The organism is Arthrobacter sp. SPT-J7 (assembly GCF_059089965.1).
In genome coordinates this window covers 285,847-511,235 of the sequence record NZ_JBNHFF010000001.1, presented here as the reverse complement: position 1 = coordinate 511,235, position 225,389 = coordinate 285,847, and the positions used below count along the sequence as shown (strand labels likewise).

Here is a 225,389-nt window from a genome sequence, read left to right as displayed (position 1 = left end):
CAGCAGTTGCGTGCCTAGCTGTTCCTCGAGCTGCTTGATCTGGTGCGAGAGCGGCGGCTGGGCCATGTGCAGGCGAAGCGCGGCCCGGCCGAAGTGGCGCTCCTCGGCCACGGCCACGAAGTATCGCAGCTGGCGGGTCTCCATGCCGGTCTCCTGTCCGTTCCGGTCGCAGCCTAGTCGCTGGCTTCTGACCAACTTTAGGCCCGGGATTTAGGCAGGTGAAATACTCAGTTTCGCCTCACTGATAGCCGCTGTGTATCAATACTTCGCAGGACAGGGTAACTACCAGCCACATCCCCCGCGCTTTCGGCAACTTATGGGCAGGGGTGGACTATGACTCCGGAGGTATCAATGGTGCCTAAATAAGTACTTCTGTTGGCCAAGTCACGTGGCTAGGGTTATGTGGTCCCCGTCGCAACAACAAAGGACGACCCATGTCACAGGAAACCCAGAACCGCCCCGAGGCGGCCGAAGTGCGCCCCGGCGGCGACGCTGAACAGACCACAGCACCCGAGACCCGCACCAGCAGGAAGCTCGTGGCGCTGCTTGCCGGGCCATTGGCCGGGCTGGCCCTTTTCTTCATCCTGCCGGAGTCGCTGGCGTTCGAAGGCCGCGCCGTCGCGGGCTGCGCGCTGTGGATGGCTATCTGGTGGATGACCGAGGCCGCTCCTATCCCGGTGACTTCGCTGCTGCCGCTGGTCCTCTTCCCGCTGTTCGGGATGGACAGCATGGCCAATGTCGCCGCACCCTACGCCAACCCGGTGGTCTTCTTGGTGATGGGCGGAGTGATCCTGGGCTTGGCCACGGAGAAGAGCAACCTGCATCGGCGCATTGCGCTCCTGACCATCCGCGCCGTCGGAACCCGCCCCGCGCAGATCGTCCTTGGCCTGATGGTCGCCTCAGCCATGATCTCGGCCTGGGTGTCCAACACGGCCACGGCCGTGATCATGGTGCCGATCGGCGTTTCCATCCTGCAGTTGATCCGCAACATCGACCGTGATGCGGTGGATGCCAAGTTCGCCGCAGCCATGATGCTCGGCATCGCCTACGGCGTAACCATCGGCTCCATGGCCACTCTCATCGGCCAGCCGCCCATGGCACTGATGGCCGCCTACCTCGGTTCTGAACAGAACTACGAAATGCAGTTCGGCCAGTGGATGCTGGTCGGTGTGCCGTTCGCGGCAGTCATGCTGTTCGTCGCCTGGTTTGTGCTGACCAAACTCGTCTTCCGTACCCGGCTGGAGCAGATTCCCGGCGGGGCGCAGCTCATCCGCGACGAAATTGCGAAGCTCGGGGCCATGACAACCCCGGAGCGCCGCGTCGGCGCGATCTTCCTGGCCGCGATTTTCTGCTGGGTGGCAGTCCCTTTCATCGCGCAAATTCCCGCAGTAGCCGAGGCCCTGCCCTTCCTCGCCACCATTTCGGACACACAGGTGGCCATGGGCGCTGCCATTGCCTGCTTCCTGGTCCCGGCTAACAAGCGCTCGGCAGGCAAGGGATCGGCACCGCTGCTGCAGTGGTCCTCCGCCCGCGACATCCCGTGGGGTCTGCTCCTGCTGTTCGGCGGGGGCCTCTCGCTCTCTGCCATGTTCACCTCAACGGGCTTGTCAGAATGGATCGGCAACCAGGTCGGGGGCTTGAATGGCATGCCTCCAGTGGTCATCGTGCTGGTCGCCGCGGTGGTCGGCTTGGGTCTCACCGAGCTCACGAGCAACACGGCTACCGCGGCGGCATTCTTCCCGATCATGGGGGCGGTCGCCGTCGGGGTCGGCATCGATCCGCTCCTGATGACCATCGTCATGACCCTAGCGGTCTGCTCGGCCTACATGCTCCCTGTTGCCACGCCGTCGAACGCGGTGGCCTTCGGCTCCGGCGAGGTGTCCATCAAGCAGATGGTGCGGGCCGGCCTCTGGCTGAATGTTGTGTCCTTGGTGCTGATCGTGGTTGCGCTCTACACCCTGCTCCCGCTGGTCTTTGGCGTCAGCCTCTAGTCCTCCCGTCTCGGGAAGAACTTGCATAACGACGGCGGTGGGGTGGCTCTTGGAGCCGGCCCACCGTTGTTTGCAGCCGAGAAGAACACGATGCGCGAGGCGTTGGAGATCCTCGCGGAGCAGCTCGGCTGGCCCCTTCTACTGTTGCATCGCCCATGAGCATAGCGGCGTCCGGATGAAGCCGGGCGCCGCTCCCGTGCACTGGGTGTTCGGCTTATCAACCAAAGCCCATCGTCAGCGGCGTGAAACGGCTTCTCGATGTAAATCGGTCACACGGAACGCCGGACAAAAATTGTCGGGATTTTTTCGACCATTTTGGAAGAAACCGGTTTACTCTAGGCGGCAGGGGATTTACCGACCAGCCATGGGGGCAAATATGCGGGAAAAGCAGGAACGGCGCAACGACAATTCATCCGAAACGATGGAGCGGATGGGCCCTAAGCCCCTGCACGGGATGGGCAGAGACGTCGGCATGCCGAACCTGGCCGCCGCCCAGATACCCGGGCCGGGAACCGCACATGTTGTGGCGGGCGAGGACCGACGGCTGCCGGACGACGCAGCTGATCCGATGGAGCAAGCGGGCCATCTCGAACAGCCGCGCCGGAGCCGCAGTTGGATTCCGTGGAGCCGCGGAAACGGCCGCCACCGCTTGGCGTAAACAAACGGACCCCAACCGAACAGGCTGGACTCCAGCCAACGATGGGTCCCGCACACCACCGCCGAAGCTAAACCAGTGGTGGGTGCCGAAGCTCACGAGGGCGGTTCCGGCGCCGAGACCCCGTTCCTTTGGGTCACCTATGAGCTGCCGGCCGAGCCCGAGAAGAAGCGCGGCAAGTCGGCCGACGCTCTGGGCCACAACAAGGACATCATGCATGACCGCGGCTGCTCCCACCTGGCCCCGGGCCACAACAAGTCAGTCACGGCAGCGCGCCAACTGACAGGCAGTGCGAGTCACGCAGAAGCGCCGTCCTCCCACCGGAGGGCGGCGCTTCTGTCGCAGCCGTGTCGTTAGTTCGTTGGGCCCTGGCTGAAAGCCTCGAGGCGCGACTGCATCTCCCAGTAGGACGTGGCGGGCGGCACTTTCCCGCCGTCGCGCAGGACCGTGGCAACGTTGACCGCCGCATCCACGGCTGCACGGTAGGGCAGGGACCCCGAACTCACCCGCCGGATCCCCAGCTCCCCTAGCTCGGCAACCGTCAGCGAGGGATGTGCCAGCACGTTGACCGGCAATCCGATTCCGGCAGTGACGCGCCGGATGTCCTCTGCGTCGGCCAGTCCGGGGACAAAGATTCCGTCGGCCCCGGCGTCGGCGTAGGTGCGAGCCCGGAGCAGGACGGCATCCACGGTGGCCTGTTCGCCAAACCAAAAGTTATCCGCCCGCGCGTTGATTAACACGCCGGGGGTTCGTTCTTTGATGGCGGCGACCTTGCCGGCCAAGACCGTCGGCTCTACCAAATGCCCGGCTTTGCTGTCCTCGATGTTGATCCCGGCCACCCCATGGGCTACCAGATCGGCCACAAAGGCTGCGACCTCGTCGGGGTCGTCCGAGTAGCCGTCCTCGATGTCCGCGGTGATGTGGACCGGCAAGCGGACCAACTCAGCCACGAGTGCCGCCGTTGCCGACTTGCTGGCCCGGCCGCCGTCGGGCTGGCCAGCGCTGGCCGCGATGCCGAAACTGGTAGTGCCGACGGCGGGGAAACCTGCTGCCGCAAAGGCCAGGGCCGAGCCGACGTCCCATGCATTCGGCAACAGCAGCGGCGCACCCGTGTGGTGAAGTTCCAGAAAAGTGGCCATGTCAGTCCATCCAAAAGCGTTCCGTCAAAGCTGAAGTCCCGTCAGCCTACAAGCGTTGCCGGAGGGTGCAAGCTGCCAGCAAGGAACAAGGAACCTAGGCAGTACCACTAGGACAGCACGTCTTTGGTGCTGAAACGGCTGTAGGCGAGGGCGCAGGAGACGGCGATGTAGCCACCCTGCAGGATGGCGTTGGCGCCGAAGGTATCCCAGGAGATGGGCTGGCGGAGCAGGTCGGCGAAGTCGAGCCAGTGGTAGGTGAAGAGCCAGGGGTGCAGCCAGTCGAGCTGCGGCAGGGCGCCGATGATTTGGGTGACGACGGCGAGCACCGCCGTCGTTGCCATCGCCCCAACGGGGACTTCGGTGAGGGTGGAGATCAAGAGTCCGATGGCGGCCAGACCAGCCAGCGACAGGGCAACGTAGGAGGCCACCAAAAGCAGCCGCACCAGCGATTCGCCGACGCCGATGGTGTCGCCGGAGAGCAGGGTGACCGGCCCGGCGCCGAAGAGGAGCGTGCCGATCACCGCGCCGGCCACCACGATGGCGAGCGCAGCGGCGATGCAGAAGACGACGGCTGCGCCGTACTTGACCGCCAGCAGCCGCAGCCGCCCGGCCGGGGCGGTGAGCAGGTAGCGGAGGGTGCCGTGGCCGGCCTCGCCGGCGATGGTGTCGCCGGCGACCACGCTGATGGTCAGCGGCAGGAACAACGGGATGGAGACCACCAGGCCGGTCAGCGCGACGAACAGGCCGTTCTGCGTGATTTGGTTCAGGAATGGCGGGCCGCCGCCGGGCCCACCTTCGTCGGCTGCCAGCCGGACGGCCACGGCGATGAGCACCGGCACGGCGGCCAGGGCCAGCAGCATGGCCCAGGTTCGAAGCCGGCGGAACAGCACGCTGAGTTCGGAGCCGAAGAGCGCCCAACCGGCGGACGGCCGGCGGCTCTCCTGCGGAGCCGGGGCTAGTCGATCGGCAGGTCCGGCCCCAAGGCGGTTCACGGGCTCGGGGTTATGGGAATCAGTGCTTTCAGCCGACGCGGGGACAGGGTGATCGGCCGCGGCGGGGACAGATTGCGCGTCACTGGACAACGTCGAACCCCTCCCCCGTCAGCTCTACATACCGGTCCTCCAGGCTGCCGGCCTCCACCACGAACCCGCGGAGCCGCACGCCGTCCGCCACCAGCGCGGCCGCGATGTCCTCGGGCAGCAGCTCGGGGCGGTTCATCGGAGTGCTGACCTGGCCGTCCAAGGCAGCCGCCGGGCCGTCCGGTTCCAACCCAAGCCGGCGCAGTACGCCCCGGGCGGCTTCGGCATCGGGGGTTTGGATGCTCAGGTGGGTCAGGCCCACGCGGCGCAGTTCGTCCAAGGTCCCCTGAGCCACCAGCCTGCCGGCGCGCATGACGGCGGCGTGGCTGCAGATCTGTTCCACTTCGGAAAGCAGGTGGCTCGAGACGAACACGGTGGTTCCCTCGCCGGCCAGTGAGCGGACCAGGCTGCGCACCTCGCGGGTACCCTGCGGATCCAGCCCGTTGGTCGGTTCGTCCAGCACCAGCAGTTGGCGCGGCATCAGCAGCGCGTTCGCGATGCCCAGCCGCTGCTTCATGCCCAGCGAATACGCCCGCACCTTCTTGTTCGCCGCGTGGGTCAGCCCGACGCGTTCCAGTGCCTCGCCAATCCGGCGGCGGCGGGTTGCAGCCGGGGCGTGCCGGTCGGCGGTATCCAAGCGGTGCAGGTTCGCGGCGCCGGAGAGGAACGGGTAGAAGGCCGGGCCCTCGATCAGTGCCCCGACCTGCGGCAGCACGCTCCGTAACGCCCCGGGCATGTGCCGGCCGAAGATCCGGACGCTCCCGCTGGTGGCACCGGCCAGCCCGAGCATCACCCGGATGGTGGTGGTTTTCCCGGAGCCGTTCGGCCCCAGGAAGCCGAAAACCGAGCCGTGCGGCACCGCCAAATCAAGCGAGTCAACGGCGGTCTGCCGGCCGAAGCGTTTGGTCAGTCCGGAGGTTTCGATGGCCAGCGCGGCGGAGGTGCCGCTGCCGCTCACCGGCCCTCCGCGGCTGCCTGCAACTGCTCCAGCGGGACGGAGCCGGCGAACACGCGGCCGTCTTTGGTCAGATACACGTTGACCAGCGCGGTGGAAATCACCCGCCCGCCGGCCACAGGCTTGCTGGCCTGGGCCAGCAGCGGAGAATCCGCCCAGCCGTCCGGCAGAGCCGCAGCGGGGACTTCCGTGATGGTCTCCCAGCCGGTGCCGTGTTTGGTGACCTGATCCCGTGGGCCCGCCCCGCCGTCGTTGTTGCCTTGATGCTGCGGCATCTCCGAGCCGGGTCGGTGCTGCGGCACGGCATGCTCGGTCACGGTGGCGCCGGCGGGCGGGGTGAACTCGAACAGCTTGGCGTCCGGTGCCGCCAAGCTCAGCTTGGTATAGGCCACCTGGAATGCCGGTTCCTGTTGGCCGCGCGCCTTGACCTGTACGTCCAGCGGCAGGCCCGTCTCGGCATCAATGGCCAGCACCATGGAACCCACCAGCGTTTCGGTGCTGTTCGGCACCACCACCAACTGGTACGCGCTGCGGCCGGCGACTGAGGTGTCGTCCCCGACGGATATCTTGGACTCCGGCCCGATGCCCTCCAACAGGTAGTCGGCGAGCTGCTCCGGGGTGTACGCCTCGGCCTGTGGAGCAGCACTCTCGTCAGACTCGTTCCCACCGCCGGTCTTGGCAGGCAGGATCAGGTGGACGGCCTCATTCTCCTTGGAGTTGTAGACCCAGCCCTCGAGGCCGTTGCGGATCAGGTCCCGCTCGGCAAATCGGTCGAAAACCTGCAGCCGGGCCCGGTCCGGGCCGCCGCGGTAGACGCGGGCGGTGTGGGAGCCGGTGAGCAATTCCAGCGCCGTGGCCAGCTGCCCGCCCTGCTCCGCTGGCAGATCCTTCGGCAACTCCGGAAGCCCCAGCGCGGATTCCTGCTCCACGGTTCCGGACAGCTCATGGACGTCGCTGCCGGCCATCATTTCCAGCAGTTGCTGCGGGGTCTTGTCCGGCAAATCGCCCGCGGCATTGGCCTGTAGCGACCCTGTGAGCACACCGCCGGCAATGACAGCAGGTACGACGGCGGCGGGCAGCCACCGCTTCCATGTCCGGGCCATGGCACATCACCTTCCGATGTTGAAGGGCTTCGTCCCAGAGTACGCCCGCGGGACGCCGCGGTCACTGGTGAAAAAGCTGAACCGTGGGCGTGCGCTCAACGGACTTGGCACGGCGGCCAACATCGTGATGCGCACGTGCTTGTACCCGCATGGGACCCGTGTTGTAGTTGACGCACGCAATCACATACGGATGCTCCACGGTCCGGCGGCGAACCTGCCGATGCTGCGGACATCTTGAAGCCGGCCCGCACCCAGGCCGGCAGCCGGAGGGGTGAGTGACGATGGTTGTGCAGCGCTTGTTGCCAACGGAGGAAGCGCAGGACCTGCTCGAGTTGGTGCGCGACATCGCCGCCAGCGAATTGCTGCCGCAGGCGTCAGCCGCCGAAGAAGCCGAACGGTTCCCCCGCGAAGTCTTCCGGACGTTGGGCGAAGCCGGGCTGCTCAGCCTGCCGTACCCCGAAGAGTTCGGCGGAGGCAGCCAGCCGGCCGAGGTTTATCTGCAGGTTCTCGAGGAACTCGGCGCGGCCTGGAGCAGTGTGGCCGTCGGCGTCAGCGTACACGCCCTCTCCTGCTTCCCGCTGGTGCACTTCGGCAGCGATAGGCAGCGCAAAACCTGGCTGCCGGAGATGCTCTCGGGCGACACCCTGGGCGCCTACTGCCTCTCCGAAGCGCACGCCGGCTCCGACCCGGCGGCGATGCGGACCCGCGCCGTGCGGCACGGCGACGGTTATCTGATCAGGGGCGCGAAGGCCTGGACCACGCATGCCGGCCAGGCCGACTTCTATACGGTCATGGCCAAGACCTCCGACGATCCGCGGCGCGGGGTCTCCTGCTTCCTGGTGCCGGCCGACGCCGCAGGACTGACTGCCGCACCGCCGGAACACAAGATGGGACTGACCGGTTCCACCACCGCCACGATGCATTTCGACGACGTGCAGGTGGCCGCCGACCGGATGATCGGCGAGGAGGGCCAGGGACTGGCCATTGCTTTTGCAGCACTCGATTCCGGCCGGCTGGGCATTGCCGCGGTGGCCACCGGGCTGGCGCAGGCCGCGCTGGATCTGGCGGCGTCCTATGCCAACGAGCGGGAAGCGTTCGGCAAGCGGCTGATCGAGCACGAGGGGCTGGCCTTCCTGCTTGCCGACATGGCCGTGGAAACGGAGACGGCGCGTGCCATGTACCTCTCCGCCGCCCGGTTGAAGGACGCCGGCCTGGCGTACGGCCGGGAGGCCTCGATCGCCAAGCTGGTGGCCACCGACAACGCCATGAGCGTGACCACCAACGCCGTGCAGGTGCTGGGCGGGGCCGGCTACACCCGGGACTTCCCGGCCGAGCGGTACATGCGCGAGGCGAAGGTGATGCAGATCTTCGAAGGCACCAACCAGATCCAGCGGCTGCTGATCTCTCGCCAGCTCATGCGGTAACCCGCGGCCTTCCTTCCCGTGTGCCTTCCTCCCTGAGTGTCGGCCTACATCCGGTTCTTGGTCCGGGCGGTGGCCGGGGCCGTCCACGGGTCCTCCGGCCACGGATGCTTCGTGTACCGGCCGCGCATTTCCGCGCGCACCTGCGCATACGGGCCGGACCAGAATGACGCCAGATCGTCGGTCACCGCCAGCGGCCGGCCGGCGGGCGAGAGCAGGTGGAACAGCACCGGCACCCGGCCGTCCACCAGCCGGGGCGTTTCCGCCCAGCCGAAGCATTCCTGCAGTTTCACCGCCACCACGGGGCGGCCGCCGTCGTCATCCGGTGCCGGGTAGTCGATCCGCACCCGCGAACCGCTGGGTACCTGCAGACGCTCGGGCGCCAATTCGTCGAATCTGGCCGCGTCGGGCCAGGGCAGCAGCCGGCGCAGCGGCTCGGCCAAATTCACCGCCGCGGCCGGCTTGCCGCCGGCCAGCGCCTCCAGTTCGGGCGACAGCCAGTCGGAGAGCCGGGCCAGCAAGGCCGTTTCCGCGACATCCGGCCACGGCGCCCCCAGTTCCCGGTGCAGCAGCGCCAGCCGGCGGCGCAGTGCCTCGGCCGGCTCCGACCAGCCGATGATGCCCAACCCGCCGGACTCCAGGGCGCGTGCCACCGCTTCCCGGCCTTCGGCGGCCGAGGGTTTAACCGGCGTCGAGGAAAGCACAATGGCCCCCAGCCGGCGCTCGCGGCGGGCCGCAACCTTGCCGGCTTCGAACCGCGCTTCCAGCCGGTCGGTCAGCAGCGTTCCGGCGGCGGCTTCCGCGGTGTCCGCCTCCAGCGGCGCCGCGGCACGGATCACTGCCCCGGTGCCGGCGGCATCGCGGCCCTGCGCCCGGGATACCTCGGCCACGGCCAGCCACTCGTGGCCGGCCAGCGGACTGCCCGACGGCAATCCGGCGCGGGTCCCGGACGCCAGCAGGTAGGTCTGGCCGGTACCTCCGGTGACGCGTCGGGCGACCCGTTCGGGGAAGGCCAGCGCCACAATATGTCCCGCTGTTTCCGCCGGGCCTGCCGGTACCCCGCTGCGGAAAGGCACGACGGCGGTGCCCTCCTGCCGCGCGATCTCCGCCAGCCGCCGCGCCTCCTCCCGCCAGCGCCGGGCTGCCGGATCGCCCCGGCTGGCCGCGCGAAGGGCCGCCAGCAGCTTGGCCAGATCGGCGCCGGGCGCGCGTTGGTCCCCGGAGACCAGCGCAACAACGTCGGCGGCAACCTGCGGCCCGGCGACCGCCGTACCGTCCAGCAGAGCCCGGCCCAGCCGCGGGTCGGCCGGAACCCGGGACAGGATCCGCCCCAGTTCGGTGGCCCGGCCGTCGTTGTCGATGGCGCCCAGATCGTGCAGGGTCCGCACTGCATCACCCATGGCCGCGGCCGGCGGCGGGTCCGGAAGCCGCAGCCCCTCGCCGCCGGGTGCACCCCAGCAGGACAGCAGCAGGGCGGCCGCCGTGAGGTCGCCGACGGCGATCTCCGGCGTGGGGTGCGCCGGGGCGGCACCAAAGGTCTTCTGGTCGTAGCAGCGCACCACGGTACCCGGCCCTTGGCGGGCGGCGCGGCCGGCGCGCTGGTCGGCCGAAGCCCGCGAGGCCGAGACGGTGACCAAGCCGGACATCCCGCGGGCGGCATCCCGCCGAGGTTCCCGCGACAAGCCGGAGTCGATGACCAGCCGCACCCCGGGCACGGTGAGCGAGGACTCGGCCAGCGAGGTGGAAACGATGACCCGCGGCGCCCCGCCGGGTTCCCGGCCGGCGACCGCCCGGTCCTGCGTGGTTGCATCGGCCTGGCCGTGCAGTTCCAGCACCTCGGTGTTCCGCCTTCCGGCCTGCGCGGCGCCATTGCTGCCGGCGCCTCGAACCTTGTCCCGGATCAGCGCTGCCACCTGCTGCACTTCCCACGCGCCGGGAACGAACACCAGGGCATCGATCGTCGAATCCCCGGCGAGCGCTTCGGCGTGGGCCGCTGCCGCGGTGGCGGCTACATGGTCCAGGAAACTACGCGCAACGCCGCGCTCATCCAGCCGCGCTCCGGCCGCAGGCGCCCACCGCACGTCCAAGGGGTACAGCGCGGAAGGGCAGTCGACCACCGGAGCCGGCCCACCGCCGTCGGGCGCTCCGATCAGGGAGGCGAACCGCGGAGCATCGAGGGTGGCGGACATCGCCAGCAGCGCGAGGTCCGGGCGCAGCTGGCGCACTTCGCCGAGCATGCCCAGCAGCAGGTCGGTTTCCAGTCCGCGCTCGTGCACTTCGTCCAGGATTACCGCGTCCGTGCCCTCCAGGCCGGGGTCGGAGAGCAGCCGGCGCAGCAGGATCCCCGGCGTTACGAACTCGACCAGGGTCTGCGCACCGGCCTGGCGCTCGCCGCGGACCGTGTAGCCCACGCGGCCGCCCAGCTTGCTGCCGTCGAGAAAGGCCAGCCGCCGCGCCGCCGAACGCGCCGCCACCCGGCGCGGCTGGGTGACTACGATGCGGGGCTGGCGGCCGGTTGCCCGGGCCGCCAAGTTCGCCACCAGCGGCGGCACCAGCGTGGTCTTGCCGGTACCCGGCGGAGCCTGCACGACGGCGGTGCCGCCGTGGATTGGTTCCATTGCGGAAGTACCGGGCGGGGAAGCGGCCGCCCCCGCAGTCAGCGCCGCGGCCAAGCTGTCCAGGGACCGGGCGAAGACCAAGCCCGAGCCGATGGCCTCCAAATTAAACGGCCGGAACTGGCTGCGCAGAGGTTCGGTGGTCCGGGATGCTGGTTGGGTCACTCTTCCATTGTGCCCACCAGGACACACCGGGAGGCGCCGGTGAAGGTCACTGCACTTCGAGCGTTGCGGAAGCCGGGAGCACCGACAACCGCCTGAAGGGTGTTGTGCAGGCCAGCAAGAGGGCCGCGCAGCCGATTAGGAAAAGTGAAGCCGCGGGCCCGGACTGATCGACGATGACTCCTGCGACGGCGGACGCGATCGAGGCACCGAAGTTCACCGTCGTGTTGATCCAGGCTGAGGCTTCGGTCTGCGATGCCTTGGGCACGGAGCCATCGGCGATGAGGTATCCAGTGATCAGCGTAGGAGCCAAGAACATCCCGGCAAGGGCGAGGCCCACCGCCAAGACGCTGACGGATGGCGCCCAGGCCACGAGCGAGACCAGCACACTCATGGCGCAGGACAGCACAAAAAGGGTGCTGACCAGCGATGCCTTCAGCTTGAGGTGGCCGTAAGCGATGCCACCGAGAGCACTGCCGGCGGCAAACGCGGCCAGCAGCCACCCGGAAAGTTCGACGCTTCCGTACTCGATCGCGAAGGCGGGAGCTGCGATCTCGACTACGCCCACCACCCCACCAACCCCGGCGAGCACCAAGAGCACACGCGCAAAGCCGGGCTGGCGCAGTGGCTGATCACCCCTCGCCCTCGGCAAGCTCACCCAAGCGAGGCTTCGGGATGCGCGGCTGAGCACCATTCCGAAGGTCCCGATGAGAGCGGTAACGGCGGTGAGAACGAGCCCGGTGCTCGGTGAAGCCGTGGTGATCACGGTCGTGATGACCACGGGGCCAGCCAAGAAGAGGAGTTCTTCGCTGACCGCGTCGAGACTGAACGCTTTCCGACGTTGGTCGCCGGGAACGGTCAGGGATGACCAGATGGCACGCATCGACGCACCTAGCGGCGGCGCACTCAACCCGATCAAAGCTCCAAGGGCGAGCAACCACCCGAATGCGCCACTACCGGGGGCGATGAAGGCGGCAAGTCCGAGGAGCCCTGCGGCGTGGGCGGTGGCCATGATCGAGAGGGGCACCCGCTGCCCCCAACGATCAACGGCACGCGCTCGCCACGGGGAAGCGGTGACGTTGGCGAAACCGAAAACAGCTGCGACGAATCCTGCCTGCGCGAAGGAGCCGGTGGTCTCCTGTACAGCCAGCAACAGACAAAGGCCGACCATCGCCAAGGACAGTCTGCCTGCCAGCGCCGGGATAAAGGCACGGAGCAAGCCCGGGATTCGAAGAACGCTGAGCACCTCGACAGCTTATGGGTCCACCTTCCGTGGCGGAAATCACAAGCCGAAGACAACTCCCTGCCGTTCCCTTGAACGGCACGCCAAGGCACCTGACCGCCATTTAGACGTGACGACGGCGAGGACAAGCTGTGCTCGTTCTTCCCCCTCCACAGCAGCGCTATGTCCCTTGGCACGGTTGTGGAACTGTGCCACGTTGGAGGTGGAACGGAAACAAATCCTTGATGAAGGGACGTGGTCCGGATGCCCAAGACGACCAAGAGCGGGAAGCCGAAGCAGAGCGAACTGCCGAGCACGCTGCAGCGTTCCGGCAAGAAGGCGCAGGAGACGTTCGCGGAGGCCCATGATTCTGCCGCCGAAACGTACGGCGACGAGGAACGCGCGCACCGCGTGGCCTACAGCGCGCTCAAGCACACTCATGAAAAAGTAGGCGACCACTGGGAGCCGAAGGAGAAGTACGGCCCCTCGGACAAGCAGGCCCAGGGCGGCAAGGACACCTCGCGGCAGACCAAGGGCGGAGTGGATGAGAACGCCTCCAAGGAGCACCTCTACGATCTGGCGAAGAAGCTTGATGTCCCCGGCCGGTCGAAGATGGATAAGTCCGAACTGGTCGAGGCGCTGCGCAAGGCCAACGACAGGGAGACCCGGAAGTCTCGGTAGGCAACTGCGCCGTGCCTGAGAGGCGCCGGGGACGGGGCCGATTAGGCTAGGCGGCATGGATCTGGAGAGCGCGGCGCAGGAGCTTTACGCGCTGCTGCCTGGTGAGTTCACCGCTGCCCGCAACGCGAAGGCCAAGGAAGCCGCGCAGGACGGAGACAAGGCTCTGGCCTCCCGGTTGAGAAGTCTGTCGAAACCGACGGCCGCGGCTTGGCTGCTCAACATGATGGCACGCCACCGCCGCGACGAGATCGAGGGGGTCATCGAACTGGGGGCGGCGATGACCCAGGCGCAGCACGAACTGGACCCCAGTCAGATGCGGGCGCTGGGTGATCAACGCCGCGGGCTTCTGTCCGCCATGGCGTCAAGCGGCCGGCAACTGGCGGACGAACTGGGCCACCCCGTCAGCCCGGCAGTTGTCACCGACGTGGAGCAGACGCTGCGGGCCGCAATGTCCGACCCTGCAGCGGGGGCTGCGCTGGCCAGCGGCCTGCTCACCGAATCGTTCTCCTCCACCGGGTTGGACCCGGTGGATCTGGACGGCATCGTCGCCGTGCCGGAAGCCGTGGGCTCGCCCGCACCCGCTCCCCCGTCCCGCCGCAGCGCAAAGACGCCACAGCGGGATGAGCTCGCCGAACGCCGGACGGCCAGGGCCGATCGGGCGGCAAAGCAGGCAGCCGAGGAAGCGGAGCGGCGCCGCCGGTTGGCACGGGCCGAGGTGGAAAAAGCGGAGCAGCGCAAAGTCGATGCCGAGGCAAAAGAACAGAAGGTCCTGGACAAGCTGGACCAGCTGCAAAACCGCCGCGATGCACTCGCCGATGAATTGGATGAACTGAAACAGCGCATCGAGGATCTGAAGCGTGAGGTCACCGCTACCGACCGCAAAATCGAAGCGGCCGAGGAAGATCTGGTGTCTGCGGCCAAGACCGCTGACCGGACACGGAAGGCTGCCGCCGCCGCACAGCGGGAGTTGGACGAGCAGGATTAGCCCTCGCCGTCGCCCGCTGCCGGCTGCCCGTTGGGGGCCATGTAACCTAGGTCTCAAGTCCAGTCAGCTGCCGCGCGTCGGCCAGATCCTCACCAGGGGGCACCATGTGGAGCATTGATGCGGCCAGGTCCGCACTGCTGATGATCGATATGCAGAACGACTTTGTGTTGGAAGGCGCGCCGATGGAGGTGCCGATGGCACGCAGGCGGCTGCCCGAGATGGTCACCGCCGTCGCGGCTTGCCGGCAGGCGGGCATCCCGGTGATCTACACCCGGCACGTGCTGCTTGACTCGTTCGACGTCTCGCCGCTGGAGACCACCTACAACCAGCGGCTGCAGACCGTCGGCATGCGCCGCGGAACCGATGGCGTGGAAGTAGTCGAGGAGCTGAAGCCCGAAGCCGACGACTACGTGCTGGACAAGCACCGTTACGACGCCTTCCACAACACCCCGCTCAAGAGCGTGCTGGCCACCATCCGCGGGCTCAACACCGTGGACACCGTGATCATCGCCGGCACGCTGACCGAAGTGTGCTGCGAGTCCACCGCCCGGAGCGCCTACATGAACGACTACAAGGTGGCGTTCCTTTCGGACGCTACCGGGGGCCGGTCCGAAGCTGCCCAAACCGCTACCCTGGATGTCGTCGGGACGTTCTTCGGCCGGGTGCTGAGCACCGCCGACATGGAACGGGAAATCGGCACCACGGCGTAGTGCGCGCAGCCAGCTGTCAGGCGGCCTGATGTTCCCGCTGCCGACGGTATTCGTGCCAGGTCAGCACCACAACCAGTACGTCGAAGACAGTCAGGGCCATCAGACCCAGCGTGGGTGAGACGGCGAACTGATAGAGCTGATAGGCGATAAACGCCACCAGCACCCCGATCATCCACGGATAGGCCCAGAGCTTGTTCATCAGCACGGCTGTCACCAGCACCACCTTCACCCCACCGTGCACCAATAAGTAGACGGCCGCATAGGCCACAGCGCCACCTGTCAGGCTGCCCGAGGCATGCAGCAAATGCGTCGCGATGAAGTCTCGGGGATCTTCAGCGAGTTCGGGCTGGGTCAGGCGCAGGACAAAACCGTGGATCTGGGCCGGATCAGCCACCAGCAGCAGCAAGCCGCCGATGATTTCGAGCGCACCGTCCAGTCCCTTGAGGACCACACCGGCGATGAACAGCCAGTCCCACCAGTCCTTGTCCCCGCCCCTCCACAGGCTCACGATCCGAATGTACAGCTTTCATGCGTAGTGCAGAATGTTTCCATGAGTGAGCTTTTGGAGCATCTGGCGGCCAATGTCCGCCGGTGGCGCGATGTGCAGGGGATGCCGCTGTCCCAAACCGGCGTCCAGCCCTTCACCTTTGGCTACCGGCCAAACCCGCCATGGACCGCGCTGCCGTCCCTGGGGTAGACAGGGATGGTGTCGGCGTCCGGGAGTCAGGGAACTGCCTTGGTGAACGCCACGCCGAAAGGTTTGCACCGCCGTCGTCCGCTGGGCTACTGATTGACATATCAACCACTTCCGAAGGCTAGGAGCAGGACATGAAGATCAATGCGCTGGTAGTCGAGGAGAAGAACGCCCCGTTCGTGCCCGAGCAGCTGGAGCTGGACGCACCCGGGCCGGGCGAAGTTCTGGTGAAGGTGGCCGCCGTCGGGCTGTGCCACACAGACCTGATCACCCAGGCCGGCGACATGCCGCTGCCGCTGCCAGGCGTGCTGGGCCATGAAGGCTCCGGCGTGGTGGAAGCCGTGGGACCGGGCGTCACCAATGTGGCCGTGGGCGACCACGTGATCATGGGCTGGCCCTACTGCGGCGAGTGCAAAAACTGCCTGCGCGGCGAGCACCGCTACTGCCTGCGGCTGGGCGAGGCGCTGGTCAGCGGCTCCCGGTTCAAGGGGCCGGACGCCGGGACATCCGCCTACACCCGGTCCGACGGCAGCACGATTTCCGGCCACTTCTTCGGGCAGTCCTCCTTCGCGGACTACTCGCTGGCTCTGGCTTCCTCGCTGGTGAAGGTGGACCAGGACATCCCGCTGGAACTGGTGGGACCGCTGGCCTGCGGCATCACCACCGGAGCCGGCGCGGTCTTCAACACCGCCAAGCCGGAGCCCGGCCAGTCGTTGGTGGTCTACGGTGCGGGCGCGGTGGGCCTGGCCGCCGTCATGGCCGCGAAGAACACGCCGGCCGCCACCATCATCGCCATTGACCTGCACGATTCGCGGCTGGAGCTGGCGCGCGAACTGGGTGCCACGCACACCATCAACTCCGGCAAGACGAACGCGCTGGAGGAGATCCAGCGGATCTGCGGCGGCCCGGCGGACTATGTGCTGGAGTGCACCGGCAACATCAAGGTGCTGGAAGAGGCCGCGGACGCCGTCGGCATGCTGGGCACGCTGATCCTGATCGGCGGGGCGCCCGCGGAGGCACGCTTCTCGGTGGACCACCTGCGCACCCTCTGGGGCAAGCGGATCATCGGGACCCTCGGCGGTTCCAGCACCTCGGCACAGCTGATCCCCGGTTTGATCGCGCTCTACAAGGCCGGCCGGTTCCCGTTCGACAAACTGGTGAAGTACTACGACTTCGACCAAATCGACACAGCTGTCGCCGACTCCACCTCCGGCGGCACCATCAAGGCCGTGCTGAAGACCGCCGGCTAAATACCCAGACCCCGGACCGCCCCGCGGTGGCCGGAACGTACCTACCCCATCACTGAAAGGACGGGTTATGTCCCTGCTTGATGCCTCCCTGTGGGAGGGCAAGATCTACCTCAACGGCTGGCGCGACGGCGGTGCCGGCACCGCTTCTTCGATGGAACCGGCCACCGGCGACACGCTGGGAACGTACGGCCTGGCCTCGGTCGAGAACGTGCGCGAGGCGGCCTCGGTGGCCGCCGCGGCGCAGAAGGAATGGGCCGCCCGCAAACCCGAAGAACGCGCCGCGGTGCTGCGCCGCGCCGGCGCGCTCTGGGAAGAACACGCCGAGGAGATCCAGTCCTGGATCGTCCGCGAATCCGGCGGCATCGGCCCCAAGGCCGGGCTGGAAACCCACATCGCCGCCAACGAATGCTACGAAGCAGCCGCGCTGCCCTCGCTGCCGGCCGGCGACGTGCTGACCTCCAACGAGGACCGCTGGTCCTTCGCCCGCCGCCGCCCGGTCGGCGTCGTGTCCGTGATCGCGCCGTTCAACTTCCCGCTGATCCTCTCCATCCGCGCCGTCGCCCCGGCGCTGGCGCTGGGCAACGCCGTGCTGCTCAAGCCCGACCCCCGCACCGCGGTCTGCGGCGGCGTGACCCTGGTCCGCATCTTCGAAGAAGCGGGCCTGCCCGCCGGACTGCTGTCCCTGCTGCCCGGCGGCGCGGACATCGGCGCAGCCGTGGTCGAGGCCCCCGAGGTCCGGGTCATCTCCTTCACCGGCTCCACCGCCGCCGGCCGCAAGATCGGCGAGTCCGCCGCCCGCAACCTCAAGCGCGCGCACCTGGAACTGGGCGGCAACAACGCGATGATCGTGCTGCCCGGCGCCGACCTGGACAAAGCCGCCTCCGCCGCCGCGTTCGGCTCGTTCATGCACCAGGGCCAGATCTGCATGACCACCGGCCGGCACATCGTCCACGAAGACATCTACGAGGACTACGTCGCCGCCCTCGCCGAGAAGGCGAAAAACCTGCCCGTCGGCGACCCGAAGACCGGCACCGTCGCGCTCGGCCCGATCATCGACGAACACCAGCTCAAGCGCATCGACTCGATCGTGCAGGACGCGGTCGCCGCCGGCGCCCGGCTGGCCGCCGGCGGAACCAACGACGGCCCGTTCTACTCCCCCACAGTGCTCGCCGACCTGGACCCGGAGAACACCGCGTGGAAGGACGAGATCTTCGGCCCGGTCGCCCCGGTGATCAAGTTCTCCACCATCGACGAAGCCGTGGAACTGGCCAACGCCAACGAGTACGGGCTCTCGCTGTCCATCCTCGGCGACGTCGGACTGGCCATGCAGGTCGCCGACCGGGTGGACTCCGGCAAGGTCCACATCAACGAACAAACCGTCTCCGACGAAGCGAACTCCCCGTTCGGCGGCACCAAGAACTCCGGCAACGGCTCCCGAATCGGCGGCCACCAGGCCAACATGGAATCCTTCACCGAACTCCAATGGCTCACCGTCCGCCCGGACATCGCCAACTACCCGTTCTAGCCTGACGGCCGGCGCTGCACCCGGCGCCTGCCGGACCGTTCACTACTGGGCCTGGCCGTCTCAGGTCTGCCACCACGACGCCGGTGCTTGGGTGGGGTTTCGCACCCCATCCAAGCACCGGCGTCGTTGTGTGCTGGCAGGCACGGGTCTACGTTAAGGGGAAACCGCGCCTCCGAGAGCCGCGTGCCCGCGCTTCTCGTGCCGGCGGACAGGAAGAGCACATCATGACGATTTCGGATGACCTTTTCGCTTCCCTCGAGCAGGGGTTGGACTGGCAACGGGAGCTGTACAAGGACCTGCACCGGAACCCCGAGCTCAGCATGGAAGAACACCGTACGGCGGACCGGATCGAGCAGGAGTTGACCGGCTTCGGCTACCAGGTCCAGCGGATCGGCGGGACCGGCGTCGTCGGCGTCCTGGACAACGGGTCTGGCCGCACGGTGCTCTCGCGGGCGGACATCGACGCGCTCCCCGTTAAGGAGGCCACCGGACTGGACTACGCCTCAGAAAATGACGGCGTGATGCATGCCTGCGGGCACGACATGCACGTTACGGCGCTGCTGGGCGCGGCGAAGCTGATGGCTGCCCACCGCGATGGCTGGGCCGGCACGCATGTGGCGCTCTTCCAACCTGGCGAGGAGACAGCCGCCGGCGCGAAGGCGATGGTCGACGACGGGCTGGTCGACAAACTGCCCAAGCCCGACGTGGCCTTCGGCCAGCATGTGATGACCACGGAGGCTGGCAAGGTCGGCACCACCGCGGGGCCCGTCCTTTCCGCCGGCGATTCGCTGAAGATCACCGTGCATGGGCGCGGCGCCCACGGTTCGATGCCACACAACTCCGTGGACCCGGTGGTGCTGGCCGCGTCGATCGTGCTGCGGCTGCAGACCATCGTTTCGCGCGAGACCGAGCCGGGCGAGTTTGCGGTGGTAACGGTCGGCGCTTCCAACGCCGGCACGAAGTCCAACATCATCGCGGACCATGCGGTGCTGCTGCTGAACCTGCGCACGTACGATATGGGTCTGAGGAAACGGATTATGGCATCGATCGAGCGCATCGTCCGCGGTGAGTGTGCGGCTTCCGGCTCGCCCAAGGATCCTGACTTCGACTACTACGACCAGTACCCGCTGACCGATAATGACGGCGAAACCACCCAGCGCGTCACCGCCGCGTTCACCAAGCACTTTGGCAGCGACGAGGTCTTCCACACCGACCCCAACACTGCATCCGAGGACTTCAGCCGGCTGCCGGACGCGTTTGGTATCCCCTACACGTACTGGACCGTCGGTTCCGTCCCAACCGACAAGTACCGCGCGGCGGTGGAAAAGGGGACGTTCTCCCAGGACATCCCCGCCAACCACTCGCCGTTCTTCGCCCCCGCCATCGATCCGACGCTCTCGGTCGCCACCCAGGCGCAGGTCGTCGCCGCGCTGGCGTACTTGGCCCAGTAGTACTTGGCACAGTAAGGGATTGGTCCCATGACCTCATCAACGTCGGTCCCCGTCCGGACCGACTGGAAACCGACCGACAAGTGGCTGCTGGGCATCGTCCTGGCCGTCATCAATTTCTGGCTCTTCGCCCAGACCCTGCTCAACGTCATCCCCGGCATCAAGGACCAGCTCGGCGTCGAACAGACGCTGGCTAACCTGGCTGTGTCGATCACGTCATTGTTTTCCGGCATCTTCATCGTGGTCGCCGGCGGACTGGCCGACCGGATCGGCCGCGCCAAAATCATGTACATCGGTATCTACCTCAGCATCCTGGGGTCGCTGCTGATCGCCCTGACGCCGGAGGATCTGGGCGCGCTGACGTCCTTCATGCTGCTGGGCGGACGCGCCATCCAGGGTCTGTCCGCGGCGTGCATCATGCCCTCGACGATGGCGCTGATCAAGAGCTACTACGAGGGCAAGGACCGGCAGCGGGCATTGTCGTATTGGTCCATCGGCTCCTGGGGCGGATCCGGTTTCTGCGCGCTGTTCGGCGGGCTGATGGCCTCCTCCTTCCTGGGCTGGCGGTCCATCTTCTGGATCTCGATCGTGCTGTCCGTGCTGGCGCTGTTCCTGCTCCGCGGCACGCCGGAGTCGCAGGCCGCAGCAGATCCCGACGCCGCCGCTCACCATTTCGACTGGGGCGGGCTGGCGTGTTTCATCATCATGCTGGTGGCCATCAACGTCTATATTTCGCAAGGGCCGGTGATCGGCTGGTTCAGTGGGCCCGGCCTGGCCCTGGTGGCTGCCTTCGTGGTGTTCGGTCTGCTCTTCCTGCAGATCGAGACGCACCGCAGCTACTCGTTCGTGGACCTGAAGCTCTTCAGCAACGGCACCTTCACCGGCGCGACGCTGTCCAACTTCTTGCTCAACGGCGCCGCGGGCACCCTGATCGTGGCGCTGGGACTGGTGCAGGTTGCCGCCGGCATGAATTCGCTGCAGTCGGGACTGCTAACGCTCGGCTATCTGATCGCCATCCTGGCCACCATCCGCGTCGGCGAGAAACTGCTGCAGCGCTTCGGCCCAAGAAAGCCGATGCTGTGGGGCAGCATGATCACCGGCGTGGGCATCCTGCTGTGCTCCACCACTTTCCTGCGGATCGGTGAGTACATTGTGCTCACCGTCATCGGGTTCACGCTCTTCGGCGTGGGCCTGGGCTTCTACGCGACCCCCTCCACCGATGCGGCGCTGTCCAACGTTCCCGATGCCCAGGTCGGCGCGGCCTCCGGCATCTACAAGATGGCGTCCTCGCTGGGCAACGCCATCGGCGTCGCCATTTCCGCTGCCCTGTACGTAGCGGCCCAAGCGGTGGACCCCCGCATCATCCAGTCCTGGGGGCTGTTCATCGGCCGGCAGGACAACGTGGCGCTGCGCTTCGGCGGCGCCGTCGGGCTGCTGTTCAATGTGTTTATGGTCGTGATCGCGATCGCCTCGATCATCGTCACCGTGCCGACCGAGCGCAGCAAGAAGGAACGAGAAGCCCGGCCGGACGAAGTCGCACCGCCTGCTTTCGGCAACTGACTCGTTGACCCTACCGGCGCCGCGGAGTATTAATGGCCGTTCAGGGCGCCATTCACCACAAATCCTTTCAGCGAAGGCACTGTCATGTCGGTCCATGCATCCAGCGGTTCAAGCATTCCAGGTTACGAGTACGGCGCGGTGTCCACCTCGCCGGTCACGCTGGCCGAGCTCGAAGACCTCAAGGCGAGCGTCATGTTAGGAGAAGACGACGCCGCCATGCTGCGCCGTGCCGGCGAGATCCTCGACGGCCAGGTGGAGGACGTCCTCGACGTCTGGTACCGCTTCATCGCCGGGCAGCCCCACCTGGTGGCCCACTTTTCCCGGCCGGACGGCCCACCGATCGAGGACTATCTGACGGCTGTCCGCCAGCGGTTCGGCCAGTGGATCCGGGACACCTGCACCAAGCCCTACGACCAGGAATGGCTGGACTACCAGAACGAGATTGCCCTGCGGCACACTCCCGAGCATAAGAACGCCACCGACCATGTCGGGTCCACCCAGGTTGTCCCGCTGCGTTATCTCATCGCGCTGATCGGGCCGGTGGTCACCACGATGCGGCCTTTCCTGTCACGTGGCAGCGATTCCGCGCAGGACGTGGATGCGATGATGCAGGCCTGGTTGAAGGCCGTGGTCCTGCAGATTGCATTGTGGTCCCGGCCCTACACGCTCCAGGGCGAGTGGTAACCGGCGGTGGCTTGCGGGTGCCGACCCCGGCCAGCCGGCGCCGGCAGGCGGTTCAGCGCCGGCGTCGCTCCGGTTCGAGGGCGGGCGTGGGAACCCAGCGGCGTGCCGCGGCGATGAGCATCGAGACCAGCAGGATGATCAGCACGCCGTCTGCTGCGATGTACAGGTAGTGGAGGGCGGAACCGCCGTCGTCAGCGCCGGCCAGCACCAAGTCCGTTTGCCGGTTGAGGAGCGGCCGGATCACCATAACCTTGGCCACGAGCACAACGACGGCGCCCCCAACCAGCGCCCAGAACCGCCGGTCCACGCGCTCCCCCACCAGGGACAACAACAGCAGCCCGGCCAAGACCAGCTCCACAATGTTCATCGCTGTGAACACCAGCCGGCCAATGCCCAGGCCGAGCGGAATGGTGATGCCGGGAGCCTGGAACTTCAGCGGTGCCTCGATCAGCGAGATTCCCGTGATCAGGCCCAGCCAGATGGCAGGCAGCACCAGCCGTGCCGCAATGCGCAGGCGATCCATGATCGGGCCTCCTTGTCCGGACCCATCCTACGTTCAGCTCGTCTTCTCACCGGTGATGCCGTCCATCTCTATCGGAAGGTGGGACGGTCCCCGCAGGAACGGGCTGGGCCGGTAAGCCGGCGGGTCCTCTACCAGTCTCGGGTTCTGGATTCTGCTGGCGAATTCGGTGAGGGCGATCTGGGCTTCCAGCCGGGCCAGCGGTGCTCCGAAGCAGAGGTGGATGCCGCCGCCGAAGCCCAGATGGCCGTTGTTGGGCCGGTCCGGGATGAAGCGGTCGGGGTCGGTGACGTGGGCGGGGTCGCGGTTGGCTGCGGCCAGGAGCAGCGTGAAGGAGGCGCCCGCCGGGATGGTGGTGCCTGCGATGTCGATATCGTCGAGCGCGGTGCGGAACGGGACGAAGTGCACGGGCGGTTCGTAGCGCAGCAGCTCCTCCACCATCGGGATGGCCAGGTCCGGGTCCTCGCGCAATCTCTGGAGCTCGAGCGGGTGGCGGAGCAGGGTCAGTGCGCCGTTGGCGATGAGGTTCACGGTGGTTTCGTGTCCGGCTATGAGCAGCAGCAGGCCGGTGCCCACCAGCTGCTCTGCGGGCAATCGGCCGTCCGGGCTCTCGTCAGTGGCCATCGCCGAGAGCATGTCTTCGCCCGGTGACTTCCGGTGGGACTCCACCAGTTCTTCCATAAAAGCGCGAAGCTCCGCGCCGGCTTCCGCCCGCTTTTTCTGCTGGGTTTCGGGGTCGAGGCCGGGGTCGGTGGATTGCAGGGCGATGTCCACCCAGACCCGGAAGCGCTGCCTGTCGCTCGCAGGCACGCCGAGCAGCTCGCAGATCACCGTGACCGGCAGCGGATAGGCCAGCTCATCGACGACGTCGATCCTGCTGCGGCCCGCCATCTTATCGATCAGGTCGGTGACGATTTCCCTCATCCGGGGCTCCATCCCGGCGATCCGGCCGGGCGTGGTGGGCGGTCCAAAATGGCGCATGGTCATCCGGCGATACCTGTCGTGATCGGGCGGAGCCATCATCAGGAACGTCGGTGTCATGACGGCGCCATCACCCTCCTCCCCGGAGACGCCGGCGGCGGCTGCGGCGGCGTTGCGGCTGATCTCGGAGCTGGACCGCGGGTCGTGCAGCAGCGAGGCGATTTCTGCGTAGGTGCTGACCAGGTAGGTGCCGTCCGGAAGCCGTGTCACCGGTGTCTTGCGGAGTTCAGCGTAAAACCGGTAGGGGTTGGCCCGGTTGGAATAATCGAGGACCTGCTCCCACAAGCTGGCTTGGGTCATGGTGAATGCTCCTTGGATCGTGGCGCGGTTTCTGCCGGTCTGCGGGACGGCGTGTCACCGGCAGCGCGGTTGGTCAATTTGGCTCGGCGTTCGTTGGGGTCGTGGCCGGTCACCACGACGGTTGCGTCCTGGGTGGGGCTGACCGCTGGCCTGAAGCCGGCCGGTACCGGCTGTCCATCGGCCGACTCGTCCACGTGGTGGAACGAGGGAGGGAAGGTCGCGGCCTGTTCGATCAACGGTTCGTAGAATTCGAGCCACTTGTTCTGGTTGAAAGCGACGGCCGCCACGATGCGGCCCTTGTAGCCGTAGACCGCCAGGAAGCGCCGCTGTGCCACCGATCCTTGGACGATGGCCACTTCATCAGCCGCCGAGGGAACTCCGACGCTCTTGATTTCGGTGCCGAACTGGACCGACCAGAACTGCGGCACTGCAAGGTGCGGCCAGCGGTCGGTCTCGCGGCTGACCATATTGTGCGCCGCAACCTCGGCCTGCGAGATGGCGTTGCCCCAGTGCTCAACGGCCAGGAATTGGTAGCCGTACATCGGCTGCGGGGCGCGCGCTATGTCCCCGGCGACGAAGACGTCGTCGGTGACCAGCCCGTTCGCATCGAAGGCACGGCAGCCGGCGTCGCAGGCAACGCCCCACACGCCGCACGCCAACCCGGACTCTGCGAGCCATTCGACATTCCGCACGGAGCCCAGCGCGGCGACCGCCACCTCGGCCTCTACTGTTGTCCCGTCGGACAGGACGGCCCGGCGCAGCTGTCCTGCGGCATCACCTTCCAGCGAAGTGACCCGGACGTCGCAGCGCAGATCCACGCCCTTCTCGATCTGCAACTCCCCGGCGATGGCGCCGATCGTGCCACCGAGGGCGGCGACGAGCGGTGTGGGACCGGCCTCAACTACGGTGACCGGCAGACCGAGTTCACGGCACACCGATGCGACCTCGCAACCGATGAATCCGGCGCCGATGACCAGCACCCGGCGCGGTCGGGCGGCCAGGAGCTGCCGGAGCTTCGAAGCGTCCTCCCGGGTGCGCAAGGTCAACACACCGTCCAGTGCCGCCTCCGCCGGGTGGGGCCAGGGGCGGGAACGCAGACCGGTGGCGATCAACAACTTGTCGAATTCGATCCGGCTGCCATCTGCGAGCTCAACTTGCTTCGCCGGCAGGTCCAGACCTGTCGCCGCGACTCCCAGCCGCCAGGTCGCAGCGATGTCCCGGCGTTGGGGCAACGAGGTATCTGCCGAGCGCATCGACCCGGCCAGGAGCTGTTTCGACAGCGGCGGCCGGTCGTAAGGCTCGTGCGGTTCTGCGCCGACCAGGGTCAGCGAGCCGGTGACCCCTTCCTCGCGCAGCCGCTCTGCTGCATGCAGCCCGGTCAGGGATGCTCCAACGATGACGATCCGGCCTGTTTTCTTGAACGTGTCGCCGGCGTCCCCAGTGGTGTCAGCCGTCCCGGACCCCGTTTCCGGATGGTGCGATCCATCCGGCCCGTCCGCCTGTTCTAAGGTGATGGCCTGAACCGGACAGGCAGCGGCGGCGCGCCGGATGCGGGTGCGTTCTGCCTCGTCAGGGTCGGGGTCGTACGTGAGCGCCTCATCCCCTTGGATGCGGAAGACCTCCGGGGCGAGAAAGGCGCATTGGGCGTAGCCCTGGCACTTGGTGAGATCGACGGCAATCCGCATGCCGAACTTCTTCCTGTTGCCGGCTGCGGCCGCCGTCCGCCGTTCGACCGGTGTCTTACGAGGAGTGAACCGCGGCGCCCCTTGTCCCGGCAGGTTTTCAAGCCCCTGAGGCGGGCCCGGGCAGGGGCCTCAATGTGATCCGTGATCCGGATGAATCGAGTCTAGGCCCCGCGGACGGGCGGCGGAAGTGAATTCAGGCGGGTTATCGGCCCACGGCTTGTCACCCTGGGGGACAGGAGGTGGGCCGCTTGCCGGGCTTCAGCCGGATCAGCGGGGCAGCCGGCCTGCCACCGGCGGTGGCGTCTGCGTGGCGTCCACCGGGTCGAGCGGGGTCCTGCGCCTGCGGCCGTCCCCCGGCGGGTCCTCAATGCGGCGCGGGCCGTTGATCATGACCGCTCCCACCAGCATCACCACAATGCAGGCGCCCAGCATGGCAAAGGATGCGGTCCACGAGCCGGTAGATTCGTGGACCACCCCGAACAAGAGCGGAGCCACGCTGGCACCGGCGTAACCGAGGCCTTGGCTGAAGCCGGAGAGCACGGCCGAGCCGTGGACGGTGCGCGAGCGCAGATTGACCATCAGCAATGCCACGGCGAAGGTGCCCTGCCCCAGCCCGGACAGCGTCACCCACCACCAGGTGCCGTTGTCCGGCGACAGCAGCAGTCCAGCATGCCCGCCCATCCAGCACACGGTGAAGACCAGGATGGCGGCGATCGGATGCTTCAGCCGGGGCACAATCAGCGGCACCAGCAGGCTGACGGGCAGCCCCAGAATGGCGAAGTAGGCCAAGGCCGAACCCGCCGTCGCGGCGTCGATGCCGTGCTCGGTGAGATACGGCGGCAACCAGGTGAAGTACACGTAGGTCTGTGCGGAATTGCCGGCCAGGAAAATGGCCAGGCCCCAGGCCACCGGCGAGCGCCACGGGTTCAGCTTCTTTGGCGTAGGCGAGGAAGCGGCCGCAGCCGAGGCACCGCCGTCGTAGGTCCTGCCCTTCCGGCGGTCGCGTGCCGCCTGCACCGCCCACGGAATGAGCACCACGGCGCTGACCGACGCCCAGAGGGCAAGCGAGACCCGCCAGCCAGCGGCCTCCGCCAACGGGACCGAGAACTGGGGGCTCATGGCCGTGCCCACCGCCAGCAGCGTCACGTAGCCTGCGGTGACCACCCCTATGCGGTCCGGGAAATATTTCCGCACGAGGGGCGGCAGCACCACGTTCCCCATGCCGTATCCGGCCATCACCACCGCGCTCAGGGTCAGGAAGGGCCAGACCCCGTCGACGGCGGCGCGGCCCACTTGGCCGGCGACTGCCAGCAGCACGGCCGCGACCAGCACCTTTTCCAGCCCGAGCCAGCGGATCAGCGCCGGGGTGCACAAGCCGGCCACCGCGAAGACCAGCGGCGGCAGCATGGCCAGCGCGCCGATGGTGGTCGCATCGAAGCCCAGCTCCGGGCCCAGTTCACCCAGCAGCGGGCCCACCGCGGAGACCGCAGCGCGCAGGCTGAGCGCCATGGTCAGGATGCCCAGCAGCGCCCCGATCCGTCCGGTCCAGGGCTTGCGGAGGAAGGAGTTCACCTGCCTACCCTAGCCGGGGGCGGGCCGCGTTACCCGACAGGATAGGACTCGCGGCGCAGCAGCCGGGCCAGATGAACGGCATTCCGGGCAGCCGTTGCGGTGGTCGCCGCCGTGACCTCGGGAGTCTCCGGCAGGTCCTGGAAATCGGTGCCATGCATCGCCTCGCCCACCCAGTACGTGGACCCCTGGGCAGGGATGCTGAAGCCGACGTCGGCCAGTCCCTGGTACAGCTCGGCCGTGACATGGTGTGCGCCGTCTTCGTTTCCGACGACCGCCACCAGCGCGACCTTGTCGAACATGCTGGGCCGGCCGGCCTCGTCGGTTTCGGAGAGCTCGGCGTCCAGCCGCTCAAGCACGCGCTGGGCGAGGCTGGCCGGGTGTCCCAGCCAGATCGGCGTAGCCAGCACCAGGATGTCTGCCTGCAGCACCTTGGCGCGGATGGACGGCCAGGCATCGCCGTCGCCCATGTCCGTCTGCACGCCGGGCTTGACGTCATGGTCCACCACCCGGAGCAGCTCACAGGCGACGTCCTGCCGGGACAGGTGCGTGATGACCTGCCGGGCCAGCAGTTCGCTGCTGGACGGTTTGGGCGACGGCGTCAGAGTGCACACCAGGGCCAGGGCGTTGAGTGTTGTCTCCTCCATGGCGCCATTCTGCAGGTTAGGCTGCCTCGGCGAAAGGGCGCGCCGCCGCAGGCTCCGAAAGCCGGCCACGCAGCGGCGTGCCGAAGCACTCGAAGGAGGCAGCGCCGTCCTTGTTCCCTCACGCCGTAACCAACTTACAAGGGGTGACACGCGCCACCGTAAGATGGTGCTGGCGCCCTCCCCGTGCGGCGCCGGGACCGCACCGCCGCCCAGCTGAAGGGCCAGTTGCGGCCCTGAGGAACAAGGAAGTGGTGCCACAAGCATGCTTGACCAGTCAACGATCGAGTCCATCGCCGACGAGCTGGTGGAGGCGGGACGGACCCGGACGCCGGTGCAACGGCTGACGGCCCGCTACCCGGAGATGACCATTGAGGACTCCTACAAGGTGCAGAACCTGTGGCGGGAGCGCAGCGAGGCCGCCGGGCGAACCCTGGCCGGCCGCAAGATCGGGCTGACCTCCAAGGCCATGCAGTACGCCACCGGCATCAGCGAACCGGATTACGGGATCATCTTCGACGACATGATCCTGGAGAACGGCTGCACCGTGCAGTGGGACCAGTACACCCACCCGCGCATCGAAGTGGAACTGGCCTTTGTGCTCAACCGCGACGTCAAGGGCCCCAATGCCACCATCTTCGACGTGCTGAACGCCACCGAGTACGTGGTTCCCGCGCTGGAGATCCTGGACTCGCGGATCGAAATGGAAGGCCGCACCATCGTGGACACCATTTCGGACAACGCCGCCATGGGCGCCATGGTGATCGGCGGCAACCCGGTCCGCCCGCAGGACGTAGACCTGCGCTGGATCTCCGCCATCCTGTACAAGAACCAAACCGTGGAAGAGACCGGCGTGGCCGCCGGCGTGCTCAACCACCCGGCCGCCGGCGTCTACTGGCTGGCCAACAAGATCGCCCCGCACGGCGACCACCTCAAGGCCGGCGAAACCATCCTCGCCGGGTCCTTCACCCGCCCGATGTGGGTCCACGCAGGCGATACCGTGTTCGCGGACTACGGACAGCTGGGAACCATCACATGCCGTTTCGAGTAGAACCCGACCCGTCCTTCAAGGACGCGCTGGCTGCCGCCGACCGCCCGCTGGCCGGCATTTGGGTCTGCTCCGGCTCGCCGTTGATCGCAGAGCTGTGCGCCGGCGCCGGCTTCGACTGGATCTTCATCGACGCCGAGCACTCCCCCAACGGGCTGGAGTCCGTGCTGGCCCAGCTGCAGGCGGTGCGCGGCTACCCCGGCATCCCGGTGGTCCGACCGCCGGTCAACGACACGGTGCTGATCAAGCAGTACCTGGACCTCGGCGCGCAGACGCTGATCATCCCGATGGTGCACACGGCCGAGCAGGCCCGGGCGGCCGTGGCAGCCACCCGCTACCCGCCGGCCGGTGTGCGCGGCGTCGGTTCCGCGCTGGCCCGTTCGGCCCGCTGGAACCGGATCCCGGACTACCTCACCCGCGCCCAGGAGACGCTCACGCTGATCGTGCAGATCGAGTCCGCGGAGGCCGTGGAGAACGCCGCGGAGATCGCCGCGGTGGACGGCGTGGACGGCGTGTTCATCGGCCCGTCGGATCTCGCCGCGTCGATGGGCGTGATCGGGCAGCAGGAGCACCCCGAAGTGGTTGCCGGCGTGGAGAAGGCGCTGAAGGCGGCCCAAGCGGCCGGCAAGTTCGTGGGGGTCAACGCCTTCGCCGAAGGCTCGGCCCGCCGCTATATGGAGTGGGGCGCCGACTTTGTGGGCGTCGGCGCCGACGTGGCGCTGCTGGCCCGCGGCTCCGAAGCGCTGGCCGCCAAGTACCTCCCACCGGACGGGGACGGCGCAGCCGGCACTCCCGCCAGCTACTGATCCTGCCAACAACGACGGCGGCGCTTGGGTTGGGTTTCGCAGCCCACCCAAGCGCCGCCGTCGTCCTGCGCAGCCCCGGCGTTAAACCTGCGCAGCCCCGGCGTTAAAATCGGAGCAATGAATCTGGGCGTGGCCGAGGAGGTTGAGCAGTGGCAGCTGCACGCACGCTGGGCCAGCCGGGCATGAACCCCGCCTTGGCGCGTATCTCGGCCGAGCCCGGCGGTGTCGGGCTGATCGACCATCCGCTCCGGGCACCCGGGGCGGATGAAGTGGAGCTCCGGGTCAGCCTCTGCGGGTTGTGCGGATCGGACGTCATTGTCTACCGTGCCGACCCGGCAGCGGATTCGGTTCCGCTCGGCACGGTTCTTGGACACGAGTCAGTAGGCGCTGTGATCCGCGCCGGGCTGCTGGTTCCGGAATGGCTCGCGCCCGGGACCCGTGTAGTGCCGATTTCCACCGTGGGCTGCGGCCACTGCGAGGCCTGCCGGGCGGACCAGCCGCACCTGTGCGCCAAGCGTTCCGGACTCGGATTGACCCAGCACGGCCAAGCAACCGAGCGGGCGCTGGTTCCGTGGCGGAATCTGGTGCCCGTGCCGGAGTCGGTTCCGGATACCACCGCGGTTCTCGCCGAGCCCGCTTCCATCGCCTGGCGCGCGGTCTTTACCGTGGCCCGGATCCAGCCCGGGGAGCGGGTGGCGATTTCGACTACCCGCAGCATTGGCTTGCTCGCCGGTCTGATGGCACAGCGCGCCGGCGCCGAGGTGACGATGATCGGCCGTGAGGGCCCCGGGCATGCGGCTCGAGTTGCGTTGGCCGAAAGCCTTGGCTTGGACAGCACCACCGGGCAGCTGCCGGACACCTACGATGCATGGGTTGAAGCTACCGGCTCGGGCTTGAATCTGGCGCAGGCGGTCCAGGACCTGCGGCCCCGCGGCCGCCTGGTCATGGTGGCGATGTATGCCACCGGCACCGCCCCGGCGCCCGTGGTCCGCACCAGCAAGAATCTTTCCGTCCTGCACAGCTATATCTCCATCCGATCGGATTTCGAGCAGGCCCTTGCTTTCCTCGCCAGGCTGCCGGACCTGGGCGAGCGCCTCATCACGCCCTATCCGATGGACCGGGCCCTGGAGGCGCTGCGCCTGACCGCGGACGGCAGCATCGACGCCCTCGGACGGCCGCTGATCAAAGCCGTGCTGCAGCCTGACCTTTGACACAGAAAAGCCCTCGACATGTGACCAAATGGTCACCTATCATGGGCTGATGGATGCCGTGTTCAAAGCTTTGGCGGATCCCACCCGGCGCGAATTGCTGGATGAACTGTTCCGCGAGGACGGGCAGACTCTCGCTGCACTCGAAGCGCACTTCGATATCACGCGCTTCGGCGTCATGAAGCACCTGAAGCAACTGGAAGCGGCCAACTTGGTGGTCACCCGCCGCCGCGGCCGGGAAAAGCTCCACTTCCTCAATCCGGTGCCCATCCGGCTCATCCACGACCGCTGGGTGAGCAAGTATGCACAGCCATGGGCCGCTGCGCTGAGCGACCTCAAATCCCGATTGGAAAACCCCATGGAAAAGATTTTTGAGATCTATATCCGCACAACTCCGGACAAGCTCTGGGAGGCCATCACGGACAGCGAGATCAGGAGCAAGTACACCTTCGGCAACCGGATCGAGACCGACTGGACACCGGGCTCCAGCTACACCATGACCAACCTCCGCGCGGACGCCCCGCTGGGCGAAGGCGAGAACTTGGAAGTGGACCCGCCGCGCCGACTGGTGCAGACCATGCGCGCGCTCTGGGGCGAGGACGTGATCGCCGAGGGCACATCGCGGGTGACCTGGGAGATCGAACGGGTAGAGGACTCCTGCCGGCTCACGGTCACGCACGACCAGCTGCGCGACGGCGCGAACGAACAGCTGTACGGCGGCTGGCCCATGATCCTCTCCGGGCTGAAGACCTGGCTGGAAACCGGCGAACTGCTCACCACCCCGGGTTCGTTGATGTACACCTGACCCCAAGGCCCCATCGAAAAATCAGCAGGCGCCCTTTTCACGGCTGAAAAGGGCGCCTGCTGAACAGTCAAGGCGGGACTGGACCCCGCGGGGAGCCTGGGGGCGAACCCCGGAGTGCCGCGGTTAGGAGAGCTTGGCGGCCACCAGGGAGGTCAGGTCCACCAGGCGGTTGGAGTAGCCCCACTCGTTGTCGTACCAGCCGATGACCTTGATCTGGTTGCCCATGACCTTGGTCAGGCCGGAGTCGAAAATGGCCGAGGCCGGATCGGTAACGATATCCGAGGATACAATCGGGTCCTCGGTGTAGGTGAGGATGCCGGCCAAGCGCGGGTCCGCGGCGGCTGCCTTGAACGCGTCGTTGACTTCCTCCACTGTGACCTCGCGGCTCACGGTGACGGTCAGGTCGGTGGCGGAGCCCGTGGGCACCGGCACACGGATGGCAAACCCGTCCAGCTTGCCCTTCAGCTCCGGCAGCACCTGCCCGATCGCCTTGGCTGCGCCCGTGGACGTGGGGACCATGTTGATGGCGGCGGCGCGGGCCCGGCGCAGGTCCCGGTGCGGGCCGTCCTGCAGATTCTGGTCCGCGGTGTAGGCGTGGATGGTGGTCATTAAGCCCTGCTCGATGCCGAAGTTCTCGTGCAGCACCTTGGCCAGCGGGGCCAGGCAGTTGGTGGTACAGGAGGCATTGGAGACGATGTGGTGCGCACCGTCGTCGTACTCCCCCTCATTGACGCCCATCACCACGCTGAGCACGTCCCCCTTGGCCGGGGCGGAAATCAGGACCTTGCGCGCGCCGGCCACTAGATGCTTTTCCGCATCCGCCGCCGAGGTGAAGCGGCCGCTGGATTCGATCACGATGTCCACGCCGAGTTCACGCCACGGCAGGTTGCCGGGATCGGGTTCGGCGAGGACCTTGACGACCTTGCCGTCCACCACCAGATCGCCGTCGGCAACCACCACATCGGCAGCCAGCCGGCCGACGACCGAATCGTACTTAAGCAGGTGGGCCAGCGTTTCCGGCGAGCCGAGGTCGTTGATGGCCACGATCTCCAGGTCCGAGCCCAGTTTTCCCTGCGCCATGGCGGCCCGGAAGTAGTTCCGGCCGATCCGTCCGAAACCGTTGATACCAATCCGCACTGCCACAGGAACTCCTTTTATTTAGCGTCTAAATTTATGTTCCATTACTATTATGCTGATGCTGCCGAACAAGGTCAAGGGGAACGATGTGAGCTCCACCGCCACCACTCCGCAGGTGCTGCGGCTGGCCAACTTGAAGGCCGTGCTGTCCGTGATGCGGGCGAACGGCGCGGTGACGGGCACGGACCTGATCGCGGCGACCGGACTCACCCGCGCCACCGCGATAGCGGTCTGCGACGACCTGGCGGCCCGCGGCTGGGTCCGCGAACTGCCGGGTGAACGCCTTGTGGGCACGACAAAGGGCAGACCGGCCCGGCGGTTCGAATTCAACCCGGCTGCCGGCTGCGTGCTGGGGATGGACGTAGGCATGGCCACCGCCACCGCACTGGTGGCGGATCTGAAGGGCCGGACCCTGGCCAGGGCGTCCGAGCGGTTCGAGAAGCCGCCCGCCAGCGCAGCCTCACGACGCGCCACCATTAAGCAGGTTGTCGCCAGCGCGCTGGCTGAGGCTGGGCTGGCGCCGTCCGCCGTGTTGGCCGCCGCCATCGGCGTTTCCACGGTGGTGGACCGACATGGCAACGTGGCTGCCGGGCACGAACTGTCCGAGCACTTCGACATTGGCCTGCAGACCGACGTCTTCGCCGACTACGGCTGGCCGGTCCTCCTGGAGAACGACGCCAATCTGGCGGCACTGGCCGAACGCTGGAGCGGCGTGGGAACGGGGGTCGACGACCTGGCCGTCATGCTGGCCGGCGAGCGCCTGGGCACCGGGCTGATTGAATCGGGACGTCTGCTGCACGGCTGCAACGGGGGCGCCGGCGAAGTGGGCACCCTCGAACTGGTGGACGGGGTGGGCAGCCAGGACGGCATCGCCCGGCTCGCCCGCTACTGGGGCAACGAGGCCCTCGCCGCGGACAAGCCAACACTGATCCGCGAACTGGTAGGACCGGGAACCAGCCGGGTCTCGGCGCGTTTCGTGTTCGAGGCGGCGGCGCGCGGGGACGAGGTGGCGCAGGGGATCCTGGAACGGATCGGCCTGCGAATGGCCCGGGTGATCGCCGTACTTGGGACCTTCTTCAATCCCGAACTGGTGGTCATTGGCGGCGCGGTGGCGGCTTCGGCATCGGCCCTGTTGCCCACCATCACCCGCGAACTCCCCCGGCTTACCGCAACCCCTCCGCGCGTGGCGGTCTCCGAGTTCGGCGATGCGATAGTGGCCACCGGTGCCGTACGGCTGGCACTGGACTACGTGGAGGAACACGCGATGGAACTGGCCCCGGCCGACGCATCGGCTTGATCCACGGCACGAAGGCGGCCGCGCCAACGCTGCCTCCCGGCGGCGCCAGGGTGCCCTCCCGCGGGGCGGTCAGGTCAGGACGTTGATCGGTGCGCCGTCGAGGTAGGCCAGGATGTCCTCGAGCATCTGGGTGTAGCCCAGCCGGTGGGCCTCCACGGTGACGAAACCGATGTGCGGGCTGAGGATCAGGTTGGGCGCGCCGAGCAGCGGGCTGTCCTGCGGCAGCGGCTCCACGTCAAAGACATCCAGGGCCGCCCCGGCGATCGTTCCCTCGGCCAGCGCCGCAACCAAAGCCGCCTCATCCACCAACGGTCCGCGCGACGTGTTGACCAGCCTGCCGGCTGCACCTAGCAGGTCCAGTTCCGCGGCTCCGACCATCCCCACGGTCGATTCCGCGAGCTTCAGGTGGATGCTGACGATGTCCGAACGGCGGAACAGGTCCTCCTTGGACACCAGCTTCGCCCCGTGCTCCGCGGCGCGCTCTGTGGTCAAATGCGGGCTCCACGCCAGCACGTCCATCCCGAAGGCCGAAGCGTAGCCAGCCATCAGCTGGCCCAACCTGCCGAGACCGAGCAACCCGATCGTTGACCCGGCCAGATCGATTCCCATCCTGGCCTGCCAGACCCCGGCACGCACGTCCCGGTCATTCTGCGGGATCTCCCGGGCCACAGCCATCACCAGCGCCCAGGCCAGCTCGGCGGGCGCCGCGGTCCCTTTTTGCGTTCCGCACACGGTCACCCCGCGCTCGCGTGCCGCATCCAAGTCGATCGAGGCATTGCGCATTCCGGTGGTCGTGACCAGCTTGAGGCCGGGCAGCCGGTCCATCAGTTCGGCGGTCATCGGCGTCCGCTCGCGCATAGTCACCACCACCTGCGCCCCGGCCAGGCGCTCGGCGAGCGCACCGACGTCGTCGAGATGGTCAGTAAAGCGTTCGACGGCGGCGCCCGCCGGCAACTGCTCCCACGGGGCACTGCGGAGCGCTACGTCCTGATAGTCGTCGAGGATCGCGATTTTCACGGTGACAGCCTAGCGGCGACCCAGGCCGCCGCCGAAGAGACGGCACGGCGCCAGAGCGTGCACCACAGAGTTAAACGACGCAGGGCAGGGTCCGAATCTCCGGACCCTGCCCTGCGTGGCGCGGGAATTAGTTGGACGGCAGGACGAAGGCCGAGTCCACCGTGATGGTGACCTTGTCGCCCACCAGCACGCCGCCGGCTTCCAGGGCAGCGTTCCAGGTGATGCCGAATTCCTTGCGGGAGATCTGGGTGGTGGCCGAGAAGCCGGCGCGGGTCGCACCGAACGGGTCAACCGCCATGCCGCCGAACTCGACGTCGAAGACCACGGGCTTGGTGGTGTCCTTGATGGTCAGCTCGCCGGCCAGCTTGAACTCTTCCGGGCTGCCCTCGACGCTGGTGGCCTTGAAGGTCATGTTCGGGTACTGCTCCACATTGAAGAAGTCCTCGCCCTTGACGTGGGCGTCGCGGTTGTCGTCGTTAGAGTCGAACGAGGCGGTCTTCACGACGGCTTCGACGGAGGACGTGGCCAGGCTGTCGCCGACCACGAGGGTGGCGTCGGCGTCGGTGAACTGGCCGCGCACCTTGCTGATGCCGGCGTGGCGGACGGAGAAGCCGACCTCGGTGTGGGACTTATCAAGGTTCCATGTTCCTGGGGTGAGCTGAACGGCCATGTGGTGCCTCCTGGTTGTGAAGTCTGAATCTGAAGCTCGGGTGAACTTCATGCTTATGCATCTACAATAACACCTGATGGTTGAAGTGTCAACCAATTTCTTCTAAACGGGCAGGAAACTCTTCGCTCGGCCAGGACGCACGGCGCGCCCGCTGAACCGGAGCGCAGTCCGCTAGGCACAGAGCTTGCCGGGAGTGGTTGTGTTGGCGCCATGCCGGGTAGATGATCAAACCAGGGTCCGAGGTGTCTTTCGTGCAGGGAGGCAGGGCCCGGAACCGATGGAAGGGCAAGGACCGGCATGGCAGCACCGCCAGTGTCGAAGGCCGCAGTATTGACGGCGTGGGTGCCGGCCATGGTGGCGGGCATCGTGTCAGCGGCAGTGCTCTTTGCCGTGGCGGAGCTGACCGCAGCGTTCTTTGGCCCGGCCGCCTCACCGTTTGGCTCCGTCGGTGCCGCCGTGGTTGAGCTGTCGCCGACCTGGCTGACCGAGTTCGCCATCTCCACCTTCGGCACCGCCGACAAACTGGTTCTGTTCATCGCCATGGGGATCGTTGCGGCAGTGTTGGCCGCGGGGATCGGTGTGCTGGCCCTTCGGAACTGGACCGCCGGTGCACTGGTGGTGGCAGCGCTGGGCGTGGGCATGGCGGTGTGTATCCTCACCCGGGCCGGCTCCGTGCCCGCGGACGCCATCCCGACGGCGTTGGGAACCGCAGCCGGCTTGTTCTGCCTGCGCTGGCTGATCCGGCTCCTGCCCGGAGCCGGCGCAGCGGGTGCCGGCGCAGCGGGAGCCGACGCAGCGGGAGCCGGCGCGGACGAAGCCCTACGGGAATCCGATCCGGGACGCCGTCGATTCCTCGCGACCGCAGGACTGATGGCGGGCGCCGCGGTCGTGATGGGGATCGCGGCCGGCGCCGCCTCCGCGGCCCGGAACGGCGCACGGCAGGTGCGGGAGGCCTTGGGGCTGCCGGCACCGGCGCGGCCGGCCAAGCCGCTGCCGGAGGGAGTGCGGGCGCCGGTGGACGGGGCCATTCCGTTCGTGACGCCGAACGCTGGCTTCTACCGCATCGATACCGCGCTGTTTGTCCCGTCGGTAGATCCGGCGGATTGGAAACTGCGCGTCCACGGGCTGGTGGAGGAAGACATCAGCATCGACTTCCAGGACTTGCTCAAGGCCGAACTGGTGGAGAGCTACACCACCTTGACCTGCGTTTCGAATGAAGTGGGCGGGAGTTTAGTTGGGAATGCACGCTGGCTGGGCTACCCGCTGCGGGAACTGCTGGCGCGTGCGCGGCCGCTGGCGGAGGCCGACATGGTGCTGTCCACCAGCATCGACGGGTTCACGGCTTCCACCCCGCTCGCTGTGCTCACCGATGGGCGCAACGCGTTGCTCGCCATCGGGATGAACGGTGAACCCCTGCCACTGGAGCATGGTTTCCCGGTGCGGATGGTGGTGCCGGGGCTTTACGGGTACGTGTCCGCCACAAAGTGGGTCGTGGACCTGGAGCTCACCCGGTTTGCGGACAAGACGGCGTATTGGACCAGCCGCGGCTGGTCGGACCATGGCCCGATCAAGACGGCCTCGCGGATCGACGTGCCTCGCCCCGGCGCCAGCGTGGCCGCCGGCCGGACGGCTTTCGCGGGAACGGCTTGGGCGCAGCACCGCGGCATCTCGAAAGTGCAGGTGCAGTTGGACGACGGCGATTGGACCGACGCCCAACTGGCCGCGGAGGCTTCCGTGGACACCTGGCGACAGTGGTATTTGGTGCAGGACGATGTCTCCGCCGGGCAGCACAGGCTCCGGGTTCGGGCCTGGGACGGAGACGGCAAGCTGCAGACGGAAACTCCGGCGCCTCCGGCCCCGAATGGTGCCAGCGGCTGGCACAGCATTGCGTTCACGGTGGACTAACGGCCGGGTCATCTTCGTCACAGGGCAGGCAGGTCGGGCGCGGAAATCCGCACCGCGGCGGCGGGAGGCTCCCAGCTTCGGTTGCTATGCTCAATAGCCGCCTCCCGCAGCGGCAGGCGGCCGTCCCGCCACAGGCGGGCACCGCCGTCGTTCTTGGCACACCGATTCGCCCACCGTTCACCTTCCCTTCCCGTCCAGGAGACCCGCATCCCGATGACAAGCCCGGCAGTATCCAATCAGCACAAGGACCTCATGGAGCGCCGGTACGATTCCGGCGTCGCCGACATCAACCGACTGATTGACGAGCTGCGCGAGCAGAAGCCGGGCACCGAGGTCCCCTATGTGGACCCGATCCACGACGCTGATGAATGCCGGATTGTGTCGCTTTACTCCAACATTGGGCAAGCGTCGGACACCGGCTTCATCTGGCCGGGCGATGAGGACGCCACGACGCGGATGCTCGGGCTCCAATGGCAGCTGGGCCTGCGGCCGGAATACGTGATGCCGTGGAACGTGCACCCCTGGTTCACCCCGGGCGAGGCCAATGGCAAGCTCACCCCGCAGCAGATCAGCGCCGGACTTAAGCCGCTGTTGCGGATGCTGGCCCTGGTGCCGCGGGCGTCGGTGCTGGTGGCGCATGGAACCGAGGCCCAGCGGCTCGCCGGCCTGCTGCTGAAGACCGAGAACCCGCTGCTCTGGCGGCGCGGCTTCAAGACGTTCAAGGTACGGGCGCTCAGCGGCCGGGCGTTCGCCGGTTCCCCGGCGCGCCAGCAGGAATGGCTGGACGTCATGCATGAGGCCTACGCGGACGCGATGGCGCGCACCGGATTGGGACGCCCCGGCAAGTAGCACCCGCGCTGCCGACAGCATCACCGACCCCCGGGGCGCCTTCCTCCTGGTTGCCACCGCGCGGCTTCCTGCCGTAGCGATTTCGCTACCCCGCCGCTAGCCTGAGCGTGGACGGGAGGAGCGCTGATGCCCGGGTGGATGACCGCGTTGGCCTTCGGGTTGCTCGGCGGAGCCGTGCTGGGCCTCGATAAGGCTATGACCGCGGAGGGGAACCCGGGCCGGTCATGAAGGCTACGGTGCCCGCGCGCGAGGCGGAGGAGAAGTCCAGCGTACTGACCGTCATCATCGCCTTTTGTGCCAATGCACTGGTGGCAGTGGCAAAGTCTGTTGCCGCGGCACTCACCGGGTCTGCGTCGATGACGGCGGAGGCAGCGCACTCATGGGCCGATACCGGGAACCAAATCTTCTTGCTGATTGCCGAGCGCCGGTCGAACAAGCCGCGGGATGCACGGCACCCGCTCGGCTACGGGCGTGAAGCCTATGTCTGGTCCATGTTCGCCGCCTTCGGCCTGTTCACCGCCGGGGCCGTCATCTCGGTGTGGCACGGCATCCAGGTCCTGGCCAACCCCGAGCCGGCCAGCGACTTCATTGTGGCCTATCTGGTGTTGGCGCTGGCGTTCGGGCTGGAAGGGGTTTCCTTTGTACAGGCCCTGCGCCAGGCCAGGAAAGGCGCCAGGCAGTACCGGCGCCACACCTTGGAGCACGTCGTCATCAGTTCCAATCCCACTTTGCGGGCGGTGTTCGCTGAAGACTTTGCGGCCCTCATCGGCATTGCCATTGCGGCTTCGGGCGTCGCCCTGCATCAAATCACCGGATCTGCGGTGCCGGACGCCATCGGGTCTATCCTGGTGGGCCTGCTGCTCGGGACCATTGCGGTAGTGCTGATCGACCGAAACCGGAAGTTCTTGGTAGGAGAACCTGCGACCGGCGAGGCGCGCACCGCCGTCGTCGACTTGCTGTTGCAACATCCGGAGGTGGACCGGGTGACCTACCTGCACATGGAGTTCGTCGGACCTTCACGGCTGTACGTGGTGGCGGCGGTCGATATGGTCGGCGACCTGCCCGAACATGATGTGGCGGTGGCGCTGCGCCGGGTGGAGCGCGCACTGGAGGAGCACGACCTCATCGAAGAAGCCGTCCTGACGTTGGCGACACCTGGCGAACAGCCCCTGCTGGGAGATTGAATTTTGCCGTCAACCGCTCGTGTCCGGCCCATGACGGATTTATACTGTGGGAACGCCCCGCGACAGGGCCTCAAACCGGGGTCCGCCGGCCGGGGCAACTGGAGAATCAGGTGCGTTGGTCGCTTGAACATGCGGTCCCTGCCGTTGTGCCAAGGCCGGGTCCCCCGCCACCGCTCCGCCGCCCGCTGGGCCGCTGGTTGGTTAAGGACAAGGTCCCGCCGGTGGGCCGGGAAAGCGCTCCGGGGACCGCGTCCTACCCTTGGTGGAAAGTCGTCTGCCTGACCGGCGTCGACTATTTTTCGACGCTGTCCTATCTTCCCGGAATCGCCCTGATCGCAGTCGGACCGCTGTCGCCGCTGGCCACGTTGCTCATCGTGGGGCTCACCTTGCTGGGCATGCTGCCGCTCTACCGGCGTGTGGCCGCCGAGAGCCCGCATGGTCAGGGTTCTGTGGCCATGCTGGACCGGCTGCTCCCCTTCTGGAAGGGAAAGGTGGTCATCCTCGTCCTGCTCGGGTTCATAGCCACCTCTTGGATCATCACGATCACGCTGTCCGCCGCCGACGCAACGGTGCACGTGCTGGAAAATCCCTACGTCCCCGGCTTCCTGCAAGGCGAGGCCGTCCCTGTCACCATCACCCTGCTGCTGCTCCTCGGCGGCGTCTTCCTGACCGGCTTCAGCGAGGCGGTGGCCATTGCCGTACCGCTGGTTTCCGTGTTCCTGGTCATGAACGCCGTGGTCATCGCAGCGGGGCTGGCGACGATCGCCCAGGAGCCGGGTCTGCTCTCCGGCTGGACCCAGGCGGTGGCATCGGCGAACGTCGGTTTCGGAAGCCTGGCTTTGACCCTGCTATTGGCCTTTCCGCTGCTGGTCCTGGGGCTGTCCGGCTTCGAAACAGGCGTGAGCATGATGCCGCTGGTCGCCTCGACCGGCGAGACCCGGGCCCAGCGCCTGGCCTCGCGCATCCACAACAGCAAGAAACTGCTCACCTGCGCGGCGGTGGTGATGAGCGGTTTCCTGCTGGGCAGCAGCTTCGTCACAGCGGTTATGGTCCCTCCCGAGGCCTACGCTCCCGGAGGACCCGCCAACGGCAGGGCCCTGTCGTATCTGGCCCACGGGATGTTTGGCGAAGGAATCGGGACGATCTATGACGCAGCAACCATCCTGATCCTGTGGTTCGCCGGAGCCTCGGCCATGGCGGGGCTGATCAACATTGTTCCGCGCTACCTGCCTCGATTCGGCATGGCACCCGAATGGACCCGCGCCATCCGGCCGGTGGTCCTTGTCTACACCGGCGTCAGCGTGCTGATCACCCTGGGTTTCCGCGCCGACGTCAATGCCCAGGCCGGAGCCTACGCCACCGGGATCCTGGCCATGATGGTCTCTGCAGCCGTCGCGGTAACCTTCACTGTTGCCCGCCGGCAGAAGCTCCGCTCCGCTGCCGGGTACGCCGCGCTGAGCTTGGTCCTGCTGTACGCGCTGCTGGCCAACATCGTGGAAAAGCCGGACGGCATCGCCATCTGCGGCCTCTTCGTCCTGGGCATGGTCACGGTGTCGCTGGTCTCCCGGGTCACCCGGACGATCGAGCTGCGCGCCGACCGAATCGAGTTCGACCAGGCAGCCCGGCGGTTCATCAGCGATTCGCTGGACTATGACGGCGCGCTGGACATCATCGCCAAACGTCGGCCAGGCAATCAAGCCGAGTACAGCGCCAAAGAGGCCTCCCAACGGTACATGAATGCCGTGCCTGGCAGTGCGGACGTCTTGTTCCTCGAAATTGACATCGTTGACCCGTCTGCTTTCACCAAGGTCCTGCGGGTCCGCGGCGTTGACGTGGATGGGTACCGGGTGCTGCGGGCGGAAAGCCCCGCTGTACCAAACGCGATTGCGTCCATCCTTTTGGCGATCCGGGATGCGACCGGTGTCCGCCCTCATGCCTATTTCGAATGGTCCGAGGGCAACCCGCTAGGCCACCTCTTCCGCTATCTGCTCCTGGGGCAGGGCGACACCGCGCCCGTGGTCCGCGAAATCATCCGCCAAAACGAACCCGATCCGGCCCGCCGCCCCGGCATCCACGTCGGCTGAGAGACCCCGGAGGCGTCGGGAGCGCCATTGCGGCCCGAACAGATGGCGGTTTAGATTACTGGCATGTCTCATGAACCAGGAATGGGGGCGCCTGGAGCTACCGGGGGGTTGTCCGGCGAACCGGAACGTCCTGCGCCGCCGCGTCCGCCCCTGTCGGACCGTACGCCGGCACCGATCAGGGAGATCCTGAAGCCGCCGCCTGCCGTCAAAAGGGTCCGGTTCCTGTGGGTCTTGAGTTTCGCGTCCGGGCTGATCGCGGGGATCTTCGCGTTCTTCGCCCGGGACGGGATCCTCGAGCACGTGCGCGGACTCATCAACGGACTGGAACGGGGCGACGACCAGCAGACCGTGGAGGCCCTCGCGGTGGTGGTCTTTTGGGGGACCCTGGGCATGCTGGCGCTGGTCATCCTGATCGAGGCTGTGCTGCTGGGTGTGCTCATGCGCCGGCACGGGAAAGTGCGGTTCGTGCTGCTGGCCATGTTGTTGGTCAATGGAGCCGTGACGCTCTTGGCCGATGCCTTCCTGGCGGCCCCGGGCGATCAAGAGTTGGGCATCAGAGTCTTGCTGGTGCTGCAGCTGGTTCTAGCCGGCGCGGCGGTAGTCGCCAGCGTCTTGGGCGGGGCCAGCCAATGGTTCCGTGCCGATAACCAGGCGCGCGGCCACCCGGCCCCCTGACGCAGGCTGCATGCCGGCCAGCAGCTCCTCTCCGCTGCGGATGACGGTCTGGCAGGCTTCCGCGACGGCCCGGCCGCGCAGCGGATCAGCCGCTACCGCGTGCCACCGCCGCAGGGATGCCAGCGCGTGTTTCCGCAGTTCGTCGTCGGGCGTTTCCCGGGGCAGGCCGAGCCGTTCGTGGGCAGAAACACCGTCGCCGCCGATCATGCGTTCGGCTTCGGCGGCCAGCTGCGGTTCCAGCGGCAGCCCGGTGGTGCGCGCTACCGCCAGCATCCGCAGTTCGCGGAAGGCGTGGGCGCTGGCGAGCAGCCGTTCCAGGGTCGCCGCGACCGCGTCCGTGCCGGGGCGCGGATGGTCGTTCAGCAGCTTCTCAATGCCGACCAGGGCGGTGCGGGCTTTCAGCTGTCCGGCGCGGGCCTGAAACTGCCCTCTCATCACGGCCAGCAGTTCATCCAGCCCGCTGCGGCGGGCCAGTTCGTGGGCCAGCACGGTCGGATCAGAGATGCCTCCGCGCAGCAGTGCCGCTGCCAGCCGGAGTCCGAAGACCCCGAACCGGTCCAGCAAGTCCGCTCGTGCTTCCGGCGTCGCAGTCAGCGGTCCTCCGGGGCGGACGAACCGGTCGGCGGACAGCAGCAGACGCTCGCGCTCCCGGCGGTCCAAGGACGCGAGTTCGGTGAGGATGGAAAACTCCGCCTGCCTCAGGCTGCGGGCCGATTGCGCCAGCAGGCCGGCAATCGGGACTACCCCAAGCGCCAGCGCACGCAATGCGCCATCGCGGCGGTAGCGCGCGGCTATCTCCTGGGCGGAGAGCAGCGCATCAATCCGTCCCGCACCGACCTCGTCCGCGCGGGATAACACGGCCAGCGCGTTGACCGTGCCGCTCTGGCCGGCGGCGGTGTCCCGGAACGACTCCAAAAAGCCGAGGTCGGATGCGTGGAGGTGCCGCAGCAGGTAGATGATGGCGTCCGCTTCCGAAGGTGCGTCGGTGGGCACCAGGAACTCGGTGGAGCGGGCCGACACGTCCCGGGAGAGCGAGGCAATGCCCGGCGTGTCGATCAGTGTGATGTCACGTAAGGTCTTGGACGGCCAGTCCACCACCAGCCGTGCGACGTCGCCGGCCTCGATCCCGCCGAGCTCGAAGGCCAGCCGGCCGTGCGTCCGCTTGATCGGCACGTTTCGTGGCGATCCAACCCGCGGGTACAGGGTGATCCGCGGAGTGTCGCCGTAGCGATACCAGGTGACCACCCGGGTGCACTCCCCCGTGTCGGTCGGTGCGATCTCCTCACCAATGATGGCGTTGAGCAGCGTCGATTTGCCGGCCTTAATCATGCCGGCAATGGCCACCCGCAAGGGCTCGTCGAGGCGGTGCGCATAGCCCTCCAGAACCTGACGCACAGCGGGGTCATCGCGGTAGGCTTCGATCGCTTCTTGAACCAGCCCGCGAGCCGCCTCCACGTCCGCTCCCGCATTCATTTCTGTGCCGCCAACTGCGGCGCAACATCCAGCGCAAGAGCCTGTTTGCGAAGCGATTCCACGAGCGCGAGCGATGCTTTGATCTCCCGGATCCGCAGGCCGCGTTCCTGGTTGAAACTGCTCGCTGCCTTCTGTGCGGCCAGCACCGAATCGGCCAGCGAGCGGTGATGCTCTTCCGCCAGAGCAGTGAAATGGTCGCGGGTGCCCCGCTGGACCATCCGCAGGCGGTCCTTGAGCTGCTTGCCCACCTGGAACACGACCTCGTCAATCTGTTTCCGCACCAGCGCCTTGGCTTCCTGCTGGCGTCGCTTCAACCGGGCTTCCTTGTCCTCCCGGTATGCCTTGCCACCCAGCAGCAGGCCGGCACCGACCGAAATCGGGTTGATTAACGCCATGCCCATAATCCCGGTCAACAAACCGAACATCAGTACTCCGCCGTACGAGCCGCGCATGCCGATCAGGATCTTCTGAACCGGTCCCATGCGCCCGGGATCCAGGCCCGGGATCCCCTCCACCGGATCCAGCACGTTCTCGGTGGAATCCACTTGCAGCGACGGCAGGGTTACCTCATCCTGATTGAAGTGTTCGGCGACCCGTTCCGCCAGCCACAGCGACCGTTCGTTCGTCCACACGAAGGTGTCCGAAACGGCCGACGCGACCCGCTGTTCCAGCCAGTGCACAAACTGGTCCCACTGCGGACCTGGATCACCGGCATCGATGGCCTGCTCCGCGTCCCGCAGAATACTGCGCAACCGGTCACGCAGGTCATGTTCCATATCCGAGATCAAGTCGCTTATGCCGTCATTGAGCGTGACCTGCCAACGGGAAGAACGACGGCGGAGCTCATCGGCGCGTTCCTTGGCCGCTTCCAGTTCGGCGAGCATCTCCGGCGTGCCGTCCGGATTTTCCAGTGCGCTCAATTCGGACTTCAGCGACAGTTGCAAATGATCGGTGGCGGAGATCAGGTCCTGGGCCACCGAGCGCCGCTGGAGCCTGTCGCTCTGGGCCAGGATGTTGTTCCGCAGGTATGCCACCAGCTCCGGGAACCCTGATTCGGCGTTTAATTCACTGTCGCGCAGCGCGGCGGCCTGCAGCCGCAATTCCGAGGAGAGCGGAATCAGCGGCATATCTGCCCCGATCCGCTCCAAATGCCCCCGGTCCAGCTCGGCCACGCGCCGCCATTGCGGGTACAGGTCCGTTTTAGACAGGACTCCGGCTACGTTCGGGCAGATCCGCTGGGCCTGCCGCAGGAACCGGAGTTCCGGCTCGGTGAACTCCTGCGATGCATCGGAGACCAGCAGCATGGCATCTGCTGTCGGCAGCGCGGTCAGCGTGGTCAGGGAGTGCGCCGAGTCCAGTCCGCCAACGCCCGGAGAGTCGACCAGGGCCAATCCGCCGTCCAGGATTTTGCGCGGGAGCAAGACTTCCGCGGCTGCCAATCGGCGCTCATTGCCCGGGTTCCCGCGTTCCGAAACGTACTGGGCCAGTTCCTCGAGAGCGATCGGCCGGCGCTCCAGTTCCACTTCCGCGTCAGCGGATGCGTTGCCGTCCTTCGGCACCAGGATCACGGCCGAGGCGGGATTCCCCTGCTTCACCACGGTGGGAACGGAGGTGGCGACGTCGTCGTCGATGGGACAAACCGGCGCATGCACCAGCGCGTTGATCAGCTGGCTCTTGCCCTGTTTGAATTCGCCAACGACGATCACCCTGGTGGTCGGGTCTTTCAGCCGCTTGCGGGTCTGTTCCAGTCGCCGCTGCAAATCTGCGCGTTCGCCCTTCGCGGCAAGTTCCAGACCCTGTTCCACCAGCTTGACGAGTTCCGCCACCGTTTTCCCTCCTGTTTCCGGCCCCCAGCCGGACCGTAACGCTGTGATGCTGTCCAGCAGGAGGTCCCCCCGGCCCCCTGCTGGACAGCTGATCTGTCGTGATTCAGTTGTCAGATCGGTATCGGTTAGTCCATCTCGACATCTGCATCGACCACGTCGTTATCGGTCAGCAGGTCGTTGTTGTCGTTGTCAGCGATGACGATCGAGTCGTTGACCGACTGGTCAATCCCGGTGAACTCGGCGTCGATGTCTCTGATGGTGGTGTCGTTGTCTTCGTTCCCGACGGTGACCACGTTGTCCTGGACAATGAAATCGTTGTCCTCGTTGCCGATGGCATTGCCGTCATTGCCGATGGCGCTGCCGTCGTTATCAATCGCGTTGCCGTCATTACCGACGACGTTGCCGTTGCCATCAATGCCATCGTTGTCCTGCGTGGATGCATCGACGGTGATGTCGCCCGTCGTGACGTCGACCCCGTCGTTGTCCTGGGAAGCATCGATAGCGACGTCACCAACCGTGAGGTCGTTGTCCTCGTTGCCGACGTTGGTCAGGTCGATGTCCTTGGAGTTGTCGTTGAACGAGTCTTCCACCTCGACGTCCAGGTCGAGGTCCTCGTTGTAGGAGTCCTCGATGGAGTGGTCCTCGTTGTAGGAGTCCTCGATGGAGTTGTCCGTATTGCCGATCGCGATTCCGCCGCCGACGTTGCCCGTCGTGATGTTGACCGAGTGGTTGTTTTCGTCGCCGGTCGAATTGTCCACGTCTGCATCGTCCCCGGCCGCGATGGCTTCGTCGCCCGACGCTACCACCAGGTCATTGTCGAACCACTGCGTGACGTCGCCGTTGGCCCAGATGTTCTGGTTCACGGACTGGTCAATGTTGGTGTCCCGGTCGTCGATGTTGGAGGTGTAGGAGTAGTTGTTGACGATGTGCGTCAGCTGCTGCACCGCGTGGTCGTGGTCGTCGCCGCGCCCGCCGCCGTGGCCGCGGTCATCGTCGTCGTCATCGTCCCGGCCGCGTCCATGCCCATGGTCGTCATCGTCGTCCCGGCCGCGCCCGTGGCCGCGGTCGTCATCGTCGTCGTCATCCCAGCCGCGTCCATGCCCATGGTCGTCATCGTCATCGTCCCGTCCGTGGCCCCAGCCGCCGTTGTCGCTGGACCAGTCGCCGGTGTCACCGCCGTGGTTGCCACCGGTGTTGTACTCACGGTCGAAGGACGATCCGGAACCCACCGGTGCGTAGTCCAAGATGACCGGCATGATCGCGTCCACGTCATCCGAGCACACGCCGGACAGTCCGGCGCTGGCCAAGGCCGCGTCCGGGTCAGCGGTGAATTCGTCGGCAGCGCGCGGATCCCGGAGCAGATTCATGATGAATTCGAGAAGAGAGCTAGCAAGCGTAGGCATTATGTTGATTCCCCAATCTAGGTCCTACTGGATGTGGCCAAAAGCTATGGATGGTGGCCCGCCGAGCAATGTTGCTTGGCTTGATTCAAAGCTACGGTCGGGGTGCTGCTGCCGGCATCGGGGCTTCCTCCCCCGTTGCCCGCTCCCCGGAGGGGGATTACGGCTTCCGCGGACTAGGTAGGGTGGGCCCAAGTCCCGCTACGCCGCGGAACTACGGCCCTTGGGCGCCGTCTTCGCCCAGCGCAAGCCGTAGCTGGGTCAGTAGCTCGGAGCGGTTTGCAGCCCCCAACCGCCGGCGGATCCGCGCGATGTGGTGTTCTGCGGTGCGCGGCGAAATGAAAATCGCAGCGCCGATCTCCCGATAGGTCTTGCCCTCCAAAACCAACCGGGCCACTTCGCGCTCCCGCTCGCTCAAAGCGGCGCCCTCCGGAGCAGGTGCTTTTGCGGCTGGCAGGATTATCCGTGGTTCGTCCTTCGGGGCGGACTGGGCTGGATGGGCAGGCTCCGTGGTGCCGCGCGTCCCTGGGTGCAGATCCCGGGCGCAGGCCAAGAGGCGGCTCATGTCCTTGCGCTCATCCGCATGGGCTGCCGCGTGTCCGGCCAGCCGGGCGCCGTCCCAGGTAAGGCCGGCGGCCGCAAGTGCGCGGGCGGATTCTTCGACTGCACGCGGGTCGATCCTGCCCGCGAGGACGGATACCCAGCACCGGCCGGCTGTCGCCAGCACGGCCGCCAATCGATACTTGCCCGACGCCCGCACCAGCGCCGAGGCGTGGGGTGCCAGCTCGCTGGGCTTCTCCGCGAGGATTGCGGCTTGGACGGCGTACCAGTGCAGCGGCGTGGACCACAGGGCAGGCTCGTCCAGCCTTTCCAGCAGCGCCCACGCGTCAGCTAAGTGTGGCCGAAGCCGTTCGGAATCGCGCAGGCGGGCGGCGGCCACCGCCAGCTCGCCCAGCGGCAACAGGTTGTAGAGGTCGACGGCGACATGCAGCAGACGTGCCCGCGCCCGCTCCCAGGCACGCACCAAACCGGCCATATCGTCGGTTCGCCGCGCCAAACCCACGTGCAAAGCGTCCAGCAACAATTCGTCGCGCGGAGTAGGACTGGTTCCGCCGGCGGTAGCCTCCGCTATCGCCGCTACGGCGTTGTCGGGATGGTCCTGCAGCATGGCGACCCAAGCCCGCAGGAGCAGCAACCGGCGCCTGTCGGCTGGCCCGCCCTGGCCTCCGCGCAGCGCATCGTCGAGCACGGATTCGGCTACCGGGAGCTCCCCGCTGTGCAGGGCCACCAGTGCGGCAAGTGCCGCCGGGCTGTCCGGCAGTGGGATCGCAGCTCCGGAGGCAGTCAGCATGTCGGAAGCCCGGACCAGGGCTGGAAGGGCGCGTTCGGTGTGCTCGCCAACGGACTCCGCGATGCCTTGTCCCATCAGCGCGACCGCGACATTGGTTAGCGTTGGTGATTCTGCCGGTCGGTCGGCGGCGAGCAGGCTCCGTGCACTGTCTCGGTCGCCGGTGCCGATCATCACGACGGCGGCCAGAGCGTCGGAAGCATCTGCGGCAGGGGTGCCGACCCAGCGGTAGACCTGAGCACTCCGCGCGAGCATCCCGCGCTGGGCCCACAACGACGCCGCCACATCTGCACCGCGGCCCTTGTCAGGTGCCTCAGGTTGCGTCAGGACCGGGTCCACGAGCCGGCCGGCACCATCAAGATCTCCGGTGGCCAAAGCCGCTTGGGCGCGGCGCGCCGCCGTCGTTACTGCCGGTGCGCCGGCAGAGCTCGCTTCCTCGTAGAGCGTTGCGGCCAGTTGCGGCTCGGTCGCCAGGGCACTGTCGCCGGCCGCTTCGAGTGTGCGAGCCACGCGCGGATCCTGGAGCCCGCTTTGGGCGAGACCACGGGCTATGTCAGTAGGGTCCGGGGTCATGCCGGTGGATATGAGTTCGGCCAAGGCATGTTGGACCGCCCGCACCTGATGCGGTGGAGTGGTCTGAAGCAGGACGCTGCGCATCAGCGCGGGAAGGGTGCCCTCCGGAAGAACCAACCCCGCTGCCGCTGCCTGCGACATCAGAGAGTCGATTCCGCCCGGTGCGTCCTCCAGACCGGCCGGCAGGGGCCCTGCTGGATCGAAACCGACCGCCAGTGCCAGCAACAACTCGCGCAGGTCAGGCTCCAGCTTGTCGAGTTCATAACCGATGTGGTCGATGAGTCCACCGAACTCCAGCGGATGTTTCGGTAGCGCTCGGCCCCCATCACCGATCGCTTCCATCGCATGCTGAACCAGCCACGGCATGCCGCCCGTGAGTTCGAAGACCTGGTCTATGACGGAACCGGGAAGCGGCTTCCCCCCGGTGGCGGCGGCATGGGCCGCCACGTCGTCCCTGGTCCATGGCCCCAACAGGACCGGCCGGCGGTGTGCCTCGAGCGTTGCCGTTAGCCGTTTCAAAGCGGGCAACAGCGGCCACATTCGATAGGCGACGACTACGTTAACATGCTGCTTGTCAACCAACCGATGGATGCGCTCCACGTCAAGGGCGTTCAACTGATGCGCATCGTCGATCAGCACGGTGGTTCCCTCGTCCACCGCGCCTTGCTGCAGAGCTTGCGTTCCCGAACTCACGGGGATTCCTGCCTCGCGGTAGACCACCGCCAAGTTCTCCAGCAGGGTGCTCTTGCCTGAGCCGCCGGGTCCGGACACGCTGGCCAACAACCGTGACCGGGGGTCCACCGAGGCCTCGGCCACCAGTTGCGCGGCTTTGCGGTTTACCAGCCGCCGGCCAGCGGCCACGGGGATGTGTCTCGCAGCTGTCATGCCGGCACCGAAGGAGCCGGATCGGCCGCCGGATTTGGTGGCTGCTCCGAATCGGTCGAAGCCGGTGATGTCGGATTCTCTGCTGGCGGAGCTTCGACGGCGGTCTCTGACGACGTCGGCTCCGGGGCGGGGGTCGGCTCCGCCGGTTGAGGTTCCGGTCCAGTTGTCGGTACAGGTGTGACAACCGGGTCCGGCACGGGCGACGGACTCGGCTGTGTTGGTTGGGTCGGCACCGCGGTGCCAGGATTTGCCGGAGCAGGAGTGCCGGTGCCACTGTTGGTGCCGCTGTTGGTGCCGGGGTCGGACGCCGTGCCGGGGGCACCGGTAGGTTTACCGCCCCGATCTGGCGTGGGTGTGCCACCCGGAGCAGTCCCCGGCCTGCTGTCCGGCGCCGTCGTTGATGTTCGCGGCGTTTTGTCCTGCGGGGCGTTCCCTGCCGTACCGGACGTGGACGAGTCCTCCGGGCCCTGGCCGGCCTTGTCGGCCGCCTTTCCATCCGGGCTGTCCCACGAAACAACGGGACTCATACCGGGCTGCACCGGCTCGGCAGCCATCACCGAATTTGCCAAACCGGTGCCTTCGCTTTGCTGGCTAGCGCCGCCGGGGAGGTAGCTGTTCCGTTCCGCGGCGGTGCCCTGGGCGATGCCCGGTGATGAACCGAACAGACCGAAGTCTTGGGGACTTTGAGCGGCCGTGGCGGTCAGGGCCGTCAAGGTCGCCACCGCCACTGTCACGGCGGCCGCGCGCACAGAGAAGGCGTGCTTACGGGTGGTGCCCTCGTCGGCGATCGACTGCGCAACCGGGGCGGAAACACCGATGGGCGAATGCTTCCGTCCGCCCACTTCACTCGTGGTGGCTGCTTCCGCTTCCGTACTGCGCACGTGCGCCAGCGCGTGCTCCTTGGCCGGAGCTACATGGTCTCGGGCCACGAAGTAGGCAGCGCCCAGGCTGATCGAGGCCTTCGGATCCGCGTCTATCGCGATGGGACGTCCCAACTCAGCGGACAGCATTTGAGCGACCAGCGGGATCCGGGATGAGCCGCCAGTCAGCAGAACCGCGGTCAGGTCATCGGCGGCAACGTTCGCCGCCTCCAGCGCCCGGTTCAGGGAGCCGATAGTATCGCGCACAAGGTGCTCGATCAGGCCCTCGAACTCCGTCCGCACCAGGCGTATAGCCGTCTGGTGTTCCGGCAGCAAGACGGGGATGGTCGCCTCAGAGTCCACCGAGAGGGCCTCTTTTGCTTCGACGCAGTCGCGCCTGATTTGGGCCAGTGCCATCCGCGCCTCCGGCGTAGTGAGGTCTGCACCGTTCAGTCCGCCGTCCAGGTTGGCCGCTACGTGGTCAAAGACGAGGTCGTCAACATCCGCTCCGCCCACCCGGTCGAGACCTTCTGGCCTGCCCAGCAGGGTGAACGAGGAGGTGTCGTCCTTGCGCAGAACGGCAGCATCAAAGGTCCCGCCGCCGAAGTCGTAGACCGCGATCAAGCTCCCGGCCGGCACCCGTGCCTGCGAGGCGTAATGCAAGGCGGCGGCCTCAGGCTCGCTCAGCGGCACCACGTCAGCCAGCCCGACGGCGGCCAGAGCCTCCCGGATCAGTCCCACCTTGTAGTCGCCCCAGCTAGCGGGATGGGACACCACCACGCTTTCCGGGGCCTCGCCTTCGCGTTCCTGCGTCCGGTCGACGACCCACCGGACAACCGTGGCAAAAATGCTCTCGGGCGTGACGAACTGGTCCCCCACCAGGATCGGCACAGCATCACCGATCCGCCGCTTGAATTCGCGGACCACCCGCTCAGGGGAAGTAACTCCCCGTCTCTCGGCGGCCTCACCGACCAGGACGGTACCGTCATCGCCCAAATAAATGACGGACGGCACGGCCGCCGCACGCGAACCCAAACTAACAGGCTGCGGCTGCCGAGCGTCGAGATCCCCTTCCCCGTATCGGACAGTCGCTGCTGCCGTGAAACTTGTGCCGACATCGACACTCAGTACATAGGCCATGAATCCCCCATAGGACGCCCAGCGAGGACATCCCTCACCGCTTTCATACTGTTGCCAGAGCCACGCTCTGCTTCCCCCGCCGGCCGGATGCCCGCCCGTGTCCTAGGCACTGCTAGTGACACTCTCAGCTCCCGGCCGCAGTGCCCCAAAAGTGAATGCGGCATCCTTCCTGATGCCGTTCCAACATGGTTTAGCGTAGGAGCGCTTCCGGGGTAAAACAAGGGAGAATTCACGCCACAAAGCCCGGTCGTGACCATTCTGGAGTTGGTTAATGGTTCACTCAAAGCTTTGGTTAATGGTTACTTCCAAGGACGATAGATCCCTGCGAATGCACTGCGACAGTGGTACATATGCCGGTTTCAGCATCTGCCTGACGTCATCCCTCTCGGGGCGGTTTGGTCAACCGATTACACCTACTGCATACAACGAAAACCGGGCCGACCAGCACCTCGCAGGGCACAATAAAAATATGTCTGTCACCACCCGGGCTCCTCACACCTTTGCGGTCTTCCTTCGGGGCATCAATGTCGGCGGAATTCGGATTGCCATGAAGGATTTGAGTCAGGTCCTGGCTCATTCCGGCTTCGCGGACGTCCAAACGGTGCTGGCGTCGGGCAACGTGGTTCTCCGCACAGAGACCGATGATCCGGCAGTGGTCAAGGAAAGCGTCCAATCAACCTTGCGCGCAGCCTTCGGCTACGACGCCTGGGTGATCGTCAAAAGCCGGGAAGAAGTAGCGGCCATCATCGACGGCTACCCCTTTACCCCGGCCGAGGACGGTGTTCCCCGACATGCCTATGCGGTAATCACCACCGGTCGGGACGTAGTGGAACGAATGCTCGAGGACTGCCCCGGGCTGTCACCCGAAGAGCGTGCTGCTCCCGGCGGCGATGTCTTGTACTGGGAAGTCCCGAAAGGCAGCACCTTGGAGTCGAAGCTGTCCAAGCACCTTGCCAAGGCGAAGTACAAGCAACTGACCACCACGAGGAACCTCAACACGATGCACAAGGTGCTGGCCAAGTTTCCGCCACAGACCTGACAGGCGGCCGACGGCACGTGCTACCCAGGGTGGAGGCGCCCACACGTAATTCATCCTCTTGGAGGATGGTACGCCGCAGGGATGCGATTTTAGACTCGTAGCAGGCAGTCCAATAACCGGTGCGTCCGGCCAGAGGACTATTGAGGGAGGGGGGTCCTTTGCTGGTCGACTCAGTCACGTGGATATCTGCCGTCATCTGTGCCGGCCCCTTTGCCCTGCTCCTGGCCACCGGTGCGCTGGTCAGCATTTGGCGGAGCAACCGGCAGCGCGCCGCTAAGTCGGGCTGGTCCGTGGTGGTGCTGGCATTACCGCTCCTCGGCCCGCTGCTCTGGTTTTTGACCGCATCGCGCTGGGCCGCTGCCGGTATGTCCCGGTCCGACATAGCGCCTGTACATCGAGCAACAGGGCCTTCAGCCCCCTAAAGGTTCCTCCAGGATGAGTTCCCCGGTCCGATCGCTGCGGTCGGCCCCAATTATCGGCCATGCCTCGGGGGTATCGATCCATGCCATCTGCGTGTTGGACCTGAATCGCCCGCTTTCTTACTGTTGCCAGTATGACCACCTACGCGGCCGCGCAGCCCGAAAGCCACCCAGCCAACTCCGGAAAGCAGATCCTTCAGGTCGGGCCGGTGAATCCCGCCGTGGCTACTGCATTGGCCCAGGAGTTCGGTGCCCTGCGACTCCCGGACGGCCCGGAGCGCGCAGAATTCCTGCTGCGGCACGCCGACGGCGTTCAGGTGGCGGTCTGTTCCGGCCGGATCGGTGTGGATACCGATCTGATGCGCCGACTGCCCAACCTTGAGGCCATTGTGAACTTTGGCGTGGGCTACGATGCCACGGACGTCAAACAGGCGAAGGAACGGGGCATCGCCATCAGCAACACACCGGACGTACTCACCGACTGCGTGGCAGACACGGCGCTGGCCCTCTACCTGGATGTGCTGCGCCAAACCACCGCCGCCGACCGGTTTGTCCGCCGGGGCAAGTGGCAGTCAACCCCGTCCTATCCGCTGGCCGTCCGCGCTTCCGGCAAGAAGGTCGGAATCCTCGGCCTTGGCCGCATCGGCAGGGCCATCGCAGCGCGATTGGAGGCCTTCAACTGCGAGATCCACTATCACAACCGCCGTCCCGTCGAAGGCTCCGACTTCGTCTACCATGCCTCACCGGCCGCCCTGGCCGACACCGTGGAGGTACTGGTCATCGCCGCAGCCGGAGGCCCCGAGACGGCCCGCCTGGTCGACGCCGAGGTGCTGGCCAAACTCGGTTCTGACGGCTATCTGGTCAACATTGCCCGAGGCTCCGTAGTGGACGAACAAGCCTTGATCTCCGCCTTGACGGAGGGCCGCTTGGCCGGTGCCGGGCTGGATGTCTATGCGTCCGAACCGCACGTCCCCGCCGAGCTGATGGAACTGGAGAACGTCGTCCTGCTCCCCCACATCGGCAGCGGAACCCACGAGACCCGCGCCGACATGGCCGCACTGACCCTGGAGAACCTGCGCTGTTACCTGCGCGACGCTTCACTGGTCACTCCGGTGAACTAAGGCGCAACGCAGATACTTGTAGGACAAGTTCGCTACTTGTAGGATGAGTTTTATCTGCACATCCCGCGTAAGGACCGCCATGCCCTACACACCCGATGCCATCCGGCACGTCAAGCTTTCAACCGCCACCCTGCCGCTGGCCACCCCGATTTGCGATGCCAAGGTCTTCACCGGACGCCAGAAGCCGATGACTGAAGTGGTCTTCCTGTTTGCCGAGATCACCACCGAACAGGGCCATCAGGGCCTGGGTTTTAGCTACTCCAAGCGCGCCGGCGGCCCCGCCCAGTACGCCCATGCCAAGGAAGTCGCCGACACCATGATCGGCGAGGACCCCAACGACATCGCCAAGCTGTACAACAAGCTGCTGTGGGCCGGCGCCTCGGTGGGCCGCTCCGGCGTCGCGACCCAGGCCTTGGCCGCCCTGGACATTGCGCTGTACGACCTCAAGGCCAAGCGGGCCGGGCTGCCGCTGGCCAAATTCCTCGGCGCGCACCGCGACTCGGTCCGCACCTATAACACCTCGGGCGGCTTCCTGAATGCCTCCATCGACCAGGTCAAGGACCGCGCCAGCCGCTCCATCGAAGAGGGCATCGGCGGCATCAAGATCAAGGTCGGCCTGCCCGATACCGCAGAGGACCTGCGCCGTGTTGCTGCCGTCCGCGAGCATATTGGCGACGACGTGCCGCTGATGGTGGATGCCAACCAGCAGTGGGACCGCGCCACTGCCCTCCGCATGGGACGCCGCCTGGAACAGTTCGACCTGGTCTGGATCGAAGAGCCGCTGGACGCCTACGACGCCGAGGGCCACGCCGCCCTTGCCGCCGCCCTGGACACGCCGATCGCGACCGGCGAAATGCTGGCCTCGGTGGCCGAGCACGAACGGCTGATTGCCGCCCGCGCCTGCGACATCATCCAGCCCGACGCACCGCGCGTCGGCGGCATCACCCAGTTCCTCCGGCTGGCCACGCTGGCCGACCAGGCCGGGCTGGACCTGGCCCCGCACTTCGCCATGGAGATCCACCTGCACTTGGCCGCCACCTACCCGCGCGAACCGTGGGTGGAGCACTTTGACTGGCTCGACCCGCTGTTCAACGAGCGTCTTGAGACCCGCGACGGCCGGATGATCGTCCCGGACCGTCCGGGCCTCGGCTTCACCTTCAGCGACCAAGCGCGCGCCTGGACCACGGACAGCGTGGAGTTCGGCCGCGCCTAACCCGGGCCGGGCATCATCCACATAACGACGGCGGTGCCCCGCACCGCCGTCGTTCCCCCACCTGCCACGAAGGAAGGCGCCTGAGCGATGAAACCGAACCTAACGTCCGCCCTGGTCGATGAGCTGCGCCGGCGCATTGTCGACGGCGAGATTGCCCCGGGCGACAAGCTGCCCAGCGAGAACACGCTGATCGCCGAACACGGCGTGAGCCGCACCGTAGTGCGCGAGGCCATCACCCGGCTGCAGGCCGAGGGGCTGGTGCATACCCGGCGCGGCAGCGGCAGCTTTGCCCTGACCCCGCCGGTGGAGCCGGACGGGCCGCGGACCGCCCGGCCGGTGCGGACGCTGCAGGAGCGGCGGGCGCTGGTGGAGTTCCGCACCGGCGTGGAAAGCGAAGCCGCTGCCTTGGCCGCCGTCCGGCGGACCGACCAGCAGGTGGCGGCCCTGCGCGCCGCAAACGCTGACTTCTCTCGCTCCGGTTCCAACCCGGCCGCGGCCTTGGCCCACGATTTCGAGTTCCATCGCACCGTCGCCGAGGCCAGCGGCAACCCCTATCTGCAGGATGCGATCGCGGCCCTCGGCCCGGCCATGATTGCCATGCCCCGCTACCGGCTGGAGGCCAGCGCGGCCGACGGGGAAACCACACGCCTTGCCGAAGTGGCGGACGAGCATGCAGCGGTGCTGGCCGCCGTCGAGGCCGGCGATGCCATGGCCGCCGCCGCCGCGATGCGCACCCATCTGGTCAACTCGCGGCACCGGTTGGAGCGCGAATCGGGGCACTGATGAGCCCCGGGAACTGCACGCACCGTAGGTCGCAGGGTCCGGATACGGAAGCGGCAGCAGACCAAGGTCTGCTGCCGCTTCGTTGTTGCGCGCGGGTGGGCCGGCTGTGGCTACTCGGCAGCCTTGACGGCCAACACCGGCCGGTCTGCCTGCAGCAGGATGCGCTGGGCGTGCGAACCCATGATGAACTTGCCCACCTGGCTGCGCTGGCGCAGACCGATGACGATCAGCGAGACCTCTCGTTCACGGGCCAGCTCGAGGATCTCCTCGGCCAAGTCGTCGCGGTGCGTGGGGCGCAAGACCTCGACTGTCACACCAGCTTCATCGGCGGCCGATTTAAGCCGCAGGAGGTCTTCCTCGGAGGCCACTGTCTTGTCGACCAGTGCACCTTCCCGGGTGGAGTTGACGATCAGCAACTCTTCTCCGCGGAGCTTGGCTTCCGCGATCCCGGCGGACACGGCCGCCTCGCCGACCGGGGTAGGTACATAACCGACCAGGATGCTCATGCGTTCTCCTTAGATTTGGTGAGGGGTGCGGTCCGGGAATTCTTTCGGCGCTCTATGGCGGACTTGACCATCGGCCAGACAGCGACCAGCACGAACAGAACTACCAGCGTGCCGGAGATCGGCCGGCCCATGAATCCGGCGACGTCTCCGTCGAGCACCAACAGCGAACGCCGCAGGCTGGACTCCAGCAGCGCACCGAGCACGAAGGCCAACACCAGCGGTCCGGGCTCGAATCCGAATTTTTTCATCAGGTACCCGACGGCGCCGAAGAGGACCACCAGCAGCACATCGAACATCGAGTTGCGGATGGTGTAGGCGCCCAGCAAGGTGATCAGTGCGGTGATCGGAGCGAGGATGGCGGCGCGCACCCGCAGGATGCGGACGAACAAGCCGACCAGCGGGATGGACATGATCAGCAGCAGGATGTTGCCGATGTACATCGAGTTGACCACACCCCAGAACAGATCCGGGTTCTCGACAATGAGCTGCGGCCCCGGGGTCACGCCCTGGATGAGCAGCGCGCCGAAGATGATCGCCATGGTGGCGTTGGCGGGAATGCCCAAGGTGAGCAGCGGGATGAAGGAGCTTGTGGCCGCGGCGTTGTTGGCGGTCTCCGGACCGGCAACGCCCTCCACGGCGCCCTTGCCGAAGCGTTCCGGGTTCTTGGCGCGCTTCTTCTCCACTGCGTAGGCGGCGAGTGAGGAGATGGTGGCGCCGCCGCCAGGCAGGATGCCCAGGAAGAAGCCAAGCACCGAGCCGCGCCCGATGGCCCCGGCCGACTGCTTGAGGTCCTTCTTGGACGGCCAAACGTTTGCCACTGTTGCCGGCGCCTGGGCCGCGCGGTGGCGTTCTTCCAGGTTGTAGAGAATCTCGCCGACGCCGAACAAGCCCATGGCCACCGGGACAAAGTCGATGCCGTCGGCCAGACTCAGGTTGCCAAACGTGAAGCGTTCGGCACCGGTGAAAATGTCGCGGCCAACGGTGGCCAGCAGAAGTCCGAAGGCGGCGGCGATCAATGCCTTGATTTTGGCGCCGTTGCTGATCGTGGCGACCAGCAGGATGCCGACCATGGCCAAGGCTGCGTACTCGGGCGGGCCGAAGTCCAATGCGAAACCTGCCACCAGCGGGGCGAGGAAGGTCAAGCCGATGATGGCCACCGTGCCGCCGATGAAGGAGCCGATGGCGGCGATGCCCAGCGCCGTTCCGGCTTTGCCCTTCCTGGCGAGCTGGTAGCCGTCGAAGACGGTGACGACGGAGCTGGCTTCGCCCGGAAGTCGCAACAGCACCGAGGTGATAGTGCCGCCGTATTGTGCGCCGTAGAAGATGCCCGCCAACATGATGATGGCCGTGACGGGCTCGATCCCGTAGGTCAGCGGCAGCAGGATGGCGATGGTGGCTGCCGGACCGAGGCCAGGCAGTACGCCGATCAGCATGCCGATGACAACGCCCAGCAGGCAGTACAGCAGGTTGGAGGGTTCTAGGACGACGCCGAAGCCGTCCATGACCGGTTGCAGGAAATCCATGCGAGAACCTTTGGATCAGTGGGCGAGGGTGGGGCGCGAGGGTTCCGCGGTGGCGGCAAAGCCGACACCGTGGGAGCGCGCAACCCGCTAGAACAGGTGGGGAATCGACGTTCCCAGGGCAAGGATGAAGATGGCGTAGAACGCGGCAACAATCAGCAGTGAGTAGATGATGGCACCCCGCCAGGATTCACCGCCGAGGAACTTCATCCAGACCAGGCAGAGGAGCAGTGCAGGGACCTCGAAGCCGATCAGCGGCATCAGCAACACCATGATCAGCAGGGTCACAAACCCTATGGCCGCAAGCCAGGACAGTTTGGAGAATTTCTCCCCGTCACGGCCCCCACGCCGCCCAACAACCAGTTGGGCGAGCGCGAGGACAGCGATGATCAGGCTGACCACGAACGGCCACATGCCGGGCCGGGGCTGGGAGGGCGTTCCCAGCCCCAGACCGAGCGACATGACGAGCCCCGCCACGCCCAGCGCCAGCACCACGAGGGATGAAGCGAGGTTGGCAATGCGTCCTGCCGGCGGTGCGGCCTCGGCTTCCCATTGGGCAGCCAGTTCCTCCGGTGTCAGGTCATCGTCGACGACGTCGACTGACTCAGTACCTTCTGCTGGCGTCTCGCGGTGGGGCGTCATGGTTTAACTCGATTCGCTGTGGAGGCCGGACGGCCTCACGTGGGTGTTGCTACTCGCCGGCCAGCGAGATGTCGTACTTCTCGGTGAGCTCCTTGTACTTGGCAGCCAAGTCGTTCCACTGCTGGACGACTTCCTCGCCGGAGATCTCCTTGGGGGTCAGCATGTTCTTCTCGTTGAAGGCCTTGTACGTGTCCGTGGCCTGAGCGGCCTCGACCGACTCGACCAGCTTGGCCTTCACATCTTCAGGCAGGCCCTTCGGGGCAGCCAGGGCGCGGTACTGGGAGACCGGAACTTCGTAGCCTTCTTCGATGGCGGTGGGGACGTCCGGCAGGAAGGTGTTGCGCTCGTCGGAAAAGACAACGATCGGCTTGACTTTGCCGGCGTCGATCTGCGGCTTGGCTTCACCCAGCTGAATGGTGGCCAGCTGGACCTGGTTGCCCATGACAGCGGTCAGCGCAGGGGAACCCGAATCGAACGGCACCGCGGTGCCCTTGATCTCGGCCTGGGCGAACAGGATGGCCTGGGACAGCTGCGAGCCGGTGCCCACGCCGGTGGTGCCGAAGGTCAGCTTCTTGGAGCTGTTCTTGATGTCGTCCAGGTTTTCAAAACCGGATTCGGCGCTGGCAACCAACACGTAGTCGTCCTGGGAGAGGCCCTTGATGACATCCAGGTCGTCAAGGCTGACGGCTTCGCCTTCAGACACTGCCAGCGGAGTGATCGTGATCAGCGAGGCATTCAGCAGGACGAGGTTCTGTCCGTCGGGCTTCATTGCCGCGACTTCCTGCGTTGCCAGGGCGCCGTTGGCACCGGGCTTGTTCACCACCGGAACAGCGACGCCGAGCTCGTCCGCCATGCCTTCGGCCGCGGTGCGCGCGATCAGGTCCGTCGACCCGCCCGGAGCCTGGCCGACGGTCAGGGTGATGGGTCCGTTGGGGAAGGTGTCCCCCTCGGCGGCAGTGCCGCCCCCAACGTTGCCGCCGCAAGCGGTCAACGCCAGCGCAGCAGAGGCAGCGGTCAGACCTAGAACGGTCCGGCGGATGGAGAGTGCTTTCACTTCGGGCTCCTTGCTCGATGAACAGCGATGTTCGAACGGGTCTCGGCCGTGACCCGACTCATATGAGACAGGTCACTAGTGGCTCGGACATCGAGCTTAGAAAGAGACTATGATGCATGTCCAAGCCCATTAGTGCATTGAATGATACTTGAAAGGCATCATGTTCACCTTGGACCAGGCCCGCAGTTTCATCGCTGTCGCCGAAGAGTTGCATTTCGGCCGAGCCGCGGAGCGGCTGAGCATGACCCAGCCCCCGCTCAGCAGGCAGATCCAGAAACTGGAGCGCAGCATCGGCGTCGAACTCTTGGAGCGGGACAACCGCAAGGTGGCATTGACCGCCGCCGGACACGCCTTTCTCTCCGAGGCGCGGAAGCTGGTGGTGTCGGCAGACCGGGCGCCCCGAACGGCACGCCGCATCGCCGCCGGCCGGGCGGGTGAGATCCGGATTGGCTTCACTGCCGCCACCGCCTTCAGCGTCCTCGGACCCCTGCTCGCCGAGATTGCACTGGAACTGCCCGATGTCGACGTCGAACTCGAGGAACTGGTGACCGGGGAGCAGGTCCAGGCCATTATGGACGGCGACCTTGATCTCGGACTGGCCCGCCCGCCCTTCGACACAGACCTCTTCGAATCGCACCTGATGCTGTCGGAGAACCTGATGCTCGCTGTTCCCAGCGGGCATCCGCTGGACCAACTGGCACGTCCGCTTGCGGTGGCCGACCTCAAAGACGTGCCGCTCATCATGCATTCACCGATCAAGGCGCGCTATTTCTACGATCTGGTGGTGCGCCAAATCCCGATCGAACACGGCAACGTCGTGCACATCGTCAGCCAGATCCTGACCATGGTGGCGCTGGTGGCGGCCGGCCGAGGCGTGGCCTTCGTGCCCGAATCGGCACAACTGCTGGGAGTCGATGGCGTCAGCTACCTGCATCTGCCCGAACTCGCGCCGGACTCGGTGGAGCTGCATGCCATTTGGAACCGGGACTCGCACAACCCAGCGCTACGCAGGATGTTGGACAGCGTGTGGGCCAAAGCCTCCTAGCTGCCAGCCGATCCCGCCGCCTCTCCGAACGTCAATACTCTTAGTGCATCAATCCATACAAAAGAGGGCTTGGACAGGCATCATCCGCCTTCCTAGGGTGGAACCAACGCATTCAACCCCGCCGTCTCCGGCACCAATGCAAAGGAAGATGCACGTGGCCCAGTACACGCCCCAAGAACTCGCAGACAAGCTCAAGGACGGGCTGCTGTCCTTTCCGGTCACGGCCTTCGACGCGGAATTGAACGTTGACGAGGCCGCTTACCGCAAGCACCTGGACTGGCAGTCCAGCTTTGATGTTGCCGGCCTGTTTGCCGCCGGCGGCACCGGTGAAGGTTTCAGCCTGACCCCGGCCGAGGCCGCCCGGGTAGTGCGGATGGCGGTCGAAGAAGCCGGCAGCCGGGTTCCCGTGCTTGCCTCTGCCGGTGGTTCCACCGCCCAGGCGATCCAGAATGCCAAGGACGCCGAGGCCGCGGGCGCCGAAGGGTTGCTGCTGCTGCCGCCGTACCTGACCGAATGCGACCAGGCAGGCCTGTTGGCTCACGTGTCAGCCGTCTGTGCCGCAACCAGCATCGGTGTCATCGTCTACAACCGTGCCAACGCCATCTATTCCGCGGATACCGTGGCTGCGCTGGCTGACCGGCACACGAACTTCATCGGGTTCAAGGACGCCCTGGGCGACATCGAACACCTCACCAAGGTCTACGCCAAGAACGGCGACCGCCTGTTCTACCTGGGCGGCCTTCCGACCGCGGAGACCTTTGCGCTGCCGCTGCTGCAGCTGGGCATGAGCACCTACTCCTCCGCCATGTACAACTTCGTGCCGGAGTTCGCCCTGGACTTCTACCGCGACGTCCGCAATCAGGACCGCGACGCCGTGACCGAGAAGCTCAACCGCTTCGTCCTCCCTTACCTGGACATCCGCGACCGGGTTAAGGGCTATGGTGTCTCCATCGTCAAGGGCGGCTTGAAGGCCGTCGGCCGCGACGGGGGCCTGGTCCGTCCGCCGCTGCAGGATCTGACGGAGAAGGACATCGCCGACCTGTCGGCCCTGATCGACGCCGCCGGCATCCGCCCAGCGGACGCTGCCCTGCAGAACGCCTAGCGTTCGCCGCCTGCCCCGGCTTCGCTTTGCGCAGCACGGGGGATCCCGGGCGGCTCTTGGCCCGAAGCGGCCGCCCGAGACGGGCGGCCGCTTTCCGGCCCTCACCCACAGCCGACCATCCGCAGTAAAAAAGCAGTAAGAAGGAGCACCCGATGCCCACCACGCAGACAAATTTGACAGGCCATTCGATCATTGCCGGCGAATCCGTCACCGGTACCGGCGGCACTGTCAACGGCTTCAACCCTGCCACCAACGAAGTCCTCGAACCGGCCTACAGCCTCATTGACGCTGCCCAGCTGGCGACCGCCACTGCCGCGGCCGAGGAAGCTTTCGCCTCCTTCAGCTCGCTGGATCCGGAAACGCACGCCGCCTTCCTGGAGAAGATCGCCGACAACATCGAAGCCGTCGGTGACGAGCTGGTCGCGCGTGCGATGGCCGAAACCGGTCTACCCGCTGCCCGGTTGAACGGCGAACGCGGCCGCACCACCGGCCAGCTGCGCCTGTTTGCTGCGGTGGTGCGCCAGGGCGATCACCGTGGTGTCCGCATTGATCCGGCCCAGCCGGACCGCCAGCCGATGCCGCGGGTGGACATCCGGCAGCGTAAGGTCGCGCTGGGCCCGGTTGCCGTCTTCGGTGCGAGCAACTTCCCGTTGGCCTTCTCCACGGCCGGCGGCGACACCGCCTCGGCGCTGGCGGCCGGCTGCCCGGTGGTCTTCAAGGCGCACAATGCCCACCCGGGCACCAGCGAAATCGTCGGCCATGCCATTGCCGACGCCGTCCGTGACGCCGGTCTGCATCCGGGCGTGTTTTCCTTGGTCTACGGTCCCGGGGCCAGTATCGGTCAGTCCCTGGTCTCGGATCCGGCGATCAAGGCGGTCGGTTTCACCGGTTCCCGCTCCGGCGGCACCGCCCTGGTGGCCACCGCCGCGGCACGGCCGGAACCGATCCCGGTCTACGCGGAGATGAGCTCGATCAATCCGGTGTTCTTCTTCGACGGCGCGCTCAAGGGCGACCTGGACGCGCTGGCCGCGGCCTACGTCGGTTCGGTCACCGGTTCCAGCGGCCAGCTGTGCACGGCGCCGGGTCTGGTCTTCGTCCCGGCCGGCGAAACCGGAGATGCGTTCGCGGCCGCCGTGAACCGCGCCATGGCCCCGGCCGCCGGCCAGACCATGCTGACCCGCGGCATCGCCGACTCCTGGACCGCCGGTGTCGATACCCTCGGCAAGCAGGACGGCGTGGAGCTGGTGGCCCGCGGCCAGGACGGCGCCACGCAGAACGCACCGGCCCCGGCCGTGTTCGGCACCGATGTTCCCACCTTCCTGTCCAACAACGTGCTGCACGAGGAAATCTTCGGCGCCGCCTCGCTGATGGTCCGCTACACCTCCACCGAGGATCTGCTGGCTGCGGCCAAGCGGCTGGAAGGCCAGCTGACCGCCACCCTGCACATGACCGACGAGGACCAGGCGACGGTGGCTCCGCTGCTGCCGGTGCTGGAGCGCAAGGCGGGCCGCATCCTGGCCAACGGCTGGCCGACCGGCGTCGAAGTGGGACACGCCATGGTCCACGGCGGCCCCTTCCCGGCCACCTCGGATACCCGCACCACCTCGGTCGGGACCCTGGCGATCGAACGGTTCCTCCGCCCGGTGGCCTACCAGAACATCCCGGACGCCCTGCTGCCGGCACCCCTGCAGCAGTCCAACCCATGGCAGCTGAACCGCCGCATCGACGGCACCATGGAACTCGCAGGAGAGTAACGCATGAGCAACCAACCCACCATTGCCGCCGTCGAGGTGGTCCCGGTCGCCGGGCACGACTCGATGCTGCTGAACCTCTCCGGTGCGCACGGTCCGTTCTTCACCCGGAACGTGGTCATCGTGACCGATTCCGACGGCCGCACCGGCCTGGGCGAAGTCCCCGGCGGCGAGAAAATCCGTACCACCATCGAGGACGCCGGCGCCATGATCACCGGCCGGCCGGTGGCCCGCTTCCGCAGCCTGCTGCGGGAAATTGCCGCCGCTTTCGCCGACCGCGATTCCGGCGGCCGCGGGCTGCAGACCTTCGACCTGCGCACCACCGTGCACGCCGTGACCGCCGTCGAATCCGCATTGCTTGACCTGCACGGACAGTTCCTCGGCGTTCCCGTGGCCGAACTGCTCGGCGACGGCCAGCAGCGCGACGCGGTGCCGATGCTCGGCTACCTGTTCTACGTGGGCAACCCGGACGCCACCGACCTGCCGTACCTGCGCGAACCCAACGGCTCGGACGACTGGGAGCGGGTGCGCCGGGAAGAGGCCATGACCCCGGAGGCCGTGGTCCGTTTGGCCGAGGCAGCGCAGGCCCGCTACGGCTTCCAGGACTTCAAGCTCAAGGGCGGCGTCCAGGCCGGCGACCTGGAGGTCGACGCGGTGACAGCGCTCAAGGAGCGCTTCCCCGACGCGCGCATCACGCTGGACCCGAACGGCGGCTGGCTGCTGCAGGACGCCATCCGGCTGGGCAAGCGCATGCAGGGCGTGGTGGCGTACGCCGAAGACCCCTGCGGCGCCGAGGGCAAGTTCTCCGGCCGCGAAGTGATGGCGGAGTTCCGCCGGGCGACCGGGCTGCAGACCGCCACGAACATGATCGCCACCGACTGGCGCGAAATGGCCCACGCGGTGCGCACCAACGCCGTCGACATTCCGTTGGCCGATCCGCACTTCTGGACCATGGCCGGCTCGGTCCGCGTGGCACAGCTGTGCAACGAGTTCGGTCTGACCTGGGGCTCGCACTCGAACAACCACTTCGACATCTCACTGGCCATGTTCACCCAGGTCGGCGCGGCCGCCCCGGGCGAAATCACCGCGCTGGACACGCACTGGATCTGGCAGGACGGCCAAGGCCTGACCAAGGAACCGCTGCTGATCCGCGACGGCCAGATCAAGGTGCCCCAGGCCCCGGGCCTGGGTGTGGAACTGGACCGCGAGCGGCTGGCCGAGGCCAACGCCCTGTACCTGGAGCACGGCCTCGGCGCGCGCGACGACGCCGCCGCCATGCAGTACCTGGTGCAGGGCTGGGAATTCGATCCCAAACGCCCCTGCCTGGTCCGCTAGGACCTTCCGCCCGCCCCGCACCCCGCAGGGCGGGCGGATTTTTCCGTTCTACCGTGTGATGCTCTGTCCGGTCGGCCGTTTCTGGCCGGCCGGACATTGCCGTGATTTCAGGAGGTTCCGTGGAAGGAGTGCTGCTCGGCTTCGGCGTAGTGCTGGTGATCGTTGCGGTGGGCTTCGCGGCCGCGGCCATCTTGCCGCAGAAGGCGCCGGACATGCAGCGCGGGCTCACGCCGGTGATCTTCTACATCACGAATCCGGCGCTGATGCTGGTGTTGCTCGCGGACACTGATCTCGCGTCGGTGGTCGGCGTCTACACCCCCATTGCCTTGATCACGGCGGCCGTTGCAGGCACGGTGTATGCGCTGTTCAGTCGCTTCCTGCTGCGGCGGTCGGCCGCACAAACGGCCGGCGGTGCCATGGCTTCCACCTACGTGAATGCCGGGAACATCGGCGTACCGATCGCCCTCTACGCAGTGGGCAGCGCAGATCCGGTGGTTTCGGTGCTGCTGGCCCAACTCCTGGTCATCGCGCCGATCTACTTATCCATTTTTGCGTGGTGCCAACGGAAGACTGCTGCCGCTAAGCACCTTCATCCCGACGGCGGTGCTCCCGCGGCTGCCCCGCTATGGCGCAGCGTAGTGCGCTCCATCCTCAACCCCGTCACCGTTGCTACCGCCGCCGGGGCCCTGATGGCCTTGACCGGGCTGAACCTTCCGGAGGTGCTCTGGGCACCGATAGAAATGCTGGGCAACGCCTCCATCCCCCTACTGCTCATGCTGTTCGGCATGAGCCTGTACGGGCAGAAGCCACTGACCCAGCGGAGCCTGCGTGCGGACGTGGCACTGGGCACGGTGGTGAAACTTCTGCTGATGCCGGCCCTCGCGTGGGTGGTCGGGCACTTCCTCTTCCGACTGGACAGCACCCCGCTGCTCGGCGTTGTGGTCATGGCTGCCTTGCCCACTGCGCAGAACGTCTTTTTGTTCGCCAGCCAGTTCAGGATGCAGTCCACCCTGGTGCGGGACATTATCTTCCTCAGCTCAATGCTCTCGCTGCCCGCCGTCCTGCTTGTCGCCCTGCTGCTGGGCTAGCGTTTCAGGCGGCCGCCGCGCGGGCGACGGGCAGGGGGCGGCTGTCGGCCTCCAACTGCAGGGTGAGGTCCAGGAGAATACTCTCCTTCGACGCCAAAGTGTCCGCCAGGTATTCCGCCAGTCCACGCTCGGTGACTAAGCGGAGATCAGCCATGATCTCCCCTTGCAGGACCGCTTGTGTGCTGCTGATTTCGACCGGTGTGAAAATGGCGCCCCCGACGCCGTGTTCAACGACCAGGTCGATGCTGTCGCGGAAAACCCGTTCGCCACCTTCGCGCGGTGATGCCGTCAGGGTGAAGACAATCTTGTCCGGTGTCACATTAACTCCTTCAATCAATGCTCGACTGCGGCTCACGTCTATCGGCAGACTGTGCCCGCTATGCTGTTGTTATCGCCTATCCGGCTTTTCCCGGCTTCTTTCACGCGTGTTCCCCTGAGGTTTTTCGACACGTGAATTGCTGAAAACTCCGTAGGCTTTGGCCGCCACGAGAACGAATCCTATGAGGGCGACGCCAGCAAGCTTCGCAGCGATACCCACGGGCAGAGCCATCATCCCGACCAGCAGCATCAGCGGCACCCAGATACCCTTGACCGAAGTGCCATCAAACCCTGACCGCAATTTTCGTGCAAGATCAGGGTCCTCCAGGCCGAGGTAGTGCTCTATGGCCTTGAGCCGTTGTTGTTCTTCAGGGGATAGGGGCATCCGCATCTCCTCACGGGCTGCACCGTCGAGAGCTTCCGTCGTCGTGGTGGTCTTGGTTATCCGCCGGGATAAGACGGTTCCGAGTTTCATCACGGCGGCTGGCTTGGGGTTTCCTGCACTCGTAGCCTGATGAAAGGTGAAAACTATTCGTGATCGGCGCCGGAAAGCAGGAATTTTGTTACCTGCTCGGATTGTATCCAGTGAAATTCTTTAAGGCCAATAATCCGTTCGCCGTGGGCGAAGCAGAAACACTGATTGTTTATCTGCATTTGTTCAACTGTTTGAGAAACATACTTTCCCGTGTCAAAAAAGCATTCAGGAAGCCGACCAACCGTCCGCATCCGCGACGCCCCGGCATGCCTCACGGATAGCCCCTGGAGGACGAGGCATTAAATGCCGGCGGCGCCCGGGCTGGTCATGACCAGAACCCGGGCGCCGCCGTCGTTACTGTGGTGGTGGCTCAGCCCCAGGGGATGGCGCCGAGCAGGATGCCGACCGCCAGCATGACCAGCGAGACGATGGCCGCGCGCCAGAGCACCTTCTTGTGGTGGTCGCCCAGCTCCACGCTGGCCAGCGAGACCAGCAGCAGGATGGCCGGGACCAGCGGGCTCTGCATGTGCACGGGCTGTCCGGTGATCGAAGCCCGGGCCATTTCGGCCGGGGCGATGCCGAAGTGTGCGGCGGTTTCGCTCAGCACCGGCAGCACACCGAAGTAGAACGCGTCGTTGCTCATGAAGAACGTCATTGGGATGCTGAGCAGGCCGGTGATCACGGCCATGAACGGGCCCATCGAATCCGGAATGATGTCCACCAGCCAGGCAGCCATGGCATCCACCATGCCGGTGCCGTTGAGCACGCCGGTCAGCACGCCTGCGGCCATCACCATGGACACGACGGCGACGATGCTCTTGCCGTGCGCGACCAGCTGGGCTGCCTGCTCCTTGACGTTCGGGAAGTTGACCACCAAGGCGATGGCGGCGCCGACCATGAACACGTAGGCCAGCGGAACGACGTCCAGCACCAGGATCACCATGACCGCTACCGTCAGGGCCAGGTTGAACCAGAACAGGTGCGGGCGCAGGGTGGGACGGTTCGGATCCAGTGCCGAATCGGTCAGCGATCCGACGGAAGCATTCTCCTCTGCGGGTGCTTCCAGGACTGCCACCGAGCCCCCGGCCGGAGCCGTGCCGGCCGGGGAGGTGCCGGGAACCGGCTTGACGGCGCCGCGGCCGCCACGGCCGCCGAAGATCGAGCCGGCCTTGCCGCGGGAGGTGCGGGTGCCGCCGTCGTTGTTCTCCGCAGCATCAGCCCACAGGTCGGGCTTGCCCTTGGCAGCGGCCTTGGCATTGCCGCCGGCCAGGCGCTTGCGTTCGCTCAGGCCCAGTGTCCAGGCGAACACCATCACGATGACGATGCCGGCCAACAGGGACGGGATCATCGGCACGAAAACGTCGGAGGGAGACACATCCAGCGCCGCAGCAGCGCGGGCCGTCGGGCCGCCCCACGGGACAATGTTCATGGTGCCGTTGGCCAGGCCGGCCACGCAGGTCAGCACCACCGGGCTCATGCCCAGCCGCAGATAGATCGGCAGCATGGCGGCCGTGGTGAGGATAAAGGTGGTGGACCCATCGCCGTCCAGCGAGACCACGGCGGCCAGCACCGCGGTGCCCAGCACCACCTTGGCCGGGTCGTTGCCCAAGGTGCGCAGAATGAAGCGCACCAACGGGTCGAATAGACCGACGTCGATCATCAGGCCGAAGAAGATGATGGCGAACATCAGCAGAGCTGCTGTGGACGTCAACGACTTCATCGACTCAAGGACCATGTCGCCCAGGCCGAGGCCCGCACCGGCGAAGAGGCCGAAGATCGTCGGCACAATAATCAGGGCCAGAACGGGTGTCAGTTTCTTGGTCATGATCAGCGCCATGAAGACCGCGATCATTGCGAAGCCGAGAAATACCAGCACAGCAACTCCTTTGTATAAAAACTGCCGGTGTGACCGGCCCTACAGACTCTAGGGTGGTGCGGATCACTGGTGGCGGTTTCGCCCACTTCAGGTGCATACTGCTTATTGCGCACGTTTTGCTCATTTAGCTCACATCACCGGCCGCAGGCCGCCCCGGGAGGCACCATGGAGAACGGGGGCGACCGCCGCCCGCGGATGGGATTCTCCGCGCGCATGCTGCTGCTCCAGGTAGGCGTGGTGGCGCTGGTGCTGCTGCTCTCCGCGGTGGTGCTGGGCTGGTTGACCTATCAGCGGCTGGGCGAAGATGCGGAACGCCAGGCCCTGGCTGTGGCCCGCGCGGTTGCAGCCTCGGGCGATGTCCGCACCGAAACCGCCGCACTGGCGGACGCTGGGCCGGAACAGCTTTCCGCCAAGGCCTTGGCGGGCGGGCCGCTGCAGTCCCAGGCCGAAGATATCCGGCGGCGGACCCGCGCGCTGTTCGTGGTGATCACCGACGATTCCGGCCTGCGGCTGGCGCATCCCAACCCGGCGGAGCTGGGCCGGATGGTCAGCACCGACCCCTCCGAAGCGCTGGCCGGCCGTGAGGTCACCGAACAGGAACAGGGCACTCTGGGCCATTCGGCGCGTGCCAAAGTCCCCGTGTTCGCCCCCGGTTCCACAACCGTGGTGGGCGAGGTCAGCGTCGGCTTCTCCAGCCAGGACGTGCTGCAATCCCTGGCCAGCAACATCCTGCCCATCGCCGCCACCACTGCCGGAGCGCTGGCACTTGGCCTGGCGGCCTCGCTGCTGCTGGGCCGGCGGCTGAAGCGGCTGACGCTGGGACTCGAGCCCGAGGAGATTGCCGCCCTCACCCAGGACCAGGAGGCGGTGCTGCGCGGCGTGGATGAGGGCGTCATCGGCGTTTCCGCCGAGCGCAGGATCACCGTGTTCAACCGCGAGGCCAAACGACTGCTGGGCTTCACCATTGATGCCGATCTGGTCGGCCGGCCGCTCGAGGGGCTGCCGCTGCCCGGCCTGGAGGAATCCGGCCTGCCGGACGCATTGGGCCGGCTGCTCGATGCCGCGGACCCGCAGTCGCCGACGGTGGAGCTGGTGGTTGGTTCCCGCGTGCTGATCCTCTCCGCCCGAGAGGTGCAGGCCAGCCGCACCCCCGGCCGGCGCGGCTACCGCCCCGGGACCGGCACCGGCCCGGTGGTTCCGCGTGCCCCCGAACTGGGCTGGGTGATCATGCTGCGCGACCGCACCGCGGTCCAGTCCCTGACCAGGCAGCTGGACGCCGTGGGCGCGCTGAGCACGGCGCTGCGTGCGCAAAGGCACGAGTTCGCCAACCGGCTGCACACGATCTCCGGCCTGCTGGCCACTGGGAACCCCAGCCATGCGCAGGACTACCTCACGTCGATCATGCAGACCGGTCCACTGAACTACCCCGCAGAACAGGCCGAGCTGTTGCAGGATGCGTACTTGCAGGCCTTCATTGGCGCCAAGAGCATGGAGGCGGCCGAGCGCGGTGTGACGCTGCGCGTCGGGCCGGAAACGCTGGTCCGCGGCAGGGTTACCGATCCGCAGGACGTGACCACCGTGATCGGCAACCTGGTGGACAACGCCGTCCGGGCGGCAGTGCACGGCAGCGCTCCGGACCGGTGGGTGGAGGTGGAGATCATGGACGAACTAACCGACGGCGGCGGAACGCTGCACCTGGTGGTCGCGGACTCCGGGGACGGGCTGCCCGGGCTTCCCGGTGGCACGGCGGCAGACGGCGGTTCGGGGGTTGAGCGGATCTTTGCCGAAGGCTTCTCGACGGCGGGCGACCGCTCCCGGAACAGGCCGGCAGAGGCCGCTGACGCGGCCGTTGACGGGGCGGTGGCCGAGTCCGTGGCCGGTCAAGCGGAGCTACCGGACATCCACGGCCAGGGCTTCGGCTTGTCGCTGATCCGCCGGCTCGCGCGCCGCCGGGGCGGGGAGGTCTGGGTGGCCGATCCCGGGCGTCCGGGCGGCCCCGGCGCCGTATTCTGTGCCCGGCTGCCGGGCACCGTTGAACCCGCAACACCAGGAGCAAACCATGACTAACCTGCAGGTACTGATTGTGGACGACGACTTTCACGTGGGGCGCCTGCACGCCAGCTATGTGGATTCCGTCCCGGGCTTCAGCGCGCTGGCGCCGGTCGGAACGGCGGAGCAGGCTCTGCGCACGGTGCACGGGCATGCGCCGGACCTGATGCTGCTGGACGTGTACCTGCCGGACGCGCTGGGGCTGGATTTGCTGCGCAAGGTCGACGTGGACACCATCATGTTGACCGCAGCAGCGGATGCCCCATCGGTCCGCAAGGCCCTGCGCCGCGGTGCGCTCGGCTACCTGATCAAGCCCTTCACCGCCGAGGAACTGGCGCGGAAGCTGCGTGCTTACGCCCGGTACCGGCGGCTGTTGGCCGAGCAGCCGGCGGTGGACCAGGACACCGTTGACCGGGCGCTGCATGCGCTGCATCCGGCCGAGGCGGCGGTGGCTGCCCGCACCCGGTCGGCCACCGAGGCCGCCGTGCTGGAAGCGCTGGCGTCCGGGCTGCAGCGTTCGGCGGCTGAAGTGGCCCAGTCGGTTGGCGTCTCGCGGGCCACCGCGCAACGCTATTTGTCCGCTCTGGCCGACGACGGCGCGGTGGAGATCCATCTGCGCTACGGCACCACCGGGCGGCCCGAGCACCGCTACGGACGGGCCGGCTGATGGCATGCGGACAACCCAAGCGGCCTGCTCATTCTGCCCTGCTGATCCGGTGCCGGCGCCGCGGCGTGAACCGGAGCGAACGATGATTGGATGGCAGGCATGACCATCGGCTTGGTACTGGACCTTTTCGGCACCTTCTTCTTTGCCATGTCCGGTTGCATCCTGGCGGCCCGCCGGAAATTCGACATCATCGGGTCGCTGTTTTTGGGCGCACTGGCCGGTTTGGGCGGCGGAATCATCCGGGATTTGATTCTGGGCACCGTCCCGAGTGCCTTCGACAATCCGGTCTATTTCATCCCGCCGGTGCTGGCGGCACTGCTGGTGTTCTTCCTGTTCCACCGAGTGGAACGGTTCCAGCGTCCGCTGTTGATCTTCGACGCCGGCGGGTTGGCCCTGTTCTGCATTACCGGAACCGTCAAGGCCCTGAGCCTGGGCATGAACCCTGTTGCTTCCGCGCTGCTGGGACTGACCACGGCTGTGGGCGGCGGAATGCTGCGAGATGTCGTTGCCAACCGGGTCCCGCAATTATTCAACCCGGACGACCTGTACGCCGTACCGGCGATGCTGGGCTCGGCACTGGTGGTTGTTCTGTGGTTCGCCGGGATCTACGGGACGGCGGCAGCGATCGGCGTGGCCGCAGTGGTGTTCGGGCTGCGCGTGGTCTCGCTGCATTACGGCTGGCACATTCCGCATGCCGCGCCGGCGCGGTTCACGGGCCCGGACGACGATTGACGGTGGATCCCCTGCCCGGCACCGCCGCCTGCCGGCCTCAGGCCCGGTTCTGCCGGTGGATCTCCTCGATGATGCGGATGGCCGCGACGGCGTCCGCCGGCTCCACCGGCACGGGGGCGCCGCCGTTGATGGCCGCGGCCAGTTGCCGGTAGAACTCCGTGTAGGCGCCGCGCTCGGACGGAATCTTGCGGGTGTGCCCCGGCGTGCCCAGGGTGCCCCAGCGCTCTTCGGGTTCCACACCGTAACCGTCCGACCCGGGCACGGCACCGGCATTGAGTGCCGCCTCCTGGCCGTCCACCCCCCACGAGGTGAAGGCCGCAGCCGAGCCAAGGACGTGGAACCGCGGTGCGGGCAGTGCGGAGATCAGATTCATGGATAGCCGCGAGCGCACGCCGGATTCGTGCAGCAGCGAGACAAACGCGTCCTCGTCCGGGCCGGATCCGGCCGGGGACCCTGCCGCTGCATCGGCGGCGCCTCCGGCGGACGCGCTATGGCGGGCGGTCTCGCCGTAGACCGTGGCGGCCCGGCCAAAGAGCGTGAGCGCCTGGTCGATCAGGTGCACGCCCAGATCGAAGAGCATGCCGCCGCCCTTAGAGACGCCCGACGTCTCCTTCCACGCCCGCAGCCCCTCCGGCTTCCACCGCTCAAAACGTGATTCGAAAGTGTGCACCTGGCCCAGTTCGCCGCCGTCGATCAGCTTCTTCAGGGTCAGGAAATCCGCGTCCCAGCGGCGGTTCTGGTAAACGGAAAGCACCAGGCCGGCCGCCCGGGCCTTGGCGATCAAGGCCTCACCGTGGGCGGAAACCGGAACAAAGGGTTTGTCCACCACCACATGCAGGCCGCGGTCCAAGGCGGCCTCGGCGAGCGGATAGTGGCTGGCCGGCGGCGTGGCCACCACCACCAGGTCCAGCAGTCTCGGGGCCGCGAACAGCTCGTCCGCCGTTGCTACGATCCGTGCCCCGGGGTGGGTGGCTGCCGCCTGGGCCGCCCGTTCCGGGCTGGACGTCACGATGGCGTCCAGCGAATACTCGCTGGCGGCTGCCAGGAACGGCGCATGGAAGACCCGGCCGGAAAGGCCGTAGCCGATCACGGCGGTGCGCAGCGGCCGGTGTTCGGTCATGGGTCCTCCTAGTGTGCTCCCGGTGCCTGCCCCGAGGGGTGCGGCTGTGTCCGAGCCTACCGGCCGGCGTGGGGCTGCTCGCGCAGCTTCTGCGTGAGCTTGTGCGCTTCCTCAAGCAGCAGCTTGCCCAGGAACTCCTGCCGGTCCGGGCGGAAGCGCTGTTCAATGCCGGTCAGCGACAGCGCCCAGGCCGGCCGGCCCTGCCGGTCGAAGACCGCCGCGCCCATCCCCCAACTGCCCTCCAGGATCAGTCCGGGATTGACGGTATAGCCGCGCTCCCGGGTCGCGGCCAAGTTGCTGCGGATCTTTTCCGGCGCATGGGCCGGGCCGAACCGCTGCAGCCGGGCACCGCCGTCGTCAAGTAGCCGGTCAATCTCCTCAGCCTCCAGAAACGCCATAATAGCCAGCCCCGCGGAGGCGATGCCCAGCGGGAAACGGACGCCTTCGTGCAGCACAAAGGAACGCACCGGGAAGCTGCCCTCCACCCGGACCAGGCAGACGGTTTCGTCGCCGCGGCGGATGGAGAGGAACGCACTCTCGCCGGTCTCATCCGCCAGTCGCTGCAGACTGGGCCGGGCCAGGTCTTCGATGGCGAAGCGGCTGGCCGCCACCGAGCCGAGCACATAGAGTTCCGGCCCCAGATGCCAGCTGCCGGTTTCGGCGTGGTGGTCCAGCAGCCCTTCGGCGGCCAGCGAGTTCAGCAGCCGGTAGACCGTGGGCCGGGTCAGTCCGGACGCCTGCACAATGTCGCCGAGGGCGGCCCCGGTCTCCGGTGCGCGGCCCACGATCCGCAGCAGTCTGGCGACCCGGCTGACCACCTGGGCGCCCTGCACTTGTTTCTCCGGCATCGTGTTCCTTTCTTGGCCAGCGGGTGCAAACCTGCAGTCTTCGCCCCAGTGGTTTTCCACATTGTGGACAGTCTATCCGGCGCTGTCCACACTGTGAATCGGGCAATGCAGGCGCCGTTGACGTGATGCACGGAACACCTTTAGGCTGCCCGGTAGACGTTGTCCACAAGATGGACAGTACCGCAGGAACCAGTGGCCCCGCCGCAGGGGAGAGCACTCAACGAGGAGGAAGCAGATGTCCAAACTGACCGCAGGACCCGCCGCCGCGCTGGCAGGAGTGCTGCATGACGGCATGACCATTGCGGTGGGAGGGTTCGGGCTCTCCGGCATCCCCGCGGACCTGATCGACGCGGTGCGTGATTCCGGCGTCAAGAACCTGACCGTGGTCTCCAACAATATGGGCATCGACGGCAAGGGCCTCGGCGTCCTGATCGAAGCCGGGCAGGTCCGCAAGGTGCTGGCCTCCTACGTGGGCGAAAACAAGCTGTTCGCCCAGCAGTTCCTGGCCGGCACCCTGGAGGTCGAGTTCAACCCGCAGGGCACGCTCGCCGAACGGCTCCGTGCCGGCGGCGCCGGCATCGCGGCCTTCTACACCAAGACGGGCGTGGGCACGGTGATTGCCGAGGGCAAGCCGCACCAGGAGTTCGACGGCGAGCTGTACGTGCAGGAACGGGGCATTGTGGCCGACTTGGCGCTGGTGCATGCGCACACCGCGGACACCGACGGCAACCTGATCTACCGCCACACAGCCCGCAACTTCAACCCGGTGGTGGCCACCGCGGGCCGCGTCACCATCGCCGAGGCCGAGGTGATCGTGGAACCGGGCCAACTGGACCCGAACCACATCGTCACCCCCAGCGTGTACGTGCAGCGACTGGTGCAGGCGTCCGACCGCGTCAAGGACATCGAGCAGCGCACCGTCCGCCCCCGACCCGCCGTCGTCGGCGCCTGAAGACAACCCCCTGAAGGAGAGAACCATGGCCTGGACACGAGATGAAATGGCGGCCATCGCCGCCAGCGAACTGAACGACGGCGACTACGTCAACCTGGGCATCGGCATTCCCACGCTGGTGGCCAACAACCTGCCCGACGGCGTGCGGGTGGTGCTGCAGAGCGAGAACGGGCTGCTGGGCATGGGCCCGTTCCCGTACGACGGCGACGAAGACGCGGACCTGATCAACGCAGGCAAGCAGACCGTTACGGTGCTGCCCGGCGGCTCCATCTTCGACTCGGCCACCAGCTTCGGCATGATCCGCGGCGGCCACGTGAAGATCGCCGTGCTGGGCGCCATGCAGGTGTCCGCCACCGGCGACCTGGCCAACTGGACCATCCCGGGCAAGATGGTCAAGGGCATGGGCGGCGCGATGGACTTGGTGGCCGGCACCCCGCGCGTGCTGGTGCTGACCGAGCACGTGGCAAAGGACGGCACCCCCAAGATCGTCAACGAATGCTCGCTGCCGCTCACCGGCGTGCGGGTGGTGGACCGGATCATCACGGACCTGGCGGTCTTTGATATTGAGAACGACGGCGATGCCCCCTCGCTGCGCTTGGTCCGCCTGGCGCCGGGGGTCACCGTGGCCGAGGTGCGGGAGAAGACCGAGCCGGACTTCGCCGTCGCGCCTGGACTGGATCAAACCCCGAACACGGAGCCGGACGCCGAACTGGAAACCGCTCTGGAAGGAACACGCTGATGAGCCTGCAGGAACACTTCGGAAAAGACATCCTGCTCACCGGGTGGGGGCACTCCCCGTTCGGCAAGCTGGCGGACGAGACGCTGGAGTCTCTGATCGTGGGCGTGGCCCGGGAGGCCATCGCCAACGCCGGGCTGGAGCCGGGGCAGATCGACGAGGTCTACCTGGGCCAGTTCAACTCCGGCATGGTGCCGCTGGGCTTTGCGTCCTCGCTGGCGCTGCAGGTTTCGGATGAACTGGCCAACGTGCCGGCCACCCGGGTGGAGAACGCCTGCGCGTCCGGCTCCGCCGCGGTGCAGCAGGGTGCCAAGTCGCTGCTGGCCGGCACCGCGCGCAACGTGCTGGTGATCGGCGCGGAGAAGATGACCCACGCCGGTGCCGACGTGGTGGGTGCCGCCCTGCTCGGCGCCGACTACGAGGCGGCCGGCAAGCCGAGCTCCACCGGCTTCGCCGGGCTGTTTGCCGAGACCGCCAAGCACTACCAGAAGCGCTACGGCGAGGTGGGCGACGTGCTCGGCTCGATCGCGGCGAAGAACCACCGCAACGGCGTGGCCAATCCGTACGCGCAGCTGCGCAAGGACCTGGGTGAGGAGTTCTGCCAGACCGTATCGGACAAGAACCCGGTGGTGGCCGAGCCGCTGCGCCGGACCGACTGCTCGCCGGTCTCGGACGGCGCCGCCGCGGTGGTGCTCAGCACGGAAGCGCCGCGTTCCGGTGCCGCAGCTGCTGCCGTGCGGCTGGCCGGCTTCGGCCATGCCAACGACTTCATGCCGGCAGAGAAGCGCGATCCCACCGCCTTCGCCGGCAGCCGCGCGGCGTGGCAGCGGGCGCTGGACATGGCCGGCGTGGGCCTGGAGGATCTGGACCTGGCCGAGGTGCATGACTGCTTCACCATCGCCGAACTCATCATGTACGAGGTCATGGGCCTGACGGGCGCCGGCGAGGGCCGCCGGGCCATCGAGGAGGGCCTGGTGTACCGCGACGGCAAGCTGCCGGTGAACCTGTCCGGCGGCCTGAAGGCCAAGGGCCACCCGGTCGGTGCCACCGGCGTCTCGCAGCACGTGGTCACCGCCATGCAGCTCTCCGGCACGGCCGGGGACATGCAGCTGGCGGGCGCTCGGCGCGCTGCCGTGCACAACATGGGCGGGTTGGCCATCGCCAACTACGTCAGCGTGCTCGAAGCCGTCTAGCCCGACCGGCAGCCCCATCCATCGACTGTGCCGATCTGGCCCTTCCGGAAGCCTTGGAGGGGCCAGATCGGCATACTCGTTTTTAGCCGTCCCGGGCGGGCCATTCCTTGACCGCAGCGCCCGCACCGTAGCCGGGACCGGAGCTGCTGACGGTCATTGGTTCCTCCGGATGACGCCGGTGTTCAGCAGGTCCTGCAGGCCTTGCCGGAACAGCTCCTTGCCGCCATGGGCGGGGTGGCGGATCTTGGGCACATCCAGCCCGCTGGCGGCCACGCTCCGGTGCCCGATGTTCCCCACCGCGACGACTGAGTCAATGCTGAACAGCCGGGCCAGGTCCTGCCAGTAGAGCGTGCCGGCCGCGATTTCCGGCGCCGACGGTGTGCGGTTGGACTGCGGCCGCCCGGGCTGGTGGGGATGGAACGGGTAGGCGCTCCACAGCAGCGGCAGGAAGTCCAGTTCAGCCAGCACGTTCCACATCACCGTGGCGGTGGGCTCGGCCGGCACTGTCAGCACCTCCGCCGGCATCAGGTACCCGTTGGCCGGGCCGAACATGCCGAAAGGGTCGTTGCCGGAGATCAGCGCCTTGTTGGTGAACGGGACGCCGGTAACGGTCATGCCGCGGTAGCCCGGCGCCTCGCCGACCAGCAGGACCGTGGGCCGGAGCTCCAGCATCTGCTCAAAGTAGCGGGTGACGTTGTTCCTGCGTGCCGCGTTCGCTGGCAGCTCCGTGGAGAAGAAGTTGCGGCTGGCCGGGCCTGTCTCGAACTCCCCTAGCCGCTCCACAAAGTCCCGGATCCCTTGGCGCGCTGTCACATTCCCAACGTATACGATCCGCTTTGCGGAGCAAGCGAGCCGAAGCTGGCCCAGAGCCTGTCTTGGGGATCGTTAGCAATCCACTGGAGGAAAGTTGCAGCGAAATGGCCCTTTAGCGGACTGTTCGGCGCATCTTTTCGCCACTCGAGGAGATGGGGCGAAAACTCACGGCTTTAGTTCAGCGGATCCGCCGGGACCACGCACTCACGGCACCAGCTAAGCGTGCCCCGGGGACCACGCACCCACGGCGCCAAGTTCGCCGGACTCCCGGAGAACCGGCCGCGCGGCCCCGGCCACCCATCGTGGGAGAACAAAAAGACGCCGGTGCCCTAGTGGAGTCGCATCCCCACCGGGCACCGGCGTCGTGGTTTGGCTGAGTGCCGAAACTACTTAGGAGTCCTTGGGCAGGCGGGCGGCCAGCTTCCAGGCGGCGGGCATGGCAGCGGCCGCGATCAGGGACTTCACGATGCCTCCGATAATGAACGGGTACAGGCCCCACTCGAGCGTCTGCTGCAGATCGGCGCCCAGCGAGATGGCCAGCCAGGCCATGCCGAAGACGAAGGTGATCACAGTGCCGGCAAGGAAGGAGACCGTGGCGCCCAGGAACTTCTTGTCCCAGTTGCGCTTGGCCAGCCAGCCGGTCAGGCCTGCGGCGGCCACGAAGCCCACCAGGTAACCGCCGGTCGGGCCGACGGCAGCGGCCAGGCCGGAGGAGGCCTCGGAGAACACCGGCATGCCGGCGACACCGGCCACCCAGTACAGCGCCATCGCCAGCATCCCGCGGACCGGGCCGAGGGTGCTGCCGACCAGCAGCACCGCCAGCGTCTGGCCGGTGATCGGTACCGGCCACAGCGGCACGGCCAGCTGCGCCATCACAGCGGTCAGGCCGGCGCCACCGACCACCAGGGCGGTGTTGGCCAGGGCAGTGCTCGGGACGAGGGCGTCGGCCAGAACGCCCTGGCGCGCAACTACGGCTGTACTCATGTTTGCTCCTTCTCGGGGGATATCCCTGCGAAACTGCGGATCCGGATTTGGCACCACTGTACCGGCAGCCCCGAGCAGCACCGCGGTTTGTGGCGGAGATTACGCCACAAACCGCGCGGCCGCATTTGCGCGCCGCGCTGGATTGTTTAACTCAGGCGGCAAGGTTTCCAGCTTGAGCGGTCAGCTCCAGCGCGCGCAGCCGCTGCGCAACGGTCGGTGCCTGGAACGCCACAATCAGCTCGTCGGCATCGGCGTGCTTGGCGAATCCCTCCAGATATTCCGTCACGGCATCTGGCGTACCGACGGCCGAATACTTGACCATCTGCTCCACATGCTGGCCCTGCGGCGAGTCCAGGATCAGGTCGGCTTCCTCATCCGTGAACCCACGGTCGCGGCCGAACAGCAGCGAGACCCGACTGCGCCGGACAATCCGGAACTGCTCCTGCGCTTCCTCGTTGGTGTCCGCGGCGAGGGCGTTCACACCGGCGATCACGTACGGTTCGGCGAGCTGCTCCGAGGGCTGGAATTCGCGGCGGTAGACCGCCACGGCATCCCGCAGCGCGTTGGGTGCGAAGTGCGAGGCGAACGAGTACGGCAGCCCCAGCGCAGCGGCCAGCTTCGCGCCGAACAGCGAGGAGCCCAGGATGTACAGCGGCACGTTGCTGCCCTTGCCCGGCGTCGCGTCCACGCCCTTGATCCGGGTCTGTCCGGTGAGGTAGCCCTGCAGTTCCAGCACGTCCTGCGGGAACGACTCGGCGCTCATCGGATCGCGACGCAGCGCCCGCATGGTGTTCTGGTCGCTGCCCGGCGCACGTCCCAGGCCCAGGTCGATCCGGCCCGGGTGCAGCGCCTCCAATGTGCCGAACTGCTCGGCGATGGTCAGCGGGGCGTGGTTGGGCAGCATGATGCCGCCGGCGCCCAGCCGGATCGTGCTGGTGTTGGCGGCCACGTGGGCGATCAGCACGCTGGTGGCCGAGGAAGCGATCGACGCCATGTTGTGGTGCTCGGCGTACCAGACACGCCGGTATCCCAGTTCTTCGGCCCGCTGTGCCAGCGCCACGCTGCCGGCCAGGCTTTCGCCCACGGTTTCGTTGGTGCCGATGGTTGCCAGGTCAAGGATGGATAGAGGTACGTTCACGCCGGCGGGCCTTTCGTTGCGGGATGGCCCGCGGTAGTTGCCGCGGGCACACATTCGGCATAACGACGGCGGTGCCCACCTTATTTCTTCCACCTCCCCCGGCGAGTCGTGGCTCGGCTATTGGCTGCTGGCCAACGCCGCGGTGCGAAAGAAGCGGTTGCGGCGTTCTGCGCGGAAGTGTCGCGGCGTAGAGTCTGGAGGCATGGAACATCGCCATCAAGGCCATGCGGAGGATCCCGACCAGTTCTGGGAGTCGTTTTACGCTGAGCGGGACCAGATCTGGAGCGGCCGGCCCAACGCGATGCTGGTCCGCGAGCTCTCCGGCCTGCGCCCTGGCAGAGCGTTGGAACTGGGATGTGGCGAGGGCGCTGATGCCATCTGGCTCGCCGAGCAGGGCTGGCACGTCACCGGTTTGGACATGTCAGCGCTCGCACTGCAGCGGGCGGCACAGCACGCCCAACAAGCCGGCGTTGCGGACCGGATTCACTGGCGCCGGCAGGATCTGGTCGGCTGGGAGGCCACCGAACAGTACGACCTGGTCTGCGCGCAGTTCCTCCACTCACCGGTCGAGCTGCCGCGGAACGCGATCCTTGCAGCGGGAGCTCGCGCCGTCTCCCCCGGCGGCCGGCTGCTGATCGTCGGCCACGAATCGTTTCCGCCGTGGTCCAAGCACCCAGAGCCGGAGGAAGCGCTGCCCACCGCAGCTGAACTCGCCGCCGAACTCGGGCTCGATGGTCCAGCCTGGGCACTGGAGACAGTGGACTCGGTTGAGCGCGAGGTCACAGGACCGGATGGCGAAACAGGCACGCTCACGGACAGCGTTCTCCGCGCCCGCCGTGTGGCTGGTAGCCGCTGACTGTCCGGCCGGCGGCGGGGCTGGCACGCAACGGGTTCACGCCGCAGGGCTTCCCCCGCAGTGCCTATCTGCAGCGCCTATCCGCTGGTGCTTATCCGGCAGCGCGCTCGATGCTGCAGTCGGTGCCGGGGAAGACCACGCTCTCGTGTCCGTCGTCGAACCTGACGAAGTAAGGCGGGGCACCGCCGGCGCCGCGGACCTCGATGACTTCGCCGTGCCGGTCCGTTGATTCCACGGTCTTTCCCCTGATGACGATGCGGTCTCCGGGTGCTGCGATCATGACCGCTCACCTCCTCCCCCATAGCGTAGGGCAACGAGGTGCCGCCGACCAGAGTCAGCGCACCCAGCGGTGGGGAGCGGGACGGCGGGTGCTGGGCAGCGCGTTGTTCTCCCGCCATTCATGCAACCAGGCGGGCAGCACCAGATCGGCTGGCGGTTGCTGACCAGTCGCCCCGAAGATCTCCTCGTTAGCGACCGGCCCCTGCTTTGAGACCAGTCGGGTGGCGATATAGGCGCGGGCGTAGATTTCGTCGCCGGACACCATGCGCTGCTCAAAATAGATGGCGCGGTCATCGAAGCCGATGATCCTGGTTTCGATGCTGTACTGCTGGCCGAGTGTGAGCGACTTGCGGAAGGCAATGGTTTCCGCGCTGACCACTGGCGACCAGCCCTTGCGACGGAAGACGTCCCAGACGCCGGCGCGCACCATCAACTCGAAGCGTCCGAGGTCCATCAACGAGAAGTACATCCCGTTGTTGACGTGCATGGCGATGTCGATGTCCGTGGGCAGTACACGCAAGGACAGAGAGGACGAATCCCAAATTCCCAGCGCGGGCCGGCGGCGTGCCGTGACAAGCAGCAACAGGGTGCGGAAGATCAGGTGCATGCCGTCATGCTACCCGCAGGTAACTTAACTGCCCAGCATCTCCCGCCGCTGCTTAAGGACGGCGGACCCGCAACCCCAGCATCCAGAGAGCAAAGGGGCGGGGCCGGCGAACATTCGCCGGCCCCGCCCCTCTTTGATTTAGCTACGCGTGGTGTCCGTGTTTCTTCCCGTCGCCGACGTCTTCGGGCAGGCCCCCGGCCGGATGGTCCGTGCTTCCGGAACCATCGATGCGCGGCAGCTTTTCCGCTTCGACCACGGGGATTTCCGACGTGGATGTCGGCACCGCAAACGGCACGTTGCTGGGCACACTGACAGCGCCGCGCACCGGCCCCAGACGCCGCTGCCGCAACGGATCCTTGCGCAGGTCAACGTACAGGGACACGCACAAGCCGATCATGATCAGCACGAAGGGCGTGGAAGCCAGGATAGTGAACGTCTGCAGGGCGTTCAGGCCGCCGACGAACAGCAGCACAGCCGCCACCGCACCGGTAAGCACTCCCCAAAGGATGACCAGCGGCTTCCACGGTTCCTTGCGTCCACGGGAGGACAGCGTTCCGAGCACCACGGCGCCAGCGTCGGCACCGCTGACAAAGAACACCGCAGTCAGCACCATGACGACGATGGCCGCACCGATGAAGAATGGATAGTTCTGCAGCGTGGCGAAGAACGCGGCCGCCTCGTTTCCGGCCCCGGCAATGTCTACGCCGTTCAGCTGGAGGTGGATGCCGGCACCGCCGAAGATGGAAAACCAGATCACGCTCACGGTGGTGGGGACCAGCAGCACGCCCAGGACGAACTCCTTAATGGTCCGGCCGCGGGAGATCTTGGCAATGAAGGTCCCGACGAAGGGCGTCCAGGAGATCCACCAGGCCCAGTAGAAGATGGTCCAGTTGGCCAACCACTCGGTGCCGCCGAACACCGCCGAATGGAAGCTCATCGGCACCAGGTTGGCCAGGTAGTCACCGATCGAGGCCGGCACCAGGTCGAGGATGAAGACGGTGGGGCCGAGCACAAAGACGAACACCAGCAGCACCGCTGCCAGCAACATGTTGGTGTTGCTCAGCCATTTGATGCCGCGGGACACCCCGCTCGCGGCGGAGATGACCACACCGACGGTCAGCACGCAGATAATCAGGATCGGTGCCGCTGTCCCCGGGTTTTCCTGGAACTGGCCGGTTTGCAGCAGCGACAGACCGGCCGCGATCTGGAGTGCGCCCAGACCAAGCGAGGTGGCCGATCCGAACTTGGTGCAGATGATCGCCAGGATATCGATCGGCTTGCCCCAGCCTTTTTTCTCGATCCGTTCTTTGCCGAAGATCGCTTGGAAGGGCGAGCTCATCAGGTTCCCGCGCCCCATCCGGTAGGTGGAGTAGGCCAGCGCAAGGCCCACCACCGAGTAGATGGCCCACGGGTGCAGACCCCAGTGGAAGAGCGTGTAGGCCATGGCGTTGTTCGCTGCTTCGGGCGATCCGGGAGCAGCATCAACGAAGGGCGGCGGTGAGGCCAGATGTGTCACCGGTTCATAGACCCCGAAGAACATCAGGCCAATGCCCATGCCAGCACTGAACATCATGGCGATCCATGACAGCGTGGAGAACTCGGTCGTCTCGCCCTCGCGAGCGAGCGGGATATTGCCGTACCGGCCGAACGCGAGCACCAGCGAAAACGCCACAAATCCTGTTGCTCCAAGGATGAACAGCCAACCAAAGGTGCTGGTCACCCAGCTGAGAAGGGCCCCGGCGACTTCGGTAACCTGCTCGGTAAAGAAAATGCCCAGCAGGCAGACGACGACAATAATGCCGCCCGAAACGAAGAAAACCGTCTTGTCGACGGTCTTCCAGCCCCGCAGCCCGTCGTCCGCTTCCTCGGCGGCCGCCGGCAAGGGGCCGGTGTATTCGTTGCTCATCATGGTCCTCACTCTTGTCACCCGTGCCTTACGCAGCCCGGGCTTCCTGTGGCTCTTCGATGTCAAACGTCCCGGTAAGTATAGTTGCAGGCATGAATGAACGTGGCGAATCAGCAGCGGACAACCAGACGGAAACCGACCATTATGGGGACTCCGGGCGCACCGTGTTCGGCAGCCACGGCGAGATGTCCAAAGACGATCTGCGGGTGGTCGCGCACGCCGAGGTGGATGCGGCCAATGCGGCCGTGGCAGTAGCTATGGCCAGCGGCGGGCTGTCTCCAGAGGCCAACGCCATGCTGGTCAGCGTGCAGAACGACCTCTTCGACCTGATGGCCGACCTGCTGGTGCCCTATCCCAGCGACCTCCCGGTCGACGCGCGCATTATTCCCGAGCACGCGGAAAGGCTGGAACGTGCCATCGACCATTTCCGGCAAGAAGCCGGCGATCTCAGCGGCATGCTCCTGCCCGGCGGAACCCTCTCCGCCGCGCTGCTCTACCAGGCCCGCACCGCGGTGCGCCGGGCCGAACGAACAGTCTGGGCTGCCTTGGACGAACACGGCGACGTGGTCAACCGCGAGACCGGGCGCTACCTCAACCGGCTGTCGGGCCTGCTCTTCGTGATGGGCCGGGTGGCGAACGCCGAACACGGTGACGTGATGTGGGTTCCGGAGTCGTCCGTGCTGGGCGTCCTCGAGGACCGTCCCGACACGAACTGACAGCACTGCTTCGCACAGTGTAACCAGCATCACAGCGCGGCGGCTGGCCGGGTATCCTCTCCTGTGATGACCATCACCAGCGAGCCTGCCCTCCGGCCCGGCGCCGAGCCGTCCGTGCGCACTTTAGCGCGCGGGCTTTCGGTGCTGAGCGTGTTCGACGACGGAAATCCGGCCATGCGCGCCGCCGACGTTGCGGCACGGGCCAGGCTGAACAGGGCCGCCACCGCCAGGGTGCTGCGGACGCTGGTCCAGCTGGGCTACGTGCGCTGCCACGGGGAGAAGTTCGCGCTGACCTATCAGGCACTGGAGCTGGGCTATGGCTACCTGTCCGGCTCTCCCTTGGTGCGGGCCTCGCGCCAGGGCGTGGAATGGCTGACTGACGAATTCGACGAACCGTGCACGGCCGGCGTGCTGGCCGGCGGCGACGTCATTTGCATCGCGGCCACCCGGGTTCCCGGAATGATCCGTGCCGGGCTGACCGTCGGCGCCCGGATTCCGGCCCACGCCTCATCCATGGGCAAGGTTCTGGTGGCGGGACTGAGCGAGGACGAATTCCGAGCCGCCCTGGACGCCAGCCAGTTCAGTCGGCTGACCGAGCAGACCATCGACAGCACCGAACGCTTCCGCCTGGAGATCGAACAGGTCCGCCGGCAAGGCTACGCAGTCAACGACAGCGAACTGCAGCCCGGCCACCGCACCGTGTCCGTGCCGGTCAGGGACACCGTCGGAGCGGTAGTCGCCGCGGTGGGCGTCAACATGCTGGCCACGCCGGACTCGCTGCAGGCGGCGACCGCCGCCCATCTTCCGCTGCTGCGCCGTGCCGCCGAGCGGATCGCCGAAGGCTGCACACCCGCCTAACCGACGACGGCGGCGCTCACGGTGGGATGCGAATCCTCACCCGGGCGCCGCCGTCGTTGTTCCCGTGGTTTAGCGGATCAGGGCACCGGATCCGCGGCAGCAGCGAACTGGGACATGTAGAGCCGGTAGTACGGCCCTTCGGCGGTCAGCAGCGTGGCGTGGTTGCCCTGTTCCACGATCTTGCCGTCCTCCATTACCAGGATCACGTCGGCGTCCCGGATGGTGGAGAGCCGGTGCGCAATCACAAAACTGGTCCGGTCGGAGCGCAGCGCGGCCATGGCGTGCTGGACCAGCAGCTCGGTGCGTGTGTCCACCGAACTGGTGGCCTCGTCCAGGATCAGCAGCGACGGGTTGGCCAGGAACGCCCGGGCAATGGTGATCAGCTGCTTCTCACCGGCCGAGACATTGTTGCCCTCTTCGTCGATCACGGTGTCGTAGCCGTCCGGCAGCGCCCGCACGAAACGGTCCACATAGGTGGCCTTGGCCGCCGCCATCACTTCTTCCTCGGTGGCGTCCAGGTTGCCGTAGCGGATGTTGTCGAAAATGGAGCCGCCGAACAGCCAGGCGTCCTGCAGCACCATGCCCACCTTGGATCGGAGTTCGGCCCGGCTGAGCGCGGTGATGTCCACGCCGTCCAGCGTGATCCGGCCGGCGTCCAGTTCGTAGAACCGCATCACCAGGTTCACCAGTGTGGTCTTGCCTGCGCCGGTCGGGCCCACAATCGCCACCGTCTGCCCCGGGTTCGCCGAGAAGGAGAGGTCTTCGATCAGCGGCTTGTCCGCGGTGTAGCTGAAGCTGACGTTGTGGAACTCCACGTGGCCGTCGGTCTTGGCCGGCAGCGTCTTGGTGGCCGTGTCCGGCTCCTGCTCCTCGGCGTCGAGCAGCTCGAAAACCCGCTCCGCGGAGGCAACGCCGGACTGCAGCATGTTGGCCATGCCCGCCATCTGGCTCAGCGGCTGGTTGAATTCCCGCGAGTACTGGATGAACGCGGTGGCGTCGCCCAGTGTCATTGACCCCGATGCCACCCGCAGGCCGCCGACCACGGCAATGCCCACGTAGCTCAGGTACGAGATGAACTGCATCACCGGCATGATCATGCCGGAGACGAACTGCGCGCCGAACGAGGCTTTGTACAGCTCCTCGTTCTTCTCGTCGAACTGTTCCACCGACTGCTGTTCGCGGCCGAAGGCGCGGACCAGCTCGTGGCCGCTGAACGACTCCTCGATGTGGCCGTTGAGCGCACCCGTGTGCTTCCACTGGGCGGTGAACAGTTTCTGGCTCCGCGTGCCGATGATGCCGGCGCCGACGGCGGAGAGCGGCAGGGCGATCAGTGCGATCAGGGCCAGCTGCCAGGAGACGATGAACATCATGATGGTGATGCCCAGCAGGCTCAGCGCGGACATGATCAACTGCGCGAAGGCCTGCTGCAGTGCCTGCTGGATATTGTCGACGTCGTTGGTCACCCGGGAGAGCATGTCGCCGCGCTGGCGGGTGTCGAAGTAGTTCAGCGGCAACCGGTTCAGCTTGGCTTCCACGTCCCGGCGCAGCCCGAAGACCACCTTCATGACGATCCGGTTCAGCAGCCAGCCCTGCAGCCACATGAACAGCGACGCGACCACGTACATCCCCAGCACCAGCAGGATCAGTCTGCCCAGCAGCTGGAAGTCGATGCCCGCTCCGGGCACCAGTTCCATGCCGGAGAGCAGGTCGGCGAACTGGTTCTGGCCCTGCGCGCGGAGCCCGGCGATCACTTCCGCCTGGGTGGCACCGGCCGGCAGGTTCATGCCGATCGCGCCGTTGAAGATGACGTCCATGGCGTTGCCCAGCACCTTGGGCGCAATCACGTTGAGCACCACGGCCACCAGCACCATGGCCAGCACCAGGGCGATGCCGGCCCTCTCCGGCTTCAGCAGGCCGAACAGCCGTTTGGCCGACGGCCAGAAGTGCTGCGCCTTGCGGACCGGGGTCCCGGTCATGAAGTCCTGGTCGGCTTCGCCCGGCTGGAACTGCTCCTCCAGGACCTCGGCCTCGGCTTCCGCGGCAGCGGCCGGGGTGGGCGCTGCCACCGGCTCGGGTCCGGTGGCCAGCTCGGACTGGGTTTGTTTGTCCGGGCTCATGCCACTTCCTCCACCGCGGTCTGCGAATTAACAATTTCCTGGTAAGTCTCGGAGCTTTCCAGCAGCTCCTCGTGGGTGCCGCGGGCCACGATTTGCCCGTGTTCCATCACCAGGATCTGGTCTGCCTCGATGATCGTGGCCACGCGCTGGGCCACGATGATCACGGTGGCGTCCTCGGTGGTCCGCTTGAGCGCAGCCCGCAGCCTGGCATCTGTTGCCACGTCCAGCGCAGAGAACGAGTCGTCGAAGAGGTAGACCTTGGGCTTGGCCACCAACGCCCGGGCGATGCAGAGCCTCTGGCGCTGGCCGCCGGAGACATTGGTGCCGCCCTGCGAGACCGCCGACTCCAGGCCCTTGTCCTTGGCGCGGACGAAGCCCTCGCCCTGGGCCACGCGCAGCGCCTCCCAGAGCTCCTCGTCCGTGGCGTCCGGATTGCCGAAGCGCAGGTTGTGGGCCACCGTGCCGGAGAACAGGTACGGCCGCTGCGGCACCAGGGCAACCCGGTCGGTGATGTCCGTGCGGGCCATGTGGGTGACCGGAACGCCGTCGATCAGCACCTCTCCGTCGCCCGCGTCGAACAGCCGCGGCAGCATGCTGATCAGCGTGGACTTGCCGGCGCCGGTACTGCCGATGATGGCCGTCGTTTGCCCGGGCCGGGCGGTGAAGCTGACGTTGCGCAGCACCGGCACTTCGGCGCCGGGATAGGCGAAGGTCACGTTGCGGAACTCGACGACTCCGGCGGGCTCGCGCGCCTTTTCCGGCTCGGCTGGTTCATGCACGGAAGGCTCGACGTCGAGCACCTCGCCGATGCGTTCGGCACAGACCGAGGCGCGCGGGATCATCATCGCCATGAAGGTGCCCATCATCACCGCCATCAGGATCTGCAGCAGGTACTGCAGGAACGCGGTCAAGGCGCCGACCTGCATTTCGCCGGCGTCCACGCGCAGGCCGCCGAACCAGAGCACGGCGGCGGTGGCCAGGTGCAGGATCATGCCGATCGAAGGGAACATCAGCACGAACAGGTTGCCGACCGAAAGCGAGACATCGGTCAGTTCACGGTTGGCCTTCTCGAAGCGCTTGGCCTCGTACGGCTCGCGGACGAACGCCCGGACCACGCGGATGCCGGTAATCTGCTCGCGGAGCACGCCGTTGATGCTGTCGATCTTCTGCTGCATAGAGCGGAAGAGCGGCATCAGCTTCCAGACCAGCAAGCCCACCACAACGAACAGCAGCGGCACCGAAACCCACACCAGCCAGGACAGCTGCAGATCTTCGCGGAGGGCCATGATGATGCCGCCCACGCACATGATGGGAGCCATCACCATGAAGTTCAGGCCCATCAGCACCAGCATCTGCACCTGCTGCACATCGTTGGTGCCGCGGGTGATCAGGCTGGGTGCGCCGAACTGGCCCACTTCGCGGGCGGAAAACCCGGTGACCTTGTGGAAAATGCCGCTGCGCAGGTCGCGGCCCACCGCCATCGCGGCCTTGGAGCCGAAGTAGACGCCGGCGATCGCGGCGGCCACCTGGACAAAGCTGACGGTCAGCATCACGCCGCCGGTGCTCCAGATGTAGTGGGTATCGCCGCGGGCGACGCCTTCGTCGATGATCTGGGCGTTCAGGCTGGGCAGATACAGCGCCGCGATAGTGGCAATCAGCTGCAGCACCACCACGGCGAAGACGAAGGGAAGATAGGGGCGCCCATAATGGCGGATTAAACGGAGCAGCATCTGGGTGTGACGCAACTTTCGGGCAAAGGATTGAAGTGAGGGCAGATAGAGGCTACACCTTATCACTGATTGGCGAAACTCAATCGGTGGGTTTTCCCTGCCGGGCTCACCGTTCTCATGAAACGATTACGCCCGGATTTCCGCGGCGGCGCGACCTGTGACTGGCGCCACCAGCGGGTCGCTGGAATACTGAGGCGCCGAACCGCTACCGGGGAGGACCCACTCTTGGACGACCAGATTTTCCAGATCATCGCCATGTTGATCTACATGGCAGGCATGCTGGCTATTGGCTGGTGGGCGTATCGGCGCACCAGCGACCTGGACGATTACATGCTGGCCGGCCGGGGCTTGAAGCCCGGCGTCGCGGCCTTGAGCGCCGGGGCCTCGGACATGTCCGGCTGGTTGCTGATGGGGCTGCCGGGCGCGCTCTACGTCGGCGGCCTGTTCGAGGCCTGGATCGCCATCGGCCTGACCATCGGCGCCTGGCTCAACTGGAAGTTCGTGGCCCCGCGGTTGCGCTCCTACACCGAAGTGTCCAACGACTCGATCACCGTTCCCAGCTTCCTGGAGAACCGGTTGAAGGACCGCTCGCACCTGCTGCGGGTCGTCTCCGGTGTGATCATTCTGGTGTTCTTCACCTTCTACGTGTCCTCCGGCATGGTGGCCGGCGGCATCTTCTTTGAGTCATCGTTCGGCTCCACCTATGAGGTCGGCATGCTGGTGGTCGGCGGTGTCACGGTGCTGTACACCATGTTCGGCGGCTTCCTCGGCGCCAGCTACACCGACGTCGCCCAAGGCCTGTTGATGTTCGCGGCCCTGCTCCTGGTGCCGCTTGTCGGCGTCTTCGCCACCGGCGGTCTCGGCGCCACCATCGACTCCATCCAGCAGGTGGACCCGAACCACCTGAGCCTGTTCACCGGCGGTGCCGTAGCCGGCATCTCGGCTGCGGCATGGGGCCTGGGCTACTTTGGACAGCCGCACATCATTGTCCGTTTCATGGCGCTGCGCTCGCCGGGCGAGGCGAAAGCCGCCCGCCGGATCGGCATCGGCTGGATGCTTTTGACCGTCGCTGGCGCCGTCGCCACCGCACTGGTGGGCGTGGCTTACTTTCAGCAGAACCCGGACATGTCCCTCACGGACGCCAAGTCGGCCGAATCGGTCTTCCTGGACCTGTCCCAAATCCTCTTCCACCCGTTCGTCGCCGGCTTTGTGCTGGCGGCCGTACTGGCGGCGATCATGAGCACGGTTTCGTCGCAGTTGATCGTCTGCTCCTCGGCCCTGGTGGAGGATCTGTTCAAAATCTTCGCGCGCAGACAAGCGTCGGCCAAGACCCAGGTGATGCTCGGCCGGATGGGCGTACTGGTGGTTTCCTTGGTGGCGGGCATCTTGGCCTGGAGCCGCAATGACACCATCCTGGGCCTGGTGGCCTTTGCGTGGGCGGGCTTCGGCGCATCCTTCGGCCCGACCATCATCCTGTGCTTGTTCTGGCGAAAGCTCACCGTCGCCGGCGCACTCTCCGGCATGATGGCCGGTGCGGCCACTGTGTTTATTTGGGGCACGTCGGCGCTCTCGGACACCATGTACGAGATTGTTCCGGGCTTCATCCTCAACGTCGTCGTTGCCGTCGTCGTCAGTCTCCTGACGTACAAGCCCACGCCGGAGATCGAGACGGAGTTCAACGAAGCCGTCCACCGGGTCCATGCGGCGGAAGCTCCGGTGCTGGCCGCGGAGCGCTGATCCGACTCACTGCGGCCCCAAACCCAGGTGCCCTTCCCGACGTCGGCCGTTGACGACGTCGGAAAGGGCACTTCGCGCTCTTGAGGAAAACCGCCGGACCAGATAGCGGCATAACCCGCGGACGTTCTCGGTGCTGCAGGGAAACCCCTGCACGGCATTCACGACCACGGCGCGCCTCTGCGCGGGCTCACGCGCCACGAGATCCGGCTGGGTGAGGCCGACGGTCGGCGCTGGCGGCCGTTGAGCATCGAGTGGAGAGAAGGCGCTGCCTCTGAGGCCATAACACCGCGGCTTCCAGCCGGTCGAGTGTCAACACGATTGGTTCCCGGAGCAGGCTACCGGCGCCCGTAGGCCAGGGGGCTCGCGGAGTCCCCGGCCTACCGGTGCGCGTACGTCAGGCAGTCAGCGTTATCGGCGCCCGGGCCCACGTGGACCGCCGGTGCCTGGCACATCAGGTGGTCGTTGTGCACGCATTCGCTCCGCTGGCACGCACCTACCCCGGCCAGAACCTTGGGCAGCCCGCCGTGCACGCCGGTGTCAATGAACGTGGCGCAGGCAGCGTGGTTTTCGCCGCCGGCAACGGTGATGGCGCCGGCGTTGCATTCGGTGTGGTCGTTGAACGAGCAGTTGGTCACGCTGCAATCGGTCACGTGAGCTGTTGCGGTCATGGCGGCTCCTCCATGCTTCTGTCGCCCTTGCTGGGTGCCCGCCCTCGGACGGGCTGACTGCGTGTCCACCACGTTATTCCTGTCGCGGCCGATCAAAAAGGCAGATTTTCGTTCCGTATTTGCTTGCCGGCGAATTTTCCTCCGGCAAAAACCGTCGACATAACTACCTCCATAGATATAGAGTCGAGGTGTCTTGGGGTTGTGCACTGCATCACAATCTAGTCGCCATCTAGGAGGACAAGTACCCATGAGCGCAAAGAACCTCCAGGAAGTCCTGGACCAATCCGGCAATACCGTCGAGATGCTGCGGAACTCGCAGATCGGCGCCTACATCTATCCCGTTGTCGCCCCGGAATTCACCAACTGGCGCAGTGAGCAGCGCGCCTGGCGTGAAACCGCGGTGCTGTTCGACCAGTCGCACCACATGGACAACCTGTTCATCAAGGGCAAGGACGCCCTGAAGCTGATTTCGGACACGGCAATCAACTCGGTGGCCAACTTCCCCGTCAACAAAGCCAAGCAGTACGTTCCCACCACGCCGGCCGGACACGTCATCGGCGACGGCATCCTGTTCCACGAGGCCGAAGGCGAGTACGTCTACGTGGGCCGCTCCCCGGCCGCCAACTGGCTGATCTACCACGGTGAGACCGGCGGCTACGACGTGGACATCGAGGTGGACCGCCGGTCGCCGTCGCGCCCCATGGGCCAGCCGGTGAAGCGCAAGTACTGGCGCTTCCAGATCCAGGGCCCGAACGCGTGGAAGATTATCGAGAAGGTCAACGGCGGCCCGGTGGAGCAGCTGAAGTTCTTCAACATGGACCATATGCAGGTGTCCGGCCGCCAGGTCCACACGCTGCGCCACGGTATGGCCGGGGCTCCGGGGCTGGAGATCTGGGGTCCGTATGAAACTTACGACCAGATCCGCGACACCATCCTGGAGGCCGGCCAGGAGTTCGGCATGCTCGCCGTCGGCTCCCGGGCCTACCCGTCGAACACGCTGGAATCCGGCTGGATCCCGTCGCCGCTGCCGGCCATCTACACCGGCGAGGAGCTCCGCCCCTATCGCGAGTGGCTCGGCGCCGATAGCTATGAAGCGGTCAACGCCGTGGCGGGCAGCTTCGTCTCCGACAAAATCGAGGACTACTACCTGAACCCGTGGGAGCTCGGTTACGGCCACATGGTGAAGTTCGACCACGACTTCATCGGCCGCGAGGCCCTCGAGAAGATCGATCCGGCAACGCAGCGCAAGAAAGTCACGCTCGAGTGGAACGCCGAGGACATGGCCAAGATCTTCGCCTCACTTTTCGACCCCGACGGCAAGTCCTACAAGTACTTCGACCTGCCGCTGGCCAACTACGGCTCGTCGAACTACGACGCCGTGCTCGACGCCGCGGGCGAGACGATCGGCCTGTCCATGTTCACCGGCTACTCGGCGAACGAGCAGAAGGCCCTGTCCCTGGCTACCGTGGACGCCGATGTGCCGGAGGGCACCGAGGTCACCGTGGTATGGGGCGAACCCGACGGCGGGTCCAGCAAGACCACGGTGGAGCCGCACCAGCAGTTGAACGTGCGCGCCATTGTCAGCCCGGTGCCGTACTCCTCGGCGGTCCGCCAGGACTACCCGGGTGGCTGGCGCTCGGGCAAGCAGGCCTGATGCCCGGTTGCTCCTGAGGAGCACGACGGCGAACGGCGGGGAGGGTGCCCTAAGGCATCCTCCCCGCCGCTTCAGTTAACGGACTCGGCGATAGCAACTGGCCGGCTATGTCACCGCGTTCCGCGGCGAGCGCTGGCGACTGCGCTGATTAGTCGCCGTCCTCCGGCAGGACCGTCTCTTCGACGTACCGCTCGCCCGACTCTGTCTCGCGGACGCTGTAGTGCTGTTCCATGTGCTCGATGGCAGCAGCATCCACGGGCCCAGGCTCGCTGACCGGATCATCAATGGCAGTACGATCGGCATCGCCGTAGACGTTGGCCAGGCCCTGTTTGGCATCCGCCGGGATCTCACCCGGCGGTAGCACCTCTTCGTCCCGCACCGCTTCACCCGGGGCTTTGTCACGGTCCTCGCGGTCGTATCGGTCCGGATTGCTGATGTTCTCGCTCATGAAGCTCCTTCCCTCAGGCGCCGGTGCGCCCTCTCTTCACCTAATCACAGAGCGGTCGCGTGCAACAGGGCCGGGGAAATGCCTGCGCCCTTCCTGCGAGCCCGGCCGGCCCGCCGCGCACCGGGCCAGGCAGCCTCGCGCCAAGCCGTTCGCTCCCACGTCTCTTGGGCCACGCAAAGCGTTTACGCTAGTCAGAGCTGGGCAAACGTTTTGAAACGCGGGAAGTTACTCCTATACGTGGGAGCGAAAGCCGGCTCCCCCTGCGCAGACACTCGGCGCCGGCCGCCGCGAAAGCCGTTACCGTCCGCGGAACTCGGTGACCCACTCCGCGGTGGCCTTCATTCCGCCAAAGGTGTAGAAGTGCAGCTTCACCGTGCCGTGCACGGTCGGGTCGTAGCGGCTGGCGGACTCCTCCAGGAACTTGTCCGGTCCGGCCGTGCCTAGCAAGTTGGTCAGCGAGAACCCGTACTTGTGCACGATTCCGGCCGAGGAGGCCACGCCGAAGCGCTTGGCATAGTTCAGCAACCGCTTGACCCCGGCCGGACCCGGGACACCGATCCGCACCGGTGCATTGATCCCCCGACGACGGACTTCGGCAAGCCAGGCAAACACGGGATCGGCGTCGAAGCCGAACTGGGTGATGATCACCGACTCCAGGCTCTGCTGCTGCAATTCGGCGTATTTGTCCTCCAGTGCCTTCCACAGCACGTCGTCGGAAATATCCGGGTGGCCCTCGGGATAACCGCTAATGCCCACCCTGCGAATGCCATACTTGGCCAGCAACCCGCTGCGGATCACCTCCAGCGAGTCCGGATACGGTCCCATCGGCTCAGTCGGGTCACCGCCCACGACAAAGACATCCTCCGGCGCCGCGTCGGTGGACAAAGCCTGCAGGAAATCCTCTAATTCCGATTGTGAGGCCAATCGGCGGGCAGACACGTGCGGCACCGGCACGAAGCCACGCCTCTTCACTGCCGCGGCCGCGGACACCCGCATCGGCAGGTCCTCGTTCCCCAAAAAGGTCACGTTGATGTGTGTGCCCGGAGGAATCGCGGCGGCTGCGTCTTCCAGCGCCGGAACGTCCTTGCCGGTCATCTCCAGCGAGAAGTCGTCGAGCAACGCGCGTGCACCGTCCGATGAAGCCTGTTTCGGGTTGGCCATGATCTAAGTCCTTCCACGTGTGGCACCGGTCACTCCTGCCCGGTTTGCTGCGAGTCTAGCCGCAAAACCACTACGGATATAGGGGGTTGAGGACTTCTTCGTCTCGCTTGCCCTGGTGCCGGTTTCGATGGCGCTCGCTGGGCCGGTGGGCGAAGTGGTGCCGATCTGGCTGATCTTCCTGCTGGTGGGCCTGGCCCTGCCGCTCCTGGCCGTGCTGGCGCTCACCTTCGGCGCCATGCTGAAGGACGAGATCGAGCACCCGCTGGAGCGGAAACTGGAACCCGTCGAGCCAGCCAGCGTCTAGCGGATACGGTTAGCATCTGAGGACGACGGCGGTGCCCGCCTGGGTGCCGGCGTCGCCCTCAGCGGATCGAAGTCCATTTTCCAAGGCCCCGAGCCCGCGTCACTCCGAGCGCTACGCTTGACGGCAGAGGGGACTGGACGTTCCGGACAGTAGTTAATACCGAACCGTCAGACATGCCTGTGCGAGCGAACGCGCGCCGGCCACCCATTTGCAGGAGACATCATGGTTGCTAACCAGGATTTCGCCCAGGACCGGGACCTCCGGCATGCACTGCTCACCGCCCGCCGCGGCACCGGCTTTTTTGGCCGCAAGCTCAGCGAACTTTCCGATGACGAGTTCGCCGCGCCCTCGCTGCTGCCCGGCTGGACCCGCGCCCACGTCATCGGCCACGTCGGCTACAACGCCCGCGCCATCGCGCGATTGATAGGGTGGGCCAACACCGGCGTGGAAACCCCGATGTACTCCTCGCGGCAGGCCCGGAACGAAGAAATCGACCATGGCGCCACGCTCTCCCCCGTCGAGTTGCGCGACCTCTACGAACAGTCCGCCAACCAGCTCGACGTTGCATGGCGGAACACACCGCAAGAAGCGTGGGGGCACGAGATTCAAGCGGCCCAGGGCTACACCGCCCCGGCCTCCGAAACCGTGTGGTGGCGGACGCGCGAAGTCTGGCTCCACGCCGTCGACCTCGACAACGGCGCCAGCTTCGCTGACGTGCCCTCCGACGTCCTTGAACGCCTGCTCAAAGACATCATTGGAGCCTGGCACAAGCGCGGCGACGACAAAGACCTGCGATTAGAAGTCCTAGGCTCTGGCGGCGGCATGCAACTCGGGGACACCTCGGCTGCCGACCCGGTTATTATCACCGGATCCCTGCCGGATATCGCCGCCTGGGCTGCGGGCCGGTCGACCCGCGGCATCACCTGCAACAGGACGAACGCGCCGCCAGCACCCCGCTGGATTTAAGCCGGGCGGCAGCGCCGTTCCGCCGGGACCTCCACGCAGGCGCATGCGCCTTTGGTCGATCACCCGGGCAGGCGCCGGTTGTCGACCAAGCGGAGCGCGTGGAGACACCTTGGCCGGATCTCCACGCAGGCGCAAGCGCCTTTGGTCGATCACCGTGAACGCAGGCGCAAGCGCCTTTGGTCGATCACCGTGAACGCAGGCGCAAGCGCCTTTGGTCGATCACGGGGAACAGGCGCAAGCGCCTCGGTTGTCGACCAAGCGAAGCGCGTGGAGACACGATCACCGTGCGCGGGTCAGGAGACCTCGATGGTGACGACGGCCGGGCCGCGGCCGGGAGCGGCGTCGGACTGCGCGCCGGTGCCGGACGTGACGGCGCGGGAGACGCAGCAGCACATCTTTTCCGCTGCTCGCTGCTGACGCTCACTGTAGAAAACGTCGCGGTGGTCGATCGCGCCGTCCAGTTCCAGTATGCGGACTTCGCAGAGTCCGCATTCGCCCTTGCGGCAGTCGAACATCATGTCCGCTCCGGCCTCTTCGAGGGCCTCGAGCATGGAGCGCCCTTGGCCTACCGTGGCCTCGATGCCGAGCCGCGGGATCCTCACCACGAATTCCTCCGGGTCGTACCAGCCGCTGTTGCCGAACGTCTCGTAGCGCAGGTTCGCCGCGGGCAGTTCGCGTTCCGTCCAGGCCCGGCGGACCGCGTCCATCAGGCGAATGGGCCCGCACATGTAGAGCTCGGTATCCATATCCGCGCCGGCCACCAGTTCGCCCACCTGCAGCGATGTGGCTTCGTCGTCCACGTGGACCTGCAGCCGGTCCAGATAGGCCATGGCCTCGCGGCTGCGGCCGGCGTACACCATGCGGTAATCGGCCTTCACGGCTTTGAGCACCCGTGCCATGTTGACCATCGCGGTCACGCCGATGCCGCCGGCCAACAGGATGTACCGATCGGCCCCGACACGCAGCGGGAAGTTCTGCAGCGGCTGGGTGATCTCCAGTGTGTCACCGGGTGCCAGCGTGTGCATGAATTCCGATCCGCCGCGGGATGCCGGCGCCTTCAGCACGCTCAGCGCGAGGCGGCGTCCGCCGTCGGCCGCGTCCACGATGGAGTAGGAACGCTTGTCCTCCTGACCGGCAATCCGAACCTTCAGGTCAACGTGTGATCCCGGTTCGGCGGTCTTGGGCAGGGCTGGTTCCAGTACGATGCGCCGGATGCCGTCCGCCACGTCCTGCACGTCCAGCACGGTGGCGCGCTGCCAGACTTCTACGTTTGTTGCTGCCATGTCGCCGCCTACACCTTCCTCAGTGGCCGGCCGGGACGGCGGAAGCCATCCGGCCTTCGGCTACCAGCATCCGCTCGATCAGCCGGCGCACCCACATCCCGCCGGCGTCGATGTTCAGGTTGTAGAACTCGTAGTCCGGATTCGCATCGATGGCTTGTTGCTGCGCCTTGAGCATCTCCTCGTCCTCGCCGAACACACCGTGCACGCCGTCCCGCAGCTGGGTGGTGATGAGCTGGCTGTCCAGCCGGTAGTTGCGCATGAAAGCCCAGAAATAGTGGCAGGACCGGTCGGTTTCCGGCGAGATCGTGTTCATCACGAAGCCGTTGACACCCTGGCTGCGGTCGCCCTCCGGCGCGCCGGTGCCCGCCTTGGCCACGCCGACGTCGATGCAGATGGTGGACGGGGCTTGGAACGTGATGATCTGCCAGCGGTCCACCTTGCCCTCGAAGCCGGGGAACTTATCCCGCATGTTCTTCAGCCAGAACGGCGGTGCGTCGATGTTGTGCATCCAGCGGGTGACGGTGACGGTATTGCCGTCATGGGTGACGACGAAGTCGGATTCGCTCAGCTCCTCCTGCCCAATGGAGGACGAGTGCACGAACTCTTCGTGGGTCAGGTCCATCAGGTTGTCCAGCACCAGCTGGTAATTGCAGTCCGCGTGGATAGTCTCGCCGTCGCCCGCCCAATCGGGCGAGTCCATCTGGTGCATGTCCGGCACCAGATCCGGGTCGGCCTTCGTCGGGTCGCCCAGCCAGACCCAGACGTACCGGTGGCGCTCCACCACCGGAAAGGACGGGACCGTGGCCGACGGGTTGATGGTCTCTTGGGCCGGCATTGAGACGCACCGCCCGGCCGAGTTGTAAACAATGCCGTGGTAAGGGCACTGGATCCCGTCCTTGCCCATGGTTTTGCCCATGGAGAGCGGGGCCAGCCGGTGCCAGCAGGCGTCGGCGAGAGCCACTGCCTTGCCGTCTTCCGTGCGGTACAGCGCCAACGGCCGGTTGGCGATGCGCCGGGCCATCGGCTTGCGGGTGACCTCATGGTCCCAGGCCGCCACATACCATGCGTTCAGCGGGTGGCCCATGACCTTGTGGGTAGTGGAGCTGGCGGTCTGCACAGCAGTAGTCACAACGGTTCCTTCCGGTACTGGGAGCCTGGCATCCACGGTGACGCCGCTCCGATATATTTGCCGATGGCGGTCCCGTCTCCGGGCCGGGCCAACTAACTATCACCATAGATAGTGGCGTGATTCTCAGACTATCGATGGATATAGTGAGTGGCAACACAGGTGAATAGAAAGTTGGATCAATGAGTCTCCGCTACGCCTTGCTGGCGCTGCTCAGCGTTGAGCCCATGACCGGCTATGACCTCTACAAGGAATTCGAATCCTCCGTGGGGCACGTCTGGCACGCACCGGACTCACAGATCTACCCGGAGCTGCGGCGGATGGAGAAGGAAGGCCTGCTCGACGGCGAGGAAGTCACCTGGGGCCAGCGCGGCAAGAAGCGCCGGTACCACATCACCGACGCGGGGGTGAGAGCGTTCCGGGACTGGATGAACACCACCCTCGAATACACCCGGGTGCGGGACCCAGCGCACCTGAAGGCCGCTTACCTGGAATGGGCCGAGCCCGACGCAGCGCGCGAGCAGATGCGCGCGCACATTGAGCACCACACCGGCCTACGCCAGCAGTGGGAGCAGCGGATCCGCGAGATCGACCAGGACGCCAGCGAAATGCTCAACCGCCGCCTGGCCGTCACGCCCGACGCCGACCGCGAACGGGTCAAGGCCTTCAAGCGCTTCACCTATGAAGGCCTGGTGGCCCGGGCCGACCAAGAAATTGCCTGGGCCCAGCGCGGGCTCGCCCTGATCGACCAGCTCTACGCCAGCCGGCCGGGCTCCCGGCAGGCTGCCGGCGCCAGGAAGTAGCCGCCCGATAGCAGCCCGGTTCCGGAGAGCCGAAGCCAGGCACCGCCGTCGTTGTCCGCGGTAGGACGGCGGCGGCACCCGGACATCGGCGGGCTAGTTGGAGTATTCCTTGCGCAGGTCCGCCTTGCGGATTTTGCCGCTGGCGGTCCGCGGCAGGTCCTCCACGATCACCACGGACTTGGGGATTTTGTAGCGGGCCAGCCGCCCGTCCAGGTGCTGCTGGATGTCCTCGGCAGTCACCGAAAAGCCTTCGCGGACGGTCACCACCGCGCGCGGGACCTCGCCCCACTTCTCGTCCGGCACGCCGATCACGGCCGCGCTGCTGACCGCTTCCAGCTCCAGGATGATCTGCTCCACTTCGGCCGGGTAGATGTTCTCGCCGCCGGAAATGATCATGTCCTTGAGCCGGTCGGAAATGAACAGGAAGCCTTCGTCGTCCACGTAGCCCATGTCGCCGGACTTGAACCAGACGCCGTCGGCATAGCTTTCGGCCGTGGCATCGGGCCGGTTCCAGTACTCGCGGATCACGTTCGGGCCGGAAATCTGGATCTCGCCCACCTCGCGCGGCGGCAGCACTTCGCCCATCGGGTCGGCAATCCGGACATCGGTGAAGAAGTGCGGAAGTCCTGCCGATCCGGCTTTCGGGCGCGATTTCTCCGCGGCCAGCGTGGTGGCGCCAGGCGCTGTCTCCGTCATCCCGTAGCCGTTGGTGAAGGACAGGCCGCGGGCCTCGTAGGCCTCCAGTACCCGCATCGGCACCGCGGAGCCGCCGCAGGTCAGCTTGTTGAGCGAGCTGATGTCGGTCTTGTCCCAGTCGGGATGCTCGCAGAGCAGTTGATAGGTGGTCGGCACGCCGCTGATGCTGGTGGCCTTGTACTTCTCGATCAGCATCAAGGTCCGACCGGGTTCGAACTTCGGCTCAAGCACCACGGTGGCACCCTTGAGCAGCGCCGGCAGCACCCCCATGCCCAGCGACGCCACGTGGAACATCGGCGCGATCATCAGGGCGACGTCGGTGCTGGCCATATCGAAGTCAACCAGCACATTGATGCTGTTCCAGGTCATGTTGCCGTGCGTGAGCAGCGCGCCCTTCGGCCGGCCGGTGGTGCCGGAGGTGTAGAGGATCATGGCCGAATCATCGAGCGAGACGGCCACATCGCGGCGCTCCTCGCTGCCGGAGGCAATCACGTCCTCCAACAGCTCGACGGCGGCGCCCTCCCCGCCTGCGTCGGTTGCGCTTGCCGTGGGGGCGCCGTTTCCGTCGCCCGCGGGGCCGTCCTCGACCACGATCCGGTGGCTGATGCCCAGGAGGGTGCTGCCGCGCACCGCGAGCGGCTCCAAAGTGCGGGCATGGACGAGGATGCGGCTGCCGGAGTCCTGCAGGGCGAACTGGACTTCAGGCGGTGCCAAGCGGGTGTTGAGGGGCACGAAGATGGCTCCGAGGGTGCCGCAGGCAAAGAAGGTCTCCAAAAAGGACGGGTGGTTCTCCCCCAGATACGCCACCCGGTCGCCCTGGGCGATGCCGCGGTCCGCCAGCGCATTGGCCAGCCGGTCGACCCGCTCGGCGAACTCTCCGTAGCTCATCTCGCCCGCGGTGCTGATGATCGCGGTCTTGGCCGCGGACTTCATGCGGCGCTTGTGGATCCAGGCACCGAGCCCCTGATTCTGCATCGTTCAAACCCTTTCGACGTACCCGGCGCCCGGGCTACCCAGCGAAGCCGCCGTGAAGCGCATCACCGCGGCTCTCACTCAACCTAATGCGGCTTAGTTGAAAAAGTCAATAGTTGAGAATGCCGTTTGACTGAGGCTGGGGCCGGGGCCCGTAGACGGCGATGATGCCCCTTCCGCCGGGGAAGAGGCATCATCGGCGCATGGTGCGGGCTTACTGCTGCGGCAGCAGCGCCTGCATGTCCGGAACCTGGTCGATCAGCCCGTTCTTCAGCGAGATGTCGGCGATCTCCTTGATTGAGTCGGCGTTCACTTCCTGCGGGAACTTCGGCAGGGTCAGCTTCTCGATCACCGCCGGATCCAGCTTCGTGTAGGTAGGCAGGATCTCGCGCACCTTTTCGGGATTATCGTTGGCATAGGCCAGCGACTTCTTCATGGCGCGGACAAACGCTGCAGTGAGTTCCGGCTTTTCCTGCACGTTCTTGTCGGAGGTGAAGTAGGTCGCCACGGTGAGATCCTTGACCGGATACGCGTAATTGGAGAAGACCGGAACGGCGCCGTCGTCTTTCACAATGGTCTCGAACGGCTCGACGGCCGCAATCGCGTCCACCTGGCCGTTCGCCAAGGCCGCCGGCATATCCGGGAACGGCATTTCCACGAATTTCAGGTTGGACGAATCGCCGCCGGACTGCTCGACAGCTTCGCGGATGGTGGAATCGCTGATGTTATTGAGCGTGTTGACACCGATCCGCTTGCCCACGAGGTCGGGGATGTCCTTGATGCCGCTGTCCGGCTTGACCATGACCGCGGCGAAGTCTTTATCCCGGTCGCCGGTGGTGGCGACACCGTTGGCAACCATCTTCATGTCCAGGCCCTTGGACCGGGCGATGACCAGCGAGGTGACGTTGCTGAATCCGAAGTCCATCTGGCCGCTGGTGATGGCCGGGATGATGGCCGCACCGCCCTGTGCCAAGGTAAGCTCCAGATCCAGCCCCTCCTCCTTGAAGAAGCCCTGCTCTTTACCCAGGTAAATCGGCGCTACGTCCACGATGGGGATGACACCAACGTTGATTTTTGTCATTCCTCCGGCTGTTTCGCCGCCACCCGCGGGAGCCGATGCCCCACCGCCGCCCGACGGGCTTCCACCGCCACACGCCGTCAACGCCAGCACCGCCGCCAATGCCACTGCTGCCCTGATTTTCTTCACGGTTCCCTCTCCCATCAATCTGCCAGAAGGCACGAGTGTGCCCCAGCTCACTCACAGTATCTACATCCATAGTGGTAGAGGTCAACGGAGCATCCGGATTGTTATCGACCGGGCTCCTCAGCCTCGGAAACCGGCGTCGACCCGGACGAAGCAGCCGGCCTGAGCCAGCAGCCTGTGCAACCGACAGCTTCTGCAACGTCACTGGTTAGCTGCCGGCAGCAGCGCGTCGAGGTCCACCTTGTTGTCGACGGTGCCGTACTTCAGCACTGCATCCGCGAGTGTCTGGGCGGCCTCGCGGTCGAACTTCGGGTCGAAGCGCGGCAGCACGATTTCATTCAGCAGCGCCGGGTCGGTCTTGGTGTAGGTGCCGATGATCTTCCGGACCTCGTCCGGGTGCTCCTGGGCATAGTTCATCGACTTGGTCATTGCCGCGGTGAATCTCTGCACCAGTTCCGGGTCCTGCTTGATCTTGTCCGCGGAGGTGAAGTAGCCGCCGATATCCAAATTCGGATCTGTTTCGCGGTACGGCCAGGACACTACCCGCGCCCCGCTCTTGATGGCCGAGGTCAGGAAGGGCTCCAGAATGAGCGCGGCGTCCACCTGGCCGTTCTCCACCGCGGCCAGCGCGTCCGGGAAGGCAACTTCCACGAACTTCAGGTTGGAGCCGTCGCCGCCGGCCTGATCCACGGCGGTCCGGATAGTGGTGTCGCCGATGTTGGCCAGATTGTTGGAGGAGACCGTCTTGCCCTCCAGATCCCTGACCGATTTGATGTCCGAATCCTTCGTCACCACGACGCCGGCAAAGTCGACGTCGTCCTGGTTAGAGGCACGGGTTCCGTTAACCACGTATTTCAGGTCCAGCCCCTGGTCGCGGGCCACCATCAGCGAGACGGTGTTGCCGAAGGCAAAGTCGAAGCTGCCGCTCACCACGCCCGGGACCGAGACGGCGCCGCCAGTGGTGTTCTCGATGGTCAGGTCGAGTCCTTCCTCTTCGAAGAACCCCTTGGCCTTACCGAGGTGGAGCGGTGCCACGTCGCCGATCGGAATCGCACCCACCTTCACCGGAGTCATCCCCTCCGCCGGCGAAGCGCCGCCGCCGTCGGTAGCTGCCGGCCCACCGGACGGCGACCCCGCGCCGCAGGCCCCCAACGTTGCCGCCACAACGGCGGCACAGACCATAGTGACAAGTCGCTTCATCATGCACTCCCTCGTGTGTTTTCAGCGTTTCTTGGGAGTCTAGGCAGCGGTTGTCAGGCAGGCCACAGTGGGGGCTGCCCGACCCCCACTCATGCAGCTAATACTTAGCCACGCGCCCGGCCAGCGCCGTCACCCGGGGCATCACACGCCGCAGGGGCGGCCCCGAAAAATCCGGAACCGCCCCTGCTCGATGCTCGCTTGAATTACTTCACAACCATGGCCGGCACATCCGGCTGGTTGTCCACGTACTTGTACTTGACCATCAGCTTGCCCATGTCGCTGAGCACCTGGGTCCGCACATCGCCGTCGAACACCTCCATTTTGAGGTTTTTGGCCACCTCTTCCGGCATGCCCATGAAGTCCGGCAGGACAGCGCGCACGCCGTCATTGTTGGCTTCGGCATCCTTCAGGGTTTCGGTCACGGCGGCCTTGAAATCCGCTACCACCTCAGGGTTCTGCTCCGCGTAGTTGCCGCTGGTGAAGGTCACCATGGTTGGCAGGCCCGGCAGGGTCTTCTGGTTCGGGTAGCCCAGCAGTTTGTAGTCGCTATTGGCGAGCGCCTTTGACTGGAACGGCTCCGGAACCCAGATGGCATCCACGTTGCCGCGTTCCAGCTGGGCTTCCATGTCCGGGAACGGCATTTCGCTGAACTTGAGCTTGGACGGATCGGCACCGTCCTCCGCGGCCGACTCCATAATGGTCAAGTCGCCCTGGGTCTTGAGGGTGTTGACGGCAGTGGTCTTGCCAGCCAGATCGGCGAAGCTCTCGATCCCCGAGTCGGCCTTGACGATCACGGCGTTGTTATCCTCGCCTTCGGCCCGGGAATTGCTGTAGCCCGAGACGATTTTCATGTCCAGGCCCTTGTCCACTGCGGTCATCACGGACAGCGGGTTACCCACGGCAAAATTCATCGTGCCGGTGGAAACTGCCGGCAGCATTGCCGCGCCACCCTGCCCGGTCTGGAGCTCGACGTCGAGCCCGTGCTTCTCAAAGATGCCTTCGTCAATGCCGTACTGCATGGCACCCGACGGTGCGATCGGCAGCACGCCCACCGTGATCTTGGTCAGGCCGCCGCTTGCGGCACCGGACTCGGCGGCCGGGGCTTCGTTGGACCCGGATGGAGAGCCGGATCCACAGCCGGTCAGTGCCATCGCCGCAATGGCGCCGCCAGCCAGAAGTTTAGCCAAATGCTTCTTCATGAATGCTCCTTGTGTTCCGTAGTGCCGTCCCCCGACCATCGGGGGCTGACTGTGACCAGCACCACAGCTAAGTACAACGTAGATGCAATAGTTGAATAAATCAATGGTCGTGGCCGGTTTGTGATGTTATACGCCACCGGGACCCGCCGCCGGACGGCACCGGGCCGCGCCGCGGCCGACGACGGCCGGGCTGTCAGACGTAGAAGCGAGCCAGGAACTCCGCGATGACCGCGGGGCGTTCCTCGCCCTCGATCTCGATGGTGTTGTTGGTCTTGATCTGCACGCCACCCTTGACCTCGGTGACCTCGGCGATGACGGAGTGCATGCGAACCTTGGAACCGGCCTTGACCGGGTTGGTGAAGCGCACCCGGTCCAGCCCGTAGTTGACCTTGGTCTTGACGCCTTCGACGTCGAACAGTTCGCTCCACAGCGGGATGATCAGGGACAAGGTCAGGAAGCCGTGCGCGATGGGTGCGCCGAAGGGGCCTTCTTTGGCCTTCTCCACATCGGTGTGGATCCACTGGTGGTCATCGGTGGCGTCCGCAAAGGTGTTGATCTGGTCCTGGCTGATCTCGCGGTAGTCGGTGTAGCCGAGGTCCTTGCCGACCAGGTTGGGCAGGTCTTCGAAGTTGACGACGGTGTTGCTCATGATTGCTCCTTGGGGACTGTGTTGCTGATGTGGTCTAGCGGAATGCGCCGGTGCCGGTAATGGCCCGGCCGACGATCAGGGCGTTGATCTCGTGCGTGCCCTCGTAGGAATAGACGGCCTCTGCGTCGGCGTGGAAACGCGCGACGTCTGTGTCCAGCGTGATGCCGTTGCCTCCGACGAGCTCGCGCGCCAGGGCGACGGTTTCGCGCATCCGGGCGCTGCAGAACATCTTGGCCAATGCGGAGTTTTCATCCTTGTAGATGCCTTCCTCCTGCTGCTGGGTCAGCCGCACCGCCATGCCGAGCGACGCGGTGACATTGCCGAGCATGGTGGCGAGCTTCTCCTGGATCAGCTGGAAGCCGGCCAGCGGCTTGCCGAACTGCTTCCGCTCCTTGACGTAGCGCAGCGCTGCCTCGTAGGCCCCGGCCTGCAGGCCGGTGGCGATCCACGCAACGTCCGAGCGCATGTTCCGCAGCAGCGAGGCCACGTCAGCGAACGAGTTCACCTTCTGCAGCCGCGCCGAGTCCGGGACGCGTACGCCGGACAGCGTGATGTCCGCGTTCTGCATCATCCGCAGCGAGGTCTTGCGCAGGATTTTGGAAAGCTCGACACCGGGGGCGTCGGTCGGCACCAGGAAGCACTTGACCTGGCCGTCGGCCTGGTCGCGGGCAAAGATGGCCAGCACATCGGCGGTAACGGCTCCGCCGATCCAGCGCTTGGCGCCGTCGATGATCCACTCGTCGCCGTCGCGCCGGGCGCTGGTCTCCAGCCCGCCGGCGATGTCCGATCCGTGCTCCGGTTCGGTAAGCGCGAAGACGCCCTTGAACTCGAAGCTGCGGATTTTCGGGTCCAGCTCGGCCGCCTGCTCTGCGCTGCCGCCCAAATTGACGGCCGTGCGGAACAGCCCGGACTGTGCGTTGTAGAAAGTGGCAACGGAGGCGTCCGTCCGGGCGAGTTCAAAGTTGCGGAAGCCCTCATACAGCCCGGATGGCTTGGCATCGCCGGCGGTCAGCTCCGCCGGGGCCATCAGGTCCAGGTCGTAGAGCGGCTGGGCAATCTGGTAGGGAAACTCTCCCTGTTCCCAGTAGTCGGCCAGCAGCGGCTGGACCTGTTCCTGCAGGACCGTCCGCAGCCGGCCGAGCACGCCGCGCTCGGCGTCGGTCAGCAGGGTGGCATAGCCATACTGGTCGGACGGGTAGAACGGTTCAACCACGGTCCCTGCCCTCTCTTCGGCGACGGCACTCATCGCTGAGCCCCGTCCAGCCCCAGCAGGCGCACCGCATTGTCCTTGAGGATTTTTGGACGCACCTCGTCCTTCAGCGGCAGGTCCGCGAAGGCACCCAGCCATTTCTGCGGGGTGATCAGCGGGTAGTCGGTGCCAAAGAGCACCTTGTCCTGCAGTACCGAGTTGGAGAGCTTCACCAATGACTCCGGGAAGTACTTGGGCGACCAGCCGGACAGGTCGATGAACACGTTCGACTTGTGCGTGGCGATCGAGTTGGCCTCGTCCTGCCACGGCACCGACGGGTGCGCCATGATGATCTGGAACTGGGGGAAGTCCGCGGCGATCTCATCCAGCAGCAGCGGATTAGAGTACCCGAGTTTGATTCCTGACCCGCCGGGTGTGCCGGCGCCCATGCCGTTCTGTCCGGTGTGGAAGACGGCGGGCAGGCCGAGCGACTGCAGAGCCTCCCACAGCGGGTAGTACCGTTCGTCGGACGGATTGAAGCCCTGCAGGCTCGGGTGGAATTTAAACCCGCGCACCCCGTAGTCCTCGACCAACTGCTTCGCCCGGTCGATCGCTTCGGCACCGGTGAGCGGATCAACCGAACCGAAGGGGATCAGCACGTCGTTGTTCCGGGCCGCACCTTCGGCAATGTCCTCGATGCTGTTCGGCTCGTGCTTCAGCCGGGTCCGGGCGTCCACGGTGAACACCACGGCCGCCATCTTGAGCTCCCGGTAGGTCGCCGCAATCGCATCCAGCGACGGCGTTCGCTCCTCGGCCTTGAAGTACTTGCTCGAGGCGTCCATCAGTTCCTGCGGCAGCGAGACGTGCCCGTGGCCGTCGATCTCGACATGCACGTGCATGTCGATCGCGGTCAGTGAGTCGACGTCCAGACCCAGCTCGTAACGTGTGGGGGCCATGGCTACTTCGCCGCCGGCTCGGGCTGCAGTTCGGCCGGCAGCTCGGGGAACTCCTCGCCCACGCTCTGCAGCCGGTCACCCAAGAGGTCCTCGAAGCGCTCACTCAGCGCCTCGTAGGTCCAGCCGCCGTCCATGAACTCGGTGACCACGGCTTCCGGATGGGACCACAGCTGCAGGCGGTCGCCGCCCACGCCGATCGCCTGGCCGGTCACCTTGGCCGCGGCGTCGGAGGCGAGGTAGGCAATCAGGCCGGCTACGTCGTCGGCCGTGCCAAAGCCCAGGTCCTTGCGGAAGAAGTCCGGCATGGCCTCGCCGCGCTCGTCCGCCTCCACGGCCTTCTGGAAGAACGGCACGGTCTTGGTCATGGCGGTGGCGGCCACCGGGATGACGGCGTTGGCGGTGACGCCGGCCCTCTTCATCTCCAGTGCCCAGGTGCGGACCATGCCCACAATGCCGGCCTTCGCGGCGGCGTAGTTGGTCTGGCCGAAGTTGCCGCGCTGGCCGGTGGGCGAGCCGATGGTGATGATCCGGCCGGCCACGCCGTTCTCCTTGAAGTAGGCGTAGGCCTCGCGGACGCAGGTGAAGGTGCCGCGCAGGTGCACGTTGATGACCAGGTCGAAGTCCTCGTCCGTCATCTTCAGCAGCGACTTGTCCCGCAGCACGCCCGCGTTGGTCACCAGAATGTCCAGCCCGCCGAAGGTCTCGACGGCGGTGTTCACCAACTGCTTGGCAGTTTCGGTGGAACCCACCGGAGCCACGACGGCGGTGGCCTTGCCGCCGGCTGCCGTGATGCTGGCGACGGCGTCCTCGGCCACCTGTGCATCAACATCATTGACGACGACGGCGGCTCCCTGGCGGGCAAGCTCCTGGGCGTAGGCCAGGCCGAGGCCGCGGCCGCTTCCGGTGACGATGGCTACTTTTCCGGCCAGTGACATTTGATGCTCCTTGTTCCTGCACCTGAGGGGTGCATGGGTTTATGCTGGTCTGAAACCAATGACAACCCATATGATTGAAAAAGTCAATCATATTTTCCAGCATCGAGATGTAGCGAGGGAACATGTCCGCAGCAACCACGGCCGACGCAAGCACGGCCAGCCAGACGGCGGAGGGCAGCGGCGTCGAGCGGCTGCACAACACCGACCTCGCCAGCGAGATCGAATTCCTCACCGCGCGGGCGCGGTCGCTCGGCTCCGGGCGTGCCAACAACATGCTGGCCGAGCTTGATTTGAAGGTGCGCTCCTACTCCGTCCTCTCGCTGGCTTGCAGCGGGCAGAATCCCTCACAGCGTGAACTGGCAGATTTCCTGAGCCTGGATCCCAGCCAGATCGTGGCCCTGGTGGACCAACTGGAGAAGCGTGGAGCGGTGACTCGTGAAGCCGATCCGCGCGACCGCCGGTCCAAAGTCATCGCCGCCACGCCCGCGGGCCGCAGGCTCTATAAGCGGGCCGAAGCGATCGTCCGCCAGGCCTCCGACCATTCCCTGGCGCAGCTGAATGACCAGGAGCGCGAAACGCTGCGCGACCTGCTCCGCCGCATCGCTTTCTGAGCCGGGCACGCGTCCCCCCGGGCCGCCCCGCCCGAACGCTGCATCCCGCTCCCAACGAGTGCTCAGATAACGCCCCTTTCAGCGCTGAAAAGGGCGTTATCTGCGCACTCGATTCCGGGGGCCGGGTCGCGCCGGCACCAGTTAAAGTACGGAGCCGGCCACTTCCGCAACGGGAAGTGGCCGGCTCCTGGTTGTTTTTGAGCCTGGTTAGCTTGCGCTGCCGGCCTGGGTGGCGGCGGCGGGGCGGTGGCCCTGCTTGGCCAGCTGGATCTGCTCGTACACGTGGTGGCGCAGCTCGGTGAACCGCGGCAGGGCGCGGGTGTTGAGCTGGTCGCGCTCGTCCGGCAGGTCGATCTCTAGGTCTTCCTGGATCACGGTCGGCGAAGAGGACAGGATGATCACGCGCTGGCCCAGGTACACCGATTCGTCGATGTCATGGGTGACGAACAGGACGGTCACGCCGAGCTTCTTCCAGACCGTGCGGATCAAATCCTCCAGGTCCGCACGGGTCTGCGCGTCGACGGCCGCGAACGGCTCGTCCATCAGCAGCACCTCGGGCTGGTAGGCCACGGCGCGGGCGATCGCCACGCGCTGCTGCATACCGCCGGAGAGCTGCCACGGATAGGACTGCGGCACATGGTCCAGGCCCACGGCCTCCAGCGCCTCGTCCACCAGCTTGTCGCGCTCGGCCTTGGCCATGCCGGCGTTCTTCAGCGGCAGCTCCACGTTCTCGCGCACCCGCATCCAGGGGAACAGCGAGCGGCCGTATTCCTGGAACACCACCGCCATCTTCTTCGGCGGGCCGGTCACTCGGGCGCCGTCCAGCAGCACCTCGCCCTCGGTGGGCGCCAGCAGGCCGGAAATGCACTTGAGCAACGTGGTCTTGCCGGAACCGGACGGGCCCACCAAGCAGGCCAGTTCCCCTGCCTTCAGGTCGAAGGTCAGGTTGCGCACCGCCTCGATGTCGCCGCCGTCGGTGTGGTAGACCTTCTTGACGCCGCGGACCGAGAGCATGGCCTGGCCTTCGGGCAGGGTCCTGCCGGTCGAAACGGGAGTGATTTCAGGCTGCATTTTCTACCTCTCGCAGGCCGTGGTACCAGCGCAAGATCCTGCGCTCGGTCCATTGGAAGATGAATGACATGGCAACACCGATCAGGCCCAGCACCACGATGCCGGACCACATCTCCGGAATCGCAAAGGAACGCTGGAACTGCACGATGGTAAAGCCCAGCCCCGAGGACGAGGCGAACATTTCGGAAATGACCATCAGGATCAAACCGATCGACAGGCACTGGCGGACACCGGCCATGATCTGCGGACCGGCCGAGGGCAGCACCAGGTAACGCACCCGCGCCCAGCCGCCGATCCCGTAGGTATGGGCCGAATCCGAGAGCACCGAGTCGATGGCGCGGACACCTTCGATCGTGTTCAGCAGCACCGGCCAGATGCAGCCGGAAATGATGACCACAACCTTCATCGAGTCGGTGATGCCCATCAGCAGCATCAGCACCGGAATCAGCACCGGCGGCGGGATCGCGCGGAAGAACTCCAGCACCGGTTCGGTGAAGTCGCGCAGCCATTTGACCGAACCGATCAGCAGGCCGGCAGCAATGCCGATCACGATCGCGGCAATCACGCCGACGAGCAGCCGGCCGATCGACGGCAGCACGTCGGAGAAAATTCGCTCACCGAACCAGGTCTCACCGAACGCTTCCGCGAGCGTTGCCGGGGTCGGAACAAAGAAGTTCGTCGTGCCCAGCGTGGATCCCCACCAGATCAGCACCAGGATGACCGGCAGCGCCAGCGCATAGGCAATGCCCTTCAGGACTTTCATGCGATCACCTCGGAACGGATCGATTCGTGCCAGGACAGGGTCTTGCGCTCAATGAAGCGCATCACCAGGTTGATCAGCACGCCGATCAAACCGGTGGCCAACACCAACGCATACATCCCGGAAATCGCTCCGCCGGATTGCGCCAGCGCGATTTCCCGGCCCAGCCCCGGGGAACCGATCACCAGTTCGGCCGTGATCGCCAGGATCAGCGCCACGGCAGCGGCCAGTCGCACGCCGGTCATCAGGTACGGCAACGCGGTCGGGAACACCACGTAACGGACTCGGGCGAACCGGCCCAGGCCGTACGATTTCGCGGTCTGCATCGCCACGTTGTCCACATCCGCCACCCCGTAGAGCACCTGGATGAAGACCTGCCAGAAGGACGCATAGACAATCAGCATCAGCGAGGACTCGATCTTCACGCCGAACAGCAGCACGGCCAGCGGAATCAATGCCACCGACGGGATCGGGCGCAGGAACTCCACCGTGGAGTTGGTGACCTTCCGCAGGAAGTTGGATGAACCGATGATGAAACCAAGCACCACCGCCAGCAGCACGGCCATCAGCAAGCCGAGCAGCCAAGCCAACATGGTCTCCCCCACCGCCAACCAAAATGCGGTCAGACCGAAGTCGTTGAACAACATCGCGATGACTTCGGATGCTGGCGGCAGGAAGCGCGCTTCAACAATCCCCACCCGCGGCACCAGTTCCCACACCAGCAAGAACGCCAAAATCCCGGCCAGCCCCAATAACTGCTTGGTGGGGCGCTTCTTCGCCGGCCGCTTCGGCGACCGGCTAACCGCGGCGCCCTGACCGTCTGTTGTCACCGCCGGAGCGCTCATGGCAGCTCCTCCCGGTGCGGCGCTTCATTCAGCGCACATTTCATTTCCACTCCTTCTGCCCCGAGGAGAACGGGGATACAGACCGCGCTTGTTCGCTGACCGAACACGCGTTCACTATTTCAAGTGTGGTCGATGCCACTCAGTGACGTCAAACACTCTAGGGCATCGTTACTCAGCCGAAACCACAAGACAGTGTTTGACGGTGGTTGAGTCGTGTGGATTGAATTTCTCAACGGATTGTGCTTAGTGCACTAGGCGCTTTCGGCCGAAGAGGAAGTAGGCCACCGGGCCGATGAAATTGACGAAGGACGCCGCGAACCACGCCGGCTTTGGTCCTTTGACCAAGGTCTTCGGCCGCTTTTTCAGGTCCTTGAGCGCGGCGGCTTGCAAGGCCATCTGCACCGCGGCCGTCACGGCAACGCGCCGTTTCTGGTCCCCGCTCAGATCCTTGAAGCGCTTTTTCTTGGTGGCCCTCAGCATTGCGTTCTTCATGGCGGTCTCCCGGTCTATGCAGGCAGCAGGTGCCACAAGTGTAGGCGCGCATCCGCGGGCGGAGTAGGGGTTTAGTGGTGCCGTTCGTACCGCCACGGCAGCGCGGCGGTGAAGAGCCGGTGCCTGGACCCCGCAGAAGCCGCCGGCCCGGGACCGGGGTAGGCATCATCGCCCGCCCAGACGATGGTCTGCCCATTGACCGGATCATCGATCACATGGCTCTCAAAATCGAAGGGCTGCGCCTTGCGGGCTGCCTCCAACGCGTCGGCCACGGTGGCGAAGCCGCTCAGTTCGTGCAGCGTGACCCAGGTCGGCGGGACCAACTGCATGCGACCGGACTGGTGCCGGCGCAGTGCTTCCGCTGGCGACATCCATGCGTAGCCAGCCAGCTCGCCGTCGTTCAGCCGGATCTCGCCGGCCGGCGCTGCCGCCACGAAGAACCAGGTTTGAAAGCGGCGAACCAGGCTGTGTCGGGGCACCCAGTTGGAGAGGTGCACCAGCTCCTGCCCGGCGATCTGCAGCCCGGTTTCTTCGAACGTCTCGCGCACGCCCGCATTCCTCGCCGCAGCCAGTTGCTTGGCAAGGCCTTCGACGACGGCGGAGCCCGCCGGTGCGGGCACGCCGGCTTCCGCTTCAGCCGCCAGATAGTCGTCCGGGTCCACCTTGCCTCCCGGGAATACCCAGGCCCCGGCGAAGGTTCCCTTGCCAGGCCGTTCCAGCATCAGGACCTCGAGTCCGTCCGCATGATCGCGCAGCAAAACGACTGTTGCCGCCAGCTCCGCTTGGTCCGCCTGACTGTCCACCGCGTTGTCCACGTTCCCTAGCTTAGGTCGTGGCTGAAACGCCGGTGCCAGATGACCGCTTCGCCCGATGAGAGGACTTACAGATGAAGATTGCCGTCTACGGCGCCACCGGCATGGTCGGCAGCCAGATCACCGCAGAGGCATTGCGCCGCGGCCATCAGGTCACCGCGATCTCGCGCAGCGGCACCACGGTGGACGGCGGCACGGCCCAGGCTGCGGAGCTCTCCGATCTGAAGACCTACAAGCAGATTGCCGGCGAGCACGACGTCGTCGTCCTTTCCATCCCGCCGTCGCGCACCGGAGAACCGCACGCGCCGTTCGTGGATGCGCACGAGGCAATCTCCGAGACCCTCATCCCGGCGCGGTTATTCGTGGTGGGCGGCGCCGGCGCCACCGAGGTGGACGGCGTGCAGCTGAAGGATCTGCCCGGTTTCCCGGAGGACTACAAGCCCGAAGCCATCACCATGGCCGAAGTTTTGGAACTGTACCGCTCCGCGTCCGGTCTGGAGTGGACCATGCTGGCTCCCGCCCCGCAGATCGCGCCGGGCGAGCGCACCGGCAGCTACAAGCTGGGTGCGGATTCCCCCGCCGGCGAGAGCGTCTCGACCCAGGACTTTGCCGTGGCTGTGCTGGACGAGCTGGAGAACCCGCAGCATGAAAACCGGCGTTTCACGGTCGCCAACTAGGACGTCCCCCTCGAAACCAGGGCGCCGGCACTGCTGAGTGTCGGCGCCCTGGTTATGCCTACTTCCGGGACAGCAGGCGCTCGACGCGCGGCTTCACCTCGCTGGCCAGCAACGTGATGGATTCGATCAGGTGTTCATGCGGCAGCCCGCCGATGTCGGTCTGGAGGAAGTGCCGCATGTGCCCCAGGTGTCCGTGTAGATGGACGATGCGCTCGGCTACTTCATCCGGGTCCCCCACGTAGTAGGCGCCCGGGGCCTCGGCCTGGGCCAGGAAAGCCCTCTGGTCCGGCGCCGGCCAGCCGCGCAGTCGTCCCATTTCCACATTCAGGTTGTGCCAGCCGGGGTAGAACCTGTCCAGGGCCTCCTGCTTGGTCGGTGCCACCAGCCCCAGCGCTGCCACGGAAACCTTGATCTCCGGACCCGAATGGCCGGCCTGGGCAGCGGAGCGCCGGTACAGCTCGGCCAGCGGGGCGAACCGGTGCGGGGCCCCGCCGATGATCCCGTAGGAGACCGGCAGGCCCAGCTGTCCGGCCCGGGCCGACGAACCGGCGTTGCCTCCGGTGGCCAGCCAGATGGGCAGCCGCCCGGAGGCGGGGCGTGGCACCACGGCCAGGTCCGCGATGGCCGGCCGCCGGGAGCCGCTCCAGGAGACCTCGGGCGTGGAGCTGTTGTTGATGGTCATCAACAGGTCCAGCTTCTGCGCATAGAGCTCGTCGTAGTCGCCCAGGTCGTAGCCGAAGAGCGGGAAGGTTTCGACCGACGAGCCGCGTCCCGCGGTGATTTCGATCCGGCCCCCGCCGGAGATCGCGTCGGCGGCGGCGAACTGCTGGAACACGCGGACCGGGTCGTCGGTGGAAATGATACTGGCGGCGCTGCCGAGCTTGATCTGCTTCGTCGCGGCCGCGGCTGCTGCGACGATCGCGCCGGGTGAGGACGCGGGCATGCTGGTGGTGTGGTGTTCGCCGATGCCGAAATAATCCAGACCGGCCTCATCCGCGTGGACGATGGCCTCGAAGAGATTGCGGACCGCCTCGGACGTCGCGCGTTGCGAGCCGTCCGGATTCAGTTGCGTGTCGCCGAAGCTGTAAGCACCGATTTCCATCGTGGTTCCTGTTCTGCCCGATGACGTGGTCAGGGACGGGCGGGTTCGTTGGCCTCGGCCAAGAGGCCGCGGAGCTGTTCGGCGGTGTGCGCCGCGTTAAAGATGGCGGTGCCAGGCTGGAAGGCCCGGCCGGCCGACAGCGGGCCGGCATCCACCGGGTCGTAACCGATCCGGTCGATGAAGCCGGCGACCAGGGCTTTGGCTCCGGGGTCATCCGAGGCAAGCGCCAGGGCCCGGCGATCGGCGGCACCGGCTTCGCGGCCGTCGACTTCAAGCTCGCGGTACCCAATGTGGTTCAGCGATTTGACCAGGCGGGCGCCGGCCAGGAACTCCTGGATGACCTCGCTGCTGCCGCGTGCGTCGTCGTCGAAGTCGGCAATCACACCGTCGGTCGGCGCCCAGTAGTTCATCGCGTCGACGACGGTCCTTCCGGACAACAGCTCCGGCTGCAGCGTGCGGTACTTGTGCAGGGGAACGGCCGCGACGACGAGGTCCGCCGCCGCTGCTTCGGCCGCATCAACCGCTTCTGCTCCCGGCGTGATGATCTCGGCCAACAAGGCGATCTCGTCCGCCGGCTTGGCCGTGGCGATCTTCACCCGGAATCCGGCTTTGAGCGACTGCCGGGCCACCGCTGTGCCCACCCGTCCCGCTCCCAAAATGCCAATCACGCCATGGTCCACGCCAACTCCAGTTGAGAAAAAGTATGTTGCTGCACAGACTATATTGGACGCAGATTATCTGTGCAACTTCGTGTAACCGGTTATGATGTGTGGCATGACAGGAGCACCCGCAGCATCCGCCGGCCGGACGCAGGACCAGATTCCCGGCGATCTCGGCTGGAACCTGGGCATGGTGCTGCGCGGATACCAGTCCAGATTCGAGGAGGCCGTCGCGGACATGCCGGAGGGCATCCGCGGCTATCAGGTGCTCTCCGCCGTCGTCCACAGGGATCCGCCGAACCAGCAGGCTCTGGGCGCGCATCTGGCGATCGACCGCACGGTGCTGACCTACCTCCTGGACAAGCTCGTGGCTGCCCGCTTGGTGGAACGCGTCCCCGCGGCCAACGACCGGCGCGCGCGGAAGATTGTCCCCACCAGGCAAGGGCGCACGGTGCTCTCGACTTATGAGGTCCGCGTGGCCGCTGCTGAACAGAGCCTGCTTTCGGGCTTGGCGGCGGACGAGGTCGCCCAGTTGTCCGGACTCATCCAGCGGCTCGCCATGGAGATCCACCGCGCCCAGCCGAATTCCAGCCCGTGCGAGGCGATGGACCACCTGCCCTAGAATCGTCCCCATGTGGATCGGCTGGATTGAGTTCGACCTGCTCCTGGGCGATGTGCATTCGCTGAAGGAAAAACGCTCCGTGCTGCGGCCGATCATCGCCGAAGTGCGGAAACGGTTCGATGTTTCCGTGGCCGAGGTCGGCCAGCAGGACCTCTACCGCCGGGCGGAGGTGGGCATCGGCATGGTCGGCGCCGACCGGGCCCATGTGGTGCAGGTGCTGGACACCGCCGAGAACTACGTCGCCTACCGGCCGGGCGTCGATCTGCTGAGCACCAGGCGGAAGATCCTCTCCAGCGAGGACTGATCTCCGGCGACGCGGCTTTGTGTGCGGCGGCCGCCCGGTCATGGGCCGCAGGCCGAAGTGTTCGGGCGCCGATGTTGGTAGCGTGGATCACGCCAATGATCCATGCCACGTCCGGGAGGACACCGTTGACCACCCCTGCCACCAATGCGCAGTTTGCCACGGTCGAGGACCTTGTTCGCCACCGCTACGCGTCCGATAAAGCGTCGCAGCATCTGGGTATCGAGGTGCTCGAGGCCGAAGAGGGCCGCGTGGTCATGGCCATGGCCGTCCAGGACTACATGCTGAACGGCCACCACATTCTGCACGGCGGATACTTGTTTACCTTGGGCGACACCTGCTTCGCGTTTGTGTGCGAGTCGTTGGGCCGCCCGTCCGTCTCCCGGCAGGCCGAAATCACCTACATCGCGCCCGGTGCGGCGGATTCACGGCTGGTCGCCACCGGCGTCGAGCGCACCCGCTTCGGCCGCAACAACATTGTGGATATTTCCATCCACGACCAGGACGGGCAGCATCTGGCCGAACTGCGCGTGTTTGGCGTGCTGGTCCCGAAGAAGTAGTTCCGCACCCCTGTACGAAGGAGTATTCCCATGGTCTCTGTGCCCACGATCGACCTCAACAACGGCGTCGCCATCCCGCAGCTGGGGTTCGGCGTCTTCCAGGTGCCGCCGGCTGAAACCCAGCAGGCGGTCGAAGCTGCGCTTGAAGCGGGCTATCGCCACATCGACACGGCTGCCGCGTACCGCAACGAGTCCGGTGTGGGCGCCGCCATCAAGTCCAGCGGGATTGCCCGGGAGGATCTGTTCATCACCACCAAGCTGCGCAACGGCGAACAGGCGACCGCGCGCGAAGCCTTCGACAACAGCCTGCGCGAACTCGGCCTGGACTTCGTGGACTTGTATCTGATCCATTGGCCGGTGCCGTCGCAGAACCTCTACCTGCAGGCCTGGCAGGTACTTGAAGAGATCTACACCGAAGGCCTCAGCCGGGCCATCGGCGTCTCCAACTTCCTGGCCGACCACCTGGAAACGTTGTTGGCCGCCGGAGGCACGGTGCCGACGGTCAACCAGATCGAGATCCACCCGACCTTCCAGCAGCGCGAAGTGGCAGCGCTCAGCCGCCGTCACGGCATCGCCGTCGAAGCCTACAGCCCGCTGGGCCAGGGCGCCGATCTGGAGAACCGGACGGTCACCGCCATCGCGGCCAAGTACCTGGCGTCCCCGGCCCAAGTGGTGCTCGCCTGGCATCTGGCCAACGGCAATATCGTGATCCCCAAGTCCGCCAATCCGGATCGGATTGCGCAGAACCTGGCCGCGGCACGGCTCACCCTCGATGCGGAGGACCTCGCTGCCATCACAGCGCTCGACGCCGGCGGCCGCATCGGCGCCGACCCGGCCACGGCTGAATTCACCCAGCTCTAAAAACGAATCTGGCTTAAACAGAATCGGCTGTACCGAAAACGCACACAACCGCCGGGAAAGCGGGTGTTATCGGTACAGCCGATGAGCCGAGGAACCTGCCGGCGCTAGAGCCGGCGGTACTCTGCCACCATCGGGCAGTCGAACGGGTCTCGGGCGGAGAGCCCCACCTTGTTCAGGTACTGGACCACAATCCCGTAGGACTTGGGCAGCGAAGTTTCCGTGTACGGGATCTTGTGGGTGGCGCAGTATTCGCGCACAATCTCGGCGGCCTTGGCCAGATTGGGCCGCGGCATGCTGGGGAAGAGGTGGTGCTCCACCTGGTAGTTCAGCCCGCCCATGAAGGCGTTGATGGATCCGCTTCCCAGCCGGGTGCGGCCGATGATGTTGCGGCTGGTCAGGACCTGACGGCTGAGGAAGTCCACCTTGGAGTCCTTCGGGATCAGCGGCATGCCCTTATGGTTCGGGGCGAAGGAGGCGCCCATGTAAACACCGAAGACGGCGAGCTGGACTCCGATGAAGGCGAAGGCCATGCCGGTGGGCAGGAAGATGAAGATCGCGGCAATGTAGAGAGACAGCCGGGCGAACAAGATGGACAGTTCCCGTTTGCGTCCCTTGACCTGGCCGCGGGCGAACAGCGATTTGATCGACGTGGCGTGCAGGTTGATGCCCTCGAGCATCAGCAGCGGGAAGAACAGGTAGCCCTGCCGGCGGGTGAACCAGGCCATCAGTCCCTTGCGCTCGGCCGCCTGCTCCGGCAGGAAGGAAATGGTGTCCTGTTCAATATCCGGATCTTTGCCGATGGTATTCGGGTTGCCGTGGTGTCGGGTGTGCTTGTTCATCCACCACTGGAAGCTGATTCCAACCACAGCGTTGGCCAGGAACCTTCCGGCCCGGTCATTGGCGGGACCGGTCTCGAAGACCTGCCGGTGGGCCGCCTCGTGGGCCAGGAACGCCAGCTGTGTGAACAGGATGCCGAGTGCTGCGGCAATCAGGAGCTGGTACCAGCTGTCGCCCAACAGCACGAAGCCGGTAACCGCGCCGCCGAGGCCCAATGCCAGCGCCGCGAACAGGCTGATGTAGAAGCCGCGGCGCTTTCTGAGCAGTCCAGCGTCCCGCACCGTGTTCAAAAGCTGGGAGTAGCCGGTGGCGGCTGAGGAGCCGCGCCTGCTGCGGGTGGTCGGTGCGGGTGGAGATACAGATATGCTCATGCGGCCTTAGTGGTTTCGATGTCCGACTTCCCAGCCGCTTCAGTAGGGCGAATACCCCGTAGATGAAGATCACTCTACGGTGTCTTGCTGAACGGACGCTGAACGCAGCACGGCCGTGGTAGTGCCATTCGGTATCCCCGCCTCTTTCGTGTACTGTGAAACTTGTAGTTGTTGTGTTGCGCATTTGATTTTGAGCAACAGGTCCTTCACCGAAGGGCTTGTGCTTCTCTGAACGGCGGACTAAAAACACCGCTGCAAGCGAACCGTGAAGTCCGCGGATCGTGAATTACTCGGAGGAGTACAAAAATGGCAACTGGAACCGTCAAGTGGTTTAACTCTGAAAAGGGCTTCGGCTTCATCGCTCCGGACGACGGCTCGGCCGACGTTTTCGCTCACTACTCGGCCATCGAGAACAGTGGCGGATACCGCGAACTGCGTGAAGACCAGAAGGTCGAATTCGAAACCGTGCAGGGCCCCAAGGGCCTGCAGGCTGCCAACATCCGCGGCCTCTAAGACGGTAGCGGCAACGCCGCACTAGTCTTTCCAATGGAGCCGGTTCCCACGCGGGAACCGGCTCCATTGTTTTTGCCGCACCACCGTCCTGTTGGCGGCAACTTTGCCTCCCTGTAGGCGACTTTCCCTCCCACTGGCAGGAACCGGCATGCGGGGGCAAACTTAAGGCATGCCACCGACCCCAGAGACCGCGAGTTCCGGATCCTTTATGGCTGACCTAGTCCTGCAAATCCTCCTGTTCACCGGCGTCACCATGCTGTGCCTCGGCACTGCGGCCGCCGTCGGCCTGTGGCTGGTGATCCGCCGGATCCGGCGGTCCAGCCAGCTCCGGAACGGGTTCCGCACGGGGACCCTGACCGTGCGCAGCTTCACCAAGGACGACGCCGGACGCCGCCTTGCGCGGCAACGGCTCGGCCTGCAGCGCTCGGCCGAAGCGACGGGGCGTGCTCTGGCCGCCGCCTTTGCCGAGGGCCGTCCCGTGGGCGAACTCCCGCTCGTCGCGGACAGGCTTCAGGCCGCGTCCCGGTCCCTGGATGCCCAGCTGAAGCTGGCCGAAGGAGAACCGGACCTTGGCGTGAAGCGCTCCTTGGCCGCCGGCCTGGCCGGCCGGGCGGATCAGGTGAACCGGCTTTCCGGCGAACTGCGGCAACATGTGATGGAAGCCGGCTATTCCGCCGACGCCGAGCAACTGGACCTGGCTGGCAGGCACTTGTCCCGCGAGATCGAGGCGCTGCATGCTTGGTCCTCGTCCTACCGCGGCACGCCTGGCGGCTTCGGCGCCACTGTTCCGCCGCACGGTTGGCTGGACGTCCAGCAGCGCCGTCGGACTGCTCCGGCGCAACGCCGGCCCAACCCCAGCAGGAGCTAATGTTGTCCATCAAACGCCGCATCGGACGCATTATCCGTGCCAACCGCACGGCTAAAGAGGCACCAGTGGATCCGTTGGCAACCATCGCGGCAAGCCAGCAGCAACAGGTCGACGCGGTGGAGCAGGCCCGCCGCAGCGTTGCCGACATCGCCGCTGATTGCCGGCGGATTGAGTTGCTGCTGGACGAGGCCAAAGCCGAGCAGGCCTACTGCGACCGCTACGCCGAGGAGTGCGTTGCCCGAGGCGACGACGACGGCGCCCGCGAGGCCCTGCACCGCAGCATCACGGCGTCCAAGAGGGTGCAAGCGCTCTCCCGACAGTATGAGCGCATGGCCGAACAATGGCGCCAACTGAACGGCGAGCTGGGCCGGCTGTCTCTACGGATCGACGAAAGCCGGATGCAGTTCCAGGCTCTCCAAGCCCGCCACAGCGTGGCCCAAGCCACCCTCGGCATGCAGCAGGCCGCGTCGGCTGCAGCCGGCAGCGCCAACGGCATCCAGTCGGCCGCCCGGGAGGCCGAGCGCGAGACCCGGCGGATCGAGGCAGAGGCCAATGCCCGGAACGAAATCGCTTGGTCGGATCCGGACTCGCCCCAGGTTCAGGCTGCCTTCGAATGGCTGGAGGCCAGCACGGAAGTCGAGGGCCAGTTGGGCGAACTCAAGACCAAAGGCAACCAGCCGCCCCGCGGCTAAGATTCCAGGCGGGGCAGTACAGCGCTGCCCGTCGCTCCGGTCTCCTCCCCCGGCCGCTCAACGGCCACGGAACCGCTGGCTCCTCTAGGATGGTCACGGTCGACGGGGCCAGGCAGTGCCGCGACGGAAAGCAGGACGATGGCTGGGATACAGGAAACCTTGACGGAACGCGAAGCCCCCGAGCCCAGCGGCTCGGAGCACCCGAAGGCGGGCCACAAGCCGGTGGTTACCGTCCTGTACAAGGACAGACTCCCGCCCGGCATGGAGGATGTGGAAGCTGCCGCCGAGGTGCGGTACGTCACCGCGGACCAGCTGGCCGAAGCGCTCGACGGTGCGCAGGTGCTGCTGCTCTGGGACTTCTTCTCCTCCGCGCTGGAGGATGCCTGGCATGCCGCCGGCTCGCTGGAGTGGATCCATGTGGCAGCCGCCGGCGTGGACAAGCTCCTGTTCGAGGACTTGCGGGAATCCGGCGTGGTGGTCACCAATGCCCGCGGCATCTTCGACAGGCCGATGGCCGAGTTTGTGCTCACCGGCATGCTGGCCTTCGCCAAGAACCTGCCGGGCCTGCTGTCCCTGCAGCGGGAGCGGACCTGGCAGCATAGGGAGACCGAGCGGCTGGAAGGCTCCCGTGCGCTCATCGTCGGCACCGGTGCCATCGGCCGCGAGATTGCCCGCGTGCTCAAAGCCGTGGGGCTGCGCGTCGCCGGGGCCGGGCGCACGGCACGCAGCGGCGATGCGGATTTCGGCGAGGTGTACGCATCCCCGGAACTAGCCGACGTCGTCGATGGTTTCGACTGGGTGGTGATGGTGGCACCGCTAACCGAGCAGACCCGGCACCTCATCGACAAGCAGGTGCTGAAGGCCATGAAGCCCACCGCACGGCTTATTAACGTGGGGCGCGGTGCCAGCGTGGATACCGAAGCGTTGGTGGACGCGCTGCAGACCGGTGCCATCGCCGGAGCGGCCTTGGACGTGTTCGAAGTCGAGCCGTTACCAGTGGACCACCCGTTGTGGGCGATGGACAACGTGATCATCTCCCCGCACCTGAGCGGCGACGCCCGGGGCTGGCTGCCGCAGCTCGCCGGCCAGTTCGCGGACAACTTCGGCCGCTACCTCCGGCAGAAGCCGCTGGAAAATGTGATCGACAAGAAGCTGGGCTTCGCCGCGCCGTCCTAGCCCGTACCGTCCTGAACCCCTGTTGGTGACGGCCCCCGGAGTTATGCCGGCAGCTCCTTGGGACGCCGACCGCACTTACCCGGACCGGCGAGCGCAATCACCTTCAGGGCGGGGTATTCCTGCCAGGGCGGGGCCCATGCACCCTGCCCTCACCGAGCAACCGTGCCCTGAGCGGTTAACCCTGCCCTCGCGGCCGGCTGATCCGGAGTTTCTCCGACACGGCGCGGCCGGCGGGCCCGGAAGCTTCCGGTACCGCGCTACCCCCGCCGCCAAGCCTGCCAAGCAGTTCCGCGGCCACCGCGACGGCGATGGCTGCGGGGGCTTTGCCGGCGACGCTGGGCAAGCCAATGGGGCAGCGGATGGAGTCCACGTCCTCGTGCCCCTCCGCGCGCAGCCGCTGCCGGAAGCGGGCCCACTTAGCCGCCGAGCCGATCAGTCCAACGTCTAGGCCGCCGCGGCGCAGCGCGGCGTCGCAGAGCAAGAAATCCTCGGCATGGTCGTGGGTCATGATGTAGACGTGCGAGCCGGCCGGCAAGGCCTGCAGCACGGTCTCCGGTGCCGGCGTGTGGTGGACCGTGACCGTGGCGCTGCCGGCGGTCACCTCGGCCAGCCGGAGCGGATCGAGCTGCCCGGCCCGGCTGTCGATCAGGTGCAAGCGCAGGCGCAGCCGGGAGAGGATCCGGGCCAGCTCGAACCCCACATGCCCAACGCCGAAGACGGCCACCACGGGATCATTGCGCAACGGTTCCAGGAGGACCTGCACTTCGCCGCCGCAGCACTGGCGCCCGTGCTGGTTCGCCGCGTGCTCGTTGAGCGCGAAGGTCAGGGTCGCGGGCGCACTGGACGCCTCGGCGATCATGCGGCGGGCCCGGTCGATCACCTCGGCCTCAAGGTTCCCGCCGCCGACGCTGTCCCACAGGGCGTCCGCGGCGATGACCATCTTGGCGCCCGCCTCCCGGGGCGCGTGGCCCCGCACGGAGGTCACGGTGGCGAGCACACCGGGGCGTCCGTCGTCGCGCAGACTCTGCACTGCTGCGAGCCAGTCCGTCATCGGCCCGCTCCCGAAGCGGCCGGCGTCGTGGCGGGTACTGCGCGCGCTCCGGCGGCGGCACGGGCCTCCTGGACTGCCCAAAAGACGGCTTCCGGGGTCGCCGGACTGGGCAGCTCGAGCGGACGGTCGGCCGGCCCGAAGGCCGCGGCGGCCGAGCGCAGGGCTTCGCGCACGCTGAAGGCAAGCATCAAGGGCGGCTCCCCCACCGCCTTGGACCCGTACACCACGCCGCTCTCGGTGGCGCGCTCGTACAGGTGGACGTTGAACTCCTCGGGCATCTCGGAGAAGCTCGGAATCTTGTACGTGCTGGCTGCCTGCGTGGTTAACCGGCCCCGGTCCGGCCCCGCGGATGTGTCCCAGCGCAATTCCTCCAGGGTCAGCCAGCCGGTGCCCTGGACGAAAGCGCCTTCAATCTGGCCCAGGTCGATCAGCGGGGACAGGCTGTCGCCGACGTCGTGCACAATGTCCGTGCGCAGCAGCCGGTAGGCCCCGGTGAAGCCGTCCACCTCGACCTCGGACACTGCTGCGCCGTAGGAGAAGTACTTGAAGGGCTCACCCTGCATGTTTGCCGCGTCCCAGTGGATGCCCTCGGTCCGGTAGAAACCGGAGGCGAACAGCGGCGTGCGCTGGAAGTAGGCCGTGTGCACCAGCTCGGCGAAGGACAGGCTCTCGGTTGAGCCCAGGCTGGTCACGCGGCCGTCGACGAAGCGCACGTTGTAGGGCTGGGTGTCCAGCTTGCGCGCCGCGACTTCGGCCAGTTGCTCACGGATCTGCTCGCAGGCGTGCTTCACCGCCCCGCCGTTGAGATCGGCACCCGAACTCGCTGCCGTGGCCGAGGTGTTGGGCACCTTGTCCGTCCGTGTCGGGGCCAGCCGCACGAAATCCAGCGGCACGCCCAAGGCGGTGGCGGCCACCTGGCGCATCTTGGTGTGCAGGCCCTGGCCCATCTCCGTGCCGCCATGGTTGACCAGCACCGACCCGTCCTTGTAGACGTGCACCAGCGCCCCGGCCTGGTTGTAGGCGGTGAAGTTGAAGGAGATGCCGAACTTCACCGGTGTCATCGCCAGCCCGCGTTTGCAGTGCTCGTGGGTGGCGTTGAAGCGCTGCACGGCGGCCCGGCGCACTTCAACGTCGGCCCGTAATGACAGCTGGGCCCAGATGTCGTGCAGCCGTTCGGCGTGCCGGACCGGCTGCCCGTACGGCGTGCTCTGGCCCGGCGCGTAGAAGTTGCGGCGGCGCAGCTCGGCCGGTTCGATGCCCAGTGCCGGCGCGCAGCGGCCCAGGATGTCCTCGATGACCAGCATGCCCTGCGGGCCGCCGAACCCGCGGAAGGCCGTCTGCGAGGTTTTGTTGGTCTTGGCGATCCGGCCGTGGACCTCGACGTCGGGAATGAAGTACGCGTTGTCGATGTGGCAGAGGGCGCGGGCCAGGACGGGCTCGGACAGATCCAGGCTCCATCCGCCGTCGGACGTGATGGTGGCGCGCAGTGCGAGGAGGAGCCCGTCGTCGTCGAACCCCACGTCCCAGCTCGCGTGCATCGGATGCCGCTTGCCCGTCATGGTGATGTCCTGGCTGCGGTTCAGCCGGAGCCGGACCGGCCGCCCGGTGAGCACGGCGCCGAGCGCGGCGACGGCTGCCAGCCCGTGCGGCTGCATCTCCTTGCCGCCGAACCCGCCGCCCATCCGCAGGCATTGGACGGTGACCTCGCTGTTGGTCAGCCCCAGCACGTGCGCGACGATCTCCTGGGTTTCGGAGGGGTGCTGGGTGGAGGAATGGACGAAGACCTGCCCGGACTCGTCCACGTGGGCCAGCGAGGCGTGGGTCTCCAGATAGAAGTGCTCCTGGCCGCCGAACTCGAACGTTCCGCTGAACCGGTGCGGCGCGCTCTTTAGCCCGGCCTCGGCGTCGCCGCGGCCCACCACCGGCTGGTTTCCCTGGTAGCTGGCTGCGTCGATGGCCTCGGTGAGGGTCAGCAGCGACGGCAGTTCCTCGTACTCGACCTGCACGGCCGCCGCCCCGAGCCGGGCCGCCTCGGTGGTCTCGCCCAGCACCCAGCACACGGCGTGGCCGTAGTACATCACCTCGCGCGGAAAGAGCGGTTCGTCGTCCTTTGCGCCGGCGTCGTTGACACCGGGCACGTCGGCGGCGGTCAGCACCCGGACCACGCCGGGAACGGCCGACGCCGGCTCGGTGCGGAGCGCCGTCACGTAGGCGTGGGCGTGGGGTGCCTGCACCGGCCACGCATGCAGGCAACCGCGCATGCGGCCGACCAGATCGTCCGTATACAGCGCGGTTCCGGTCACATGTAGCGCCGCGCTTTCGTGCGAGAGGGGCTGTCCCACGACGGGATTGACGGGCCGGTCGGCTAGCGAGGTCACCGGACCACCTCCAGTTCCGGGGCGTTTTCGGCATAGAACCGCAGCATCGCCTGCTCCAGCATTGCGGTGCGGTAGCGGGCGCTGGCCCGGTGGTCGTCCATCGGGGTGCCTTCGCCGGCCAGGATGCCGGCAGCTTCCTCCGCAGTCTCCGCGGTCAGTTCTTTGCCGGTCAGCGCGTTCTCGGTGGCCTTGGCTCGCAGCGGCATCGCGGCGACGCCGCCCAGCCCGATCCTGAGATCGGTCAGCACCGCGCCGTCGAACCGGGCCGCGAATGCGACCGCCACGGAGGAGATATCGTCGAGGCGCCGCTTGGTCACCTTATAGAATGCCGTGCGCGGAGCCAGCGGCAGCGGGACCCGGATGGCGCGGATGATCTCGTCCGGCTCCCGCACGCTCTGGCGGTAGCCGGTGAAGTAGTCGGCGAGCGCCACGGTCCGGTCGCCTCGCTGTGAAGTCAGCACCAGGCCGGCGTCGAGGGCCAGCAGCACGGGCGCGGCGTCGCCGATGGGAGATCCGGTCGCCAGGTTGCCCCCGAACGTGGCGCTGTTCCGGATCAGCCGGGAAGCGAACTGCGGGAAGAGTTCGCGCAGCAGCGGCACCCGTCCGGCCAGCCCCTGCTCGACTTCGGTGAGCGTGAGGGCGGCCCCGATGTCCACGACGTCCGCCCCCAGCTCCAAGCCGCGCAGCTCCTGGAGCCGGTCGATGGCGAGGACCAACCGCGGGCGGCTGTGGCGCAGATTCCGTTCCACCCCGACGTCGGTGGCACCGGCCACCAGCACGGCGTCGGGATCCTGCTCCAACCGGTTCAGCAGCTCCTGCAACGTTTCCGGGCGGATAAACTCCGTTCCGCTGGAGACGAAACGGGTCCGCCGGGCGGCCGGCGCCGGCGCCTCCCGGCGGACGGCCAGCGGATCCCCGTCCTCCGGCGCACCCAGAGCGTAGGCGGCATCGCGGATGGGCCGGTAGCCGGTGCAACGGCACAGGTTACCGCCCAGCGAGCGCAGGTCGAACCCATTGGGGCCGTGGTCGGGACCGTGCTCCCCCGCCGCGGGCCGCCGTTCAGGACGGTAGTACTCGGCCGCCATGGCGCAGACAAAGCCAGGCGTGCAGTAGCCGCACTGGGAGCCGCCGCGGTCCGCCATTTCGCGCTGGACGGGATGGAGTTCCTCGGCGCTGCAGGCAGCCGCAGCGCGTCCGAGCCCCTCGGACGTGACAATCTCCCCGCCGTCGAAAGCCAGCGCCGGCGGCAGGCAGGAGTTGACGGCGGTCCACCGGGTGCGGTCCGGCCCGTCTGGGCGCGCCACCAAGACCGCGCAAGCGCCGCATTCCCCTTCGGCGCAGCCTTCCTTGGCCCCGGTCAAACCCTGGCCGCGCAGCCAGTCAAGCAAGCTGACCTGCGGACCGGCGGCCAACACCCGTGGCACGCCGTTGACCTTCACCTCATGCGGCTTCATTGCCTCACGCCCCTTTGCCGTCGGGCACGGGCTGGGTCTCAGCAGTCCCCGTCGGCTCGTCGCCCTAACGGCCCATGATAAAACGTGACCATCTGCATGGGAATGGCTGCCCTGAAACAGTTAATTTATGGCACGACAGCGGGCGCCGGCTTCGGCCGCTGCGCAGGGCTTCGTTCCCCCACCGATCACGAAGCCGGGCTGGCCTCGTCCCTGGCGAACCTCGCCGCCCAGGTCGAGCAAGGAGGCCGCGCCGGCGTCCTTCATCCGGGCTAGCCGATCGCCTTGGCGATTTTTTCGGCCGTGGCGTGCAGGTGCTCCACGATGCCGGGCAGGCGGCCGGACTTCATCCGTTGGTCCGGTCCGGTGGCGGTGAGTCCGCCGAGCAGGAATCCATCGGCATCCCGGACGGCGACGGCCACGGCGAAGAGGCCTTCCTCGAGTTCGTTGTCCAGCACGGAGTACCCGTTTCGCCTGACCTCGTGGATCTCCTGCAGCAGGGCACCGCGGTCGGTAATGGTTTGCCGGGTGATCGGGGTCAGCGTTTCGGGCAGCAGCTGGATGATCTTGTCATCGTCCAAATCGGCCAGCAGGATCTTGCCGGTCGCACTGGCATGCAGCGGGTACTGGCGGTGCACATACAGCTGGGAAACACTGAGGATTCTCGACGCCGAGGCCTCGGCGATGAGATCGTACTCCGTCGCGCTTTTGTTCAGCGCAAACGTGGCTGTTTCGTTGATCTCCTGGGCGAACCGTTCAAGGATCGGCTGAACCTTCGCGCCCACGCCCGCGGTCGGGTCGGCCAGGCGGCCGAGCCGCGCGATTTCCCAGCCGAGCGTGTAGTTGTTCTCAGACCGATCGACGAACCCGACCTGCTCCATACTCAACAGCAGGCGGAAGGCGGTGGGGCGTGTCAGTCCGACGGCCTGGGCCAGTTCGGTGACGGTGATCCCCTGCGGGTGGCGGCCCAGCTCGCGCAGCAGCGTCATGGCCTTGACCACGGACTTGTTGGTAAGGTCCGGCGCGTCAGAGCCCTCTGTGTTTGCTTCTGTCTCCGGCAAAGCCATGCATTCCTCTCGGCCATACAGTCTCGGCCATCCAGACCGCGTAGTGGCGGGCACTTCCACCTTATGCCGAGAACCGGCCGACACCATTGACACTACCGCCTCCCGTCGCTAAATTGAACGTCACGTTCAGATATTGAACATACAGCCCTCCTCTTTTCAACGGTGCAAGGAAGTGTCGCTGCTATGAAAGACCAGGCCCTGAGCCTTTTCGCCTTCGATACCAACTCCCCGGCGCATCTCACTGCGGGCTCGTGGCGCCATGAGGCGGACCAGGGCCACTGCTACAAGGACCTGGCGTACTGGACGGACCTTGCCCGGATGCTCGAATCCGCCGGGTTCGACGGGATCTTCTTGGCCGACACCACTGGTTACCACGACGTCTACGAAGGCCGTCCGGACGCGGCGCTGCGCGATGCCGCGCAGTTCCCGGTCAACGACCCGATGCTGCTGATCAGCGGGATGGCGGCGGTGACCGAACGGCTCACCTTCGGCGTCACGTCCTCGCTGACCTACGAGCCGCCGTACTTGATGGCGCGGCGTTTCAGCACGCTGGACCACCTGACCGGCGGACGCGTCGGGTGGAATATCGTCACCTCCTATTCGGAGTCCGCGGCCCGGAACGTGGGGATGTTACAGCAGCTTGATCACGACGAGCGCTACGAGTTGGCCGAGGAATACATGGAAGTTGTCTACAAGCTGTGGGAGCAGTCCTGGGAGCCCGGCGCCGTGGTGCGCGACCAGAAAGGTGCCACCTTCGTCGATCCGGCCCGCGTCCACCCCGTTGAGCACAGCGGCAAATACTTCTCCGTCCCGGGCATCCACCTGTGCGAACCGTCGCCGCAAAGAACTCCCGTACTGTTCCAGGCCGGTTCCTCGCCGCGGGGAATGGCCTTCGCGGGACGGCACGCCGAGGCCGTGTTCATCAACGCCGTCTCGGTGGAACAGGCCCGCCGCAGCGTCGAAAAGATCCGGCAGGCCGCCGTCGAAAACGGCCGCGAACCGCACGACATCAAGGTGGTGGTCCTGCTGACGGTCATCGTCGCGCCGACCGATGACGAGGCCGAGGCCCTGCACGAGCAGGCGCGCAGCAACGTCAGCCTCGAAGGCGCGCTGGCCAGATTCGCCGGCTGGACCGGCATCGACCTCTCCGCCGCGGACCTCGACGCACCGCTGGAGCATGTCAAGACCCGCGGTGTGCAATCGCTCGTGGACATGTTCTCCAAAGCCGATCCGGACCGCGAGTGGACACCGCGCAGCGTCGCCGAATTCCTCGGGATCGGCGGCACCGGAAGCGTCATCGTTGGCTCGCCCGGTACTGTCGCCGCCGAAATCAGGCGCTGGCGCGACGAAGCGGACGTGGACGGCATCAACCTCAGTTACGCCACCAAGCCCGGCAGTTGGAAGAGCTTCATTGAGCATGCCCTGCCCGAACTGCGCCGCCAAGGGCTCGCCACAGAAGCTCCCGAGTCCACCGGCCCGCAGCTGACGCTGCGCGAAAAGCTGTACGGTGCCGGGCATCGGTACACACTTCCGGAGCATCCGGCCACCAGCTATCGCGCGGGCACCGCCGTCGCCATCGCTTCCTAGCCCAGCCCAGGCACGACACCCGAAGAAGCAGGAGAACGCTATGACGGAAACAACCGATGTGGTCGTTGTCGGCGCCGGATTCGCCGGACTGATCACGGCGCGCGAACTGACCCGCCGGGGTTTGGACGTGGTTGTCTTGGAAGCCCGGGACCGGATTGGCGGCCGTACCTGGACGGACCACCGGCTCGGCCACGACCTGGAGATGGGCGGCACCTGGCTGCACTGGACGCAGCCGCATTCGTGGGCCGAAGTCACCCGCTATGGTCTGGAGGTGACCCGCGGTCCACGCTCCGAGGAGACCTACTGGTTGGCCGGCAGCCAGGTTCGCCGCGGCAACCTCGAGGACTTCATGCAGCTCATCGGCCCGGGCATGACCCGCCTGCTCGAAGACACGATGAGGTGGATTCCGCGGCCTGACCTGCCCCTGGCGGTCCCCGGCATCGAGGAGGTCGACCAGTTCAGCCTGCAGGAGAAACTGGATGAACTGGACCTCTCGGTGGACGAGCGCAATGCCAACGAAGCAGCCTGGGTCGGGCACTTCAACGCCACGCTGGACCGGTGTGCCTACACCAATGCCCTGCGGTGGACGGCTGCGACGTCCGGCTCCTGGCACCTCATGCACGAGGCGTCGGCCATCTTCCGGCTCGCCGGCGGCACCCGCAGCCTGGCCGATGCCATCGCCGGCGACTCGGGCGCCGACATCCGGCTTGACTCCCCCGTCCTGTCTATCGAGCACGACGCCGACTCGGCTTTTGTCAGCTACGGCGCCGGCCGCAGCATCTCGGGTTCGCGCGTCGTCCTCACGGTGCCGCAGAACACCCTGCACCAGCTCGACGTCGCCCCCGCCCTGCCGGAAGGCAAGATCCGGCCGAGCATCGAGAAAACCGCGTCGCAGGGCATCAAAGCCTGGATCCGCGTCCGCGGCCCGATCAAACCGTTCTTCGCCTACTCCTCCCAGCACCACCCGCTCTCGGTGGTGCGCACCGAATTCATCAGCGAGACCGACGCCGTACTGGTCGCGTTCGGCGCCGATGCCACACGGCTCGACGTCAACGACGTCCAGGCCGTCCGCGGCGCGCTGAAGGTGTGGCGCGATGACCTGGAGGTCCTGGAGACCACCGGCCATGACTGGATGGCGGACCAGTACTCGCAGGAAACCTGGCTGATCCAGCAGCCGCGCCAGCTGACCAGGTACCTCACTGCCCAGCAGGAGAATACCGGTGTGTTGCACTTCGCCAGCAGCGACTATGCCAACATCTGGGCCGGCTTTATCGACGGCGCCATCGAAAGCGGCCTGCGCGCGGCGCGGGACGTCCACGCCAGCCTCACCACCGCCCCCGCCGAACTCGCCCCCACGACCTAAGGAAGAGCCATGAGCCTCGCGGCCGTCACCCCGGCGATCCAGCCCGACCAGTACCGCGCCGTCATGCGCCATTACCCCACCGGCGTCGCAGCGATCTGCGCCACCGGCCCGGCCACCGGCAGACCCTGCGGCCTGATCGTCGGCACCTTCCAGGCGCTATCGCTGAACCCCGCACTGGTCACCTTCAGCATCGCCCGGACGTCGACCAGTTGGCCGAAGATCCGCCGTTCCGCCATGTTCAGCGTGAACCTGCTCGCGGACGGGCAGCAGCCGGTCTGCAAAGCCCTTGCCGGCAAAGCCGAGGACAAGTTCGCGGCCATCGGCTGGAAACACTCTGCGTACGGCACACCGCACATCACCGGCTCCCTTGGCTGGATCGACTGCACGATCCAGCAGGAGCTGGACGGCGGGGACCACGTGCTGATCATCGCCAAAGTGCTGGAAATGACGGCCGACGACGGCGACCCGCTGGTCTTCCACGGCGGCCGGCTCGCCGGCTTCCGCGAAAGCACGGCCGCCTGAGATCAGGGACGAGCCGGGCTGGTTAGCCGATCCGGTCTCCGGTCATCGCATCGATCCGCACGTCGGTACTCGAGCCGTCCCCGTGGTCGATTTCGACCTCCCACACCGGCTTGCCGCCCTCGTCTTCCAAGGCCACCTCATCCACGCTCCCTGATTCAGCTTTCATGGCTGTGGCGAGGGCTTCGCTCATCGAGATTTTGGCCTGCTTCAGTTCCGCTGCGACCTCCGGTTCAACGCCGCCCGATTCACGCTGCTCCAGCACCTCGCTGCCGTCCGGCGAGACCCGGACCTCATGCTCGGTGTCCACGTCGAACACGTCCACCTCCCACGACTGACGTCGTTCGCTGTAGTCAAGTTCGATGGCGGAACTGCCGTGGACCGCTGTCACTGCGCTTGCCACGGCGGCCTGTGCATCGCGATTGGCTGCCGCGCCGGATTCCGCCATGCCCGTGCTTGGTTGGCCAGTCATATCGGACGGTGCCGCCGAAGATCCCGCCGATGTCATGGGCGACTGGGTCTGGTTTGGTTCGGGCCGCGACACGTCGTCTCCGGTATCGCTGCACGCTGATACGGCCAGTACCAGTCCGGCTGCGATCGGAAGGGCTGTCAAAGTCTTCTTCAGCTGTTCCATACACCGATTGTCGACTTTCCTGCCCCAGCTCGCCACGGTTCGCAGTCGGTTGGGCACCCCGCAAGACAAGTTCCGCCGCCCTCCATAGACTGATGCCGTATGCCCCGAGCGATCAGGAGTAGGACTTTGGCTGAAAACCCAACCTTTCAGAATGTCACCTTCGAGTCTGCAGGCGGCGAGGCCCACGGGTATCTTGCCCTGCCGGAGTCCGGGTCCGGCCCCGGCGTGATTGTCATCCAGGAGTGGTGGGGCCTGGTGGACCACATCCGCGACGTGGCTGACCGCCTGGCGGCCGAGGGCTTCGTGGCGCTGGCCCCGGATCTTTTCGGGGGCCGGATTGCCCATGACGGCAAGGAGGCGGCGCAGATGATGTCCAAGCTGCCCGAAGCAGAAGGCGCGCGCCTGCTGGCCGGTGCCGTGGACTACTTGCTGGCCCACGAAGCAGTGACCAGTTCCACCGTGGGCGCCATCGGCTTCTGCATGGGCGGCGGCTTTGTGCTGGCGCTGGCCGCGCAGCAGGGCGAGCGGATCAGCGCCGCTGTGCCGTTTTACGGGGTGGGGCAGGCGGTTCCCAAATCCTACGAGGGTGTCCGCGCCGCCATTCAGGGTCACTACGGCGAGCAGGACACCTCCTACCCCGTGGAGAAGGCAAAGGCGCAGGAGGAGCAGATCCGCCGCGAATCCGGCACGGAAGTGAACTACTACTTCTACGACGCCCCGCACGCCTTCCACAATGACGAAAACCCGCAGGGCAACTACCGCCCCGAGGCGGCCAAGCTGGCCTGGAGCCGCGCCGTGCAGTTCCTCAAGGACAAGGTGAAGTAGTCTCCCCCACCTAAGGACGACGTCGGCGCTCAGCTTTGCGCCGACGTCGTCCTTTGCCTTTCCGCGACCGTGAAACGGCACCTGTCATACAAGGATCGGCTGGCTGCAGCCGGGGCTCGGACGTGGGTATGCTCGGCACAAGACCCTGGCATCGACCAGGTCCTTTGAGATGGAAGAAGTGACAGTGGAAGCTGAAGCCAATCCGCCAGGTGCCGGGCAAAGTGCGGGCGAAGGTCAGGTGTGGCCCCGCAGCATCGCGGTGATCGGTGCCGCCGGGCTGATTGGTTCGGGCGTGGTGTACCAGCTGGCGCTGGCCGGCATCGGCAACACGATCCATCTGGTCGATGTGAAAGAGAACGTCGCACGCGCCCATGCCATCGATATTTCCGAGGCGCAGATCCTGGCCGGCGTCAGGGCACCCCATCTGAATGTTGTTGATCCAGCAGCTACTGATTCCTGGGAGGAAGTTGACGTGGTCATCGTGGCCGCGTCGGCCCCGGAAGTGCCTGGCGGGGACCGTCGTGACTTCTTGGCCGCCAATCTGCGCCTGCTCAGGCTGCTGTCCCCGACGATTGAGACGCTCGCGGGCAAGGACGGCGTAGTCCTGCTGCTGTCCAACCCGGTCGACGTCCTGGCCGAGTGCATGCACCGGATCACGGACATCAGCCCAGACCGCATTTTGGGCTACAGCATCAACGATTCGGTGCGGTTCCAAGCCGCAGTAGCCCGGGAGATCGGCATCGAACCGCATCGGGTCCGTGCCCAGGTTTTGGGCGAGCATGGCAATAGGCAGGTGCCGTGCTTTAGTTCCGTGCTGGTCGACGGCGCACCGGCCACGCTGACCGCTTCCCAGCAGGAACATATCCGCGAGGACATCGATGGCTGGTTCCAGCGCTGGTCTGCCTTGGAGCCGGGCCGGAGTTCAGGCTGGACCACCCCGCTCGGCGTGGTCCGCATGATCGAATTGATGGCCCGCGGCGAAACATTTCCGGCCGCTGCATGGACCGCGGGAGCTCACGGGCTTGATGAAGCCTTCATCGCCTTGCCGGTCATGATGAGCTCCGGCAGAGTCAAACTTGCCGAGTGGCAGGTCTCCGCCGAGGAGCAGGCCGCCCTCGTCAAGGCAGCAGCTTCTGTGCGGGAGGCAGCAGCCCTCCATCTTTCGCAAGAGAGTCCCGACTCATCAACGCAGTAACCAAAGACAACGAAAATACTAGGAAGGCAGACCAGTGGCGAGCACAAAGAAGACGGTACTGGAGACGACCTTGGACATGTTCCGTGCGCACGGCATGACCACCATCTTCGGCAACCCTGGGTCCAACGAGCTGCCCTTCCTCGCCGGCCTGACCGAAGAATTCGACTTCATCCTCGGACTGCACGAGCAGGTTGTCGTGGGCATGGCCGAGGGCTACGCCCGCGCCACCGGCAGGCCCGCGCTGGTGAATCTCCACGCCGCCTCCGGGTCGGGCAACGCCATGGGTGCGCTGACCAACGCCCACTACGGCCATATCCCGATGGTCATCCTGGCTGGCCAGCAGGTCCGGCGCACGGTTGGCCAGGAGACGATGCTGGCCAGTGCGGACGCCTCCATGCTGCCGTCGCCACTGGTCAAGTATTCGCACGAGCCGCTGGCCGCCGCGGACGTGCCGCGCACGCTGTCCCAGGCCGTGTTCGAGACTTCAGCCCAGCCGCGCGGGCCGGTCTACGTCTCGGTCCCGCTCGATGACTGGGCGGAGCCCGCCCTCGACGACGACGCCCTGCTCACCGAGCGGTCGGTGGTCACCGCCGGCGGCCTCACCCAGGCCCTCGCCCAGGAACTCATCGCGGCCGCCGACGGCGCCAAGAAACTCGCACTCGTCGTCGGCCCGCAGGTGGACGCCGCCGCCGTCGATGATCCCAGCGTGTTCGACGCAGTGGTGTCGTTGGCGGAGAAAACCGATGCCTCCGTCTTCGTCGCGCCCTCGCCGTCGCGCGGCCCCTTCCCCACCACGCACCCCAACTTCGAGGGCGTCATCGTCCCGGGCATCCAGTCGGTGCGCGACCGCCTCGCCGGCCACGACGTGGTGCTGGTCCTCGGTGCAGCCGTCTTCCGCTATCACCGCTGGGAGCCGAGCAACTACCTCGAGGCGGGGACCCAGGTCATCCAGCTGACCCAGGACCCGCGCGAGGCGACCCGTGCACCCTTCGGCCGAGCCGTCGTCGCCGATGTGGCAGGGGCAGCGAAGGTTCTGGCGGAGGGTGTGAAGGACCGGGGCCAGCGGCGCGGCGAGCCCGGTTCCCGGGAGCTGCCGGCCGCCAAGACCTCGCCGGACGGCATGACCGGAACCGAAATCCTTGAAGTGTTGAACGCCCACGTCAATGACACGGTCGCGTACGTCAACGAGACCACCACTCTGGACCTGGACTACCTCGAGCGCATCGCCATCGACCGCCCGGGCATGTACAACTTCCCGGCGTCGGGCGGCCTGGGCTTCGGCTTGCCGGTGGCGGTCGGGATGTCCCTCGGCGACCCGGAGAAGACCATCGTGGCGACCGTGGGCGACGGCTCCGCGAACTACGGCATCACCGCGCTCTACACCGCGGCGCAGCGGCAGACCCGGACGGTGTTCGTCATCGTCAACAACTCCAGCTACGGTGCCCTCGCCGGCTTCGCCCAGCGGATGGGTGTGCCGGACGTGCCCGGCCTCAAGCTCGGCGGGATCGATTTCGTCTCCATCGCCGAGGGCTATGGCGTGCCCGCCGAACGGACCAGCACCCGCGAGGAGTTCGAAGCGGCCTACCAGAAGGCGCTGCAGGCCACCGGCCCGGTGCTGATCGACGCGCAAGTAGTCGGCGGCTGATCGCAGAGAGCACTCCCCACAGTTGAGAGGACGACGTCGGCGCCCACCCGGGTGCCGACGTCATCCTTGTGTTTTCCTCGCCATTCTGCCGCCACAGCTCAGGGCCGGTGTTGCTCCCGCCCGGCGGCCGCTACTCTGTTCCCCATGAAGCCCGAGACGGCGTTGATCGACTGGATGCTCGACTCCGACCCGGCCTTGCGCTGGCAGGTCGAACGGGACCTCGCCCACGCGCCGCCCGAGCAGTGGCAGGCAACCAGGGCCCGGGTGGCCACCGAGGGATTCGGGGCGAAGCTGCTGGCGCTTCAGGACGCCGATGGCCAGTGGGCCGGCGGCGCCTACTTCCCGGCGGACTTCGACGTCCAAAGCCCGGAAGCGGAAGCCGGCCAGCCGTGGACGGCCACCACCTGGACGCTCAACACGCTGCGCGAGTGGGGCCTCGACGCGGCCGCGCTCGACGGCACCGCCGAACGGCTCGCCGCCAACAGCCGCTGGGAGTATGACAACCTGCCCTACTGGGACGGCGAAGTGGACTGCTGCATCAACGCGTTCACGCTCGCCAACGGCGCCTGGCTCGGAGCCGATGTCAGCGGGATCGCCGCCTGGTTCCTCGAGCATCAGTTGGCCGACGGCGGCTGGAACTGCGAGTGGGTCGAGGGCTCCACCCGCTCCTCGTTCCATTCCACGCTCAACACGTTGAAAGGCCTGCTGTACTACGAGTCTGCGACCGGCGGATCGGACGAACTGCGCGACGCCCGCCACGCCGGCGAGGAATACCTGCTGGAACGCCGGCTGCTCTATTCCAAGTCCACCGGAGAAATCGTTGGCCCGTGGGCCACCCACTTCGCCTACCCGTTCCGGTTCGTCCACAGCACGCTGCACGCCGCGGACTACTTCAGGTCTGCTGCGCTGCACGACGGCGGCGCCCCTGACCCGCGGCTGGCCGACGCAGTGGAGGTGATCCGCTCCGCCCGCCAATCCGACGGCACGTGGCTACAGGAACGCCGCCATCCCGGGCGTGTCTGGTTCGATATCGACGTGCCACCCGGCGAAGCGTCCAAATGGCTCACCTTCTACGCCACCCGCGTCCTCGCGTGGTGGGACCAACCCGGTAGAAAAGCCACAGACCTGCCGGCGGGACGAGGGCATCATGGATGACGCACAGAACCGCCAGGACCTGACCCGGCAGATCGACGAGCGCCGTAACGACATCCGGGCGTTTCTTCGCCGGGCGCGTCCGAGGCGCAACCGGCTGACCAGTGTCAGCATCGTCGCCAGTGCCGCCGTCGCCGCGCTGACGGCGGGGCCCGGTTTCGGACAGGACACCTTCAACTCAGCGGTGGCAAACATTTTCTCGCTGTCCAGCCCTTCGGTCGTCTGGCAGGTCATCTGCATCCTGTCTTCGGTCCTCTCCCTGGTCGCCGCGATAGCGTCCAGTCTTTCCAACTCACGCAACAGCGCCGAGCAGATCTCATCGGCAGAATCGGCCAGCGCGCAACTCGACGGGGCTATTGACCGCTTTGAAGTACGGCGACATGCCGCTGGGTGATGCCGCCAGGCTGTATCAGGAGTACAGCTCGAAGGCCGCCTTCATCGACTAGTGTTCCCGGGGTCTCTCCGCCGACGCGTTTTCCCGCACTAGACGGCGCACAGCCCCACGGGCCCGTCGTGCGTGAAGACGCAGAAAATCCACCTCACCGCGGAGTTTCCGAGCAGTGTTTGCTGCTTAGCCGCTCGTCCGCCTGTCGGCGCAGGTAGAAATAACCAAAGGGGAACCTTTTCCGGCTGTTCAATAACATGTAGCATGCTACATATGACCGCTCTAGCCGTCCCGCAGTCTCTCGTCAGAGCTTTACGCAGCGCAGGGGTGCGTGATGCCCGAGACGATGAAACCACTCGAGCCGCGTACTCCAGCGATGGCTCCCTGTACCGCGTGGCCCCGGGGGCTGTCGTCTTCCCCTACGATGCGGATGACGTTATGGCAACTCTGGAGGTGTGCCGCGAGCGGGGAATCCCGGTCACGCCTCGCGGAGCAGGGACCTCGGTAGCTGGCAACGCGGTTGGCAGCGGGGTAGTCCTTGAATTCAGCCGTTATATGAACAAAGTCTTGGATGTTGATCCGGATACCCGTACGGCCATTGTCCAACCCGGGGTTGTACACGCGACCCTGCAAGGCAAGGCCCTCGCCGAGGGGCTGCGCTTCGGGCCCGACCCGTCCACTCACAGCCGGTGCACTATTGGCGGCATGATCGGCAATAACGCTTGCGGTTCTCGAACCCTGGCATATGGTCGAACGGTAGATAACATCACGCATCTCGATATGGTGACCGGGACAGGAACACGGTTATTTCTGGGAGCCGAAGCGACACCGTCGACTGTGGAAACAGCCGCATTGCGCGCCTTGGTGCAAACCGAACTCCGCACCATCCGAACCGAACTGGGCCGGTTCGGCCGACAGGTTTCAGGCTATGCCTTGGAACATCTCCTGCCCGAGCGCGGCTTTGATTTGAGGCGCGCGCTAGTTGGCAGCGAGGGGACCCTGGGAATCACCTTGGAGGCCGGCGTCCGCTTAGTCGAGGATCCGCCCTGCCGAACCATGGTAGTCCTCGGATTTGACGACATCGGATCGGCCGGGGATGCGGTAATGGAGGTTATGCGGTTTCGGCCCACCGCTTGTGAGGGCTTGGACTCGAGAATCGTCGATGTTGTTCGCGCGGCGAAGGGCCGCTCGGCCGTACCGATCCTGCCCAAGGGAGCGGCGTGGCTCTTTATTGAAATTGCCGGTGAAAGCCCTTCGGAGGTAGCCGACAGAGCGCGTCGCTTGAGCCAGGAGACTGCCGCTGCGGCACGGATCATATCAGATCCCGGCGAGGCGGCAGCGCTGTGGCAAATCCGCGCGGATGGCGCAGGACTGGCAGGCCGTTCTGCTGCAGACGCGCCCGCTCATTCGGGTTGGGAAGATGCCGCAGTTCCTCCGGAGAAACTGGGCGATTACTTGAGGGATTTCGACGCCCTGATGGTTGAGCACAATCTCACCGGTTTTCCCTACGGCCATTTCGGCGATGGCTGCGTTCACATCCGGTTGGACGTGCCATTTGACCGCAGCGATGGAACCGCGCTCTTCCGCGATTTTATGACCGCTGCCGCTCAGCTCGTTTCCGGATACGGGGGTTCCCTCTCCGGAGAACACGGAGATGGACGGGCGCGCAGCGAGCTCTTGTCCTATATGTACTCGCCGTCCGCCCTTGATCTCTTCGGCAAGGTTAAAGCAATTCTTGATCCAGAAAACCTGCTGAATCCTGGCGTTATCGTCAATCCACAGCCACTGGATCGGGACTTACGTGTCGCCCAAGCCGGACCAGTGAGAGCTGGTCTTGGATTCGGATACTTCCATGACGGCGGTGACTTCAGCCAAGCAGTCCATCGCTGTACCGGAGTGGGAAAATGCCGTGCTGACAATTCCCACGGCGACGGAGTGATGTGCCCGTCCTATCTGGCGACGCGGGAGGAAAAGGACTCCACGAGGGGGCGTGCCCGCGTCCTGCAGGAAATGATTAACAAGGGCGGCAATGGATGGCGATCTCCGGAAGTCCATGAAGCACTCGATCTCTGTCTTTCTTGCAAAGGCTGCGCTTCAGACTGTCCGACTGGAGTCGACATGGCTGCCTACAAGGCCGAGACGCTCCACCAGACCTACCGCCGCCGCATCCGTCCAGCGTCCCACTATTCGCTGGGCTGGCTGCCCCGTTGGGCACGAATGGCGTCCCTCTTCCCCGGACTTGTTAATGCCCTTTCCAAGCTGCCGGTGATCGGATCAATGGGACTTCGGCTCGCCGGCGTTGATCACCGACGGACGATACCTACGTTCGCAGTACAGACATTCCACTCTTGGTTCCGGACAAGGGAGCGGCACGATGCCGCGGGCGACACCCCGCGTCCCGGCCCGATGGGTGGCGCGGACGGCTGCTTTCCCTCAGAGCGGGGAACTGTGTTGCTCTGGGCAGATTCCTTCACAAACTATTTCACTCCAGAGGTGGGAAAATCTGCCGTCCGGGTACTCGAAAAAGCCGGGTTCAATGTCGAGATCCCATCCGAGCCGCTGTGTTGTGGCTTGACCTGGATATCCACAGGACAACTAGACGGTGCACGGAGAATTCTGGACCGTACCATCAGTGAGTTGCATCGCTATGCGGTCGCCGGCATTCCGATCGTCGGGCTGGAACCGTCCTGCACCGGTGTGCTGCGCTCGGATGCGATGGAGTTGCTCGGCGAATCCGCCGCGCAGCAAGTCGCGGCAGCCACCCTAACACTTGCTGAACTGCTGACGTCGGTGCCCGACTGGACCCCACCGTCGCTGGAAGGCACCAGTGTTGTAGCCCAGCCACACTGCCACCACCACGCCGTCATGGGGTGGGATGCAGATGCACAGCTGCTTGAGCGCGCGGGCGCGAAGGTACAAAAGCTTGGTGGGTGCTGCGGGCTCGCGGGCAACTTCGGCGTGGAAAAGGGGCACTATGAGGTATCCGTTGCGGTAGCAGAACAACAATTGCTTCCGGCCGTACGTGAGGCAACACCCGAGACTGTCGTCGTTGCTGACGGGTTCTCGTGCCGAACCCAGCTGTCAGATCTCAGTAATCGGCAGGGCATCCACATGGCACAACTGTTGGACGCCGAGCCACTCAAGGTGGAACCACCGGCGTAGCCCCCTTGAGCCGGGCAACCGGTGCTCCCGTCGGGAAAGCAGATGCCAAGCGGCAGTCATGTCCGCAGGCAACATGTAACATGTCAAGCCTTTCCGTTAGACTCTAGATGTGTCGCATTCCGAACGAGTCTTTTCAGAGCTGGGAGGAACCAGCGCGTCGCTTACCGAACGGACCATCGAGGCTGTGAGAACGGCAGTGCGCTCCGGCGCCCTTGTTCCGGGTGAGTTGTACTCCGTATACAAGATTGCCGAGGAACTAGGCATCTCTCGCTCACCCGTGCGCGAGGCGCTGCTGCGACTTGCCGAAACCGGCATGGTCAAATTCGAACGAAACCGCGGTTTCCGGGTGGTTCTGCCTACGCCCCAAGACATCGCCGAGATCTTTTCGATCCGCCTGGCGTTGGAAGTGCCCGCCGTGCGCCGTGCGACGTTGCGGGCCAACACCAACGACCGTGATGCCCTACGCCGACAGTACGCCGCGATGGAGAAAGCCGCCACCGCTGACGATAAGTCTGCCTTCGACCGCCACGATCAGCACTTTCACGCGCTTCTGCTAGACATTGAAGGCAACAGCCGCACCAAGAGCATCATTAATAACCTGCGGGATGCAACACGACTGCTGGGAGCATCCACAATGGGTTCGGAACGTTCTCTAAGGGAGGTTCTTCTCGATCACCTTCCCATTGTTGAATCGTTCGAGAACGGTAGCCACGAGGCCAGCGCGCTGGCCATGGAACGCCATTTGCGCACGACGGGGAGGTTGCTCCTTCAACAAGCCCTGCGCGAACGCGGTCAGCCGGAGAAGGAAGACGAAATTTGGAGTCGCCTTATCGGATGAGAAGTGGCACTGTGGCTCTCGCCCCTCCTGCGACTCCGGTCGCAGGAGGGGCGAACAGCACCAAAACCATAGTGTATCCCTGGGACTGAGCGACAGCGAGGACAGCGGTCTCGTCACAGGGAGCGCTGTCCATCCATCCCAAAAGCGGCTGACGTTACTGGATGCCCTCGGTGGAAATTCTTCCTAAGCCCAGTTTTTCGGCAACGGCCTCCAAGGAGCTCCGGCGCTCTGCCTCGTAGAGAGCGTATGGGTCGTTCAGAGGGCACCCCAACACACCCTCTAACCAGTTCGCGTCCTTGGCGCTGCCATCCTTGGAGCCGTCGACACTACCCTCCTGCGTGAGGTTCGATGAGAAAATCCCGGCAGCTGATCGGGGGAGAAAGTCTTCGTACACGATGGGTTCCAGATTGACCCATTTGCCCCTGACAAGGGTGGCAAGATCCGACGGGGGACGCTGACCGTCTGCAGCCCGGTCCGTATTCACGGTATAGGTGTAGTACGCCAGGTCCTGCATCGCCAGTTCGCTATGGGTGGCCGGCATGCTTTCACGCCAGACGTTAGCAGCGATCTCAGAACGGGCAGTGCTGGGCGCATCCTTCGACCGTTTATCGACTTCCTCCATCAAACGGTCATAGAGATCACGTCCCTGAGGAGTTAACGCCACTCCCCGTGCTTCGACTTCGCCGAACCGTACACGCAGTTCGCCGGGACGGACCGTTCCGTCCTCCTCCCGAAACTGTCGAGGTTCGGCAAGAGCACGGAAAGAGGTTTGCCGCAGCAGCACGTCCGGCCCTTCCCACCTCGGCGGTCCTTGGATTCTGTCAATCATCGTGATTCCCTGGTCCTGCATAGAGGCGTAAAGAGCATCAATGTCTAAAACCCGGGGGGTGAGATGGTTGATGTGAGTGCTCGCAATGCCCCCGATATCGGCCGCAACGCTGGAGATACGTTCGAGGGACTCATACCAAAGTCGATCCACCGGGGCGGAAGACAACTTGAAAGCGTCGACGGCGAGCTCAAGAAACCGTGTGGCGTCATCCGAGGTGAGGCCAGCTTCCGCGACCGACCTATCCGCCAACTCAAGCAGTTCGTTGGAGAAGAGACTCCTTCGGTTCAGAAAGGCTTCCAACCGCTCCTGGAGAGCTTCGTCGAAAAAGCGCCGGTCGTCAGTCACCAACATCGACGTGAACACCCTAAAGGGGTTGAATGCGAGCTCCTCCTTCTCTAGCGGGCGGAATGCCGTCGATATCACTGGTATCGGAGAAGGCGCAGCGTCGCGGAGATCGTAGAAACCGGTCGGATACATGCCGACGGCGGCGAATATGCGCGCGACTTGACCCATCTCTCGAGGACTGCCCACGCGAATAGCACCATGGCGCTCCGCTGTCACACGGCCAAGGCTGCCCAACCGTTCTGCCTCTGCACCTTGTTGAGCAACGAAATCGGAATTCACACGCTGGGAAACTTCCACAAGGGTCTTATAGGCCGGCACCTCCCGCCCATATAGGCTCGAAAGCCCTGATGCAAAGCGGGCGCGCATATCCCGCAGACTGACCTTAGTGCTCATTTAGATTCCTCTATTCCGAAGGGAGCGTTCCGCGCAGGTCCATAGCTGCACGAACGCGGTTCTGTGCCAGGGTCATTGCAGCTTTGTGGGGCTGGACTTCATCGTCACTGGCCCTTTTTATGACGGCCAGAGTGTTGGCGCGCAGCTTGTCAGTGATAGTCCTAAAGACAGGGGCAACGTCTGGTCGGAACGCCGACTGCCTCGCCTCCATGGCATAGGCGGCGGCAATGATACCCCCCGCATTAGCGATGAAATCGGGCACGACCAATACCCCACGGGCGTGGAGGATTTCCTTGGCTTCCGCAGTCGTCGGCATGTTAGCCCCTTCGACCACCAGTTTGGCGGTCGTCCGCCGTGCCACGTCGGCAGTAATTACGTCTTGGAGTGCGGCTGGGACAAGTATGTCCGTCGAGACGTTGAGTTCCTCGCCGAGTTCCATCGGCTGGATCCCATATTGGTTGACGCAATCATCACCGCACTCCGCGCGGAGCTTCAGCAACGAGGTCACGTCCAAACCGTCCGGGTTGTGCAGAACTCCCTTCGACGTCGAAACGGCAATGACTGTCGCTTCCAACTCCGCCAGGCGTTTAGCTGTGGCCGCCCCAACCGCACCAAAACCTTGAATGACGACCCTAGATCCCGCAGTTTCCATTCCGATCATCTTTGCAGCAGAATCAGTTGCTTCTGCCACACCGAATCCGGTGACCCCTAACTGGTCATAGGGAATGCCGCCGAGTTCACGAGGAAGACCCACAGTGGCACCTCGGGAACCAAGCTCGTCAAGGAAGATCGCTGCGTCAAGTTCTGACAGTCCCATGTCGAGACCCAAAACATACTCTCGGGGAATCTCGTTGGACAGTTTCCGCGCAAAAGCACGCAGAACGGCTTCCTTGCCTCGGGCCCCTGGGTCGCCGAGAATTGCGGCCTTAGCACCGCCGAAAAAGAGATCGACGGCGGCCCATTTCCAGGTCATGGTGCGAGCAAGGCGGCTGACCTCGCTCACCGTGACCGTAGGACTCATTCGGGTCCCGCCCTTGCCCATTCCACGGGCAGTGTTGTCGATGACCAAAACCCCACGCATGCCGGTCTTCCTGTCCGAGACACACACCACCTTCTCGGGCCCCCATTCATCAATGGATTGCAACAGGTCCAGCGCCATGAAGATCCTCCGCGATTGTTAGCGAGATGAGTCAGACGGATTGTCCGCCGGGATCACACTAACCGGCGACCTCCTCGACTGTCTATAACATGTTACCGGCTATAGACAATTCGAAGAAGCTGTGACTAGAGTAACAAAATGACCACTGATTCCACGGTAAGCGCAGCTCCTTCCGCGAAATCGCGCTCCCTCGTATCTCTCAAGAACGTCAACAAGCACTTCGGGGACCTGCACGTTCTCCGCGACATCGATTTGGAGGTAAAGGCCGGTGAAGTCGTAGTGGTCATTGGGCCATCAGGGTCTGGCAAGTCGACGCTTTGCAGGGCGATCAACAGGCTGGAAACCATCGACTCCGGGGAGATCAGAATCGATGGGGAACTGCTGCCTTCCGAAGGCAAGGCGCTGGCAAAGCTTCGGGCTGATGTGGGAATGGTATTCCAGTCATTCAACCTTTTCGCCCACAAATCCATATTGGAAAATGTGACCCTCGGCCCTGTCAAGGTCAAGAAAACGGAACGGGATGAAGCACGCAGGAATGCTATGCAGCTCCTCGAGCGTGTTGGCGTTGCTAATCAGGCCACCAAGCTGCCGGCACAATTGTCGGGAGGACAACAGCAACGTGTCGCCATTGCACGCGCTCTGGCGATGGAACCCAAGCTCATGCTTTTCGACGAGCCAACTTCGGCTCTCGATCCGGAAATGATCAATGAAGTACTGGACAAGATGGTCACGCTAGCCCGCGAAGGGATGACCATGATTGTCGTTACTCACGAGATGGGGTTTGCACGCAAAGCTGCGGACCGCGTGCTCTTCATGGCAGACGGACGCATCGTTGAAGAGGGCACTCCTGGCGAGTTCTTCGACAACCCGAAGAGCGACCGGGCAAAGGATTTTCTCAGCAAGATACTGACAACAGACAAATCGGAACGACAAGCTTCAGCCCCTGGCACGGAGCTTCGGGATTAAGGAATGATTATGCACCGTAAACGAATGGCCATTATTGCGGCAGTCGCGGGCGTCGCATTAGCTCTCACCGGATGCGGCGGCGAAGGCGCATCCGGCGATGAGGGGGAACGAATCCGTGTCGGCATCAAGTTCGACCAGCCCGGTTTAGGACTGAAGAAGGGCGACACCTTTACCGGTTTCGACGTCGATGTTGCCCGGTACGTCGCGAAAGAACTTGGCTACGCGGAGGAAGACATCGAATGGGTTCACAGCCCGTCCGCGAACCAGGCAACCCTTCTCGCGAATGGCGAAGTTGAATTCATCGTAGGCAGCTATTCTATAACCGAAGAGCGCAAGAAAACGGTTTCCTTCGCCGGTCCGTATTTCGTCGCCGGCCAGGACCTCTTGGTCCCGATGGACTCCACAATCACAGGGCCCGAAGACCTGAACGGCCTTAACCTTTGTTCCACGACCGGATCGACGTCAGCAAAAAGGATCAAGGATACGTATGCCGGCGACGTGAACCTGCTCGAGCAGGCTGGCACAGCCGAGTGCGTGGCTGCGATGCAAGGGGGCAACATCGATGCCGTAACGACAGATAACCTCATCCTTGCCGGCCTAGCATCCGACCCAGCATACGACGGCAAGTTCAAACTTGTCGGCAACACGTTCACCGAGGAACGGTATGGGATCGGCCTGCCGTTGGAAAACACGTTATGCGAAGACATCAACGCCGCCCTTGCCAAGATGATCGACGACGGCTCGTGGCAGAAATTCCTCGACACCAATCTGGAGGGGATCGACTTCACCCCTGACGCCGAGAAAAATCCGCCGAAGCAAGACGCCTGCGCCTAGTTCCCCCAGGGGGAGGAAGCGGCGGCAGTGATCGCCGCTCCCTCCCTCTACTCTCGCAGCCTTCTTCATGACCAGCACCGACAACCAAGATGAGTCATGGACGAAATGACCAATTACTTTCAACAGTACGTATCCCTTTTTGAGACCTTTGATGTGGTGGGGGCATTCTGGGTAAATATCCAGCTCACTTTCTGGGCCGGCCTAGGTTCACTGGCATTGGGGACCATCCTTGCGCTGATGAGGATATCCCCCGTCATGAGCTTCCAATGGGTCGGTGCTACCTATGTGAATATCTTCAGAAACCTGCCGCTCACGATCCTGTTGGTTATAGGCAGCCTCGGACTATGGGCGCAACTGGAAATCAACCTGGCCAGCGACTTCAACGAGAATTTCTTTCGGTTAGCTGTTCTGGGATTGTCGATCTACCATGCAGCCTATGTCTGCGAAGCAATTCGCAGTGGTGTCAACACTGTTCCGTTTGGTCAAGCTGAGGCTGCCCGTGCAATCGGTCTGGGCTTCGCCCCGGCAGCGCGATTCATCATTCTCCCGCAGGCTTTCCGAGGAGCTGTCGTGCCTCTTGGAAACACGTTGATCGCCCTAATAAAGAACACCACCGTCGCCAGTGCTGCAAGTGTCGCAGAGACCGCCGGGCTCATGAAGACAATGATTGAATTCCGTGCAGATGTGACTATTCCAATCTTCCTCACATTTGCTTTCGGGTACGTGATCCTCATCATTCCGATCGGACTTCTGATCACTTATCTCTCCAAAAAATTGGCGGTAATAAGATGAGCTTTGAGAAAAGCGTGCTGTTTGATGCACCCGGGCCCCGCGCAAAGCGACGCTTGATTGTTGTGAACCTCCTAGGTGCGGGTGTGGTTCTCGTGATCGTTGGGCTTGCGATGATGGGCTTGGCTGAAAAAGGGCAGCTAAGCGGCAGCATGTGGGCACCTTTCGTTACCGCGGATTCTTGGAAGTTCTACCTCCTTCCAGGACTGGCCAAGACCCTCCAGGCAGCAGCGATAGCCATCGTAACTTCTGTCGCCTTCGGCATCGTCTTTGGTGTCGGCCGGCTTGCGGAAAACGTTCTGATCAGAGCTATCTGCGGTATCGTTGTGGAGTTTTTCCGCGCTGTCCCGGTCCTTCTGATGATGATCTTTATCTGGCTCGGTCTGAGTGATTCCGGCCTGGTTCCAAAGGGAGAGAGTTCGTTCTATTCCGTGGTCATCGCACTCACCCTGTATAACGGGTCTGTAATGGCAGAACTCGTGAGGTCGGGAGTGCATGGCCTGCCAAAAGGCCAGCGCGAAGCTGCCCTGGTCATTGGCATGACCAGGACATCGTCCTTAAGGTTTGTTGAATTACCTCAAGCACTGTTGGCAATGCTGCCATCCATGATCAGTCAATTCATCATCATTCTGAAAGACTCAGCTCTGGGCTACATCATTGGTTTCAGCGAGGTTCTGCTAACTTCACGGTTGCTTGGTTCTGCCAACGGAAACATCCTGCCTGCGCTGATTGTGGCCGGCCTGATCTTCATACTCATAAATATATCGCTGGGGTGGTTGGCGCAACGGTCTTCATCTGTCCTGAGCCATCGGGGCGCTAAGCAGGTAGACGCTCGATCGCCAGTCATGGTTTAGCCACGGCTGCATGCTCAGACCACCAGTCCCTGCCCTGCCCTCGACGACGACAGACGGGACGGGCCAGGTCTGACGTCGCGCAGCCAAGGTAAATCTGGCGCGCTGTCGACCCCGTTCGCCGCGGCTCGCCGTTGCGTTCGAGAAACAGGGATGGTCCAGCCCGAGAACCCTCGGTTCTGCGGGCTGGTCGCCGCCTTCAACCGACTGAGGGTTTCCGTGGCAGGGCATCCTGAGAATACTGGTCCCATGAGCCTCTTTCGGACCAAGTCGATCGAACAGTCCATGGCGGATTCGGAGGAGCCAGGGCGGGAGCTTAAACGCACCCTGAGCACCTTCGACCTGATGATCCTCGGCGTCGCGGTTGCCGTCGGAGCCGGAATCTTCTCCGTCGGGGCGAAAGCTGCCGGCAGCTTTGCCGGCCCGGCGGTGACCCTGTCCTTCGTGCTCGCGGCCATCACCTGCGCGCTGGCCATCATGTGTTATGCCGAGTTCGCTTCGGCCATTCCGGTGGCCGGCAGCGCCTATACCTACACGTATGCAACCCTGGGCGAACTGCTGGCGTGGATCATCGGGTGGGACCTGATCCTGGAACTGTTCACGGCCGGGGCGGTCATCGCCAAGTATTGGGGGATCTATCTCAGCAATGTTTTCCTGCTCTTCGACGTCCATGTCCCCACCACGGTCAGCTTCCTGGGCCTGGAACTGACCTGGGGCCCACTGCTGATCGTTGCCATCTTCACCACCCTCCTGGTGCTCGGCACCGAACTTTCCGCCCGGGTGAACAACGTTTTTACCCTCATCAAAGTGGCGATTGTGCTGTTCGTGATCGTCGTGGGCTTCACGTACGTGCGGGCGGAGAACTACACACCGTTCGTACCGGAGCCGGTTCCCACCGCCGGCACGGGCGGAAACGCCTGGACCCAGTCGCTGTTCTCCTTCCTCAGCGGTGCGGAGCCACAGCAGTACGGCGTGACCGGCATCCTGGCAGGCGCGGCGCTGGTGTTCTTCGCCTTCATCGGTTTCGACGTCGTTGCCACCAGTGCGGAAGAGGTCCGCAACCCGCAGAAGACGCTGCCGCGGGGCATCTTCGGCGGTCTGGCCATCGTGACCCTCCTGTACATCCTGGTAACCCTGGCCCTGACGGGAATGGTCTCCTACAAGGATCTGGCGGCGGCCGATGAGGCCTCACTCGCTACCGCGTTCATTGATGTCGGGGCGGACTGGGCCGCCCAGGTCATCTCGGTCGGCATCCTGATCGGGCTCACCACCGTCATCATGGTCCTGCTGCTGGGCCTCGCCCGGGTTGCCTTCGCCATGAGCCGTGACGGCCTGCTGCCGCGCTGGCTGAGCCACACCACCGAGCACCACAAAACCCCGGCCCGGGTGCAAATCCTGGCTGGAGCGTTGGTGGCCTTGGTTGCGGGCTTCACCAACGTGGACGTGCTGGAAGAGATGATCAACATCGGCACCCTCTCCGCCTTCATTCTGGTGAGCATCGGCGTCGTCGTGCTGCGCAAGACGCGGCCGGACCTGCAGCGCGCCTACCGCGTGCCGGGCTCGCCGGTGGTGCCGATCCTGGCCGCGGTGCTGTGTTTCTGGCTGATGCTGAACCTGACCACGCTCACCTGGCTGCGCTTTGCGGTGTGGCTCGTCATCGGTCTGGCCATCTACTTCCTGTACGGCCGCCAACACTCGCGGCTGAACCATCCGGAGCTGATCCCGGTGGAACACGAGCGCGAGGAACATCACCGACTGGAGCACGAGCAGCGTGTCCGTGAACGAAGGGAACACCGGCACAACCCGGAGCCGTAATTCCGCCTGCCTCACGGGCAGCAATGGCTTGAAGGAGCAATGGCTTGAAGGGCTGGTGCTTCCCTGCCGCCGGCAGGGCCCTCGTCCCGTCATCCGCCGCGGCTATCATCAGAGGAATCCGTCATTCTGCAGAGTGGAGTAGCCCGTGGAGCTCGGCGCATTTTCGATCAGCCTCGCCGTCAAGGACATCACAGCTTCTGCTGCGTTCTATAGGAAGCTCGGCTTTAGCGAGCACGGGGGTGACATCGCGCAAAACTGGTTGATCCTCAAGAACGGAGAGACCGTCATCGGACTCTTCCAAGGCATGTTCGAGAAGAACGCGCTGACCTTCAACCCCGGCTGGAACCAGAACGCCGAGGCGCTTGACTCCTTCACAGACGTGCGCGACCTCCAGCGCGAACTGAAGGCGGAGGGCGTGGAATTCCTCTCGGAAGCGGACGAGGGAACGTCGGGGCCCGCGAGCTTCATGCTGCTGGATCCGGACGGCAATCCGATCATCGTGGACCAACACGTTTAAGCAGGGCACGACGACTGCGGCCCCGGACCACAGGGTCCGGGGCGCAGTCCGTTCACATCGTTAGAGCGTGCGGATGTTTTCGGCCTGAAGCCCCTTCGGGCCTTGGACCACGTCGAACTCGACCCGCTGGTTTTCCTCCAAGGAGCGGTAGCCGCCGGAGGAGATGGCCGAAAAGTGCGCGAACACGTCCGGTCCATCGTCATCCTGGCTAATGAAGCCGAAACCCTTTTCGGCGTTGAACCACTTGACGGTGCCTGTTGCCATGCTGATTATCCTTCTTGGCCGCACCGCCGGCTCCCGGTCGGGAACCTATCCCCGCAGGCGTCCACTTACAACCTAGGGGCGCCGACCACCGGGGGCAAGACCCATTCATGGTGGAAGGGTCTGTGGCCCCTTCTCCGAGGGAAGTGGCCACGGGTGGCAGCGGCTAGTTCCGCCACCCCCATCCACGAGTTCCGGCTCGGCGCCCGAATAGTGGGCAGATAGTAAGGGTGATTACAATTCAAGGCATGCCTACACGAACCGAGACTCAGAGCCCGTCCAAACTGAAACGGGGCATCTCTGGCCCGATGCTTTACCTGTTCATCCTCGGTGACGTGCTCGGCGCCGGCATCTACGCGCTGGTGGGAGAAGTAGCTGCCGAGGTCGGCGGAGCCATCTGGGTGCCTCTGGTGATTGCACTGGTGCTGGCCCTGCTCACCGCGTTCTCATATGCGGAGTTGGTCACCAAATACCCGAAGGCCGGCGGCGCGGCGGTCTTCGCCGAGCGGGCGTATGGCATTCCCGCAGTCTCCTTCCTGGTCGGATTCTGCATGCTCGCGGCAGGGGTGACCAGCGCAGCAGGCTTGTCTTTGGCTTTCGCGGGTGACTACCTCAAGCCGTTTCTGGACGTCCCGACGGCGGTCGCCGCGGTGGTGTTCCTACTACTGGTCGCGCTGCTTAATATGCGCGGCATCAAAGAGTCCTTGCGCAGCAACATAGTGATGACCGTGGTCGAGGTTTCCGGGCTGGTGTTGGTCATCGTTCTGGTGGGGCTCATGCTTGGACGCGGCGACGGCGAACCGAGCCGCGTTGTCGAATTCGCCGACGGCGTGCACCCGGCCACCGCCGTCCTCGGCGCGGCCCTGCTTGCCTATTACTCCTTCGTGGGGTTCGAGACCTCGGCGAACGTGGCAGAAGAAGTGCACGGCGTCTCCCGGGTCTACCCCCGAGCGCTCTTCGGCGCTCTCATCACCGCCGGAGCAGTTTATGTGCTGATCGGCCTGGCTTCAGCGATCGCCCTCCCGGTGGACGAACTGTCGGATTCTTCCGGACCGCTGCTCGCCGTCGTGGATGCCACCGGGTTCGGCATCCCGCACTGGCTCTTCGGCATCGTCGCTTTGATTGCCGTCGCCAACGGCGCCCTGCTGACCATGATCATGGCCAGCCGCCTGACCTACGGTATGGCCGAGCAGCGCCTCCTGCCGTCGGTATTGGCTCGGGTGCTGCCGAACCGCAGGACGCCCTGGGTGGCCATTGTTGCGACGACGCTGGTGGCCATGGCCCTGACGCTGACGGGCGACCTCGAGTCATTGGCCGAAACCGTCGTACTGCTGCTCCTTTTCGTGTTCCTCAGCACCAACATCGCTGTTCTGGTGCTGCGCCGCGACTCCGTCGAGCACAGTCACTTCAGGGCCTTCACGCCGATCCCGTACCTTGCCATCGCCTCCTGCGTGCTGCTGCTGACGCAGCAGAGTGGCGAGATCTGGTTGCGCGCGGGCATTCTGCTGGCCATCGGATTGGGGCTGTACACCGGCGGCCGGCTGATGGAACGCCGACGACGCGCCCACTAGACGCGTGAATGCCTACGGCACGAATCAGTGGCCCCATCGGGGGGCGGTCAGAATTCGCGTCAAGCGCTGCACGGGAATCAGCACCCGTCGAGGATGCTGCCACGCACGCAAAGGAACGACGCCCGTGCCCAGGTGAGCACCGACGTCGTTCCTTACGTTGTGGGTGAGGTGTAAAACCTCAGCGTTAGCTGTCCGCGGCAGCGGTGCGGGAGCCGAGCTGCTCGTCCAGGCGCAGCAGGCCGGGGCCGTCGTCATTGACCAGCTTGACGCGGCCGATGATCTCGCCGACGGTGGCTTCTTCTTCCAACTGCTCTTCGACGAACCAGTTCAGCAGCGGGATCGAGTCGATGTCACCCTCCTGCTGCGCCAGCCGGTACAGGTCGCGAATGGATTCGCTGACCTTCTTCTCGTGCGCCAGCGAGGCTTCGAACGCCTGCAGCACGGTCCCGGCGGAAACCGCGGGAGCACTGATGGCTTGGATCTTCGGGTGGGCGCCGCGGTCCGTCATGTGGTCGATGAACTTGTTGGCGTGGACCACCTCTTCCTCGGCCTGGGCGCGGAACCAACCGGCGATGCCGGGCAGGTCCACGGCATCCATTTCGATGGCGAGCTGGCGGTAGACCACGGAGGCCTGAAGTTCCAGCGTGACTTGGTCGTTGAACGCTTCTGCAAGTTTTCCTGTGAGTCCCATGCTTCCCAGACTAGGCGCCGGTTTGTATCACCGCCACCAAGGTAAGGCAAGCCAAGCTGAGGAAAGCCTGCACTATCCCTCAGCTCAGCTGCCGGTGGCGTGGACTGGGGCAGCGGGCTTGGCCAGGCCCTCAACAACGACGGCGTGGGGCAGCTTCGCCAGTTCCTGCGGCCGGAGCAGCAGCTTGCTGGTGCGGTTGCCGCCGCCCATCACCACGCGGTCGCGCTCCAGCACCGCCGAATCGATGTAGATGGTGTGGCCCGCGGTGCCGATGGCGGTCACGCCGCCGATCTCCATCCCGGTCACCGCTTTGGTGGTTTCGGCGTCCGCGAAGGAGGCGCGCTTGACGCCCAGCAGCTCGCGGACCGACTTGTTCACGTCCAGCCGGGTGGTTCCCAGCACCACGCAGACTGCGTACCTGGCCGGCTCCACTTTCTTGGAAGCCACCAGGATGGTGTTGGCCGACTGGTCCAGCGAGAAGCCGTAGTGATTGCAGAACGCAGCGGTGTCCGCCAGTTCCGGATCGCACGCCAGCACCTCGTAGGTCAGGCCGTGCTCGGCGAGCGCTGCTTCAACCGCAGGCAACAGGGTGGCGGCGCTCATGATGCCTGTGTTGCCCCCGCCGTCTTGGTGACCGCGGCCAGAATGGCCTCGCCCAGTTCGGCGGGCTTGGTGAACTGCGGCCAGTGGCCGGTGGGCAGATGGACGTATTCCACGTCCTTGATACTGGCCACCTCCACCATCTGCGGGGCCCCGGAGTCTATCCAGCCTTGCAGTTGCTCCGGCGTGAATTCACAGGTGATGATCGTGGCCGGGACGCTGAACCGTCGCTCGTCGGAGAGGTGCTGCGGGTCTTGGGCAACGCCCTTCGGCTGCGGGATGGCGCGGGCGCGGAAAGCGGCGCGGAGCCCGTCGTCCAAGTCCACCAGGTCCTCTTCCCCGAAGAAGCTCCAGTCCGGGAGCGGCACTTCATTCCCTTCGGCGGGCAGTTCGTCGTTGATCACGCCGCCTTCGCCCAACGGACCGCTGTCCACATAGATGGCGCGCAGAATGCGGTCCGGGCGCTGATCCACCACGCCGTGGATGATGGCGCCGCCGCCGGAGTGCCCCACCAGGATCACCGGCCCGCCCAGCTCGTCCACTGCCTTCAGCGTCGCGTCAATGTGGTCCCGTAGGCCAATGCCCGCCCGCGGGGCGTCCACGGACTCCAGCCCGGGCAGCGTCAGAGGGTAGACCCGGTGGCCCGCGGCGACCAGCGGCGGTGTCACCTCCGACCATGACGACGCGTCCAACCAGAATCCGGGTACCAAGATGATGTCCATGTCAGGTGACTCTAGTGCCCGAACCGTGACCCGGGACACCCCGTGGGTCGAATTCAGGACAACTGCTGTCCTCTGGGTGCCGGGCAGGCGGGCTGAGGCCCGGCTGGCATGACCGGGGAGCCATAGGCTGGGCTGTGAGAACATCGCTTGTCCGACCCGGAGGACCACATTGGGGATCATGAACGACCTTCTGGGTCCGTCCGCGGTGGCGCAACTGCGCACCTCGCTGGCCTTGGCCGCCGACCAATCCGCCTGGCCGGCCCTCGGGGAAGCCGGCGGCCGACTCGAACCGCTGGCCCTGCGGGCCCGGGCCGGCCTGCTCGCCGCCGCGCTGATCGACGATCTGGATGCGGACTACGGCCGGGCTGCCAAGGTTTTCCGCACCGCCCTCGCCGATGGCGGCTTCAGCGGGTGGCTCCTGTTGCCGGTTGGTGAGGCCGCGGTCACCCTGGCACTCCGAGATGGAAGCCGGCGGGTTTTCGACGACGCATTGGCGCTGCTCGCGGAACTGACGCCGCGGATGAGCAGCGAGTTCGCCATCCGGCGGCTGCTGATCCAGGATTTGGATCGGGCCCTGGAAACCATCCGCGGCTGGACGGCGCACCCGGACGAGCACGTCCGGCGGCTGGCCAGCGAAGGCACCCGGCCCTATCTGCCCTGGGCCGTCCGGGTGCCCGGCATCATCGCCCGTCCGACGGCGACGCTGCCGCTCCTCGACGAGCTGTACCGGGACGACAGCGATACCGTCCGGCGCTCGGTGGCCAACCACTTGAACGACATCTCGCGGCACGCCCCGGCTGAAACGGTGGCCACCGCGGAACGCTGGAGCACGACGCCGGACGAGCGCGCGGCCTGGGTGGTGCGGCACGGGCTGCGCACTCTGGTGAAGAAAGCGGACCCCGGCGCCCTCGCCACGCTCGGTTTCACCTCTGGAGCCGTGGCGGTATCCGCTCCGCAACTTGACCAAAGCATTGTCCGCCTGCCCGGGGAACTGGGCTTCGCCGTCGAACTCCGCAACGAAGCGGCGGTGCCGGCACGCGTTGCGGTGGACTACGTGGTGCACTACGTCAAGGCCAACGGGGCGCTGGCCCCCAAGGTGTTCAAGCTGGCGGTGGCCGACCTGGCGCCGGGCGAGATGCGCCGGTTCCGCAAAACGCACGGCTTCCGGCAGATGACCACCCGCGTGCATTACGCCGGCCGGCACTTGGTCCAGGTGCAGGCGAACGGGACGCTGTCCGCACACGCAGCCTTCGACGTGGTGACCTGACCAGCTGCTGCCTGCGACCTGACAAGCGACCTGACCGAAATCCGCTGAGCGCATGATTTGGTGCTGATCGACGTGCCCGGCCGTCGCCATTCGATAACCTTTCTGTAACCTGTTTCTGTTATGCCAGCGGATACACCGCCTCCTGCAGATGCGACCAGTACCGATGAAGGAACTGCCATGAAGCTTGACCTGCCCCCGCCGCAGACCTCGGCCGTTGCACCACGCCCGCTCCGTACCGGCCTCGCAAAATCGAGGTGGCCCCGATGATCGCCACCGTCGATGAGCAACGCAAGCTGCACGTTTCACACCACAGCGCCGCGGATATCGGAACGGTGGCCGCAGACCTGGTCGCCGGACTCGTCGAAGAAGTGCCCGAAGCCGTCATTGGCCTAGCCACCGGATCCTCCCCTCTGCCGCTGTACCAATCTTTGGCACGCCGCCGCCTGAACCTGGCCGCCGTCAGCTGGTTCGCCTTGGACGAATACATTGGACTGCCGGCCGGCCACCCCGAGAGCTACGCCGCGGTCATCGAGCGCGAAGTCATCACCCCGCTGGGCCTCGACCCGGCCAAGGTTCTGCTGCCGGACGCCGGCCGGCCGGATGTGGACCAGGCGGCCGCGGACTACGAGGCGGCCATCGCTGCCGCCGGAGGCATCGACCTGCAGATCCTGGGCATCGGCCACAACGGCCATCTTGCCTTCAACGAGCCCGGGTCAGCCTTGGATTCGCGGACCCGGGTGGAGGTGCTGACGCAACGCACGCGGCAAGCCAATGCTCGCTTCTTCGACTGCCTGGACGACGTGCCCACCCGCTGCATCACGCAAGGCCTCGGTACGATTTTGGCCGCCAAGCGGCTGCTGCTGCTAGTGCAGGGCCGGGACAAAGCCGAAGCGCTCCGCGATGCCCTGACTGGCCCCATCCACCCGGACTGCCCGGCCTCCGTCCTGCAATTGCATCCCGACGTCACCGTCCTCACCGATCTGGGGGCCGCCTCGCTGCTTCCGGCCGGAGCGTTATCGGCGTCGTGAATCTGGGTCGACGGAATAGCCGCCGGCTAGCCATGTTGTGACTGATATGCAGCTCGCCAACCTTCCTGTCTCTATCCTGGACCGCGCCAATGCCCGCGAAGGTAGCTCGACGTCGGACGCGCTGGCGGCCACCGTTCGGCGGGCGCAGCAGGCCGAGCGGCTGGGCTACCACCGGTTCTGGGTGGCCGAGCACCATGGCGTGCCCGGGATCGCCGGTTCCGCCCCGACGGTGCTGATGGCCGCGGTGGCCGCGCAGACCAAGCGGATACGCGTCGGCTCCGGCGGGGTGATGCTGCCCAACCACCAGCCCTTGGTGGTGGCCGAACACGCCGCGACCCTGCAGGCGCTCTTTCCTGGCCGGATCGATCTCGGAGTCGGCCGTTCGGTGGGCTTCACGCCGGCGGTGCGGTCGGCGCTGCGGCAGGACAAGGACGCCTCGGACCGCTTCGCGGAGGACCTGGTCGAGCTGCTGTCCTACTTGGACGGGACCGCTGCCATTACTGCCCGCCCGTACGACGGCGGTGCAACCCCGCCTTTCGTGCTGGCCACTGGCAAAGGCGCGGAGATCGCGGCGAAGGCGGGCCTCGCCGTCGTTGTTGGAGGCCCGGCCTTCACCGGGCGCAAGCCGGAATTGGCCCGCGGCGTGCTGGCGCGGTACCGGAAGAACTTCCGGCCCTCCGCCTATTACCCTGAACCGTACGTGATTGCGTCGGCGAACGTGGCCGTGGCGGACTCGGCCGAAGCCGCGCGGGACCTGCTGCTGCCCGAGGCGTGGGCGATGGCGCAATCCCGCACCCGTGGGGAGTTCCCGCCGCTGGCGCCAGCCGACTCCATCCGGGCCTTGTCGATGACGGCGCGGCAGCAGGTGCTCGTGGACGAGACCCTGGCTGCTGCAGTGCACGGCACCGCAGACCAAGTGGCTCAGCGGCTCGGCCTGCTGCTTGAGGCGACCGGGGCCGACGAACTGATGGTCACCACCAACACCTTCGACACCGCCGCCCTCGCCGACACCGACCGTCGATTGGCGGCACTGTTCGGGCTGCCCGGCTAGCTCGAACACCGGCAGGCAGGGTGGGGCGGTGCCGTTCCGGTTTGCAGGCAATGGGATTCCCCGTGGTCGCCCGGCTCGCGGTGGGACGGAGCCTGCGCGATCCATTCGAGCTTCCGCCGCCGACGGGTTGAGTCCTCCGTGTTGCGCCGCGGATCCGCGTTAGACCGCTAGAATCCAGATGCGAGGAGTCGTAGCCTGCCCAGTCCGGATGCCTCTACGCATGTTTCTTGCTAAAGCATCCGGAAGAAGAGGCTATGTCCGCTCGTCTGCTCGTCGCCCTGACAACGGCCGCCGCCGCCGTCGGCATCATGGCCTTCGCCGGACAGCCGGCTGTCGCCGCGGCCCCTGTGACGCTTCAGGCCGCCCCGGCCTACCAAGCGCCCGCCCTCCACGGATCTTCGCTAGACAGTTACCCCTGGGAGCCGACCAAGAAGTTCACGGTCTGGCACGATCCGAGGTCCTCCGGGTACCGGATCGCCCTGCAGCTGAAGAGCGGGACCAGTTGGAAGACGGTGGACTCCAAGGCACCGGGCAGGGAAGGTAAGACAACGCTTGGCTACAAGATGGCCAAGGAGGGCACCGTACAGGTGCGCATCGCGGCTACCGAGGGCAGCCGAACCCTCTCCGCGAGTCCGGCCCAGAAGGTCCTCTGGAAGCGCGAACGTTCAGCCATCAGCCACCGTTACTCGAACTACACGAGGCCGTTCGCGGAAGCCGAAGGCAAGGTGGCGGCGGGCGACCAAGCCCGGCACGGCGTCTACGTCTGGACCGGCAGATCCGCCCGGACCGGGGCCCTGCAAGTGCGCAGTAACGGTAAATGGGTCACCGTGCAGAAGCTGGCCTGGAAAAAGAAGACCAGCGGACCCCCGCCCTTGGCCATAGCGAAAACCCCGGAGACGAAGTCCAACGTGACGCGGAAATATCGGATTGTGGTGAATGCCTCGGCGTACGAAAAAGGCTGGACCTCCAAAACTGGCACCGTTCGGCACGAAAACCCGCGCAGCTACACCGGATACCGCAGGCTGTCCTACGACTACATGAAGCAGTACTGCCCCAACCAGATCATCACCGTGAAAAAGGGAGGGTCAGCCAGCACCGCCCACTCCGGTTCGCTTCGGATTGAAATGGCGCCCGGGTACCAAGGCAGCCAGCACCAGGCGATCGCTCTGCACGAGTGCGCCCACATCATCACCTTCCGCCTTTACGGCAACGGCCTTGAGGCGATGGACAGCCGATTGAACAAGATCTTCAAATCCGGCAACGGGGTCGAGATGGTTGCCGACTGCATGGCCTACCGGATGGGCGCCGACCCGAAGGCGGAGGTCAACTGGTACACCCAGGACTGCAAGGGAGCCCGCGGAACGGCTGCAAGAAACATCCTGGCCGGCAAGAAGCCCTGATCGGAAGGACTCTGGCCGAGGGCAGACCGAACTGTCCAGAGGTGCGCGCGTCCATGACGTTCCACCTTGCACGCCGTGAAGAAGTGCTCTCGCAGTGGTGGAACGGGTCCGGCCTCCCGCGGCGATGCAGCAATAGCCGGCCTCGGAGAACAGGCAGTATTTGGCGTCCGGCGGGGTATCCGGGATCCACCGATCGCTCGGCCTCCAGTGCAGGGCGCAGGGTGGCACAGATAGGGCCGCCCTGTCCGGTTCGTTAAGCGGGATCGACTCTCATTTTGCCGAAATTTCATTTTTGTTTGCGACTGCTCGGGACGCGATGTAACGGTTAAACCGCAACATTCCCACAAAGAATTGGAGCAAAAATGACGTTTCGAATTGCCAAGACCGGCCGTCTCGCAGCAGCTGTAGTTACCGCAGGAGTGGTGACCACCGCAGGAGCAGGAATCGCCTCGGCCGCCGAGGACCCGACCGCTGTGGAAGCAGGGGTCACTTCGTCCGTCAACGAAACGCAAGACTCGTTGGTGTCCATCTCGGCCGAGAATGTGTACATCTCGCCGTCGCTGTTGGTCGCCAACCAGGTGTCCCCCGAAACGCCGGTTGAGGAGCCGGCGCCAGTTGAAGAGGCACCCACCGAGCAGGCCCCCGAGGCACCGGCTGAAGAGGCACCCGCCGACGAAGCACCGGCTGAAGAGGCACCCGCCGACGAAACACCCGAGGCACCGGTTGTGGAGGCACCCGCCGACGCAGCACCCGAGGCACCGGCCGAAGAGGCACCCGCCGACGAAGCACCCGAGGCACCGGTTGTGGAGGCACCGGCCGAAGAGGCTCCCGCCGTCGAAGCCCCGGTCGACGAGGCACCCGCGCTGGGTTGGAAGGCCGTCAAGGCTGAAGCAGACGCTGAATGGAAGGCAGCCAAGGCCCAGGGCCAGGCTGACTGGAAGGAAATCAAGGCCGCCGGTAAGGCTGACTGGAAGGCTGCCAAGGTCATCGAAAAGGATGGCCTACAGGGCAACTGACCATCTGTCCTGTCCGCTAGGGGCGGCCTCCCATCCAGGGAGGCCGCCCCTTCCGTCATGAGCTGCCCGCTCCGTCAGGACTCACAGCCGACGCCATCGCCGTCGCGGTCGAATTTGGTGTCCCAGCCGGGATCACCAGCCTTGATGGGTGCCGCACCGGCATCCTTCACGGCGGTGCAGTTGGCGTAGAAGACATTGCCACCGGACCGGGCCGGCGCAGGAGCCTCCTTGACCCGGGCGGGCTCAGGCTTTGGTGCCGGGGCCGGAGCGGCGGCGACCGGCATAGCCACTCCCCCATCGGTTGGGACAGGCTGGTCCGGGCACGACGTACTGAGGATGTTCTTGATCGCATCCCGCTCTGCCTTGGTCATCCACAGCCCGTACTTGGCTTTCACCGCGGTCTGCAGTGCCACATACTCACAGCGGAACGCTTTGTTGGGCGGCAGCCAAGTGGCTGCGTCGCTATCGGACTTGGCCGCGTTGGTGGGCCCGTCGACGGCCAGCAGGTTCAGCGGGTCGTTGGCGAACGCTTCACGCTGGTTCGGGGCCAGCCGCTGCGCCCCCTTCTGCCATCCATCCGAGAGGGCAACGACGTGGTCGATCTGAACCGCGCCGCTGGTGGTGTTGCCGCGGACGAAGTGGATGGTCGCCGCAGTGAACGGATCGGCCAGCACCCCGGAGGTCACCACGCAGCCGCCTGCCTTGACCACGACGTCGTCCAGGTCGCGTTGAAGGATGTCGTTGCGCGCATCGCAGCCGTTGCGGTCCGGATCCTTCCAGCCCTTGCCGAACTGTTCCCGGGAATACCCGGTCTTGGGCGCCCGGCCCTTCACCTCAATGGCGGCCAACTGCTCCAGCGCTGTGCCGGCAGCGGGTCCCTGTTCAGCTTGTGGCTCGGGTGCCTCGGACTTTTCTTGGATAGTGGCCTGCGGCGCGCGCGGCGATGCGGTGCCAGAGGACGATTCGGTGACAACGGGTGGTTCGGTGGCAACGGGTGCTTCAAGGACCGGGGTGCTGCAGGCAGTCAGTCCGGCCAGCAGCACGCCGGCGAGGGCAAGGCGGATGCGTTTCATATCCCTTCATGTGTACGGCAAGTCCGTGCCCCGGCGCTGGCGGACACACCGTTGTGCCGCCCACATGCCAGCACCGTAGCCCCCTGCCCGGGATTGTTTTCCTGCAAGGAGTCGTCGTTACGGGCTGTGTGCGAGGGCTAAGGACGGCACGGAAGTTATGATCCGATGCGCAGGCCGTTCCAGCCGCCGACACCAACGGTGACGCGCTTCTGAATCTTCTTTGAGGAGACCGGGTAGAAGTGCAGGTTGCCCTTCTTGTCGCGGGCCAGGATGCCGGGCTGTCCCGCGGCCAGATGCCCTCCGGCGGCTGACAGGTGCGTCATAGCCTTCCAGCTTGTACCGCCGACTACTTTGCGGGTCTCCTTCATGAGCTGGCCTTTGCCGTTGGAACGGTAGAGCTTCAGCTGCCCGGCAGCATTGCGGGCGACCAGGTCCATCTTGGTGTCGCCGTCGAAGTCCATGGCCATCAGCTCCGAGCTCTTCCAGTTGCCCGAGCTGAGCAGTTTCCGCGCCGCGGGCTTTGCGCCGTCCTTATTGACGTAAGAGTAGAGCTTGCCGTCGCGGTTCTTGGCAATAATGCTAGGAAACCTGTCGGCGCTCCTCCATTGGGCGACGACGATGGTGTTGCGCTGCCAGCCGCTGGTGCCCAGCGTGGACCGTTTGAAGCCGCCGTATTTCAGTCCGTAGTCGACGGTAAGCCGCCCGTCCTTCCAGTTGGCGATCAAATCTTGGATGCCGTCGGCGTTCCAGTCGGCAATCTCCACGGTCAGGGAAGTGCCCCAACCGGCGGATACGTAGCGGCGTTTGTTCAGGTCCCTGCCCTTGGCGGACGGATAGATGTACAGTTTGCCGGCGGAATCCACAGCAACGACGTCACCGGCCTTGGCCTTGGGCGGCGCGACGGCCGCCGGCATAGCCTTCAGGTCGTTGGCCAGAAGTTTTGGCATGTCGTAGGTGTAATGCGTGACGCCCGGCAGGACTGTCATCTTCGTGCTGGTGAACCCCAGGGCCTTGTATTTTTTCTCCGCGCGCTTGGCGGTGTCCAGAGCAGACCAAGTTTTCAAGCTGGTACCGCCCTTGCCGTCGCGGCTGCCGCTGATCCAATGCAGCTTCATTTTCTTTACGGCTGAGGAGGGTGCTGTCTGCATGCCGTCGTATCCGCCCCCGCCAACGATGGTGGCGCCGCCGCCCTTGATCCATTCCTGGCGGTCGGCGAGGATTTCGTAGGTGATGAACTCGGCGCCGCCGGAGTAGCCGTGGAACCAGATACGGCGGGAATCGAGTTTGTATGTGGCGATCAAGCTCGTTGCCAATGAGCGGAACCAGTCCCCGTTACGGTCGGCGTCTTCCCACCAGGTGATGCCACCCTTCTTGTCCGGGGTGATGACCGGGACCATAATCATGTTCTTTTTGACGGCCTCCGCCGCCATCTTCTTCATGACGGAGCCCTCGGGGTGGTGGACGTAGGACTGCTTCGGCTGGGAGTAGTCGCCGTGGAAGACGAACAGCACGCCGACGGGCTTCTTTGTATCGATACCGCTGGCGTAAACGTGGTATCTGCTGCTGACTCCGTTGGGCGCGGTATAGGTCTGGTAAGTCGCGCTGTACGGTACCGCGGCCTGCGCCGGGATGCTGACAACCAGTGCTGATGCGATCAGGGACGTTCCGAGGGCAGCTCCGAGGAGTGCGCGGAGGAGGGACTTCATCAAACTGATTCCGTTCGTCATGCATCCGACCGCGGGAATGCGGGCACGGGTGTCACGGGTTGCAATCGGCCGCAAGAGCGCATGCGTAAGGGAATCTTTGGAAATCGTCACCGGTCCCCGGGCCTGAACTGTTTTAGCGTTCGGAATGAGGGCCTAGGATTCGGCACCAGGGAAACAGCCAGGGACGGCCGCGATGTCACTGCTAAATCCTTAAACGACAGTCGTTGCGAAAAAACAAAGCGGCTGGAGTATAGATCTCTCGAATTCTTTCGACGCTCGGGAAACGGTTGCGATAGCCGGTTAGTTTTGGACCAGACCAATTCAGCCGTCATTCTCGCTTCCGGGGGCTGACGAAACGCAGGCCCGGAAGCTCCGTGCAGTGCAGTGCCGTAGTCTGACGATGACAAGAGTCGCCCCGCTTATTCAGCAGGGGCCTGAAGCATGGGGGTTCTGCTTGAAAAGGCCGTCGGTTGGGCTCACCACAGTTTTGCTGTTGGCGGTAGGGATCTCTGTGGGTACGGGGTCGCTTTTGGGCGAGTCCCTAATAGCGCCTTGGGCTTCCCCTCCCTCACCACCAATTACGGATACGGCACCAGCGGCAGGTACCGGCGGGGAAGTGAATGCAGGGTTCCCCGCATGCTCACCCAGCTATGCCGATGGCCCTAGTGCTGATCTGGACCAGCGCAACATGATTGGTCCGGAGAACAGCGTTGTGGTGTCACCCGCAGAGATGCGCGCGATGGGCATGTCCGAAGCCTTGATCAAGGCTCAGACCGAATCCTGGAATAAGTTGTCGCCGGAAGAACAGCAGGAACAACTTTGCCGGGCGGCGCAACAACGAGCCGCCACTAATCAGTAGCTGCGAACCACTCAGGCTCGCCCCTTCAAAATCAGGTGCCAGTAAATCTGCGGGAAAATGCGCCGGTCCATCACCCACTGCCAGCGCCGTTCCTTGGCCATCTTGAGGAACGGGTAGCTCGGTTGGGGGCGGTATTTGTCGTCGAACTCAGCAAAGAACGCGGTGCGGCGGCTCAGCGTGAACGGGCAGACTGAGTAGCCGTTGTAACGGGCCTCCGGCGCGCGCCCGGCCAGAACAGCGGTGAGGTTCTTCGCCAGTACCGTGGCCTGTTTGCGGAGCGCCCCGCCGGACTTGGAGTTACGTGTTCCGGCCGCGTCGCCGAGTGACCAAACGTTGGGAAATCGCGGGTGGCGCAAAGTCTCTGGATCCACCTCGACAAAGCCGCCACTGCTCCCGCTCGGCGGCAGTGAAGTGGCTTTTAACCAGTCCGGCGCCGACTGAGGCGGAACCACGTGCAGCAAGTCGTAGCGAACCTCCCGATCCCCCGAGGAGCCGTGCAGCACCAGTGTCTGTGCCTCAGGATTGACCGAGGCTACGGTGGTGGAGGTCCACAGCGTGATCCCGTACTCGCTGATCTTGCGCTCCAGCTCCCGGTCCACGTCCGGCATCCCGAAGACGGTAGGCGTGGCCACCACCAAGTGCACGTCAATGTCCTGCAGCACGGTCTGTTCCCGCCAGTAGTCGCAGGCCATGTAGGCAATTTTTTGGGCGGCACCTGCGCACTTTGCGGGCCCGGGCGGCTGGGTGAATACGGCGGTGCCCGCGCGCAGCCCTCGCACCAGGTCCCAGGTCTTGGGGACCAGCGCGGCGTCGTAATTGGACGAGCCATGCGGCGCGGCCATGGCCTCGGGCAGCCCGGGAACACCGTCCCAGTCCAGCTGCAGGCCCGGGCAGACCACCAAGTGCTCGTAACCAACGCGGTCGCCTCCAGCCAGGACGACGACGTTCTCCTCCGGCAGCACGTCGGCCGCCTCCCCGCGGATCCAGTCAACGCCCTGCGGCATGACATCCGCCTGGGAGCGGACTGCTTCGGCCATTCGTGCAGCCCCGGCTCCTATGTGGGAGAACAGCGGCTGGAAATAGTGCTGGTCCCGAGGCTCAATGATTGCGATGTCCTTAACCTTCCACCGGCGAAGCCGCGCTGCCAGCGAAATTCCCGCATTGCCGCCGCCGACAACCACTACCTGATGGTGCTTGTCCATGTTTCGGCCTTCCGTCATGGGCGGCCGCGCCCCAGCGGCTCCCGCGTCCGCCCAGTCCACAACGCCCGGGCCCTTCCGTCAAGGCGGGAGCCTGCGAGGACCGGCTCATAAGACGTCGGCCTCGATCTCCACTGCACCAGTGCCCGCGTTATCCACTGGAGACTGCCTTACCCCGTGAACACTGCGGCCAAAGGGGTTGATACGTTGAGGCCAGCCCCACCCCGGGCTGGAATCGAGTACTACAGTGGGTGCATGGCTGCCAGCCGCAATCCGCTCGACGACCTGCGCGAAACCATCGGCCATCTGGCCGATCAGCTCAAGCTGCACGGTTCGGAGCGCGTCGATCTGGTCGGCGATCTCATCGGTGCAAGGCCCGGGCCGGCCCGGCCGCTGTCCGAGGTGCAGGCCGAGCTCGATGCGCTGGTCGGACTGGAGACCGTGAAGGAACAGGTGCGGGGCCTCGTCGCACTGCTCCAGGTCCAGGCCCGCCGTAAGATGCACGGCCTGCCGGAGGTGGCCACATCACAGCATCTGGTGTTCCTCGGAAACCCGGGCACGGGCAAGACCACCGTGGCGCGGCTCCTCGCCGAGATGTACCGCGCGGTCGGTCTGCTGCAGAAAGGCCATCTGGTCGAGGTCGACCGTTCGGGCCTGGTGGGGCAGTACGTCGGCGCGACCGCCATCAAGACGGACCGGGTGATCCGGCGTGCGCTGGACGGTGTCTTGTTCATCGACGAGGCCTACGCGCTGGCCCCCGAGGACGGCCGGGCGGACTTCGGCCCCGAGGCGATCGAGGTCCTGCTCAAGCGGATGGAGGACCACCGCCACCGCCTGGTCGTGATCGTGGCCGGGTACCCGCGGCTGATGGAGTCCTTCCTGCTCTCGAACCCCGGCCTGCGCTCCCGGTTCGCCCGCGAGATCACGTTCCCCGACTACTCCGTCGACGAACTCCAGACGATCTTCCATCAGATGCTGGCCCAGCACGAGTACACGCTGGAGCCGGGTGCGGACCAGATGCTGCGCCGCATCTTCACTGGGCTCCACGCGGGCGAGGACTCCGGCAACGCACGGTTCGCCCGCACCCTGTTCGAGCAGGCGCTCAACCGCCAGGCGCTGCGGCTGTCGCTCGACAAGGAACAAAGCCTCGACGCGCTCGATCGTGAGGCCGTCATGACGCTCACCGCGGACGACATCGTCGAGGCCGCGCTGGCTTTGGGCGAGGAGCCGGAACCGGAACCGGAGCCGGAACCGGAGCTGTCACGCTGGTGGCGCTGGCTGTCCTGACCGGATTTGCGACGGCTGTCAGGCGAATGCTGCGTACGCTGCGGCTGGTCTGCAAGGTCCGACGGAAGAAGCGCTACAACTCTTGCCACGCGTCAAGAATTGCAGCGAAGCAGAAGGCGCTGAAGGTGTAAAGCAGTAGATTTGAGAGCAGACATAAGGCCCCGACTTCCCTTTGTCTACAAGGAAGTAGGGGCCTTTCATGTAGTGGAGCTTAGGGGAATCGAACCCCTGACCTTTTCATTGCGAACGAAACGCTCTACCAACTGAGCTAAAGCCCCGTGCCACTGCGTTCGATCATAAGACTGCGGGACGCCGATCGCCAAGCTGACAGGATGCAGTGTTGCGCTCCAGACACCCTGCCGTGGCGCCCGGCACAACCAGTGTCCCCGTCCACTTCACCCGTGCTGATAACAAATGTGCAGCGCTCACTGGCATCCGCCAAGCAAGTCGAAACGGCGCCATAGACTCTGGCCATGGACAACAAAGTTCTCAAGGCCGTCTATACGGTCTTCTTGGGGGTCATCATCGCGCTCTTCGTAGGGCTCGGCATCCGCACGTTTTGTGCCCCGCCGGAGGTGCCGGAGTACCCGGTGGAGATGATTATCGAAAAGAGCAATCCCACGGATGAAGAGCTGGCCAAGCAGCGGGAGCTGCAGATACAGCAAGAAGCGGCCTTCCGCGAGTACGAGGAGGCATCGGATATCTACAACCGCAATGTCACCATAGCGGCATTGGTCAGCGCGGTTGTCCTACTCGGTCTGAGCCTGGTGGTCGAGAGGCGCAACCGGGTGTTGGCCAACGGCGTCATGCTTGGCAGCCTGTTCACACTGATCTACAGCATCACGCGCAGCTTCATGTCCGGAAACACCACGCTCTCATTCATCGTGGTGACCGTTGGCCTGGCCATCGTACTGTTCCTCGGTTACAAGCGGTTCTTCCAGCCACGCGAGAAGCAGAACACTCCCCCGCTCAACGGCAACACTCCTGCGAACGCAGCTTAAGCCTGCGGTCATCAGACCCAGCAGCATTCCCCTCTAGACCTGTAAGCATCGGGAATACTGCGCTCTAGCTACTGCGCGGGTGGGGCAATCATGTTCTTGGGCCGTCCCATAGTTTTCTTCCACCCCGAAGGCAGTCTTCCGTGCCCACTCATCGACTGAGCACCGGAAATTTTGAGGGAGAATAGAGGTTCGCAGTTTACGCAAATATCAATAATCGTTGGGGGAAAAGTGGCATCTGTTGGCACAGCTATGTCAACTGCATGGCAGGCAATAACAGGCACCGTCATCGGCAACCGCGGTGGCCGTGGTATCAGCGGTTGCTGTTGCAGCGGGTAGCTTGGCCGTCGCGGGCGCAGTCAATCAAGATCGCGGCGAAGTCGTCCGAATCATCGATGGCGACACCCTCGTCATAAATCACAAGCACCGAGATGAAACCGTTCGACTACTGAATGTCGATACGCCGGAGACCAAGGACCCAAATCAGCCTGTCGAATGCCTTGGCCCAGAGGCAACTGACAGCCTCGAAGCCATCGCTCCTCCTGGCACCAAGGTCCGACTCGACTTCGATATCGAGCGGGAAGACCGATACGGCCGCACGCTTGCCGCGGTTTTTGTGGGCGACTCGTTAGTAAACGCAGAAATTGCTCGGCGCGGCCTTGGCCATGCTGTCTACTACGAACCCAACAAGAAGTACCTAAGCCAGGTTCGCGAGGCTCAGGCACAAGCAGAAGCGTCGGACCAAGGCATGTACGACCCTTCCATCGGCTGCACGATCCCTGGACAAGTTCAGGACGCTATTGAGCAAGTCGACACGGCTATGGCGGCGACGCCAGACAATACTTCTTCGGCAACCGCGGAGACGGTCACAGCTTTGGTCGCCGCCCTCGCCGCCGCTAAGGCAATCGAGTCCAGTCTCCATGCAGCCACCAACACAGCGGATGCAGTCCTTTGGGCTGCTGCAGGGACAACTGATCGTGATCAGCTAACCTCCCGAATTGGTGCCACCATCAAGTCCGGTGAAGTGAAACATGAACAGCTATCAGAGCGACGCGACAAGCTGAAAGCGGCCGAAGAAAAAGCTGCTGCAGAAAAGAAGGCGGCTGAAAAAAAGCGCAAAGCAGAAGCGAAGGCTAAAGCTGAACGCCTCGCCGCCGAAAAGAAGGCTGCTAAGGAACGCGCTGCCGCTGAACGGTTGGCAGCGGAACAGGCTGCCGCCCAGGCTACAGAAGCAGCCCGGCAAGCCCAAATTGCCGCCGCGGAGCGTCAGCGCCAGTTGCAACAACAGCAGCAGGCGCCTGCCCCGGCACCTCCGGCTTCCAATCCCTATCCGGGTTACACGGGACCGCGTTGCTATGCCCCGGGCGGCCAGTCTTGGAAGCCTTGCCCTTAGCCCGCGCTGACCTCTTAACCAGCGAGACCCCTGACTGCCCGGAATCCGGACTGGCAGGGGTCTTCGGCTGTGTGAACAACAAGGTCCGGGCTTCGCGGGCCCGCCAACACTGCCCGGCCTCGTGAGCTTGGACTGTGCACCTCAGCGGGCTGCGGCTTGTGGCTTGGCCCGATCTGATGAACATTCCAGCAGCATGACTACAATCCGTGCAAGTGGCAAACTTATACTTGATCAGACTGTTCAAACAGCCGGCGGACGATCGACAGGAAGTGGTCAATTTGCAGCAACTGGATGCCACCGACCGGCGGATCCTGCTGGCGCTGGACGAGGATCCACGGGTCCCGGTAATGATGTTGGCGCAGCGGCTCGGCCTGGCACGCGGGACCGTCCACTCCAGACTGGAACGCCTCGCAGCCTCGGGCTGTCTTCGTACCCACTCGGCGCGGGTACTGCCCGAGGCGCTGGACCGGGGCGTGATGGCGATGGTCAGCGCTGAACTGGACCAGAGCAAGCTCAATGATGCAGTGGAAGCCCTCCGGAAGATTCCGGAAGTGCTCGAGTGCCATGCCCCGGCCGGCGATACAGACCTGCTGATCCGCGTGGTGGCGCACAGTCCGGACGACCTGTACCGGGTGAGCGAGGAGATCCGGTTCTGCCCGGGCATCACGCGCACGTCAACACAGATGTTCCTGCGCGAAGTGATCCCCTACCGGACCACCGGGCTGCTCCAGCAGGACTGATTTCTAGACGAACTGCACCAGCACGCCGACCACCCAGACCGCGCCGGCCGCGAACGCGCAGCCTAGCTCCACCAGCATGCCCAGACCCACGGCCTTGAGCGCCGCCCAACTGGCCCCGACCGCCTCGCCGAAGTGCCGCCGTCGGGCATATTCACTGAGCAGCAGGCCGGCCGCAAACCCGATGAACAGCCCCACCACGGGAATCACGAACATTCCGACCACGCCCGTGAGCACGGCGACCAGGATGGACCAGTTGGGCACCTGCCGCTGCTTCAGCCGCCGGCCGGTGAGCACCAGGCTGGCCAGCATGCCGGCTGCCACGAACACCATGCCGATGGCGAAGACCACCCAGCCCACCATGTTCTGCAGGGCGATGGCCCAGACCAGCAGGCTGATGCCGATGGTGACGGTGCCGGGCAAAACGGGCACGACGATGCCGGCAATGCCGACGGCGATGAGCAGACCGCACACAACGGTCGCAAGAATCTGAGCTTCCACCCACCCACACTAACCGCTCCGCCACAAGCCAACGGTCGGCTGACGCTGCGTACAGCCACTGGAGAGGCGGCTCGAAGGACGCAGCAGCACCCACAGGCGCCGCCCGCGCCGCCGAGCCGACTGATGGTGGACCGTGCTCATCGCGCACCATTATCCTCCGCGAGCGCATTTGGGCTATCGCCGTGCAGCGGCTGAGGCCGCGGAGCGGGATTTGGCTGTTGCAAGTTGCCGGACCAGGACGTTCCGCTGGTCCGTGCGTCCGGTCACCGGCGGCGTGTGTCGTCCGCTCCGCGCACCGGGACGACATCAGCAGCCTGCAGAGACGCCTCGTGATCTGTGGAAGTTTGCTGTTGCTCGTCCGAACGTTCCAACCCAACTTGAGCACCGCCGTCGTCCGCCGCTGCCTGAATGGCCTTGGCGCGCCGCTTCCGCTTCACCACGAAGAGTACGACGGCGGTGATCGTCACCGCGGCGCCTGACGCCGCCCACGGAGACGCGAGGATGAGGGCGGCCCAGGCCGCAATCGCCGCCAGCCCAATCGTGGCATAGACGACAGCCCAGATCAGGCTGCCGGCGATGACTGCAGGCAGGAAGCGGCGCAGCGGCATGCGGGCGATGCCCGAAGTGCCGATCACGGCGGTCTGCAGCCCGACAGTCAGAAAGCACAGCGTCACGGCGAGCGGGCCGAACCTGGCCATCATCTCCTCTGCCCGGCGCATTAGCGGGCCGTCCATATGCTTTTCCAGTCTGGTGTGCCGGCAGCCAGCGGCCACACCTCGCCCCAGCCAGTACGTGGTGTTGGACCGGATCATCGCACCGCCAAACAGCGCGGCGATCGCCCACCCCAGCGGCAGTCCGAGGAAGAAATCCATGACCGTCCTTTCACTGGGGAGCGGATCGGACAGCTCAATTTTACGCCCTGTAGAACTGTCTGGGATGCCGCGAACAACCTTTCTGTCTAGGGACAACCACGGCCCAGCGCGAGAAAATCCCGTGGCCCCCAAAGGAAACCGGCCGGGAGTAGCGGGCCCCACCCGTCTTGGTGGGATGGGGCATCAAACGTTGGAGCGGGAGAGGGACTCCGCGTGGCGCATGACGAGCGACGCGGAGATCAGCGCCGCCGAAAACGGCAAAAAGGTAGCCGTCATGAGCAGATAGACCGTTGACACTGCCATGGCGACAGGCGCGCCTGCCATAACAGTTGTTGTTCCGAAGTTACCCAGAATCAGTGGGCTGAACACGATCAACAGCACCGCAATGGCGCCCAACAAAACGCCGACCCGCATGGTGGTCTTTGACATTTTCGACGCCCGCATGGTGTCCCCCTCAGCCCGTGACCCGTTGGTGTCAGCCAAACACTGAATGACAGAGATGACAACTAGGCGAGGCCACGCTGGAGCACGACGCCGATGTGACAGCACGAATGATTCGGCGCGCTGCATTCAGAATCCGCCCCAGACCACGGACTCGGTTACGGCATCACGTCCCCGCTGTTGGGACCCAGTGTCTGCCCGGTGTAGAGGTCTCCTCCGGGCGAGGAGGCCAGCAGCAAGGCCGTGGGCGCTACCTCGTGGACGTGTCCGAAGCGGCCGATGGGAAGCTCTGCCTGTTTCGCCGCCTTCCACTCGTCCGAGAGTCCTTCGATCAGCGGAGTGAAGATGGGCCCCGGGGCGATGGCGTTGACCAAGATGTGGTGCTCGGCCAATTCCAGCGCCATGGCTTTGGTCATGCCGATCACCCCGGCCTTGGCGGCCACATAGTGAGTCAAACCGACCCCACCCTTGATCCCGAGCTGCGAAGCGATGTTGATGATCCGGCCTCCGCCGCGATCCACCATGTGGGGCGCTGCCCAACGCGCGGCCAGAAACACGCCTTTCAAGTCCACGGCGAGGGTCTTATCAAACGTCTCTTCGGTCATTTCCAAAAGCGGCGTCTCGTCGAGAATGCCAGCCGCGCTGACCAGGATGTCGATACCGCCGAACGTTGCCGCGACGTGGTCCATCACCTGCCGCACGGCTTCGCCATCGGTGACGTCGAGGGAGAGGGCAGCGGTGCGGCCGCCGAAGTCGCCGGCTTCACCCGCTACCTTTGCGGCGCCCTCTTCATCCCGGTCCAGCAGCGCCACGTCGGCGCCCTCCTGGGCAAAGAGCAGGGCGATGGCCGCACCGATGCCGCCGCCACCGCCGGAAATGACGGCGACCTTGTTGACGAGCTGTTGTTCCATCTCAACTCCTGTCCGACGCTCAGCTCGGCCAGCGGACAGTCAGCCCGCCGTCGACAATGAGCTGTTGTCCCGTGATGTAGGCCGAGTCGTCGCTGGTGAGGAAGCGGATTGCGCGGGCGGCCTCGTCGACGTTGCCCACCCGGCCCCACGGGATGATAGATCCGGCGGCGTCAAGGCCTTCCCGGCCCAGCGAGTTCACCGGATCCAGGGACTGCGGGCTCTCGATGAGCCCCGGAATGATGGCGTTGACCCGGATCCGGCGCGGAGCCAGCTCCACGGCCAATGACCGGCACAGGCCGAGCAGGCCGGACTTGGCGGCGGCATAGTGGCTGTGCTCTTCCCAGCCGTAAACGCCGCCGGCGATCGAGGACGTGGCGACCATTGCCCCGCCGTCGTCCATCCGCATGCTGCAGGAGCGGAAGACGCGCAGGACACCGGAGAGGTCCACCGCCATCATGTCGTCCCACGCCTCGTCGGTCATGTCGGCCAAAGGCGCCCGGCGCAAAATACCGGCCGCGGCCACCGAGATGTCCAGCCGGCCGAACTCGTCCAGCGCGGCTTGGGCGAGGTTTTCCGTGTCCTCGAAGCGGCGCACGTCCATCGGGACGGCGACGCAGCGCCCAGCGGCCTCCTCGACGGCACGGACCGTATCCGTTGCGTCGTGGGGGTCCGAGGGGAGGTAGCCAATCACACTGTGGGCGCCGGCCCGCGCATAGGCGACGGCGAGCGCCCGGCCGATTCCGCTGCCGCCGCCGGAGATTACGGCGACCTTGCCCTCGAGTCCGTCGTCGCGGTTCACGCGGTCACCGTCCTTCTGTTGTTCTTGCGGTTGGCGTCGTGGGAGGTCATGCGATCACCGTCGTCCTCTGATGGGCATCGCGGATGGTGCGCGTGCCGGCCATGCACAGGGCCGAGACGAACAGTCCGCCGGTGCCGGTGATGATCGCCGCCCAGCCGGTATCCACTCCGGCGCCGAGCAGGATGGTGAACAGTCCGGAGCCGGCGATGCCGCCGACCGGTGCCATCACGTGGGCCACATTGGTGCCCATGCCGCGCACGTGGGCGGGGAAGGACTCGCCCATGTAGAACAGCAGCGCCGCGTAGGGTCCGGTGAGGAAGAAGAGGGTCAGCGCATACAGCGGGATGATGACAGCCGGGTTCCCCGGGCCCAGCAGCATGATCAGGCTCACGATGCCGCCCGCCAGCCAGCCCAAGACGACGGTGCGTTTCCGGGTGATTTTGTCGCCTAGCCAGCCGTGGAACACGTAGCCGACGAAGCCCACCGCGTTGGCGAGGATCAGAATGACCAAGGCGTTGTCGAAGGAGACACCCTTGGCGCTGACCAGGATGGTGGTGCCAAGGACGGAGAAGATCATGATGGAGAGCCAGTTGAAGAACCACGCCAGGGCCAGCAGGGTGGTATGCCAGCGCAACTCCGGGGTGAAGACATCCTTGACGCCGGTGGCATGGTGGGCCGCCTCCTCGAGGTCGTGTTCGTCGGCGAGCCGGTGGGCGCCTTCGACATCGCCGGAGGCGCGGCGGCGTTTGACCTCCTGTATGGCGGCGAAGGTGGGCGATTCGGGCAACCGCAAGGCCAGGGCCACCACGACCAGGGACAGAACGGCCGCCACTACGAAGGTCCAGCGCCAGCCGATGATCGGGAGCAGCAGTGCCGAGAGGGCTGCCGAAATCAGTGCCCCCACCGGCCAACCGCCCTGCACCAGGGAGTACATCAGGCCCCGGCTCTTGGCCTCCTTGTAGATCTCGTTCAGGTAGACCGCGTTGACGACCTCCTCGGACATGGAGAACCCGGTGAAGGAGCGGATGATGACCAGGCTCACGGCGCCGGCCGCGAGGCCGGTCAAGCCGGAAGCCACCGCCCCGCCGAGCATGAGGATGATGAGGGCTCTTTTGCGGCCCATCCTGTCGAGAATGCTGCCAACGAGCAGGGAGATGATGAAAACGCCGATGGTTGCGAAGGTGTTGACGGCGGTGGAATGCGCGGTCGTCCAGCCGAACTCCTCGGCGATGACCGGCAGCAGGGTGCCGAACAGGGTGTAGTCATAGACCGAGGCGACCCAGGCGATGAAGCAGACGACCGAAACCTGGGTGATGGTCTTCTTGGTGATGGGGACATTCCACGGCTCGACGGGGCGTCCGTGGGGGGAACGAAGCGATGACATGGCGGCAGCTTTCTTTCACGCCGGGACTCTCAGGAGCCCTGCCGGGGGTGGCGGGAGGCGAAATCCCGCGCGAGGTCTTCCATGACGGCGAACTCAACGCCGTCATGCTGTTGGATGTGGTCGAACAGCCGCTCGAGCATCAGCAGGTTCTGCGGCTTGCCCGAGACATCCGGGTGGATGGTGATGGGGAAAACGGCGTAGTCCATCTCGCGGTACACCCAATCAAACTGGTCTTTCCAGAGTTGTTCGATGTCCCGGGGACTGACGAAGCCGTGGCTGTTGGGGCTGGACTTGATGAACATCATCGGAGGCAGGTCATCGAGGTACCAGGACGCCGGCACTTCAATGAGGTCGGTTTCCTCGCCGCGCACCAGCGGCTTCATCCATTCCCCGGCCGACTCGGCTTCGTAGTCGATCTTGGTCCAACTGTCCCCAACCCGCACGTAGTACGGGGTGAAGTCGTCGTGCATCAGCGAGTGGTCATACAGGAACCCGCGCTCAAGCAAGATTTCATTGGTCACCGGGGAGAACTCCCACCAGGGAGCCACATAGCCAACCGGCCTGCGCCCGGAACGCTGCTCGATCAGGTCGGTGCAGTAGTCAAGAACCTCGGTCTCCTGTTTCCGGGTCATGGCGATAGGGTTTTCGTGGCTATAGCCATGCACCCCGATCTCGTGCCCGGCAGCAACGACGGCGTCGAACTGCTCCGGAAACGTCTCGACGGAATGGCCCGGCCAGAACCAGGTCACGGGCATCTCACGGCGCTGGGCGAGCTGAAGCAGCCGGGGCACACCGACCTCGCCAGCGAAGATCCCACGCGAGATGTCGCCCGGAGAATCCTCCCCGCCGTAGGAACCCAACCAGCCGCCGACGGCGTCGACGTCGATGCCGACCGAGACGTAGATTTTTTTGGCCATGATCTCTCCTCCGGTAGCGGTGTGTTTTAGAGGTAGGCTTCGAACGCTCCTGGGAATTCTTCTGGTAACTTGCCGTAGGAAAGCAGGACAGCGGCGAGGATGCGCGCTTGGAAGGGGTTGAGGTCCTTCGAGGGGATGGCTCCGGCGGCTACCAAATCGATGCCGCCGCCGTTGCCATAGGTCGGGACCACAGGTCCCCACGGCGCCCGGGTGCTGAGCACGACGACGCAGCCATTCTCCGTCGCCCGTTTCGCCGCCTCGGCAAACCCCGGTCCGGCGTTGCCGACCCCGGTACCGGCCAGCACGACGGCGCGGCTCCCTAGCTGCACGGCGTAGTCCAGCAGATCCGGAGACGCGCCGGGATAGGCGGTGATGATTTCCACCCGGGTGTCATCGAACGCGCTCGACGGTACCGCCAACGGCGGGTAGCGGCGGGGCGTGGCAGTCACCACGAGCTGGCCGCCTGCCGTGTGCGCCACTTCCGTGCCACCGCCGAAAGGGCTGCCCGCGGTGGTATGCACCTTGCGGGCACCGCGGGCGGAACGGACTGTTCCGTTAAAGCAAATGAGCGCTCCGGCCCCGCGCAGATGCTCGTCGGCTGCTGCGCGGACCGCCTCTGCGACGTTCCGCGGGCCATCGGCGTCGGGACTGTCGGCAGTGCGTTGGGCGCCGGTGAGCACTACTGGCTTGGGCGAGGCGTGCACGAGGTCGAGCAGGAAGGCCGTTTCCTCGAGCGTGTCCGTACCGTGGGTGACCACCACGCCGTCGGTGTCTGGATCCTCGAGGGCCTGCCCGACCGCCTCGGCAATCCGGCGCAGGTCGGCAAGATCCAGCCGGTAGCTGCCGATGGTCATTACGTCGCGTGCGCTGACCGTGACATCCCCGTATTGCGCATCGACCAACGCAGACGAGGCGTCGGTAGCGACAGCTCCCCCGGCGCCGTGGCCGCGCGAGGCGATAGTACCGCCGGTGCCCAGCAGTTGGATATGGGCCACCCTGCGCCTCCTTCTCGAGCGAGGGGCCGGCTCCGAAGGGTCGGGCTATCTTTGCAAGAGCGCGCTACAACGGCTCCAGAATACGACGCCCATGACACCAAGAAAAGACAAAAGGGCATTCAAGCGGCCGATCTGGGTCTTGCACCGGTTGCTGCCGCAGAGGACCTCTCCGGCTCAGGCGGTGACAGCGGCGACGCTAGGCGCGATTGAAGCCCCGCAGTTTTCTTGCGGGGCTTCAATGGTTTCGGTTACAAGGCCCGGTCTCGGGCCGGTTCGTCGACTGGGGACTTATCCAGGAATGCCTTTACTTCGGAGTCATCGGACTTCGTCCAGGTCTCGTCCTTGGCGTCCTGGTCTTCCCGGCGGGTTTCCGGTGTGCGCTCGTTTTCCTTCCTAAAGCGCCATCCGAAATCCCTGTTCGAGGAGTAGCACATCACAAACCTCCTTCACCTCGACCCTTTAATCGTCCTCCGGTGAACGCCGGAAGCCAAGGGCCCAGCACGATCCTTCGCGCGCTCATACCCCCAAGTGCGCACACTCACCTTGCGAAGATAGCTCCGGCCCCCTCAGAAGCCCGTAGGGAATCCGGGGCCTATAGCCTTGCAGCGATCCGATCGGCGACGTCGAGCGCTGCTGCCTTCCCTGTGCGTAGTGCTCCTTCCATGAGGCACGTAAATTCAGCGTCTACGTACTCCCCAACCAAGTAAAGTCCGTCTTCGCTCGCCTGGATGGACGCATCGTCCTCGGCGGTCCAGCCGGGTGCGTGCGAGGAGAACCCGCCACGCGCCCACTCGTCCTCAGACCAAACCGTAAGATACCTTCCGCGATCAAGATCTAGATGAAGATCGGGGCGGATCGTATTGAGCTTCGATAACCACAGTTCATCTCCCTTCTGTGCGCCGATCTCGTCAATACCCGGGAGCGTGGCGACGAGGCTATGAACGACTGGCGCGACGGACCCACTCGAATCGACTGCTGTCCATGTCCAAAAGCGGCCAGGCACGGACATCACTGCGCTCGTCGGGGGCACTTCCTCGAGTGGGATGTGCAGCTTCGCTGCGTGTCCTTGCACCAACTTTTTGAGGGAGCGACGCTTTCGATCTGAAAGCGGAAGGGAGATCAGGTTTTCATTCCGAACGAACGATAGGGGCAGCGCGACGATCACGTAGTCGAACTCCGTTCGACCCGATCGCTCGGCGGTCACGGCAAAGCGATTTCCAACCCGTTCCACGGAACGGACAGGGTCTTCGAAGCGGATGTTTGGACCGACTCGTTCAGCAAGATGGAACGCAATTTGCTGGTTGCCATTTGCAACCCGCCAGCTGGGCTTTGGCGCAAAAGCGGCAGTGTGGTGCAGTGTGGCTGCGCTCACAGTTCCAGCTTCACAAGCAGTGGAGATCTCGATTCTCGTCTTGAGGCCGGCCTTAACCTCCGGCTTCACGTCCAGTTTTTCCAGAACTTCCGCAACCGACGGCTCATAATCGAAGTCGTCGAGCAGGCTTGTTGCTACAACACCCGCGGCCGCAATCTCATCGGTGGAGACGTGAGGGGTCTCCGCGAGCTCCCGAACGTAGTAGCTCATTCCGGTGTCAGTTAGTTCAAGGTCCGCCTCTGCGGCGATCGCACGCAACTCGTCGTAGCCTTCGAGGACGAACTCCGCCCCCCGTTCAACAACGGAGTCACCAATGCTGGTCTTTAAGGGACGCGACCAGACACGACCGCCGACGCGATCCCTTGCCTCGTAGACGGTAACATCCGCGCCTCGATCGACGAGGGTGCGCGCCGCCGATAGACCGGAGAATCCGGCCCCAAGGACGGCCACGCGCATCTCATTCTTGGAACTCATAGCACTCCGTTCTTTGGTTACGAACCTTAGATGGCTTTTGCTACTGAGAACTCGAGCTGACAAAACGGCCCTTTTCTGCAGCATCGCCTGTGTACGAAACAACCCTGGAGCAGGTCGAAAGATCATAGCGGAGCTGTCGGCTATTCCTGAGGCCAATAACGTCGCTTGTGAAAGGGATTGCCGAGAATTGCGAAGTCATGGAGAAGCAACGCGCGTGCGGAAACTATTGCGCCGAAGAAAATCTGCTGAGGGGGTTCTCTTAACAGCGGCGGATGACTTTGACCTTAAAGTGGCGGAGCCCAGCCTTTTGAGGACTGGGCTCCGCCGCGGGCGGGGACTACGGCTTGAGTACCACCTTGATGCAGCCGTCTTCCTTCTTCTGGAACTTCTCGTACATCTGTGGCGCCTCCTCAAGGGGGGCGCTGTGCGTCTTGAGGTCCAATACGCCGAGCGGGTCCGAGGGGTCATCGACCAGCGGCAGCAGGTCCTCGGTCCAGTGCCGCACGTTGCATTGGCCCATGCGCAGCTGGAGCTGCTTGTCGAACATTCTCATCAGCGGCAGGGGATCCTTCATGCCGCCGTAGACACCACTGATGGAAATCGTCCCGCCGCGCCTGACCGCCTCGATGGCGGTGTACAACGCGTCGAGCCTGTCCACTCCGGCCTCCTCCAGCGCCTTGCGGCCCAGTGCGGAGGGCAGCGCGCCCACCGCCTGGTGCACCGCCCCGGCCACGGGGGAACCGTGGGCCTCCATACCGACCGCGTCCACCACGGCATTCGGGCCGCGGCCGCCGGTGAGGTCCTTCAGCTGCTCGGACACCTCGTCAGTGGAGTCAAACGCCTGGATGCCATAGCGCTCGGCCATGGCCCGGCGTTCGGGGACCGGGTCCACAGCGAACACCTCGTACCCCAGATGCCGGCCGATCCGGGCGGTCAGCTGCCCGACCGGGCCCAAGCCCAGCACGGCGAGGGACCCACCCTGCGGCGGCGCGGCGTACTGCACGGCCTGCCAAGCGGTGGGCAGTATGTCGGACAGGTACAGGTAGCGCTCGTCCTCCCCGGTGTTCGGGACTTTGATGGGCCCGTAATCCGCGTGCGGGACGCGCAGGTACTCGGCCTGCCCGCCCGGTACGGAGCCGTAAAGGCGCGAATACCCGAGGAACTGGGCATTGTTGTTGTACTCGCGCACCTGGGTGATTTCGCACTGGGACTGCAGGCCCTGGGTGCACATGAAGCAGTGGCCGCATGAGACGTTGAACGGAATCACCACACGGTCCCCGGGCTTGATGTGTGTGACGGCGGAACCGACTTCCTCGACGATGCCCATCGGCTCGTGGCCGATAATGTCACCCTTGTCCATGAACGGAGTGAGCACCTCGTACAGGTGTAGGTCCGAACCGCAGATGGCGGTGGAGGTGATGCGGACGATTGCGTCCGTGGGTTCCTGGATTTTGGGATCCGGAACCTCTTCGACGCTTACCGAACGCTTTCCCTGCCATGTCAGTGCTTTCATCTGTCCTCCTTTTCGGGGCTGCCTCCCCTGGGCGATTCGCCCGGCGCCTTGCGGTCGACGGGAAACCGGGCCGGGATTGCGGTCTGCCCGGAGACGGTGCGCCGCGGCCGTGATCGTATCTGCATAAGCCGACGAGGAGAGGTTTGCCCCCTCCTCGTCAGCTATTTCAGCGGTGGTCAGCTATTGCTGCCCTGGTGGCTGTTTGCGCCGCCTTCCGCCTTGGCCTCATTGGGCTGTGCTTCTGCGCCCTTCCGACCGGCTGCGGAGGGATCAACACCGTTCCCGCTGCCAAAACTGCCACTGCTGGCCTGGCCACCCTTGCTGGCCTGCTGCTCCGTATCGTTACGGTTTCCGAACTGTCCGGGATTGTTCTGGTCTGCCATCACGTTCTCCTTTCATTTCGACTGCACGCCCACCATAAACACAAAAAGAATTAGTAAGCAAACTTGCTATCGTGGCGTTTGTCTGGTCATTCCGCTTGCATTTGGGGCGGCATGCGGGGCGGCATGAGCGGCGCGGGCAGAGCGCCGCGGCATGACGGCCGTGGCGGTCCGCACCGGGACGTGGCGCGGGCGTAGGGGCGCGTCAAGCAGCCACCGCCGTCGTTCGCCTGCCCGAGCCGCGGGGGCAGAACTGGTTAGCGCGCGGGGCAGAACTGGTTAGCGAACGCCCCTGATCTTGACTACGAAGACCGCCCCCAGCAGGCCGATGACGGCGGACAGGGCAAACAGCGCTGTATACCCGCCCAAATAAAGCACGGTGGGCGCAGCAATCAGCGGGGCGATGACCTGCGGGGACGACGCCGCGATGTTGATGACGCCCATGTCCTTGCCGCGGTCGGCGGCGCTGGGCAGCACCTCGGTCAGCAGGGCGAAGTCCACGGCCAGGAACATGCCGAAGCCCGCGCCGAGGACCATCGCCGCCACGATCACCGCCGGCCACGCCGGCGTGACCGCCACGATGATCGAGGCGGTCGCGATGGTCACCGAGGACGCGATGACGAATGGCTTGCGCCGGCCCGCCCGGTCGCTCAGCGGTCCGCCGATCAGGGCCATCAACACCACCATGGTGGCGTAGATACCGGTCAGCAGCAGCACGCCGGCGGCGGGGTTCGGATGCGCCACGGCGTCCTGCAGGAAGAAGAACAGGTAGAGGGTGAAGATGTTGTTGCCCAGGTTGACCAAGAAGCGGGTCAGCCATGCCCATCCGAAATCGGGGTACTTGGCCGGGGAGATCCAAAATCCCTTCAGGAAGCTCCGCCAGCCGAAGGGCGGGCGGTCCGTCTTCTCCAGCGGCGTGTCACGGCCGGCAATCACGAACGGGATGATGCTGGCCAGCAGGAACACGGCGCAGTAGATGTAACCGGCAACGAAACCGCCGGCCAGGTTCGCCAGTACCGCGCCCATCACAATGCCCAGCGTCTGGCCGATGGCGGCCAGTCCGCCGATCCGGCCGCGCTGCCGCCGGGGCACCCGGTCCGGGATGCTGGCGGTGACGGCTGCGTACGCTCCATTGCAACCGGCCTGCACCAGGCACCAACCGATCACCATCACGGCGATGTTGGGCGCCCCGGAAAGCAGCAGCAGTGCCGCGAAACCCAAAATGCCTCCGGCGAGCGCCCACGGCACTCGTCGCCCGAGCCGGGAGGTGGTGCGGTCGCTCAGGGCGCCGAAAATCGGATTCGCCACCAGCGAGACCGCAGCGCCGAATCCGGTGGCCATCGCGAGGACTGCTTCCTTGTTCACCGCGTCGAACGTCTGCGATTGCTGGGCGAGCAAAACCTGCAGCGGGCCGAAAAACGCCGCGTTGATGCCCAAATTGGTGAGGACGACGGCGGTGACCCAGCCGGGGCGGACCTTGACGGTCGGCTCTTGGAACGCCGCGGGAATTCCGAGCGCCGGCACGGGCTTACGCGGTTCCTGGACTGTCACCTTCGGCAGCCTCCTACCTGACGACGCGGCATGGCCGCAGGCCTAAAGTTGTGGCAACAGCGTACAGCCGCTGTCGGACAAGCAGGCACGGTCGCACCGTTTACCTCGATGTGGTCGGCGAACGGCAGGGCTGGAGCGGCAACCGGCGCCCCGCGTTAGCCAGCCGGCGCGGCAGAACGCTCCCTGGCAAGCCTCTTCAAGCCGCGTGAGACAAGCACCGGCTCCGGCCAGCGCGGGGACAGATTGTCGCCCAGCGTGACGCCCTTGAACTTGCGGCCGAACATCGGGATCACCCACTCCTGCAGCCAATCGCGCTCGCGCCGCAAAATCTCGCGCAGCCCGGCCGGGACGGGCGCCTCCGGTCGCTGCAATGTGAGTGTGTGGTCCACGCCGAGGGCTTCAAGCACCCGGGCCGCCATATACCTGTGCCCCAGCGAGGACATGTGCAGCCGGTCCGTGTCCCACATGCGCCGGTCCTGGTAGCGTTCGAACGCCCAGTGATCCACCAGTACAGCGTCGTAGCGGCGGGACAGTTCCCGGACGGCCTCGTTGAACGCCCAGTTGCGCCGCCGCATCGGTTCCAGCACGGGCGGCAGCATCACCTCGAACCCGGTGAAAAGGATCAACCTTGCGCCGGTTTCGGACAGTTGTCTAATGGCCTCTTCGTACTCGGCCATGAGCTCCGGCATGCTGCGCTTGAACTCCAGAATGTCGTTGCCGCCGGCGTAGAAGGAGACCAGTGTAGGTTGCAGGGCGATGGCCGGTTCCAGTTGGTCGGCGATGATCTGGTGCAGCCGCTTGCTGCGCACCGCAAGGTTCGCGTAGCGGAAGTCGGGGTCCTGCTTTGCCAGTTGTTTAGCCACCCGGTCTGCCCAACCGCGGACTCCGTTCGGAAAGTTCGGGTTGTAGTCCCCGACGCCCTCGGTAAAACTGTCGCCCAACGCCACGAAAAGTCCGCCCACGCGCTCACGCTAGCGCGAGCGGGGAAAGCCCGGGCAAACTCCGCATGAAAACCGCACGGCCAGTTGCCGCAGCGCTTCGCCGGCCGGACAGGCCCAAAAGCGCCGGAGAAGCCGCACTGGCCCGGTGGGCGCGCGCCGCATAGGCGTGGTTGCTGCGGTGAGCGGGAGGAGCTCAGCCGCGGGAGAGCGCCAGCTGCGGCGGGTCGAAGATCCACCGTTCCAGCGGCAGGGCCTCCGGCCGGAAGTCGGCGGCCAATTGGTCCAGCGGCGCGTCCGGCAGGTGCAGCGATTCCAGCAGCATGCCGCGCACGGCAGCGGCGTTGAGGCCGGTCATCGCCAGCGCCCCCAGTGTCACCGCACCATCCCGCTTGGCCAGGCGCCGCCGTCGTTCGTTGAGGACCAGCGGGACGTGGGCGTATTCCACCGGCGGCAGCCCCAGCAGTTGCGCGAGATACGCCTGCCGCGGAGCGGAGGACAGCAGGTCGTCGCCGCGCACCACCTGGTCCACGCCCTGGGCCGCGTCGTCCACCACCACCGCGAGGTTGTAGGCGGGCACCCCGTCGTTGCGCCGCAGCACGAAGTCGTCCACCATGCCGGTGAAGTCGCCGTGCAGCCGGTCGGCAACCGTGTAGCTTGCCGTGTCCGCGCGCAGCCGCAGCGCGGCGGGGCGGTCTTGGCGGCGCTCCTCGCGTTCGGCGTCGGTCAGGTTCCGGCAAGTCCCCGGGTAGGCGCCCTCCGGGGCATGCGGAGCACTGGGCGCTTCCGCAATTTCCCGACGGGTGCAGAAGCATTCGTAGACCAGGCCGGCCTCAGCCAGCTGTTCGAGCGCCCGCTGGTAGATCGGTCCGCGGTCGGTCTGCCGCACCACTTCGCCGTCCCAGTCGAGTCCGATGGCTGCCAGGTCTTCCAGCTGCTGGGCCTCGAAACCGGCACGTGCCCGGTCCAGGTCCTCTACCCGGATGAGGAAGCGGCGGCCGGTGCTGCGAGCGAAGAGCCAGGCCAGCACAGCGGTGCGCAGGTTGCCGATGTGCAGTTCGCCGGACGGGCTGGGCGCGAACCGTCCGGCGGCACGCAGCGGACCGGCGGGACTCTGGACTGCTGGCACGTCCCCACGGTAGCAGGACGGAAGCGGGCAGGCCGCGGGCCCCGTCCGGGCCCGACGGCGGGCCGGGCATCGAGCAGCAACTTCGGGCCGGCGGCAGGAAGGTATCAACCGCGTTCCGGGAGCCGTGCCCTGCCGGGTGTTGCCGGGCCTAATATGCTGGAGCCATGAGCGCACCCGACTCCCCCGAGGTAACCCCGATTGCCGTCACCGGATCCACTGGCCAAGTGGGCGGGATGGTGGCCAGCATGCTGGCGGAGCAGAACCTGCCGCTGCGGCTGATCCTTCGAGATCCCTCCCGAGCGCCGCAACTGCCGGGAACGACGACGGCGCGCGCCAGCTACGGCGACAAGGCCGCCGTGGTCGCGGCGCTGGCCGGCGTCGAGACCCTGTTCATGGTCTCTGCCGCCGAAGCCGAGGACCGCCTGCAGCAGCACTTCACCTTCATCGACGCCGCCATCGACGCCGGCGTGGAGCACATCGTCTACACCTCGTTCCTCGGCGCGGCCGAGGACGCCACGTTCACGCTGGCCCGCGACCACTTCGCCACCGAGGAGAAACTGCGTGGATCCGGCCTGAAGCACACGCTGCTGCGCAACAACTTCTACGCCGACATCCTGCCGCTCTTCGCCGACGAGGCCGGCGTGATCCGCGGGCCCGCGGACGACGGGAAGGCGGGCTTTGTGGCCCGCGAGGACGTAGCCCGGGCCGCCGCAGCCATCCTCGCCGAACCCATGCCGCACGCCGCATTTACCTACGAGCTGACCGGGCCGGAATCACTGACCCTGGCCGAGGCGGCCGCCGCCATCGCAGACGCAACCGGCCGTCCGACGTCGTTCCTCAACGAAACGGTGGAGGAGGCGTACGCCAGCCGCGCGCACTACGGCGCCCCGGACTGGCAGGTGGATGCCTGGGTCAGCACCTACACGGCGATCGCCGCCGGGGAGCTGGACCGGGTGACCCACGATGTGGACCTGCTGACCGGGCGCCCGGCGCTGAGCGTGCACCAGCTGTTCGCCCGGGACTGACCGGGACTGACCGTGGACGCCTGCGAGGCACCGCCGGGATCGAGTCGCCGCCGCCCGGATCCGCGCCGCCCGGATTCGGGGGCGCTCCGCCGTCGGACCCTACGCGTTCCAGAGGCCGTAGGAGTCCGCCAGCGAGGAAATCTTCTCGGCGCGGGCCAGGCGCGGCAGGTAGGAACCGTCGCCCACCACGGCACCGGCCGCGTGTGCGTCGAGCAGCTCGTGCGCCCACTTGATCTCCGACTCGCTGGGCGAAAGGCCCTTGTTGATGGTGTCGGCCGCTTCGGTCAGCAGGCAGAGCTTGCCGGTCATGCCCATGGACGCGGTTACCTTGCAGGCTTCGAGCAGCTCCTCGCCCAGCGCGCCTACCGTTGGGCCGTCGATCGGGCCGGGCAGCTGCCCCACCCGGGACGCGACCACCAGCCGGGAGCGGGCGTAGGCCAGCGCCATCGGTGAATCGCTGGCGCCGGTGTCGCGGCGGAAGTCGCCCACGCCGAAGGCCAGCCGGAAGGTGCCCGGCGCGCGGGCGATGTCCGTGGCGTTCTCGATGCCGATGGCGGATTCAATCAGCGCCAGCACCGGGGTGCCGGCCTGCAGCCGCATGGCCGTGTGGGTGACCTGCTCGGGCTTCTCCGTCATTGCCAGCATGACGCCGCGCAGGCCGGGCGCCTTGGACAGGGCGGCCAGGTCGTCGGCCCAATAGTCAGTTTCAATACCGTTCACGCGGACCCAGGCGGTCATGCCGGTGGACAGCGCCTCCACCACGCGCTCCCGGGCCTCGGCCTTGCCCTCCGCCGGGACGGCGTCTTCCATGTCGAAAATGACAGAGTCTGCTTCAGAGGCGAGCGCCGGGCCGAAATTCGCTTCGTCCGCCGCTGAGGCCAGCAGCCAGGAGCGGGAGAGTTTAGCGGGGAGGGCAGCGGCACGACGGTTTCTTAAAGCGGACATACCCCTAGCCTAATGTTTCCGCCGCCGGAGCCACCAACGGCGGGAGGAATGCCGGCTGAGGCGTCTGCCACGTGCTCTGCGCCCGCGCCCCGGCGCATAAGGCGGGCGCCTTAGACGGGCGCATCAGGCGGAGGCATCAGGTGGAGGCTTGATCCCGCTGTCGACGACGCCGGGCCAGCACGATTCCGACCGCCGCCGCAACTGCCAGCAGCAGCACGACGGCGATCCCCACCGGGGATCCTGCGGTCGCGGCCAGCCAGGCTTCCAGTGCCGCCAGCCCAACGGTGGCGTACAGCACCGCCCACAACACCGAGCCGATCACCACGGCCGGCAGGTACCGGCGCAGCGGCATCCGGCCCAGCCCCGCAGTGGCGTTGACCGCCGTTTGGACGCCCACCGTGAGGAAACACAGCACGACGGCGGGTGCTCCCCAGCGTGCGACGATCGCCTCCGCGCGGCGCATCGGCGGCGAATCCAGCTGGCGTGCCAGGCGGGTGTGCCTGCCGCCGGCGGCCACGGCCCTGCCGGCCCAATAGGTGGCGTTGGCCCGCAGCATCACAATGGCAAACAAAATGAGCACCGCAAGCCCAAACGGGAGACTGGCAATCTGCGCCATCAAGCCGGCTCCAACATGCTCCGCCGACGCCGCTCCCCCAGCGCAGCCACCCCGGCACCTTCCGTCCGGCGGTGTTCGGCGGCAGCGGCAACTGTCCGGCTCAGCGGGCACGTCTGCCGCACGGTGTCCTCCTGTGGGATGGCGGATGGCGGCATGAAGAGACGCCATGCCGGAAGGGATGTTAAGGGCACCTAACATCACCGCTGGAAGGGATGTCAACGCCGGCCGGCGTATGGGCCACTGCCTGAGAACGACGGCGGTGCGCACCTTCCGCGGTCGGGCGGGGAAAGTGCCCTACGCTGTGTTCATGGCCCAGCTGACGCCCCGCACCGCCGATGCCCTTCCCGCCGCCCAGGCGCAAAAGCTGCAGCGCGCGCTCGACGAAAGCGCCGATGTCACAGTGTTCGTGAATGGCACGGCGGTGAAGCTGCCCGCCCAAGCCGCGGACGCCGTCGTCGACATGCTGCGGAGGTTTGCCCACGGCGACGCGGTGATGGTGAGCTCCACCGTGGAGCTGCTGAACACGTCGCAGGCGGCCGAGGTGGCCGGGGTCTCGCTGACCTACATGCGGCGCCTGACCGATGCCGGCACCATTCCGGTCCAGTACCGCGGGACGCACCGGCGGATCCGGCTCTCCGATGTGCTGGCTTGGCTGGAAACCCGCACCGCGGCTCCGGACTCAGGCGCCCCGGGGGCAGCGCCGGAAGCATCCGGCGACCCAGGTGCCCCCGCCCGCCGGTAGCCTGCCTCACTCTCTTCCTGCCTTCCGGCACGGGCAGCCGCCGCCGGGGTGCACAGCCGACGCGATCGCGCTTAGGCTGGGTGCCACTGGCCCGGAGGTCGGGCCGGAAGGACAACCAGAGGAGACTCTCATCGTGGCCGACCTGCTTGCCCCGCTCGTGACCCTGCGCCATGGGGCCAAAATGCCGTTGCTTGGGCTGGGGACCTGGCCGCTGGACAATGCCGAAGTCGCCCAGACCGTCGAAACAGCCCTGGGGCTGGGTTACCGGCTGATCGACACGGCGGAGAACTACCAGAACGAAGAGGGCGTGGGCGAAGGGCTGCGACGCAGCGGACTGGACCGGTCCGACGTCTTCATCACCACCAAATTCAATAAGGAGTGGCACAGCGTCGACGGCGCGCGGGCGGCCTTCGAGGCCAGCGCACGGCGGCTGGGCGTCGACTACGTGGATTTGCTGCTGATCCACTGGCCGAATCCCGCGCAGGACCGTTACGTGGAGGCGTTCCAGGGACTGGCCCGGCTGCTGGCGGACGGTAGCGTGCGGGCGATCGGCACCTCCAACTTCAAGGCCGCGCACCTGCAGCGGCTGTTCGACGCCGGGCTGGTGCCCGAGGTCAACCAGATCCAATTGGACCCGCGGCACACCCGCAGCGACTTGGTGGAGATCCACCGCGAACACGGCATCGTGACCGAGTCGTGGAGCCCGCTAGGGCGCGGCGGGGACCTGCTCCGCGAACCGGCCGTGCAGTCGCTGGCCGACAAGTACGGCAAGACTCCGGCGCAGGTGGTGCTGCGCTGGCACACCCAGCTGGGGCACGTGCCGATCCCCAAGTCCGCGCAGCCGGACCGGCTGGCCGAGAACTTCGCCATTTTCGACTTCATGATGGAGGCCGCAGAGCTGGACCAACTGTCCGCCCTGGATCGCGGCACGAAGGACATTGCCGACGCCGACGTCTTCGGGCATTAGGCGGCCTGTTCTGCGCCTGCCGTTAGCTGGCGCCTGACACTGGCCGTCGGCGTAGGCTGCCCGGCCTGCACTGCCCGGGAACGCAGCTGGCCCAACGCCGTCCGAAAAGCGCAGCTGGCCCAACGCCGTCCGAAAAGCCCAGCGGGCGCCCCTCCGGTGGGAGGAGCGCCCGCCACGGCAAGTCGGGTCCTAGCGGCTTCCCGCCAGTGCTTCCTGCTGCGCGGCTCCCGGCTGGGCGGCAGCGGCCGGCGCCACCAAGGCCGCGGGCTTGCGCAGCACCATCAGGGCTGTGGCGCCCAGTACCAGCGGCAGCACGAAGACGAAGTAGATGTTGCCCGGGACCCAGCCGGCATCCACCAGCGCTCCAGCCAGGATCGGAGAGATGATTCCGCCGCAGCGGCCGATGCCGCCGATCAGCCCCACGGCAGTCGCGCGCAGGGAGGCGTCGTAGTAGACCGGACCGATGGTGAACATGCCGGCAATGGACGCATTAGTCAGCATGCCCAGCAACACCGCTCCCATCAGCGCCGGGTTCAGCGTGTCGGCCAGCAGGGCGAAGACGGCGAAGGAGACCGCCGCCAGGACGAAGAAGACGGCCAGCGTGCGCTTGAGCGGGAACCGGGCGCCGGCCCAAGCGAAGACCATTGCCCCGATAATCGCTCCGACGCTGAACAGCACGCCAGCGGTGATGCCCTGGTTGGCCGAATATCCGGATTCGGTCAGCAGTCGCGGGGTCCAGGAGTTGGCGAAGTAGAAGCTGCCCATGATCATCATGAAGGCGAAGGCCAGCAGCACGGTCTTCTTGGCTTGGCCGTTGGCGAAGACCGCCACCAGGTTGTTCTTCGGCCGTCCGGTGGTGTCCGGAGCGGCAGGAAGGGCGTCCAGTTCGGGCTGCTCCAGCCGGACCAAGATCTTGTTGATCTCAGTCAGTGCGTTCTCGGGCCGCTTGGCATTGAGGTAATCGATGGACTCGGGCAGCCACTTGAGCACAATGGGGAGCATGGCCAGCGTGATCACGCCGCCGAAAATGAACCCAGCGTGCCATTCGAAGTAGGACAGGAGCGCGGCCACGATGATGCCGCCAAGCACACCGCCGATGGGTTGACCGGCGGCGTAGATGCTCACTGCCGTGGCCCGTCGCCGGGCATTGGCGTATTCGGCCACCATCACGTTGAGACTGGTCTGCATGGTTCCCACCGCAATGCCGGTGAGGATGCGCAGCACCAACAGGACCTCGTAGTTCGGAGCCATCGCGGAGGCGAACATTCCGAGCGTGATCACGGAGGTGGACAGGATGATGGTTTTCCGGCGGCCGATCTTGTCCGCGATCTGTGCCACAAAAATCGCGCCGATGGTCATGCCGGCCAGCGCGGAGCTGAGCAGGATGCCCAGCTCTGATCCACTCAGCCCCCAAACTTCGCTAATCGCCGTCGCACTGAAAGCCAAGACCAAAACGTCGTAGCCGTCAATGAAGTTCAGGGCCAGACAGATGGCAACAATGCCCACCTGCGCCTTCGTCATCGGGGACGCTTCGATGCGTGCCTTGATATCCATGGTGCCTACTTCTCTTGTGGATCTCTGGTGCCAGGAGCGCTTGCTTCCAACTGCGACGGCGGTGCGCGACGACGCTGCGCCTCGCACCAACCGACCGAACGTTCGGAAACTTCGTCCGTATACGGAGGGTTACACTACTCGGCCTCCGGCAAGGATCACAATTTGACCTTCGTCACAGATTAAGCAATTGATGTAGACGTGAACGTGTCCCCTGCCACGCTGAGTCCCACCGGCGATTCCCTGGACCGCGAGCGGTACCGCAGCTTCCAGTTGCGGCGCGCCCTGCAATTCCACGGCGCCCTGTGGCAACGTGAAGTGTCCACCGAGGTGTCTTCGGTGGCCTATGGCGTGTTGCTCGCACTCCGGGATGCACCTGGCATCGGGCAACGTGAACTGGGCCGGCTGGCGCAGCTGGATAAGTCCACCCTCGCCGAGCTGCTGAAGCGCCTGGAGCTGTTGGGACTGATCAGCACCTGCCGGGACGAAGCCGACCGGCGGCGCAAGAGCGTGACCTTGGAGGATGCCGGGAAGACGGTGCTCCAGCAGTTGATGCCAGACGCACTGCGGGTCAACAAACTGTTGGCGGAAGGTCTGGACCCGGAGGAAGCAGCACAGCTGGATGCGCTGCTGGACAAACTGCTGACCTCACCCGCCGCCGAAACCAATACCGGCGGCTGATCGCGTTCCACATTGCAGCGAGTCCTAGCACCAGACGACGCTTCACCGAGCCTCGCAGAAAAAGGATCAGGCCGGAGCGTTGGGGAGGCTCCGGCCTGATCCCCTTGGGGGGAGGATGGCTTAGTATCCGGCGGAATGCCGGCGGGTATTCTCTTATTGCCAGGCCTGGTCTGCCCACGCGGCGTCACGCAGATAGTCGCTGCCGGTGAGGTTCCAGAGATCGTCATCCTGACCGTGCGCACCCAGTACGCCCACCTGGTCCAAATCGGATGTTCTGTCGCTTGGGACTTCCGGCACCCTGGCTTCGGGTCCGATCGACGAGAAACCGAACGGGCTCATTTTGTCCTCTTTTCCAACATGGAGGATTCGACCTCCGGCGACCATGCTCTGGCATAGACACCGAGTGCGGCTTCCTCCCAGGTAGTGAAACCCAGCCGGTTCATCAACAGGTGGGCCTGACAGAACGTCAATTGCTGGGCACTGCGGCTCACGCGGGCCCGATCTGCGCGGTAGAGGTACGAGTCAAGGGTCCTGATCCAGCGGCGACGCCAGTTCTGCACGCTGCTCTCGTCCGCGGTGGCCGCCATCAGCCGGTGCATGGGAGCCGTGCGCGCGACCAAGCCGGCGGTGAGACTGTGCCGCGCCTTCGGTGCCGAGCGGCCCAACTCGGCCGTGGAGACCCTCAGGTGGTTGTCCCAGCAGTACTCCCAGGAAAGCCTGCTGCGGTCCGGCCACTGCTGCGCCTTCGGCCCGTACATCATGGCCCAGGCAGCATCGCAAAGGAGCAACGAGGCCAGCGCCGAACGGCCCTGCGTCTTACTGAAGCGCTGCGTGGCCCACATGGCCAGCTCGGAGGAAAGTTCGAACACCTCCTCCGCCAGTTCCAACCCTTCCGGTCCGCCGAAGCGGTCCAGGTCGGCTTCCGGAACGGGGACAACGGCGTCGCCGGCGGAAGTCTGGATGGAGCCCTCGCTGCCCCAAGGCAGCACGAAGTTCTCCTGGGTCGTCAGGTCGGGAAGGATGTCCAGGACCCGGTCCCGGGCCGCGAGCTCAAACCTTTGGAGGCTATCGAGGATTGGGCGGCGGCCCAGGAACCGGACCTTCAAGTGAGGCCCCATCTGGTCGGCACTGTGGCTGAAGTACCAGCGGCCCACGCCTTCGCGGCGAGCGTGAGCGACCAGCGGTGTAACCAGTTCTCCTATGACGGCGTCGACTACGTCCTGCCTACCCGTGTAAATAGACAGAACCCACCAGTACGGTTTGACGTTCACCGAACTTGTCGGGCGGATGGCTGTCAGCTGGCTCATGCGCTTCTCCTGGTTCGATGTTCTGGTGGTTGGGGAGGGATAGTCGGCGTCATCCTGGTTGCGGGATCAGCACAGTGCCGATGAGATGGGGCGGCTTTTTACCAGTCCCAGATAAGGGCGGAAGTGGAGACGGTGACTGACTTTGCGGACTGCGGGGCCGGACCTAGATCGGCGGCTACTGCCGGGGTGGCCGCCGAGACCGCCCCCAATGCAACGAGCAGCCCTGCCGCGATGCTTGCGATCTTTTTGAACATGTCATTCCCTTCACATGGCTTCGGTTCGTACGGTGGCTAATCCAGCCGAACTGCTCGGCCCGACAACTCCAAGAGTTCCGTGCTTCTGCTCCGCCTGTCCAGCCAATCCACTTGCAACATCCGGACATGCCCTGATCGTGCCTTGGGGCTTGCACTGACAGGTTCCGGACACGGCGCCGGGAGCCCACTTCTCCGCATGATTCCGCGGAAATACGCTGGTTAGACGGTTGGCCAGACAAACGCCATGAGCGGGTGGCATAATGTGGCCATGGCAGCAAGTAGCCGCCTTGGCGCGGCGCAAGATCGGCCCAAGGACTGCCCTAGACTAGCCAAAGGGCCGCCGAAGAGCGGCTGAAATAGCAAGCCCTGCGTGATACATAGATGAATCAACCAGAGGAGCGCCCCATGCTGAGCGGGACGGCATTCGAGGTCTATGAGTTCGCTGTGGCCCACCCCGGCTGGACCAAGGAGACCGCGTCCACGGCCCTCGGCTACACCATCCGCGACCTCAACATTGCCATCGGGGAGCTGGTCAGCCGGCAGTTGCTGCAGCAGCCGGCACCAGACGTGGAGTGCTACGTCGCCATCTCCCCCGACGTTGCGCTCTCGCAGTTGGTGGATTCAGATGAGCGGCTGCTGATCGACCTGCGCACCAAGATCAGCGGACACCGCGCCGACATGGCCGCCCTGGTTCCCACCTACTTGGCGGCGCGCAAGCGCGTATCGCTCGATTCTTCCGTGGAGGTCCTCGAAGACCCCGGAGTGATCCGCAAACTGCTGGTGGACTATGGCCGCGACGTCGCCGAGCAGGTGCTCATCAGCCAGCCCGGGTCCGGCTCCTCGGCCGATGTCCATGAAGAGGGCATCCAGAAGGACCTCGAGCTGCTCAAACGCGGGGTGGTCCGCAAGAACATCAGCCATGCCAGCACCTTGGACCACGTCCCCACGCGCAAAGCGGTCGCCGCCATCTCCCCGGCGGGAGGCGAGTACCGCACGCTCCCCTACGTGCCGCTGAAGATCATGATCTTCGACCGCAACCTCGCTTTGATCGGCCGCCAACTGCACCCGGAAGACCGCGGCGCGCTGGTGGTGCGCGACTTCAACCTCATCCAGGTTTTCATCAACCTGTTCCACGTGGCGTGGGAGCTGGCCGACCCCTATGTGCTCGACGGACAGGACGGCGCCACGTCGGCCCTCAACGGCATCCAGCAATCCATCCTCAACGCCATGGCGGCCGGGTACTCCGATGAAGTGATTGCCCGGCGGCTGGACATCAGTGTCCGCACCTGCAGGCGGCACATCGCTTGGATGCTGGAGCAGCTTGGCGCCGACAGCCGATTCCAAGCTGCGCTGAGGGCCCGGGACGCTGGGTGGCTCTGAGCCGAAGCAGCACCAATAGAAAACTTCTGTTTCCTCTCCGTAACATGTCGCGCTATCCTGTGTGAGTGACTTCACAGGATGCAGACCTCGAGGCCCTGCCTGCCGAAACGGAAGTGGCGCTGGAACGCGCGACGGCGGCGCACCGGCACCAACATCTCTTCTCACAGCGGGCGTCCAACATCAAGCAATCGGCTGTCCGAGACGTCTTCGACGTTTCGATGCGGCCCGGTTTGGTCTCGTTGGCCGGCGGCAACCCTTATCTGCAGTCCCTGCCGCTGGAAAAGATCGCCGGCATGGCGCAGCGGCTGATTGCCGAGCACGGGATGGCCGCCCTCCAGTACGGCGGCGGACAGGGCACCGAGGAGTTGCGGCGCGCGATCTGCGACGTGATGGAGCACGAAGGCATCACCGGCGCAGACCCCGCGAATGTGGTAATCACGGCCGGATCCCAGTCCGCCCAAGATGTAGCCGCCAAGGTCTTCTGCAACCCAGGGGACGTGGTGCTGTGCGAGGATCCGACGTACGTCGGTGCGCTCAACACTTTCGAGGCCTACGAGGTGCAGGTGGAACCGGTCGCCATGGATGAGCACGGCCTCATCCCGTCCGAACTCCAGCGCCGCATCGAAGAGCTGCAGGGCGAAGGCCGCAGCATCAAGTTCCTCTACACCATCCCCAGTTTCAACAATCCCTCGGGCATCACACTGGCTGCCGAGCGCCGGCAACACGTCGTGGAAATTTGCCGCGAGACAGGGATTCTGGTGCTCGAGGACAATCCCTACGGGCTGCTGCGCTTCGACGGCCAGCCGCTGCGGCCACTGCGTGCGGACAACCCCGACGACGTAATCTATCTGGGCTCGTTTTCCAAGATCCTGGCGCCGGGGCTGCGGATCGGCTGGGCATTGCTGCCCGACCATCTGCAGCGCAGTTTCTACCTGGCCAACGAGGCGGTCACGCTGTGTCCGCCCACGCTGAACCAGATGCTGATCACCACCTACCTGGCCGAACATGACTGGCTGGGCCAAATCGATACCTACCGGCAGCTGTACGCCGAGCGGTGCGCCGCCATGCTGGCCGCCCTGAAGGAATTCATGCCGGACGGGGCCAGCTGGACCGAACCCGAGGGCGGCTTCTTTGTCTGGGTGACCCTGCCGGACGGCGTGGACACCTACCCGCTGCTCTACGACGCGATCGATGCCGGAGTGGTCTTCATTCCGGGCGCGGCGTTCAGCCCCTCGGACGAGCCGTCGAATCAGCTGCGGCTGGCCTTCAGCGCCGTGCCCGAGGAGGCCATCCGCGAGGGCGTGCGAAGGCTTGCCCCGGTCCTGGAGAAAGCTATGGCCGGCGCCGGTTCTTGACGTAGCGGTAGTACGCGTAGCGGCCGGCGAAATACAGCCCGATCACGATGATGATGCGCAGGACCGGATGCAGGCCGGGAACCAGCCAGATCATCACATAGCTGAGCAGGAAGACCGCAGCCATGGCCCACAGCGTGCCCTTCCAATCGATCCTGGGCACCCCTGAGGCATTGCGGCGCTGACCCGAGGGCCTGTTGTTACTCATGCGCCCAGTCTTTCACAGGCTGTGTTCGCTCCCCGCGTTGAGAGGAACCGCCGAGGTTGCGCGCCCCCGTCAGCCGTCCACGAGGATGCCGTCCAGGTCGGCGTGGACCGTGGCGCCGGGCCGGAACACCACTCCCCCGATCTCGACGGGTACGTCCGTTTCGCCGCGGCTCTCTTTGGCGCTCTTGCGCGGGTTGCTGCCCAGGGCCTTGATGCCGAGCGGCAGCTGCGCGAGGGCAGCCCGGTCGCGGACCGCTCCGTTGATGATCACGCCGGACCAGCCGCTGGCCACGGCGGCGGCGGCGATCATGTCCCCCATCAGCGCGGTTTCCAGCGAGCCCCTGCCGTCGACGACCAGCACCGCGCCATCCCCCGGCGAGTTGAGGACCGACTTCACCAGCCCGTTGTCTTGAAAACACTTGATGGTCCGGACCGGTCCGCTGAAGGCTTCCCTAGCGCCGAAATTGCCGAACTGGAGCGCCACCGAGACAAGCTCGTCGCCGCGTTCGTCATACAGGTCCGCCGTGGGCGTCACTGCGGGTACGACGGCGGTGCTTGCCTTGGCAGCGTCTGCTGGATTGGTCACGTGATGGTGCTCCTCCTCGCCACACGGCGATCCTAGCAACCGCGGCCCCTGGCGGGCACCAGCTTGCCGCGGCGAAACAGCTCCGCGGCGGCTCGGCGGCAGCGTCAGTCGAGCAGCAGCGCTGGCTCTTCCATGATGGCGGCGACGTCGGCCATGAACCGGGCGGAGAGGTCGCCGTCCACCACACGGTGGTCGAACGAGCCGCCCAGCGTAGTGATCCAGCGCGGGATGACTTCGCCGGACACCACCCACGGCTTCTGCCGGATGGTGCCGAAGGCGACGATCGCGACTTCGCCGGGGTTGATGATCGGGGTGCCGATATCGATGCCGAGGGCGCCAATGTTGGTGATGGACAGGGTGCCGTGCTGCATGTCCGCCGGCTTGGTCTTGCCGGCGCGGGCCGTGGTGGCCAGCTCGTTGAGCGCGACCGCGAGTTCCTTCAGCGAGAGGTCCTGCGCATCCTTGATGTTCGGGACCAGCAGGCCGCGCGGGGTGGCGGCGGCAATGCCCAGGTTCATGAAGTGCTTGACGTGGATTTCGTCGCCAGACTCCGTCTCCACCCAGCTGGCGTTGACGCTCGGGTTGCGTGCGGCAGCCCAGATCACGGCCTTGGCCAGGATGAGCAGCGGGGATACCTTGATGCCTTCGAAGTCGCGGGACTTCTTCAGCCGCTGCACAAACTCCATGGTCCGCGATGCGTCCACGTCCACGAAGATGCTCACGTGCGGCGCACTGAAGGCGGACTCCACCATCGCCTTGGCGGTCGCCTTGCGCACGCCCTTGACCGGGATGCGTTCAATCCGGTTGTCCAGAAGACCCTTCCGCTGCGCCCAGAACGTGGGTGCGGCCGCTTGTTCGGCCTCGCGCTGGGCCTGGTAGCTGAGCAGATCCTGTTTGGTCACCTCGCCGCCCTTGCCGGTGGGGGTGATGTCGGCCAGGTTGATGCCCAGATCCTTCGCCGCCTTGCGGACCGGGGGTTTGGCCAGCACCCGCGTCAGCAGCCGGGAGACGGCGGCCTGGACTGCTTCACCCCGGTTTCCGGCGGCGGCCGGGGCCGAGCCGGGAACGGCTGCGTCGTCGTCGGTGGGAACCGGGGGCACATGCTGGGCCTGGCCCTGCGGTTCGGGCAAATGCAGGGCGGCGGCAGGCGGGGTCCCCTTGCCGGACGGAACCGCGGAGCCGCGCCCCGCCGTCGTTGTTCCGGTGGTTGAAGCGGCGCTGCCGCGCCGCAACCGGCGCCTGACCGGGTCGGCCTTGGGGCCGGAGCCGACCAGCGGGCCGGCCTCGGGGGCCGCATTCGGCACCGGCTGCTCCAGCGCCGCCGTGGCGGCCGGTGCTTCGGTGGCGGGCTGCGGCGTTGCGGCGGCGGGTTGGGCGCCTTCGGGGGCCACGGCAATGATCGGGGTTCCGACCTCCACGGTCTGGCCCTCCGGCACCAGTAGGTCTGCGACTACCCCGGCGTACGGGCTGGGCAGCTCGACCAGGGACTTGGCGGTCTCGATCTCGACGATCACGTCGTTGACCGCCACGGTATCTCCGGCCTTGACCTTCCAGGACACGATCTCGGCCTCGACCAGTCCCTCGCCGACGTCGGGAAGGTTGAAAATCTGCGTGTTCGACATTAAATCTCCGATATCAGTAGGCGAGCGAACGGTCGAGGGCCTCGAGCAGGCGGTCGATGTCCGGCAGGTACTGTTCCTCCACCTTGGCCAGTGGGTAGGGCATGTGGAAGCCGCCGACCCGCAGCACCGGGGCCTCCAAGCTGAGGAAGGCGCGCTCGCCCACCCGTGCGGCGATTTCGCCGCCGATGCCGCCGAAGGTCGGGGCCTCGTGCGTGACGATCAGTCGGCCGGTCTTCTCGACCGATGCCGTGACGGTGTCGAAATCGATCGGCGAGATGGAGCGCAGGTCGATCACCTCGACGCTTTTACCATCCTCTTCCGCAGCCTGCGCCGCGGCCAGCGCGACCGGGACCAGCGGGCCGTAGGCCACGATGGTGGCGTCCGTCCCTTCCCCGACCACCTGTGCGCTGAAGGCATCACGGCCGGCCGCCTCGGTATCCACCTCGCCCTTGAGCCAGTAACGGCGTTTGGGCTCGAAGATGATCACCGGGTCCTCGCTGGCGACGGCCTGCTGGGTCATCCAGTAGGCGTCGTGCGCGTTGGACGGCGTGATGATGCGCAGTCCGGGGGTATGCGCGAAGAGCGCTTCCGGGGACTCCGAATGGTGCTCGATGGATCCGATGCCGCCGCCGTAGGGAATGCGGATGACGACGGGGGCGGACAGCATGCCGGAGCTGCGGGAGCGGATCTTGGCCAATTGCGTGGTGATCTGGTTGAACGCGGGGAAGACAAACCCGTCGAACTGGATCTCGCAGATGGGCCGGTAGCCGCGGAAGCACAACCCGATCGCGGTGCCCAGGATGCCGGACTCGGCCAGCGGGGTGTCGACCACCCGGTCGGCACCGAATTCGGCCTGCAGTCCTTCGGTGACACGGTAGACACCACCGAGCTTGCCGATATCCTCGCCCATGATGAGCGTCTTCGGGTCGTCGGCCAAGACGGCGCGGAGACCGCTGGTGATCGCCTTGGCAATGGTCATGGTGGCCATCAGCGTGCCTCCCCTTCAGTCTGTCCGGCGTTGTCTTCGGCGAAGCCGGCTTGGTACTGCCGGTGCCACTCCAACTCCTCACGGACCAAGGGGTGCGGATCTCCGTACACATTGGCGAAGTGGTCCTCGAAGTCCGGGGCCTCCATCGCCAGCACATCGGCGCGCGTGCTGGCCGCGAGCTTGTCCGCCTCCACGGTGACTTGGTCGAAGAAGTCCTGGCCAGCGGTGTTGGTGCTGCGCAGATACCGTTCCAACCGCAGCAGCGGATCGCGCTCGCGCCACTGCTCTTCTTCGGCAGCCTCGCGGTATTTGGTGGGATCGTCCGCCGTGGTGTGCGCGCTCATCCGGTACGTAAACGCCTCGATCAGCACCGGGCCCTTGCCCGACCGCGCCCGCTCCAGCGCCCATCGCGTGACTGCATGGACGGCCACTACGTCATTGCCATCCACTCGGATGCCGGGGAAACCGTAGCCGGTGGCACGGTTGGACAGCGGGATCCGCGACTGGACCTCCGAGGGGACGGAGATGGCCCAGTGGTTGTTCTGGCAGAAAAAGATCACCGGCGATTGGTTGGAGGCGGCAAACACCATCGACTCGTGGATATCGCCTTCAGAACTGGCCCCGTCGCCGAAGTAGGCGACCGTCACGGCATCCTCGCCGTCGCGCTGGACGCCCATGGCGTAGCCGACCGCGTGCAGCGATTGGGCGGCCAGCACCAACGTGTAGAGGTGGAAGTTGCTCTCCCGCGGGTCCCAGCCGCCGTTGCTGACGCCGCGGAAGAGCCGCAACACGTTGGACAGTTCCAGCCCGCGGGTGAGCGCTACGCCGTGCTCGCGGTAGGTCGGGAACACGTAGTCCTGGCGCTGCAGCGCGCTGCCGGAGCCGATTTGCGCCGCTTCCTGCCCGAGCAGGGGCGGCCACAGCAGCAGTTGGCCCTGCCGCTGCAGCGCGGTGGCCTCCTGGTCGAAGCGGCGGACCAGAGCCATGTCCCGGTACATGGCCCGGAGCGCGTCACCGTCCAGGTGGGCCGCATAGTGGCCGTACTTTGTGTCCTCGCGGACGCTGCCGTCGGGCGCCATCAACTGCACCAGCGGCGGTGCCTCAGCGGGGTCGCTGGTCACCAGGGACTGCTCGAGTTCTTCGATATCGAATTCCGAGGCGGGCAAGTGCTCAGCGCCCATATGAACTCCTCGCCGATCGGCCGGGGTCCGGCAGATCTTCGCTGTTCATATATGCCGGACCGGGAATGCATTCCCGACCCGGCATATACCGGTCGTTTGTCTCGTCTTAGCCTAACGGCAGCGCTAGCCGGGACCCGTGTTATTACCGTCAGGAAACGCCGGGGCCGTTTGTATAGTTCTCACAGAGCGCCAGGAAACGGCTGTTGGCTTCGACCTCGCCGATGCTGACCCGGACCCCATCGCCGGCGAAGGCCCTGACGGACAGCGCTTGCTGCCCGGCCAGCTCGGCGAACTCCTGCGCCCGGTCGCCCAGCGGCAGCCAGACGAAGTTGCCTTGGGTCTGCGGGATCTTCCACCCCAGCATCGCGAGTCCGGCAACCACCCGGTCACGCTCGTCCACCAGGCTTTGTACCCTTTCTACAACTTCGTCGTAGTGGCGCAGCGACGTGATGGCCGCATGCTCGGCCAGGCTGGAGACTGCAAAGGGCGTAGCCGCTACGCGCAGGTGCTGGGTGATTTGGGGCTGCGAGATGGAATAGCCCACGCGCAGGCCGGCCAGGCCGTGCGCCTTGGAGAAGGTGCGAAGTACCACCACGTTCGGGTACTTCCGGTACATGGCGACGCCGTCCACCACCTCCGGGTCGCGGACGAACTCCGTGTAGGCCTCATCGATGACGACGATGATGTCATCACGGACGGCGCGGACAAAGTTCTCCACGTCCGTCGCCTTCAGCGCCGGGCCAGTCGGGTTGTTCGGCGTGCACAGCAGAATGACCTTGGTCCGTTCGGTCACCGCGTCCAGCATGGCTTCGAGGTCGTGCGTGCCGTCGGACCGGTTGGGGATCTGGACGCTCCGGGCGCCGGAGAGCCCCACCATGATCGGGTAGGCCTCGAACGAGCGCCAGGGGTAGACAACTTCGTCTTCGCTGCCGTCCTCGTGCTGCCCGGCGAACGTCTGCAGGATCTGCACCAGGGCGCCCAGGCTGCCCGCGCCGGTGACAACGTCGTCGGCCGGGACGTCCAGGAAGCGGCCCAGCTCGGTTCGCAGGGCGGTGCACAACGGGTCGGGGTAGCGCATGATGTCCGTCTGCGCGTTCACGGCTTCCAGTACGGCAGGCAGCGGCGGCAAGGGGTTTTCGTTGGAGGACAATTTGTAGGACTGCAGTCCCTCGATCGCTGTCGGCGGCTTGCCGGCAGCGTATTTAGGCAGCCTGTCGAGGACCGGGCGCGGGTGTATCCGGGCCGACGTTCCTGCTGCCTGAACCGCAGCTTCCTTGATGGGGTTCTCAGGAGAAGTCATGCCTTAAAGGATACGTGGGCTCGGGCACAGTTCATTCAGCGTGGCGACGGCGCGTGTGTGGCAGCATAAGCGCATGGGAAAGTTCATTGTGCGGGTCATCATCAATGCGCTGGCACTCTGGGTAGCCAACTGGATTCTGCCCGGCATGGACATCCACGGAACCGCCGCGGCCGACGCGGTCGGCAATGAAATGCTCGGCACGGTTCTGGGTTATCTGTTCATCGGGCTGGTCTTTGGCCTGGTCAACGCGATCGTCCGCCCGATCGTTTCCTTCCTTTCGATTCCCGTCACGATCCTGACGCTGGGGCTGTTCACCATTGTGATTAACGCGCTGATGCTGGTGCTGACCGCTTGGCTGTCCAGCTTCACCCCGGTGGAATTCGTCGTCGATTCGTTCTTCTGGACCGCCATCCTGGGCTCGCTGATCATCAGCGTGGTGTCGCTGGTGGCCGGCACGTTGACCCGCAGCCGCTAAGTCAGGACCTCGCTTTCCGCTGACCGCCGGCACCGTCCCGCGGCTGCGCCGTGCGGCTAGCCGGCGAACCCGCCGGGGTCGGCCGCCCGCCATCCGGTTTGGCGCGGCGCAGGGTGAACAGATGCTGCCGCGCCGTCCCGCCGGCGAGCGCAGCGCCCAGGTAGGCCGCCGCATCCTGCACCGAAGGGTCCGGGCTAGCATCCACCGCACGGGCGCCTTGCACGTAGTTCTGCAGATCGTGGCCTGGCCCCAGTCCCACGCCGGCGCCCGAGGGAGTGGCGACGGGATCGGTCAGCGTCACGGTGACCTGCTCACGCCGGTCGGGGTTAGGACTGGCATCGGCGCCCGGAACCCAGTCCTGAACGTGCTCCAAGTGAACGCTGCGGACGCCCGGGCTGGCCGCGATGCCGGCGACCGGCGATCCGGCCGTCAGCACGAATCCCACGTTGTGTTCGGCCAGGAAAGCCGGGTCCGCGGCGAGGTTCATGGCGTGGATGCCGCCCTGGCTGTAGCCGGTGAGCACCACCAGATCGTCCGCGTCGGCGCCCGCGTCCCGGAGTGCACGCGACACGGCATCAGCAATAAACGGGCTGCCGCCGGCGACGGCTTCGGCAATACCGGACTCGTCGAACGGATTCGTTGTCGGCTGGGCCGTGCCCGCGGCTTGGGTGCCCGGAAGCGCGACCACCCAGCGCTTCTGCCCGCCGTACTCCAGCTCAAGGACCTCCACGGTGCCGTCGCCGGCTTCAGCGGCGATGGCGGTCCGTTCCAGCAGCCCCGCCAGCGAGGCCGGCGCCGGGTCGATCTCTTCGGCCGCTGCGTCCACGCGCACGATCTCGACGGGAGAGCCGTGAAGCTGGCCGGCCTGGCCGGCCGCCGGTGCCAGCACGACCGCGATGTGCTGGGTGACCGGCTCTTGTCCCACACCGGCGTGCTGGCTGTCCCGCAGCAGCGCGCCGGCGGCCGGAGCACCCAGCGCGCCGGCGAGCGCGGCGGGTCCCTGGTTCAACAGCCGCTCGGCTCCGGCCCGAGTCGGCCGCCCCTCGTTGGCGGCCATCCCGACGGCCACGGTGATCCACCAGGTCGCCGCGTCAACGGCCTGCAACCCGGTCGCGGCAGCCTGCTCCGCGGCCCGGTAGGTGCCGTGTGCCAGCCGCACCTTGGCCGCCAAGGCCCCGCAGTTGTCCGCCAATCCGGCCAGCGATCCCGCTGCCGCGTTCACCGCTGCCTCGGCTGCCACTCGTTCCGGCAGCAGAACCCAGCGCGGATCGGCCAGCAGCAATTTCACGGCCCAGACCTCGCGCCACTGAACGCCAATGGTTGCCGCGGCGGATTCGAGCCCGGCCGCGGCCGAGGCCAGCTCCTGCCATTCGAACGCAATACCGCCGATGCCGCCGGCCACCCGGTAGCCGTCATAGCTGCGATATCCGGCCGCTCCGTCCCACCACCGGGCTCCCCCGGGCAGCCAGCCTGCCTCAGCCACCGGGCATCCTCAGCACCAGGTCTGCGGGTGGACCGTCACGGCAAGCGGCCATGCATGGCGGCGGCCGCCGCTCGGGCCGCGCTGATCGCCCCGTCCGCGGCCCTCAGGGCAGCCGCCGCGACCCTGAGCAGTTCCGCCGCCTCCGCCATCCCTAGCCGGTACTCGTACAGCTGCTCCCTGAAGGCCCTGCCAGCCGGTGAAACCCACGCCTGAGCGGCGGCCGCCAGATCCGCGCGCACCCCCAGCAGTTCCTGCTCGCAGGACAGAAGCCGACCGGCAGCCGGCCCCCATCCCGGGTCCGGCTGCCCGCCCCACCCGGCCTCCGCCGTCGTTGCTTGCCAAAACATCACCCCAGACCTCCTTTGCGCCTCCAGCATCGACGCTAGGCCCGGCGTCTTCCGCGGCGGCGGCGGCTGTCCGGCTATGTGCACGACGTCCCACGCAGCAGCGCTGTGGAGGCGGAGTCACACAGGAAACGGCGTCGTTCAACATGGGAGAATAGGGGCCATGGCTGAAACTCACCGCGTCCCCCTGGCAGAAGTCACCCCCGCTATCGCACTCGGTCCGCTGGACGGCCGGTACCACCACGCGGTCGCGCCGCTGGTGGACTACCTTTCGGAAGCGGCACTGAACCGCGACCGCGTCCACGTCGAGGTGGAATGGCTGATCCATCTGACCAGCCAGTCGGTCCTGCCCGGCGCGGGCCCGCTCAGCGAGGACCAGCAGGCGGCGCTGCGCAAGATCGTCACCGACTTCGACGGCAACGCCGTGCGCGAACTGGCGGAGATCGAAGCCGTTACCGTCCACGATGTGAAAGCTGTGGAGTACTTCATCGGCCGCCGGCTCGAAGGAATCGGCATCGAGAGTCTCACCGCCATGGTGCACTTCGGCTGCACCTCCGAGGACATCAACAACCTGTCCTACGCATTGGGCGTCAAGGGAGCCGTGGAGCAGGTCTGGCTACCCGCTGCCCGCGCGCTGGTGGAGCAGTTCGCGGAGATGGCGCGTGAGCACCGCGATGTGCCGATGCTCTCACGCACCCACGGACAGCCTGCCACGCCGACCAGCTTGGGCAAGGAACTGGCCGTCATTGCGCACCGGCTGAACCGCCAGCTGGACCGGATCGCCAAGACCGAGTACCTGGGCAAGATCAACGGCGCCACCGGCACCTACGCCGCACATTACGCGTCCGTGCCCTCCGCCGACTGGCAGGCCGTCTCCCGGTCCTTCATCGAGGGCCTCGGGCTGACCTGGAACCCGTTGACCACGCAGATCGAATCGCACGACTGGCAGGCCGAGCTGTACGCGGACATGGCCCGCTTCAACCGGATCCTGCACAACGCCTGCACCGACATCTGGAGCTACATCTCCATCGGCTACTTCGCGCAGATCCCGGTGGAAGGCGCCACCGGCTCCTCCACGATGCCGCACAAGGTGAACCCGATCCGGTTCGAGAACGCCGAAGCCAACCTGGAGATCTCGAACGGGCTGCTGGACACACTGGCGGCCACACTGGTTACCTCCCGCTGGCAGCGCGACCTGACGGACTCGTCCTCACAGCGCAACATCGGCGTCGCCTTCGGCCACTCGCTGCTGGCCATCTCCAACGTGGCCAAGGGACTGGACCGGCTCAGCGTACCGGCAGAGGTGCTGGCCGCCGACCTGGACCAGAACTGGGAGGTGCTCGGCGAGGCCATCCAGATGGTCATGCGCGCCGAGGCCATCGCCGGCGTGGAAGGCATGGAGAACCCGTACGAGCGACTCAAGGAACTCACCCGCGGCCACCGGGTCGACGCCGAGCGGATGCAGGAGTTTGTCTCCGGCCTGGGACTCTCCCCCGACGCCGAAGCCCGCCTGCTGGCACTGACCCCGGGCAACTACAACGGCATCGCCGGCAAGCTGGTAGACCACCTCCAGTAGTCCGGCACAGCTGCTGCCGACGACGGCGGTCGCGCACCTTCCGCGGGGAAGGCGCCCGGCCGCCGTCGTGCTTTAAGGACAGGGGTTTTTGACGCTGCAGGTGACGCGCCTCACCAAATTCGTCGTTTGGTCACTTGGGGGTCTACAGTCATAAATACGCCGCGGGGTGGAGCAGTTCGGTAGCTCGCCGGGCTCATAACCCGGAGGTCGTAGGTTCAAATCCTACCCCCGCAACGAATAAAGGCCCTCTGACTAGGGATTATCCCGGTCAGAGGGCCTTTCTTTTTGGCTGGATACTATTCGGCTCCGTTCTAGACTCCGGCCTAAATTTAAGTTCAGGCAAAGCACTGGCGTCAGCCCAGCAGGCTGAAGTGCTTCTGTGACTCTGGAGCCGGGGCATGCGGCGTTGTTCGCGTGGGAAGGGCTGGCTTGAGCAGCTGCCCGTCCGGCAACACCTGCCGACGGCCCTGCCCGCATGGGTCCTCTCATGGCCAACTTGGTTCCTTCCCTGCCGGAAGACGCCGTGGTGACCTTTGGCGCCGGAGAACACACCAACTGGGCACACCGCTACTTCCCCACCCGGTTCTGCGCATCTCTGCTCAGCGCACGCAACCACCCCGGGCGCCGCATGCTTGTGCCCGACTCCTACCCGAGCCGGTTTACCGCGATACCGGCTTCTGAGGCCTTACTCGCCACCGTGTTCGGTCCTCAACCTTGCTAGGACCCCTGAAGTTTCGAAAGGAGTGCCCCTGTGCCGTCGACTGACACAAGAGTCCACTGCTTTGTAGGTTAGATCACGCCCATTTCGCTTCAATCTGTCTCTGTGTCCAGCTCCCAAAACAGGCCTTCCCACGGGGACGAGGTGTAGTGGCCGGGAAGTATGGCCCAGAATTCGGCAAACGTGATTTCGGGTTCGTTTTCGGTGGAATCGTTCGTCGAGAGTGCCATGGTGATTCTTTACAGCCCCTATCGACTTAGCCCATGACATTGTTCGCCGCCGAGTCGCGACCAGGGCACCTCGGCGCCCGCCTCGTCGAAGATCTGGGCCATGTAATGGTTATAGGCGGCCAGCATCGGGAACTTCTCCCGTGCGGCGTTGAAATGGGCCAGGTTGTGGACGCGGACGCGGGCCGGAGACCGAGGGACGGTGGGGAGAAAGACTGCGTGGATGCGACGGGGGTGCTCCCGTAGGGTGCCGCCTCTTCGGGCTGCGTCGTCAATGGCTTGCCTTATTCGTGTGGTGGATAAATGTCGGGTTGGGCGGAAGGAGATCCACGCCGCGCGATCCGCCCCGGCGCGGAGCATCAGGAGGTCAACTCCCGTTAGAAGGCGCGGAGGATGTCTTCGACGCGTTGTTTGGCGTCGCCGAAGAGCATCTGGGAGTTGTCGCGGAAGAACAGGGGGTTCTGGACGCCGGCGTAGCCGGCGGCCATGGACCGCTTGAACACCACGACGTTCTCGGCCTCCCAGAGGCGCAGCACGGGCATCCCGGCGATGGGGCTGTAGGGGTCTTCGGCCGCGGCGGGGTTTACGGTATCGTTCGTACCGATGACGAGGACCACGGAGGTGTCGCCGAGGTCGTCGTTGATTTCGTCCATTTCCAGCACAATGTCGTACGGGACCTTGGCTTCGGCCAGGAGCACGTTCATGTGCCCTGGCAGGCGCCCCGCGACCGGGTGGGTCCCGAACCGAACGGCCACGGGGTACTGGGCCTGGGCCTGGGCCACGGCCATCCCATACCCGGGGGTGATGTCCACACTTGAGGGGTTCGTCAGCATTTCCGCCATGGGTCTGGAAACGCCATCAGCCCGTTTCCCCCTTGCAATCGCCCGGCCTGCTCCAGCGATCTATCAAGACCCGGCTGGCTCTGGCGGCGAACTTGCTCTCAGACGGACATCAACGTGCCGTGACCTTACCGGAGAGCTTCGCAATCTGGGCGAGCACCAAGGGCCGGGCCGCGATCCAACCGCCGACGATGATAAGCAGCGAGGCGAAGAAGATCCAGAATCCGGCCCAGTTGACGACGTCTGTACCACCGTACATGTGGTTCAGGTTCCGCAGCGCTCCGGTGGCGAAAACGAGGGCGACATGCACAATGATGAACCCCGTGAAGTACAACATCACCGGGAAGTGGACCGCTCGTGCCCACTCGACGGGGTAAATCCTGTTGAGCGCCGTCGTTTTCTTCGGCCAGGCCTCCGACATCCGCGCCCCTGTGATGGCCGCGAGCGGCGCGGCGACGAAGACCGTCAGGAAGTACATGAGCTGCTGCAGGCTGTTGTAGTTCACCCAGCCGTTCTCAGTCGGCCAGTCCAACGACAAGTACTGCAGCAGTGCCGAGAGGGCGTTGGGGAAAACTTCCCAGCTTGTCGGCACGATTCGCACCCAGTGCCCTGTTACGAACAGCAACACCACGAAAACGATGCCATTGGCCAGCCATAGGATATCGAGGGCCTGGTGGAACCAAAGCGTCAGGCTGATCTTGCCCTTGCCGTCCTTCGACCACTTCGGTGTCCAGAACGCAGTTGGCCGTTTCTCGGTGCGTACCTGCAGCCCCGAGCGGATGATTAGCACAATCAGGAACACGTTGAAGAAGTGCTGCCACTGTACCCACGCCGGAAAGCCGGGGGCCGCACTCTCAGGCAGGTGATATTCGCCGGGATAGGAGGTCAAGAAGTCCTGCATGAACGGCAGACTCCGGAACCACGCAGCGGTGAGCACGACGGCCGTCGCGACCCCCAGTAGCGCGAACACACCGACGACGGTGAATCCCAGCAACTGCTTGCGCGTATAAGAGCCGAACCGGCCGGGCTCCCGCGCGGAAACGGGCGTCGATCCGGAGCGGGCCTGTTCCCGTGGGGGCTCCGGTGTGGTGGCGGCAGCCGGCGCGGAGGGCCGTACCGGCTGTGCGTTGCCATCGATGGCACTGGAAGCGGGAATGGATGCCGCGGGGGGTGCGGTGTCCTCCGTTCCCGCCGGTGCCGTTCCCCCGGACTCGGTAGCGATGGGTGCGGCGGCTGACCCCGTAGCCGGCTGTGGCTCGTTTTCCTTGACGCGCGGCAAGCCTCGACGGAGCGGACGATCGGAGGCGGCGCCAGGCGGAGACGCTTCGGCCGACCCTGCGGGAATGACCGGAGCCTGCCCGGCAGCGTTTGACTTGGCGTCCGGAATCGAGGTAACAGCGGGGTCGGACGCAGCGGCGGGCACGTCCACCTCGCTGGGAGGCGGCCACGGCTCACCGCCGGGAACCCGCGGCAGTCCGCGGCGAATTGGTCGGGTGCCTCCGGGAGCGGCGGTCGCAACCGGTTCCGCCACATCCGGTTTCGTTTCGGTGGTCCCGGCCGTCGTCTCTGGAGCCAGCGACGACGCCGTCGCTGCGGCAGACTCCGGGATCGTCGAGGGCTGCTCGAGTGGGTTCGCCTCAGCACCGGGCGCATCCGCCGCCTTGGGCGCGTCCCCGGCCGGCGGCCAGGGTTCACCGCCGGGGATGCGCGGAAGTCCCTGGCGTATCGAGCGTGTGTACGTCGCCATCGCGCTACAACTTCTTATCGTCGAGCGCAGCCATCAGCTGCGGCACGACAGTGAACAGGTCGCCGACGACACCGAAGTCCGCGATCTCGAAGATCGGGGCATCCGCGTCCTTATTGATCGCGACAATTGTCTTTGCCGTTTGCATGCCCGCACGGTGCTGGATAGCCCCGGAAATCCCGAGCGCCACGTACAGCTGTGGTGCCACGGAAACGCCAGTCTGCCCGACCTGATGCGACTGGGCGATGTAACCAGCGTCGACCGCAGCGCGTGAGGCACCGACGGCCGCTCCGAGGGCGTCTGCGAGCTGCTCGACGAGCACGAACTTCTCCTCGGAACCGAGACCGCGCCCGCCGGAGACAACCTTCACCGCTCCACGCAGCTCGGGACGGCTCGATGTCTGGACGACCTCTTCAAACGACACGATGGATGCCGCCGGCCCGCCCGATGCGGTCACCGGCAGTGTCATCACCGTGGGCACGCGCGCCTCGGCGCGCGCCTCGACTGCCCCCTGCCGTACCGTGATCACCGGCGCTCCCCAGGTTACGGCGGAGTCGACGTTGTAGGCGCCGCCGTAGACCGAATGATGGGCGACGATGCCTTCAGCATCCCGCGAGACACCGATCGCATCGACCGCCAGACCGGATCGGGTGCGTGCGGCAAACGCTCCCGCGACATCCCGACCAGCGATCGAGTTCGAGATAAGCACTGCGTCGGGACGCACGGCGTCTACGGCGGCGACCAGCGCATCGACTACCGGAAGTGTCAGGATGCCGGGATCTGCCGTCTCGGCAACGACCACGTGCGCAGCGCCCAGGCCGCCCGCGGCATCCGCGGCGGCAGCGCCCGCGCCGGCTGCGGTCACCACCAGCGCGACGGGAGTGCCGGCCTGGGCGGCGGCGCCGAGCAGGCCTGCCGCGCTGCCCTCGAGTCCGCCGGAGGGCGTGAGCTCGACAAGGACAAGGATAGAGTCCGCTTCGTATTCAGCCATGATTGTGCTCCTTACACCAGTCGGTTCTGCAGGAGGAAATTGGCGAGCTGCTCGCCCGCATCGCCCTCGTCGACTATTTTCACTCCCGCACCGCGGGCCGGCTTTTCTGCGATCGCAATGACGATCGACCGCCCGGACTTCGCGGCATCAGGGTCGACAGCCAGGTCCGCCAAGGACAAAGTCTCGAACGGCTTCTTCTTCGCCGCTATGATCCCCTTGAAGTTCGGGAACCGCGCATCCGGAAGCGCCTCTGTGATCGACACCACGGCAGGCAGCGAGGCTTTCACCTGCATCGTGCCGTTCTCGGTAGCGCGAACGCCGGTCACGGAGTCCTCGGCGATTTCGATCGATGTCAGCGACGTCGCATGCGGCACACCGAGCAGCTCGGAAACCATCGCCGCCAGCGCGCCGCCGGTGCCATCCGTAGACAAGTTGCCTGCGATCACAAGGTCGAACCCGATACGCCGAATCGCAGCGGCGAGTACCTCTGCTGTCAGCCCGAGATCCGCCCCGCGGAGCGCCTCGTCGGCAACCTGCACAGCCGATGCTGCTCCCATGGCGAGGCACTTGCGTAACGTCGCGGCGGCACTCTCTGGCGCCATCGACAGGACCTCCACCTCGGTGTTGGCATTCCTGTCCGCGTATGAGAGCGCGACCTCGAGCGCACGTTCCCCGATCTCGTCGAGTACGACCTCGCCGGCCGCGCGATCGGCGAGCCCGGTCTCGAGGTCGAGCTTGCGATCCCCGTAAGTGTCGGGGACCTCCTTAACCAGCACGATGATCTTCATTGACATCTCCTCTCGCCGCCTAACTTCTTCACGGCGGCTGTCGCAATGTATCGATGCGGAGCCGCAAGGACTCCTAGTTCAGACAAATCTTGGTTCCAATGTGCGCAGACGGCCAGTGGGCGCCTCGTCATCTGCGGCGCAGGTCTGCGATGATCGACTACGCCTATAACGAGCCCTCCTGTCCAAGGGCCCGCTGCGTCAGAAGCACGTATTCTTCCGCGAGATCGGCGGGTGAAAGCTGGCCGTCGAGTCGATACCACTGTGCTACACCCGTGCACATAGTGACAACGGCGCGGCTAGCATCACGCGGACTCTCCGTACGAAAAAGCCCTGCGCGAACACCTTCCTCGACGATGCCATCTAAAATCCTTTGCTGTCGGTCACGGGACGCAATGTGTCGCGCGCGGGCTTCCGGCTCCAGCGCGCGTATCTCGCTCGCCGCAATGAACGCGAGCTCGCCGCGATACGCGTGGAACAGCACGAGACACTCGATGTGCGACCTGAACCTGGCCTCCACCGACTCACCTGCCTCTTCGAGCGCGGCGATGCTGCGGCCATACAGGTCCGCCATCGCGATCTCCATGAGACTCACGAGCATCGCTTGCTTCGACTCGAAGTGGTGATAGAGGCCAGGTACCGATAGGCCCGCGGCGGAGGCAAGCTGACGCGTTGTGGTCCCGTGGTACCCGTGCTCGACGAAGCAGGTCAGGGCGGCCTGCAGGATCGGCGGCACCAGTGAGTCGCCATATACCTTCCAGCGGGCCATGGTCGCCGTTACGTTTGTCGGCTCGACGTCTGTCATGAGGCCCTGCGATCGACACTCGCACCAACGACTCCCATGGCGAGGCCGCAGAGGCCTACCCAGCCGACCGCCACAGACGCGCGATCAGAGATGTTTCGCCCCGCCCCGGTTGGGTCTGAGATCGTCCTAGCCATCGCCATTGCGTGATACTTCCATTCGTCCATTGCGCAGGGCGGGTTCCGATGCCGTCTTGACATCGCCCTTGGTTCGAATCAAGCTTACTTTACCGAGCGCTCGCTCGGCTACCCTCGATTAGGAAGGGCGGAGATGCTTCCAGAAGTGACCGCGAAGCGACTAACAGGCAAGAACGCAATCGTGACCGGAGCCAGCCGCGGAATTGGGCTCGCAATCGCGCGACGCCTGGTGGCCGAAGGAGCAAAGGTCGTGATCACCGCCCGCAAGCCGGACGCTCTCGAAGAGGTGTCGGCCTCCTTTCCCGAGGGGACCGTTCTCGCTCTCCCCGGCAAGGCCGACGACCCGCAGCACCGGGCTGCTGTGTTCGACACGGTCGCCCGGGAGTTTGGCGGGCTTGACATCCTCGTGAACAACGCGGGAATCAACCCGGTGCACGGGCCCCTCGTAGACCTCGAGCTGGACAGCGCACGCAAGGTTCTCGAGGTCAATCTGCTTGGCACCCTCGCATGGGTGCAGGGCGCGTTCCACCACCCAGAACTTCAGTTTGCGAACGGCGGTGGTTCAGTTGTCAACCTTTCTTCCGTGACCGGCCAGGTGCCGTCCGAAGGCATCGGCTGGTATGGCGTGAGCAAGGCAGCGGTCGCCCATTTGACGCGAACGCTCAGCGTGGAACTGGCCCCCGACGTTCGGGTGAACGCTGTGGCTCCGGCGGTAGTCAAAACTCAATTTGCCCGCGTGCTCTACGAGGGCAAGGAAGACAAGGTCACGGAGGACTACCCGCTCGGGCGGCTGGGGACCCCGCAGGACATCGCTGCCGCAGTTGCCTTCCTCGCCTCCTGCGACGCGTCATGGATCACCGGGCAAGTCCTTAACCTCGACGGCGGCCTGCTCAATGCGGGAGGAACGGCGTGACCACGACCGAAATGGGTTTGACCATGACTGAGATTGACGACCTGCGCCTGCGCACGCGTGCCTTCGTCCGCGACTGCGTCGTCCCCGCCGAGCCGGCACCCGGTGAACGGCTCGATCCGGCCGTCCGAGCGCGACTTCAGTCCGAAGCCAAGATCGCTGGGGTCTTCGCGCCCCACGTCGAGCGGAGGTTCGGTGGGCAGGGGGTGGCTATCGAACATTGGTCCCCGATCTTCCAGGAAGCCGGCTATTCGCCGATCGGGCCAAGCGCTCTCAATTGCATGGCTCCTGATGAAGGCAACATGCACATGCTCGAGCTCATCGCCACGCCGGAGCAGCAGGAGCGATACCTCATACCGCTCGCGGCTGGTGACATCCGCTCCTGCTTCGCGATGACCGAGCCACACCCGGGTGCAGGATCGGACCCTGCCGCCCTCATGACGGAAGCCCGGCGCGTCGACGGCGGATGGCGCATCTCTGGTCATAAGCGCTTTATCAGCGGCGCCGACGGGGCGGCGCTAACGATTGTGATGGCACGCAATGCGGAATCGGACGGAGTTCCGGAGGGCGCGACCATGTTCCTCGTCGATGCCGATAATCCGGGCATGCGCACGGGCGAGCACATCCACACGATCGACCGGGCCATTGACGGTGGACACCCGCATCTCTATTTCGACGACTGCTTTGTGGAAGATGCGGCCGTACTCGGTCAGCCGGGCGAAGGCTTCCTCTATGCACAGGTCCGCCTCGCGCCGGCGCGCCTGACCCATTGCATGCGATGGCTGGGACTGGCCCGCCGCTCCCTTGACATTGCCCTCGACCGTGCCGATAACCGGGATCTGTTCGGCTCAGCCATGAAGGACTTGGGACTCGTGCAGGAACTGATCGCGCAGTCAGTCATCGATATCGAAACCTCGGATGCGATCGTCACAAAAACCGCGAACCTGCTCGCCACAGATCCGAAAGCCGGATCGGCCATGTCCTCGATCGCGAAGGTGCACTGCTCCGAGGCGATTTACCGAGTGATCGACCGCGCCATCCAGATCTGCGGCGGCGACGGCGTGTCCGATGGTCTTCCGCTTGCACAGTATCTTAACGAGGTGCGGCCGTTCCGGATCTATGACGGCTCCAACGAGACGCACAAGTGGGCAATCTCCCGTCGTGCATCGAAAGTTAGGGCCAAGGCCGTGGCCAACGGTGAGCCCCGCCTCGATCAGGCGGTGGTCCGATGAGCACCGTAGGCGACGGCGTCCAGATCGTCGAATCGCGTGCCGACGCCGCCGCACTTCCCCTTCCTCCCTTGCTCATCCTCGATGCAGTCCGTGAGTTCTTCGATATGCATCGGCTCGGCTGTGGGCCGCTGGAGGTCGACCGCATCGGGGACGGTCAGTCAAATGTGACCTACCGGATTGTTCGCGGAGACGAGACGTTCGTGCTGCGACGCGGCCCCCGCCCGCCGCACCCGAAGTCCGCCCACGACATGGTGCGGGAGGCCCGAATACAGCGCCTCATACGCGCGGCAGGTGTCCCCGTGCCGCGCGTAGTCGCCGTTTGCGAGGACGACTCGACGCTCGATGTGCCGTTCTATGTCATGGAGTTCGTCGATGGCGAGGTGATAACCAACCGGATTCCGCCACCATTCGACCCCGCAGAACAGCGGCAAGCTACCGCGTTCGCCGCGATAGATGCGATGGTCGCCCTGCACCGGATCGACGTGAGGTCCGGTGAACTGGCTACTCTTGGCCGACCGGATGGTTACTTAGAGCGCCAAGTCAGGCTCTTCTCAACGTTATGGGCTGGCAACACCCGGCGTGACCTGCCGGAAGTGGCACTGATCGGGGAATGGCTCACCGCGAACCGGCCAGAAAGCCAGATGGCGTCCGTCGTCCACGGCGATTTTCGCCTGGGCAACTTAATGTTCAACAGCAACCCTCCTGTGACAGTCGCAGCAATCCTCGACTGGGAGATGGCCACCATCGGTGATCCCCTCGCTGATCTCGGCTACTTCACCGCAACCTATGCGGAGCCGGGCGCGGTACCTACCCCGATGGAGCTGACCCCGGTTACCCGGGAAGCCGGGTATCCCTCGCGCGAGGAGCTCATCGCCAGATACGCACAACAGCTGCCGCTGGACCTGAGCCACTTGCACTGGTACCAGACACTCGCCTTGTGGAAGGCAGCAATCTTTTGCGAAGCCATGTACACGCGTTGGCTGCATGGGGAACGCCCAGGCGATGACTTTGCCCCTACCCTCGAGGAGGGCGTGCCGACCCTGCTGCGGGCCGCGTCCTCCTTCGTGGGGAGTTGAGCGTCCGCGAAGGTCGGTCCCCTGTTTCGCCATTGCGGGGGCTTAGCACTACCGATACTCCGAACGATCATGGTGGCCAACCACCGCCCCGGTAGCTTGATCCTCCAGCCCGATGGCGCTCCGCTGGTCCCGCAACCAAGGGTCTTTTTACATCGAGGGCGTGGCCATATCCGCATGTATCGGCCACCTACAGGATCGACAACTCTAGGCGGACTTAGCACGAGAACCTAAAAGGCCTCGCCGCAAAGATGCACCCCTCCCCATGACCGAACCGCTTCCAAAGGAGCTGCCGCATGAGCGCCGCCGATTTCACCAAGCTTGCTGAACTCTTTCCCGACGAAATCGTTACACACTCACACACCCGGGACATCGAGTTGCCGGCCGCGCCCGGCCAGCACAGCGCCGGAGTTTTTGCGCTAATTACCCTGGATAACGGCCTCGACCACAAGCCCACTACGCTGGGGCCCAACACCCTGATCGAGCTGGGAACGGTCCTGGAGAGCCTGAAGGAGCGGGCTGCCCGGGGTGAAATCGTGGGCGTCGGGGTGACCGGCAAACCTGGTTTCCTGGTCGCCGGCGCGGACCTTTCCGCTGTTAAGGCGCTGGAGAACCGCGAACACAGCCTCTGGATGGCCCTGCTCGGCCACACTGTTTACGCCAAGCTGACCGACCTCGGGGTCCCCAGTTTCGCCTTCATCAACGGCACTGCCCTGGGCGGCGGCTTGGAGATCGCGTTGCAGTCCACCTACCGCACTGTCTCCAGAGGTGCCGGCGCACTGGCCCTACCTGAAGCCTTCATCGGCCTCGTCCCTGGCTGGGGCGGCGTTTACATTTTGCCCCGGCTAATCGGTCCGGGGAACGCGGTCAAGGTGATGATTGAAAATCCGCTCAGCAACAACCGCACCCTCACCGGGGCTCAGGCCTTCGGGCTCGGCATCGCCGATGCCCTGTTCGAACCGGCCGATTTCCTGGAACAGTCCCTCACCTGGGCCGCAAAGGTCATCCGCGGCGAGGTGACCCCCGAGCGGGCTCACGCCGTCGACCCCTCCGACCCCGGCGTTGCCGAGCGCTGGACGGCAGCCGTCGCAGCCGGCCGTCTATTCGTGGAGGCCAAAACGCGCAACGCGGCTCCGGCACCGGCGAAGGTCCTGGACATCCTTGAGGACAACCGCACGATGAGCCAGGCTGACTCGGCCACCGTCGAGTGTGAGGCTCTTGCAGGGCTAATGCAGACCGATGAGTTCCGCGCTACGGTGTACGCGTTCCTGGACCTGGTGCAGAAGCGGTCCAAGCGGCCGGCCGGCGCACCGGACCGGAAGCTTGCACGCCCGGTCACCAAGGTCGGTGTGGTGGGCGCCGGACTGATGGCAGGCCAACTCGCGCTGCTGTTCGCCAACCAGCTCAAGATCCCGGTGGTCATGACGGACATCGACCAGGCCCGGGTGGATAAGGGCGTGGACTACGTCCACGCCGAGGTGGACAAGCTGCTCGCGAAGAAGCGTATCAGCCCGGATGCAGCCACCCACACCAAGGCTTTGGTCACTGGATCAGCGTCTAAGGAGGCCTTTGCCGACGCCGACTTCGTCATTGAGGCAGTTTTCGAGCAGCTGGACCTCAAGAAGCAGGTCTTTGCCGAGGTGGAAGCCATCGTCTCGCCGGACTGCATCCTCGCCACCAACACCTCATCCCTGTCCGTCACCGCCATGGCCGAGGGGCTTCAGCACCCCGAACGACTGGTGGGCTTCCACTTTTTTAACCCGGTTGCTGTGATGCCGCTGCTCGAAATCGTGCGTGCACCCAGGACAGATGACGCAGTGCTGGCCAGCGCCTTTGAGCTAGCCAAGGGCCTGAAAAAGACTGCAGTCCTGGTCAAGGATGCGCCTGCGTTTGTGGTTAACAGGATCCTGCTGCGGCTGATGGGCGAAGTGACGGCGGCCTTTGACGAAGGCACACCCGCAGAGATCGCCGACAACGCCCTGCGGCCCATGGGCCTGCCAATGACCCCGTTCACGCTAGGCGCCATGGTGGGACTGCCGGTGGCCCAGCACGTCCAGGAATCCCTGCACGCCGCGTTCGGTGACCGTTTCCCGGTGTCCGCCAACCTGCAGAAACTGATCGACAACGGGGTGAAGTCCCTGTGGGCACCGACCGCTGACGGAGGCCAGGAAATCCCTGCGTCCACGCTCTCCCTTATGTCCTTTGGCACGTCCCCCTCCACCGGCGACGCCGTACTGCGCCGCGTTCAGGATGCCCTCGCCGAGGAGATCGGCCTGATGCTGCGTGAGGGTGTGGTGGCAGGTCCCGAGGACATCGACCTGTGCATGATCCTGGGCGCCGGCTGGCCGATGTTCCTCGGGGGCATCACGCCGTACCTGGACCGTTGCGGTGCCTCGGAGCGCGCCAACGGCAAGCGGTTCCTGCTGCCGGGCGTGGCTTCCGGCCCCGCATTGGACCGGTTCTCAACAGCCTGACACCGGAGCAGCTATAGACAGGAATGCGAGTCGTTTGGGTTGGGCACCCGGGCCCGGAACTTGCTCGGCGAACCGGTGAATGATTGAAGTGTCAGCCACGACGCCGGTATTTCCTTGGCGCAGGGGTTGAGCCTTTCGGAATAGGGTCCTTTCAGCCATACAGACAAAACACAGCAGGCCATCGGCCTGGGAATCCGGGCCGCGTAATCCGGCCACCGGGTGCTTTCCGCCTCCGCTACCGAATGGGTGGACCGGTCGCAGCCGTCCACGGGCGGCTGCAGGAAAAACTGCGCAACCTGCGACGGCATTCCATACTCATACTCGATCTATGCCGAATTCGCGACTATGCGAAGGCTACTTGCGGCCGTATGGGTTGGTGGGACAGCTTGTTAGGAGCCCTCACTTAGATGTCCGGGCGTAAGAAGTACACCCAGAAGTTCAAAGAAGACGCCGTGGAGCTGGTGCTGCCCTCCGGCCGTCCGGTGGCCCAGATCTGTGTTGATATCGGCGTGAACGAAGGAACTTTGGGCAATTGGGTGCGCAAGTACCGGGAAGAGCATCCGGAGCAGTTCGCCGGCCAGGAGAAGGAGCCGGTGCCTTGGGATGAGCACCAGAAGGCGTTGGCGGAGAATGCGAAGCTGAAGCAGGAAATCGAGTTCCTGGGAAAAGTCAGCGCCTTCTTTGCAGCGAAGCAACGGTAGAGGACTACTACCGTTTCATCGAAGCAGAGAAGGCCAACTACAGTGTTGTCTGGCTGTGCCGGACTCTGGAAGTCTCCCGGGCCTCGTTCTACCGGTGCGCGATCCCAAGGGCCCGTCTCCGCGGGCGGTGCGGACGCGGGCTTGGAAGAAGACCACCGAGCAGGACCCGCAGGCCAAGACCGCCCATATCGAGAACCATATGCTCGACGCCGACGGTAAACGCGACTTCTCCTCCGAGGTTCCCGGTACCCGGCTGTGCGGGGACATCAAGTACCTGAAGACCGGTGAGGGCTGGCTGTATCTGGCCACCGTGATCGACCTGTGCAGCGGCATGGTCATCGGGTGGAACATGGACAAGCACATGCGTACCAGCCTCTGCACCGAGGCGCTGGCCATGGCCCGTGCTCCCGGTTACCTGCACCCGGAAGGCGCCATTAATCACTCGGACCGCGGGGCGCAGTTCACTTCCGCCGAGTTCCAGGCCTGGTGCGAGGGCAACGGCGTCACTCAGTCGATGGGCAAGGTCGGGGTGTGCTGGGACAATGCCGTCGCGGGAAATTTCTTCTCGCACCTGAAGACCGAGTACTACCACTACAACAGCTTCACCAGCCGCCTCGCGGCCAGAACCGGGGTCATGGAATACATCGAAGCCTGATACAACCGAAAACGGCCCAACGCCAGAGCCGGCGGCAGAGCACCGGCAGCTGCCCTGGCCGCCCATCAAACCCGCGATCAGGAACCCCTGGCCGCCTAATCGAAATCAACGATGAACTGTCTCAAAACTTGACGAGCGCACGAAGTGGTACTGGCCGCCCTGACCGGCTCAGCGCCCTGCCCGCAGCGTCGGGAAAGGCCGACAGACGGCGTCTTAGCCGCGGTGGGGACAGGGGCCGCAAACTCCGCCCTCCGCCGCATCGTCCTCGTCCGGATGAGGACGATGCGGCCACCCGTGCCTACGTCACTAAATGACAAAAGAAGCCCTAAGCAAAAGAGAATCATCCGGTGCCTTGAGCGCTACGTCGTCCGTGAAATATACCGCACCCTGATCCGCCCCATATTCCCCTAGACCGGCAGCCGTTGCCGCGTGACAATCAATTGGAGCATCGCGTGTCCGAACCTGGCAACAACACCCCGTCACCGGATAATCATTGATAGGACGAGAAAGTCATACCAGGTCCAGCGACCTACCCCCGACCTTCGAACTCAAAAAATGTGAAGGTTGTTTGCAATCTGAGAGATGCTATCGCCGCAGCAAGTCCCTGACGTGACTGGTCTCATTGACGGACGCTACCCGTCGCTCACCGGTACGGGAAACGAGCACGCGGGTTACTGACACGTATTCGATCGGAAAGACGAGGGGGCGGTCAAGCCCGAGCATGTCCTGCAGCAAGACGTTGATGACACCGCCGTGCCCAAACACTGCCACTGTGTCCTCGTGTCTGGACTCTTCCACGACTTGGCCAACGGACTCTAATACCCGGGCACGGAATGCGTCGACGTCGACGGAAGCCGGGAACTCGCCTGCTCGAATGCGGGCGTATGCCTCCGGTGCCCGAGTCTTTGCCTCGTGGAACGGGATGTAGTGGTCGTAGTTGCAGTCGTACTCGGCGAGCCCGTGGTGCTGGGTGATGTGAAGGTTGTGCGCCTCTGCGAGCGGCGCTGCCGTTTCGAGTGCGCGGCGTTGTGGGCTGCTGACAATCCGGGCTATGCGGTAGCTGGCTAGCGCGGCAGGAAGGCGTTTGGCTTGCAGGCGCCCTTCCTCAGTCAGTGCCGGATCAGCGCGACCGCCGGAACCTGTTACCAGCTCGGGTAGTGCGTGGCGGATCAGAAGTAGTTGCACGTTGACCAGCCTGCCAACTACCCGGGCACTAAGCAAGTAATCCGTCACTGGGCTGCCGCCAACTAATACGCGCTTTCCGACTCTGCCGCTACGCGGGAATACGCGGCACAGAGGGTCCTTGTCGGCGTGGTCATATTGCTTCGAGCCATGTGAGGATTCTAGGATCGGGTGGTAGGCGCCGGGAGCAACCTGGGGTGGCCGGATCTTGTCCAGTGCGGCCTTCTTGGTCTGCGGGACTACGCCCTTGGTCTGCGGGACTACGCCCTTTGGCTGCGGGACTACGCCCTTGGTCTGCGGGACTACGCCAACGGCGATCGCACCACTACCCGGGACAACTTACAAGCCTGACTGCAGGATGACCGCGTTTCTTCAAAAAGGCGGCGACCCCCTCGAGAATCTGGTTATCGGGTACCCGAGGGAGTCGCGCTCTATGGAGGTGTTACTTGGCTCCGGATAGGCCTGGCAGCCAGAGGGCCAGATCAGGCCACAGGATCAGGATCACCAGCATTAGGATGCAGGCCCCGATGAATGGCATCACACCCTTGAACACATCAGTAATCGTCAGCTTCAGTCCCATGCCCTTGGTGCTGGACTGGGTGAGGGCGAGGACGACGAAGTTCAGCACACCCAGTGGTGGTGCGACCATATCGATCTCCGCGAGGATGATCAGGAACACGCCGAACCAGATCAGGTTGACGTCCAGTGCAACCAGCGGAGCCATGAACACAGGGATGGTCAACAGCATCATCGCCAGGGTGTCAAGGAAGAAGCCGAGGATGAGGTAGACCGGAATAAGCAGCAGCAGGAATCCGAGCTGGGTCAGTCCCAGGTCGATCACGCCATCGGCGACCCACCCTGCCAGACCGCTGAGCGCCATGACCCGGGTGAGCAGGTTCACGCCGACGAGCAGCAGCATGATCGCGGCGACCGCGGAGACTGTTTCCATCAGGGTGCTGGAGAAGTAGGTGCCGACGACCTTGCGCGTGGGAACCGCGCCGGCATTCTTCTTCATGTTCTTCCTCGAGCGGGTCACGACCAGGCCCAGACCCAGAATGAGGGTGATCAGAGCACCATACGCTCCCGCTTCGGTCGCGGTGAAGACACCGAAATAGATCCCGCCGAGAACGACGACGACGATTAGGAGCATCGGCACCAGGCTGGTCAGAGACGCTATCCGTTCCTTCCACGGGTAGCTCTGCCCCCGCGGGGCGGAATTTGGGCTGATCGCCGCCCAAAGGATGATCACGATCGCGAACAGCACCGCCATCGCCAGGCCCGGGATCACGCCCGCCAGTAGCTGCGGACCGACCGGGGTTTCGGCCACTCCGGCGTAGATCACCAACAGCGTGCTCGGCGGAATGACCTGGCCGAGGGTGCCGGCCATGCCTGTCGCGCCCATGGCCAGGCTGGGTTTGTAACCGGAGCGGATCATCTCCGGAATGGACACCCGGCCGATCGCGTAGACGATGCCGATGGTGCTGCCGCTGGTCGCGGCCATTCCTGCGCCGGTGAAGTTCGTCGCGACCGCCAGGCCGCCGGGAAGCCGGCTCAGCCACTTCCGCGCGGTATCGTATGCGCCGCCCATCAGTCCGCTCTTGCCCATGGCGACGCCCATCAGCACGAACATCGGCAAGACGCTCAGCGACCAGGACGCGAAGGAGGAGAACACGATCTCCTTCAATGAGCCCACGACCGCATTCGGCCCGACCAGGATGTACAGGCCGAAGATCGCCGTTGCCGACATCGCAATACCGATCGGGATCTTGAACAGCATCAACGCCATCATCAGCAGGATGATCACGAATCCCACGATTAGCTTGTTCGAATCGTCGACGAGTAGGTAAACAGCCAGCAGAACGGTCACCACCGCCGTGATGATCAGGCCGATCGTGAACCGCCGGGCGGTCAACGCCTCCTTCAACTCAAGCGGGGTCTTAGCCCGGGGTGCATCGCGCAAAATCGTGCTCATTGGGTCTCCGCCTTCTCGCTCGTCGCGGGCTTGTTACCGGCGTCGTCGTGTGCCTGCACAACTGCCGGCTCCGCCTGGTTCAGCTCTTCGAACACTGTTTCCTCCGCCTCCAGCGCCGCGACGGCTTCATCCTCATCGGACGGCACGAAATCCTTCACTGTGATCGCCCGCAAAAGCATTGCGAACGCCTGCAGCAGCAACCCGACCAAGCCAATCACGATTGCAAACCGGAACGGCCAGACCTCCAGCCACGGAGTGCCGGGGGCCTTCTCGTTAAAGCTCATCGCTTCCGCCCCCTTCGCTGTACCGAACCAGACAAACATCGCTGTGGTCCCCAGAGCGAAAACCATCCCGACGATTTCAACGATCCGCTGCGTGCGGGAACCGGTAGGAGCAGTCAACAGATTGACCCTAATGTGCTCGGCATGCAGCAGTGCATAGCCCAAACCGAACGACACCAAAATCGGCATCCACGCGAACTGGGTTAGATCCAGCGTGCCCGGCAGCGGTCGGTTGAAGAAGAAACGCCCTATAACGTCTAGGACGATATTCACCATCAGACCAACAGTCGCGATACCGCCGAGAACAGCCAATAGCACACTGAAACGATCGATCCACTTCAGCCACGGAACGCGATCACTCACGATCTCCACAGTTGTCATCCCACCTCTCCTTCAACGAGGGGCGGAACTTCCTTGACCGGATGGCGGTCAGATGAATACGTCATGGTCAACTCCTTCGTTGATGACATGCGACGGCGGTATGTTCGCCCGAGAGACGCTAGCACAGAAGTTCAGGCTACGCTATCAGCCGGTAGCCGGATTGCAGTGCGGTGTCGACCTTCTGCCCGAGCATGCCGACATAGAGCGTCACTGCCACCCCAAGGAGGGTAACTACAGTCTTGTACCTGGTCAGGCGGAGCGCACCGTGCTGTTTAGCCAAATGCGTTCGTCCGGGGGCTTGCCTGCAATGACGTTTTGGCGATTTCTTTCAATGGTGTGGCGGGGTCAGCAAGCCTCCCATCATCCGCCGCCACAACCTTGCCGATGAGTGCTCGCGCCTGGGCGTAGTCCTTGACATTATTAATTGCCTCGACTGCGGCCACGACGTCGCCGCGCAGGTAAACAACACTGAACTTGCCCGTTGCGGGGTCGCCTCGCACCACAGAGGTGTCGTAGCCGGTCAGCACCCCTACCGTCTGAAGGCGGTCGTCGTACTGGTGCGACCAAAACCAAGGAACCGAAGAGTAAGGCTGGGGATCACCGAGAAGGACTTGCGCGACTGTCTTGGCCTGATCGTTAGCATTCTGCACGGACTCAAGCCGCAGGCGAGCTCCGGGCATCCAATCTGATTCAAAGCTGGCGCAGTCTCCAATGGCATAAACGTCGGGGAGTGTTGTGCGGCAGAAGGCATCGACCAGCACGCCGTTACCGATCTCGGCTCCGGCGTCCGCCAATTGCGAAACGTTCGGGACAAGTCCGATGCCGACGATAACCAGGTCAGCGTCAAGCTCGATGCCGGACGTGAGATGAACGCCCGTTACCTGCCCGTCATTTCCGAGGATCGCGCTGACGCCGTCCCCGAGCACGAAGTGAACGCCCTCGCGCTCGTGCCTCGCTTTTACGTAGGAGGAGACATCTTCGCCGCTCACCCGTTGCAGCAGGCGATCAAGCGCCTCGACGACTGTGACACTGATGCCTGCCTTGCGCAGTGAGGCGGCAGCTTCCAGCCCGATGTAGCCACCGCCAATGACTACAGCGTTTCGGGCGGTGAGCATACGGTGTTTGACCCGCTCAGCGTCACTCAACTTGCGCACCACGTGCACACCGTCGAGGTTGGCACCTGGGACCGGAATTCGGCGTGCCTCGCCGCCAGCGGCCCACACTAGCGTGCCGTAGCTAATTGACCCGCCGTCTTCGGTCGTCACTTCGTGCGCTCCAGCGTCCACCGCAATCACGGAAGTACCCAGGTGCCTCTCGACGGCCGAGCCGGCCCACCACGACTCCGGACGAAACGCAAGATCTTCGGCAAAGTCTTCGGCAAGATAGCCCTTCGTCAGGGGCGGCCGCTCATACGGAGCGGCGATCTCGTCGCCGATTAGCGCGATCGAACCTGTGTACCCTCCGCCGACCAGCGCTAGTACGAGTTGAGTACCTGCGTGTCCAGCACCGGCTACCACGACATCGTAGTGCTGCATGATTCGGACCCTTCCTAATTGCGGAGATTGAGCCAACGCCCTCGACTCTGACCTTTCAGCGATTTAAGCAGGATAACAACGGTTAGCCTTTTAGGTCAACCTCGCGAAGAGACTTAGGACAAATGCCTGCGAAGCACACGCAACGTACCTCAGACGGGCCAGACGGCCACGGAATGTTTGGCCGCGCGATCGACGAGATGCGAGACGTCAGACGAGTTGACCTGTCTTCGCGGCGGCACGAAGCGATTCAGGTGCATCAAACTGCGCCCCCGTAACGCGCAGCAAGCTCATCTGCTCTGCGGATGAAGGCATCAATCCCGATGTCGCCGCCTGCGGCGACAGACCCGTGCATGAAAGTGGGTCGCCCGCCGCGGTGTGGTGGGTTAGGGGTAGGGTCGATGCGGTCGGGGTGGGCGACCGCGAGTTGGGCGAAGGCTTGTTTCCAGTTCGTGGTGATCTGACCCTCGGTGAGTCCGTCGCAGCAGACGATGAGGGCGTCCTTGACGCCTCGGTTGACCAGCTCGGCGCAGACCCCGGCCCAGAACTTTGCTCCCTCGGTAGCCCGGATCCAGATCCTTCGGAGGTGCCTGACGCCGTCCATGTCAACGCCCATGGCGATGTGGGCACCCTGGTGCGCACTTGAGCTCAGTCTCGAACTCCACCACGAGCAGGGCCTTTTCAAAGTCCGGTGAGGTGACCCGGCGTAATTGCGGTCCGGCGTGTCGGCTTTTAATCACGGAGAACTCCTGTTAATCCGGTGGGTATCACACACCCCGGACCACAGGAGTTCTCCGTTGCCATCTACCCTCACCCAGGTACTGGAACGCCATTCGGACACCTCGCCGGCCGTGTCCGCGAAGCACGGCTACGGAGATATTGATACATCTTCCCTGCGTGCTGCCTTGGAAACGGTTCCCGACCCGCGCGCCCGCCGCGGTCGCTACCCTTTCGCCGGGATGCTCCTGCTCCTGGTTTGCGCTGGGTTCTCGGGCGCGCAGTCACTGACGATGATCGCCGAGTGGGCTCATGACGCTGCCAAAAGCCGGGCCCTGTTCGACTCGGGAAAAATCCCGTCGCTGGCCACAATCCACCGTCTTGCAGCGCAGATCGATCCGGTAGCCCTGGACACGGCAGTAGGCCAGCACGAGCCGATGAACTTAGGCGAGGTGACCGGTTGCGACGGCAGATCGCACGGAGTCAGGGGCATCGAAGCGAGCGCCGTAACGCGCCGACAGGTCCTCCGCGCGGCGGACAAACGACTCGAGCCCGATCTGCCCGTCGTGCGCTTCGTACCCATTCATGAACTGGATTGCTCCACCGTGGTGAGCGGGAAATCCGATACCCAGGATCGATCCCACGTTCGCCTCGGCGACTGAGCGGAGCACGTTCTCCTCGTAGCAGCGAGCCGTTTCGAGCGACATGATGAAGAGGAACCGCTCTCTGACGTCGTCGAAAGGGGGCTGCTCGTCGGCGATGGGAAAGTGCTCGGACAGATCTCCCCAGAGCGAGACGCGCTTGCCTCCTGGAGCGTCGTACTGGTAGAAGCCCGCTCCTTGAAAGCGTCCCGGCCGCTCGAGCTCGATGAGCTTATCCACCACATCCTCGGCAGGGTGAGCGACGTAAACACCTCCGCCTGCCTCGACCGCCTCACGGTGGGCACGCGAGATCTTCTGGCTCAACGTGAGCGTTAGCTCGTCGCTGAGCTGCAGGGAGCCGACCGGGAAGCCCGCTTGCACTGCTGCGCGCTCAACCGTCACGGGATGGACGCCCTCCTTTAGCATTACGAGCCCCTCGTTGAGAAAGGCCGTTATGACACGGCTGGTGAAGAAGCCCCGGCTGTCGTTGACTACGATCGGTGTCTTCCGCAACAGTTTGACGAAATCAAGAGCTCCCGCGATTGCCGCGTCGGAGGTTTCCTTGCCGACGATGACCTCGACGAGCGCCATCTTGTCGACGGGTGAGAAGAAGTGGATGCCGATAAAGTCTTCGGGACGGTCAACCGCCTCCCCGAGTTCGGAAATAGGCAGGGTCGATGTGTTCGACCCGAGCAGTGCATCCGGGCTCACAATGTGCTCAAGCTCGCGGAACACCTCCTGCTTAATAGCCACGGATTCAAAGACGGCCTCGACGACCAGATCGCAGCCCTCAAGTTCCCGGTACTCACCGGTGGGCTGGATCCTTCCGAGGATCTCATCGGCCTTCTCTTGCGAAATCTCGCCGTGCAAAACACGCTTCTCTAGCAGCTTCGAAGCATAAGACTTGCCGCGCTCCGCGGTTTCGAGATCGCGGTCCTTCAGCATCACGTGAAGCCCAGCATTGGCCGAGACATAGGCGATACCCGCACCCATCATCCCTGCGCCCAGCACGGCCACCTTCTCGAAGGAGCGAGTGGGGATGTCGGCTGGCCGCGCGTCGCCGCGCTTGATTGCGCCTATGTCAAAGAAGAGGGCTTGCGTCGTGTTCTTGAACTGCTGCCCCGTGACCAGCTCCGCGAAGTACCGGCTTTCGATGCGGGACGCAGTATCGAAGTCAACCTGGGCACCCTCAACCGCGGCAGCGAGGAGGGTTTTCGGCGCTTTCACGTCGGCACCCTTCAGTTGTTTGCGAAGTCCTGCCGGAAGCGATGGGAGGATCGATGAAAGGGGCGGAGATGAAGGGGTACCGCCGGGCATCGAGTACTCCGCTGTATCCCACAGCTGGTGAGCCGCGCCTTCAGAGGCCTTTGCGTTTATCCATGCCCGAGCCGCGGGCACGAGCTGCTCAATGTCGTCGACCAGCTCGTCGACGAGCCCGACATCCTTCGCGGCAGCGGGCTTGAAACGCTTTCCCGGCAGCAGTACTTGGGTCAGCGCTTTCTGAACACCGAACATTCGGACCGTTCTTGTCACTCCACCGCAGCCCGGAAGCAGACCAAGACTCACCTCGGGCAGACCGAATTCGCTCCGGCCGTCGTCGACGGCGATACGGTGATGTGCCGCGAGGGCAATCTCGAGTCCGCCGCCGAGAGCCGAGCCGTTGAGTGCCGCGACAACGGGCAGGTTGCAGG

210 protein-coding genes, 2 tRNA genes and 5 pseudogenes (2 of these 217 only partly in view) are annotated in these 225,389 nt (G+C 65.4%); 101 read left to right on the top strand and 116 right to left on the bottom strand.

Annotated features, from left to right (window positions below):
- Positions 1-144, bottom strand: partial view of a LysR family transcriptional regulator gene (locus tag AC5RWX_RS02355; protein WP_493941302.1) — the 5' end (the start) only. 756 nt of this gene lie to the left of the window's left edge; 144 of the gene's 900 nt are visible here — the first part of the coding sequence; the start codon lies at positions 142-144; its stop codon lies beyond the left edge, outside the window.
- A 290-nt stretch (positions 145-434) separates the two neighbouring features.
- Here AC5RWX_RS02355 and AC5RWX_RS02350 point away from each other — a divergent pair, with 290 nt between their 5' ends.
- From AC5RWX_RS02350 to AC5RWX_RS02340, 3 genes are all read left to right on the top strand, one after another.
- Positions 435-1,991 carry an SLC13 family permease gene (locus AC5RWX_RS02350; protein ID WP_493941301.1) on the top strand — a complete coding sequence of 519 codons (1,557 nt, stop codon included), beginning with the start codon at positions 435-437 and terminating at the stop codon, positions 1,989-1,991.
- Between the two features lie 376 nt (positions 1,992-2,367).
- Entirely contained in the window at positions 2,368-2,649 is a 282-nt protein-coding gene (locus AC5RWX_RS02345) for a hypothetical protein (protein WP_493945013.1), read from the top strand.
- Between the two features lie 78 nt (positions 2,650-2,727).
- Complete coding sequence (locus tag AC5RWX_RS02340) at positions 2,728-3,003, top strand: hypothetical protein (RefSeq protein ID WP_493956639.1); 276 nt, start codon at positions 2,728-2,730, stop codon at positions 3,001-3,003.
- On the opposite strand, the gene AC5RWX_RS02335 is transcribed toward AC5RWX_RS02340, so the two are convergent.
- The 4 genes from AC5RWX_RS02335 to AC5RWX_RS02320 all read right to left on the bottom strand — a co-directional run bounded on the left by AC5RWX_RS02335 (position 3,000) and on the right by AC5RWX_RS02320 (position 6,922).
- A complete protein-coding gene (locus tag AC5RWX_RS02335; RefSeq protein WP_493941298.1) occupies positions 3,000-3,785 on the bottom strand; it encodes an isocitrate lyase/PEP mutase family protein in 786 nt (261 codons plus the stop codon). The genes AC5RWX_RS02340 and AC5RWX_RS02335 overlap by 4 nt on opposite strands.
- A 107-nt stretch (positions 3,786-3,892) precedes the next feature.
- Positions 3,893-4,777 carry an ABC transporter permease gene (locus AC5RWX_RS02330; RefSeq protein ID WP_493945014.1) on the bottom strand — a complete coding sequence of 295 codons (885 nt, stop codon included), beginning with the start codon at positions 4,775-4,777 and terminating at the stop codon, positions 3,893-3,895.
- A 79-nt stretch (positions 4,778-4,856) separates the two neighbouring features.
- Positions 4,857-5,822 carry an ABC transporter ATP-binding protein gene (locus tag AC5RWX_RS02325; protein ID WP_493945015.1) on the bottom strand — a complete coding sequence of 322 codons (966 nt, stop codon included), beginning with the start codon at positions 5,820-5,822 and terminating at the stop codon, positions 4,857-4,859.
- The gene (locus tag AC5RWX_RS02320) at positions 5,819-6,922 is read right to left on the bottom strand and encodes a LolA family protein (protein ID WP_493945016.1); all 1,104 of its coding nucleotides are present in this window, start codon (positions 6,920-6,922) and stop codon (positions 5,819-5,821) included. Before AC5RWX_RS02320 ends, AC5RWX_RS02325 begins: the two co-directional genes overlap by 4 nt.
- 281 nt (positions 6,923-7,203) lie before the next feature.
- Between AC5RWX_RS02320 and AC5RWX_RS02315 the strand changes: the two genes are divergently transcribed.
- Positions 7,204-8,346, top strand: a complete 1,143-nt coding sequence (locus AC5RWX_RS02315) for an acyl-CoA dehydrogenase family protein (RefSeq protein WP_493941320.1) — start codon at positions 7,204-7,206, stop codon at positions 8,344-8,346.
- 44 nt (positions 8,347-8,390) lie between these two features.
- On the opposite strand, the gene hrpB is transcribed toward AC5RWX_RS02315, so the two are convergent.
- Entirely contained in the window at positions 8,391-11,123 is a 2,733-nt protein-coding gene (gene hrpB, locus AC5RWX_RS02310; RefSeq protein ID WP_493945017.1) for an ATP-dependent helicase HrpB, read from the bottom strand.
- Between the two features lie 46 nt (positions 11,124-11,169).
- On the bottom strand, positions 11,170-12,366 hold the full coding sequence (locus AC5RWX_RS02305; protein WP_493945018.1) for an MFS transporter: 1,197 nt from the start codon (positions 12,364-12,366) through the stop codon (positions 11,170-11,172).
- 240 nt (positions 12,367-12,606) lie between these two features.
- On the opposite strand from AC5RWX_RS02305, the gene AC5RWX_RS02300 reads away from it, so the two are divergent.
- The 3 genes from AC5RWX_RS02300 (at position 12,607) to AC5RWX_RS02290 (ending at position 14,718) form a co-directional block, all read left to right on the top strand.
- Positions 12,607-13,023 (top strand): ChaB family protein, encoded by a 417-nt coding sequence (locus tag AC5RWX_RS02300; protein WP_493941293.1) that lies wholly within the window; start codon positions 12,607-12,609, stop codon positions 13,021-13,023.
- A gap of 55 nt (positions 13,024-13,078) precedes the next feature.
- The gene (locus AC5RWX_RS02295) at positions 13,079-14,008 is read left to right on the top strand and encodes a hypothetical protein (protein WP_493945019.1); all 930 of its coding nucleotides are present in this window, start codon (positions 13,079-13,081) and stop codon (positions 14,006-14,008) included.
- Between the two features lie 104 nt (positions 14,009-14,112).
- Positions 14,113-14,718, top strand: a complete 606-nt coding sequence (locus AC5RWX_RS02290) for an isochorismatase family protein (RefSeq protein WP_493945020.1) — start codon at positions 14,113-14,115, stop codon at positions 14,716-14,718.
- A gap of 16 nt (positions 14,719-14,734) precedes the next feature.
- Here AC5RWX_RS02290 and AC5RWX_RS02285 read toward each other — a convergent pair whose 3' ends face one another.
- Positions 14,735-15,226 (bottom strand): DUF2127 domain-containing protein, encoded by a 492-nt coding sequence (locus AC5RWX_RS02285; protein ID WP_493945021.1) that lies wholly within the window; start codon positions 15,224-15,226, stop codon positions 14,735-14,737.
- Positions 15,227-15,268: 42 nt separating this feature from the next.
- Here AC5RWX_RS02285 and AC5RWX_RS02280 point away from each other — a divergent pair, with 42 nt between their 5' ends.
- From AC5RWX_RS02280 to AC5RWX_RS02255, 6 genes are all read left to right on the top strand, one after another.
- Complete coding sequence (locus AC5RWX_RS02280; protein ID WP_493945022.1) at positions 15,269-15,415, top strand: hypothetical protein; 147 nt, start codon at positions 15,269-15,271, stop codon at positions 15,413-15,415.
- A 131-nt stretch (positions 15,416-15,546) separates the two neighbouring features.
- The gene (locus AC5RWX_RS02275) at positions 15,547-16,662 is read left to right on the top strand and encodes an NAD(P)-dependent alcohol dehydrogenase (protein ID WP_493945023.1); all 1,116 of its coding nucleotides are present in this window, start codon (positions 15,547-15,549) and stop codon (positions 16,660-16,662) included.
- Positions 16,663-16,729: 67 nt separating this feature from the next.
- Complete coding sequence (locus tag AC5RWX_RS02270; protein WP_493956641.1) at positions 16,730-18,187, top strand: benzaldehyde dehydrogenase; 1,458 nt, start codon at positions 16,730-16,732, stop codon at positions 18,185-18,187.
- A gap of 224 nt (positions 18,188-18,411) precedes the next feature.
- Complete coding sequence (locus AC5RWX_RS02265) at positions 18,412-19,638, top strand: amidohydrolase (protein WP_493945142.1); 1,227 nt, start codon at positions 18,412-18,414, stop codon at positions 19,636-19,638.
- Between the two features lie 27 nt (positions 19,639-19,665).
- Positions 19,666-21,195: an MFS transporter gene (locus AC5RWX_RS02260; protein WP_493945141.1), complete on the top strand. Its 1,530-nt coding sequence runs from the start codon at positions 19,666-19,668 to the stop codon at positions 21,193-21,195.
- Positions 21,196-21,279: 84 nt separating this feature from the next.
- Entirely contained in the window at positions 21,280-21,879 is a 600-nt protein-coding gene (locus AC5RWX_RS02255; RefSeq protein WP_493945140.1) for a protoglobin domain-containing protein, read from the top strand.
- Between the two features lie 52 nt (positions 21,880-21,931).
- Here AC5RWX_RS02255 and AC5RWX_RS02250 read toward each other — a convergent pair whose 3' ends face one another.
- The 5 genes from AC5RWX_RS02250 to AC5RWX_RS02230 form a co-directional block, all read right to left on the bottom strand.
- A complete protein-coding gene (locus tag AC5RWX_RS02250; protein WP_493941278.1) occupies positions 21,932-22,402 on the bottom strand; it encodes a hypothetical protein in 471 nt (156 codons plus the stop codon).
- A 33-nt stretch (positions 22,403-22,435) separates the two neighbouring features.
- Positions 22,436-23,680, bottom strand: a complete 1,245-nt coding sequence (locus AC5RWX_RS02245) for a cytochrome P450 (protein ID WP_493945139.1) — start codon at positions 23,678-23,680, stop codon at positions 22,436-22,438.
- Positions 23,677-25,365, bottom strand: coding sequence for an FAD-dependent oxidoreductase (locus AC5RWX_RS02240; RefSeq protein ID WP_493945138.1), 1,689 nt, complete (start codon positions 25,363-25,365; stop codon positions 23,677-23,679). The genes AC5RWX_RS02245 and AC5RWX_RS02240 overlap by 4 nt, the downstream gene beginning before the upstream one ends.
- 267 nt (positions 25,366-25,632) lie before the next feature.
- Positions 25,633-26,937 (bottom strand): MFS transporter, encoded by a 1,305-nt coding sequence (locus AC5RWX_RS02235; protein ID WP_493945137.1) that lies wholly within the window; start codon positions 26,935-26,937, stop codon positions 25,633-25,635.
- 29 nt (positions 26,938-26,966) lie between these two features.
- Entirely contained in the window at positions 26,967-27,581 is a 615-nt protein-coding gene (locus AC5RWX_RS02230; RefSeq protein WP_493945136.1) for a flavodoxin family protein, read from the bottom strand.
- A 262-nt stretch (positions 27,582-27,843) separates the two neighbouring features.
- On the opposite strand from AC5RWX_RS02230, the gene hpaH reads away from it, so the two are divergent.
- The 4 genes from hpaH (at position 27,844) to AC5RWX_RS02210 (ending at position 31,445) form a co-directional block, all read left to right on the top strand.
- On the top strand, positions 27,844-28,629 hold the full coding sequence (gene hpaH, locus AC5RWX_RS02225; RefSeq protein WP_493941273.1) for a 2-oxo-hept-4-ene-1,7-dioate hydratase: 786 nt from the start codon (positions 27,844-27,846) through the stop codon (positions 28,627-28,629).
- Positions 28,614-29,432 (top strand): HpcH/HpaI aldolase family protein, encoded by an 819-nt coding sequence (locus AC5RWX_RS02220; protein WP_494096949.1) that lies wholly within the window; start codon positions 28,614-28,616, stop codon positions 29,430-29,432. The genes hpaH and AC5RWX_RS02220 overlap by 16 nt, the downstream gene beginning before the upstream one ends.
- A gap of 149 nt (positions 29,433-29,581) precedes the next feature.
- Positions 29,582-30,643, top strand: a complete 1,062-nt coding sequence (locus AC5RWX_RS02215; protein WP_493945134.1) for an alcohol dehydrogenase catalytic domain-containing protein — start codon at positions 29,582-29,584, stop codon at positions 30,641-30,643.
- Between the two features lie 49 nt (positions 30,644-30,692).
- Positions 30,693-31,445, top strand: coding sequence for an ArsR/SmtB family transcription factor (locus AC5RWX_RS02210; protein WP_493945133.1), 753 nt, complete (start codon positions 30,693-30,695; stop codon positions 31,443-31,445).
- A 123-nt stretch (positions 31,446-31,568) separates the two neighbouring features.
- Here the strand turns inward: AC5RWX_RS02210 and gap are convergent, their stop codons facing one another.
- Entirely contained in the window at positions 31,569-32,588 is a 1,020-nt protein-coding gene (gap, locus tag AC5RWX_RS02205; RefSeq protein WP_493945132.1) for a type I glyceraldehyde-3-phosphate dehydrogenase, read from the bottom strand.
- Positions 32,589-32,640: 52 nt separating this feature from the next.
- Here gap and AC5RWX_RS02200 point away from each other — a divergent pair, with 52 nt between their 5' ends.
- Entirely contained in the window at positions 32,641-33,879 is a 1,239-nt protein-coding gene (locus AC5RWX_RS02200; RefSeq protein ID WP_493945131.1) for an ROK family transcriptional regulator, read from the top strand.
- A 69-nt stretch (positions 33,880-33,948) separates the two neighbouring features.
- Here AC5RWX_RS02200 and AC5RWX_RS02195 read toward each other — a convergent pair whose 3' ends face one another.
- Both AC5RWX_RS02195 and AC5RWX_RS02190 read right to left on the bottom strand, forming a co-directional pair.
- Positions 33,949-34,896, bottom strand: a complete 948-nt coding sequence (locus AC5RWX_RS02195; RefSeq protein ID WP_493945130.1) for a D-2-hydroxyacid dehydrogenase family protein — start codon at positions 34,894-34,896, stop codon at positions 33,949-33,951.
- A 127-nt stretch (positions 34,897-35,023) separates the two neighbouring features.
- A complete protein-coding gene (locus AC5RWX_RS02190; protein WP_493940004.1) occupies positions 35,024-35,566 on the bottom strand; it encodes a YceI family protein in 543 nt (180 codons plus the stop codon).
- Between the two features lie 297 nt (positions 35,567-35,863).
- Here AC5RWX_RS02190 and AC5RWX_RS02185 point away from each other — a divergent pair, with 297 nt between their 5' ends.
- The 5 genes from AC5RWX_RS02185 to AC5RWX_RS02165 all read left to right on the top strand — a co-directional run bounded on the left by AC5RWX_RS02185 (position 35,864) and on the right by AC5RWX_RS02165 (position 42,263).
- Positions 35,864-37,471 (top strand): molybdopterin-dependent oxidoreductase, encoded by a 1,608-nt coding sequence (locus tag AC5RWX_RS02185; protein WP_493945129.1) that lies wholly within the window; start codon positions 35,864-35,866, stop codon positions 37,469-37,471.
- 213 nt (positions 37,472-37,684) lie between these two features.
- Positions 37,685-38,320: a uracil-DNA glycosylase family protein gene (locus AC5RWX_RS02180; RefSeq protein ID WP_493945128.1), complete on the top strand. Its 636-nt coding sequence runs from the start codon at positions 37,685-37,687 to the stop codon at positions 38,318-38,320.
- A 224-nt stretch (positions 38,321-38,544) separates the two neighbouring features.
- Positions 38,545-39,504 carry a cation diffusion facilitator family transporter gene (locus tag AC5RWX_RS02175; RefSeq protein ID WP_493945127.1) on the top strand — a complete coding sequence of 320 codons (960 nt, stop codon included), beginning with the start codon at positions 38,545-38,547 and terminating at the stop codon, positions 39,502-39,504.
- Between the two features lie 221 nt (positions 39,505-39,725).
- Complete coding sequence (locus tag AC5RWX_RS02170; RefSeq protein ID WP_493945126.1) at positions 39,726-41,588, top strand: amino acid transporter; 1,863 nt, start codon at positions 39,726-39,728, stop codon at positions 41,586-41,588.
- Positions 41,589-41,651: 63 nt separating this feature from the next.
- Positions 41,652-42,263, top strand: coding sequence for a hypothetical protein (locus AC5RWX_RS02165; RefSeq protein WP_493945125.1), 612 nt, complete (start codon positions 41,652-41,654; stop codon positions 42,261-42,263).
- Here the strand turns inward: AC5RWX_RS02165 and AC5RWX_RS02160 are convergent.
- The 5 genes from AC5RWX_RS02160 to AC5RWX_RS02140 all read right to left on the bottom strand — a co-directional run bounded on the left by AC5RWX_RS02160 (position 42,171) and on the right by AC5RWX_RS02140 (position 51,663).
- Positions 42,171-43,736, bottom strand: coding sequence for a dynamin family protein (locus AC5RWX_RS02160; protein WP_493945124.1), 1,566 nt, complete (start codon positions 43,734-43,736; stop codon positions 42,171-42,173). The two genes, AC5RWX_RS02165 and AC5RWX_RS02160, sit on opposite strands and share 93 nt — an antisense overlap.
- A complete protein-coding gene (locus AC5RWX_RS02155; protein ID WP_493945123.1) occupies positions 43,733-45,562 on the bottom strand; it encodes a dynamin family protein in 1,830 nt (609 codons plus the stop codon). Before AC5RWX_RS02155 ends, AC5RWX_RS02160 begins: the two co-directional genes overlap by 4 nt.
- Before the next feature lie 125 nt (positions 45,563-45,687).
- Complete coding sequence (locus AC5RWX_RS02150; protein WP_493945122.1) at positions 45,688-46,965, bottom strand: IniB N-terminal domain-containing protein; 1,278 nt, start codon at positions 46,963-46,965, stop codon at positions 45,688-45,690.
- A 211-nt stretch (positions 46,966-47,176) separates the two neighbouring features.
- A complete protein-coding gene (locus AC5RWX_RS02145; RefSeq protein ID WP_493945121.1) occupies positions 47,177-49,768 on the bottom strand; it encodes a LuxR C-terminal-related transcriptional regulator in 2,592 nt (863 codons plus the stop codon).
- Complete coding sequence (locus AC5RWX_RS02140; RefSeq protein WP_493945120.1) at positions 49,765-51,663, bottom strand: Hsp70 family protein; 1,899 nt, start codon at positions 51,661-51,663, stop codon at positions 49,765-49,767. Before AC5RWX_RS02140 ends, AC5RWX_RS02145 begins: the two co-directional genes overlap by 4 nt.
- 574 nt (positions 51,664-52,237) lie before the next feature.
- Between AC5RWX_RS02140 and AC5RWX_RS02135 the strand changes: the two genes are divergently transcribed.
- The 5 genes from AC5RWX_RS02135 (at position 52,238) to AC5RWX_RS02115 (ending at position 56,343) form a co-directional block, all read left to right on the top strand.
- Entirely contained in the window at positions 52,238-52,807 is a 570-nt protein-coding gene (locus AC5RWX_RS02135) for a DUF1697 domain-containing protein (RefSeq protein WP_493945119.1), read from the top strand.
- Positions 52,808-52,926: 119 nt separating this feature from the next.
- On the top strand, positions 52,927-53,229 hold the full coding sequence (locus tag AC5RWX_RS02130; RefSeq protein ID WP_493945118.1) for a PLDc N-terminal domain-containing protein: 303 nt from the start codon (positions 52,927-52,929) through the stop codon (positions 53,227-53,229).
- A 131-nt stretch (positions 53,230-53,360) separates the two neighbouring features.
- Positions 53,361-54,347: a 2-hydroxyacid dehydrogenase gene (locus tag AC5RWX_RS02125; RefSeq protein ID WP_493945117.1), complete on the top strand. Its 987-nt coding sequence runs from the start codon at positions 53,361-53,363 to the stop codon at positions 54,345-54,347.
- 79 nt (positions 54,348-54,426) lie between these two features.
- On the top strand, positions 54,427-55,560 hold the full coding sequence (locus AC5RWX_RS02120; protein ID WP_493945116.1) for an L-talarate/galactarate dehydratase: 1,134 nt from the start codon (positions 54,427-54,429) through the stop codon (positions 55,558-55,560).
- Between the two features lie 87 nt (positions 55,561-55,647).
- Positions 55,648-56,343, top strand: a complete 696-nt coding sequence (locus AC5RWX_RS02115) for a FadR/GntR family transcriptional regulator (protein WP_493945115.1) — start codon at positions 55,648-55,650, stop codon at positions 56,341-56,343.
- 110 nt (positions 56,344-56,453) lie between these two features.
- Here the strand turns inward: AC5RWX_RS02115 and AC5RWX_RS02110 are convergent, their stop codons facing one another.
- The 4 genes from AC5RWX_RS02110 to AC5RWX_RS02095 form a co-directional block, all read right to left on the bottom strand.
- The gene (locus tag AC5RWX_RS02110; protein ID WP_493939988.1) at positions 56,454-56,849 is read right to left on the bottom strand and encodes a universal stress protein; all 396 of its coding nucleotides are present in this window, start codon (positions 56,847-56,849) and stop codon (positions 56,454-56,456) included.
- A complete protein-coding gene (locus tag AC5RWX_RS02105) occupies positions 56,846-58,372 on the bottom strand; it encodes a tripartite tricarboxylate transporter permease (RefSeq protein ID WP_493939987.1) in 1,527 nt (508 codons plus the stop codon). Before AC5RWX_RS02105 ends, AC5RWX_RS02110 begins: the two co-directional genes overlap by 4 nt.
- 87 nt (positions 58,373-58,459) lie before the next feature.
- Entirely contained in the window at positions 58,460-59,011 is a 552-nt protein-coding gene (locus AC5RWX_RS02100) for a tripartite tricarboxylate transporter TctB family protein (RefSeq protein WP_493945114.1), read from the bottom strand.
- Between the two features lie 49 nt (positions 59,012-59,060).
- The gene (locus AC5RWX_RS02095; RefSeq protein WP_493939985.1) at positions 59,061-60,065 is read right to left on the bottom strand and encodes a tripartite tricarboxylate transporter substrate binding protein; all 1,005 of its coding nucleotides are present in this window, start codon (positions 60,063-60,065) and stop codon (positions 59,061-59,063) included.
- A gap of 160 nt (positions 60,066-60,225) precedes the next feature.
- Here AC5RWX_RS02095 and AC5RWX_RS02090 point away from each other — a divergent pair, with 160 nt between their 5' ends.
- The 5 genes from AC5RWX_RS02090 to AC5RWX_RS02070 all read left to right on the top strand — a co-directional run bounded on the left by AC5RWX_RS02090 (position 60,226) and on the right by AC5RWX_RS02070 (position 66,386).
- Complete coding sequence (locus AC5RWX_RS02090) at positions 60,226-61,110, top strand: LysR family transcriptional regulator (RefSeq protein WP_493945113.1); 885 nt, start codon at positions 60,226-60,228, stop codon at positions 61,108-61,110.
- A gap of 154 nt (positions 61,111-61,264) precedes the next feature.
- Positions 61,265-62,212, top strand: a complete 948-nt coding sequence (kdgD, locus tag AC5RWX_RS02085) for a 5-dehydro-4-deoxyglucarate dehydratase (RefSeq protein WP_493945112.1) — start codon at positions 61,265-61,267, stop codon at positions 62,210-62,212.
- A gap of 152 nt (positions 62,213-62,364) precedes the next feature.
- Positions 62,365-63,966 carry an aldehyde dehydrogenase (NADP(+)) gene (locus AC5RWX_RS02080; protein WP_493945111.1) on the top strand — a complete coding sequence of 534 codons (1,602 nt, stop codon included), beginning with the start codon at positions 62,365-62,367 and terminating at the stop codon, positions 63,964-63,966.
- Positions 63,967-63,969: 3 nt separating this feature from the next.
- Positions 63,970-65,298, top strand: coding sequence for an enolase C-terminal domain-like protein (locus tag AC5RWX_RS02075; RefSeq protein WP_493945110.1), 1,329 nt, complete (start codon positions 63,970-63,972; stop codon positions 65,296-65,298).
- A gap of 119 nt (positions 65,299-65,417) precedes the next feature.
- A complete protein-coding gene (locus AC5RWX_RS02070) occupies positions 65,418-66,386 on the top strand; it encodes an AEC family transporter (protein WP_493945109.1) in 969 nt (322 codons plus the stop codon).
- A gap of 4 nt (positions 66,387-66,390) precedes the next feature.
- Here AC5RWX_RS02070 and AC5RWX_RS02065 read toward each other — a convergent pair whose 3' ends face one another.
- Positions 66,391-66,705, bottom strand: a complete 315-nt coding sequence (locus tag AC5RWX_RS02065) for a hypothetical protein (protein ID WP_493939979.1) — start codon at positions 66,703-66,705, stop codon at positions 66,391-66,393.
- 69 nt (positions 66,706-66,774) lie between these two features.
- Entirely contained in the window at positions 66,775-67,179 is a 405-nt protein-coding gene (locus tag AC5RWX_RS02060; protein ID WP_493945143.1) for a DUF3040 domain-containing protein, read from the bottom strand.
- A 59-nt stretch (positions 67,180-67,238) separates the two neighbouring features.
- Here AC5RWX_RS02060 and AC5RWX_RS02055 point away from each other — a divergent pair, with 59 nt between their 5' ends.
- Complete coding sequence (locus tag AC5RWX_RS02055) at positions 67,239-67,460, top strand: hypothetical protein (RefSeq protein WP_493945108.1); 222 nt, start codon at positions 67,239-67,241, stop codon at positions 67,458-67,460.
- An 89-nt stretch (positions 67,461-67,549) separates the two neighbouring features.
- Here the strand turns inward: AC5RWX_RS02055 and AC5RWX_RS02050 are convergent, their stop codons facing one another.
- Positions 67,550-69,055, bottom strand: coding sequence for a CitMHS family transporter (locus AC5RWX_RS02050; RefSeq protein WP_493945107.1), 1,506 nt, complete (start codon positions 69,053-69,055; stop codon positions 67,550-67,552).
- A 165-nt stretch (positions 69,056-69,220) separates the two neighbouring features.
- Between AC5RWX_RS02050 and AC5RWX_RS02045 the strand changes: the two genes are divergently transcribed.
- The 3 genes from AC5RWX_RS02045 to AC5RWX_RS02035 all read left to right on the top strand — a co-directional run bounded on the left by AC5RWX_RS02045 (position 69,221) and on the right by AC5RWX_RS02035 (position 72,503).
- Positions 69,221-71,122, top strand: a complete 1,902-nt coding sequence (locus AC5RWX_RS02045) for a sensor histidine kinase (RefSeq protein ID WP_493945106.1) — start codon at positions 69,221-69,223, stop codon at positions 71,120-71,122.
- A complete protein-coding gene (locus AC5RWX_RS02040) occupies positions 71,115-71,771 on the top strand; it encodes a response regulator (protein ID WP_493945105.1) in 657 nt (218 codons plus the stop codon). Before AC5RWX_RS02045 ends, AC5RWX_RS02040 begins: the two co-directional genes overlap by 8 nt.
- A gap of 90 nt (positions 71,772-71,861) precedes the next feature.
- The gene (locus tag AC5RWX_RS02035; RefSeq protein WP_493939975.1) at positions 71,862-72,503 is read left to right on the top strand and encodes a trimeric intracellular cation channel family protein; all 642 of its coding nucleotides are present in this window, start codon (positions 71,862-71,864) and stop codon (positions 72,501-72,503) included.
- 37 nt (positions 72,504-72,540) lie between these two features.
- Here the strand turns inward: AC5RWX_RS02035 and AC5RWX_RS02030 are convergent, their stop codons facing one another.
- A complete protein-coding gene (locus AC5RWX_RS02030; protein WP_493945104.1) occupies positions 72,541-73,623 on the bottom strand; it encodes a Gfo/Idh/MocA family oxidoreductase in 1,083 nt (360 codons plus the stop codon).
- Positions 73,624-73,679: 56 nt separating this feature from the next.
- Complete coding sequence (locus AC5RWX_RS02025; protein WP_493939973.1) at positions 73,680-74,471, bottom strand: IclR family transcriptional regulator; 792 nt, start codon at positions 74,469-74,471, stop codon at positions 73,680-73,682.
- A gap of 235 nt (positions 74,472-74,706) precedes the next feature.
- Here AC5RWX_RS02025 and AC5RWX_RS02020 point away from each other — a divergent pair, with 235 nt between their 5' ends.
- Genes AC5RWX_RS02020 through AC5RWX_RS02010 form a run of 3 tightly spaced genes read left to right on the top strand, consistent with a single transcriptional unit; the run spans position 74,707 to position 77,352 of the window.
- A complete protein-coding gene (locus AC5RWX_RS02020; RefSeq protein ID WP_493939972.1) occupies positions 74,707-75,423 on the top strand; it encodes a CoA transferase subunit A in 717 nt (238 codons plus the stop codon).
- Between the two features lie 25 nt (positions 75,424-75,448).
- Complete coding sequence (locus AC5RWX_RS02015; protein ID WP_493956644.1) at positions 75,449-76,162, top strand: CoA transferase subunit B; 714 nt, start codon at positions 75,449-75,451, stop codon at positions 76,160-76,162.
- Complete coding sequence (locus AC5RWX_RS02010) at positions 76,162-77,352, top strand: acetyl-CoA acetyltransferase (protein ID WP_493945102.1); 1,191 nt, start codon at positions 76,162-76,164, stop codon at positions 77,350-77,352. The genes AC5RWX_RS02015 and AC5RWX_RS02010 overlap by 1 nt, the downstream gene beginning before the upstream one ends.
- Positions 77,353-77,505: 153 nt before the next feature.
- Here AC5RWX_RS02010 and AC5RWX_RS02005 read toward each other — a convergent pair whose 3' ends face one another.
- The 3 genes from AC5RWX_RS02005 to AC5RWX_RS01995 form a co-directional block, all read right to left on the bottom strand.
- Positions 77,506-78,165, bottom strand: coding sequence for a uracil-DNA glycosylase (locus AC5RWX_RS02005; protein WP_494063645.1), 660 nt, complete (start codon positions 78,163-78,165; stop codon positions 77,506-77,508).
- A gap of 390 nt (positions 78,166-78,555) precedes the next feature.
- On the bottom strand, positions 78,556-79,149 hold the full coding sequence (locus AC5RWX_RS02000) for a biotin transporter BioY (protein ID WP_493939968.1): 594 nt from the start codon (positions 79,147-79,149) through the stop codon (positions 78,556-78,558).
- Between the two features lie 151 nt (positions 79,150-79,300).
- The gene (locus AC5RWX_RS01995) at positions 79,301-80,287 is read right to left on the bottom strand and encodes an LLM class flavin-dependent oxidoreductase (RefSeq protein WP_494063643.1); all 987 of its coding nucleotides are present in this window, start codon (positions 80,285-80,287) and stop codon (positions 79,301-79,303) included.
- 202 nt (positions 80,288-80,489) lie between these two features.
- Between AC5RWX_RS01995 and AC5RWX_RS01990 the strand changes: the two genes are divergently transcribed.
- Positions 80,490-81,143: a class I SAM-dependent methyltransferase gene (locus tag AC5RWX_RS01990; RefSeq protein WP_494096948.1), complete on the top strand. Its 654-nt coding sequence runs from the start codon at positions 80,490-80,492 to the stop codon at positions 81,141-81,143.
- 91 nt (positions 81,144-81,234) lie between these two features.
- On the opposite strand, the gene AC5RWX_RS01985 is transcribed toward AC5RWX_RS01990, so the two are convergent.
- The 3 genes from AC5RWX_RS01985 to AC5RWX_RS01975 form a co-directional block, all read right to left on the bottom strand.
- Positions 81,235-81,423 carry a DUF1918 domain-containing protein gene (locus AC5RWX_RS01985; protein WP_493939965.1) on the bottom strand — a complete coding sequence of 63 codons (189 nt, stop codon included), beginning with the start codon at positions 81,421-81,423 and terminating at the stop codon, positions 81,235-81,237.
- Between the two features lie 54 nt (positions 81,424-81,477).
- Positions 81,478-82,029 (bottom strand): acyl-CoA thioesterase, encoded by a 552-nt coding sequence (locus AC5RWX_RS01980; protein WP_494096947.1) that lies wholly within the window; start codon positions 82,027-82,029, stop codon positions 81,478-81,480.
- 142 nt (positions 82,030-82,171) lie between these two features.
- Positions 82,172-83,938: a BCCT family transporter gene (locus tag AC5RWX_RS01975; protein WP_493956648.1), complete on the bottom strand. Its 1,767-nt coding sequence runs from the start codon at positions 83,936-83,938 to the stop codon at positions 82,172-82,174.
- An 89-nt stretch (positions 83,939-84,027) separates the two neighbouring features.
- On the opposite strand from AC5RWX_RS01975, the gene AC5RWX_RS01970 reads away from it, so the two are divergent.
- Entirely contained in the window at positions 84,028-84,651 is a 624-nt protein-coding gene (locus AC5RWX_RS01970) for a cob(I)yrinic acid a,c-diamide adenosyltransferase (protein ID WP_493939962.1), read from the top strand.
- A 66-nt stretch (positions 84,652-84,717) separates the two neighbouring features.
- Positions 84,718-85,509, top strand: coding sequence for an IclR family transcriptional regulator domain-containing protein (locus tag AC5RWX_RS01965; RefSeq protein WP_494063640.1), 792 nt, complete (start codon positions 84,718-84,720; stop codon positions 85,507-85,509).
- A 77-nt stretch (positions 85,510-85,586) separates the two neighbouring features.
- Here AC5RWX_RS01965 and AC5RWX_RS01960 read toward each other — a convergent pair whose 3' ends face one another.
- Both AC5RWX_RS01960 and AC5RWX_RS01955 read right to left on the bottom strand, forming a co-directional pair.
- Positions 85,587-87,626 (bottom strand): ABC transporter ATP-binding protein, encoded by a 2,040-nt coding sequence (locus tag AC5RWX_RS01960; protein WP_494096946.1) that lies wholly within the window; start codon positions 87,624-87,626, stop codon positions 85,587-85,589.
- Positions 87,623-89,356: an ABC transporter ATP-binding protein gene (locus AC5RWX_RS01955; protein WP_494096945.1), complete on the bottom strand. Its 1,734-nt coding sequence runs from the start codon at positions 89,354-89,356 to the stop codon at positions 87,623-87,625. Before AC5RWX_RS01955 ends, AC5RWX_RS01960 begins: the two co-directional genes overlap by 4 nt.
- Positions 89,357-89,581: 225 nt before the next feature.
- On the opposite strand from AC5RWX_RS01955, the gene putP reads away from it, so the two are divergent.
- Positions 89,582-91,093, top strand: a complete 1,512-nt coding sequence (putP, locus tag AC5RWX_RS01950; protein ID WP_494096944.1) for a sodium/proline symporter PutP — start codon at positions 89,582-89,584, stop codon at positions 91,091-91,093.
- A 377-nt stretch (positions 91,094-91,470) separates the two neighbouring features.
- Here putP and AC5RWX_RS01945 read toward each other — a convergent pair whose 3' ends face one another.
- Positions 91,471-91,761: a DUF1540 domain-containing protein gene (locus tag AC5RWX_RS01945; protein WP_493945147.1), complete on the bottom strand. Its 291-nt coding sequence runs from the start codon at positions 91,759-91,761 to the stop codon at positions 91,471-91,473.
- A gap of 247 nt (positions 91,762-92,008) precedes the next feature.
- On the opposite strand from AC5RWX_RS01945, the gene ligM reads away from it, so the two are divergent.
- Positions 92,009-93,415 (top strand): vanillate/3-O-methylgallate O-demethylase, encoded by a 1,407-nt coding sequence (gene ligM, locus AC5RWX_RS01940; protein ID WP_493939956.1) that lies wholly within the window; start codon positions 92,009-92,011, stop codon positions 93,413-93,415.
- A 148-nt stretch (positions 93,416-93,563) separates the two neighbouring features.
- Here the strand turns inward: ligM and AC5RWX_RS01935 are convergent, their stop codons facing one another.
- Positions 93,564-93,863: a hypothetical protein gene (locus AC5RWX_RS01935; RefSeq protein ID WP_493939955.1), complete on the bottom strand. Its 300-nt coding sequence runs from the start codon at positions 93,861-93,863 to the stop codon at positions 93,564-93,566.
- A gap of 297 nt (positions 93,864-94,160) precedes the next feature.
- Positions 94,161-95,024 (bottom strand): methylenetetrahydrofolate reductase, encoded by an 864-nt coding sequence (locus tag AC5RWX_RS01930; protein ID WP_493956653.1) that lies wholly within the window; start codon positions 95,022-95,024, stop codon positions 94,161-94,163.
- Positions 95,025-95,139: 115 nt separating this feature from the next.
- Between AC5RWX_RS01930 and AC5RWX_RS01925 the strand changes: the two genes are divergently transcribed.
- Positions 95,140-95,328, top strand: coding sequence for a hypothetical protein (locus AC5RWX_RS01925; RefSeq protein WP_493956654.1), 189 nt, complete (start codon positions 95,140-95,142; stop codon positions 95,326-95,328).
- 222 nt (positions 95,329-95,550) lie between these two features.
- Positions 95,551-96,294: a maleylpyruvate isomerase family mycothiol-dependent enzyme gene (locus AC5RWX_RS01920; protein ID WP_494096943.1), complete on the top strand. Its 744-nt coding sequence runs from the start codon at positions 95,551-95,553 to the stop codon at positions 96,292-96,294.
- 293 nt (positions 96,295-96,587) lie between these two features.
- Here AC5RWX_RS01920 and AC5RWX_RS01915 read toward each other — a convergent pair whose 3' ends face one another.
- Complete coding sequence (locus AC5RWX_RS01915; RefSeq protein ID WP_494096942.1) at positions 96,588-97,577, bottom strand: PDR/VanB family oxidoreductase; 990 nt, start codon at positions 97,575-97,577, stop codon at positions 96,588-96,590.
- 19 nt (positions 97,578-97,596) lie between these two features.
- The gene (locus AC5RWX_RS01910) at positions 97,597-98,661 is read right to left on the bottom strand and encodes an aromatic ring-hydroxylating oxygenase subunit alpha (protein WP_494096958.1); all 1,065 of its coding nucleotides are present in this window, start codon (positions 98,659-98,661) and stop codon (positions 97,597-97,599) included.
- Between the two features lie 224 nt (positions 98,662-98,885).
- Between AC5RWX_RS01910 and AC5RWX_RS01905 the strand changes: the two genes are divergently transcribed.
- Positions 98,886-99,506: a PadR family transcriptional regulator gene (locus tag AC5RWX_RS01905; protein WP_493945151.1), complete on the top strand. Its 621-nt coding sequence runs from the start codon at positions 98,886-98,888 to the stop codon at positions 99,504-99,506.
- A gap of 93 nt (positions 99,507-99,599) precedes the next feature.
- Here the strand turns inward: AC5RWX_RS01905 and AC5RWX_RS01900 are convergent, their stop codons facing one another.
- The 8 genes from AC5RWX_RS01900 to AC5RWX_RS01865 form a co-directional block, all read right to left on the bottom strand.
- The gene (locus AC5RWX_RS01900; RefSeq protein WP_494096941.1) at positions 99,600-101,177 is read right to left on the bottom strand and encodes an acyl-CoA synthetase; all 1,578 of its coding nucleotides are present in this window, start codon (positions 101,175-101,177) and stop codon (positions 99,600-99,602) included.
- A 211-nt stretch (positions 101,178-101,388) separates the two neighbouring features.
- Complete coding sequence (locus AC5RWX_RS01895; protein ID WP_494096940.1) at positions 101,389-102,381, bottom strand: ABC transporter substrate-binding protein; 993 nt, start codon at positions 102,379-102,381, stop codon at positions 101,389-101,391.
- A gap of 198 nt (positions 102,382-102,579) precedes the next feature.
- Positions 102,580-103,578, bottom strand: coding sequence for an ABC transporter substrate-binding protein (locus AC5RWX_RS01890; RefSeq protein WP_494096939.1), 999 nt, complete (start codon positions 103,576-103,578; stop codon positions 102,580-102,582).
- A 203-nt stretch (positions 103,579-103,781) separates the two neighbouring features.
- Positions 103,782-104,777, bottom strand: a complete 996-nt coding sequence (locus tag AC5RWX_RS01885; protein WP_493939946.1) for an ABC transporter substrate-binding protein — start codon at positions 104,775-104,777, stop codon at positions 103,782-103,784.
- A 193-nt stretch (positions 104,778-104,970) separates the two neighbouring features.
- Positions 104,971-105,426: a MaoC family dehydratase gene (locus AC5RWX_RS01880; protein WP_493956662.1), complete on the bottom strand. Its 456-nt coding sequence runs from the start codon at positions 105,424-105,426 to the stop codon at positions 104,971-104,973.
- A gap of 34 nt (positions 105,427-105,460) precedes the next feature.
- On the bottom strand, positions 105,461-106,672 hold the full coding sequence (locus AC5RWX_RS01875) for an acyl-CoA dehydrogenase family protein (RefSeq protein ID WP_494096938.1): 1,212 nt from the start codon (positions 106,670-106,672) through the stop codon (positions 105,461-105,463).
- Complete coding sequence (locus AC5RWX_RS01870; RefSeq protein WP_493956664.1) at positions 106,669-107,571, bottom strand: amidohydrolase family protein; 903 nt, start codon at positions 107,569-107,571, stop codon at positions 106,669-106,671. Before AC5RWX_RS01870 ends, AC5RWX_RS01875 begins: the two co-directional genes overlap by 4 nt.
- Before the next feature lie 2 nt (positions 107,572-107,573).
- Positions 107,574-108,506 carry an SDR family NAD(P)-dependent oxidoreductase gene (locus AC5RWX_RS01865; RefSeq protein ID WP_494078511.1) on the bottom strand — a complete coding sequence of 311 codons (933 nt, stop codon included), beginning with the start codon at positions 108,504-108,506 and terminating at the stop codon, positions 107,574-107,576.
- A gap of 122 nt (positions 108,507-108,628) precedes the next feature.
- On the opposite strand from AC5RWX_RS01865, the gene AC5RWX_RS01860 reads away from it, so the two are divergent.
- Positions 108,629-109,117 carry a MarR family winged helix-turn-helix transcriptional regulator gene (locus AC5RWX_RS01860; RefSeq protein WP_493939941.1) on the top strand — a complete coding sequence of 163 codons (489 nt, stop codon included), beginning with the start codon at positions 108,629-108,631 and terminating at the stop codon, positions 109,115-109,117.
- A gap of 207 nt (positions 109,118-109,324) precedes the next feature.
- On the opposite strand, the gene AC5RWX_RS01855 is transcribed toward AC5RWX_RS01860, so the two are convergent.
- The 5 genes from AC5RWX_RS01855 to AC5RWX_RS01835 form a co-directional block, all read right to left on the bottom strand.
- A complete protein-coding gene (locus AC5RWX_RS01855) occupies positions 109,325-110,188 on the bottom strand; it encodes an ABC transporter ATP-binding protein (protein ID WP_494096937.1) in 864 nt (287 codons plus the stop codon).
- Positions 110,178-110,951 carry an ABC transporter permease gene (locus tag AC5RWX_RS01850; RefSeq protein ID WP_493956666.1) on the bottom strand — a complete coding sequence of 258 codons (774 nt, stop codon included), beginning with the start codon at positions 110,949-110,951 and terminating at the stop codon, positions 110,178-110,180. The genes AC5RWX_RS01855 and AC5RWX_RS01850 overlap by 11 nt, the downstream gene beginning before the upstream one ends.
- Positions 110,948-111,793 carry an ABC transporter permease gene (locus AC5RWX_RS01845; RefSeq protein ID WP_493951413.1) on the bottom strand — a complete coding sequence of 282 codons (846 nt, stop codon included), beginning with the start codon at positions 111,791-111,793 and terminating at the stop codon, positions 110,948-110,950. Before AC5RWX_RS01845 ends, AC5RWX_RS01850 begins: the two co-directional genes overlap by 4 nt.
- 243 nt (positions 111,794-112,036) lie before the next feature.
- The gene (locus AC5RWX_RS01840; RefSeq protein WP_493945158.1) at positions 112,037-112,285 is read right to left on the bottom strand and encodes a PLD nuclease N-terminal domain-containing protein; all 249 of its coding nucleotides are present in this window, start codon (positions 112,283-112,285) and stop codon (positions 112,037-112,039) included.
- A gap of 71 nt (positions 112,286-112,356) precedes the next feature.
- On the bottom strand, positions 112,357-113,100 hold the full coding sequence (locus AC5RWX_RS01835) for an NUDIX hydrolase (protein ID WP_494096936.1): 744 nt from the start codon (positions 113,098-113,100) through the stop codon (positions 112,357-112,359).
- A gap of 71 nt (positions 113,101-113,171) precedes the next feature.
- On the opposite strand from AC5RWX_RS01835, the gene AC5RWX_RS01830 reads away from it, so the two are divergent.
- Entirely contained in the window at positions 113,172-113,774 is a 603-nt protein-coding gene (locus AC5RWX_RS01830; RefSeq protein WP_494096935.1) for an NAD(P)-dependent oxidoreductase, read from the top strand.
- A 58-nt stretch (positions 113,775-113,832) separates the two neighbouring features.
- On the opposite strand, the gene AC5RWX_RS01825 is transcribed toward AC5RWX_RS01830, so the two are convergent.
- Together AC5RWX_RS01825 and AC5RWX_RS01820 are read right to left on the bottom strand one after the other, a co-directional pair.
- Positions 113,833-114,876 (bottom strand): LLM class flavin-dependent oxidoreductase, encoded by a 1,044-nt coding sequence (locus AC5RWX_RS01825; RefSeq protein ID WP_493939934.1) that lies wholly within the window; start codon positions 114,874-114,876, stop codon positions 113,833-113,835.
- Positions 114,877-114,905: 29 nt separating this feature from the next.
- Positions 114,906-115,556, bottom strand: a complete 651-nt coding sequence (locus tag AC5RWX_RS01820) for an NADPH-dependent F420 reductase (protein ID WP_494096934.1) — start codon at positions 115,554-115,556, stop codon at positions 114,906-114,908.
- Positions 115,557-115,650: 94 nt separating this feature from the next.
- Here AC5RWX_RS01820 and AC5RWX_RS01815 point away from each other — a divergent pair, with 94 nt between their 5' ends.
- From AC5RWX_RS01815 to AC5RWX_RS01800, 4 genes are all read left to right on the top strand, one after another.
- Positions 115,651-116,157: a MarR family winged helix-turn-helix transcriptional regulator gene (locus AC5RWX_RS01815; protein WP_494096933.1), complete on the top strand. Its 507-nt coding sequence runs from the start codon at positions 115,651-115,653 to the stop codon at positions 116,155-116,157.
- Between the two features lie 10 nt (positions 116,158-116,167).
- Entirely contained in the window at positions 116,168-116,461 is a 294-nt protein-coding gene (locus AC5RWX_RS01810) for a DUF503 domain-containing protein (protein WP_493939931.1), read from the top strand.
- Between the two features lie 95 nt (positions 116,462-116,556).
- Positions 116,557-117,018, top strand: coding sequence for a hotdog fold thioesterase (locus AC5RWX_RS01805; protein ID WP_494096932.1), 462 nt, complete (start codon positions 116,557-116,559; stop codon positions 117,016-117,018).
- A 30-nt stretch (positions 117,019-117,048) separates the two neighbouring features.
- Entirely contained in the window at positions 117,049-117,879 is an 831-nt protein-coding gene (locus AC5RWX_RS01800; protein WP_494096931.1) for an aldo/keto reductase, read from the top strand.
- Positions 117,880-117,983: 104 nt separating this feature from the next.
- Here AC5RWX_RS01800 and AC5RWX_RS01795 read toward each other — a convergent pair whose 3' ends face one another.
- Positions 117,984-119,087: a fatty acid desaturase family protein gene (locus tag AC5RWX_RS01795; RefSeq protein ID WP_493939928.1), complete on the bottom strand. Its 1,104-nt coding sequence runs from the start codon at positions 119,085-119,087 to the stop codon at positions 117,984-117,986.
- Positions 119,088-119,393: 306 nt separating this feature from the next.
- Here AC5RWX_RS01795 and AC5RWX_RS01790 point away from each other — a divergent pair, with 306 nt between their 5' ends.
- The 4 genes from AC5RWX_RS01790 to AC5RWX_RS01775 all read left to right on the top strand — a co-directional run bounded on the left by AC5RWX_RS01790 (position 119,394) and on the right by AC5RWX_RS01775 (position 122,336).
- Complete coding sequence (locus tag AC5RWX_RS01790; RefSeq protein WP_127512299.1) at positions 119,394-119,600, top strand: cold-shock protein; 207 nt, start codon at positions 119,394-119,396, stop codon at positions 119,598-119,600.
- Positions 119,601-119,769: 169 nt separating this feature from the next.
- The gene (locus AC5RWX_RS01785) at positions 119,770-120,468 is read left to right on the top strand and encodes a hypothetical protein (RefSeq protein ID WP_494096930.1); all 699 of its coding nucleotides are present in this window, start codon (positions 119,770-119,772) and stop codon (positions 120,466-120,468) included.
- A gap of 2 nt (positions 120,469-120,470) precedes the next feature.
- The gene (locus AC5RWX_RS01780) at positions 120,471-121,160 is read left to right on the top strand and encodes a PspA/IM30 family protein (RefSeq protein ID WP_494096929.1); all 690 of its coding nucleotides are present in this window, start codon (positions 120,471-120,473) and stop codon (positions 121,158-121,160) included.
- Between the two features lie 261 nt (positions 121,161-121,421).
- On the top strand, positions 121,422-122,336 hold the full coding sequence (locus AC5RWX_RS01775; protein ID WP_493940007.1) for a D-2-hydroxyacid dehydrogenase: 915 nt from the start codon (positions 121,422-121,424) through the stop codon (positions 122,334-122,336).
- A gap of 175 nt (positions 122,337-122,511) precedes the next feature.
- On the opposite strand, the gene xdhC is transcribed toward AC5RWX_RS01775, so the two are convergent.
- The 4 genes from xdhC to AC5RWX_RS01755 form a co-directional block, all read right to left on the bottom strand.
- Positions 122,512-123,387 carry a xanthine dehydrogenase accessory protein XdhC gene (xdhC, locus tag AC5RWX_RS01770; protein ID WP_494096928.1) on the bottom strand — a complete coding sequence of 292 codons (876 nt, stop codon included), beginning with the start codon at positions 123,385-123,387 and terminating at the stop codon, positions 122,512-122,514.
- A complete protein-coding gene (xdhB, locus tag AC5RWX_RS01765) occupies positions 123,384-125,765 on the bottom strand; it encodes a xanthine dehydrogenase molybdopterin binding subunit (RefSeq protein ID WP_494096927.1) in 2,382 nt (793 codons plus the stop codon). Before xdhB ends, xdhC begins: the two co-directional genes overlap by 4 nt.
- A complete protein-coding gene (locus tag AC5RWX_RS01760; RefSeq protein WP_494096926.1) occupies positions 125,762-127,219 on the bottom strand; it encodes a xanthine dehydrogenase small subunit in 1,458 nt (485 codons plus the stop codon). The genes xdhB and AC5RWX_RS01760 overlap by 4 nt, the downstream gene beginning before the upstream one ends.
- Positions 127,220-127,488: 269 nt before the next feature.
- A complete protein-coding gene (locus AC5RWX_RS01755) occupies positions 127,489-128,283 on the bottom strand; it encodes an IclR family transcriptional regulator (RefSeq protein ID WP_494063611.1) in 795 nt (264 codons plus the stop codon).
- Between the two features lie 183 nt (positions 128,284-128,466).
- On the opposite strand from AC5RWX_RS01755, the gene AC5RWX_RS01750 reads away from it, so the two are divergent.
- The 3 genes from AC5RWX_RS01750 to AC5RWX_RS01740 are packed head-to-tail and all read left to right on the top strand — an operon-like array spanning position 128,467 to position 131,755.
- On the top strand, positions 128,467-129,870 hold the full coding sequence (locus tag AC5RWX_RS01750) for an LLM class flavin-dependent oxidoreductase (protein ID WP_494096925.1): 1,404 nt from the start codon (positions 128,467-128,469) through the stop codon (positions 129,868-129,870).
- A gap of 40 nt (positions 129,871-129,910) precedes the next feature.
- Positions 129,911-131,233 carry a flavin monoamine oxidase family protein gene (locus tag AC5RWX_RS01745; protein WP_494096924.1) on the top strand — a complete coding sequence of 441 codons (1,323 nt, stop codon included), beginning with the start codon at positions 129,911-129,913 and terminating at the stop codon, positions 131,231-131,233.
- Positions 131,234-131,242: 9 nt separating this feature from the next.
- Positions 131,243-131,755 (top strand): flavin reductase family protein, encoded by a 513-nt coding sequence (locus AC5RWX_RS01740; protein ID WP_494096923.1) that lies wholly within the window; start codon positions 131,243-131,245, stop codon positions 131,753-131,755.
- 22 nt (positions 131,756-131,777) lie between these two features.
- Here the strand turns inward: AC5RWX_RS01740 and AC5RWX_RS01735 are convergent, their stop codons facing one another.
- Positions 131,778-132,386 carry a PepSY domain-containing protein gene (locus AC5RWX_RS01735; RefSeq protein WP_494096922.1) on the bottom strand — a complete coding sequence of 203 codons (609 nt, stop codon included), beginning with the start codon at positions 132,384-132,386 and terminating at the stop codon, positions 131,778-131,780.
- 126 nt (positions 132,387-132,512) lie between these two features.
- Here AC5RWX_RS01735 and AC5RWX_RS01730 point away from each other — a divergent pair, with 126 nt between their 5' ends.
- From AC5RWX_RS01730 to AC5RWX_RS01700, 7 genes are all read left to right on the top strand, one after another.
- Positions 132,513-133,211: a dienelactone hydrolase family protein gene (locus AC5RWX_RS01730; RefSeq protein WP_494078494.1), complete on the top strand. Its 699-nt coding sequence runs from the start codon at positions 132,513-132,515 to the stop codon at positions 133,209-133,211.
- A gap of 169 nt (positions 133,212-133,380) precedes the next feature.
- Positions 133,381-134,406 carry a malate dehydrogenase gene (locus AC5RWX_RS01725; protein WP_494096921.1) on the top strand — a complete coding sequence of 342 codons (1,026 nt, stop codon included), beginning with the start codon at positions 133,381-133,383 and terminating at the stop codon, positions 134,404-134,406.
- A gap of 34 nt (positions 134,407-134,440) precedes the next feature.
- The gene (mdlC, locus tag AC5RWX_RS01720; protein ID WP_494096920.1) at positions 134,441-136,051 is read left to right on the top strand and encodes a benzoylformate decarboxylase; all 1,611 of its coding nucleotides are present in this window, start codon (positions 134,441-134,443) and stop codon (positions 136,049-136,051) included.
- Between the two features lie 144 nt (positions 136,052-136,195).
- A complete protein-coding gene (locus AC5RWX_RS01715) occupies positions 136,196-137,206 on the top strand; it encodes a squalene cyclase (protein ID WP_494096919.1) in 1,011 nt (336 codons plus the stop codon).
- Entirely contained in the window at positions 137,199-137,597 is a 399-nt protein-coding gene (locus AC5RWX_RS01710) for a hypothetical protein (protein ID WP_494096918.1), read from the top strand. Before AC5RWX_RS01715 ends, AC5RWX_RS01710 begins: the two co-directional genes overlap by 8 nt.
- A gap of 255 nt (positions 137,598-137,852) precedes the next feature.
- Entirely contained in the window at positions 137,853-140,750 is a 2,898-nt protein-coding gene (locus AC5RWX_RS01705; protein ID WP_494096917.1) for an FAD-binding and (Fe-S)-binding domain-containing protein, read from the top strand.
- A 109-nt stretch (positions 140,751-140,859) separates the two neighbouring features.
- Positions 140,860-141,588, top strand: a complete 729-nt coding sequence (locus tag AC5RWX_RS01700; RefSeq protein WP_494096916.1) for a GntR family transcriptional regulator — start codon at positions 140,860-140,862, stop codon at positions 141,586-141,588.
- Positions 141,589-141,742: 154 nt separating this feature from the next.
- On the opposite strand, the gene hglS is transcribed toward AC5RWX_RS01700, so the two are convergent.
- On the bottom strand, positions 141,743-143,155 hold the full coding sequence (gene hglS, locus AC5RWX_RS01695; RefSeq protein ID WP_494096915.1) for a 2-oxoadipate dioxygenase/decarboxylase: 1,413 nt from the start codon (positions 143,153-143,155) through the stop codon (positions 141,743-141,745).
- Positions 143,156-143,165: 10 nt separating this feature from the next.
- Positions 143,166-144,314, bottom strand: a complete 1,149-nt coding sequence (locus tag AC5RWX_RS01690; RefSeq protein WP_494096914.1) for a Glu/Leu/Phe/Val family dehydrogenase — start codon at positions 144,312-144,314, stop codon at positions 143,166-143,168.
- A 138-nt stretch (positions 144,315-144,452) separates the two neighbouring features.
- On the opposite strand from AC5RWX_RS01690, the gene AC5RWX_RS01685 reads away from it, so the two are divergent.
- The 6 genes from AC5RWX_RS01685 to AC5RWX_RS01660 all read left to right on the top strand — a co-directional run bounded on the left by AC5RWX_RS01685 (position 144,453) and on the right by AC5RWX_RS01660 (position 150,086).
- Complete coding sequence (locus AC5RWX_RS01685; RefSeq protein WP_494096913.1) at positions 144,453-145,280, top strand: amino acid ABC transporter ATP-binding protein; 828 nt, start codon at positions 144,453-144,455, stop codon at positions 145,278-145,280.
- A 9-nt stretch (positions 145,281-145,289) separates the two neighbouring features.
- Positions 145,290-146,114, top strand: a complete 825-nt coding sequence (locus AC5RWX_RS01680; protein ID WP_494096912.1) for a glutamate ABC transporter substrate-binding protein — start codon at positions 145,290-145,292, stop codon at positions 146,112-146,114.
- Positions 146,115-146,210: 96 nt separating this feature from the next.
- The gene (locus tag AC5RWX_RS01675; protein ID WP_494096911.1) at positions 146,211-146,906 is read left to right on the top strand and encodes an amino acid ABC transporter permease; all 696 of its coding nucleotides are present in this window, start codon (positions 146,211-146,213) and stop codon (positions 146,904-146,906) included.
- Positions 146,903-147,757, top strand: a complete 855-nt coding sequence (locus tag AC5RWX_RS01670) for an amino acid ABC transporter permease (RefSeq protein ID WP_494096910.1) — start codon at positions 146,903-146,905, stop codon at positions 147,755-147,757. The genes AC5RWX_RS01675 and AC5RWX_RS01670 overlap by 4 nt, the downstream gene beginning before the upstream one ends.
- Positions 147,758-148,003: 246 nt before the next feature.
- On the top strand, positions 148,004-149,569 hold the full coding sequence (locus tag AC5RWX_RS01665) for an amino acid permease (protein ID WP_493944197.1): 1,566 nt from the start codon (positions 148,004-148,006) through the stop codon (positions 149,567-149,569).
- Between the two features lie 145 nt (positions 149,570-149,714).
- Positions 149,715-150,086: a VOC family protein gene (locus AC5RWX_RS01660; protein WP_494063728.1), complete on the top strand. Its 372-nt coding sequence runs from the start codon at positions 149,715-149,717 to the stop codon at positions 150,084-150,086.
- A gap of 60 nt (positions 150,087-150,146) precedes the next feature.
- Here the strand turns inward: AC5RWX_RS01660 and AC5RWX_RS01655 are convergent, their stop codons facing one another.
- Positions 150,147-150,350, bottom strand: a complete 204-nt coding sequence (locus AC5RWX_RS01655) for a cold-shock protein (RefSeq protein ID WP_127512273.1) — start codon at positions 150,348-150,350, stop codon at positions 150,147-150,149.
- Positions 150,351-150,595: 245 nt separating this feature from the next.
- On the opposite strand from AC5RWX_RS01655, the gene AC5RWX_RS01650 reads away from it, so the two are divergent.
- Positions 150,596-151,918: an APC family permease gene (locus AC5RWX_RS01650; RefSeq protein ID WP_494096909.1), complete on the top strand. Its 1,323-nt coding sequence runs from the start codon at positions 150,596-150,598 to the stop codon at positions 151,916-151,918.
- Between the two features lie 184 nt (positions 151,919-152,102).
- Here the strand turns inward: AC5RWX_RS01650 and AC5RWX_RS01645 are convergent, their stop codons facing one another.
- The 3 genes from AC5RWX_RS01645 to AC5RWX_RS01635 form a co-directional block, all read right to left on the bottom strand.
- Positions 152,103-152,609 (bottom strand): ferritin, encoded by a 507-nt coding sequence (locus AC5RWX_RS01645; RefSeq protein ID WP_493939909.1) that lies wholly within the window; start codon positions 152,607-152,609, stop codon positions 152,103-152,105.
- An 84-nt stretch (positions 152,610-152,693) separates the two neighbouring features.
- On the bottom strand, positions 152,694-153,212 hold the full coding sequence (locus AC5RWX_RS01640) for a YbaK/EbsC family protein (RefSeq protein ID WP_493944194.1): 519 nt from the start codon (positions 153,210-153,212) through the stop codon (positions 152,694-152,696).
- The gene (locus AC5RWX_RS01635; RefSeq protein WP_493944193.1) at positions 153,209-153,931 is read right to left on the bottom strand and encodes an alpha/beta fold hydrolase; all 723 of its coding nucleotides are present in this window, start codon (positions 153,929-153,931) and stop codon (positions 153,209-153,211) included. The genes AC5RWX_RS01640 and AC5RWX_RS01635 overlap by 4 nt, the downstream gene beginning before the upstream one ends.
- Before the next feature lie 178 nt (positions 153,932-154,109).
- Between AC5RWX_RS01635 and AC5RWX_RS01630 the strand changes: the two genes are divergently transcribed.
- The 5 genes from AC5RWX_RS01630 to AC5RWX_RS01610 all read left to right on the top strand — a co-directional run bounded on the left by AC5RWX_RS01630 (position 154,110) and on the right by AC5RWX_RS01610 (position 159,693).
- On the top strand, positions 154,110-155,198 hold the full coding sequence (locus AC5RWX_RS01630; protein WP_494096908.1) for a DNA alkylation repair protein: 1,089 nt from the start codon (positions 154,110-154,112) through the stop codon (positions 155,196-155,198).
- Between the two features lie 263 nt (positions 155,199-155,461).
- Positions 155,462-156,226 carry a glucosamine-6-phosphate deaminase gene (locus AC5RWX_RS01625; protein ID WP_494096907.1) on the top strand — a complete coding sequence of 255 codons (765 nt, stop codon included), beginning with the start codon at positions 155,462-155,464 and terminating at the stop codon, positions 156,224-156,226.
- A 46-nt stretch (positions 156,227-156,272) separates the two neighbouring features.
- A complete protein-coding gene (locus AC5RWX_RS01620; RefSeq protein WP_494096957.1) occupies positions 156,273-157,277 on the top strand; it encodes an LLM class flavin-dependent oxidoreductase in 1,005 nt (334 codons plus the stop codon).
- Positions 157,278-157,531: 254 nt separating this feature from the next.
- Complete coding sequence (locus AC5RWX_RS01615; RefSeq protein WP_494096906.1) at positions 157,532-158,677, top strand: hypothetical protein; 1,146 nt, start codon at positions 157,532-157,534, stop codon at positions 158,675-158,677.
- 362 nt (positions 158,678-159,039) lie between these two features.
- Complete coding sequence (locus AC5RWX_RS01610) at positions 159,040-159,693, top strand: hypothetical protein (RefSeq protein ID WP_494096905.1); 654 nt, start codon at positions 159,040-159,042, stop codon at positions 159,691-159,693.
- Between the two features lie 74 nt (positions 159,694-159,767).
- Here the strand turns inward: AC5RWX_RS01610 and AC5RWX_RS01605 are convergent, their stop codons facing one another.
- Both AC5RWX_RS01605 and AC5RWX_RS01600 read right to left on the bottom strand, forming a co-directional pair.
- The gene (locus AC5RWX_RS01605) at positions 159,768-160,766 is read right to left on the bottom strand and encodes a GmrSD restriction endonuclease domain-containing protein (protein ID WP_494096904.1); all 999 of its coding nucleotides are present in this window, start codon (positions 160,764-160,766) and stop codon (positions 159,768-159,770) included.
- Positions 160,767-160,921: 155 nt separating this feature from the next.
- On the bottom strand, positions 160,922-162,472 hold the full coding sequence (locus tag AC5RWX_RS01600) for a hypothetical protein (RefSeq protein ID WP_494096903.1): 1,551 nt from the start codon (positions 162,470-162,472) through the stop codon (positions 160,922-160,924).
- A gap of 616 nt (positions 162,473-163,088) precedes the next feature.
- On the opposite strand from AC5RWX_RS01600, the gene AC5RWX_RS01595 reads away from it, so the two are divergent.
- Positions 163,089-163,331 (top strand): hypothetical protein, encoded by a 243-nt coding sequence (locus AC5RWX_RS01595; RefSeq protein WP_494096902.1) that lies wholly within the window; start codon positions 163,089-163,091, stop codon positions 163,329-163,331.
- Between the two features lie 11 nt (positions 163,332-163,342).
- On the opposite strand, the gene AC5RWX_RS01590 is transcribed toward AC5RWX_RS01595, so the two are convergent.
- Positions 163,343-164,533: an NAD(P)/FAD-dependent oxidoreductase gene (locus AC5RWX_RS01590; RefSeq protein WP_494096901.1), complete on the bottom strand. Its 1,191-nt coding sequence runs from the start codon at positions 164,531-164,533 to the stop codon at positions 163,343-163,345.
- 252 nt (positions 164,534-164,785) lie between these two features.
- Between AC5RWX_RS01590 and AC5RWX_RS01585 the strand changes: the two genes are divergently transcribed.
- Positions 164,786-165,817 carry an AAA family ATPase gene (locus tag AC5RWX_RS01585; protein ID WP_494096900.1) on the top strand — a complete coding sequence of 344 codons (1,032 nt, stop codon included), beginning with the start codon at positions 164,786-164,788 and terminating at the stop codon, positions 165,815-165,817.
- Positions 165,818-166,022: 205 nt separating this feature from the next.
- Here the strand turns inward: AC5RWX_RS01585 and AC5RWX_RS01580 are convergent.
- Positions 166,023-166,095: transfer RNA gene (locus AC5RWX_RS01580), tRNA-Ala, on the bottom strand.
- Positions 166,096-166,290: 195 nt separating this feature from the next.
- Here AC5RWX_RS01580 and AC5RWX_RS01575 point away from each other — a divergent pair.
- From AC5RWX_RS01575 to AC5RWX_RS01565, 3 genes are all read left to right on the top strand, one after another.
- Positions 166,291-166,818, top strand: coding sequence for a hypothetical protein (locus tag AC5RWX_RS01575; RefSeq protein ID WP_494096899.1), 528 nt, complete (start codon positions 166,291-166,293; stop codon positions 166,816-166,818).
- Between the two features lie 298 nt (positions 166,819-167,116).
- On the top strand, positions 167,117-168,208 hold the full coding sequence (locus AC5RWX_RS01570; protein WP_494096898.1) for a thermonuclease family protein: 1,092 nt from the start codon (positions 167,117-167,119) through the stop codon (positions 168,206-168,208).
- Positions 168,209-168,486: 278 nt separating this feature from the next.
- Positions 168,487-168,948, top strand: a complete 462-nt coding sequence (locus AC5RWX_RS01565) for an Lrp/AsnC family transcriptional regulator (protein ID WP_493942213.1) — start codon at positions 168,487-168,489, stop codon at positions 168,946-168,948.
- 3 nt (positions 168,949-168,951) lie between these two features.
- On the opposite strand, the gene AC5RWX_RS01560 is transcribed toward AC5RWX_RS01565, so the two are convergent.
- From AC5RWX_RS01560 to gluQRS, 15 genes are all read right to left on the bottom strand, one after another.
- The gene (locus AC5RWX_RS01560; protein ID WP_494096897.1) at positions 168,952-169,446 is read right to left on the bottom strand and encodes a DUF456 domain-containing protein; all 495 of its coding nucleotides are present in this window, start codon (positions 169,444-169,446) and stop codon (positions 168,952-168,954) included.
- Positions 169,447-169,709: 263 nt separating this feature from the next.
- On the bottom strand, positions 169,710-170,318 hold the full coding sequence (locus AC5RWX_RS01555) for a DedA family protein (protein ID WP_494096896.1): 609 nt from the start codon (positions 170,316-170,318) through the stop codon (positions 169,710-169,712).
- 183 nt (positions 170,319-170,501) lie between these two features.
- Positions 170,502-170,747: a hypothetical protein gene (locus tag AC5RWX_RS01550; RefSeq protein ID WP_493941117.1), complete on the bottom strand. Its 246-nt coding sequence runs from the start codon at positions 170,745-170,747 to the stop codon at positions 170,502-170,504.
- Between the two features lie 170 nt (positions 170,748-170,917).
- A complete protein-coding gene (locus AC5RWX_RS01545; protein ID WP_494077751.1) occupies positions 170,918-171,670 on the bottom strand; it encodes an SDR family NAD(P)-dependent oxidoreductase in 753 nt (250 codons plus the stop codon).
- A gap of 19 nt (positions 171,671-171,689) precedes the next feature.
- A complete protein-coding gene (locus tag AC5RWX_RS01540; protein WP_493944048.1) occupies positions 171,690-172,469 on the bottom strand; it encodes an SDR family NAD(P)-dependent oxidoreductase in 780 nt (259 codons plus the stop codon).
- A 46-nt stretch (positions 172,470-172,515) separates the two neighbouring features.
- Entirely contained in the window at positions 172,516-173,853 is a 1,338-nt protein-coding gene (locus AC5RWX_RS01535; protein WP_493944047.1) for an MFS transporter, read from the bottom strand.
- 29 nt (positions 173,854-173,882) lie between these two features.
- Positions 173,883-174,770, bottom strand: a complete 888-nt coding sequence (locus AC5RWX_RS01530) for a polysaccharide deacetylase family protein (protein WP_493941113.1) — start codon at positions 174,768-174,770, stop codon at positions 173,883-173,885.
- A gap of 26 nt (positions 174,771-174,796) precedes the next feature.
- A complete protein-coding gene (locus AC5RWX_RS01525; protein WP_494096895.1) occupies positions 174,797-175,765 on the bottom strand; it encodes an asparaginase in 969 nt (322 codons plus the stop codon).
- 248 nt (positions 175,766-176,013) lie between these two features.
- The gene (locus AC5RWX_RS01520; RefSeq protein WP_493941111.1) at positions 176,014-176,199 is read right to left on the bottom strand and encodes a hypothetical protein; all 186 of its coding nucleotides are present in this window, start codon (positions 176,197-176,199) and stop codon (positions 176,014-176,016) included.
- Between the two features lie 158 nt (positions 176,200-176,357).
- Positions 176,358-177,767, bottom strand: a complete 1,410-nt coding sequence (locus AC5RWX_RS01515; RefSeq protein WP_494096894.1) for a flavin monoamine oxidase family protein — start codon at positions 177,765-177,767, stop codon at positions 176,358-176,360.
- Positions 177,768-177,948: 181 nt separating this feature from the next.
- A complete protein-coding gene (locus tag AC5RWX_RS01510; protein ID WP_493941109.1) occupies positions 177,949-179,124 on the bottom strand; it encodes a zinc-dependent alcohol dehydrogenase in 1,176 nt (391 codons plus the stop codon).
- A 176-nt stretch (positions 179,125-179,300) separates the two neighbouring features.
- Positions 179,301-179,507, bottom strand: a complete 207-nt coding sequence (locus tag AC5RWX_RS01505; RefSeq protein WP_493941108.1) for a stress protein — start codon at positions 179,505-179,507, stop codon at positions 179,301-179,303.
- A gap of 276 nt (positions 179,508-179,783) precedes the next feature.
- A complete protein-coding gene (locus tag AC5RWX_RS01500) occupies positions 179,784-181,055 on the bottom strand; it encodes an MFS transporter (protein ID WP_494096893.1) in 1,272 nt (423 codons plus the stop codon).
- Between the two features lie 155 nt (positions 181,056-181,210).
- The gene (locus AC5RWX_RS01495; RefSeq protein ID WP_494096892.1) at positions 181,211-182,017 is read right to left on the bottom strand and encodes an SGNH/GDSL hydrolase family protein; all 807 of its coding nucleotides are present in this window, start codon (positions 182,015-182,017) and stop codon (positions 181,211-181,213) included.
- A 172-nt stretch (positions 182,018-182,189) separates the two neighbouring features.
- Positions 182,190-183,092, bottom strand: coding sequence for a tRNA glutamyl-Q(34) synthetase GluQRS (gene gluQRS / locus AC5RWX_RS01490; RefSeq protein WP_494096956.1), 903 nt, complete (start codon positions 183,090-183,092; stop codon positions 182,190-182,192).
- A gap of 194 nt (positions 183,093-183,286) precedes the next feature.
- Between gluQRS and AC5RWX_RS01485 the strand changes: the two genes are divergently transcribed.
- A complete protein-coding gene (locus tag AC5RWX_RS01485) occupies positions 183,287-184,147 on the top strand; it encodes an SDR family oxidoreductase (protein ID WP_494096891.1) in 861 nt (286 codons plus the stop codon).
- 99 nt (positions 184,148-184,246) lie between these two features.
- On the opposite strand, the gene AC5RWX_RS01480 is transcribed toward AC5RWX_RS01485, so the two are convergent.
- On the bottom strand, positions 184,247-185,092 hold the full coding sequence (locus tag AC5RWX_RS01480) for an HpcH/HpaI aldolase/citrate lyase family protein (protein ID WP_493941104.1): 846 nt from the start codon (positions 185,090-185,092) through the stop codon (positions 184,247-184,249).
- A gap of 136 nt (positions 185,093-185,228) precedes the next feature.
- Positions 185,229-185,708: a DedA family protein gene (locus AC5RWX_RS01475; protein WP_494096890.1), complete on the bottom strand. Its 480-nt coding sequence runs from the start codon at positions 185,706-185,708 to the stop codon at positions 185,229-185,231.
- 307 nt (positions 185,709-186,015) lie between these two features.
- On the opposite strand from AC5RWX_RS01475, the gene AC5RWX_RS01470 reads away from it, so the two are divergent.
- Together AC5RWX_RS01470 and AC5RWX_RS01465 are read left to right on the top strand one after the other, a co-directional pair.
- The gene (locus tag AC5RWX_RS01470) at positions 186,016-186,450 is read left to right on the top strand and encodes a helix-turn-helix domain-containing protein (RefSeq protein ID WP_494063405.1); all 435 of its coding nucleotides are present in this window, start codon (positions 186,016-186,018) and stop codon (positions 186,448-186,450) included.
- A gap of 133 nt (positions 186,451-186,583) precedes the next feature.
- On the top strand, positions 186,584-187,417 hold the full coding sequence (locus tag AC5RWX_RS01465) for an aldo/keto reductase (protein ID WP_493956719.1): 834 nt from the start codon (positions 186,584-186,586) through the stop codon (positions 187,415-187,417).
- A 189-nt stretch (positions 187,418-187,606) separates the two neighbouring features.
- On the opposite strand, the gene AC5RWX_RS01460 is transcribed toward AC5RWX_RS01465, so the two are convergent.
- Positions 187,607-188,971, bottom strand: a complete 1,365-nt coding sequence (locus tag AC5RWX_RS01460) for an MFS transporter (RefSeq protein ID WP_494096889.1) — start codon at positions 188,969-188,971, stop codon at positions 187,607-187,609.
- Between the two features lie 198 nt (positions 188,972-189,169).
- On the opposite strand from AC5RWX_RS01460, the gene AC5RWX_RS01455 reads away from it, so the two are divergent.
- The gene (locus tag AC5RWX_RS01455) at positions 189,170-189,649 is read left to right on the top strand and encodes a MarR family winged helix-turn-helix transcriptional regulator (protein ID WP_494063407.1); all 480 of its coding nucleotides are present in this window, start codon (positions 189,170-189,172) and stop codon (positions 189,647-189,649) included.
- 153 nt (positions 189,650-189,802) lie between these two features.
- On the opposite strand, the gene AC5RWX_RS01450 is transcribed toward AC5RWX_RS01455, so the two are convergent.
- The 3 genes from AC5RWX_RS01450 to AC5RWX_RS01440 form a co-directional block, all read right to left on the bottom strand.
- A complete protein-coding gene (locus AC5RWX_RS01450) occupies positions 189,803-189,988 on the bottom strand; it encodes a hypothetical protein (RefSeq protein WP_493941098.1) in 186 nt (61 codons plus the stop codon).
- On the bottom strand, positions 189,985-190,956 hold the full coding sequence (locus AC5RWX_RS01445; protein ID WP_493941097.1) for a lantibiotic dehydratase C-terminal domain-containing protein: 972 nt from the start codon (positions 190,954-190,956) through the stop codon (positions 189,985-189,987). The genes AC5RWX_RS01450 and AC5RWX_RS01445 overlap by 4 nt, the downstream gene beginning before the upstream one ends.
- A gap of 98 nt (positions 190,957-191,054) precedes the next feature.
- The gene (locus AC5RWX_RS01440) at positions 191,055-191,210 is read right to left on the bottom strand and encodes a hypothetical protein (protein WP_493941096.1); all 156 of its coding nucleotides are present in this window, start codon (positions 191,208-191,210) and stop codon (positions 191,055-191,057) included.
- A 405-nt stretch (positions 191,211-191,615) separates the two neighbouring features.
- Here AC5RWX_RS01440 and AC5RWX_RS01435 point away from each other — a divergent pair, with 405 nt between their 5' ends.
- Positions 191,616-192,590: a helix-turn-helix transcriptional regulator gene (locus AC5RWX_RS01435; RefSeq protein WP_493944032.1), complete on the top strand. Its 975-nt coding sequence runs from the start codon at positions 191,616-191,618 to the stop codon at positions 192,588-192,590.
- 65 nt (positions 192,591-192,655) lie between these two features.
- Positions 192,656-193,945: an aminotransferase-like domain-containing protein gene (locus AC5RWX_RS01430; RefSeq protein ID WP_494096888.1), complete on the top strand. Its 1,290-nt coding sequence runs from the start codon at positions 192,656-192,658 to the stop codon at positions 193,943-193,945.
- Here the strand turns inward: AC5RWX_RS01430 and AC5RWX_RS01425 are convergent.
- The 6 genes from AC5RWX_RS01425 to AC5RWX_RS01400 form a co-directional block, all read right to left on the bottom strand.
- On the bottom strand, positions 193,923-194,150 hold the full coding sequence (locus AC5RWX_RS01425) for a hypothetical protein (RefSeq protein WP_493944030.1): 228 nt from the start codon (positions 194,148-194,150) through the stop codon (positions 193,923-193,925). The genes AC5RWX_RS01430 and AC5RWX_RS01425 overlap by 23 nt on opposite strands.
- A 69-nt stretch (positions 194,151-194,219) precedes the next feature.
- Positions 194,220-194,735, bottom strand: a complete 516-nt coding sequence (gene rraA, locus AC5RWX_RS01420; protein ID WP_494096887.1) for a ribonuclease E activity regulator RraA — start codon at positions 194,733-194,735, stop codon at positions 194,220-194,222.
- Positions 194,736-194,839: 104 nt separating this feature from the next.
- The gene (locus AC5RWX_RS01415; protein ID WP_494096886.1) at positions 194,840-196,357 is read right to left on the bottom strand and encodes a dihydrolipoamide acetyltransferase family protein; all 1,518 of its coding nucleotides are present in this window, start codon (positions 196,355-196,357) and stop codon (positions 194,840-194,842) included.
- 13 nt (positions 196,358-196,370) lie between these two features.
- Positions 196,371-197,345: an alpha-ketoacid dehydrogenase subunit beta gene (locus AC5RWX_RS01410; RefSeq protein WP_494096885.1), complete on the bottom strand. Its 975-nt coding sequence runs from the start codon at positions 197,343-197,345 to the stop codon at positions 196,371-196,373.
- Positions 197,345-198,526, bottom strand: coding sequence for a pyruvate dehydrogenase (acetyl-transferring) E1 component subunit alpha (gene pdhA / locus AC5RWX_RS01405; protein WP_494096884.1), 1,182 nt, complete (start codon positions 198,524-198,526; stop codon positions 197,345-197,347). Before pdhA ends, AC5RWX_RS01410 begins: the two co-directional genes overlap by 1 nt.
- A 148-nt stretch (positions 198,527-198,674) precedes the next feature.
- Positions 198,675-199,826, bottom strand: a complete 1,152-nt coding sequence (locus AC5RWX_RS01400; RefSeq protein WP_494096883.1) for a histidinol-phosphate transaminase — start codon at positions 199,824-199,826, stop codon at positions 198,675-198,677.
- 73 nt (positions 199,827-199,899) lie between these two features.
- On the opposite strand from AC5RWX_RS01400, the gene AC5RWX_RS01395 reads away from it, so the two are divergent.
- Complete coding sequence (locus AC5RWX_RS01395) at positions 199,900-200,301, top strand: phage holin family protein (protein WP_493941087.1); 402 nt, start codon at positions 199,900-199,902, stop codon at positions 200,299-200,301.
- A 1-nt stretch (position 200,302) separates the two neighbouring features.
- Here AC5RWX_RS01395 and AC5RWX_RS01390 read toward each other — a convergent pair whose 3' ends face one another.
- On the bottom strand, positions 200,303-201,784 hold the full coding sequence (locus tag AC5RWX_RS01390; protein ID WP_494096882.1) for a hypothetical protein: 1,482 nt from the start codon (positions 201,782-201,784) through the stop codon (positions 200,303-200,305).
- A gap of 35 nt (positions 201,785-201,819) precedes the next feature.
- Positions 201,820-202,131, bottom strand: coding sequence for a hypothetical protein (locus AC5RWX_RS01385; RefSeq protein WP_494096881.1), 312 nt, complete (start codon positions 202,129-202,131; stop codon positions 201,820-201,822).
- Positions 202,132-202,291: 160 nt separating this feature from the next.
- Here AC5RWX_RS01385 and purB point away from each other — a divergent pair, with 160 nt between their 5' ends.
- The 3 genes and pseudogenes from purB to AC5RWX_RS01370 form a co-directional block, all read left to right on the top strand.
- Positions 202,292-203,704, top strand: a complete 1,413-nt coding sequence (purB, locus tag AC5RWX_RS01380; protein WP_494096880.1) for an adenylosuccinate lyase — start codon at positions 202,292-202,294, stop codon at positions 203,702-203,704.
- 160 nt (positions 203,705-203,864) lie between these two features.
- A tRNA-Met gene (locus AC5RWX_RS01375) sits at positions 203,865-203,938 on the top strand.
- Between the two features lie 199 nt (positions 203,939-204,137).
- Positions 204,138-204,317, top strand: a pseudogene (locus AC5RWX_RS01370) (acetolactate synthase); the annotation flags it as partial.
- A 197-nt stretch (positions 204,318-204,514) separates the two neighbouring features.
- On the opposite strand, the gene AC5RWX_RS01365 reads toward AC5RWX_RS01370, so the two are convergent.
- From AC5RWX_RS01365 to AC5RWX_RS01340, 6 genes and pseudogenes are all read right to left on the bottom strand, one after another.
- The gene (locus AC5RWX_RS01365) at positions 204,515-204,652 is read right to left on the bottom strand and encodes a hypothetical protein (RefSeq protein ID WP_493939898.1); all 138 of its coding nucleotides are present in this window, start codon (positions 204,650-204,652) and stop codon (positions 204,515-204,517) included.
- 374 nt (positions 204,653-205,026) lie between these two features.
- Positions 205,027-205,488: pseudogene (locus AC5RWX_RS01360) on the bottom strand (NAD(P)(+) transhydrogenase (Re/Si-specific) subunit beta); the annotation flags it as partial.
- A 112-nt stretch (positions 205,489-205,600) separates the two neighbouring features.
- The gene (locus AC5RWX_RS01355; protein WP_494096879.1) at positions 205,601-207,235 is read right to left on the bottom strand and encodes a cytochrome b/b6 domain-containing protein; all 1,635 of its coding nucleotides are present in this window, start codon (positions 207,233-207,235) and stop codon (positions 205,601-205,603) included.
- A gap of 4 nt (positions 207,236-207,239) precedes the next feature.
- Positions 207,240-208,223 (bottom strand): electron transfer flavoprotein subunit alpha/FixB family protein, encoded by a 984-nt coding sequence (locus tag AC5RWX_RS01350; protein WP_493939896.1) that lies wholly within the window; start codon positions 208,221-208,223, stop codon positions 207,240-207,242.
- A gap of 11 nt (positions 208,224-208,234) precedes the next feature.
- On the bottom strand, positions 208,235-209,011 hold the full coding sequence (locus AC5RWX_RS01345) for an electron transfer flavoprotein subunit beta/FixA family protein (RefSeq protein WP_493939895.1): 777 nt from the start codon (positions 209,009-209,011) through the stop codon (positions 208,235-208,237).
- Between the two features lie 163 nt (positions 209,012-209,174).
- Positions 209,175-209,813 (bottom strand): TetR/AcrR family transcriptional regulator, encoded by a 639-nt coding sequence (locus tag AC5RWX_RS01340; protein ID WP_493939894.1) that lies wholly within the window; start codon positions 209,811-209,813, stop codon positions 209,175-209,177.
- A gap of 267 nt (positions 209,814-210,080) precedes the next feature.
- Between AC5RWX_RS01340 and AC5RWX_RS01335 the strand changes: the two genes are divergently transcribed.
- The 5 genes and pseudogenes from AC5RWX_RS01335 (at position 210,081) to AC5RWX_RS01315 (ending at position 217,091) form a co-directional block, all read left to right on the top strand.
- Positions 210,081-210,860, top strand: a complete 780-nt coding sequence (locus AC5RWX_RS01335) for an SDR family oxidoreductase (RefSeq protein ID WP_493939893.1) — start codon at positions 210,081-210,083, stop codon at positions 210,858-210,860.
- A 23-nt stretch (positions 210,861-210,883) separates the two neighbouring features.
- Entirely contained in the window at positions 210,884-212,089 is a 1,206-nt protein-coding gene (locus tag AC5RWX_RS01330) for an acyl-CoA dehydrogenase family protein (protein ID WP_494096878.1), read from the top strand.
- Positions 212,086-213,165 carry a phosphotransferase family protein gene (locus AC5RWX_RS01325; protein WP_493939891.1) on the top strand — a complete coding sequence of 360 codons (1,080 nt, stop codon included), beginning with the start codon at positions 212,086-212,088 and terminating at the stop codon, positions 213,163-213,165. The genes AC5RWX_RS01330 and AC5RWX_RS01325 overlap by 4 nt, the downstream gene beginning before the upstream one ends.
- 293 nt (positions 213,166-213,458) lie before the next feature.
- Positions 213,459-215,636: a 3-hydroxyacyl-CoA dehydrogenase NAD-binding domain-containing protein gene (locus AC5RWX_RS01320; protein WP_493939890.1), complete on the top strand. Its 2,178-nt coding sequence runs from the start codon at positions 213,459-213,461 to the stop codon at positions 215,634-215,636.
- A 407-nt stretch (positions 215,637-216,043) separates the two neighbouring features.
- Positions 216,044-217,091: pseudogene (locus AC5RWX_RS01315) on the top strand (IS3 family transposase).
- Between the two features lie 486 nt (positions 217,092-217,577).
- Here AC5RWX_RS01315 and AC5RWX_RS01310 read toward each other — a convergent pair.
- From AC5RWX_RS01310 to AC5RWX_RS01285, 6 genes and pseudogenes are all read right to left on the bottom strand, one after another.
- A complete protein-coding gene (locus AC5RWX_RS01310) occupies positions 217,578-218,177 on the bottom strand; it encodes a histidine phosphatase family protein (RefSeq protein WP_493939889.1) in 600 nt (199 codons plus the stop codon).
- A 439-nt stretch (positions 218,178-218,616) separates the two neighbouring features.
- Positions 218,617-220,134 (bottom strand): TRAP transporter large permease, encoded by a 1,518-nt coding sequence (locus AC5RWX_RS01305; RefSeq protein ID WP_494096877.1) that lies wholly within the window; start codon positions 220,132-220,134, stop codon positions 218,617-218,619.
- A gap of 8 nt (positions 220,135-220,142) precedes the next feature.
- Complete coding sequence (locus tag AC5RWX_RS01300) at positions 220,143-220,808, bottom strand: TRAP transporter small permease subunit (RefSeq protein ID WP_493939887.1); 666 nt, start codon at positions 220,806-220,808, stop codon at positions 220,143-220,145.
- 136 nt (positions 220,809-220,944) lie between these two features.
- Positions 220,945-221,088 carry a hypothetical protein gene (locus AC5RWX_RS01295; protein WP_494096876.1) on the bottom strand — a complete coding sequence of 48 codons (144 nt, stop codon included), beginning with the start codon at positions 221,086-221,088 and terminating at the stop codon, positions 220,945-220,947.
- Positions 221,081-222,343 (bottom strand): NAD(P)/FAD-dependent oxidoreductase, encoded by a 1,263-nt coding sequence (locus AC5RWX_RS01290; RefSeq protein WP_493939886.1) that lies wholly within the window; start codon positions 222,341-222,343, stop codon positions 221,081-221,083. The genes AC5RWX_RS01295 and AC5RWX_RS01290 overlap by 8 nt, the downstream gene beginning before the upstream one ends.
- A 409-nt stretch (positions 222,344-222,752) precedes the next feature.
- A pseudogene (locus AC5RWX_RS01285) lies at positions 222,753-222,968 on the bottom strand (transposase); the annotation flags it as partial.
- Between the two features lie 94 nt (positions 222,969-223,062).
- On the opposite strand from AC5RWX_RS01285, the pseudogene AC5RWX_RS01280 reads away from it, so the two are divergent.
- A pseudogene (locus AC5RWX_RS01280) lies at positions 223,063-223,476 on the top strand (transposase family protein); the annotation flags it as partial.
- 24 nt (positions 223,477-223,500) lie between these two features.
- Here AC5RWX_RS01280 and AC5RWX_RS01275 read toward each other — a convergent pair.
- Positions 223,501-225,389, bottom strand: the 3' portion of a protein-coding gene (locus AC5RWX_RS01275; RefSeq protein ID WP_493939885.1) for a 3-hydroxyacyl-CoA dehydrogenase NAD-binding domain-containing protein. Its footprint extends 304 nt past the window's final position; the window shows 1,889 of its 2,193 coding nt (coding positions 305-2,193); its start codon lies off the right edge, out of view — the gene reads right to left on this strand; its stop codon occupies positions 223,501-223,503.

What these genes read in the sequence shown, in the direction of transcription:
- AC5RWX_RS02045 (WP_493945106.1), top strand. Translation starts at nt 69,221, where the DNA reads ATGGAGAACGGGGGCGACCGCCGCCCGCGGATGGGATTCTCCGCGCGC.
- AC5RWX_RS02040 (WP_493945105.1), top strand. Translation starts at nt 71,115, where the DNA reads ATGACTAACCTGCAGGTACTGATTGTGGACGACGACTTTCACGTGGGG.
- AC5RWX_RS02090 (WP_493945113.1), top strand. Translation starts at nt 60,226, where the DNA reads ATGTTCACCTTGGACCAGGCCCGCAGTTTCATCGCTGTCGCCGAAGAG.
- AC5RWX_RS02230 (WP_493945136.1), bottom strand. Translation starts at nt 27,581, where the DNA reads ATGGAGGAGACAACACTCAACGCCCTGGCCCTGGTGTGCACTCTGACG.
- AC5RWX_RS02255 (WP_493945140.1), top strand. Translation starts at nt 21,280, where the DNA reads ATGTCGGTCCATGCATCCAGCGGTTCAAGCATTCCAGGTTACGAGTAC.
- AC5RWX_RS01335 (WP_493939893.1), top strand. Translation starts at nt 210,081, where the DNA reads ATGCTTCCAGAAGTGACCGCGAAGCGACTAACAGGCAAGAACGCAATC.
- AC5RWX_RS01900 (WP_494096941.1), bottom strand. Translation starts at nt 101,177, where the DNA reads ATGCAGAATCAGGGGCTCGGTGCCTGGATCCACAAGCGCCGCATGAAG.
- AC5RWX_RS02110 (WP_493939988.1), bottom strand. Translation starts at nt 56,849, where the DNA reads ATGAGCATCCTGGTCGGTTATGTACCTACCCCGGTCGGCGAGGCGGCC.
- AC5RWX_RS01600 (WP_494096903.1), bottom strand. Translation starts at nt 162,472, where the DNA reads ATGAAGTCCCTCCTCCGCGCACTCCTCGGAGCTGCCCTCGGAACGTCC.
- AC5RWX_RS01890 (WP_494096939.1), bottom strand. Translation starts at nt 103,578, where the DNA reads ATGAAGCGACTTGTCACTATGGTCTGTGCCGCCGTTGTGGCGGCAACG.
- AC5RWX_RS01805 (WP_494096932.1), top strand. Translation starts at nt 116,557, where the DNA reads ATGATCCATGCCACGTCCGGGAGGACACCGTTGACCACCCCTGCCACC.
- AC5RWX_RS01815 (WP_494096933.1), top strand. Translation starts at nt 115,651, where the DNA reads ATGACAGGAGCACCCGCAGCATCCGCCGGCCGGACGCAGGACCAGATT.
- AC5RWX_RS01785 (WP_494096930.1), top strand. Translation starts at nt 119,770, where the DNA reads ATGCCACCGACCCCAGAGACCGCGAGTTCCGGATCCTTTATGGCTGAC.
- AC5RWX_RS01755 (WP_494063611.1), bottom strand. Translation starts at nt 128,283, where the DNA reads ATGGCTTTGCCGGAGACAGAAGCAAACACAGAGGGCTCTGACGCGCCG.
- AC5RWX_RS01475 (WP_494096890.1), bottom strand. Translation starts at nt 185,708, where the DNA reads ATGGCGCAGATTGCCAGTCTCCCGTTTGGGCTTGCGGTGCTCATTTTG.
- AC5RWX_RS01550 (WP_493941117.1), bottom strand. Translation starts at nt 170,747, where the DNA reads ATGTCAAAGACCACCATGCGGGTCGGCGTTTTGTTGGGCGCCATTGCG.
- AC5RWX_RS02105 (WP_493939987.1), bottom strand. Translation starts at nt 58,372, where the DNA reads ATGGATTTCCTGCAACCGGTCATGGACGGCTTCGGCGTCGTCCTAGAA.
- AC5RWX_RS02020 (WP_493939972.1), top strand. Translation starts at nt 74,707, where the DNA reads ATGTCCAAACTGACCGCAGGACCCGCCGCCGCGCTGGCAGGAGTGCTG.
- AC5RWX_RS01790 (WP_127512299.1), top strand. Translation starts at nt 119,394, where the DNA reads ATGGCAACTGGAACCGTCAAGTGGTTTAACTCTGAAAAGGGCTTCGGC.
- AC5RWX_RS01935 (WP_493939955.1), bottom strand. Translation starts at nt 93,863, where the DNA reads ATGAGCGAGAACATCAGCAATCCGGACCGATACGACCGCGAGGACCGT.
- AC5RWX_RS01930 (WP_493956653.1), bottom strand. Translation starts at nt 95,024, where the DNA reads ATGGCCAACCCGAAACAGGCTTCATCGGACGGTGCACGCGCGTTGCTC.
- hpaH (WP_493941273.1), top strand. Translation starts at nt 27,844, where the DNA reads ATGCTTGACCAGTCAACGATCGAGTCCATCGCCGACGAGCTGGTGGAG.
- AC5RWX_RS01610 (WP_494096905.1), top strand. Translation starts at nt 159,040, where the DNA reads ATGACGTTTCGAATTGCCAAGACCGGCCGTCTCGCAGCAGCTGTAGTT.
- AC5RWX_RS02010 (WP_493945102.1), top strand. Translation starts at nt 76,162, where the DNA reads ATGAGCCTGCAGGAACACTTCGGAAAAGACATCCTGCTCACCGGGTGG.
- AC5RWX_RS01350 (WP_493939896.1), bottom strand. Translation starts at nt 208,223, where the DNA reads ATGGCTGAATACGAAGCGGACTCTATCCTTGTCCTTGTCGAGCTCACG.
- AC5RWX_RS02125 (WP_493945117.1), top strand. Translation starts at nt 53,361, where the DNA reads ATGACCACCTACGCGGCCGCGCAGCCCGAAAGCCACCCAGCCAACTCC.
- AC5RWX_RS02275 (WP_493945023.1), top strand. Translation starts at nt 15,547, where the DNA reads ATGAAGATCAATGCGCTGGTAGTCGAGGAGAAGAACGCCCCGTTCGTG.
- AC5RWX_RS01875 (WP_494096938.1), bottom strand. Translation starts at nt 106,672, where the DNA reads ATGAGTGCCGTCGCCGAAGAGAGGGCAGGGACCGTGGTTGAACCGTTC.
- AC5RWX_RS02035 (WP_493939975.1), top strand. Translation starts at nt 71,862, where the DNA reads ATGGCAGGCATGACCATCGGCTTGGTACTGGACCTTTTCGGCACCTTC.
- AC5RWX_RS01870 (WP_493956664.1), bottom strand. Translation starts at nt 107,571, where the DNA reads ATGGCCCCCACACGTTACGAGCTGGGTCTGGACGTCGACTCACTGACC.
- AC5RWX_RS02165 (WP_493945125.1), top strand. Translation starts at nt 41,652, where the DNA reads ATGTCTCATGAACCAGGAATGGGGGCGCCTGGAGCTACCGGGGGGTTG.
- AC5RWX_RS01725 (WP_494096921.1), top strand. Translation starts at nt 133,381, where the DNA reads ATGGAAGAAGTGACAGTGGAAGCTGAAGCCAATCCGCCAGGTGCCGGG.
- AC5RWX_RS01395 (WP_493941087.1), top strand. Translation starts at nt 199,900, where the DNA reads ATGGGAAAGTTCATTGTGCGGGTCATCATCAATGCGCTGGCACTCTGG.
- AC5RWX_RS02015 (WP_493956644.1), top strand. Translation starts at nt 75,449, where the DNA reads ATGGCCTGGACACGAGATGAAATGGCGGCCATCGCCGCCAGCGAACTG.
- AC5RWX_RS01710 (WP_494096918.1), top strand. Translation starts at nt 137,199, where the DNA reads ATGGATGACGCACAGAACCGCCAGGACCTGACCCGGCAGATCGACGAG.
- AC5RWX_RS01290 (WP_493939886.1), bottom strand. Translation starts at nt 222,343, where the DNA reads ATGCAGCACTACGATGTCGTGGTAGCCGGTGCTGGACACGCAGGTACT.
- AC5RWX_RS01845 (WP_493951413.1), bottom strand. Translation starts at nt 111,793, where the DNA reads ATGAGCGCTCCGGCGGTGACAACAGACGGTCAGGGCGCCGCGGTTAGC.
- AC5RWX_RS01640 (WP_493944194.1), bottom strand. Translation starts at nt 153,212, where the DNA reads ATGAGCGCCGCCACCCTGTTGCCTGCGGTTGAAGCAGCGCTCGCCGAG.
- AC5RWX_RS01970 (WP_493939962.1), top strand. Translation starts at nt 84,028, where the DNA reads ATGAATGAACGTGGCGAATCAGCAGCGGACAACCAGACGGAAACCGAC.
- AC5RWX_RS01555 (WP_494096896.1), bottom strand. Translation starts at nt 170,318, where the DNA reads ATGGATTTCTTCCTCGGACTGCCGCTGGGGTGGGCGATCGCCGCGCTG.
- AC5RWX_RS01965 (WP_494063640.1), top strand. Translation starts at nt 84,718, where the DNA reads ATGACCATCACCAGCGAGCCTGCCCTCCGGCCCGGCGCCGAGCCGTCC.
- AC5RWX_RS01545 (WP_494077751.1), bottom strand. Translation starts at nt 171,670, where the DNA reads ATGGAACAACAGCTCGTCAACAAGGTCGCCGTCATTTCCGGCGGTGGC.
- AC5RWX_RS01635 (WP_493944193.1), bottom strand. Translation starts at nt 153,931, where the DNA reads ATGGACATCATCTTGGTACCCGGATTCTGGTTGGACGCGTCGTCATGG.
- AC5RWX_RS02000 (WP_493939968.1), bottom strand. Translation starts at nt 79,149, where the DNA reads ATGAGTACAGCCGTAGTTGCGCGCCAGGGCGTTCTGGCCGACGCCCTC.
- AC5RWX_RS01955 (WP_494096945.1), bottom strand. Translation starts at nt 89,356, where the DNA reads ATGCTGCTCCGTTTAATCCGCCATTATGGGCGCCCCTATCTTCCCTTC.
- AC5RWX_RS01400 (WP_494096883.1), bottom strand. Translation starts at nt 199,826, where the DNA reads ATGACTTCTCCTGAGAACCCCATCAAGGAAGCTGCGGTTCAGGCAGCA.
- AC5RWX_RS01795 (WP_493939928.1), bottom strand. Translation starts at nt 119,087, where the DNA reads ATGAGCATATCTGTATCTCCACCCGCACCGACCACCCGCAGCAGGCGC.
- AC5RWX_RS01685 (WP_494096913.1), top strand. Translation starts at nt 144,453, where the DNA reads ATGACCACTGATTCCACGGTAAGCGCAGCTCCTTCCGCGAAATCGCGC.
- AC5RWX_RS01440 (WP_493941096.1), bottom strand. Translation starts at nt 191,210, where the DNA reads ATGTTCAAAAAGATCGCAAGCATCGCGGCAGGGCTGCTCGTTGCATTG.
- AC5RWX_RS02250 (WP_493941278.1), bottom strand. Translation starts at nt 22,402, where the DNA reads ATGGATCGCCTGCGCATTGCGGCACGGCTGGTGCTGCCTGCCATCTGG.
- AC5RWX_RS01705 (WP_494096917.1), top strand. Translation starts at nt 137,853, where the DNA reads ATGCTACATATGACCGCTCTAGCCGTCCCGCAGTCTCTCGTCAGAGCT.
- AC5RWX_RS01880 (WP_493956662.1), bottom strand. Translation starts at nt 105,426, where the DNA reads ATGAGCAACACCGTCGTCAACTTCGAAGACCTGCCCAACCTGGTCGGC.
- AC5RWX_RS01505 (WP_493941108.1), bottom strand. Translation starts at nt 179,507, where the DNA reads ATGGCAGACCAGAACAATCCCGGACAGTTCGGAAACCGTAACGATACG.
- AC5RWX_RS02100 (WP_493945114.1), bottom strand. Translation starts at nt 59,011, where the DNA reads ATGACGCCCCACCGCGAGACGCCAGCAGAAGGTACTGAGTCAGTCGAC.
- AC5RWX_RS01810 (WP_493939931.1), top strand. Translation starts at nt 116,168, where the DNA reads ATGTGGATCGGCTGGATTGAGTTCGACCTGCTCCTGGGCGATGTGCAT.
- AC5RWX_RS02270 (WP_493956641.1), top strand. Translation starts at nt 16,730, where the DNA reads ATGTCCCTGCTTGATGCCTCCCTGTGGGAGGGCAAGATCTACCTCAAC.
- ligM (WP_493939956.1), top strand. Translation starts at nt 92,009, where the DNA reads ATGAGCGCAAAGAACCTCCAGGAAGTCCTGGACCAATCCGGCAATACC.
- AC5RWX_RS01825 (WP_493939934.1), bottom strand. Translation starts at nt 114,876, where the DNA reads ATGGAAATCGGTGCTTACAGCTTCGGCGACACGCAACTGAATCCGGAC.
- AC5RWX_RS02030 (WP_493945104.1), bottom strand. Translation starts at nt 73,623, where the DNA reads ATGACCGAACACCGGCCGCTGCGCACCGCCGTGATCGGCTACGGCCTT.
- AC5RWX_RS02240 (WP_493945138.1), bottom strand. Translation starts at nt 25,365, where the DNA reads ATGCGGATTGCCGTCGATCTCACCAAGTGCCAGGGCTACGCCCAATGC.
- AC5RWX_RS02320 (WP_493945016.1), bottom strand. Translation starts at nt 6,922, where the DNA reads ATGGCCCGGACATGGAAGCGGTGGCTGCCCGCCGCCGTCGTACCTGCT.
- AC5RWX_RS02190 (WP_493940004.1), bottom strand. Translation starts at nt 35,566, where the DNA reads ATGGCCGTTCAGCTCACCCCAGGAACATGGAACCTTGATAAGTCCCAC.
- AC5RWX_RS01920 (WP_494096943.1), top strand. Translation starts at nt 95,551, where the DNA reads ATGGTTGCTAACCAGGATTTCGCCCAGGACCGGGACCTCCGGCATGCA.
- AC5RWX_RS01410 (WP_494096885.1), bottom strand. Translation starts at nt 197,345, where the DNA reads ATGGCCACCATGACCATTGCCAAGGCGATCACCAGCGGTCTCCGCGCC.
- AC5RWX_RS01945 (WP_493945147.1), bottom strand. Translation starts at nt 91,761, where the DNA reads ATGACCGCAACAGCTCACGTGACCGATTGCAGCGTGACCAACTGCTCG.
- AC5RWX_RS01750 (WP_494096925.1), top strand. Translation starts at nt 128,467, where the DNA reads ATGAAAGACCAGGCCCTGAGCCTTTTCGCCTTCGATACCAACTCCCCG.
- AC5RWX_RS02115 (WP_493945115.1), top strand. Translation starts at nt 55,648, where the DNA reads ATGAAACCGAACCTAACGTCCGCCCTGGTCGATGAGCTGCGCCGGCGC.
- AC5RWX_RS01575 (WP_494096899.1), top strand. Translation starts at nt 166,291, where the DNA reads ATGGACAACAAAGTTCTCAAGGCCGTCTATACGGTCTTCTTGGGGGTC.
- AC5RWX_RS01975 (WP_493956648.1), bottom strand. Translation starts at nt 83,938, where the DNA reads ATGATGAGCAACGAATACACCGGCCCCTTGCCGGCGGCCGCCGAGGAA.
- AC5RWX_RS01590 (WP_494096901.1), bottom strand. Translation starts at nt 164,533, where the DNA reads ATGGACAAGCACCATCAGGTAGTGGTTGTCGGCGGCGGCAATGCGGGA.
- AC5RWX_RS01840 (WP_493945158.1), bottom strand. Translation starts at nt 112,285, where the DNA reads ATGAAGAACGCAATGCTGAGGGCCACCAAGAAAAAGCGCTTCAAGGAT.
- AC5RWX_RS01630 (WP_494096908.1), top strand. Translation starts at nt 154,110, where the DNA reads ATGAACGACCTTCTGGGTCCGTCCGCGGTGGCGCAACTGCGCACCTCG.
- AC5RWX_RS02290 (WP_493945020.1), top strand. Translation starts at nt 14,113, where the DNA reads ATGTGGAGCATTGATGCGGCCAGGTCCGCACTGCTGATGATCGATATG.
- AC5RWX_RS01585 (WP_494096900.1), top strand. Translation starts at nt 164,786, where the DNA reads ATGGCTGCCAGCCGCAATCCGCTCGACGACCTGCGCGAAACCATCGGC.
- AC5RWX_RS02135 (WP_493945119.1), top strand. Translation starts at nt 52,238, where the DNA reads ATGTCTGTCACCACCCGGGCTCCTCACACCTTTGCGGTCTTCCTTCGG.
- AC5RWX_RS02200 (WP_493945131.1), top strand. Translation starts at nt 32,641, where the DNA reads ATGCTGCCGAACAAGGTCAAGGGGAACGATGTGAGCTCCACCGCCACC.
- AC5RWX_RS02350 (WP_493941301.1), top strand. Translation starts at nt 435, where the DNA reads ATGTCACAGGAAACCCAGAACCGCCCCGAGGCGGCCGAAGTGCGCCCC.
- AC5RWX_RS01910 (WP_494096958.1), bottom strand. Translation starts at nt 98,661, where the DNA reads ATGGGCCACCCGCTGAACGCATGGTATGTGGCGGCCTGGGACCATGAG.
- AC5RWX_RS01690 (WP_494096914.1), bottom strand. Translation starts at nt 144,314, where the DNA reads ATGGCGCTGGACCTGTTGCAATCCATTGATGAATGGGGGCCCGAGAAG.
- AC5RWX_RS01415 (WP_494096886.1), bottom strand. Translation starts at nt 196,357, where the DNA reads ATGTCGAACACGCAGATTTTCAACCTTCCCGACGTCGGCGAGGGACTG.
- hglS (WP_494096915.1), bottom strand. Translation starts at nt 143,155, where the DNA reads ATGAGCACTAAGGTCAGTCTGCGGGATATGCGCGCCCGCTTTGCATCA.
- AC5RWX_RS01530 (WP_493941113.1), bottom strand. Translation starts at nt 174,770, where the DNA reads ATGGCCAAAAAAATCTACGTCTCGGTCGGCATCGACGTCGACGCCGTC.
- AC5RWX_RS01425 (WP_493944030.1), bottom strand. Translation starts at nt 194,150, where the DNA reads ATGAGTAACAACAGGCCCTCGGGTCAGCGCCGCAATGCCTCAGGGGTG.
- AC5RWX_RS01435 (WP_493944032.1), top strand. Translation starts at nt 191,616, where the DNA reads ATGCTGAGCGGGACGGCATTCGAGGTCTATGAGTTCGCTGTGGCCCAC.
- AC5RWX_RS01300 (WP_493939887.1), bottom strand. Translation starts at nt 220,808, where the DNA reads ATGACAACTGTGGAGATCGTGAGTGATCGCGTTCCGTGGCTGAAGTGG.
- AC5RWX_RS02160 (WP_493945124.1), bottom strand. Translation starts at nt 43,736, where the DNA reads ATGAATGCGGGAGCGGACGTGGAGGCGGCTCGCGGGCTGGTTCAAGAA.
- AC5RWX_RS01325 (WP_493939891.1), top strand. Translation starts at nt 212,086, where the DNA reads ATGAGCACCGTAGGCGACGGCGTCCAGATCGTCGAATCGCGTGCCGAC.
- AC5RWX_RS01450 (WP_493941098.1), bottom strand. Translation starts at nt 189,988, where the DNA reads ATGAGCCCGTTCGGTTTCTCGTCGATCGGACCCGAAGCCAGGGTGCCG.
- AC5RWX_RS01320 (WP_493939890.1), top strand. Translation starts at nt 213,459, where the DNA reads ATGAGCGCCGCCGATTTCACCAAGCTTGCTGAACTCTTTCCCGACGAA.
- AC5RWX_RS02335 (WP_493941298.1), bottom strand. Translation starts at nt 3,785, where the DNA reads ATGGCCACTTTTCTGGAACTTCACCACACGGGTGCGCCGCTGCTGTTG.
- AC5RWX_RS01885 (WP_493939946.1), bottom strand. Translation starts at nt 104,777, where the DNA reads ATGAAGAAGCATTTGGCTAAACTTCTGGCTGGCGGCGCCATTGCGGCG.
- AC5RWX_RS01990 (WP_494096948.1), top strand. Translation starts at nt 80,490, where the DNA reads ATGGAACATCGCCATCAAGGCCATGCGGAGGATCCCGACCAGTTCTGG.
- AC5RWX_RS02175 (WP_493945127.1), top strand. Translation starts at nt 38,545, where the DNA reads ATGAAGGCTACGGTGCCCGCGCGCGAGGCGGAGGAGAAGTCCAGCGTA.
- AC5RWX_RS02280 (WP_493945022.1), top strand. Translation starts at nt 15,269, where the DNA reads ATGAGTGAGCTTTTGGAGCATCTGGCGGCCAATGTCCGCCGGTGGCGC.
- AC5RWX_RS02150 (WP_493945122.1), bottom strand. Translation starts at nt 46,965, where the DNA reads ATGCCTACGCTTGCTAGCTCTCTTCTCGAATTCATCATGAATCTGCTC.
- xdhC (WP_494096928.1), bottom strand. Translation starts at nt 123,387, where the DNA reads ATGACGGACTGGCTCGCAGCAGTGCAGAGTCTGCGCGACGACGGACGC.
- AC5RWX_RS01745 (WP_494096924.1), top strand. Translation starts at nt 129,911, where the DNA reads ATGACGGAAACAACCGATGTGGTCGTTGTCGGCGCCGGATTCGCCGGA.
- AC5RWX_RS01680 (WP_494096912.1), top strand. Translation starts at nt 145,290, where the DNA reads ATGCACCGTAAACGAATGGCCATTATTGCGGCAGTCGCGGGCGTCGCA.
- AC5RWX_RS02220 (WP_494096949.1), top strand. Translation starts at nt 28,614, where the DNA reads ATGCCGTTTCGAGTAGAACCCGACCCGTCCTTCAAGGACGCGCTGGCT.
- AC5RWX_RS01905 (WP_493945151.1), top strand. Translation starts at nt 98,886, where the DNA reads ATGAGTCTCCGCTACGCCTTGCTGGCGCTGCTCAGCGTTGAGCCCATG.
- AC5RWX_RS01365 (WP_493939898.1), bottom strand. Translation starts at nt 204,652, where the DNA reads ATGGCACTCTCGACGAACGATTCCACCGAAAACGAACCCGAAATCACG.
- AC5RWX_RS02185 (WP_493945129.1), top strand. Translation starts at nt 35,864, where the DNA reads ATGGCAGCACCGCCAGTGTCGAAGGCCGCAGTATTGACGGCGTGGGTG.
- AC5RWX_RS02245 (WP_493945139.1), bottom strand. Translation starts at nt 23,680, where the DNA reads ATGACCCAAGCCAGCTTGTGGGAGCAGGTCCTCGATTATTCCAACCGG.
- AC5RWX_RS02060 (WP_493945143.1), bottom strand. Translation starts at nt 67,179, where the DNA reads ATGAAACTCGGAACCGTCTTATCCCGGCGGATAACCAAGACCACCACG.
- AC5RWX_RS01740 (WP_494096923.1), top strand. Translation starts at nt 131,243, where the DNA reads ATGAGCCTCGCGGCCGTCACCCCGGCGATCCAGCCCGACCAGTACCGC.
- AC5RWX_RS01915 (WP_494096942.1), bottom strand. Translation starts at nt 97,577, where the DNA reads ATGGCAGCAACAAACGTAGAAGTCTGGCAGCGCGCCACCGTGCTGGAC.
- AC5RWX_RS01605 (WP_494096904.1), bottom strand. Translation starts at nt 160,766, where the DNA reads ATGAAACGCATCCGCCTTGCCCTCGCCGGCGTGCTGCTGGCCGGACTG.
- AC5RWX_RS02120 (WP_493945116.1), top strand. Translation starts at nt 54,427, where the DNA reads ATGCCCTACACACCCGATGCCATCCGGCACGTCAAGCTTTCAACCGCC.
- AC5RWX_RS01330 (WP_494096878.1), top strand. Translation starts at nt 210,884, where the DNA reads ATGACTGAGATTGACGACCTGCGCCTGCGCACGCGTGCCTTCGTCCGC.
- AC5RWX_RS01510 (WP_493941109.1), bottom strand. Translation starts at nt 179,124, where the DNA reads ATGAAAGCACTGACATGGCAGGGAAAGCGTTCGGTAAGCGTCGAAGAG.
- AC5RWX_RS02080 (WP_493945111.1), top strand. Translation starts at nt 62,365, where the DNA reads ATGCCCACCACGCAGACAAATTTGACAGGCCATTCGATCATTGCCGGC.
- AC5RWX_RS01520 (WP_493941111.1), bottom strand. Translation starts at nt 176,199, where the DNA reads ATGTGCTACTCCTCGAACAGGGATTTCGGATGGCGCTTTAGGAAGGAA.
- AC5RWX_RS01625 (WP_494096907.1), top strand. Translation starts at nt 155,462, where the DNA reads ATGATCGCCACCGTCGATGAGCAACGCAAGCTGCACGTTTCACACCAC.
- AC5RWX_RS02300 (WP_493941293.1), top strand. Translation starts at nt 12,607, where the DNA reads ATGCCCAAGACGACCAAGAGCGGGAAGCCGAAGCAGAGCGAACTGCCG.
- AC5RWX_RS01470 (WP_494063405.1), top strand. Translation starts at nt 186,016, where the DNA reads ATGGCCCAGCTGACGCCCCGCACCGCCGATGCCCTTCCCGCCGCCCAG.
- pdhA (WP_494096884.1), bottom strand. Translation starts at nt 198,526, where the DNA reads ATGGGCGCTGAGCACTTGCCCGCCTCGGAATTCGATATCGAAGAACTC.
- AC5RWX_RS01355 (WP_494096879.1), bottom strand. Translation starts at nt 207,235, where the DNA reads ATGGCGACGTACACACGCTCGATACGCCAGGGACTTCCGCGCATCCCC.
- AC5RWX_RS02265 (WP_493945142.1), top strand. Translation starts at nt 18,412, where the DNA reads ATGACGATTTCGGATGACCTTTTCGCTTCCCTCGAGCAGGGGTTGGAC.
- AC5RWX_RS01460 (WP_494096889.1), bottom strand. Translation starts at nt 188,971, where the DNA reads ATGGATATCAAGGCACGCATCGAAGCGTCCCCGATGACGAAGGCGCAG.
- AC5RWX_RS01535 (WP_493944047.1), bottom strand. Translation starts at nt 173,853, where the DNA reads ATGTCATCGCTTCGTTCCCCCCACGGACGCCCCGTCGAGCCGTGGAAT.
- AC5RWX_RS01980 (WP_494096947.1), bottom strand. Translation starts at nt 82,029, where the DNA reads ATGCACCTGATCTTCCGCACCCTGTTGCTGCTTGTCACGGCACGCCGC.
- AC5RWX_RS01855 (WP_494096937.1), bottom strand. Translation starts at nt 110,188, where the DNA reads ATGCAGCCTGAAATCACTCCCGTTTCGACCGGCAGGACCCTGCCCGAA.
- AC5RWX_RS01645 (WP_493939909.1), bottom strand. Translation starts at nt 152,609, where the DNA reads ATGGGACTCACAGGAAAACTTGCAGAAGCGTTCAACGACCAAGTCACG.
- AC5RWX_RS01485 (WP_494096891.1), top strand. Translation starts at nt 183,287, where the DNA reads ATGAGCGCACCCGACTCCCCCGAGGTAACCCCGATTGCCGTCACCGGA.
- AC5RWX_RS01650 (WP_494096909.1), top strand. Translation starts at nt 150,596, where the DNA reads ATGCCTACACGAACCGAGACTCAGAGCCCGTCCAAACTGAAACGGGGC.
- AC5RWX_RS01480 (WP_493941104.1), bottom strand. Translation starts at nt 185,092, where the DNA reads ATGTCCGCTTTAAGAAACCGTCGTGCCGCTGCCCTCCCCGCTAAACTC.
- AC5RWX_RS02315 (WP_493941320.1), top strand. Translation starts at nt 7,204, where the DNA reads ATGGTTGTGCAGCGCTTGTTGCCAACGGAGGAAGCGCAGGACCTGCTC.
- purB (WP_494096880.1), top strand. Translation starts at nt 202,292, where the DNA reads ATGGCTGAAACTCACCGCGTCCCCCTGGCAGAAGTCACCCCCGCTATC.
- AC5RWX_RS02025 (WP_493939973.1), bottom strand. Translation starts at nt 74,471, where the DNA reads ATGCCGGAGAAACAAGTGCAGGGCGCCCAGGTGGTCAGCCGGGTCGCC.
- AC5RWX_RS01830 (WP_494096935.1), top strand. Translation starts at nt 113,172, where the DNA reads ATGAAGATTGCCGTCTACGGCGCCACCGGCATGGTCGGCAGCCAGATC.
- AC5RWX_RS01670 (WP_494096910.1), top strand. Translation starts at nt 146,903, where the DNA reads ATGAGCTTTGAGAAAAGCGTGCTGTTTGATGCACCCGGGCCCCGCGCA.
- AC5RWX_RS01340 (WP_493939894.1), bottom strand. Translation starts at nt 209,813, where the DNA reads ATGACAGACGTCGAGCCGACAAACGTAACGGCGACCATGGCCCGCTGG.
- AC5RWX_RS01715 (WP_494096919.1), top strand. Translation starts at nt 136,196, where the DNA reads ATGAAGCCCGAGACGGCGTTGATCGACTGGATGCTCGACTCCGACCCG.
- AC5RWX_RS02210 (WP_493945133.1), top strand. Translation starts at nt 30,693, where the DNA reads ATGGATGCCGTGTTCAAAGCTTTGGCGGATCCCACCCGGCGCGAATTG.
- AC5RWX_RS01655 (WP_127512273.1), bottom strand. Translation starts at nt 150,350, where the DNA reads ATGGCAACAGGCACCGTCAAGTGGTTCAACGCCGAAAAGGGTTTCGGC.
- AC5RWX_RS01860 (WP_493939941.1), top strand. Translation starts at nt 108,629, where the DNA reads ATGTCCGCAGCAACCACGGCCGACGCAAGCACGGCCAGCCAGACGGCG.
- AC5RWX_RS02260 (WP_493945141.1), top strand. Translation starts at nt 19,666, where the DNA reads ATGACCTCATCAACGTCGGTCCCCGTCCGGACCGACTGGAAACCGACC.
- AC5RWX_RS02180 (WP_493945128.1), top strand. Translation starts at nt 37,685, where the DNA reads ATGACAAGCCCGGCAGTATCCAATCAGCACAAGGACCTCATGGAGCGC.
- AC5RWX_RS01960 (WP_494096946.1), bottom strand. Translation starts at nt 87,626, where the DNA reads ATGAGCCCGGACAAACAAACCCAGTCCGAGCTGGCCACCGGACCCGAG.
- AC5RWX_RS01675 (WP_494096911.1), top strand. Translation starts at nt 146,211, where the DNA reads ATGGACGAAATGACCAATTACTTTCAACAGTACGTATCCCTTTTTGAG.
- AC5RWX_RS01800 (WP_494096931.1), top strand. Translation starts at nt 117,049, where the DNA reads ATGGTCTCTGTGCCCACGATCGACCTCAACAACGGCGTCGCCATCCCG.
- AC5RWX_RS01615 (WP_494096906.1), top strand. Translation starts at nt 157,532, where the DNA reads ATGTCCGCTCGTCTGCTCGTCGCCCTGACAACGGCCGCCGCCGCCGTC.
- AC5RWX_RS01760 (WP_494096926.1), bottom strand. Translation starts at nt 127,219, where the DNA reads ATGAAGCCGCATGAGGTGAAGGTCAACGGCGTGCCACGGGTGTTGGCC.
- AC5RWX_RS02345 (WP_493945013.1), top strand. Translation starts at nt 2,368, where the DNA reads ATGCGGGAAAAGCAGGAACGGCGCAACGACAATTCATCCGAAACGATG.
- AC5RWX_RS01985 (WP_493939965.1), bottom strand. Translation starts at nt 81,423, where the DNA reads ATGATCGCAGCACCCGGAGACCGCATCGTCATCAGGGGAAAGACCGTG.
- AC5RWX_RS01735 (WP_494096922.1), bottom strand. Translation starts at nt 132,386, where the DNA reads ATGGAACAGCTGAAGAAGACTTTGACAGCCCTTCCGATCGCAGCCGGA.
- AC5RWX_RS02145 (WP_493945121.1), bottom strand. Translation starts at nt 49,768, where the DNA reads ATGACAGCTGCGAGACACATCCCCGTGGCCGCTGGCCGGCGGCTGGTA.
- AC5RWX_RS01865 (WP_494078511.1), bottom strand. Translation starts at nt 108,506, where the DNA reads ATGTCACTGGCCGGAAAAGTAGCCATCGTCACCGGAAGCGGCCGCGGC.
- AC5RWX_RS02295 (WP_493945019.1), top strand. Translation starts at nt 13,079, where the DNA reads ATGGATCTGGAGAGCGCGGCGCAGGAGCTTTACGCGCTGCTGCCTGGT.
- AC5RWX_RS01665 (WP_493944197.1), top strand. Translation starts at nt 148,004, where the DNA reads ATGAGCCTCTTTCGGACCAAGTCGATCGAACAGTCCATGGCGGATTCG.
- AC5RWX_RS01445 (WP_493941097.1), bottom strand. Translation starts at nt 190,956, where the DNA reads ATGAGCCAGCTGACAGCCATCCGCCCGACAAGTTCGGTGAACGTCAAA.
- AC5RWX_RS01345 (WP_493939895.1), bottom strand. Translation starts at nt 209,011, where the DNA reads ATGAAGATCATCGTGCTGGTTAAGGAGGTCCCCGACACTTACGGGGAT.
- AC5RWX_RS01385 (WP_494096881.1), bottom strand. Translation starts at nt 202,131, where the DNA reads ATGTTTTGGCAAGCAACGACGGCGGAGGCCGGGTGGGGCGGGCAGCCG.
- AC5RWX_RS01775 (WP_493940007.1), top strand. Translation starts at nt 121,422, where the DNA reads ATGGAGGATGTGGAAGCTGCCGCCGAGGTGCGGTACGTCACCGCGGAC.
- AC5RWX_RS01620 (WP_494096957.1), top strand. Translation starts at nt 156,273, where the DNA reads ATGCAGCTCGCCAACCTTCCTGTCTCTATCCTGGACCGCGCCAATGCC.
- AC5RWX_RS02075 (WP_493945110.1), top strand. Translation starts at nt 63,970, where the DNA reads ATGAGCAACCAACCCACCATTGCCGCCGTCGAGGTGGTCCCGGTCGCC.
- AC5RWX_RS01850 (WP_493956666.1), bottom strand. Translation starts at nt 110,951, where the DNA reads ATGAAAGTCCTGAAGGGCATTGCCTATGCGCTGGCGCTGCCGGTCATC.